The 230,686-nt window shown below is 62.2% G+C and carries 196 protein-coding genes and 1 tRNA gene (1 of these 197 cut by a window edge); 101 read left to right on the forward strand and 96 right to left on the reverse strand.

Annotation, left to right across the window (positions count from 1 at the left end; genetic code table 11):
- Positions 1-232: 232 nt before the first annotated feature.
- Entirely contained in the window at positions 233-1,861 is a 1,629-nt protein-coding gene (locus JAO73_RS13455; protein WP_198977533.1) for an acyl-CoA carboxylase subunit beta, read from the forward strand.
- Positions 1,861-2,361 (forward strand): hypothetical protein, encoded by a 501-nt coding sequence (locus tag JAO73_RS13460; protein ID WP_198977534.1) that lies wholly within the window; start codon positions 1,861-1,863, stop codon positions 2,359-2,361. Before JAO73_RS13455 ends, JAO73_RS13460 begins: the two co-directional genes overlap by 1 nt.
- A gap of 119 nt (positions 2,362-2,480) precedes the next feature.
- Here JAO73_RS13460 and JAO73_RS13465 read toward each other — a convergent pair whose 3' ends face one another.
- Positions 2,481-3,734, reverse strand: a complete 1,254-nt coding sequence (locus JAO73_RS13465) for a hypothetical protein (protein WP_198977535.1) — start codon at positions 3,732-3,734, stop codon at positions 2,481-2,483.
- A gap of 104 nt (positions 3,735-3,838) precedes the next feature.
- On the opposite strand from JAO73_RS13465, the gene JAO73_RS13470 reads away from it, so the two are divergent.
- From JAO73_RS13470 to JAO73_RS13505, 8 genes are all read left to right on the forward strand, one after another.
- On the forward strand, positions 3,839-4,069 hold the full coding sequence (locus JAO73_RS13470) for an SHOCT domain-containing protein (RefSeq protein WP_198977536.1): 231 nt from the start codon (positions 3,839-3,841) through the stop codon (positions 4,067-4,069).
- A gap of 137 nt (positions 4,070-4,206) precedes the next feature.
- A complete protein-coding gene (locus tag JAO73_RS13475) occupies positions 4,207-5,064 on the forward strand; it encodes an ABC transporter ATP-binding protein (RefSeq protein ID WP_198977537.1) in 858 nt (285 codons plus the stop codon).
- Complete coding sequence (locus JAO73_RS13480; RefSeq protein WP_198977538.1) at positions 5,048-5,836, forward strand: hypothetical protein; 789 nt, start codon at positions 5,048-5,050, stop codon at positions 5,834-5,836. Before JAO73_RS13475 ends, JAO73_RS13480 begins: the two co-directional genes overlap by 17 nt.
- 11 nt (positions 5,837-5,847) lie before the next feature.
- A complete protein-coding gene (locus tag JAO73_RS13485) occupies positions 5,848-6,264 on the forward strand; it encodes a GntR family transcriptional regulator (RefSeq protein ID WP_198977539.1) in 417 nt (138 codons plus the stop codon).
- Positions 6,251-6,988: a hypothetical protein gene (locus JAO73_RS13490; RefSeq protein ID WP_198977540.1), complete on the forward strand. Its 738-nt coding sequence runs from the start codon at positions 6,251-6,253 to the stop codon at positions 6,986-6,988. The genes JAO73_RS13485 and JAO73_RS13490 overlap by 14 nt, the downstream gene beginning before the upstream one ends.
- Before the next feature lie 141 nt (positions 6,989-7,129).
- Positions 7,130-7,921: a DUF2490 domain-containing protein gene (locus JAO73_RS13495; RefSeq protein ID WP_198977541.1), complete on the forward strand. Its 792-nt coding sequence runs from the start codon at positions 7,130-7,132 to the stop codon at positions 7,919-7,921.
- A gap of 95 nt (positions 7,922-8,016) precedes the next feature.
- Complete coding sequence (gene poxB / locus JAO73_RS13500) at positions 8,017-9,744, forward strand: ubiquinone-dependent pyruvate dehydrogenase (RefSeq protein WP_198977542.1); 1,728 nt, start codon at positions 8,017-8,019, stop codon at positions 9,742-9,744.
- Positions 9,745-9,827: 83 nt separating this feature from the next.
- Positions 9,828-10,661 (forward strand): transglutaminase-like domain-containing protein, encoded by an 834-nt coding sequence (locus tag JAO73_RS13505; protein ID WP_190927757.1) that lies wholly within the window; start codon positions 9,828-9,830, stop codon positions 10,659-10,661.
- 204 nt (positions 10,662-10,865) lie between these two features.
- Here the strand turns inward: JAO73_RS13505 and JAO73_RS13510 are convergent, their stop codons facing one another.
- The gene (locus tag JAO73_RS13510) at positions 10,866-11,447 is read right to left on the reverse strand and encodes a redoxin domain-containing protein (RefSeq protein ID WP_190927754.1); all 582 of its coding nucleotides are present in this window, start codon (positions 11,445-11,447) and stop codon (positions 10,866-10,868) included.
- Positions 11,448-11,486: 39 nt separating this feature from the next.
- A complete protein-coding gene (locus JAO73_RS13515; protein ID WP_198977543.1) occupies positions 11,487-12,173 on the reverse strand; it encodes a 4'-phosphopantetheinyl transferase family protein in 687 nt (228 codons plus the stop codon).
- A 69-nt stretch (positions 12,174-12,242) separates the two neighbouring features.
- On the opposite strand from JAO73_RS13515, the gene JAO73_RS13520 reads away from it, so the two are divergent.
- From JAO73_RS13520 to JAO73_RS13545, 6 genes are all read left to right on the forward strand, one after another.
- A complete protein-coding gene (locus tag JAO73_RS13520; protein ID WP_198977544.1) occupies positions 12,243-13,181 on the forward strand; it encodes a WD40 repeat domain-containing protein in 939 nt (312 codons plus the stop codon).
- Between the two features lie 80 nt (positions 13,182-13,261).
- The gene (locus tag JAO73_RS13525; RefSeq protein WP_198977545.1) at positions 13,262-14,332 is read left to right on the forward strand and encodes a DivIVA domain-containing protein; all 1,071 of its coding nucleotides are present in this window, start codon (positions 13,262-13,264) and stop codon (positions 14,330-14,332) included.
- 182 nt (positions 14,333-14,514) lie between these two features.
- Positions 14,515-14,892 (forward strand): dihydroneopterin aldolase, encoded by a 378-nt coding sequence (gene folB / locus JAO73_RS13530; RefSeq protein WP_190927745.1) that lies wholly within the window; start codon positions 14,515-14,517, stop codon positions 14,890-14,892.
- A gap of 194 nt (positions 14,893-15,086) precedes the next feature.
- Positions 15,087-15,512: a BlaI/MecI/CopY family transcriptional regulator gene (locus JAO73_RS13535; protein WP_198977546.1), complete on the forward strand. Its 426-nt coding sequence runs from the start codon at positions 15,087-15,089 to the stop codon at positions 15,510-15,512.
- On the forward strand, positions 15,499-18,315 hold the full coding sequence (locus JAO73_RS13540) for a M56 family metallopeptidase (RefSeq protein WP_198977547.1): 2,817 nt from the start codon (positions 15,499-15,501) through the stop codon (positions 18,313-18,315). Before JAO73_RS13535 ends, JAO73_RS13540 begins: the two co-directional genes overlap by 14 nt.
- A 179-nt stretch (positions 18,316-18,494) precedes the next feature.
- Positions 18,495-21,095, forward strand: a complete 2,601-nt coding sequence (locus JAO73_RS13545; protein ID WP_198977548.1) for a DUF5916 domain-containing protein — start codon at positions 18,495-18,497, stop codon at positions 21,093-21,095.
- A 42-nt stretch (positions 21,096-21,137) separates the two neighbouring features.
- On the opposite strand, the gene JAO73_RS13550 is transcribed toward JAO73_RS13545, so the two are convergent.
- Positions 21,138-22,694 carry a S8 family serine peptidase gene (locus JAO73_RS13550; RefSeq protein ID WP_198977549.1) on the reverse strand — a complete coding sequence of 519 codons (1,557 nt, stop codon included), beginning with the start codon at positions 22,692-22,694 and terminating at the stop codon, positions 21,138-21,140.
- A gap of 500 nt (positions 22,695-23,194) precedes the next feature.
- Between JAO73_RS13550 and JAO73_RS13555 the strand changes: the two genes are divergently transcribed.
- Positions 23,195-23,662, forward strand: coding sequence for a hypothetical protein (locus tag JAO73_RS13555; protein WP_190927736.1), 468 nt, complete (start codon positions 23,195-23,197; stop codon positions 23,660-23,662).
- On the opposite strand, the gene meaB is transcribed toward JAO73_RS13555, so the two are convergent.
- Complete coding sequence (meaB, locus tag JAO73_RS13560) at positions 23,646-24,656, reverse strand: methylmalonyl Co-A mutase-associated GTPase MeaB (protein ID WP_198977550.1); 1,011 nt, start codon at positions 24,654-24,656, stop codon at positions 23,646-23,648. The genes JAO73_RS13555 and meaB overlap by 17 nt on opposite strands.
- Positions 24,657-24,852: 196 nt before the next feature.
- Between meaB and JAO73_RS13565 the strand changes: the two genes are divergently transcribed.
- Positions 24,853-26,298, forward strand: a complete 1,446-nt coding sequence (locus tag JAO73_RS13565) for a DUF5723 family protein (RefSeq protein WP_198977551.1) — start codon at positions 24,853-24,855, stop codon at positions 26,296-26,298.
- A gap of 144 nt (positions 26,299-26,442) precedes the next feature.
- Here JAO73_RS13565 and JAO73_RS13570 read toward each other — a convergent pair whose 3' ends face one another.
- Together JAO73_RS13570 and JAO73_RS13575 are read right to left on the reverse strand one after the other, a co-directional pair.
- Complete coding sequence (locus tag JAO73_RS13570; protein ID WP_223827780.1) at positions 26,443-27,501, reverse strand: TolB family protein; 1,059 nt, start codon at positions 27,499-27,501, stop codon at positions 26,443-26,445.
- A gap of 94 nt (positions 27,502-27,595) precedes the next feature.
- A complete protein-coding gene (locus JAO73_RS13575; RefSeq protein ID WP_198977552.1) occupies positions 27,596-28,387 on the reverse strand; it encodes a L,D-transpeptidase family protein in 792 nt (263 codons plus the stop codon).
- A 157-nt stretch (positions 28,388-28,544) separates the two neighbouring features.
- On the opposite strand from JAO73_RS13575, the gene JAO73_RS13580 reads away from it, so the two are divergent.
- Positions 28,545-31,019: a bifunctional YncE family protein/alkaline phosphatase family protein gene (locus tag JAO73_RS13580; RefSeq protein ID WP_198977553.1), complete on the forward strand. Its 2,475-nt coding sequence runs from the start codon at positions 28,545-28,547 to the stop codon at positions 31,017-31,019.
- Between the two features lie 63 nt (positions 31,020-31,082).
- Complete coding sequence (locus tag JAO73_RS13585) at positions 31,083-31,748, forward strand: DUF2461 domain-containing protein (RefSeq protein WP_198977554.1); 666 nt, start codon at positions 31,083-31,085, stop codon at positions 31,746-31,748.
- Between the two features lie 41 nt (positions 31,749-31,789).
- On the opposite strand, the gene JAO73_RS13590 is transcribed toward JAO73_RS13585, so the two are convergent.
- The 5 genes from JAO73_RS13590 to JAO73_RS13610 all read right to left on the reverse strand — a co-directional run bounded on the left by JAO73_RS13590 (position 31,790) and on the right by JAO73_RS13610 (position 36,747).
- The gene (locus JAO73_RS13590) at positions 31,790-32,293 is read right to left on the reverse strand and encodes a DUF6702 family protein (RefSeq protein ID WP_198977555.1); all 504 of its coding nucleotides are present in this window, start codon (positions 32,291-32,293) and stop codon (positions 31,790-31,792) included.
- A gap of 151 nt (positions 32,294-32,444) precedes the next feature.
- Entirely contained in the window at positions 32,445-33,791 is a 1,347-nt protein-coding gene (gene rseP / locus JAO73_RS13595) for an RIP metalloprotease RseP (protein WP_198977556.1), read from the reverse strand.
- A 130-nt stretch (positions 33,792-33,921) separates the two neighbouring features.
- The gene (locus tag JAO73_RS13600; RefSeq protein ID WP_198977557.1) at positions 33,922-35,088 is read right to left on the reverse strand and encodes a 1-deoxy-D-xylulose-5-phosphate reductoisomerase; all 1,167 of its coding nucleotides are present in this window, start codon (positions 35,086-35,088) and stop codon (positions 33,922-33,924) included.
- Between the two features lie 54 nt (positions 35,089-35,142).
- The gene (locus tag JAO73_RS13605) at positions 35,143-35,853 is read right to left on the reverse strand and encodes a GAF domain-containing protein (RefSeq protein WP_198977558.1); all 711 of its coding nucleotides are present in this window, start codon (positions 35,851-35,853) and stop codon (positions 35,143-35,145) included.
- A 147-nt stretch (positions 35,854-36,000) separates the two neighbouring features.
- Positions 36,001-36,747, reverse strand: coding sequence for a GAF domain-containing protein (locus JAO73_RS13610; RefSeq protein WP_198977559.1), 747 nt, complete (start codon positions 36,745-36,747; stop codon positions 36,001-36,003).
- 77 nt (positions 36,748-36,824) lie between these two features.
- Here JAO73_RS13610 and JAO73_RS13615 point away from each other — a divergent pair, with 77 nt between their 5' ends.
- From JAO73_RS13615 to JAO73_RS13625, 3 genes are all read left to right on the forward strand, one after another.
- Positions 36,825-37,991, forward strand: a complete 1,167-nt coding sequence (locus JAO73_RS13615; RefSeq protein ID WP_198977560.1) for an NAD(P)/FAD-dependent oxidoreductase — start codon at positions 36,825-36,827, stop codon at positions 37,989-37,991.
- 143 nt (positions 37,992-38,134) lie between these two features.
- Complete coding sequence (locus JAO73_RS13620) at positions 38,135-39,139, forward strand: SMP-30/gluconolactonase/LRE family protein (protein ID WP_198977561.1); 1,005 nt, start codon at positions 38,135-38,137, stop codon at positions 39,137-39,139.
- 27 nt (positions 39,140-39,166) lie between these two features.
- Positions 39,167-39,313, forward strand: coding sequence for an STAS domain-containing protein (locus tag JAO73_RS13625; protein ID WP_198977562.1), 147 nt, complete (start codon positions 39,167-39,169; stop codon positions 39,311-39,313).
- Positions 39,314-39,437: 124 nt separating this feature from the next.
- Here JAO73_RS13625 and JAO73_RS13630 read toward each other — a convergent pair whose 3' ends face one another.
- The 3 genes from JAO73_RS13630 to gltB all read right to left on the reverse strand — a co-directional run bounded on the left by JAO73_RS13630 (position 39,438) and on the right by gltB (position 46,021).
- Positions 39,438-40,907 (reverse strand): glutamate synthase subunit beta, encoded by a 1,470-nt coding sequence (locus tag JAO73_RS13630; protein WP_198977563.1) that lies wholly within the window; start codon positions 40,905-40,907, stop codon positions 39,438-39,440.
- A gap of 138 nt (positions 40,908-41,045) precedes the next feature.
- The gene (locus JAO73_RS13635) at positions 41,046-41,351 is read right to left on the reverse strand and encodes a GIY-YIG nuclease family protein (protein WP_198977564.1); all 306 of its coding nucleotides are present in this window, start codon (positions 41,349-41,351) and stop codon (positions 41,046-41,048) included.
- 128 nt (positions 41,352-41,479) lie between these two features.
- Positions 41,480-46,021, reverse strand: a complete 4,542-nt coding sequence (gene gltB, locus JAO73_RS13640) for a glutamate synthase large subunit (RefSeq protein ID WP_198977565.1) — start codon at positions 46,019-46,021, stop codon at positions 41,480-41,482.
- Between the two features lie 440 nt (positions 46,022-46,461).
- Here gltB and JAO73_RS13645 point away from each other — a divergent pair, with 440 nt between their 5' ends.
- From JAO73_RS13645 to ureG, 6 genes are all read left to right on the forward strand, one after another.
- Positions 46,462-47,028: an urease accessory protein gene (locus tag JAO73_RS13645; protein ID WP_198977566.1), complete on the forward strand. Its 567-nt coding sequence runs from the start codon at positions 46,462-46,464 to the stop codon at positions 47,026-47,028.
- Between the two features lie 161 nt (positions 47,029-47,189).
- Positions 47,190-47,933: an urease subunit beta gene (locus JAO73_RS13650; protein WP_198977567.1), complete on the forward strand. Its 744-nt coding sequence runs from the start codon at positions 47,190-47,192 to the stop codon at positions 47,931-47,933.
- A gap of 25 nt (positions 47,934-47,958) precedes the next feature.
- Entirely contained in the window at positions 47,959-48,435 is a 477-nt protein-coding gene (locus JAO73_RS13655; RefSeq protein WP_198977568.1) for a hypothetical protein, read from the forward strand.
- Positions 48,436-48,465: 30 nt separating this feature from the next.
- Positions 48,466-50,181 (forward strand): urease subunit alpha, encoded by a 1,716-nt coding sequence (ureC, locus tag JAO73_RS13660; protein WP_198977569.1) that lies wholly within the window; start codon positions 48,466-48,468, stop codon positions 50,179-50,181.
- Positions 50,182-50,272: 91 nt separating this feature from the next.
- Entirely contained in the window at positions 50,273-50,965 is a 693-nt protein-coding gene (locus JAO73_RS13665) for an urease accessory protein UreF (RefSeq protein WP_198977570.1), read from the forward strand.
- Between the two features lie 15 nt (positions 50,966-50,980).
- Positions 50,981-51,733: an urease accessory protein UreG gene (gene ureG, locus JAO73_RS13670; protein WP_198977571.1), complete on the forward strand. Its 753-nt coding sequence runs from the start codon at positions 50,981-50,983 to the stop codon at positions 51,731-51,733.
- Here the strand turns inward: ureG and JAO73_RS13675 are convergent.
- Positions 51,730-52,644 carry an urease accessory protein UreD gene (locus JAO73_RS13675; RefSeq protein WP_198977572.1) on the reverse strand — a complete coding sequence of 305 codons (915 nt, stop codon included), beginning with the start codon at positions 52,642-52,644 and terminating at the stop codon, positions 51,730-51,732. The two genes, ureG and JAO73_RS13675, sit on opposite strands and share 4 nt — an antisense overlap.
- Before the next feature lie 179 nt (positions 52,645-52,823).
- On the opposite strand from JAO73_RS13675, the gene JAO73_RS13680 reads away from it, so the two are divergent.
- The gene (locus JAO73_RS13680) at positions 52,824-53,570 is read left to right on the forward strand and encodes a J domain-containing protein (RefSeq protein ID WP_198977573.1); all 747 of its coding nucleotides are present in this window, start codon (positions 52,824-52,826) and stop codon (positions 53,568-53,570) included.
- A 111-nt stretch (positions 53,571-53,681) separates the two neighbouring features.
- Complete coding sequence (locus tag JAO73_RS13685) at positions 53,682-54,182, forward strand: ankyrin repeat domain-containing protein (protein ID WP_190927684.1); 501 nt, start codon at positions 53,682-53,684, stop codon at positions 54,180-54,182.
- On the opposite strand, the gene JAO73_RS13690 is transcribed toward JAO73_RS13685, so the two are convergent.
- Positions 54,179-54,385 carry a hypothetical protein gene (locus JAO73_RS13690; RefSeq protein WP_198977574.1) on the reverse strand — a complete coding sequence of 69 codons (207 nt, stop codon included), beginning with the start codon at positions 54,383-54,385 and terminating at the stop codon, positions 54,179-54,181. The two genes, JAO73_RS13685 and JAO73_RS13690, sit on opposite strands and share 4 nt — an antisense overlap.
- Positions 54,386-54,402: 17 nt before the next feature.
- On the reverse strand, positions 54,403-54,717 hold the full coding sequence (locus tag JAO73_RS13695) for a hypothetical protein (RefSeq protein WP_198977575.1): 315 nt from the start codon (positions 54,715-54,717) through the stop codon (positions 54,403-54,405).
- 565 nt (positions 54,718-55,282) lie between these two features.
- On the opposite strand from JAO73_RS13695, the gene JAO73_RS13700 reads away from it, so the two are divergent.
- Positions 55,283-55,999 (forward strand): TonB family protein, encoded by a 717-nt coding sequence (locus tag JAO73_RS13700; RefSeq protein ID WP_198977576.1) that lies wholly within the window; start codon positions 55,283-55,285, stop codon positions 55,997-55,999.
- A gap of 97 nt (positions 56,000-56,096) precedes the next feature.
- On the opposite strand, the gene JAO73_RS13705 is transcribed toward JAO73_RS13700, so the two are convergent.
- The 5 genes from JAO73_RS13705 to JAO73_RS13725 all read right to left on the reverse strand — a co-directional run bounded on the left by JAO73_RS13705 (position 56,097) and on the right by JAO73_RS13725 (position 61,518).
- On the reverse strand, positions 56,097-56,459 hold the full coding sequence (locus tag JAO73_RS13705; protein WP_198977577.1) for a DUF1304 domain-containing protein: 363 nt from the start codon (positions 56,457-56,459) through the stop codon (positions 56,097-56,099).
- A 127-nt stretch (positions 56,460-56,586) separates the two neighbouring features.
- Complete coding sequence (locus JAO73_RS13710) at positions 56,587-57,036, reverse strand: hypothetical protein (RefSeq protein ID WP_198977583.1); 450 nt, start codon at positions 57,034-57,036, stop codon at positions 56,587-56,589.
- A 15-nt stretch (positions 57,037-57,051) separates the two neighbouring features.
- Positions 57,052-59,208: a methylmalonyl-CoA mutase gene (gene scpA / locus JAO73_RS13715; protein WP_198977585.1), complete on the reverse strand. Its 2,157-nt coding sequence runs from the start codon at positions 59,206-59,208 to the stop codon at positions 57,052-57,054.
- Positions 59,209-59,211: 3 nt separating this feature from the next.
- The gene (locus JAO73_RS13720) at positions 59,212-59,718 is read right to left on the reverse strand and encodes a hypothetical protein (protein ID WP_198977588.1); all 507 of its coding nucleotides are present in this window, start codon (positions 59,716-59,718) and stop codon (positions 59,212-59,214) included.
- A gap of 18 nt (positions 59,719-59,736) precedes the next feature.
- On the reverse strand, positions 59,737-61,518 hold the full coding sequence (locus JAO73_RS13725; RefSeq protein ID WP_198977590.1) for a methylmalonyl-CoA mutase family protein: 1,782 nt from the start codon (positions 61,516-61,518) through the stop codon (positions 59,737-59,739).
- A 199-nt stretch (positions 61,519-61,717) separates the two neighbouring features.
- Between JAO73_RS13725 and JAO73_RS13730 the strand changes: the two genes are divergently transcribed.
- From JAO73_RS13730 to dnaA, 6 genes are all read left to right on the forward strand, one after another.
- The gene (locus JAO73_RS13730; protein ID WP_198977592.1) at positions 61,718-62,947 is read left to right on the forward strand and encodes a porin family protein; all 1,230 of its coding nucleotides are present in this window, start codon (positions 61,718-61,720) and stop codon (positions 62,945-62,947) included.
- A gap of 211 nt (positions 62,948-63,158) precedes the next feature.
- On the forward strand, positions 63,159-64,346 hold the full coding sequence (locus JAO73_RS13735) for an outer membrane beta-barrel protein (protein WP_198977594.1): 1,188 nt from the start codon (positions 63,159-63,161) through the stop codon (positions 64,344-64,346).
- A 61-nt stretch (positions 64,347-64,407) separates the two neighbouring features.
- Entirely contained in the window at positions 64,408-65,181 is a 774-nt protein-coding gene (locus JAO73_RS13740; RefSeq protein ID WP_198977595.1) for a 5'-nucleotidase C-terminal domain-containing protein, read from the forward strand.
- A gap of 7 nt (positions 65,182-65,188) precedes the next feature.
- Positions 65,189-65,521 carry a barstar family protein gene (locus JAO73_RS13745; RefSeq protein ID WP_198977596.1) on the forward strand — a complete coding sequence of 111 codons (333 nt, stop codon included), beginning with the start codon at positions 65,189-65,191 and terminating at the stop codon, positions 65,519-65,521.
- Between the two features lie 14 nt (positions 65,522-65,535).
- Entirely contained in the window at positions 65,536-66,477 is a 942-nt protein-coding gene (locus JAO73_RS13750) for a bifunctional metallophosphatase/5'-nucleotidase (RefSeq protein ID WP_198977597.1), read from the forward strand.
- A gap of 152 nt (positions 66,478-66,629) precedes the next feature.
- On the forward strand, positions 66,630-68,192 hold the full coding sequence (gene dnaA, locus JAO73_RS13755; protein ID WP_198977598.1) for a chromosomal replication initiator protein DnaA: 1,563 nt from the start codon (positions 66,630-66,632) through the stop codon (positions 68,190-68,192).
- An 80-nt stretch (positions 68,193-68,272) separates the two neighbouring features.
- On the opposite strand, the gene JAO73_RS13760 is transcribed toward dnaA, so the two are convergent.
- Both JAO73_RS13760 and JAO73_RS13765 read right to left on the reverse strand, forming a co-directional pair.
- On the reverse strand, positions 68,273-68,767 hold the full coding sequence (locus JAO73_RS13760; protein WP_198977599.1) for a hypothetical protein: 495 nt from the start codon (positions 68,765-68,767) through the stop codon (positions 68,273-68,275).
- A 185-nt stretch (positions 68,768-68,952) separates the two neighbouring features.
- A complete protein-coding gene (locus JAO73_RS13765) occupies positions 68,953-69,387 on the reverse strand; it encodes an OsmC family peroxiredoxin (RefSeq protein ID WP_190927653.1) in 435 nt (144 codons plus the stop codon).
- 138 nt (positions 69,388-69,525) lie between these two features.
- Between JAO73_RS13765 and JAO73_RS13770 the strand changes: the two genes are divergently transcribed.
- The 3 genes from JAO73_RS13770 to JAO73_RS13780 are packed head-to-tail and all read left to right on the forward strand — an operon-like array spanning position 69,526 to position 71,951.
- Positions 69,526-71,022 (forward strand): GH3 family acyl-acid amido synthetase, encoded by a 1,497-nt coding sequence (locus JAO73_RS13770; RefSeq protein ID WP_198977600.1) that lies wholly within the window; start codon positions 69,526-69,528, stop codon positions 71,020-71,022.
- A gap of 60 nt (positions 71,023-71,082) precedes the next feature.
- Positions 71,083-71,511 carry a hypothetical protein gene (locus tag JAO73_RS13775; protein WP_198977603.1) on the forward strand — a complete coding sequence of 143 codons (429 nt, stop codon included), beginning with the start codon at positions 71,083-71,085 and terminating at the stop codon, positions 71,509-71,511.
- Positions 71,508-71,951, forward strand: coding sequence for a 3-oxoacyl-ACP synthase (locus JAO73_RS13780; protein ID WP_198977604.1), 444 nt, complete (start codon positions 71,508-71,510; stop codon positions 71,949-71,951). Before JAO73_RS13775 ends, JAO73_RS13780 begins: the two co-directional genes overlap by 4 nt.
- 8 nt (positions 71,952-71,959) lie before the next feature.
- Here the strand turns inward: JAO73_RS13780 and JAO73_RS13785 are convergent, their stop codons facing one another.
- The gene (locus tag JAO73_RS13785) at positions 71,960-74,044 is read right to left on the reverse strand and encodes an OmpA family protein (protein WP_198977606.1); all 2,085 of its coding nucleotides are present in this window, start codon (positions 74,042-74,044) and stop codon (positions 71,960-71,962) included.
- Positions 74,045-74,404: 360 nt separating this feature from the next.
- Here JAO73_RS13785 and lon point away from each other — a divergent pair, with 360 nt between their 5' ends.
- From lon to hslU, 3 genes are all read left to right on the forward strand, one after another.
- Positions 74,405-76,825 carry an endopeptidase La gene (gene lon / locus JAO73_RS13790; protein WP_233169216.1) on the forward strand — a complete coding sequence of 807 codons (2,421 nt, stop codon included), beginning with the start codon at positions 74,405-74,407 and terminating at the stop codon, positions 76,823-76,825.
- 157 nt (positions 76,826-76,982) lie between these two features.
- Positions 76,983-78,044, forward strand: a complete 1,062-nt coding sequence (gene porQ, locus JAO73_RS13795; protein ID WP_198977607.1) for a type IX secretion system protein PorQ — start codon at positions 76,983-76,985, stop codon at positions 78,042-78,044.
- Positions 78,045-78,200: 156 nt separating this feature from the next.
- Positions 78,201-79,604: an ATP-dependent protease ATPase subunit HslU gene (gene hslU / locus JAO73_RS13800; RefSeq protein ID WP_198977609.1), complete on the forward strand. Its 1,404-nt coding sequence runs from the start codon at positions 78,201-78,203 to the stop codon at positions 79,602-79,604.
- Between the two features lie 95 nt (positions 79,605-79,699).
- Here the strand turns inward: hslU and JAO73_RS13805 are convergent, their stop codons facing one another.
- The 6 genes from JAO73_RS13805 to JAO73_RS13830 all read right to left on the reverse strand — a co-directional run bounded on the left by JAO73_RS13805 (position 79,700) and on the right by JAO73_RS13830 (position 91,029).
- On the reverse strand, positions 79,700-80,278 hold the full coding sequence (locus tag JAO73_RS13805) for a hypothetical protein (protein WP_198977611.1): 579 nt from the start codon (positions 80,276-80,278) through the stop codon (positions 79,700-79,702).
- A gap of 33 nt (positions 80,279-80,311) precedes the next feature.
- Positions 80,312-81,910: a SusD/RagB family nutrient-binding outer membrane lipoprotein gene (locus JAO73_RS13810; RefSeq protein ID WP_198977612.1), complete on the reverse strand. Its 1,599-nt coding sequence runs from the start codon at positions 81,908-81,910 to the stop codon at positions 80,312-80,314.
- Between the two features lie 31 nt (positions 81,911-81,941).
- Positions 81,942-85,148, reverse strand: a complete 3,207-nt coding sequence (locus JAO73_RS13815; RefSeq protein ID WP_198977620.1) for a SusC/RagA family TonB-linked outer membrane protein — start codon at positions 85,146-85,148, stop codon at positions 81,942-81,944.
- A gap of 258 nt (positions 85,149-85,406) precedes the next feature.
- Positions 85,407-86,021, reverse strand: coding sequence for a hypothetical protein (locus JAO73_RS13820; RefSeq protein ID WP_198977621.1), 615 nt, complete (start codon positions 86,019-86,021; stop codon positions 85,407-85,409).
- A gap of 37 nt (positions 86,022-86,058) precedes the next feature.
- Positions 86,059-87,771, reverse strand: a complete 1,713-nt coding sequence (locus JAO73_RS13825) for a SusD/RagB family nutrient-binding outer membrane lipoprotein (RefSeq protein ID WP_198977622.1) — start codon at positions 87,769-87,771, stop codon at positions 86,059-86,061.
- A 33-nt stretch (positions 87,772-87,804) separates the two neighbouring features.
- Positions 87,805-91,029 carry a SusC/RagA family TonB-linked outer membrane protein gene (locus JAO73_RS13830; RefSeq protein WP_198977624.1) on the reverse strand — a complete coding sequence of 1,075 codons (3,225 nt, stop codon included), beginning with the start codon at positions 91,027-91,029 and terminating at the stop codon, positions 87,805-87,807.
- A 967-nt stretch (positions 91,030-91,996) separates the two neighbouring features.
- On the opposite strand from JAO73_RS13830, the gene JAO73_RS13835 reads away from it, so the two are divergent.
- Both JAO73_RS13835 and JAO73_RS13840 read left to right on the forward strand, forming a co-directional pair.
- Complete coding sequence (locus JAO73_RS13835; RefSeq protein ID WP_233169203.1) at positions 91,997-95,293, forward strand: SusC/RagA family TonB-linked outer membrane protein; 3,297 nt, start codon at positions 91,997-91,999, stop codon at positions 95,291-95,293.
- Positions 95,294-95,322: 29 nt separating this feature from the next.
- A complete protein-coding gene (locus JAO73_RS13840) occupies positions 95,323-96,756 on the forward strand; it encodes a SusD/RagB family nutrient-binding outer membrane lipoprotein (protein WP_198977625.1) in 1,434 nt (477 codons plus the stop codon).
- Positions 96,757-96,851: 95 nt separating this feature from the next.
- On the opposite strand, the gene prfB is transcribed toward JAO73_RS13840, so the two are convergent.
- Positions 96,852-97,929, reverse strand: a protein-coding gene (gene prfB / locus JAO73_RS13845; protein WP_190927626.1) for a peptide chain release factor 2 whose coding sequence is annotated in 2 segments (ribosomal slippage) — positions 96,852-97,868 and positions 97,870-97,929 — 1,077 coding nt in all. Because the reading frame shifts where the segments join, the coding sequence is not laid out codon by codon here.
- 399 nt (positions 97,930-98,328) lie between these two features.
- Between prfB and JAO73_RS13850 the strand changes: the two genes are divergently transcribed.
- The 3 genes from JAO73_RS13850 to JAO73_RS13860 are packed head-to-tail and all read left to right on the forward strand — an operon-like array spanning position 98,329 to position 100,625.
- Entirely contained in the window at positions 98,329-98,544 is a 216-nt protein-coding gene (locus tag JAO73_RS13850) for a hypothetical protein (protein WP_198977626.1), read from the forward strand.
- A 22-nt stretch (positions 98,545-98,566) separates the two neighbouring features.
- Positions 98,567-100,123 carry a sensor histidine kinase gene (locus JAO73_RS13855; protein WP_233169204.1) on the forward strand — a complete coding sequence of 519 codons (1,557 nt, stop codon included), beginning with the start codon at positions 98,567-98,569 and terminating at the stop codon, positions 100,121-100,123.
- 58 nt (positions 100,124-100,181) lie between these two features.
- On the forward strand, positions 100,182-100,625 hold the full coding sequence (locus JAO73_RS13860) for a response regulator (RefSeq protein WP_198977627.1): 444 nt from the start codon (positions 100,182-100,184) through the stop codon (positions 100,623-100,625).
- A 22-nt stretch (positions 100,626-100,647) separates the two neighbouring features.
- Here JAO73_RS13860 and rnhB read toward each other — a convergent pair whose 3' ends face one another.
- Both rnhB and JAO73_RS13870 read right to left on the reverse strand, forming a co-directional pair.
- Positions 100,648-101,223: a ribonuclease HII gene (rnhB, locus tag JAO73_RS13865; protein WP_198977628.1), complete on the reverse strand. Its 576-nt coding sequence runs from the start codon at positions 101,221-101,223 to the stop codon at positions 100,648-100,650.
- 90 nt (positions 101,224-101,313) lie between these two features.
- Positions 101,314-101,562, reverse strand: a complete 249-nt coding sequence (locus JAO73_RS13870) for a hypothetical protein (protein WP_198977630.1) — start codon at positions 101,560-101,562, stop codon at positions 101,314-101,316.
- A 429-nt stretch (positions 101,563-101,991) separates the two neighbouring features.
- Here JAO73_RS13870 and JAO73_RS13875 point away from each other — a divergent pair, with 429 nt between their 5' ends.
- The 9 genes from JAO73_RS13875 to JAO73_RS13915 all read left to right on the forward strand — a co-directional run bounded on the left by JAO73_RS13875 (position 101,992) and on the right by JAO73_RS13915 (position 111,084).
- Positions 101,992-102,570: an NUDIX domain-containing protein gene (locus JAO73_RS13875; RefSeq protein WP_198977632.1), complete on the forward strand. Its 579-nt coding sequence runs from the start codon at positions 101,992-101,994 to the stop codon at positions 102,568-102,570.
- Between the two features lie 61 nt (positions 102,571-102,631).
- Positions 102,632-103,456 carry a lysophospholipid acyltransferase family protein gene (locus JAO73_RS13880; RefSeq protein WP_198977633.1) on the forward strand — a complete coding sequence of 275 codons (825 nt, stop codon included), beginning with the start codon at positions 102,632-102,634 and terminating at the stop codon, positions 103,454-103,456.
- Between the two features lie 21 nt (positions 103,457-103,477).
- Positions 103,478-103,765 carry an Asp-tRNA(Asn)/Glu-tRNA(Gln) amidotransferase subunit GatC gene (gatC, locus tag JAO73_RS13885; RefSeq protein WP_198977634.1) on the forward strand — a complete coding sequence of 96 codons (288 nt, stop codon included), beginning with the start codon at positions 103,478-103,480 and terminating at the stop codon, positions 103,763-103,765.
- A complete protein-coding gene (locus tag JAO73_RS13890; RefSeq protein WP_198977637.1) occupies positions 103,766-106,528 on the forward strand; it encodes a hypothetical protein in 2,763 nt (920 codons plus the stop codon).
- Positions 106,529-106,540: 12 nt separating this feature from the next.
- Positions 106,541-107,260, forward strand: a complete 720-nt coding sequence (locus tag JAO73_RS13895) for an ABC transporter ATP-binding protein (RefSeq protein ID WP_198977647.1) — start codon at positions 106,541-106,543, stop codon at positions 107,258-107,260.
- A 31-nt stretch (positions 107,261-107,291) separates the two neighbouring features.
- Complete coding sequence (locus tag JAO73_RS13900) at positions 107,292-107,840, forward strand: cob(I)yrinic acid a,c-diamide adenosyltransferase (RefSeq protein WP_198977651.1); 549 nt, start codon at positions 107,292-107,294, stop codon at positions 107,838-107,840.
- A 122-nt stretch (positions 107,841-107,962) separates the two neighbouring features.
- Complete coding sequence (locus JAO73_RS13905) at positions 107,963-109,027, forward strand: branched-chain amino acid aminotransferase (protein WP_198977653.1); 1,065 nt, start codon at positions 107,963-107,965, stop codon at positions 109,025-109,027.
- Positions 109,028-109,156: 129 nt separating this feature from the next.
- Positions 109,157-110,260 (forward strand): glycine cleavage system aminomethyltransferase GcvT, encoded by a 1,104-nt coding sequence (gene gcvT / locus JAO73_RS13910; protein WP_198977654.1) that lies wholly within the window; start codon positions 109,157-109,159, stop codon positions 110,258-110,260.
- A 101-nt stretch (positions 110,261-110,361) separates the two neighbouring features.
- Positions 110,362-111,084 carry a 2-phosphosulfolactate phosphatase gene (locus JAO73_RS13915; RefSeq protein ID WP_198977656.1) on the forward strand — a complete coding sequence of 241 codons (723 nt, stop codon included), beginning with the start codon at positions 110,362-110,364 and terminating at the stop codon, positions 111,082-111,084.
- A 67-nt stretch (positions 111,085-111,151) separates the two neighbouring features.
- Here JAO73_RS13915 and JAO73_RS13920 read toward each other — a convergent pair whose 3' ends face one another.
- The 6 genes from JAO73_RS13920 to JAO73_RS13945 form a co-directional block, all read right to left on the reverse strand.
- Positions 111,152-111,478 carry a nucleotide pyrophosphohydrolase gene (locus JAO73_RS13920; RefSeq protein WP_198977658.1) on the reverse strand — a complete coding sequence of 109 codons (327 nt, stop codon included), beginning with the start codon at positions 111,476-111,478 and terminating at the stop codon, positions 111,152-111,154.
- Positions 111,479-111,511: 33 nt separating this feature from the next.
- Positions 111,512-111,958 (reverse strand): D-aminoacyl-tRNA deacylase, encoded by a 447-nt coding sequence (gene dtd / locus JAO73_RS13925; protein WP_198977659.1) that lies wholly within the window; start codon positions 111,956-111,958, stop codon positions 111,512-111,514.
- A gap of 64 nt (positions 111,959-112,022) precedes the next feature.
- The gene (locus JAO73_RS13930; RefSeq protein ID WP_198977660.1) at positions 112,023-112,700 is read right to left on the reverse strand and encodes a response regulator transcription factor; all 678 of its coding nucleotides are present in this window, start codon (positions 112,698-112,700) and stop codon (positions 112,023-112,025) included.
- A 2-nt stretch (positions 112,701-112,702) separates the two neighbouring features.
- The gene (locus JAO73_RS13935; protein WP_198977668.1) at positions 112,703-113,692 is read right to left on the reverse strand and encodes an efflux RND transporter periplasmic adaptor subunit; all 990 of its coding nucleotides are present in this window, start codon (positions 113,690-113,692) and stop codon (positions 112,703-112,705) included.
- A gap of 96 nt (positions 113,693-113,788) precedes the next feature.
- A complete protein-coding gene (locus JAO73_RS13940) occupies positions 113,789-115,156 on the reverse strand; it encodes a HAMP domain-containing sensor histidine kinase (RefSeq protein WP_198977669.1) in 1,368 nt (455 codons plus the stop codon).
- Between the two features lie 46 nt (positions 115,157-115,202).
- The gene (locus tag JAO73_RS13945; RefSeq protein ID WP_190927585.1) at positions 115,203-115,877 is read right to left on the reverse strand and encodes a response regulator transcription factor; all 675 of its coding nucleotides are present in this window, start codon (positions 115,875-115,877) and stop codon (positions 115,203-115,205) included.
- 75 nt (positions 115,878-115,952) lie between these two features.
- On the opposite strand from JAO73_RS13945, the gene JAO73_RS13950 reads away from it, so the two are divergent.
- Positions 115,953-117,473, forward strand: a complete 1,521-nt coding sequence (locus JAO73_RS13950) for a hypothetical protein (RefSeq protein ID WP_198977670.1) — start codon at positions 115,953-115,955, stop codon at positions 117,471-117,473.
- Between the two features lie 96 nt (positions 117,474-117,569).
- Here JAO73_RS13950 and JAO73_RS13955 read toward each other — a convergent pair whose 3' ends face one another.
- From JAO73_RS13955 to JAO73_RS13970, 4 genes are all read right to left on the reverse strand, one after another.
- Positions 117,570-119,003: a hypothetical protein gene (locus JAO73_RS13955; protein WP_198977671.1), complete on the reverse strand. Its 1,434-nt coding sequence runs from the start codon at positions 119,001-119,003 to the stop codon at positions 117,570-117,572.
- Positions 119,004-119,040: 37 nt separating this feature from the next.
- Entirely contained in the window at positions 119,041-120,264 is a 1,224-nt protein-coding gene (locus JAO73_RS13960) for an OmpP1/FadL family transporter (RefSeq protein ID WP_198977674.1), read from the reverse strand.
- A gap of 177 nt (positions 120,265-120,441) precedes the next feature.
- Entirely contained in the window at positions 120,442-121,452 is a 1,011-nt protein-coding gene (gene mltG / locus JAO73_RS13965; protein WP_198977681.1) for an endolytic transglycosylase MltG, read from the reverse strand.
- A 26-nt stretch (positions 121,453-121,478) separates the two neighbouring features.
- Positions 121,479-122,984: a helix-turn-helix domain-containing protein gene (locus JAO73_RS13970; RefSeq protein ID WP_198977683.1), complete on the reverse strand. Its 1,506-nt coding sequence runs from the start codon at positions 122,982-122,984 to the stop codon at positions 121,479-121,481.
- A 268-nt stretch (positions 122,985-123,252) separates the two neighbouring features.
- Here JAO73_RS13970 and aceB point away from each other — a divergent pair, with 268 nt between their 5' ends.
- Both aceB and aceA read left to right on the forward strand, forming a co-directional pair.
- The gene (aceB, locus tag JAO73_RS13975; RefSeq protein ID WP_198977685.1) at positions 123,253-124,878 is read left to right on the forward strand and encodes a malate synthase A; all 1,626 of its coding nucleotides are present in this window, start codon (positions 123,253-123,255) and stop codon (positions 124,876-124,878) included.
- Between the two features lie 208 nt (positions 124,879-125,086).
- The gene (gene aceA, locus JAO73_RS13980; RefSeq protein WP_198977687.1) at positions 125,087-126,370 is read left to right on the forward strand and encodes an isocitrate lyase; all 1,284 of its coding nucleotides are present in this window, start codon (positions 125,087-125,089) and stop codon (positions 126,368-126,370) included.
- A gap of 67 nt (positions 126,371-126,437) precedes the next feature.
- Here aceA and JAO73_RS13985 read toward each other — a convergent pair whose 3' ends face one another.
- From JAO73_RS13985 to JAO73_RS13995, 3 genes are all read right to left on the reverse strand, one after another.
- Positions 126,438-127,607 carry a ribonuclease D gene (locus JAO73_RS13985; protein ID WP_198977693.1) on the reverse strand — a complete coding sequence of 390 codons (1,170 nt, stop codon included), beginning with the start codon at positions 127,605-127,607 and terminating at the stop codon, positions 126,438-126,440.
- A 259-nt stretch (positions 127,608-127,866) separates the two neighbouring features.
- On the reverse strand, positions 127,867-128,778 hold the full coding sequence (locus JAO73_RS13990; protein WP_198977695.1) for a prohibitin family protein: 912 nt from the start codon (positions 128,776-128,778) through the stop codon (positions 127,867-127,869).
- Positions 128,779-128,853: 75 nt separating this feature from the next.
- Positions 128,854-129,333 carry a hypothetical protein gene (locus JAO73_RS13995; protein ID WP_198977697.1) on the reverse strand — a complete coding sequence of 160 codons (480 nt, stop codon included), beginning with the start codon at positions 129,331-129,333 and terminating at the stop codon, positions 128,854-128,856.
- Positions 129,334-129,474: 141 nt separating this feature from the next.
- Between JAO73_RS13995 and JAO73_RS14000 the strand changes: the two genes are divergently transcribed.
- On the forward strand, positions 129,475-129,708 hold the full coding sequence (locus JAO73_RS14000; RefSeq protein ID WP_198977699.1) for a hypothetical protein: 234 nt from the start codon (positions 129,475-129,477) through the stop codon (positions 129,706-129,708).
- An 88-nt stretch (positions 129,709-129,796) separates the two neighbouring features.
- Here JAO73_RS14000 and JAO73_RS14005 read toward each other — a convergent pair whose 3' ends face one another.
- The 3 genes from JAO73_RS14005 to JAO73_RS14015 all read right to left on the reverse strand — a co-directional run bounded on the left by JAO73_RS14005 (position 129,797) and on the right by JAO73_RS14015 (position 132,394).
- Positions 129,797-130,117: a hypothetical protein gene (locus JAO73_RS14005; protein WP_190927545.1), complete on the reverse strand. Its 321-nt coding sequence runs from the start codon at positions 130,115-130,117 to the stop codon at positions 129,797-129,799.
- 115 nt (positions 130,118-130,232) lie between these two features.
- Positions 130,233-131,474: an S-adenosylmethionine:tRNA ribosyltransferase-isomerase gene (locus tag JAO73_RS14010; RefSeq protein ID WP_198977703.1), complete on the reverse strand. Its 1,242-nt coding sequence runs from the start codon at positions 131,472-131,474 to the stop codon at positions 130,233-130,235.
- Between the two features lie 116 nt (positions 131,475-131,590).
- Positions 131,591-132,394, reverse strand: coding sequence for a class I SAM-dependent methyltransferase (locus tag JAO73_RS14015; RefSeq protein WP_198977704.1), 804 nt, complete (start codon positions 132,392-132,394; stop codon positions 131,591-131,593).
- Positions 132,395-132,611: 217 nt separating this feature from the next.
- Between JAO73_RS14015 and JAO73_RS14020 the strand changes: the two genes are divergently transcribed.
- On the forward strand, positions 132,612-133,241 hold the full coding sequence (locus tag JAO73_RS14020; RefSeq protein ID WP_198977705.1) for a hypothetical protein: 630 nt from the start codon (positions 132,612-132,614) through the stop codon (positions 133,239-133,241).
- 68 nt (positions 133,242-133,309) lie between these two features.
- Here the strand turns inward: JAO73_RS14020 and priA are convergent, their stop codons facing one another.
- The 6 genes from priA to rpsF form a co-directional block, all read right to left on the reverse strand.
- On the reverse strand, positions 133,310-135,853 hold the full coding sequence (gene priA, locus JAO73_RS14025; RefSeq protein WP_198977706.1) for a replication restart helicase PriA: 2,544 nt from the start codon (positions 135,851-135,853) through the stop codon (positions 133,310-133,312).
- A gap of 66 nt (positions 135,854-135,919) precedes the next feature.
- Positions 135,920-138,013, reverse strand: coding sequence for a thioredoxin domain-containing protein (locus JAO73_RS14030; RefSeq protein ID WP_198977707.1), 2,094 nt, complete (start codon positions 138,011-138,013; stop codon positions 135,920-135,922).
- A 72-nt stretch (positions 138,014-138,085) separates the two neighbouring features.
- Positions 138,086-140,647 (reverse strand): GSCFA domain-containing protein, encoded by a 2,562-nt coding sequence (locus JAO73_RS14035; RefSeq protein WP_198977708.1) that lies wholly within the window; start codon positions 140,645-140,647, stop codon positions 138,086-138,088.
- Positions 140,648-140,747: 100 nt separating this feature from the next.
- A complete protein-coding gene (gene rplI, locus JAO73_RS14040; protein ID WP_190927531.1) occupies positions 140,748-141,191 on the reverse strand; it encodes a 50S ribosomal protein L9 in 444 nt (147 codons plus the stop codon).
- Positions 141,192-141,292: 101 nt separating this feature from the next.
- Positions 141,293-141,568 carry a 30S ribosomal protein S18 gene (rpsR, locus tag JAO73_RS14045; protein WP_190927529.1) on the reverse strand — a complete coding sequence of 92 codons (276 nt, stop codon included), beginning with the start codon at positions 141,566-141,568 and terminating at the stop codon, positions 141,293-141,295.
- A 12-nt stretch (positions 141,569-141,580) separates the two neighbouring features.
- The gene (gene rpsF / locus JAO73_RS14050; RefSeq protein ID WP_196291496.1) at positions 141,581-141,958 is read right to left on the reverse strand and encodes a 30S ribosomal protein S6; all 378 of its coding nucleotides are present in this window, start codon (positions 141,956-141,958) and stop codon (positions 141,581-141,583) included.
- 493 nt (positions 141,959-142,451) lie between these two features.
- Between rpsF and JAO73_RS14055 the strand changes: the two genes are divergently transcribed.
- The 20 genes from JAO73_RS14055 to JAO73_RS14145 all read left to right on the forward strand — a co-directional run bounded on the left by JAO73_RS14055 (position 142,452) and on the right by JAO73_RS14145 (position 168,201).
- The gene (locus JAO73_RS14055) at positions 142,452-143,804 is read left to right on the forward strand and encodes a c-type cytochrome (protein ID WP_198977709.1); all 1,353 of its coding nucleotides are present in this window, start codon (positions 142,452-142,454) and stop codon (positions 143,802-143,804) included.
- A gap of 99 nt (positions 143,805-143,903) precedes the next feature.
- Positions 143,904-146,942: a TAT-variant-translocated molybdopterin oxidoreductase gene (locus tag JAO73_RS14060; RefSeq protein ID WP_198977710.1), complete on the forward strand. Its 3,039-nt coding sequence runs from the start codon at positions 143,904-143,906 to the stop codon at positions 146,940-146,942.
- Positions 146,943-146,954: 12 nt separating this feature from the next.
- Complete coding sequence (gene nrfD / locus JAO73_RS14065; protein WP_223827775.1) at positions 146,955-148,412, forward strand: NrfD/PsrC family molybdoenzyme membrane anchor subunit; 1,458 nt, start codon at positions 146,955-146,957, stop codon at positions 148,410-148,412.
- Positions 148,405-148,932, forward strand: a complete 528-nt coding sequence (locus JAO73_RS14070) for a DUF3341 domain-containing protein (RefSeq protein WP_198977711.1) — start codon at positions 148,405-148,407, stop codon at positions 148,930-148,932. The genes nrfD and JAO73_RS14070 overlap by 8 nt, the downstream gene beginning before the upstream one ends.
- Positions 148,932-149,696 (forward strand): c-type cytochrome, encoded by a 765-nt coding sequence (locus JAO73_RS14075; protein ID WP_198977712.1) that lies wholly within the window; start codon positions 148,932-148,934, stop codon positions 149,694-149,696. The genes JAO73_RS14070 and JAO73_RS14075 overlap by 1 nt, the downstream gene beginning before the upstream one ends.
- A gap of 2 nt (positions 149,697-149,698) precedes the next feature.
- Positions 149,699-151,033, forward strand: a complete 1,335-nt coding sequence (locus tag JAO73_RS14080) for a quinol:cytochrome C oxidoreductase (RefSeq protein WP_233169206.1) — start codon at positions 149,699-149,701, stop codon at positions 151,031-151,033.
- Positions 151,034-151,133: 100 nt separating this feature from the next.
- Positions 151,134-152,207, forward strand: a complete 1,074-nt coding sequence (locus tag JAO73_RS14085; protein WP_198977713.1) for a cytochrome c oxidase subunit II — start codon at positions 151,134-151,136, stop codon at positions 152,205-152,207.
- 31 nt (positions 152,208-152,238) lie between these two features.
- On the forward strand, positions 152,239-154,122 hold the full coding sequence (locus JAO73_RS14090; RefSeq protein WP_190927514.1) for a cytochrome c oxidase subunit I: 1,884 nt from the start codon (positions 152,239-152,241) through the stop codon (positions 154,120-154,122).
- Positions 154,123-154,205: 83 nt separating this feature from the next.
- A complete protein-coding gene (locus tag JAO73_RS14095) occupies positions 154,206-155,348 on the forward strand; it encodes a COX15/CtaA family protein (RefSeq protein WP_198977714.1) in 1,143 nt (380 codons plus the stop codon).
- A 70-nt stretch (positions 155,349-155,418) separates the two neighbouring features.
- Positions 155,419-156,270, forward strand: a complete 852-nt coding sequence (gene cyoE, locus JAO73_RS14100) for a heme o synthase (protein ID WP_198977715.1) — start codon at positions 155,419-155,421, stop codon at positions 156,268-156,270.
- A gap of 80 nt (positions 156,271-156,350) precedes the next feature.
- Positions 156,351-156,941, forward strand: coding sequence for a cytochrome c oxidase subunit 3 (locus JAO73_RS14105; RefSeq protein ID WP_198977716.1), 591 nt, complete (start codon positions 156,351-156,353; stop codon positions 156,939-156,941).
- Between the two features lie 22 nt (positions 156,942-156,963).
- Entirely contained in the window at positions 156,964-157,737 is a 774-nt protein-coding gene (locus JAO73_RS14110) for a cytochrome c oxidase subunit 3 (RefSeq protein ID WP_190927505.1), read from the forward strand.
- 101 nt (positions 157,738-157,838) lie between these two features.
- Positions 157,839-158,183, forward strand: a complete 345-nt coding sequence (locus tag JAO73_RS14115; protein WP_190927503.1) for a cytochrome C oxidase subunit IV family protein — start codon at positions 157,839-157,841, stop codon at positions 158,181-158,183.
- Positions 158,184-158,186: 3 nt separating this feature from the next.
- Entirely contained in the window at positions 158,187-158,861 is a 675-nt protein-coding gene (locus JAO73_RS14120) for a thioredoxin domain-containing protein (RefSeq protein WP_198977717.1), read from the forward strand.
- Complete coding sequence (locus JAO73_RS14125; protein ID WP_198977718.1) at positions 158,845-159,414, forward strand: DUF420 domain-containing protein; 570 nt, start codon at positions 158,845-158,847, stop codon at positions 159,412-159,414. Before JAO73_RS14120 ends, JAO73_RS14125 begins: the two co-directional genes overlap by 17 nt.
- A gap of 49 nt (positions 159,415-159,463) precedes the next feature.
- Entirely contained in the window at positions 159,464-159,724 is a 261-nt protein-coding gene (locus tag JAO73_RS14130; protein ID WP_198977719.1) for a hypothetical protein, read from the forward strand.
- On the forward strand, positions 159,724-159,852 hold the full coding sequence (locus tag JAO73_RS23240; RefSeq protein ID WP_262896065.1) for a hypothetical protein: 129 nt from the start codon (positions 159,724-159,726) through the stop codon (positions 159,850-159,852). The genes JAO73_RS14130 and JAO73_RS23240 overlap by 1 nt, the downstream gene beginning before the upstream one ends.
- Before the next feature lie 9 nt (positions 159,853-159,861).
- The gene (locus tag JAO73_RS14135; protein WP_198977720.1) at positions 159,862-160,122 is read left to right on the forward strand and encodes a DUF983 domain-containing protein; all 261 of its coding nucleotides are present in this window, start codon (positions 159,862-159,864) and stop codon (positions 160,120-160,122) included.
- Between the two features lie 217 nt (positions 160,123-160,339).
- The gene (locus tag JAO73_RS14140; protein ID WP_233169208.1) at positions 160,340-164,182 is read left to right on the forward strand and encodes a sensor histidine kinase; all 3,843 of its coding nucleotides are present in this window, start codon (positions 160,340-160,342) and stop codon (positions 164,180-164,182) included.
- Positions 164,183-164,319: 137 nt separating this feature from the next.
- A complete protein-coding gene (locus tag JAO73_RS14145; RefSeq protein WP_198977721.1) occupies positions 164,320-168,201 on the forward strand; it encodes a DUF8818 domain-containing protein in 3,882 nt (1,293 codons plus the stop codon).
- A gap of 7 nt (positions 168,202-168,208) precedes the next feature.
- Here JAO73_RS14145 and JAO73_RS14150 read toward each other — a convergent pair whose 3' ends face one another.
- The 10 genes from JAO73_RS14150 to JAO73_RS14195 all read right to left on the reverse strand — a co-directional run bounded on the left by JAO73_RS14150 (position 168,209) and on the right by JAO73_RS14195 (position 180,626).
- Positions 168,209-169,027, reverse strand: coding sequence for a DUF4253 domain-containing protein (locus tag JAO73_RS14150; RefSeq protein ID WP_198977722.1), 819 nt, complete (start codon positions 169,025-169,027; stop codon positions 168,209-168,211).
- Positions 169,028-169,654, reverse strand: a complete 627-nt coding sequence (locus tag JAO73_RS14155; RefSeq protein WP_198977723.1) for a 3'-5' exonuclease — start codon at positions 169,652-169,654, stop codon at positions 169,028-169,030.
- 45 nt (positions 169,655-169,699) lie between these two features.
- Entirely contained in the window at positions 169,700-171,187 is a 1,488-nt protein-coding gene (locus tag JAO73_RS14160; protein WP_198977724.1) for a hypothetical protein, read from the reverse strand.
- A 50-nt stretch (positions 171,188-171,237) separates the two neighbouring features.
- The gene (locus JAO73_RS14165) at positions 171,238-173,220 is read right to left on the reverse strand and encodes a beta-N-acetylhexosaminidase (RefSeq protein ID WP_198977725.1); all 1,983 of its coding nucleotides are present in this window, start codon (positions 173,218-173,220) and stop codon (positions 171,238-171,240) included.
- A 176-nt stretch (positions 173,221-173,396) separates the two neighbouring features.
- Positions 173,397-174,746 carry a DUF58 domain-containing protein gene (locus tag JAO73_RS14170; RefSeq protein WP_198977726.1) on the reverse strand — a complete coding sequence of 450 codons (1,350 nt, stop codon included), beginning with the start codon at positions 174,744-174,746 and terminating at the stop codon, positions 173,397-173,399.
- Positions 174,747-174,884: 138 nt separating this feature from the next.
- Positions 174,885-176,018, reverse strand: a complete 1,134-nt coding sequence (locus JAO73_RS14175; protein WP_233169209.1) for an AAA family ATPase — start codon at positions 176,016-176,018, stop codon at positions 174,885-174,887.
- A gap of 158 nt (positions 176,019-176,176) precedes the next feature.
- Positions 176,177-177,664 carry a DUF4350 domain-containing protein gene (locus tag JAO73_RS14180; RefSeq protein ID WP_198977727.1) on the reverse strand — a complete coding sequence of 496 codons (1,488 nt, stop codon included), beginning with the start codon at positions 177,662-177,664 and terminating at the stop codon, positions 176,177-176,179.
- On the reverse strand, positions 177,664-178,494 hold the full coding sequence (locus tag JAO73_RS14185; RefSeq protein ID WP_198977728.1) for a DUF4129 domain-containing protein: 831 nt from the start codon (positions 178,492-178,494) through the stop codon (positions 177,664-177,666). Before JAO73_RS14185 ends, JAO73_RS14180 begins: the two co-directional genes overlap by 1 nt.
- 91 nt (positions 178,495-178,585) lie before the next feature.
- On the reverse strand, positions 178,586-179,596 hold the full coding sequence (locus JAO73_RS14190) for a DUF7847 domain-containing protein (RefSeq protein WP_198977729.1): 1,011 nt from the start codon (positions 179,594-179,596) through the stop codon (positions 178,586-178,588).
- A 64-nt stretch (positions 179,597-179,660) separates the two neighbouring features.
- A complete protein-coding gene (locus JAO73_RS14195; RefSeq protein WP_198977730.1) occupies positions 179,661-180,626 on the reverse strand; it encodes a stage II sporulation protein M in 966 nt (321 codons plus the stop codon).
- A gap of 128 nt (positions 180,627-180,754) precedes the next feature.
- Between JAO73_RS14195 and JAO73_RS14200 the strand changes: the two genes are divergently transcribed.
- Positions 180,755-181,471 (forward strand): RDD family protein, encoded by a 717-nt coding sequence (locus JAO73_RS14200; RefSeq protein ID WP_198977731.1) that lies wholly within the window; start codon positions 180,755-180,757, stop codon positions 181,469-181,471.
- Between the two features lie 77 nt (positions 181,472-181,548).
- Here JAO73_RS14200 and JAO73_RS14205 read toward each other — a convergent pair whose 3' ends face one another.
- The 19 genes from JAO73_RS14205 to JAO73_RS23385 form a co-directional block, all read right to left on the reverse strand.
- Complete coding sequence (locus tag JAO73_RS14205; RefSeq protein ID WP_198977732.1) at positions 181,549-182,262, reverse strand: SDR family oxidoreductase; 714 nt, start codon at positions 182,260-182,262, stop codon at positions 181,549-181,551.
- A gap of 112 nt (positions 182,263-182,374) precedes the next feature.
- Positions 182,375-182,827 carry an RDD family protein gene (locus JAO73_RS14210; protein ID WP_198977733.1) on the reverse strand — a complete coding sequence of 151 codons (453 nt, stop codon included), beginning with the start codon at positions 182,825-182,827 and terminating at the stop codon, positions 182,375-182,377.
- A gap of 88 nt (positions 182,828-182,915) precedes the next feature.
- Positions 182,916-183,635 carry an energy transducer TonB gene (locus JAO73_RS14215; protein WP_198977734.1) on the reverse strand — a complete coding sequence of 240 codons (720 nt, stop codon included), beginning with the start codon at positions 183,633-183,635 and terminating at the stop codon, positions 182,916-182,918.
- Between the two features lie 86 nt (positions 183,636-183,721).
- Positions 183,722-184,885: a DUF4394 domain-containing protein gene (locus tag JAO73_RS14220; RefSeq protein ID WP_198977735.1), complete on the reverse strand. Its 1,164-nt coding sequence runs from the start codon at positions 184,883-184,885 to the stop codon at positions 183,722-183,724.
- Positions 184,886-185,054: 169 nt separating this feature from the next.
- Positions 185,055-186,593: a carbon-nitrogen hydrolase family protein gene (locus JAO73_RS14225; protein ID WP_223827796.1), complete on the reverse strand. Its 1,539-nt coding sequence runs from the start codon at positions 186,591-186,593 to the stop codon at positions 185,055-185,057.
- Positions 186,594-186,948: 355 nt separating this feature from the next.
- Entirely contained in the window at positions 186,949-189,816 is a 2,868-nt protein-coding gene (locus JAO73_RS14230) for a T9SS type A sorting domain-containing protein (protein ID WP_198977736.1), read from the reverse strand.
- Positions 189,817-189,967: 151 nt separating this feature from the next.
- Positions 189,968-191,125, reverse strand: coding sequence for a hypothetical protein (locus JAO73_RS14235; RefSeq protein WP_198977737.1), 1,158 nt, complete (start codon positions 191,123-191,125; stop codon positions 189,968-189,970).
- Positions 191,126-191,197: 72 nt separating this feature from the next.
- Positions 191,198-191,854: a CoA transferase subunit B gene (locus JAO73_RS14240; RefSeq protein WP_198977738.1), complete on the reverse strand. Its 657-nt coding sequence runs from the start codon at positions 191,852-191,854 to the stop codon at positions 191,198-191,200.
- Positions 191,855-191,928: 74 nt separating this feature from the next.
- Positions 191,929-193,521 carry a serine hydrolase domain-containing protein gene (locus JAO73_RS14245; RefSeq protein WP_317191227.1) on the reverse strand — a complete coding sequence of 531 codons (1,593 nt, stop codon included), beginning with the start codon at positions 193,519-193,521 and terminating at the stop codon, positions 191,929-191,931.
- A complete protein-coding gene (locus tag JAO73_RS14250; RefSeq protein WP_198977739.1) occupies positions 193,514-193,894 on the reverse strand; it encodes a hypothetical protein in 381 nt (126 codons plus the stop codon). Before JAO73_RS14250 ends, JAO73_RS14245 begins: the two co-directional genes overlap by 8 nt.
- Before the next feature lie 23 nt (positions 193,895-193,917).
- Entirely contained in the window at positions 193,918-194,619 is a 702-nt protein-coding gene (locus JAO73_RS14255; RefSeq protein ID WP_198977740.1) for a CoA transferase subunit A, read from the reverse strand.
- Positions 194,616-195,854, reverse strand: coding sequence for a carboxypeptidase-like regulatory domain-containing protein (locus JAO73_RS14260; protein WP_198977741.1), 1,239 nt, complete (start codon positions 195,852-195,854; stop codon positions 194,616-194,618). The genes JAO73_RS14255 and JAO73_RS14260 overlap by 4 nt, the downstream gene beginning before the upstream one ends.
- Positions 195,854-197,104 (reverse strand): carboxypeptidase-like regulatory domain-containing protein, encoded by a 1,251-nt coding sequence (locus JAO73_RS14265; RefSeq protein ID WP_198977742.1) that lies wholly within the window; start codon positions 197,102-197,104, stop codon positions 195,854-195,856. Before JAO73_RS14265 ends, JAO73_RS14260 begins: the two co-directional genes overlap by 1 nt.
- Positions 197,105-197,136: 32 nt before the next feature.
- The gene (locus JAO73_RS14270) at positions 197,137-198,084 is read right to left on the reverse strand and encodes a bifunctional riboflavin kinase/FAD synthetase (protein ID WP_198977743.1); all 948 of its coding nucleotides are present in this window, start codon (positions 198,082-198,084) and stop codon (positions 197,137-197,139) included.
- Between the two features lie 184 nt (positions 198,085-198,268).
- Positions 198,269-199,114, reverse strand: coding sequence for a tRNA pseudouridine(55) synthase TruB (gene truB / locus JAO73_RS14275; RefSeq protein ID WP_198977744.1), 846 nt, complete (start codon positions 199,112-199,114; stop codon positions 198,269-198,271).
- Positions 199,111-199,941, reverse strand: a complete 831-nt coding sequence (locus tag JAO73_RS14280; RefSeq protein ID WP_190927417.1) for an undecaprenyl-diphosphate phosphatase — start codon at positions 199,939-199,941, stop codon at positions 199,111-199,113. Before JAO73_RS14280 ends, truB begins: the two co-directional genes overlap by 4 nt.
- Positions 199,942-200,020: 79 nt before the next feature.
- Positions 200,021-200,347 (reverse strand): DUF3098 domain-containing protein, encoded by a 327-nt coding sequence (locus JAO73_RS14285; protein WP_198977745.1) that lies wholly within the window; start codon positions 200,345-200,347, stop codon positions 200,021-200,023.
- A 97-nt stretch (positions 200,348-200,444) separates the two neighbouring features.
- Positions 200,445-201,329, reverse strand: coding sequence for a cell division protein FtsX (locus JAO73_RS14290; protein WP_190927413.1), 885 nt, complete (start codon positions 201,327-201,329; stop codon positions 200,445-200,447).
- Between the two features lie 86 nt (positions 201,330-201,415).
- Entirely contained in the window at positions 201,416-206,017 is a 4,602-nt protein-coding gene (locus tag JAO73_RS23385; RefSeq protein WP_198977746.1) for a translocation/assembly module TamB domain-containing protein, read from the reverse strand.
- 342 nt (positions 206,018-206,359) lie between these two features.
- Here JAO73_RS23385 and tsaD point away from each other — a divergent pair, with 342 nt between their 5' ends.
- The 6 genes from tsaD (at position 206,360) to JAO73_RS14325 (ending at position 210,942) form a co-directional block, all read left to right on the forward strand.
- The gene (gene tsaD, locus JAO73_RS14300) at positions 206,360-207,373 is read left to right on the forward strand and encodes a tRNA (adenosine(37)-N6)-threonylcarbamoyltransferase complex transferase subunit TsaD (protein ID WP_233169210.1); all 1,014 of its coding nucleotides are present in this window, start codon (positions 206,360-206,362) and stop codon (positions 207,371-207,373) included.
- 10 nt (positions 207,374-207,383) lie between these two features.
- On the forward strand, positions 207,384-207,824 hold the full coding sequence (locus JAO73_RS14305) for a thioesterase family protein (RefSeq protein ID WP_198977747.1): 441 nt from the start codon (positions 207,384-207,386) through the stop codon (positions 207,822-207,824).
- A gap of 1 nt (position 207,825) precedes the next feature.
- A complete protein-coding gene (gene smpB, locus JAO73_RS14310) occupies positions 207,826-208,284 on the forward strand; it encodes an SsrA-binding protein SmpB (RefSeq protein WP_190927405.1) in 459 nt (152 codons plus the stop codon).
- A gap of 90 nt (positions 208,285-208,374) precedes the next feature.
- Positions 208,375-209,166, forward strand: a complete 792-nt coding sequence (locus JAO73_RS14315; RefSeq protein WP_233169211.1) for a C40 family peptidase — start codon at positions 208,375-208,377, stop codon at positions 209,164-209,166.
- Between the two features lie 153 nt (positions 209,167-209,319).
- Positions 209,320-209,814 (forward strand): HNH endonuclease, encoded by a 495-nt coding sequence (locus tag JAO73_RS14320; RefSeq protein WP_190927401.1) that lies wholly within the window; start codon positions 209,320-209,322, stop codon positions 209,812-209,814.
- 60 nt (positions 209,815-209,874) lie between these two features.
- Complete coding sequence (locus JAO73_RS14325) at positions 209,875-210,942, forward strand: fatty acid desaturase family protein (RefSeq protein WP_198977749.1); 1,068 nt, start codon at positions 209,875-209,877, stop codon at positions 210,940-210,942.
- A gap of 72 nt (positions 210,943-211,014) precedes the next feature.
- On the opposite strand, the gene JAO73_RS14330 is transcribed toward JAO73_RS14325, so the two are convergent.
- Entirely contained in the window at positions 211,015-211,851 is an 837-nt protein-coding gene (locus JAO73_RS14330; RefSeq protein ID WP_198977750.1) for an alpha/beta fold hydrolase, read from the reverse strand.
- A 153-nt stretch (positions 211,852-212,004) separates the two neighbouring features.
- Here JAO73_RS14330 and JAO73_RS14335 point away from each other — a divergent pair, with 153 nt between their 5' ends.
- From JAO73_RS14335 to JAO73_RS14365, 7 genes are all read left to right on the forward strand, one after another.
- A complete protein-coding gene (locus JAO73_RS14335) occupies positions 212,005-212,583 on the forward strand; it encodes a hypothetical protein (protein WP_198977751.1) in 579 nt (192 codons plus the stop codon).
- Positions 212,584-212,737: 154 nt separating this feature from the next.
- Positions 212,738-214,846 (forward strand): 30S ribosomal protein S1, encoded by a 2,109-nt coding sequence (rpsA, locus tag JAO73_RS14340; protein WP_233169212.1) that lies wholly within the window; start codon positions 212,738-212,740, stop codon positions 214,844-214,846.
- A 116-nt stretch (positions 214,847-214,962) separates the two neighbouring features.
- A tRNA-Cys gene (locus tag JAO73_RS14345) sits at positions 214,963-215,033 on the forward strand.
- Positions 215,034-215,245: 212 nt separating this feature from the next.
- Positions 215,246-215,707 carry a hypothetical protein gene (locus tag JAO73_RS14350; protein WP_198977752.1) on the forward strand — a complete coding sequence of 154 codons (462 nt, stop codon included), beginning with the start codon at positions 215,246-215,248 and terminating at the stop codon, positions 215,705-215,707.
- A 128-nt stretch (positions 215,708-215,835) separates the two neighbouring features.
- Positions 215,836-218,472, forward strand: coding sequence for a cyanophycin synthetase (cphA, locus tag JAO73_RS14355; RefSeq protein WP_198977753.1), 2,637 nt, complete (start codon positions 215,836-215,838; stop codon positions 218,470-218,472).
- A gap of 91 nt (positions 218,473-218,563) precedes the next feature.
- A complete protein-coding gene (locus tag JAO73_RS14360) occupies positions 218,564-219,331 on the forward strand; it encodes a hypothetical protein (protein WP_198977754.1) in 768 nt (255 codons plus the stop codon).
- Positions 219,235-220,287, forward strand: a complete 1,053-nt coding sequence (locus JAO73_RS14365; RefSeq protein ID WP_198977755.1) for a T9SS type A sorting domain-containing protein — start codon at positions 219,235-219,237, stop codon at positions 220,285-220,287. Before JAO73_RS14360 ends, JAO73_RS14365 begins: the two co-directional genes overlap by 97 nt.
- A 73-nt stretch (positions 220,288-220,360) precedes the next feature.
- Here the strand turns inward: JAO73_RS14365 and JAO73_RS14370 are convergent, their stop codons facing one another.
- On the reverse strand, positions 220,361-221,311 hold the full coding sequence (locus JAO73_RS14370; protein ID WP_190927386.1) for a DUF8428 domain-containing protein: 951 nt from the start codon (positions 221,309-221,311) through the stop codon (positions 220,361-220,363).
- A gap of 125 nt (positions 221,312-221,436) precedes the next feature.
- On the opposite strand from JAO73_RS14370, the gene JAO73_RS14375 reads away from it, so the two are divergent.
- The 3 genes from JAO73_RS14375 to JAO73_RS14385 all read left to right on the forward strand — a co-directional run bounded on the left by JAO73_RS14375 (position 221,437) and on the right by JAO73_RS14385 (position 223,590).
- On the forward strand, positions 221,437-222,051 hold the full coding sequence (locus JAO73_RS14375; RefSeq protein WP_198977756.1) for a methyltransferase domain-containing protein: 615 nt from the start codon (positions 221,437-221,439) through the stop codon (positions 222,049-222,051).
- Positions 222,052-222,174: 123 nt separating this feature from the next.
- Positions 222,175-223,035 carry a 3-deoxy-8-phosphooctulonate synthase gene (kdsA, locus tag JAO73_RS14380; RefSeq protein WP_198977757.1) on the forward strand — a complete coding sequence of 287 codons (861 nt, stop codon included), beginning with the start codon at positions 222,175-222,177 and terminating at the stop codon, positions 223,033-223,035.
- A 27-nt stretch (positions 223,036-223,062) separates the two neighbouring features.
- Complete coding sequence (locus tag JAO73_RS14385; RefSeq protein WP_198977758.1) at positions 223,063-223,590, forward strand: STM3941 family protein; 528 nt, start codon at positions 223,063-223,065, stop codon at positions 223,588-223,590.
- Between the two features lie 33 nt (positions 223,591-223,623).
- Here the strand turns inward: JAO73_RS14385 and JAO73_RS14390 are convergent, their stop codons facing one another.
- Together JAO73_RS14390 and apaG are read right to left on the reverse strand one after the other, a co-directional pair.
- The gene (locus tag JAO73_RS14390) at positions 223,624-224,403 is read right to left on the reverse strand and encodes an O-methyltransferase (RefSeq protein WP_198977759.1); all 780 of its coding nucleotides are present in this window, start codon (positions 224,401-224,403) and stop codon (positions 223,624-223,626) included.
- A gap of 66 nt (positions 224,404-224,469) precedes the next feature.
- Positions 224,470-224,856, reverse strand: a complete 387-nt coding sequence (apaG, locus tag JAO73_RS14395; protein ID WP_190927375.1) for a Co2+/Mg2+ efflux facilitator ApaG/CorD — start codon at positions 224,854-224,856, stop codon at positions 224,470-224,472.
- 113 nt (positions 224,857-224,969) lie between these two features.
- Here apaG and JAO73_RS14400 point away from each other — a divergent pair, with 113 nt between their 5' ends.
- Entirely contained in the window at positions 224,970-225,632 is a 663-nt protein-coding gene (locus JAO73_RS14400) for a uracil-DNA glycosylase (protein ID WP_198977760.1), read from the forward strand.
- A gap of 222 nt (positions 225,633-225,854) precedes the next feature.
- Here JAO73_RS14400 and lepB read toward each other — a convergent pair whose 3' ends face one another.
- The 6 genes from lepB to JAO73_RS14430 all read right to left on the reverse strand — a co-directional run.
- Positions 225,855-227,015: a signal peptidase I gene (gene lepB / locus JAO73_RS14405; RefSeq protein ID WP_190927372.1), complete on the reverse strand. Its 1,161-nt coding sequence runs from the start codon at positions 227,013-227,015 to the stop codon at positions 225,855-225,857.
- Positions 227,016-227,105: 90 nt separating this feature from the next.
- On the reverse strand, positions 227,106-227,825 hold the full coding sequence (gene dapB / locus JAO73_RS14410) for a 4-hydroxy-tetrahydrodipicolinate reductase (RefSeq protein WP_198977761.1): 720 nt from the start codon (positions 227,823-227,825) through the stop codon (positions 227,106-227,108).
- Positions 227,826-227,918: 93 nt separating this feature from the next.
- The gene (locus tag JAO73_RS14415; RefSeq protein WP_198977762.1) at positions 227,919-228,668 is read right to left on the reverse strand and encodes a DUF5683 domain-containing protein; all 750 of its coding nucleotides are present in this window, start codon (positions 228,666-228,668) and stop codon (positions 227,919-227,921) included.
- A gap of 87 nt (positions 228,669-228,755) precedes the next feature.
- Entirely contained in the window at positions 228,756-229,700 is a 945-nt protein-coding gene (locus JAO73_RS14420) for a ParB/RepB/Spo0J family partition protein (RefSeq protein ID WP_410504992.1), read from the reverse strand.
- A gap of 317 nt (positions 229,701-230,017) precedes the next feature.
- Positions 230,018-230,401: a hypothetical protein gene (locus JAO73_RS14425; RefSeq protein WP_198977764.1), complete on the reverse strand. Its 384-nt coding sequence runs from the start codon at positions 230,399-230,401 to the stop codon at positions 230,018-230,020.
- Positions 230,402-230,511: 110 nt separating this feature from the next.
- Positions 230,512-230,686 carry the final stretch of a ParA family protein gene (locus tag JAO73_RS14430; RefSeq protein WP_190927367.1) on the reverse strand. 632 nt of this gene lie beyond the right edge of the window, so the window shows 175 of its 807 coding nt (coding positions 633-807); its start codon lies beyond the right edge, outside the window; its stop codon occupies positions 230,512-230,514.

A 230,686-nucleotide genomic window follows, 5' to 3' on the forward strand; every position in this document is an offset into this window, starting at 1 on the left:
AACCCGGAGAGGAACCCCCCCCCGCCCCCCCCCACGGAAACCAAGAAGAAACCGGAGGGGAAACCGCGGCGGAGGAAACCCAGCCCCCCCCCCCGGGGCGCGCCGGAAACCCCCGGCCCCCCCCCGCCACGACGGTCAACTGCCCCACACTCAAACGCGCCGTACCTTTGAAATCCGCCCCCGGGCGGATTTTTTTGCGCCCATTCCCACCCAAAATCCCACCGCTCTTTTTATGAACGTCGAGTTCAACCGCAACGAAGACCAACTCAAGCAGCTCAGCTTCAACCTCACCCAAAAGCTCCAGAAAGTGGCCCTCGGCGGCGGGGCAAAGCGCATTGAGGCCCACAAAGCCAAAGGCAAGCTCACCGCCCGCGAGCGGATTGAGTACCTGCTCGATAAGGGCGCGGCGCAGGTCGAAATCGGCGCGTTTGCGGGCGAAGGGATGTACAAGGAGGAGGGCGGCTGCCCCGGCGGCGGCGTGGTAGTCGTCATCGGCTACGTGGCCGGGCGGCAGTGCGTGGTGGTGGCCAACGACGCCACCGTGAAGGCCGGCGCCTGGTTTCCCATCACGGCCAAGAAGAACCTGCGGGCCCAGGAAATCAGCATTGAAAACAAGCTGCCCATCATTTACCTCGTCGATTCGGCCGGCGTGTACCTGCCCATGCAGGACGAGATTTTTCCGGACAAAGAGCACTTCGGCCGCATCTTCCGCAACAACGCGGTGATGAGCAGCATGGGCATTGTGCAGATTTCGGCCATCATGGGCCCTTGCGTGGCCGGTGGGGCGTATTTGCCCATTATGAGCGACGAGGCTATGATAGTGAACGGCACGGGTTCGGTGTTCCTCGCGGGCTCATACCTGGTGAAATCGGCCATCGGCGAGAGCATTGATAACGAGGCGCTGGGCGGCGCGAGCATGCACTCCGAAATTTCGGGCGTGACGGACTATAAGTTCGACACCGACGAGGAGTGCCTGACGCACATTCGCAACATCTTCGACAAGATGGGCGGGCAGGCCTCGGCCGGCTTCAGCCGCGTGGCCCCGGCCAAGCCGGCGCAGGACGAGCAGGAAATCTACGGCCTGCTGCCCGCCGACCGGGTGAAGCCCTACGACATGATGGACATCATCAACCGCTTGGTTGATAACTCCGAGTTCGAGCCCTACAAGGACCTGTACGGCCAGACGCTCATCTGCGGGCTGGCGCGCATTGATGGCTGGGCGGTGGGCATCGTGGCCAACCAGCGCAAGATTGTGAAGAGCAAGAAAACCGGCATGCAGATGGGCGGCGTCATCTACTCCGACTCGGCCGACAAGGCGGCGCGCTTCATCATGAACTGCAACCAGAAGCGCATCCCGCTGGTGTTTCTGCACGACGTGTCGGGCTTCATGGTGGGCAGCCAGAGCGAGCAGGGCGGCATCATCAAGGACGGCGCCAAGATGGTGAATGCCATGAGCAACTCGGTGGTGCCCAAGTTCACGGTCATCGTGGGCAACAGCTACGGCGCCGGCAACTACGCCATGTGCGGCAAGGCCTACGACCCGCGCCTCATCGTGGCCTGGCCGACGGCCCAGCTAGCCGTCATGAGCGGCGCCGCGGCCGCCAACACGCTGCTGCAAATCCAAGTAGCCTCGCTCAAAGCCAAGGGCGAAGTCATCACCCCCGAAGCCGAAAAGGAACTGCTCGACCGCATCAAGGCCCGCTACGAAGAGCAGCTCTCACCCTACTACGCCGCGGCCCGCCTCTGGGTCGATGCCGTGATTGACCCGCTGGAAACCCGCAAAGTCATTTCCGAAGGCATTGCGGCGGCCAATCACGCGCCGATTGAGAAAGCGTATAATGTGGGGGTTATTCAGGTGTGATGACCATAATTTTAGAAGAGGGCTATCAAACAAACTTGGGCGCGCTGCTGATTCCGCTCCGAAAGCAAATAGAAAGCCTGAACTGGCTAGTTACCAACCTGCAGTGTTGGACTCTGGGAGATTGGTCACCGCTGATTGATGCTTGGCAAACGCAGTCAGATAGTTCGGAATCAGGCTATACCGTGGTGTCTGGAAAAGAATTGTATGACACGTTTGCTGGTCAAGCCATCCAAGTGGTGTGGGGCGTTTTCTGCGGAGTAGCTGGCGTTGTTCCAACTCTGACGCATGAAAAAGTGCCTTATGCTGACGGCAACCGGCGAATCTGGTCGGAGCCAGAGATGTTTCAGCTAGCAGGTTCCGAAATCGAAATAATAGCCTTCGACAGCTCCTTCACGCTATTAAATTTTCGGGATGAAGCGCTGGGGCGTCAGTTTTTGGCAGCATTCCCAGATGGCAGAATTATACAGAGCCCTGACGATATGCTGAAATCCTATCAGTAGCATGATGCAGGCCCTTTACCTTTTGGCCGGCTACAACGGCACAAATAAAACCGCCGCCATCGTCTATCGCTTAGCTTACCGCGGGCTTGTGAATGCCACTGAGAAAAGGCAACAACAGCTCAATTCGCACCAATCCGCTCAGCTACCGTTTCAAAAAACGGCATGCGGTACTGCGCCGCAAACTCCTGGATGTGGCTGCGCAGCCGGGTTTCTTCGGCGGCATCGTTGCCTATGGCGAAGTGCAGCTCCACCAGCCAGATGTGTACCTGGAAGTAGTCGAGCAGCCAACTGTTGGTTTCCAGGTTGAAGAGCGAGTGCAGGTGTGGGGCGCTGGCACTGATGAGGCCGGTGCGCAATTCGGCCACGGCCCGGAAAGCGCGCAGCAGCTGGTCGAATACGTTGGTTTCGAGCCAGGCCAGCTCGGGAAATTCCTGGTTGGTGAAGGCCAGCCAGTCGAGCAGCGCCGGAAACTGGCCGGTGAGAAACAGTGCCTCGGCCACGAAAAAGTGGTAGCCGGCCGGAAACAGGTTGTAGAACGCCGGCAGCGGCCCCTGGGGTACCACCGTGCGCGGCACGGCGGCGGCCTCTGCCCGGACGCTCTCCAACAGTTGGGGCGGCACCACGTGGTCGGGCGCATCGTGCCAGGCGGTTACGATTTCGGCAAATGCCCGCCGGCCCCGGGGAAAAGCATGCACCTCGGGCGGCACGGGCAGGGCCCGCACCACCGCCAGCCGCCGACGCCAGGCAGGCTCTTCCCCGGCCAGGAATTCGGCCAGAAACAGGGCGGCGTTCCCGAAAAGCTGGGCTTCGGGCGTGTGCTTGTGTTGCAGGTAGGTGGTCAGCACTTCGCCAAAGGCCCCGGTGAGGTGGGCCAGGTCCACGAACGATTCCACGTAGAACTCCTGGCCGGCCGGGTGGGCGGCCAGCCGCAGGGCCAGCGCCGAGGCGGCCCCGCCGGGCCGGGCCGGCCGCGTGATGCGGCCCAGGAAATAGCCTAGCAGCAGGCGCTCGGGGTACGCCAGCTGCTCCATGGCCAGCAGCTCGGGAATGTCGGTGGTGATGGCAGGGCCGGGGGCGGCGTTTTCCCGCAGGGCCATGCCCGAAACGGACTGGCCAAAGGCGGCGAAGTCTGCGTGGCCGGCGTAGCGGGCCAGCGTGTCCAGGGTGTGCAGGTGGTAGCCGCCGTCTTTCTCCACCAGGCCGAAAAATCGGCGCAAGGTGCTGGGGCTCAGGCGCCGGCCGGCGGTAGCAGCGTTTTGCTGCAGCTCCAGCTCGAGGGCGTCGCAGTGGCTGGGGTAGCGCAGCGGCTGTCCGAAACGGGCCTCCACGGCCTCGCGCAGAGCGGCTTGCAGGGGTAGAGGAAGGCGAGGCACGAAAAAAGGGCTGGTTTCAACGGCCAAAGAAAAAGAAATTTTTGGCCTTTGCGCCATTTTCAAGCCCCATCGGACCTTTGGGTTTGGTTTGAACTCGATAATTCATGGAAAGCCAGTATTGCGAACGCGGGCACGTAGGGCGGGGCGATACCTGTAGCCACTGCGCCCGGCGCCAGCGGCTGGCCGCTTTTGGCCGGAAGCCCAAGCCCGGCCCGGTGCTCGGGCCCAACGCCACGCTGGTTGAACTGCGCGCCCTGAAAAGCCTGCTGGACCAGGGCCTCATCACGGAAGCGGCGCACGACGAACGGCGCAACGCAATTCTCGCCAGCTTTTGAGCAAGAGGTAAGCCAGAAGCTCTTGGAAACGGCGAGACATTTTTTCGCGGAATGAAAAATAAATCTTGCAGAGTCCGAAATAAGCGCTGTATGTTTGCGGTGTACTAGATGATTAGTGCACTAAAACAAACAAGCACATGGTGCGCATCCGAAACCTCGATTTTGGGTACTCCCGGCGGGTCCCGCTGTTTCAGAACCTCAACCTCTCGCTCGACCGCGGCCACATCTACGGGCTGCTGGGCAAGAACGGGGCCGGCAAAACCACCCTGCTCAAGAACATTGTGGGGCTGGCCTTCCCGTGGTCGGGCACGTGTTTGATTGACGAGCAGCCCGCCGCCGCCCGCAAGCCCGCGGTGCTGGAAGACCTGTTTTTTCTGCCCGAGGAGGTGTACACGCCGGCCCTCACGGCCGAGCAGTTTGTGGCGCACACGGCCGGGTTTTACCCGCGCTTCAGCACCGCGGAGCTGTATGCGTATTTGGAAGAGCTGGAAGTGCCGCGCGGCGCCAAGCTCAACAAGTTTTCGCACGGCCAGCAGAAGAAGTTCATGATTGCCTTCGCCCTGGCCGCCAACACCGGCTTGCTGGTGCTCGACGAGCCCACCAACGGCCTCGACATCCCCAGCAAGGTGCAGTTTCGCAAGCTGCTGGCCTCGGCCCTCACCGAGGAGCGCTGCATGGTGATTTCGACCCACCAGGTGCGCGACCTGGAAAGCCTGATTGACACCGTGGTGGTGGTGCACGACCGCGAAATCGTGCTCAATCGGGAAATCGACCAGTTGGCCGAGCGGCTCACCTTCGCCACGGGCGCAGCGGCCGAAGCGCCGGGCGCTTTCCACGTGGGCGCGTCGGTGCGCGGCCCGGTGGCCATCCGGCCCAACGAAACCGGCGCGTACAGCCGCGTCGATTTGGAATTGCTCTTCAATGCCCTCACCGGCGCCGACGCCGGCGCCCTGCACACTTACTTAAACCAGCCCCGCCATGCAGCCGTCCAGTAACCAACACTTCAGTTTGCCGCGGTTTGCGCGCTTGTTTCGCCGGCACACCACCGAACACCTGCCCGGCTACGGCATGGCCGCGGGCGTGCTGGCGGGCTTTATCCTGCTGCTGCTGGGCATCATGGCGTTTTTGAGCGACGGCGTGGTCAGCCCCAAAGGGCAGCAGGAGCTGTACATGGTGTTCCTGCTGATTGCCAACATCATGTTCACCAGCACGGTGTTTTCGCAGTTTGGCGAGAAGCGGCAGGCCACGGTGGCGCTGCTGCTGCCCGCCTCGCACTTGGAGAAATACCTGGTGGCCTGGCTGTGCTCGCTGCCCCTGTTTGTGCTGGCCTACACGGGCATTTTTTACCTGATTGATGCCCTGGTGCTGTACACCGCCGCCCGGCCGGGCCAAACCCCGGAATTGGTGAACGTGCTGGGCGATTGGCACGTGCTGAGCTGGGTGGTCACGGTGCTGGCCATGTTGCACGGGGTGTGGTTTTTGGGCGCGATGTACTTCGAGAAAACCCACTTCATCCGCACCGCCTTTGTGTTGTTTTTGCTGCTGGCCGGGCTGGTGCTGCTCAACTTTGAAGCGCTGCGCCTGTTCATCACGCCCGATATGAAATTCGCGACGCTGTTTGCCAACCCGGTGATTTCGGAAGGCAGCAACTTCTACACGCTGCGCTTGCCGGCCGCCCAGTCCCGCTGGCTCGGGTGGGTGCCGCTGGGCCTGGGCGCGCTGCTCTGGGGCGCCACGTATTTCCGGCTCACCGAAAAGCAGCTTTAACCCCCTTCTTGATGGAATTCCGCGACAACGAAGCCATCTACCTGCAAATAGCCGGGTACGTGAGCGAAAACATCCTGCGCCGGAAGTGGCCGCCCGATGACAAAATCCCGTCCGTGCGCGACCTGGCCGGCGAGCTGCAAGTGAACCCCAACACCGTGATGCGCACCTACGAATTCCTGCAAAACCAGGGCGTGGTGTACAACAAGCGCGGCATCGGCTTCTTCGTGGCGCCCGCCGCCGACGCGAAGGTGAAGCAGTTCCGGCGGGCGCGCTTTCTGCAACAGGAGCTGCCGGAGCTGTTCAAAACCATTTTCCTGCTCGACATCAGCCTCGAAGAATTAGAGCAGCGCTACACCGAGTTCAAGGCCGAGCAAATGGCCGCCCTTTCCCCCGCCACCGCAACTTCCAACGGACATGAAAACCAGTAACAAATGGCTGGCGGCGGCGCTGCTGCTGCTCCTCGGCTCCCTCTCCGCCTTCAACATGGCCCTGCGCACCCAATACAAAACCGGCGCCTACAAGAACCCCACGAGCAATACCGTCGCGCTGAGTCTGAAAGATTTCACCGAAATCGACGTGCAGGCCGCCAGCCTGATGGGCGTGAAAATAACGTCCGGCCCCTACGCCGTGCGCGTCAGCAAGGAAGCCCAGCCGTACGTGAAAGTGACCCAGCGCGGCCCCCGCCTCAGCATTGCGCTGGCCTTCCCGGAGGGCGAGGCGTCATTGGGCCCGCGGCAGAGCGTGGTGGCCATCAGCTGCCCTCAGCTCAACCTGTTGACGGCCAGTGCCACGTACGTGGAAAAAGGCAAAGTGCACGTCGACAAGCAACCCGGCTACGACCGCACGGTGCTGGTGCAGGGCTTTGCCCAAGACAGCCTGGTGGTGCGCCAGGACCTGGGCGCGCACGTGACGCTGGCCGGCAACCGCCTGGGCTACCTGCGGGCCGAGGCCGGCCAGCGCCCCGGCAGCCGCTCGGCGCTGCGCATTGCCAACAGCAACCGCATTCAAGCCGCCGACCTCAGCGTGCAGCGCCAGGCCGAGCTGCAATTGGAAGCCGGTGTGGTGGGCACCTTGCGCACGCAGTTCGGCGACAGCGCCCGGGCCACCGTCACGGGCGGCGGGCTGCGCAATTTGGGCCAGCACCGGGAGTAAGCTTTTCTCATCTTTTTCTGCATAAAAAGGCCGGTTGTGGGCCAACCCTTGGGTTGGTGCGTAGCCGGCCTTTTGGATTATGAGGTAGCTTTGCGGGCCCGAACGATGGGCAATTCGCGCGCTTTTCGCGCCCCGTTGTTGATGAAGAATTCTTTTGTGGCGGCCGTGCTGCCGGCTTTGCTGCTGGGCGCCGCCGCCGCCCAGGCCCAAACCCCCGCCAACCCCACGCAGCCCTGGGGCAGCTGGTTTATTGCCACGGTGCAGCTGCCGGGCACCGCCGAGCACCGCTGGGGCGCCTACGCCGAAGCGCAGGCCCGCACCAACGGCGTGTTCCAAGAGTACTTCTACAACGAGCTGAAAGCGGGCGTGAGCTACGACATCGACCCCAATTTCACGGTGCTGCTGGGCGGCGGCCGCTACGCCACTTCCGACTACAAAGACCTCGGGGCCGGGCCCCTGAACACCGAGCGGCGCCTCTGGGAGCAGCTGGCGCTCACGCAATACTCGAAGCGCCTGAAGCTGGAGCACCGCTACCGCTTGGAGCAGCGCTGGTTTGATTTCCGGGACGACAGCAGCGCGTTTCGGCAGCGGTTTCGGTACCGGCTCAACGCGTTTTACCCGCTCAACAAGAAGACCATCACGGCCGGCACGGTCTTCCTCTCGGCTTACGACGAAATTTTCCTGAACCCGAAAGGGCCGGTTTTTGAGCGCAACCGCATGTACGGCGGCATCGGCTACCAGGTCAGCGCCCACGTCGTGGTGCAGCTGGGCTTCGTCAACCAGGCCAACTACAACCTGCCGGCCTTCAAAGCCGGCCAGTTCATTCCCCAAATCACCTCGGCCAAAAACAACGTGGTGCTGGCCTTCACCTACAAGCTGGCCCGCCGCAGCACGGCGCCGGCGACGGAGCAGCTGCCTTCGCAGCAGGATTAAAGGGTTGTACCTCGGCAGGCAGCGGAAAAAGGCCCGGCAACCACTGCCGGGCTTCTTGTTTTTACGTACTGCCCTTGTCCCAAACGCTGAAAACAATGCCCCAGAAATCCGTCGCCGAAATCATTGTCGATACCCTGCAGGCCGCCGGCGTCAAGCGCGTTTTTGGCGTAGTGGGCGACTCCCTGAATGGCATTACCGACACCATTCGCACCCGCGAGGGCATGGAATTCATTGCCGTGCGGCACGAGGAAGGCGGCGCCTTTGCCGCCGGCGCCGAGGCCCACCTCACCGGCGATTTGGCGGTGTGCGCGGGCTCCTGCGGGCCCGGCAACACCCACCTCATCAACGGCCTGTTCGACTGCCACCGCAGCCGCGTGCCGGTGCTGGCCTTGGCCGCCCAGATTCCGAGCGTGGAAATCGGCACCGGCTACTTTCAAGAAACGCACCCGGAGCGAATTTTTAAGGAATGCAGCCACTTCTGCGAGTTGATTTCGACGCCAGAGCAAGCCGTGCGCACCATCGAAAGTGCTGTGGCGGCCGCCCTGGGCCAGCGCGGCGTGGCCGTGGTGGTGCTGCCCGGCGACGTGGCCTACCTCGAAACCGACGCGCCCGAGGTGCGCCTGCCCACCCTGGGCCGCCACAGCACAGCTCGCCCCGCCGAGGCCGACATTCGACAAGCGGCGGCGTTGCTGAATGCCGGCGAAAAAGTGGCCATTCTGGCCGGCATTGGCTGTGCGGGGGCGCACGCCGAGCTGCTGCTGGCGGCCGAGGCACTGAAGGCTCCTGTGGTGCAGTCATTGCGTGGCAAGGAGTTCGTGGAGCCCAACAACCCCTACGCCGTGGGCCTGACGGGCTTGCTGGGCATGCCCGCCGGCTACCACGCCCTCATGGACGCCGACACCATCCTGATGCTGGGCACCGACTTTCCCTACCGCCAGTTTTTCCCCGAAGATGCCCGCGTGGTGCAGGTCGACACCCGCCCCGAGCACATTGGCCGCCGCACCCGCGTCGAAATTGGCTTGGTGGGCGACGTGGCCGAAACCCTGCGTGCCCTGCTGCCGCACCTCACGCCGCGCGCCGGCTCCGGGCATTTGGAAGAAGCCCAGCAGCGCCACCGCGACGACCGCGCCCACCTCGCCGAGCTGGCCACCGGCGAGGCCGGCGACACCAGCCTGCACCCGCAGCACGTGGCCCGCTTGCTGGATGAGCTGGCCGCCGAAAACGCCATTTTCACCTGCGACGTGGGCACGCCCACCATCTGGGCGGCCCGCTACCTGACCATGAACGGCCAGCGCCGGCTCATCGGCTCCTTCGTGCACGGCAGCATGGCCAATGCGGTGTCGCAGGCCTACGGCGCGGCGTTGGTGGAGCCCGGCCGGCAGGTGATTGCCATGTGCGGCGACGGCGGCGTGGCCATGCTGCTGAGCGAGCTGCTGACCATTCGCCAGCACAAAATCCCTGTCAAAATCATTGTGTTCAACAATTCGGCCCTCAGCTTCGTGGAGCTGGAAATGAAAGCCGCCGGCCTGCTCGACTACGGCACCGCGCTCGACAACCCCGATTTTGGGGCCGTGGCCGAAGCCGCGGGGCTGAAAGGCTACCGCGTGCAGGACCCCGGCCAGCTCGAAGGCGTGCTGCGCGAGGCCCTGTCCCACGACGGGCCGGCGCTAGTCGACGCCGTGGTGAAGCGCCAGGAACTGAGCATGCCGCCGAGCATCGACCGGAAGCAAGCGCAGGGCTTCGGGCTGTACGCGGTGCGGGCCCTGATGAACGGCCGCGGCAGCGAGCTGCTGGAGCTGGCCAAAACGAACTTGTTCCGCTAGCGGTTGTGTTGCAGAAATTCGCCCGGTTTGGCCCACCAACCCGCTTTTGAGCGTTAATTTGCCTTGCCGTGCCTTCTTCTGCAATGACCAACAAAGAAATTAAAGCCCTCATTTCGCTGCTCGACGACCCGGAAATCGCGCCCCAGATTCAGGACAAAATCCAGAACCTCGGCGAGAGCATCATTCCGTTTCTGGAAGAGTCGTGGGAAGAAACCCTCGACGGGCAGCAGCAGCAGCGGCTGGAGGATTTGATTCACCACCTGCAGTTTGAAGGGCTGCAGCAGCGCCTGAAAGTGTGGCGCGAAGCCGGCGCTACCGACCTGCTGGAAGGCATGTGGCTGCTGAACACGTATCAATATCCCGATGCCGACCTGCAGGCCCTGAACCGCGCCATCGAGCAGCTCCGCTTCGAGGCCTGGACGGCCCTGCGCCCCGACATGCACCCCGCCGACCAGGTGCAGACCCTGAACTACATCATGTTCCGGGTGCACAAGTTCGCAGCCAACACCCAGCACTTTCACTCGCCGGCCAATTCCATGCTGCAGCGCGTGATTGAAACCAAGCGCGGCAACCCGCTCACGCTGTGCGTGATTTACCTGCTGGTGGCCCAGCGGCTCAACCTGCCGGTGTTCGGCGTGAACCTGCCCAACCTGTTCGTGCTCACCTTCCGCCCCGAGCTCAAGGGCGCCGAGCCGTTCTACATCAACTGCTACAACCGCGGCCTCGTGCTCTCGCGCACCGACATCGAGCACTACGTGAGCCAGCTCAACATCTCCTCCAACCCGATGTTCTACGAGCCCTGCTCCAACATCGACATCGTGCGCCGCGCCCTGCGCAACCTGCAAATGAGCTTCGAGAAGCTGCAGGAGCCCGTGAAAGCCGCCGAAGTGGCCGTGCTGCTGAGCATCCTGGAGTAGCAGCCAGACGTCTTGTCATTGCGAGCGCAGCGACGCAATCCGTCCTGTTCTCAGCGATAAGCCTAGCTATGTGACAAACTCAAATAAAAGCCCCGGCACTGCGCAGTGCCGGGGCTTTTCACGTCTTAAAAGTGTCTGGTTTTGACAGGACGGATTGCTTCGTCGTGCCTTATCGCAATGACAGGCGGCGCGGATGGCCCTCCCTTACCGCTTAATCAGGCAGCCGGCGGCGCGCTTGTCTTCCACGCCGGCGGGGCGGCCGGCCAGCACGTTGTCGAGCACTTGTTTGAGGTAATACTGTTGCACGCTGCTGGCCACCTGGGGGTTGTCGTCGATGGCGCCGCGGTAGCGGATGGCGAAGCCGCCGGCCACCGGTTGCAGCACCACGGCCTCGGCGGTTTTGCTCACGCCGAGCAGGCTGGCCACTTGCTGGCTGGCGTCGGTGAGGGTGGGCAACTCCACTTCGCCGGGCGCGGCGGTGCCGGGCGCGTCGAGGTTGATGGGCACGTTAATGAACAGAAACTGCACGCCCCGGCTGCGGTAGCTGCTGCTGAGCGAGGCCAGCCGCTCCTGGTAGAGGCGCGAAAAGGCACAGGCCGGGTTTAGAAACACCACCACCACGGCCTTGTCGTTGGCGTAGCTCTTGAGGGATACGTCGGCGTTGGCGGCGGTTTTGAGGGTGAAATCGGCCACGGTGGGGCCGGTTTGGGCACGGGCCACGCCCACGGCCAGCGTCACGGCCAGCAGGGCCACGGCAGCGAGTATAGAAATTCGGCGGAAAGACATGGCAAACGGGTTAACGAAATCAAATGTAAGGGCCGGGGCCTACGCCGGCGACTCGTGGCAATACGTGAGCACGTAGCCCGGCGACGGTTGGGAATAGCAAATGCAGTGCCGCGTCTCAAAGTCGCTCAGTACCAGCGTGGCGGGGATGTGGCCGGCTGCGCGCGGCTCGAATTCGCCCAGCAAAAGCTGCGTTTTAAAAATGATGCCCCGCTGCGCGGCCAGCTTGTAGAGCGTCTCTTTGGCGCTCCAGAGCAAGGTGTAGTGGGTGCTGGCCTCGGCCGCAGTGGTGCAGGCGGCCTGGGCGGCGGCCCATTCGGCCGGGGCGAGGAATTTGCTGGCCAGCCGCTGGGCTTTGTCGCGAATTTCCTCGATGTCGATTCCCGCCCGGCCGCCCTGGGCCAGAATGGCCGCCACCCAGGCGCCCGAATGCGAGAGCGAGACGGTCAACTCGGCGCCGGGGCCGTCCAGCCAGGGCCGGCCGGTTGGGTCGTTGTGCACTTGCACTGCGGCGGCCACCGCCGGGGCGGCTTCGGCCAGCAGCCGGTGTATCAGCACCCGCCCGCCGAGCCATTGGGCCTGGCGCTTGCCGTCGGCGGTGGCGGGCAGCAGGGCGCGGTACGCCTCGGCCCGGGGCAGCAGCGGCCACAGGTCGGCGGGCGTTTCGCTAAGGTGCCACAGGCCCAGCAGGGCGGTAGGGGAGAGGCGCTGGAGGGAGTGCAGGGGCATGGCGGGGAGAGATGGCAGGGACGACGGAGCGGCCCTACTTCCAAACAAAGCTACCTTTGCAGGGCCCGTATGTCAGAAATTTTCCGTCCCCCCGTTGCCAAAATAGCCACCCTGGCCGGCCACCGCGACGCGGTGTACGCCCTCACGTTGGGGAGCGGCAGCACCATCTACTCGGGCAGCGCCGATGGCATGGTGGTGGCCTGGGACGCCGCCGAGCCCACGCGCGACGGCGAGCTGCTGGCCCGCGTCGAAAACTCGGTGTACGCCCTGCGCCACCTGCCGCACCTCAACATGCTGGTGCTGGGGCACAATTTCCAAGGCATTCAGGCCATCGACCTGGCCGGGCGCAAGCTGGCGCACGCCACGGCCCTGCCCCCGGTGGCCATCTTCGAAATCGTGGTTTCGGAAAGCCGGCAGCGCCTGTACGTGGCCCTCGGCGACGGCACGCTGGCCGTGCTGGTCCTGCCCGACTTTCGGCTGGAGAAACTCCTGCGCCTCGCCGACAAAAGCCTGCGCTGCCTGGCCCTGCACGAAGGCCGCGGCGAGCTGGCCGTGGGCAGTTCCGATGCGCTGACCCGCATTCTGGACCTGGACTCGCTGGAAACCAAATTCACCCTGGGCGAAAGCACCAATTCGGTGTTTTCGGTGGCGTACTCGCCCGATGGCGCGCGGCTGCTCACGGCCGGGCGCGACGCCCAGATTCGCACCTGGGACGTGGCCGCCGGCTACGCGCTGGCCGGCACCGTGCCCGCCCACATGTACACCATCAACCACCTGGCCTTTAGCCCGGATGGCCAATTTCTGGCTTCCTGTAGCCTCGACAAGAGCATCAAGCTCTGGGACGCGGCCACCCTGACGCTACTGCGCGTGCTCGACCGGGTGCGGTCGGCCGGGCACGGCACGTCGGTGAACCGGTTGGTTTGGCCGGGCAACCAAAACCGGCTAGTTTCGTGTAGCGACGACCGCAGCTTGGCGGTTTGGCAATTGACAGTTGGCAGTTATCAGTGAACAGTTAGCAGAAAACCTGCTTCGCATTCACGTTATTCTTCTGAATTGTTAACTGCTCACTGATAACTGTTAACTGAAAAATGAAAATCACCGCCCTCGATATCCGCCAGAAAACGTTTGAAAAATCCTTTCGCGGGGTTGACAAGGACGAGGTGCAAGCCTTTTTGAACACCATTTCGCAGCAGTGGGAGCGAATGGGCGACGAAAACCGCGAGCTGCGCCTCAAGCTGGAGCACGCCCAGCAGGACGTGCAGAAGATGCGCGAAGTGGAAAGCAGCCTCTACCGCACCCTGAAAACGGCCGAGGACACCAGCAACAACATCACCGAACAAGCCCAACGCGACGCCGACCTGCGCATCCGCGAAGCCCAGTTTCAGGCCGAAACCATCCTCAACGACGCCCGCCAGCGGGCCCGCACGATAGTGGACGAGGCCTACCAGCAGGCCGAAAAAACGGTGGCCGACATGCAGCGCGAAGTGGCCGGCCTCGGCCAGGAGTGCCAGCGCCTGGAGCAGCAGCTCGACACCCTGGTGCGCGACCTGCACCACCTGGCGTCTGATGCCCTCGACAAGGTGGAAAAGGCCCGCAACCGGCCCAAGGGCGGCACGGCGGCCATCCTTTCCCGCGCCGCGCGCGTACACGTGGAGCGGCCCAAAGAACCGGCCGCCGACGCCACCCCTGAGCCCACGCCCGCCATGCAAGTCACTTCCGCCTCGTCCGTTTCTTCCGCTGCTGCCGTAGCTGCGGCCACGCCGGCCGCCTTCGCGCCCAGCGCCCGCAGCCGCTCCCAGGAGCAGCTGGAGCAGGCCGCCCAGCCCACCGGCTACAACCCCAAGCCCGGCCAGCAGCCCGACCCCGGCACGGCCCCAACCCCCGACATCGAACGCCCCAACGCGCCCGCCGAAAACCCCGGCATTTCGCCCGCGCCCAACATCGAGCAGCCCGCGCCCTCGCAGGTGCCCCAGCCCGGCGCCCCGCGCGTGGAACCCACCGCCCCGGACATTCGCCCCGTTGGCCCCGACCGGCCCGAAATCACCCAGCCCCAGCCCATGACGCACCCCGGCATGGCCGCGGCTGCCCCCACCACCGCCGAAGCCCCGGTAACGGCCGAAGCTGCGGTGGCAGAGAAGTCTTTCTTCGACGAAATCTAGCCTACTAACTGGCCGCACCGAAGTTCGTTTTGCGCGAGTTCCCGGATGCAGTATTGCCCAGGTTAGCTGAACAGCCCGTCCGAAAGGACGGGCTTTCTTTTTTGTGGCGGACCTTTGCCGTGCCGCATGGCTGATTTGCCTGCGGTGCGGCACCCTCACCCCACCACCTTACCCCTCACCACATGGGCCAGATTGCACTTGAAGGCATGGAGTTTTTTGCCTTCCACGGGTACTACGACGAGGAGCAGAAAATCGGTAATAAGTACGGCGTCGACCTCTACATCAGCACCAATTTGCTGGCGGCCGGCGCTTCCGACAAGCTGCAGCAAACCGTGAACTACGAAGTGCTCTACCGCCTGGTGGCCGAAGAAATGCGGGCCCCCGCCCGGCTGCTGGAACACGTGGCCCACCGCGTGCTCGACCGCATCATGGCCGAGCTGCCACACGTGCGCAAAGTGAAGGTGAGCGTGAGCAAGTTTAACCCGCCGCTGGGCGGCATTTGCCACCGCGCCCGCGTCACGCTGGCCAAGCGGCGCCCGGCAGCCGGTCCGGCCGAATAGCCACAAGGCGCATTGCTCGTACGCGTTTTATCCTCTAAGAATAAAAAATTAATATCTTGTTTGACAAGGTGTTAACAGTGTGCTGGTTCGTTATACGAATTATTTCGTAGGTGTTGCTTGCAACTACGAAACTATTCGTAACACCTTTGCTGTATCCTACGAAATAATTCGTAGTAACCTCACGTTTCCGCAGCATGAGCAAAGCCCCGCCCCCCAAACCTACGGATTCCGAACTGGAAATCCTGCACGTGCTCTGGCAGCACGGGCCCGCCACCGTGCGCGCCATCAACGACAGCCTCAGCCAGCGCCGCCAGGCGGAAGTAGGCTACACCACCACGCTCAAAATCCTGCAGCTGATGTTGGAAAAAGGCTTGGTGCGGCGCGACGCCGCCGACCGCAGCCACGTGTACCGGGCCGCGGTGCGCGAGCAGGAAACCCAGGGTTTGCTCCTCGATAAGTTCGTGGACGCGGCCTTTGGCGGCTCGGCCCTGAAGCTGGTGATGCAGGCCCTGGGCAGCCGCCAGACGTCGGCCGACGAACTGGCCCAGATTCGCCGCCTGCTCAACGACATTGAAATCCAAAATTCCACCCCTAACCCCGACGACGATGACCGCGCTTGAGAATTTCGTTTCGCCCGCGCTGACGCGGGCCTTGGGCTGGACGCTGCTGCACTCGCTGTGGCAGGGGGCGCTGGTGGCGGCCGTGCTGGCCGGCGCGCTCCTGCTGTTGCGCCGCCAGCGGGCCGAAGTGCGCTACGCGGCCTCGGCCGGAGCGTTGGGCATGATGGTGGCGCTGGCCGGCATCACGTTTGGGTTGTATTTCCGGGCCGATTCGGTGAAGGGCGAAAAGGGCTGGCCCGCCGCCGTGCAGGTTTCGCAGTTGCCCTTGCGGCAGGCAGAAGCCCCGACCCGGGTAAGCGCAGCCACGGCTGCCCCGCTGCCGATTGTGGAAGCCGGCGCCCGCAGCACGGCGCCCGCGGCCGGCCCACAGGCGGTCGCAGATGTGGCCCGGGCGGTTTCGCCGAATTGGCTGGTGGCTGGGCTGGGCTATTTTGACAAGCATCTGCCGCTGCTGGTGGTGGGCTGGCTGCTGGGCCTGCTGGCCATGAGTCTGCGCATGCTGGGCGGCCTGCTGTATGTGCAGCGCCTGAAGCGCTACCGGGTGCGGGCCGTGAGCGCGGCCTGGCAGGAGCGGCTGGCCGCCATTTCGGCCCGTAGCGGCCTGCGGCGGCCGGTGGCGCTGCTGGAGTCGGCGCTGGTGCAGGTGCCGCTGGTGGTGGGCCACGTGCGCCCCGTGATACTGCTGCCGCTGGGCGCGGTGGCGGGCCTGTCGGTGGCGCATCTGGAAGCCATTCTGGCCCATGAGCTGGCGCACGTGCTGCGCCGCGACTACCTCGTGAACCTGCTGCAAACGGTGGCCGAAGCGCTGTTTTTCTACCACCCGGCGGTGTGGTTTATGGGCAGGTGCGTGCGCACTGAGCGCGAAAACTGCTGCGACGACACGGCCACGGCCCTGTGCGGCGGCGATTCGCTGCGGCTGGCCCGCGCCCTCACGGCCCTGGCCGAATGGAGCCAGAGCGCCGTGGTGCCCACTGCGCCGCGCCTGGCGCTGGCGGCCATGAGCGGCCGGGGCGCCCTGCTCAACCGGGTGCGCCGCTTGGTGCAGCGCCGCCCGGCCGCGCCCACGTTGGCCGAGGGCTTCATGGCCGGGGCGCTGGTGCTGGGTGGCCTGGGGCTGCTGGGCAGCAGCGTGGCCCTGGCCGGTCCGTTGGCCCGGCCCGCCGCTTCGGTGGCCGATTGGCAGACCGGCCCCGCCGCGCCCCAAGCCGCCGCCGACACCACCAAGCGCGTGAAAAACACCGCTACCACGACAACGACCACCACGGCCACCGTGAACCAGCCGACGGAGGAGCGCCGCGAAATCACCGTGAACCGGAACGTCGACGCTTCCGACCAGGACCGGCCGCGGCCCCGCCGCCGGGACCGCCGCGCCAGCCGCAGCCTGCCGCCCTTGGCCCCGCTGCCGTACGTTGGCAATCCCGGCACGGTGGTCATCACCAAAGACAAAAAGGGCCGGGTGACCGACCTTGTGGTGAACGGCCAGCGCATCGAAACCGAAACCGGCAAGAGCAAGCTCAAAATCAAGGCCAAGCAGGACCGCGACGGCCAGGACCAGCTGGTGCAGATTGTGCCAATGCCGACGGCGCCCGACGCGCGGGTCTTCGTGTACCGCAGCGACGCCGATGCCCAGCGGCGGCTGTTCGAGCGCAGCGCCGGGGCCGGCGAAACCTTTCGGTACCAGATGCAGGAACTGGAGCCCCTGCGCAACCAGTCGTTTCAGCCGCTGACGCTGAACGGCAGCCGGAGTTTCCAGCGGTTGAAGCTAGCCCCCGGCAGCTCGCTGAGCCGCGTCTACCGCCTGCAGCCGGGCACGGCGCAGGGCTCGCTGCAAGACGATGAGGGCCAGCGCGAAGCCCTGCGCAGCGCCGAGCGCGCCCTGCGCGACGCCAGCACCGCCAAGGGCTTGAGCGCCGAGCAGCGCAAGCGCATCAGACAGGGCCTGAGCAAGGTGCAGGCCCAGCTCCGGCAGCTCGACGAAGCTTCTTCGACCCGACGCCTGCGCCTGAGCGGGGCCGACGACCAGGAGATGGCCCAGCAGCTGCGTGACCGCGAGCAGGAGCTGCAGGACCAGCAAATGGCCCTGGTGGACCGGCAGCGAGAAAAGCGTGACCGGCAGCAGGAGATACTCGACCGCCAGGAAGATGAGCGGGTGCGCCGCGAGGAAGTGCGCGAGCGCATTTGGGAAGAAAAAAGGGAGCGCGCTGACCGGGAACGGGAGCGGGCCGACCGCCGCCGCGAGCAGGACGACGCCTTGGTGGACCAGCTACTGAAAGATGGCCTGATTAAGGACCGGGAAAATTTCCAGCTTCGGCTCACGGCCAGCAGCCTCACCGTGAACGGCAAAGAGCAGCCGCAAAAGGTGTTTCAGAAATACCTGAAGCTGTACGAAGCCACCCACCCCGGCCGCAAAATGGGCCCCACCGGGTCGATGACCATCAACCGCAACGGCAGCCAGTCGACGTTCCGCGACAGCGACGGCTCGCGGCCACCCCGGCCGCCGCGCCCGCCCCGCGCGCCGCAGGCCCCCGGCGCGATGCTGGCGCCGCCGGCTCCGATGGCGCCACCGGCACCCATGTCGCCGCCGCCGCCCGCGCCGCCCCGCGTCGATTCGGAAGCGTTGCGGAGCGAATTGCGCAAAGATGGCCTGATTGGCGCCGACGACAAGAGTTTCCAGCTGCAGCTCAACGCGTCGGGACTCACGGTGAACGGCAAAAAGCAGCCGGACGACGTGGCCGCCAAGTACCGCAAGCTGATGGGCGCCCGCGAAGGCAGCAACTACAACATGAGCATTTCGCTTGACTAAGTAGCTCAGGGCTACTTAGACGCAACAAGGGCCGGCTTCCCCGCGGGAAGCCGGCCCTTGTTGCGTCCGAGCCGGGCCGAAGCTCAAGGAGCAACATTTTCTGCGCTACAAGCAACTATTTGGCCCTGGCGGCATCTGTTGGCCTCTTCGCAAGTATTTTTTTTTAGAGAAACGGGTTTATGTACCGCTTTTTATTGGTGTTTTGGGGAATGATGTTGGGAATGGGCGTAGCCCGGGGACAGGCCCCCGCCGCGCCGGCTGCCAGTGGGGCGACAGCCCCTGCCCCCAAACGCCAGCTGCAGGCCGTGCGCATCAGCGCGGCGCCCAAGCTCGACGGCGTGCTCGACGAGGCCGTGTGGCAGTCGGCGCCCGTGGCCACGCAGTTTACCGAGCTGGAGCCCACGCCGGGCCGCCCCGAAAAATACCCCACCGAAGTGCGCGTACTCTACGACGACAACGCCATTTACGTGGGTGCCACGATGCACGACATGGCGCAGGACTCGATTTTGCGCGAGCTCAGCAACCGCGACAATATTGGCAATTCGGACTGGTTCGGGGTGTTTGTGGATACTTATAACGACCACCTCAACGGCTACGAGTTCATCGTGACGTCGGGCGGGGTGCAGGTTGACATGCGCCAGTCGCCGGCCAACGGCGAAGACGGCAGCTGGAACGCCGTGTGGGACTCGCGCACGGCCCTGCACGGCACCGACTGGGTGGCCGAGCTGCGCATTCCCTATTCCGCCATTCGCTTCAGCAAAGCCCCGGAGCAGGTGTGGGGGCTCAATTTTGGGCGGCAGCGGCGGGCCAGCCGGCAGAAGTTTTTCTGGAACGAAGTGAAGCCCCAGGTGAGCGGCTTCGTGAACCAGTGGGGCGAGCTGACCGGGCTGAAGGACCTGAAGCCGCCGCTGCGCCTCTCGCTCACGCCCTACGTGAGCACCTACGTCAACCATTACCCCTTCAACGAGCAGGGCAAGCAGAACACCACCACCAGCTTCAACGGCGGCGCCGACGTGAAGTGGGGCATCAACGAGAGCTTCACGCTCGACGCCACCCTGGTGCCCGACTTCGGGCAGGTGCAGAGCGACAACCAAGTGCTCAACCTCTCGCCCTTCGAGGTGCAGTACAACGAAAACCGGGCGTTTTTCACGGAGGGCACTGAGCTGTTCAACAAAGGCAACCTGTTTTACTCCCGAAGGGTGGGGGCCACGCCCATTGGCTTTGGCGGCGTGAGCGGGCAATTGCGCACCGGTACCCGGCAGTTCGACGGCAGCCGCACGGGCGGCGAGTTCATTGTGCAGAACCCGGGCGTGACGCGCCTGCTCAATGCCACCAAAGTATCGGGCCGTACCAGCAAGGGGCTGGGCATTGGGGTGTTCAACGCCATCAGCAACGACGTGTACGCCACGGTGCAGGACAGCACCAGCGGCGCCCGCCGCGACGTGCTGACTCAGCCGTTTTCGAACTACAACATTGTGGTGCTCGACCAGAGCCTGAAGAACAACTCCTACGTCTCGCTCATCAACACCAACGTGACGCGCGCCGGCCAGACCTACGACGCCAACGTGACCAGTGCCCTGTTTCGTCTTGCCAACCAGAAGAATACCTACGCCGTGAACGGAGGCGTGGTGTATTCGAATCGCCGCGGCCAGGTATTCGGCCGCAACGAGGAAGTAGCTGACCGCGACGGCTACAAGTACTACGTGGGCTTCAACAAAATCTCGGGCAACTTCACCTGGGGCGCCGACCACGGCATCGAGTCGCACAGCTACAACCCCAACGACCTGGGCCTGCTCTTCGGCAACAACAACATCTCGCAGAGCCTCTACGCCAACTACCGCATCTACAAGCCGTTTTGGAAGGTGAACCGGCTGAACACCTACGCCAACCTGAGCTACTCGCTGCTGGAGCGCCCCGCGCTGTACCAGGACCTGGGATTTTACGCGGGCGGCAACACCACGTTTACCAAGAATTTTCTCAGCGTGGGGGTCGATTTTTCGGCCATCCCCACCACCCGCGACTACTACGACCCGCGCCGCGCGCCGCTGGGCCGCTACTACGTGCGCAAGCCGGCCAACACCGGCCTGAGTGGCTTCATTTCGTCCGACTACCGCAAGAAGTTCGCCTACGACATCAGCGGCGGCGTGCGGCTGTTTGCGCCCGATGGCGACCGCACCGGCCGCTACTCCATGGCCCTCACCTTGAGCCCGCGCTACCGCGTGAGCAACCAGCTCAGCTTCATTTATGCGCTGAGCATGGAGCGCAACCAGAACCAGATTGGCTACGCCGGCGGCCTCGACGGTAGCCTGCCCTACGACAACGGCTTCCTCACCAGCTTCGGCGGCGATGCGGGCGACGTGCTGCTGGGCCGCCGCCACGTCACCACCTTCACCAACACGGCCTCCGGCACATACACATTCACCAACCGCATGTCGTTCAACATCCGGCTGCGGCACTACGTGAGCAACGTGCACTACCGCGACTTCGCGCGCCTGCGCCCCGACGGCGTGGAAACGCCCGAGCCCGCCTACCAGCGCAACCGCGACAACACCTTCAACGCCTTCAACATCGACGCCGTGTACTCGTGGTGGTTTGCGCCGGGCTCGCAGGTGAGCATCGTCTGGAAAAACGCCAGCGCGTCTTTCTTCGAAGCCAACGCCGCCACGCCGCTCTACTTCGACAACCTGAGCAACACCATCAACACGCCGCACAACAACAACGTGTCGGTGAAGGTGCTGTATTACCTCGACTACCTGGCCCTGCGGCCGCGGCGCGGGTAAGCCGCGGGCGGAGGCGCGGGGCAGCTCCGGCAATGCAGGACGTTATTTCAGCGTCGTCATTTTATCCGCCAGCTTCACGGCTTCGTAGAGGTTCACGATGCCGCCGGTGCGCGAGAGCGTGGCAAAATCGACCAGCTGCTTGGTGCCGGGTTTGTATACCTGCGTGTGGTACGGCACCGCCGATTGCAGAATAATCTGCTTGAGCTGCAGGGCCGTGAGCTGCGGAAAGTAGGCCTTGAGCACCGCCGCCACGCCGGCCACCACCGGCGCCGCCATGCTCGTGCCGCTGAAGGTGGAGTAGGTGTTGGCCGGGGTGGCGGAGTAGATGTCCACGCCCGGCGCAAACAAATCCACCGTCTGCTGGCCGTAGTTGGAAAACGTGGCCGTCAGGGCCGGGGTGTTGAGGCGGCTGCTGGCGCCCACGGTCAGCTGGTTCGGAATGTCCTGGCCGTTGAGGTAGCGGTAGGAGGGGAAGTTCTGCTCCTTGTCGGTGTTGAGGCTGCTGTTGCCGGCGGCGTGCACCAGCAGCACGCCCTTCTGGTCGGCGTACTGCATAGCCGCGTCCACCAGCTCCTTGTTCGGCGAAAAGTCTTTGCCGAAGCTCATGCTGATAATCTGGGCGCCGTTGTCGACGGCGTAGCGAATGGCGTTGGCCACGTCCTTGTCGCGCTCGTCGCCGCTGGGCGTGGAGCGCACGCTCATGATGCGCACCGTGGCCGGGGCCACGCCGTCGGCCCCGAGCTGGTTGCCGCGCACCCCCGCAATGATGCCCGCACAGTGCGTGCCGTGGCTGGCGTCGGGGCCCTGCGAGTCGGGGTTGCCGTAGCCGGTTTCGGTGAGGTTGTTCACGTCGTCGCCCACCAGCGGGCGCGGGTTGTAGGCGGGGTTGAGGCTTTTTTCGACGCGGTTGCGCGAGCGGTTTAGGGCCTCTTCCAGCGCCTTCAGCTCCTCGTCGGTGCTGCCGAAATGGGTGCGGCGCAGGTACGCGTACAACGACTTGGCGCTCGGCACATCGGGCCGCGAAACCATGGCCTGCCGCAGCACCGCCGTGTCGAGCACCGCCACGTTCAGGGCCTGCTTGACCTTGCCAAACGAAAACGTGTTGCTGGCAAAGGCCTCCTTCAGGTAGGCCAGCTCCTTGTTCTCGGCGTCCACCGCTTTCTCAAAGGCCTTTTTGGCTCGTTGGTACTGGTCGAATTTTGCCTGGTCTTCGGGCGAGAGCTTTTTGCGTTTGGCGCCTTCAAACTGCGCCCGGTACTGCGCCACGATGCGCGTTTGTTCCAGCGTTTCCACGGCAATGTTCTGCCCGTCTTTGCCGCCCAGGAAGTTCCAGCCGCGCACGTCGTCCACGTAGCCGTTTTTGTCGTCGTCGAGGCCGTTGCCGGCCACTTCGGAAGGCTTGCGCCACAAGGTGGGCTTCAGGTCCTGGTGGGTCGAGTCGATGCCCGAGTCGATGACGGCCACGAGCACCGGCGCAGGGGTGCGGGTGGCCAGCAGCTCCCGGTAGGCGCGGTCGGCGCTGATGCCCGGCACGCCGTCGGCCTGCAGGTCGAGGTGCTGCCAGCGGCGCCCCTGCGCCGGTTTGGGCGCGGCTGCCAAAGGCCGTGAACGTGAGCAGGCCCAGCAGGGCCAAACGAGAATAAGGCGAACGAGCAGCAAACGCCATAAAAACCAAATTGAGGAACGTGAAAAAGGAAAACCGGGCCGATACTACGACGCGGCGAAGCTATTTGAAAACCACCACTTCGGCGGCCCCAAAAAATAGCGGGCAAGGCAACCGCCCCACCACCGCCCGCATCTTCCCTGCAAGGCCGCCGAGCTAATTCTGCATGAAAATGGTGGGCCTTGCCACAAAATCTCTCCCCCTGCGGCCGGAAGCGGACAAGTGCCCGGAAGCGGACAGATTTTTAGCGGCTGAACATGCGAAGTGTTTGTTTATTTTAGTGATTATCAAATAATTATGCGTTTGGCACGCAAATAGAATCACTCTCAATACCCTTGGGCAGCAGTTGCTCAAAACCGGACAAGAGCCACTGCTGGCGCCGGCTTCCCAGGGGCGGTCCTTCGCTTCCTTCTCAACCCTTTTTTCTGCAAAAACCATGAAATTCCTCTCCAACCTCCGCCCCGCACAATTTGCCACCCAGGTTTCGGCCGCTGCCCAAGGCGCTCGTCCCGTACTCCTTGGCGCGATGGTCCTGTTCGGCCTGGCCCGTCCCGCCCACGCCCAAACGCTGGCCCAGGAACCGGTACAGGTAAGCCAGCCCGACAGCGAAAGCCTGCGCGTTCGCATCAACAACCCCGCACTAAAGACCATCGTGCTGCGCGTGGTGCACCTCGACAACGGCCGCTGGGTGCTGAACGAGTCCCACCGGGTGCCTGCCTACGGCACGCGCTTGCGCTTCAATGATTTGCCCACGGGCCGCTACGCCGTGATGATGCAGGTGGGCCCCGAGCGCTACCGCTACACCGTGGACGTGGACGGCAAAACGCCCGGCGCCTCCACCATCGCCGTGCGCGAGCTCACCACGCGCCGCGTCGAAAACGTGGTGGCTAGCGCGGGGATGTAGCCCCGGCCGTGCCCGTCAGGTCCAGCAGTTGAGTGGCCGCCGCGAAGGGCGTAATCCTTCCGGCGGCCACGTCCTGTTGCAGGGCCGGTAGGCGGGCATGCACGGCGGCGTCGGCATAAAAGCGCGCTTCCAGCTCCTGCACGATGCTTTGGTGCAGCCACTGCAGCTGCTGTTGCTGGCGGCGCTGCTCAAAGTAGCCCGACTGCTGCGTGGCCGCGGCGTAGCCTTCGATGGCCTGCCACACTTCGGCCAGCCCCGTGCCGCTCACCGCCGACGTGAGCAGCACCGGCGGCACCTGCCCCGAGGGGGCCGCCGGAAACAGGTGCAGTGCGCTCTGGTAATCGACTTTGGCGCGGCGAGCGGCTTGCTCGTTGCCCTGGTCGGCTTTGGTGATGCACAGGGCGTCGGCCATCTCCATGATGCCGCGCTTCATGCCCTGCAGCTCGTCGCCGGCGCCGGCCAGCAGCAGCAGCAGGAAGAAGTCGACCATGCCGTGCACGGCCGTTTCGGACTGGCCTACGCCCACGGTCTCGACAAAAATGACGTCGTGGCCGGCGGCTTCGCACAGCAGCATGGCCTCGCGGGTGGCACGGGCCACGCCGCCCAGGCTGCGCCCGGCCGGGGAGGGCCGAATGAAGGCCGCTCCCTGCGCCGCCAGCCAGGGCATGCGGGTTTTATCGCCCAGGATGCTGCCGCCGCCGCGTTGGCTGCTGGGGTCCACGGCCAGCACGGCCAGCTTCTTGCCCCGGGTTTCGACCAGATAGCGGCCCAGGGCCTCAATGAAGGTGCTTTTGCCCACGCCGGGCACGCCCGTGATGCCCACGCGCAGGCTGCGGCCGGTGTGCGGCAGCAGGGCCTGCAGCACCTCTTGGCCCAGGCGCTGGTCGGCGGGCAAGGTGCTTTCGACCAGCGTGATGGCGCGGCCCAGCACGGTGCGGGAGCCGGCCCGGATGCCGGCGGCGTATTCGGCGGCGGAAAGACGTTTGGGAGGCAAAATATTGACGGGTAGGCGCTAGCTTGCGCAGGCAAAGAACGGACGTTTCGGCAGTCTGCGCTAGCAAACGGCAATGGCCGACCCGGTGGGCGGGTTGGGCGACTGCGGTTGGCGGCTCGGGGCGGGGGCCGGTTTTTGCTGCTGCTCTTCCCCTCCCACCTCTTCCCAACCCTCCACCTTTTTTCTTGCCTTCTGAATGAAAGCATCTTTCCCCCACTTTTTGCTGGCCCTGGGGCTGGCTTTGCCGGGCACCGCAGTGGCCCAAACCGAATTGGGCAACTTCTCGGCCGTGGGCCGGGGCGGGGTCATCAACACCTTCGCGCAGGGCTACCAGGCCATCGGCATCAACCCCGCCAACCTGGGCCGGTCTGGGGCGCCGCTGGTGTCGTTCACCATCGGCGAGTTTGGGGCGGGCGCGGCGTCGCGCACCCTGACCAAAGACATCTTCAAAAACATCATCACCAGCGACAGCCAGCCGCTGACGCCCGGGCAGCGCACCGAACTGGTGACTGCCCTCTCGGGCCCCGACGTGCTCAACGTGAACCTCGACGGCACCACGCTGGGCCTGGCAGTGACCCTGCCCAATGGCCTGGGTGGCATTGCCATCAGCAACCGCCTGCGCAATAGCCTGCATTTGGGGCTGAACCCCAACGCGGCCGACATCCTCGTGAACGGCCAGAACGCGGCCATCGTGAAGCAGTATTACCCCACGCCCAACACCGGCAGCACGCCCGCGCCCACCAACCCCAACGCCCCGCTGGTGTCGACGGTGCTCGACGGCACGTCCATTCAACTGGCTTCTACCAGCGAATACAGCCTGTCGTACGGCGTCGAAGTGCTCAGCAAAGACGCCCTGCACATCTCGGTGGGCGCGGGCTACCGCTACATTCAGGGCCTGGGCATTGTGGACGTGCGCGCTGAGAGCGGCAGCCTCTACGCCTTCACGGCCCTCTCGCCGGTGTTCGACATCGACTACGGGGCGCTGTCGGCCAACCCCAACTTCAACAGCGTGCGGGAATCGGGCCTGTTCAAATCGGTGGGCAGCGGCAACGGGTTCGATTTGGGCGTGGCCGTGGAAGCGGGCAAGGGCCTGCGCTTCGGCGCTTCGGTCACCGACCTCGGCAGCCTGACCTGGACGGGCAACGTGGTGACGGCCAACGACCAGCGGCTGCAGCAGCTGCAGTCGCAAGGCGCCACCACCTACGACATTTTCAGCAGCCTCGCCGACCAGTTCGACACCGACAAGCAAACCCTGTTCACCTACGAAGCCGCCAAGGAGCGCAAGGCCGCCCTGCCGGGCAAGTTTCGCTTTGGGGCGGGCATGCGCGTGAGCAACCTGCTGGAAGTGGGCCTCGACGTGACCACGCCCCTCAACAAAGTGGCCGGCAACCTCACCTCGCCCTTTGTGGGCGTGGGCGTCGATTTCAAGCCCGTGAGCGGCGTGCGCCTGAGCAGCGGCGTGAGCGGCGGCGCCGGCTACGGCACCAACCTGCCCCTGGGCATCACCTTCGTGACTTCGGTGTGGGAGGCCGGTTTCAGCACGCGCGACGTGCTGGGACTTTACAGCGACAAGTCGCCGTACTACTCGGTGGCGACGGGGATACTGCGTTTCCGCTTTGGCGGGAATAAGGAAGAGCAGTAGCAACACCACTAAATAGCACGTCATGCTGAGCGCAGTCGAAGCATCTCGCGTGTGGCAGTAAATCCTAACGATTGGAGTACTACTGCCCGCGAGATGCTTCGACTGCGCTCAGCATGACGGTTTTTTACAAAACAAACTCAGCTTCTACGGCACCACCACAAACGCCGGCAGGCCCAGCTTGCTGCGCCGGCCGCCCAGCTTCAGGCCTTCGTCCACGTATTTGCAGTCGGTGCCCAGGGCGTTGGGCTGCTCGATGACGCCGAGGTTGGGGTTGTCTTCGCGGGCCACGTAGATGCGCCCGTCGGGGCCCAGCTGCAGGGCGCCGATTTTGCGGTTGGCCGACTTGCCCACCAGCGTCTTGGCTTTGGTTTTGAGGTCGAACTGCCAGATTTCGGTTTGGCCGCCGCCCACGCCGTTGCAGGTGCCGTACACCTTTGAGCCGTCGGGCGAGAATTCCACGCCGTAGGCTTCGGCATAAGGCCCGAAGCTGCGCGGGTTGCTCACTTTGCCGGTGGCGCGGTCAAAATCGTAGATTTCAAACTTGTTGGTTTCGCGCCACAGGGCCGCGGCGAGGTGCTTGCCGTCGGGCGAGAACTTGAGGGCGCCAATGGCGTTGCGGCCGGGGCCGGCGTTCATGCTGCCCACGTTGCTCATGAGGGGCTTGGCGGCCACGCCGTCGGCCGTCACGAGGTAGCTCACGAAGGCATTGGAGTTCCAGCGGTGGGCCACCACCCAGGTGTCGCGGCCGTTCTGGTGACGCACGGCGGCCAGCTTTTCGGCCACGGGCTGCACCAGCAGCAGGTTCACGCGGGGCAGGTCGCCGAAGCCGTTGTCGCGCGTCATGTCCACAATGGAGTAGCGCAGGCCGTTGGGCGTGCCTTGCGGGGCCACCGTGAAAATGTAGAACACGTTGCCCGAGCCGGGGTCGGGCACGATGAGGGCCGACTGGGTGCTGCTGCCGCTGCCCATCAGCTTGTGGCCGTTGGGCATGGGCTGGTGCTTGCGGTTCCACACGGTTTCGCCGTTGGTGTAAAAGAGCAGCTCGCCCCGGGCGGTGGTGGCCACGGCGCAGCCCTCGTAGGTACTCATCTTGCCGTCGTTCAGGGGCTTGGGGGTGCCGTCGGCAAAGGTGAGGCCGGCCTGCTGGCCGAAATACCAGATGTCGGTGGGCCGCTGGGCGCGGGCCGCGAGCGTGAAAAGCAAGGGAAGAAAGGCAAGAAACAGGCGCTTCATGAAATAGGAAAAACGGTTGTGGAGCGCAACTAAACGAAAAAACCGTGCCTATTGGTGCACCTTGCTATCGGCGCGGGCTGCTTAGGGCGGCCAGTGGCCCGGCCCCGGCCGTGTCGTGGTGCTGCTCGAAATACGCGTAGCCGGGCATCAGGCTCCGCCAAAAAGCCTGGTGCGGGCTGCTGCGGCGCTTGGCCAGCTCGGCCTCGGTGAGGGGAAAGGGGAAAATGTGGACGGGAATGACGGGCTGCCCGGCAGCCCGCGCCGCCACGGCCAGCAGGTACACTTCCTCAATGCCGGCATCGGTGATGGGCATGCAGCCAATCGTGGCCTCGCCGCCGTGAATAAAAATGTCGCCGCCGGGGTTGGGCGCGCCCAGCGCGCGGTCGGCCGCGTTGGGGTAGTTGAGGCCCAGGGAAAGGTAGTAGTTGCTTTTCGGGTTGAACCGGTCGATTTCGTAAAAACCCTCGGGCACCTGCAGGTCGCCGGCCCGGCGCTTGGGGCCCAGCGTGCCCGAGGTGGCGGCCAGTGAGTAGGTTTCGAACAGTTCGTAAGGACCGCTGCCCTGGTTGCGGGCCCACACTTCCACTTGGGCGCGGCTTTTCAGCATGCGGATGAATACTTCGAGCCGCTTCGGGTCGAGCGCGTGTTCGCGCAGGCGGGCCGCCAGCTGGGGCCCAATGGCCGCCTGCGCGGCGCGCACCCGCGGAAACCGCAGCTGCTCTTTCCAGAAAGCGGCCGGGCGCTTGCCCACCAGGCTGTCGGGCGGCAGCGCGGTACTGGGTGCCGAGCAACTCTGGGCAAACAACTGGAAAACGGACAGCACGAGCAGCCCGCAGCACGACAAGCGACGCAGCATAAAACACAACCGGAATGGTGAAGAATGCCGCTACAACGGCATTCAAGTGTTTCTATTTTATGCCTTCGTGAAATTGCGCGTTTTCGCAAGGGCCAACCCGCCGGTGGGCTACCTTCGCGCCCGGTGGCGCGGCGGTGGCCCGCACCAAGCTTAGCTTATGCGCATTCGTTTCACCTTCCGCCTTGGTGCAGTGCTGCTGCCGTTTCTGGCGCTGCTGGGGTGCTCCGGCAACACCAACCAGAAGCCCGCTGCCGAAGCCCCCGGCGCTTTGCCCGGCCCCATTGCCGGCACCGCCCAAACCCGGCTGCCCAACGGCTGGAAGCTCAGCCCCGCCGGCACCGCCACGCCCCTCGGCGACCTGCCCCTCAACCTGCAGCTCAGCCCCGACGGCCGCCTGGCCGCCGTGGTGAATGCCGGCTGGGGCCAGAACTCGGTGCAGCTGCTGGATGCTGCTTCGGGCCAACTGCTAGATACCCGCGTGGTGCCGGCTGCCTGGGCCGGGCTGGCCTTCGCGCCCGATGGCCGCACGCTCTACGCCTCGGGCGGGCAGCACAACCGCGTCCACTGCTTTCGGGTGGAGGGCCAAAAACTGCAGCCCGACAGCGCCCTGGTGCTGGGGGAGAAGTGGCCCAAGCAGAAGATTGGCGTAGCGGGCCTGGCCGTGGATGGGCGCCGCCAGCAGCTCTACGCCGTGACGCGCGAAGACAATTCGCTCTACACCATTGACCTGAAAACGCGCAAAACCCTGCGCACCCTCAAGCTGCCGGCTGAAGCCTATGGCGCCCTGCTGAGCCCCGATGGCACTCGGCTCTACATCAGCCTGTGGGGCGGCCACGCCGTGGCCGTGTACGACGTGGAGAAGCAGCTGCTGCTTGCGCCCATCCCCGTCGAAAGCCACCCCAACGACCTGGCCCTGACCCGCGACGGCCGCCGGCTCTTCGTGGCCAATGCCAACAGCAACTCCGTGTCGGTCATCGACACCCGCGCCGGCCGCGTGACCGAAACCCTGAACACGGCCCTCTTTCCCAACTCGCCCGCCGGCAGCACCCCCGACGGCGTGGCCCTGAGCGCCGACGACACGCAGCTCTTCATCGCCAACGCCGACAACAACTGCCTGGCCGTGTTCGACGTGCGCGACCCGGCGGCCAGCCGGCCCCTGGGCTTCGTGCCCACCGGCTGGTACCCCACGGCGGTGCGCGTGGCGGGCGCGCAGCTGCTGGTGGTGAACGGCAAAGGCAGCGCCTCGCTGGCCAATCCCAACGGCCCGAACCCCATCCGCGACGTGGGCGAGAAGGGCGCCGGCTACATCGGCGGGCTGCTGAAAAGCTCGCTCTCGCGCCTGCCCGTGCCCGACGCGGCCGCGCTGGCCACGTTTTCGGCCCAGGTGTATGCCAACACGCCGTTTACGAAGGCCCGCGAGGCCGCGCCCGAAGTGCCGGCCGGCAACCCCGTGCCCCAGCGCGTGGGCGAGGCCTCGCCCATCAAACACGTCTTCTACATCATCAAGGAAAACCGCACCTACGACCAAGTACTTGGCGACCTGCCGGCCGGCAACGGCGACGCCAGCCTGTGCCTTTTCCCGGAGAAGGTGACGCCCAACCACCACGCCCTCACGCGGGAGTTTGTGCTGCTTGACAACTTTTATGTGGATGCCGAGGTGAGCGCCGACGGCCACAACTGGAGCACGGCGGCCTACGCCACCGATTTTGTGGAAAAAACCTGGCCCAGCAACTACAGCGGCCGCGGCGGCGAATACGATTTCGAAGGCAACAAAGGCGAAGTGGCCGAACCCCAAAACGGCTTTGTGTGGGACTACTGCCTGCGCGCCGGCCGCACGTTTCGGTCCTACGGCGAGTTCGTGTTTCAGGGCAAGCCCACCACGCCATCCATCGCGGCCAACTACTGCAAGGAGTACCCGGGCTTCAACATGAAGGTGAAGGACGTGGACCGCGAAAAGGTGTGGGAGGCCGATTTTGACCGCTTGGTGGCCGCCGGCAAGCTGCCCAACCTCAGCGTCATCCGCCTGCCCAACGACCACACTTACGGCGCGCGCAAGGGCGAATTGCACCCCTGGTCCTACGCCGCCGACAACGACCTCGCCCTGGGCCGCCTGATAGAGCACCTCTCCAAAAGCTCTGTGTGGAAGGAATCGGTGGTGATGATAGTGGAGGATGACGCCCAGAACGGCCCCGACCACGTGGACGCGCACCGCTCCACGGCCTACCTCGTGGGCCCCTACATCCGCCGCCACGCCGTGGTGCACACCGCCTACACCACGTCCGGCATGCTGCGCACGCTGGAGCTCATTCTCGGCCTGCCGCCCATGAGCCAGTACGACGCCGCCGCGCTGCCGCTCTGGGCCTGCTTCACGGCCAAGCCCAACCTGAAGCCCTACACCCTGCGCCCCGCCACCACGCCCCAAGACGTGCGCAACACCGCTTTCAACGCCCCCGCCCGCCGCGCCCTGAAATTTGACATGACCCGCGAAGACGCCGCCCCGGACCTGGCTTTTAACGAGAACATCTGGCAGGCCATTCGGGGCGAGCACAGCCACATGCCGGCCCCGCGCCGGGCCGCTTTCCTGCGCGAGGCCAAGGCCGAGCACGAAGAGGACGAAGGGGACGATGATTAGCTTATGTTGACATATAAGAGTGTCAAGCAGAGCGCAGAATTATAGCTCAAACCATTCCATTTCATGCAGCTTAAACCCCTTTTTGCCTTCCTCAGCGGCTTAGCCAAGCACAACGAGCGGCCCTGGTTTCAGGAGCGCAAAGCCACTTATGACCAGCTACGCGCCCAGTTTGTGGAAGACGCCGAGTATTGGTTTCAGGAATTGGCCAAGCTGGACCCGGAACTGGCCGGGCCGGGCGGCCGCAAAAGCATCTTCCGCATCTACCGCGACGTGCGCTTCAGCAACAACAAGGACCCCTACAAGACGCATTTTTCGGTGTACTTCACGGCCAGCGGCAAAGACATCGAAACGCCGGGCTACTACCTGCAGCTGGGGCCCAACGGCAACACGCTCATCGCCGGCGGCATGTACCAGCCCGAGAAGGAACAATTGGCCGCCATCCGGCAGGAAATCGACTACAACGCCGACGAGCTGAAAACGCTGCTGGCCGCGCCGGATTTTCGGCGCTACTTCGGCGGCCTGGGCGGCGACCGGCTCAAGAAAGCCCCCGCCGCCTATGCCGCCGACCACCCCGAAATTGAGTTGTTAAAACACAAAAGCTTCGTGGCCACGCATCAGATGGCCGATGCCGACGTGCTCAACCACGAGGATTTCCGGGCCTATGTGCTGGAGGTGTTCCGCGCCATGGTGCCGTTTTGCCAGTTTCTGCGCCACGCCATCAGCCAGTAGCCGGCCCGGGCATCGTCAAAGATGGGGAGGGCGGCAAGAGGCTACCAGGTCAGGGTTTCCTGCTCGTGGCCGGCGCGAAACAGGGCGCTTTGCTTTTTGCCGTTGGCCTCCACGTTCACGATGTTCATCTCGTCGCCAAATACTTCCAGCATCATGGCCTGGCGCAGCTGCACGCCGGGCTGGGGGCCGGGCAGCGGCACTTTGCAGAACAGCCAGTAGCCGTCGTTCTCGGCCTGCATGCCCAGCACCTGCAGCTGCAGCGCTGCTCCCGCCGTGGTGCGCACCTGCAGCGTGCGCTGCAGGTAGGCCGTGGCCAGCGCGAGGGGGCGCGGGCCGGCATCGGTGAGGTTCACGGGCGTGGGCTGGCCTTTGGAAATGGCCTTTTCAAAGTCGTCGGTAAACACCTTCACCGACAACTCCAGCTGCTGTTTGGCCGCGTTGTAGCGCAGCTCCGTGATGGTGCTGTGGTAGGCGTGCAGCGCCGGGGCCGCGCCCGCCAGCGGCAGGAGCAGTACTAAAGCGGCGAGGGTGGCAAGCAGGCGCATGGGCGAGTAGGGAGAAGAGGAGTTAGTGTGTTCTATTGTCATCCTGAGCGCAGCGAAGGACCTTATCACGCCCGCAACAGTTGAATTACTGCGCTTCGTTCGGCGGTGATAAGGTCCTTCGCTTTGCTCAGGATGACAGACGCAAGTCTGCTTAATTGAACAGTTTCATCACCTGCTTGAACACGATGACGTAGGCCATCAGGGCCAGAATCAGGACCGTGCCCACGCGCTGGGCGCCTTCCAGGAAGGCATCGGAGGGCTTGCGGCGCAGAATCATCTCGTAGAGCAGGAATACCACGTGGCCGCCGTCGAGGGCCGGAATGGGCAGCAGGTTCATGAAGGCCAGCACCATGCTCAGGCCGCCGGCCAAGCCCCAGAAGTGTTGCCAATCCCAGGTACCGCCGAATTGCTGAGCAATTTCCACCGGCCCGCCCAGGCTTTCGGAAGCCGAAATCTCGCCGCGGCCAATCTTGGCGAAAGCGCGGGCCTGCAGGCCAATTACGCCAAAGGCTTTCTTCACGCCCGCCGGAATGGCCTCGGCCACGGTGTATTTGCGGGTGCCCACTTTCAGGGTCGACTTGCGCTCGAAGCCGATGCGGCCCGATTCCGTGACCGGGATGTTCAGCGTGAGGGTTTGGCTGCCGCGCTGCACCACGGTGGCCACGGTCTTGCCTTTGTTGGCGAGCAATACGGCCTGCAACTCGTCGAAAAACTGAACAGGCTTTCCGGCCACGCTCGTGATGACGTCGCCGGCCAGCAGGCCCGCTTTGGAGGCGTTGCCGCCGGGCGTCACGCGGTCCACGGCGAAGGTTTCGCGGGGGCGCACCAGCAGGCTGTCTTCGCTTTGCTTGCTGAACTTGTCGAGGAAGTTTTTCGGGATTTTGAGGTCTTCCAACTGCCCGTTGCGCTCCACGGTGTAGTAGGAGTTATCGCCCATGATGACGTCGGGCTTGAACACGTCGTCGAACTCGGTGAACGGCCGGCCGTTGATTTTCACAATCTTGTCGCCGGTGCGGAAGCCGATTTCGCGGCCCAGGCCGTTGGGAATGATGCCATAGCGCGCCTCCGAGGCCGGCAGGAACGTCTCGCCGTAGTGGGCCGTCATGGCCGCGAAAATGGCAATGCCCAAAATCACGTTCATGATGATGCCGCCCAGCATCACCAGCAGGCGCTGCCAAGCCGGCTTGCCGCGGAATTCGTCGGGCTGCGGCGGGCCGGCCAGGGCCGAGGCGTCCTGCGTCTCGTCAATCATGCCGTGAATCTGCACGTAGCCGCCCAGCGGAAACCAGCCGATGCCGTATTCCGTCTCGCCGATTTTCTTTTTCACCAACGCGAAGTTGGCCACGTTGGGCATTGGAAACAGGAAGTCGAAGAAGATGTAGAACTTATCGACCCGGATTTTAAACAGCTTGGCGAAGGCGAAATGGCCGAATTCGTGCAAGCCGACAAGGATGGAAAGCGCCAGCACAAGCTGGCCAATCATGGTGAGGATAGCCAAGGGGGATTTTTTATTTATCTGTCATCTTGAGCGAAGCGAAGGACCTTATCACGCTCGCGCTGCAAGGGGGAGTAAATCTGGCGAAGGCAGCCGTGATAAGATGCTTCCTTCGTCAGCATGACAACGATTTTTAAACCAAGGTTTCGGCGAGGCGGCGCGTTTCCGCGTCGGTAGCCACCAGGTCGGCCAGGATTGGCTCGGCAAGGTACGATACCCGCGCCAGGCACTCCGCCACCAGGTCCGACATCTGCCGGAAGCCCACCTGCTCCCGCAAAAATGCGGCCACGGCCACTTCGTTGGCCGCGTTGAGCACGCAGGGCGCGTTGCCGCCCCGCCGCATGGCCCCGAAGGCCAGTTCCAGGTTAGGGAAAGCCACCCGGTCGGGCGCCTCGAAGGTGAGGGTGGGGTAGTCGAGAAACGAAAAGCGGGGGAAGGTGTTGGCCAGCCGCTGCGGGTAGCCCAGCGCGTACTGAATGGGCAGCTTCATGTCGGGCAAGCCCAATTGGGCTTTCAGCGAGCCGTCCTCGAACTGCACCAGCGAGTGCACAATGCTTTGCGGGTGCACCACCACGTCAATCTGCTCGTTGGTCAGGCCGAACAGCCATTTGGCCTCAATCACCTCCAGGCCCTTGTTCATGAGCGAGGCCGAATCGATGGTGATTTTGGCGCCCATGTCCCAGTTGGGGTGCTTCAGGGCCTGGGCTTTGGTCACGGCTTCCATCTCGCGGGCAGTACGCCCGCGGAAAGGGCCCCCGGAGGCCGTGAGGATGATTTTCTCGATGGGGTTCTGCGCTTCGCCCACCAAGCACTGGAATATGGCCGAGTGCTCGGAGTCGACGGGCAGCAGGCGCACGTTGTGCTGGCGCACGAGGCCCGTGATGAGCTCGCCGGCCACCACCAGCGTTTCCTTGTTGGCCAGGGCAATGTCCTTGCCCGCCCGAATGGCGGCCACCGTGGGCAACAGGCCCGCGTAGCCCACCAGGGCGGTGAGCACAATGTCGATTTCGGGGCGTGTCACCACCTCGGCCAGCGCCGTGGTGCCGGCCAATACTTCGGTTTCGGGCTGCTGGGCCAGCGCCTCTTTCAGGGCTTGGTAGCAGCTTTCGTCGCCAATGACTACCACGGCGGGCCGGAATTCCCGCGCCTGCTGCGCCAGCAGCTCCCACTGCCGCTGCGCGCTGAGCACCGCCACCCGGAACCGGCCCGGCTGCTGCCGCACCACCTCCAGCGCCTGCGTGCCAATGGAGCCCGTGGCGCCCAGCAACGCCAGCGTTTTCACCTCATTTTTTTCAACCATATTGCTATAAACACGGAAACGACGCAAAAGTACGCCCCTCCCACGCTCGCGCCCTTACGCCCGTTTGAGGGTGGCCGCCACAAACTGGTCGACGACGTCGGCAATGGCTTTCACTTCGGCCACCACGCCGTCGGTGATGGGCGCGGGGCCGCCGGTGGGGGCGGGGCGCTCGGCCAGGGCGCTCAGGCGCGCCAGCTGGCCGCCAATGGCCCGGTACACGGGCTCCCACAGCACGGCGGTGCGGTCGGCGTGGGCGCCCAGGGTGCGGCGCAGCTCCAGCAGGCGCATCACCAACCCGGCCAAGATGGCCAGCAAGGTGCGCTCGTTGGGCAAAAACTGACGGGGCGGGCCGTCGTACACGCACAGCGAGCCCAGGTTGAAGCCGTCGGGGGTGCGCAGGTTGTGGCCGGCGTAGAAATGCAGGCCCAGCTGCTGCACCAGCGAGGTGTCGACGCCGGGAATGGTGGCCTGGGCCAGGTCTTCGAACACGGCCGTGTCGTTTTGCAAAATGGTGGCCGAGCAAATGCTTTGCTCGCGCGGAATTCGCTCGATGGGCACGGGCAGGTTGTAAGGCGCCTTCACCAGCACCTGGTTTTGCTCTACGATGGAGAGCATGGCGTTGGAAGCGCTGAACAGCCGGGCGGTGGCGGCCACCACGTCGTCGAGCACCTTTTCGCTGCGCGCGTCCAGCAGCTGGTAGCGGTCGAGGGCGTCGAGCCGGGCCGCGTCGTTGGCCGGTATTAGGAAGGGGGAGTTATCAGCCAAAACAAAAGGGAAAGAAAAGCCGGCCAGAATGGCCAACCACTACGGGCCGTGCAAGCCCCGTGCGCATACGGCTGAGCTGTCGGCCCCGACTTGTACCGCTGCCAGGGGGGCAGGGTTGCGTGGTTCGGCCGGCGGGTGCCGGCGCGGTTAGCGCCGTTGGAGCGTTGAAAGCAGAAACTGGTCGATGATGCCCACGATGGCCCCGGCTTCCTGCGCCACGGCTGGGGCCAGCTCGCGGGTGGGGCCGCTTCCCAGTCGTTGCCGTTCGGCCAGCGCGCCCAGGCGGCCCAGCTGCTCGCCGATGGCGCGGTACACCAGCTCCCAGAGGGCCATTGTGGCGCCGGCATGAGCGCCCAGCAGGCGGCGCAGCTCCAGCAGGCGCATCACCAGCCCGGCCAGGCGGCCCAGCAGCGTGCGCTCGGCCGGGGTGAAGCGGCGGGGCGGGCCGTCGAGCAGGCACAGCGCGCCGAGGTTGTGGCCATCGGGCGTGCGCAGGTTGTGGCCGGCGTAAAAGCGCAGCCCCATCTGCCGCACCAGCGAGGTGTCGACGCCGGGCGCGCTGGAGTGGTCGAGGTTCTCGAACACGGCCGTGTCGTTTTGCAGGATGGTGGCCGAGCACAGGCTTTGCTCGCGCGGCACCCGCTCGATGGGGGCCGGCAGGTTGTAGGGCGCTTTCACCAGCACGGTGTCTTTTTCCACGATGGAAATCATGGCGTTGGAAACCCGAAAGAGCCGGGCGGTGGCGGCCACCACGTCGTCGAGCACTTGTTCGCTGCGGGCGTCGAGCAGCTGGTAGCGGTCGAGGGCGCGCAGGCGGGCGTCGTCGTTGGCCGGAATCAGGGAGGCGAGGAAGGGGTTCACGTCCGGCAGGGTAGAAAAGGTGGTAGCGGGCAAGCTAGTGAAAAACGGGCAGAGGCCGGCAGGGGTTCGGCCCGCGGGCCAGCCGGAAGTCGTCCGTTACCTTTGAAGGCGTGTCGGTACCTGCTTCTTCTGCTTCTGATTACGACGTGGCCATCATCGGGGCCGGGCCGGCGGGCGCGGCCTGTGCGCTGGCCCTGCGGGCTAGCGGCCTGCGGGTGGCGCTGCTGGACAAGGCCCAGTTTCCGCGCGACAAGGTGTGCGGCGACGCCATTCCCGGCCATGCCCTGAAGGCCCTGCGCCAGCTCGACCCCGCCTTTGCCGAGGCCCTGTGGCAGCTGCAGCCGCTCGACGCCGTGCGCCAGTCACGCTTGGTGGCGCCCAACGGCGACAGCCTCTGGATGCGCTGGAAACTGCCCAGCTTCAACAGCCCGCGCGAAACCTTCGACGCTGCGCTGCTGGAGCTGGTGCGCCTGCACACGCCCACCACCATTCTCGAAAACACCATCCTCAAAGGCCTGCACGTGGACGCGGAGTGCGTGCGCCTGCACTTGGCCGAAGGCGCCGAGCTTACCTGCCAGGTGGTCATCGGCTGCGACGGGGCCAACTCGGTGGTGCGCCGCCAGCTGCTGCCCATGCCCCTCGACCGCGCCCACCACTGCGCCGGCGTGCGGGCCTATTTCGAAAACATCAAAGACGCCGAGGCCGGCCTCACGGAATATTTCTTCACGAAGGATTACCTGCAGGGCTACCTCTGGATTTTCCCCGTGGGCCAGGGCCGCTACAACGTGGGCCTGGGCATGCTTTCCGAAACCGTAGCCCGGCACAAAGTCGACCTGAAGCAGGTGCTGCCCGAGATGCTGGCCACGCACCCCGCCCTGGCCGGCCGCTTCGACGACGCCCGCCAGCTGGGGGCCATTCAGGGCTTTGGGCTGCCGCTGGGGGGCGGACGCACGGTGCCCGTGAGCGGCGCGCGCTTTCTGCTGTGCGGCGACGCGGCTTCGCTCATCGACCCCATTCAGGGCCACGGCATCGACACGGCGATGCAAAGCGGCATACTGGCCGCCAAGCAGGTGCTGGCCTGCTTCAAAAAGCAGGAGTTTAGCGCCGACTTCATGCGGAGCTACGACGCCCAGGTAGCGCACCGCATCAGCCGCAAGCTGGCCAAAAGCTACCGGATGATGCGCTTCCTCAGCAACAAGCCGTGGCTGGTGAACGCGGGCGTGCGCCTGGCCCGGGTGCCCGGCCTGAAGCCGTGGGTGCAGAAGGCCATCGGGTAGGAGTGCCGGCGGTGCCGACTGCATGGGCCCAACGCACAATGCCAAAAAGTTTTAACGCGGTTTTAACGTCAATTTCAACCGGCGTTTGCCCGGCCGTACGTACAAGCAGGTAGTTCATTCTTCGGATTTTATCCCTACCGCTTATGCTCCATTCATTCTTTTCCAACCGGGCCCGGCCAGCACGGCTGCCGCGTGTTGTTCTCCTCACGGCCCTGGCGGGTGGCCTTTTGGCCCTGTTGCCCAGTTGTTCCAAAGACTCGGAACCCGTGGCCGAAACGCCGGTGCCCGCCCGCATCTCGGTGCCGCAAGCCGGCGTCTACCCCGAAGGCATACAGTGGGACGATGCCAACAAGCGCTTCTACGTCAGCTCCCGCGCCAAAGGCACCGTGGGCACCGTGCGCGACGACAGTACGTACACGGAATTCGGCAAGGACTCTAGGCTGATTTCCACCATCGGCCTCAACCTCGACGCCTCGCGTTCGCGCCTGCTGGCCGCCGTGTCCGACAACAACTTCAATCCCAGCGTGCAGAACCAGCCCACGCTGCGCAAGTTGGCCGCGCTGGCCATTTTCAACACCAGCACCGGTGCGCTGAGCAGCTACGTGGATTTGGGCGGCCTGCGCCCCGCGCTGATGCATTTTGCCAACGACATGGCCGTGGACAAGGACGGCAACGTCTACATCACCGACAGCATGGCGCCCATCATCTACAAAGTGGATTTGCAGGGCAACGCCAGCGTTTTCCTGGAGAATGCGCAGCTCAGCGGCGGCACCGGCTTCGGGCTGAACGGCATCGTCTACCACCCCGACGGCTACCTGCTCACGGCCAAAACCAGCGACGGTACCTTGTTCAAAGTGCCCATCAGCAACCCCACTGGCTTCACCACCGTCACCAAAACGCAAAGTCTGGTGGGCGCCGATGGCCTGCTGCTGTTCGATAACACCACGCTGCTAGTCGTGGCCGGCAACCAAAGCACCGTGTACCGCATGACCACCGCCGATGCCTGGGCTTCCGCCACCTCTACGGGCAGCTTTGCCACCGGCGCCGTGAGCCCCACCACCATCACCCGGCGCGGTGCCGATGCCTACGTGCTGTACCCGTACGCGGCCACGGCGCCGCGATTTAAGATTGTGAAGGTGAGTTTTTAAGCTGCCTGTTTTTGATGAAGGGGCGAGTTGTCGGCGCAGCCTTGGGTTGCCGACAACCCGCCTTTTTTCTTCCACAAGCTAACCGAGCGCTACCACCGCGCCGGCAAAACCCTGCACCTGCGCCACCTCAGCCCCGACTGCCGCCAGCTGCTGAGCAAAGCCGGGGGCTTTTGAGGTGAATGTTAATGCAGACCCGCAGGATGTAGTGGTAGAGGATGTGTGGGCGGGTTGAGGAAGAAACCCGAGAAGAAAAGTCTACGGCTCATCTTCATAACCAACTACTCGTAATGACGGCTGATTATGCAAACATCCCCACCGCATTCTTACTAAGCAGCGCCGTCTTGCCCGTCAGCAGCAAATCCACTTGCCGGGCGGCTTCGCGGCCTTCCGAGATGGCCCAGACGACTAGCGACTGGCCGCGGCGCATGTCGCCGGCCACGAAGACGTTGGGCTGGTTCGTGACGAAGGTTTTGTCATCGGCCAGCACGTTGCCGCGCGGGTCGAGGTCAATTTCCAGCTCGTTCAGGAGGCCCTCCATGCGGGGGCCGGTGAAGCCCAGGGCCAGCAGCACGCGCTGGCAGGGGATTTCGCGGTCGGAATCGGGCACCTCCTCAAAGCGGATGCGGCGGCCCATGACGTCGGTTTCCCAGGTCACGTCGCTCACGCGCAGGGCCCGGAGCCGGCCGGCCTCGTCGGCCAGAAATTCCTTGGTATTGATGCCCCAGTAGCGCTGGCAGCCTTCTTCATGCGAGGTGCTGCTGCGGAAAATGTGCGGCTCCTGTGGCCAGGGCGTGTGGGCGGGGCGCTCGGTGCCGGGCTGGTGCATGAGGGCAAACTGCGTGACGGAGCGGGCCCGCTGGCGGTTGGCTGTGCCTACGCAGTCGGAGCCCGTGTCGCCGCTGCCGATGACCACCACGTCCTCGCCCTCCACCCAGATGGGCGCGTCGGGCAGGGCTAGCTCGCTCACCCGGCGGTTGTGCTGGGTGAGAAAGTCCATGGCGAAGTGGATGCCCGACAGGTCGCGGCCGGCAATGTTCAGGTCGCGTGGCACGCTGGCGCCGCCGGCCAGCACCACGGCGTGAAAGTCACGGGTGAGCTGGGCGAATGACACGTCGCGGCCGATTTCGGTGTTGCAGCGAAAGCTGATGCCGTCCTCCTTCAGCAAGTCGATGCGGCGGTCAATCACCCACTTGTCCAGCTTGAAATCGGGGATGCCGTAGCGGAGCAGGCCGCCGGGCCGGTCGTCGCGCTCAAACACCGTGACGGTGTGGCCGGCCTTGGCCAGCTGCGCCGCCGCCGCCAGCCCCGCCGGGCCGGAGCCCACCACGGCCACCGTTTTGCCCGATTTCAGGACCGGGGCCGTGGGCTGCACGTAGCCTTTCGCGAAGGCAATTTCGATGATGTGCTTCTCGATTTCCTCAATGGCCACCGGGCTGCTGTGGATGCTGAGCACGCACGCCGCCTCGCACGGCGCGGGGCAGATGCGCCCGGTGAACTCGGGGAAGTTGTTGGTGGCGCTGAGAATCTGGTAGGCATCTTCCCATTTCTCCGCACGCACGGCGTCGTTGAATTCGGGAATGATGTTGCCCAGCGGGCAGCCCGAGTGGCAGAATGGGATGCCGCAATCCATGCAGCGGGCCGCCTGCTGCGTGAGCTGTCCTTCGGAATAAGTGCCGACGAATTCGTGGCTGTGGTTCACACGCTCCTGCGGGGCCGCTTTAGGCGGCAACTCGCGGGCGAATTCTTTGAAGCCGGTGGGGTTGGGCATAGGGTGTCAGGTGTTTTTAGAACGTCATGCAGAGCGCAGCGAAGCATCTCGCGTGTGGTAGTAATTCTTTTCTTGCGATTGAGTCAGTATTACACGCGAGATGCTTCGCTGCGCTCTGCATGACGGTTTTATGTCTGTTTATGAATCGTTGGCTGGGCCGGTCCAGGTTTCCAAATCAATGGCTTCCCAATTGGGATTAAATCCAATAATGAGCTTCTCTTTCTTGGCGCGGCTCCAGCCTTTTAGTTCTTTCTCGCGGGCAATGGCCTGTATGGGGTCGGGTAGAAGTTCAAAGTAGACGAGTAGATTGGCTTGGTAGCGGCCAGTGAATTTTCCGTGGTTGCCGAGGTTGTTACTGTGTTCTTCAAGGCGGCGTGGTAGGTTGTTGGTGACACCGATGTAAAGCACTGTTCGGTTCGGATTGGTGAGTAGATAGACGTACATGAGTCGGCATTTTGGAGCAGCACAAGAACGTCATGCAGAGCGTAGCGAAGCATCTCGCTCGGCTTCGTCTTCACGATTGATTTACTACCCCACGCGAGATGCTTCGCTTCGCTCTGCATGACATTCTTTTACCCCACCTCCACATACCGCGCCTTTTGCAGCACCTTCTTATACTCACTCGGAAACACCTTCACGAACTTCGCGGCTTCCTCCTGCCAGTTTCCCAGCAGAAACGCTGCCACCTGGCTGCCCGTCAGTTCCACATGCTGCCGCAGCAGCTCCTGAATCTGGTCCTCGTCGTCGGCATCGAGCGGGTCTAGCTCTACCATTTCGGGGTTGCAGTTTTGGGGGAAGGTGCCGTTGGGGTCGTACACCCAGGCGATGCCGCCGCTCATGCCGGCGGCGAAGTTGCGGCCGGTTTGGCCCAGGATGAGGGCTCGGCCGCCCGTCATGTACTCGCAGCCGTGGTCGCCGACGCCTTCTACCACCGCGGTAGCGCCGGAGTTACGCACCGCAAACCGTTCGCCGGCTTGGCCGCGCACGAACAGCGCGCCGGAAGTGGCCCCGTACAGCGCCACGTTGCCGATGATGATGTTTTGCTCGGGCACGAAATGGGCGGCGGGGGAGGGGAAGATGGCCAGCTGCGCCCCGCTCAAGCCTTTGCCCACGTAGTCGTTGGCCTCGCCTTCCAGCGCAAACGACAGGCCGCGCACGCTGAACGCGCCGAAGCTCTGGCCCGCCGAGCCGCGGAACCGGAAGTTGATGGTGTTGTCAGGCAAGCCGGCGGCGTGGTAGCGCTTGGCAATCTCGTTCGAGAGCAGCGTGCCGATGGTGCGGTCAATGTTCTGCACCTCGAACTCGGCGAAAACCGGCGTTTGCTCATTCAGGGCCGGTTGGGCGTGTTCGAGTAGTTGCCAGTCGAGGATGCCGCGGATGCCGTGGTCCTGCGCCTCGCTGTTATAAAGGGTGCCGCCGGAGATGTTCACGGCGGGGTGCAGCAGGCCGGCGAGGTCGAGATGGCGGGCTTTCCAGTGGGTGAGGCCCTCGCGCACTTTCAGGAATTCGGGGCGGCCCACCATCTCATTTATCGTGCGGAAACCCAGCTCGGCCATGATTTCGCGCAGCTCCTCGGCCAAGAAGCGGAAGAGGTTCACGACGTGTTCGGGCTGACCGGTGAAGAGCTTGCGCAACTCCGGGTCCTGGGTGGCCACGCCCACGGGGCAGGTGTTGAGGTGGCATTTGCGCATCATCACGCAGCCGCCGGCTACCAGCGCGGCGGTGGCCACGCCCCATTCTTCGGCTCCCAAAAGCGCCGCTACGGCCAGGTCGCGGCCGGTTTTCAGCTGGCCGTCGGCTTGCAGTACCACGCGGCTGCGGAGCTGGTTGCGCACCAGCGTTTGGTGGGCTTCGGCCAGGCCCAGCTCCCAGGGCAGACCAGCGTGCTTGATGGAACTGATGGGCGAGGCGCCCGTGCCGCCGTCGTAGCCGGCAATCAAAATCACGTCGGCGTGGGCCTTGGCGACGCCAGCCGCGATGGTGCCCACTCCTGCCTTACTCACCAGCTTCACGTTGATGCGGGCGGCGCGGTTGGCGTTTTTCAGGTCGAAGATGAGCTGGGCCAGGTCCTCGATGGAGTAGATATCGTGGTGCGGTGGGGGCGATATCAGGCCGACGCCGGGCGTGGCGTGGCGCACTTTGGCAATCCATTCGTCCACCTTGTGGCCGGGGAGCTGGCCGCCCTCGCCGGGTTTGGCGCCCTGGGCCATCTTGATTTGCAGCTCGTCGGCGTTGGTGAGGTAGTGGGCCGTGACACCAAAGCGCGCCGACGCCACCTGCTTGATGGCCGAGCGCATGGAGTCGCCGTTGGGCATCACTTCGTAGCGCAGCGGGTCTTCACCGCCCTCGCCGGTGTTACTTTTGCCGCCGATGCGGTTCATGGCAATGGCCAGCGTGCTGTGGGCCTCGTGCGAAATCGAGCCAAACGACATGGCCCCGGTCGCAAACCGCTTCATGATGCCCTCGGCCGGCTCCACTTCGTCCAGCGAAATCGGGTCGCGGTGGTGGGCGAAATCCAGCAGGCCGCGCAGGGTGAACATGCGCTCGGGCTGCTCGTTCACCAGCTTGGCGTAGCGCTGGTAGGTGGCGTAATTGTTCGTCCGCGTGGCCAGCTGCAGCAGGTGCACGGTTTCGGGGTTGAACATGTGCGCCTCGCCGCGCCGCCGCCAGTGGTAGAGGCCGCCGTCGGGCAGCAAGGTTTGCTCCTCGGGCGTGGTCGATTTGAAGCCCTGAAAGTGCTTGTAGAGCGTTTCGCGGGCAATTTCATCCAGCCCCAACCCGCCAATGCGCGTGACCGCGCCGCAGAAATAGGCGTCCACCACAGCCTGGTTCAGCCCCAGAATCTCGAACACCTGCGCGCCGTGGTAGCTCTGCAGGGTCGAAATCCCCATCTTCGAGAAAATCTTCAGCAGGCCGTCGCACACGGCTTTGATGTAATTGTAGTTCAGCTGCGTATGGTCGAGCGCAGTGTTGAACTGCCCGGCCTCGTGCATGGTCCGGATGGTCGCCAGCGCCAGGTAGGGGTTGATGGCCGTGGCCCCGAACGAGAGCAGGCAGGCGAAATGGTGCACTTCCCACACGTCGCCGGCCTCCACCACCAGGCCCACCGAACCCCGGAAACCGAGCTTGATTAGGTGGTGATGCACGGCCGAAACGGCCAGCAGTGACGGTATAGGTGCGTGTTCGGAATCTACGGCGCGGTCCGATAAAATCAGTACTTCGAAGCCGTCATTCACCGCATCTTCGGCGTAGCGGCAGAGGCGGGCGAGGCCGTTTTCGAGCGCGCCCGGCTTGCCATCGGCCCGGAAATAGGTTTGTAAGGTCTTGGCATTGAACATGCCGGTGTCGATGCTGCGCAGCTTCTCCAGCTCCAGGTTGCTCAGGATGGGCTGACGCAGCGCCACGCAGTGGCAGTGGTGCTTGTCCTCGTCCAGGATGTTGCCGTTGTTACCCAGGAAGGTGGCCAGGCTCATCACCAGCCGCTCCCGGATGGGGTCGATAGGCGGGTTGGTGACCTGCGCGAAAAACTGCTTGAAGTAGCTGCTCAGGTGCTGCGGCTGGTCGGATAGCACGGCCAGCGGCACGTCCACGCCCATCGAGCCGATGGGCTCCTTGCCCTCCAACGCCATCGGCGTGATAAGCACATCAATGTCCTCGCGGGTGTAGCCGAACACCTGATGGTACTTGAACACCGAATCGGCGGCCAGCTCCGTGAACATCTGGCGCGGCTCAGGCAACTCGTCGAGCTGAATCTGGTACTCATCCAGCCACGCGCCGTAGGGCTGGCGGCCGGCGGCTTGGGCCTTCAGCTCCTCGTCGGTGATGATGCGGCCGGCCACGGTGTCCACCAGCAGCATTTTGCCGGGCTGGAGGCGGCCTTTCTGCACCACCGTGGCGGGGTCGATGTGGAGCACACCGGCTTCGGAAGCCACCAGCACGCGGCCGTCGGTGGTTTCGAGGTAGCGCAGGGGGCGCAGACCGTTGCGGTCCAGCATGGCCCCAATCAACTTGCCGTCGGTGAAAAGCAGGGCCGCCGGGCCGTCCCAGGGCTCCATAAACGTGGCGTGGAACTCGTAGAAGGCCTTTTTGAGCGGGTCCATCTGGGTGTTACCGTCCCAGGCCTCGGGCACGAGCATCATCATCACGTGCGGCAGCGGGCGGCCCGAGTGCAGCAGAATTTCCACCACGTTATCCAGGCAGGCCGAGTCCGACTGCCTGGCATCGACCACTGGCAGCAGCATGTCCATTTCCTCGGCCGAGAAGTACGGCGACACGTAGCTGCGCAAGCCCGCATAAAACCAGTTCAGGTTGCCGCGCAGCGTATTGATTTCCCCGTTATGCGCCAAAAACCGGAACGGCTGGGCCAGCTTCCAGCTCGGAAACGTGTTGGTCGAAAACCGCGAGTGCACCAGCCCGAATGCCGAGGTCACCCGCTCGTCGCTGAGGTCGGGAAAGTAGCCGCGCACCTGGTAGGTGGTCAGCTGGCCTTTATACACAATGGTTTTGCACGAGAGCGAGGCGAAGTAGAACACGTCCATCGCGGCCGTCACCGTCTCGCGCACCGTCTTGAAAATCAGGCGGCGCAGCACGTACAGCTTGCGCTCGAAATCATCCGGATTGGTAATGCCTTCCGGGCGGCCGAAAAACACCTGCTCCATCACCGGCTCGGCGGCCAGCGCCGTGGGGCCGATGCCGGTCGGGTTCACTGGCACCGGCCGGTAGCCCAGCAGCGGAAACCCCAGCCGCGCCGCCGCCCCATTGATGACCTCCCGGCAGGCTTCGCGCAGCTTTTCATCCTTCGGCAAATAGGCAAAGCCCACGCCGTAGCTGCCCGGCTCGGGCAAGCGAATATCCAATGCCACGCACTCTTGCAGCAGGAACCAGTGCGGAATCTGGATGAGTAGGCCGGCCCCGTCGCCGGAATCGGCATCGCAGCCGCAGGCGCCGCGGTGCTCCATGTTTTCCAGCATGGTCAGCGCGTCAGTGATGGTCTGGTGCGTTTTGCGGCCGTTGAGGTAGGTGATGAAACCGGTCCCGCAGGCATCGTGCTCAAATTCGGGGCGGTACAGGCCCTGAAGAGCGTCGGTGGATGGTATCGGGGCTTTGAAAGTCATAGGGGAGGGGCCGCCGTTCAGCTGGAATATTAGCAGTGGCTGGGGCAAAGTCAGCCATCGGCACGCAGCCGTTTACAAGAAACGCCCCGCCGCTGGCCGGCAAAATGGTCGTATCAGTTGCTTTACTATTTCCACTTTGTGGTATTGGCTGGTAAATTATTGGATGCTAGTGTGTTATGTATATTGTTTGTACAATGTCAAAACCGGCCATTCACACGACCCATAGCTTTTGAATGCCTTTTGCCACGCAACGCAGGATTCCAAGTTACGGGCGCTTTTTCTGGATTCAGCAGCTAATTCAAGAAGTTTAGGTTACTTTTTCAAAAAATTCCAATTTGCCCTAAAAATCGGGAGCCTCAAACGTTTCCAATATGTATTTCCCTAAAACCCCCTGCTAAATGCAAGCACTGTTGCCCATTTTATTTGCTTCTGTAGCCGGAATGGGTCATGCATTTGAACCCGACCACTTGCTGGCCGTGGGCAACCTCATTTCCCGCCGCGACACCCTGGCCGAAGCCCTGCGCGACGGCATCTATTGGGGCCTGGGCCACACCACCACGCTGGTAATCGTGGGCGCCATCATCCTGCTGGGCCGCGCCACGTTCCTTGCCTCTGGCTACTTCGAAGCTGCCGTGGGCCTAATGCTCGTCGTGATGGGCATTAGCCGCCTGCTCGACCAGCGCCGCGAAGCCGCCAAGGTGCGCCCCGGCGTGGCTCCCTCCCGCGCCGCCTACGCCGTGGGCCTGCTCCACGGCCTGGCCGGCAGCGGCGCGCTGGTGCTACTGGTGATGAGCGAAATCCGCGACCCGTGGCTGAGCGTGCTCTACTTCGCGGTATTCGGCATTGGCTCCATTCTGGGCATGTTCATCGTGGCCGGTCTGTGCAGCGTGCCGTTCACCAAGCGGATGAAGATTAATCGGGTGCTGAAAACGGCCACGATTACGCTTTCTTCGCTTTGCTGCATTCTGTATGGCGGCTGGATGATTTACGGGAACGTGCAATGGTAGAACGTCCACCAAAAAGAACGTCATGCAGAGCGCAGCGAAGCATCTCGCGTGCCACCGCTAATCAATGAGGTTTTCAACGATTGAGTTACTACTACACGCGAGATACTTCGCTGCGCTCTGCATGACGTTCTTTCGCTGACGTCCTTTACCGCTCCCTACTTATGCACCTCTCCCCCAAAGACCTCGACAAGCTCGTTCTCCACCAGGCCGGTTTCGTGGCGCAGAAACGCTACGCCCGCGGCCTGCTCCTGAACTACCCCGAAGCCCTGGCCCTCATCGCCACGCAGCTGCTGGAGTTCATCCGCGACGGCGAGCGGGTGGCCGTGCTCATGGACAAGGGCAAGCAGCTGCTGGGCCTGGCCGACGTGCTGCCCGGCGTGGCCGACATGCTCCACGAAGTCCAAATCGAAGGCACCTTCCCCGACGGCACCAAGCTCGTGACCGTGCACCACCCCATCTGCCGCGAAACCGGCGATGCCGCCCTGGCCCTCTACGGCTCCGGCCTGCGCCGCGCCCCGGCCCCCGGCGCCGCGCCCGCCAACGCCAGCCACCCCCAGCCCGGCGAATACCAGCTGCACCCCGAAGACATCATCCTCAACGAAAGCCGCGCCACGGTGGACGTGGACGTGGTGAACATGGGCGACCGGCCCGTGCAGGTCGGCTCGCACTATCCCTTCTTCGAAACCAACGCGGCGCTGCACTTCGACCGCGCCGCCGCCTATGGTTTCCGCCTCAACATCCCGGCCGGCACGGCGGTGCGCTTCGAGCCCGGCGAGCGCAAGCGCGTGCACCTGGTGGCCCTGGCCGGCGAGCGCATCGTGTACGGCGGCAATGGGCTCATTGATGGGAAGCTGGATGATGCTGGAAAGAAGCAGCAGGCGCTGGAGAAACTTATTGCGCCGTAGTATTAGGTAATCATCCTACTTCATTGTGGCACGTCGCTTACCTCCCTTGAAACCGAATAAGTCAGGAACTTACGAATCACCAGTAATATGGTGGTTTATGCTATTACTCTCCACATTTATGGCCGTAGTTTTTTCAACTATGGTTTTCCCAGAAAATTTGCGAGCTCGCGAGGTTGTGAAAGAGGGTAAATACGTCACTGTAGATGTGTTGCAAACTAAAATCTCAAATTTTGGTCGCAGTCCTAAACATTACCTCGTTTTTTATTACAAAGGATACACCGGTAATATCAATTTAGGATATAAATTCTTTAATCTAATACAAGGCAAAAAAGAGGTCCGGCTACTTCACTTGGAGAAATTTCCAAAGCTATTTGTCCCGCCTATCATGCCTCCCGATTACAACGATGAAGGCCAATTCTATTCGCTCATAATACTGACTTGTTTTTTTGTTTTCATGGTGCCTTACAGTGCTCATAAGGTTTATCAACTTTCTGGGAAATAATCTTGGATTGGACCTTTAAACTAAACTAATATGTCCCTCCCTATCTCCCGTCGCGCGTATGCCGACATGTACGGCCCCACCACCGGCGACCGGGTGCGCCTCGGCGATACCGGCCTGCTGATTGAAGTTGAACGCGACTACTGCGTGTACGGCGAGGAATGCAAGTTCGGCGGCGGCAAGGTGCTGCGCGACGGCATGGGCCAGGCCGCCGGCATCGGCCCGGCCGATGCGCTGGATTTGGTCATCACCAACGCGCTGGTGGTCGATTACACCGGCATTTTCAAGGCCGACATCGGCATCAAGGGCGGGCGCATCGTGGGCATCGGCAAGGCCGGCAACCCGCACATCATGCCCGGCGTCACGCCCGGCATGGTGGTGGGCGTCACCACCGAAGTTATTGCCGGCGAAGGCCAGCTGCTGACCGCCGGCGGCATCGACTGCCACATCCATTTCATCAGCCCCCAGCAGATTCCCGAGGCGCTGGCGTCCGGGGTGACCACCATGATTGGGGGCGGCACCGGGCCGGCGGCTGGCACCAACGCCACCACCTGCACGCCCGGCGCGTTCTACCTCGAAACCATGCTGAAAGCCACCGAGGCCTACCCGCTCAACTTCGGATTTCTGGGCAAGGGCAACGCCTCCAAGCCCGAGGGCCTGCGCGAGCAGGCCGAGGCCGGGGCGCTGGGCTTCAAGCTGCACGAGGACTGGGGCACCACCCCGGCGGCCATCGACATGTGCCTGAGCATTGCCGAGGAATACGACGTGCAGGTCTGCATCCATACCGATACGCTGAACGAGAGCGGCTTCGTGGAAACCAGCACGGCGGCGTTTAAGGGCCGCACCATCCATTCCTACCACACCGAAGGGGCAGGGGGCGGCCACGCGCCCGACATCATCAAAATCTGCGGCGAGCCGAACGTCATCCCCTCCAGCACCAACCCCACGCGCCCCTTTACGGTGAACACCATCGACGAGCACCTTGACATGCTCATGGTCTGCCACCACCTCGACCGCAACATTCCCGAAGACGTGGCCTTCGCCGAAAGCCGCATCCGGGGCGAAACCATCGCCGCCGAAGACATCCTGCACGATATGGGCGCGCTCAGCATCATCAGCTCCGATTCGCAGGCCATGGGCCGGGTGGGCGAGGTCATCACCCGCACCTGGCAAACGGCTCACAAAATGAAGCAGCAGCGCGGCCCCCTGCCCGAAGACGCCCACGGCGGCGCCGACAACTTCCGCGTGCGCCGCTACGTGGCCAAGTACACCATCAACCCGGCCCGCGCCCACGGCATCGCGCACGAAGTCGGCTCCGTCGAAATCGGCAAGCTGGCCGACCTCGTGCTCTGGAAACCCGCCTTTTTCGGCGCCCGCCCCGAGCTGATTCTCAAAGGCGGCATCATCGCGCAATCGCAGATGGGCGACGCCAACGCTTCCATTCCCACGCCGCAACCGTCGTTCTCGCGCCCCATGTTCGGCGCGCTGGGCGGGGCTATTGGGAAGTCGTCGATGGTGTTTGTGTCGGGCGCTTCTGTTGAAAAGGTGCGGGCTGATTATGGCTTAACGAAGCAGGTGGTGGCGGTGAAGAACTGCCGGAATATTGGGAAGAAGGACATGGCGTTGAACGACTACCTACCCAATATTTCCGTCGACCCCGAGACGTATCGGGTGATGGTAGATGGCGTGCATTTGACGTGTGAGCCGGCGGAGGTGCTGCCGCTGGCGCAGCTGTATAACCTTTTCTAGAACGATGTAGAGACGCATACTTGCGTCTCGTCGTCTGCGCCGTTTGTTACGGCATCGTTCGCATAATCTCGTTCAACGACGAGACGCAAATATGCGTCTCTACATCGCCCGCATGCACTTCGCCCGCCTCCTGCACCTCGTCGATTCGGCCATTCCCACCGGCTCGTTCGCCTATTCCTACGGCTTAGAAAGCAGCCTCACGTTCGGGTTAATCACCACGCCGTCCGACCTGCGCAACCATCTCTATTCTTACTTGCAGCAGGCCGGCAGCGCCGAATTGCCATTCATCAATTCTACCTTCCACCTCACCGAGAAAAGCCCCGAATTTCAAACCATCGCCGAAGAATACGACGCCCAACTCTTAGTCCCCAGCCTATACAAAGGCAGCGGCGTGCAGGGCCGCAACTGGCTGAAACTACTGACGACATTCTATCCGGAAGCTGCTTTGGAAACCATTACCAAATGGTTCGAAACTCAGGAAATTCCGCCGCACTTCACGCTGGTGTTCACGCTGGCGTTGCAGCGGGTGGGCTTCGCTTTAGAAGAACTAAAGGCCATGTACCTGCACATGCTCCTACGCGACCAGCTCAGCGCCGCCATTCGCCTCGGGTTTCTGGGGCCGCTGGAGGGGCACCAGCTGCAGCACGATTTCTACGCGGTGTTCGAGCACATTCTGGCGGCGCAGGTGGGGAAGGGGTATAGCCAGGCGACTCGCTCAGCGTTTTTACTGGATGCGGCGCAGGTGCTGCACGAAGACATTTACTCTAAATTATTCCAGAATTAGACTTTCACTTTTATTATGGCTTTTGTCGAAAAACTCGCCCTGCTCCTCCACGGCCACCAACACGAAGCCTACGAATCCCCCGGCAACTTCAACGAGCGCGAAACCCGACGGCTGCCCAGCTACCGCAACTTCCGCAAACGGGCCTTCACGGTAGGCATCGGCGGGCCAGTGGGCACGGGCAAAACAGCACTGCTCAAAGCCCTGTGCGAGCGCATGCGCCACGAGTTCGAACTAGGCGTGGTCACGAATGATATTTTCACCCGCGAAGACGCCGAGTTCCTCATCCGCAACAGCGCGCTGGACGAAAACCGCATTGTGGGCGTGGAGACTGGCGGCTGCCCGCATGCCGCCATTCGGGAGGATATTTCGCTGAACATGGACGCCCTCGAAGGCCTCATGCAGCGCTTCGACAACAAGCTCGATTACCTCTTCGTGGAAAGCGGTGGCGACAACTTGGCCGCCCACTTCAGCCGCGAACTGGTCGACTATTCCATCTACGTCATCGACGTGTCGGGCGGCGACAAAATTCCGCGCAAGGGCGGCCCCGGCATCACGCAGTCGGATTTACTTATTATCAATAAAATCGACCTCAAAGACTTAATCAAAGCCGATTTGGGCGTGATGGAGCGGGACTCGAAGAAGATGCGCGGCGAAGGACCGTTCCTGTTTGCCCGCGCCATTGATGGGCACGGCCTCGATGAGATTATCGGCCACATCAAAGCCGCGAAAGCCCGCGCCCTGGCCGCCGTGCGCGAGGACCGGCGCTAGTATTTCCGCGCCAGTGGGTTGTATCCCAGCAACTCCTCATCGACCAGCGCCGCTAGAATCTGCTCGCACAGCGGCTGCAGGGCCATGCGGCTGTGCGCGGCGGCCCGCAGCACCCACACATTTTCCCGCGCCCGTGCCACCGAAATCATGCAATCTTGGCTGCTGATGTTGAAATGCGGCCTCGTGCTGCCCGGCATTTTTTGCCGCGCCAGAATTTCGCCCAGTTTCTGAAATCGGGCATCATCAGCGCTGCCCACCAGAAATACCGAAAAAAAGGCCTGATACCCGGCGAAATTGGCCGGCGAGGTGGCAATGTTTTCCCCGGGGTTGAACGCAAACCGGTCCAGCACCACCAGCCGACCCGCCACCCGTATGCGCAGCTCCGAATGCATAGACGTGAACGCAAACCGTTCGCCCTGGTCCATGCGGCCCGAGTGGAACCAGTCGACGAGCAGCAGGAGGGAGGTGGGCTGCAGGTGCCACTCCTGCCGCTGGCGGTAGCGGCTCGCGGCTTGCAGCACCACCGGGTCGGGGAAAATGACGGCCAGCGCGTTTTCGCCCAACTCGCCCACGGTGTGCTGCTCGGCCACCGCGCCGTCGATAGAGCGGAAAACCCGGGTACTGGCCTGCGTGCTCAGCAGAAGCCGCGCCCTGGCTCGGACCGAAATGCGCAGCTGGATAACATCGCCCGCCACCAAGCCGCCGCCGTAGCTGCTCAGCACCACGTGGCCGGCACCGCTCGGCGCGGTGGGCTGCAGCAGTTTCAGGGGTTGGATGTTTTTGCAAGTCACCAGCCGCGACTTGCCACGGACTTCGGCCACTTCCAGCGTGCTCCATTCGGGGGCCGACGCCAGAGCCAGAGCCACAGCCGGAGCAGCGGGTTGAGGAAGCAGGGGAGCGGAGCGGGGCATTGGCACGGGCCGCTAAGTACGGTCTGGATGCCGGCTTGCCAAGCCGGCGCCAGTCGAAAATGTTGGCATGTTGGGGCCGGCGGCGGCAAGCCCCGGGGGCAGCCCACAATACCCGCCCCGGGGCTCGCGTTTCAAAACGCCGCGGCACCTGTATTTTAGGGACTTTCCGTGCGAAGCTCATGCAGAACTATTACCGCGTATTGGGCGTGGGCCTCACGGCTACGGCCCAGGAAATTGAGAAAGCCTACTTGCGCCAGCGCACCCGCCTCAAGCGCCTGGCTGCCGCCGACCGCGCCATGAAGGCCCGTCTGGCCGAAGTCGAAACCGGCTACGACATCCTCGGCAATTCCCGCCGCCGCGTGGCCTACGACCTGCTGCTGGCCCAGGAGCCGCCCGTACCGGCCTCTGCCGCCCAGCGCGCCGACGAGCGCATGGCCGGCTGGGCCGTGTGGGCCCGCCGCTTCAATGCCGCCGTGCTGGGCTGCTGCCTGCTGCTGGGCCTCGACTGGGCCCTGCCCTTGCGCCACTACCGGCACGAAACCGTGCGGAGCCGCTTCCCCGTGTCGGTGTCGGCCTCGCTCTCCAGCCCTCAGCTGGCCTACCGGGTGCACACCGAGCACACCACGTTTCGGCTCCCCAGCGCCATTGGCTACCGGGTGCGCGAAGACCAGCGCATCGACGTGTGGCAAACGCCGCTCCTAGGCGTGGTGAGCAAGGTGAGCGCCCCCGACTCGCCCGACGGGCCGGCCCCCTTCCAGCCCTACGGCGGTACCATCTACGGCACGTTCTTCCTGCTGCCGCTGCTGCTGGCCGCCGTGGCGGGCGTGGGCGTGTGGCCCGGCCACCGCGCCGAAACCTACGTGAACACCGCCGCCGTGAGCGGGTTGTTAGCCATCCTCACCCTGGTAGTCCTGTTGTGGTTTTAAGACCAAATGCGGGAAATTCCCTGTGCATGGCAACCCGGCGAAACTCCTCAGGCGGCCAGCCGTTACCGCATACCACGTTCTTTTGCGCCCTCATTGTTTCCTGCCCTCCCCATGGATTTTACTTCCTCCCGCCCCGAAGATTTGCTGTTTGATGCCGCGCGCCGCGGCGACGTGGCGACCCTGCACGAACTGCTGGCCACGGGCCTCGACGTGAACCTGGCCAACAGCAAAGGCTTCACGGCCCTCATCCTGGCGGCGTATGACGACCACTACGATGCCACCAAATTCCTGCTCAACGCCGGCGCCGACCCCAACCGGCAAGACGTGACCGGCAATACGGCCCTGATGGGCGTCAGCTTCAAGGGCTACGCCGACGTGGCCCGCCTGCTCATCGAGCGCGGTGCCAACCTCGACCTGCAAAACGGCAACGGCGGCACGGCCCTCATGTTTGCCACCCTGTTTGGCCGCAACGAGCTGGTGCGCCTTCTGGTGGCCGCTGGCGCCAACAAAGACATCAAAGACGTGCGCGGCCTCACCGCCCTGGCCCTGGCCGGGCAGCAGGGCAACGAAGAAGCCTGGGCTGCGCTGGGCGGCGCCCCGGCCGAGGCCTAGCCTTTGCGGCCCACGCACTGCCCCCGCACCGCCTCCAGCCGCTTCACTAGGGCGGCCACTTCTTGCTCGCTGCCGGTGTGGAGCGCAAGCGTGATGGTGGCGGCAATGCCCGACGGCGCCTTGCCGTCGGCGGCGTCGCGGCGCTTCACCACAAGGTCGTAGTAGCGGCGGCCGCCTTTGTCCTGCTTCGCCGCATAAGTCACGTGCCTACTTCGGCCCATTACTGGGCCAGGGTGAGCTCCATGTCCACGTTTTCGTTGCTTTTGAAGCCCCGGCTGCTGCCCTTTTTGCTGTTGCTCACGGCAATGTTGGTAGCGCTGGCGTGGTCGGGCGTGCGATGCTTCCGAATGGTTTGGCGAAAGCCACAGTCGGCCAGCGACACCCGCACTTCGGTGCGGTCGTCCGGGCTGTTGGGGGCAGCCAGCAGTTGGTTGAGCTGGGCGGTGAGAGCCTTCACCTCGGCCGCTGGGGCTTGAGCAGGGGCTGGGCTGCCCACGAGGAGCGCGCCAGCCAGAAAGAGTACCGATTTACACATGTGCAGAACGGTGAAGCGTGCAAGAAAGGGCGGTAGCTCCAGCCCCGCACGAGTAGGCCCGGTACCCCAGCGTGAGATGTGCGCCAGGGGAAGCCGGTTGCCAAGTGCTACCAAAAATGGTGAACCATCCGTTGCGTATTCCACCGCTTGAAGCCACCAATGTAAGGCGAAGGCCACCGTATTACAGTGAGCAATGCTTGGTATAGTTATATTGCAACTGTGATTGATATTACTGGCCCAAATATTTTTATTCTTAGAATATAGGCCTGCGAATTGCTAAACTATAATTGCGTTATTTGTGGTCTAATGCATTGTAAATAAAACTAGTAAATCGACTGCTGTTGGATTACTCAGCTTAAAAAGCTAAGTTGTTTTTTTAGAGCGTATTAAAGTAACTTGCAGAAAGTGGCTGAGCTTTTTAGATAACTGATGCTTGGTATACGGCTATTTGGTCTATAAATTCGGAAGGGTCACGAAGTAGTGGCTCGGTCGAAGCGCCAACAACAAACGATTGTTGCCAGAAGCCATATTTTCTCTTTCCCTAAAACCCAAATCCCGCCCCGCTATGATGTTCATTACTACGATATTGATGTTTGGCCAAGTGCTGACGGCCCGCCCGCAGCTTGCCTTGGCCCACTCTGCCGAAGCTTCGGCTCACGTCACGGCGCCTGCTGCCACTATCAGTGGCCACGTTGTGACGGATGCAGAAACGCCCCTGCCGGGCGTAGTGGTAACGGTGCAAGGCACTCCCCACGTCACCAGTACCAATGCCACCGGCGATTTTCTGCTGCCGCTGACCGATACCAAATCCGTGCTGGTGTTCAAGTGCCAGGGCTACCGCGACCAGACCGTGGCGGTGTCGGCCTCCCAGCCCCTCACGGTAAAAATGTACGCCCTCAGCCGTGCGGCTTCGCCCGGTAGCGTAGTTGCCTCGGGAACCGATACGGGCGGCAAATCCGAAGTGCTCACGTATTCGGAGGTGCCCCCCACGTTTCCGGGGGGCGACGCGGCCTATCGCAAGTTTGTGAGCCAAAACGCGCATTACCCCGAAGCCGCTTTGGCCAAAGGCCTGTCGGGCACGGTGTTCGTCAGCTTTGTGGTGGACGAGGAAGGGCGCATCACCGACGCGCAGGTGGTTCGTGGCTGCGGCAACGGCTTCGACGAAGAAGCCCTGCGCGTCATCCGCCTCATGCCTTGGTGGAACCCCGGCCGCGTGGCCGGCGACGCCGTGCGGGTATCCAAAACCATGGCTGTGCCATTTGTCTTCCGGGAGCGGCCTTAGTGTAGCACGTCTATCGGTGTAAAAAAAGACCAACGGGGCCGGCGCAAGCTGGCCCCGTTGCTTTGGTGGGTGTAAAGCTGCGTTTGTGGAAAATTCCTCAGGCCAGCCACACCGCGCCCAGTGCCAGCAGCGCCGGCACCGTTTGCACCCACAGAATGCGGCGGCCCGCCGTGGCCGCGCCATAAAGCCCCGCCACTGCCACACAACCCAGAAAGAAGCTCGCCACGTTGCGGTGCCATGCCGGGTCCGATATCAGCAGGGCCCACACCAGCCCGGCGGCCAGAAAGCCATTGTACAGGCCTTGGTTGGCCGCCAGCACTTTGGTGGGCGCGAATAGCTCGGGCCGTAACGAGCGAAAGGTTTTAGGCCCGCGGGTGGTCCAGGCGAACATTTCCAACCACAGGATATACAGATGAATGGCGGCCACGAAGCCGATGAGAACTTGGCTGAGGAGGTGCATGGCGGGAATATAGCAGTTTGGCCAGGCCAACTTACACCGATTCCAGCCGAAACTTTTGCAGCACCCGTTGCTCCTGTTTCGGGGCCAGGGGACGCAGGGCGTTGAGGGCGGCGAAGAGGGGCATGGGCTAAATGATGATAGAAGTACGTATTGTCGTTATTCCAGCAACAGAAAAAGGCCAGCGGGTTTGGCTAATGATAGCAGCTACCTCTGTTGGCAAATCTGCCAGCATCAGTTCGTGCTGAGGACGCGCTATTAAATGATAGCAAGCGTCGAGACGAGCCCCAAGACGAGTTTTGTCAAATGAAAAAAGCCCACGCCGTGCATAATTAACAAAGGAGTCATATTGAACGCCTTTTTCTTTGCTAACATTAGCAACTACCTGCACTTTATTGGCTTCAGGTGTTTCTGGTAATCGGTTAAAATATTCTTGTAACATGGTCAGTGCTTCGTTTGAAGCCGCAACAGAAGCAGGTAGCACACCGCCGGCTGAAGCAAAATGAAGAACATGACCATCAGTGTCAACCGCGAACCAGTCGTAGTCAAAAACCTCTTGGTCAATATCAGAAATTACCATAGATGTTAGAAAAATCTACTCCCCCAGCTTCCCCAGAATCTCCAGCGCCGCCGTGGCGATGACCGTGCCGGGGCCGTACACGCCGGCCACGCCCGCGTCGTAGAGGAACTGGTAGTCTTGGGCCGGAATCACGCCGCCGGCGATGACCAGAATGTCCTCGCGGCCGAGCTCCTTCAACTCCGTGAGCAGCTGGGGCAGCAGGGTTTTGTGGCCGGCGGCGAGGCTGCTCACGCCCACCACGTGCACGTCGTTGTCGGCGGCTTGGCGGGCTACTTCGGCAGGTGTTTGAAAGAGGGGGGCGAGGTCGACGTCGAAGCCCACGTCGGCGAAGCTGGTGGCAATGATTTTGGCGCCGCGGTCGTGGCCGTCCTGGCCCATTTTGGCTACCAGCATGCGGGGGCGGCGGCCTTCGCGGGCCGCAAATTCCTCGGCAGCGGCGCGGGCTTGTTCAAACGCATCGTTGTGGGTCATTTCCTGGGAGTAGACGCCGGCCACGGTGCGTGTGGTGGCCTGGTGGCGGCCGTACTGGGCTTCCAGGGCGTCGGAGATTTCGCCCAGCGTGGCCCGGGCGCGGGCCGCCGTCACGGCCAGGGCGAGGAGGTTGTGGGCATCTTTGCCGGCGTCGGCGGCGAGGTCGTTGAGGCGCACGCCGGCGGCTTCGGTGAGGGCGGCCAGGGCCACTTTCACGGCCACGGGGTCGCGGTCGGCGCGCACTTGCTTGAGGCGGGCAATCTGGCTGGTGCGCACGGCGTCGTTGTCGATGTCGAGTACTTCGACCTCGGTTTTCTCGGTGGTCTGGTACTTGTTCACGCCCACGATGATTTCCTTGCCCGAGTCGATGCGGGCCTGCTTGCGGGCGGCGGCTTCCTCGATGCGCAGCTTGGGCAGGCCGGTTTCGATGGCCTTGGCCATGCCGCCGAGGGCTTCGACCTCCTGAATGAGGGCCCAGGCCTTGTCGGCCAGCTCGTGGGTGAGGGTTTCGACGTAGTAGCTGCCGCCCCAAGGGTCCACGACTTTGGTGATGTCGGTTTCGTGCTGCAGGTAGAGTTGGGTGTTGCGCGCAATGCGGGCCGAGAAGTCGGTGGGCAGGGCAATGGCTTCGTCCAGCGCGTTGGTGTGCAGGCTTTGGGTGCCGCCCAGGGCGGCGGCCAGCGCCTCGATGGTGGTGCGGGCTACGTTGTTGTACGGGTCCTGCTCGGTGAGAGAGTAGCCCGAAGTCTGGCAGTGGGTGCGCAGGGCCAAGCTTTTGGGGTTGGTGGGGTTGAACTGCTGGATGAGCTTGGCCCACAGCAGGCGGCCGGCCCGCAGCTTGGCAATCTCCATGAAGTGGTTCATGCCAATGGCCCAGAAGAAGCTCAGGCGCGGGGCAAACTCGTCAATCTTCATGCCTGCCGCCAAGCCGGCGCGCACGTATTCCAGGCCATCGGCCAGGGTATAGGCCAGCTCCAGGTCGGCGGTGGCGCCGGCTTCCTGCATGTGGTAGCCCGAGATGCTGATGGAGTTAAACTTGGGCATCTTGGCCGCCGTGTAGCTGAAGATGTCGGCGATGATGCGCATGCTCGGGGCGGGCGGGTAGATGTAGGTGTTGCGCACCATGAACTCCTTCAGAATGTCATTCTGAATGGTGCCCGACAGCTTTTCCGGGCTCACGCCCTGCTCCTCGGCCGCCACGATGTAGAAGGCCAGAACCGGTAGCACGGCCCCGTTCATGGTCATGCTCACCGACATCTGGTCGAGTGGAATCTGGTCGAAGAGGATTTTCATGTCCTCCACCGAGTCGATGGCCACGCCGGCCTTGCCCACGTCGCCTTGCACGCGGGGGTGGTCGGAGTCGTAGCCGCGGTGGGTGGCCAGGTCGAAGGCCACGCTCAGCCCTTTCTGCCCGCCCGCCAGGTTGCGGCGGTAAAACGCGTTCGATTCCTCGGCTGTGGAAAAGCCGGCGTACTGCCGAATGGTCCACGGATTCTGCACGTACATGCTGGCGTAGGGCCCGCGCAGGTAGGGCGCCTGCCCCGCCCCAAAGCCCAGGTGGTCGAGGCGGGCCACATCGGCCGCCGTGTAGAAAGGCTTGATGGCGATGCCCTCGGGTGTGAGGGCGGCGGGCTCGGCGACAGCCGGCGCCATCGGTGCCAGAGCCGCGTTGTAAGGAATCGTGGAAAAGTCAGGTTTCATAGATTATTGGGGCGCATTCTCCGCGCAGTTTCGAGCAAAAATTTCCATCGCCCAGGGAAGCTGCCTGGTTTGCTCCCAGCAGGTGTACACAGCTTCGGCCGGATATAGCTTTCCGCTTACGCCAAGGGAGTCGGCAACTTTTAAAAAGTTCGAAAAAACCTTCACTCGATTAGCCGTTTTCCGGCTTATATCAACCACGCCGTAGTCGCCATCGGCGTCATGAAGGAGGATTAATCCTTTTTCGTAATTAATGGAGTCGGGATGGAAAGACAGTTGTTCCTTATTGGAAATAAGACCCCACCTGCTGTAGCCAGGGCTGTTCATACTGGCGCTTTCCGTTGCAATCAGACGGTAGGGGTCCACAATTGGAAGCTGCCACACATCAGCTTCGGTATCGTCGTCAATGTAGAACCGCGGTTTGTCTGGCGTGCGTTGGGAATACCAGTAGCCTGTCGCAAGTGCCATCGGCAGCAGCAGCAGCCCAACCAGTATTTTGCCAGCAGCTCGCATGTCTTGCAATGGTTAATGCTACCGCCCCTGCAGGCGGGCCAGCACTTCCTCGGTGGTGTAGCCCTGCACCTTCATTTCCTTGAAGCCGAACACGCGCACGGCCTCGTGCAGGGTGGCCATGTCGGAACTGAGCAGGGCGGGCGGAATGAAGTGCTGCTTTTCGGTCGGAATCTGATAGATGAAGCGGGCAAATTTCTGGAACTGCTCCGGCGTGGCGTACATCAGCGTGGCCTCTTCGGGCGAGGAGTAGAGCACCGACAGCGTGCCCGGCGGGTGCGAAGCCGCAATTTCGGGCCGCTCGTGGGGCTGCAGCATGTTCAGGAACTGCTCCAGAATAATTTGGTTGGTATTCGTGCCCAGTAGCACCACGGCGGCGCGCTTGCTTTTTTTCTCGCGGCGCTCAAAGTGCAGGGCCGTGGCCAGGCGCAGCACCTCGGTGGGGTAAGCGGCACGCGTCACGTCAAACTCGGCCGAGCGCAGCAGCTTCTTGGGGTGGAAGCTGAACTGCTCCTGCGGATTCTGGAAGCGGTTGGTGCCCACTATCACCTGCTGGCCGCTGGCGATGCGCCGGAACGTCTCGGTGGCCACGGCTTTTATTTCGTCCAGCATCTGGGCCCGCGCCGCCGGCAGCCCGCCCGCGGCTTCCATGCGCTGAAACAGCGTCCAGGCTTCCTGGGCCAGTTGGTCGGTCAAGGTTTCGAGGAAGTAGGAGCCCGCCGCGGGGTCCTGCACCAGGCCCAGGCCGGCTTCTTCGCGCAGCAGCACCGAGAGGTTGCGGGCCAGGCGGGCCGAAAACTCGTTGGCTTCGGCAAACACGCAGTCGAACGCCGCCACGCTCAGCGAGTCGGCGCCGCCCAGCACGGCGCTCATGGCCTCGGTGGTGTGGCGCAGCAGGTTGGTGTGCGGGTCCAGGGTGGTTTGGGCCCACGACGAGGTGAGGGCGTGCACGCGCAAGTTCGCGTGCAGGCTGGCCGGCAGCCCGAAGCCGTGCAGCAGCGTGGCCCACAGCCGGCGCAGGGCCCGCAGCTTGGCCATTTCGGGAAAATAGCTGGGCGCCACGGCCATGTGCACGTGCAGCGTCGCCGCCACCTGCGCCGCGCTGATGTCGTCGGTGGGCAGCTCGGCCAGCAGGGCCGCGGCCGTGTTCAGGCTGAAGGCAATCTGCTGGGTGGCGGTGGCGCCGCGGTTGCCAAAAAAGGCCCCGTTCACAGCCAAAGCCCGGAAGTCGGGCATGGCCGTGGTCAGGCTCACGCAGCGGCGCAGGGCGGCGCGGTAGTCGGCCAGCTCGGCCCCCTCGGGCACAGGGCCGGGGGCAAAGCGCAGAAACCCGCGCAGGGCCGTGCCGGGCGCGGCTTCCACCAACTGGCTGAGCAGGGCGTCGGGGGCGGCCGTCACGGTATAGCCCACAAACGTGGTGGCCAGCGGCAGCATCTCGGCCAGGTAGTGCACGGCAAACTCGCCGGTGCGCGACAGAATGAAGTGCACGCCGTCGGCGCCGCGGGCCAAGGCCGCGGCGGCTTGGTCAATCTGGGGGCGGCCGTCGCCGGCGGTCACCGTGAGCGTGGGCACGTTCAGCCAGGGCGTCACCGGGTGGGGCAGGGGCACCGGTGCCCCGCCCAGGGCCGCCAGCGCTTCGCGGTGGTAAAAGGGCTCCACGCTGAACCCGTCGGGCAGGGGCCAGCGCAGCGTGGCGGGGTCCTGGCCTTTGAGGTCGCGGGCCAGGCGGGCCTGCCATTCGGCGGTGGTAACGGCCGGAAACTCGGCAAAAGAAACGGGCACAGCGGCCGGGGTATCGGACATAAGAGGTAAACCGTGTGGGAATTGGCCGAAGGAATATTGCTGCAACTACGCGCCGGCCCCAAAACAGGCCGAAAGATACCGCCTCGGCCGCGTTGGCGCGTTGGGCGGGGCCCGCCCCAACAAGGCGTGTTGCGCCGTAGCTTTGACGCCAATTGCCTGATTCAATTTTACCTTTTTCCTTATTGTCTACTTCTTCTCGATGCTCTTTAACTACACGAAATCGCTCCTTCTCGCCCTGTTGCTACTAGCTACGGCGGGCGCAGCGCAGGCTCAGAAAAACTTCCGACCGGGCTACGTAGTCCCCCTCAGCGGCGACACGCTCCGCGGCGAAGTAGATGCGCGCGGCGGCCAGCGCATGTCCACTCTGTGTCTATTTCGGCCGGCCGCCGGCGCGGCGCAGGTGCGCTACGCCCCAGCCGAGCTTAAAGCCTATGGCTTGACACGCGGTGACCGGTTCGAAAGCCGCCAGATGCCTGCTCCCGCCACCAACGCGCTGTTTCTGCAGGTGCTGGCCCAGGGCAAGGCCACGCTCTATACGTACGTGGACGAGGATTCGCGGTCACGCTACTTCTTCCGCAAAGCCGACGACAGCGGACCCGTGACCGAGCTCGTGCAAGTCATCCAAAACGTGCGGGGCGACAACGGCCTGGTGCAGGAGCGCAGCTATCCGTTTCGCCAAGTGCTGAGCAAGGCGTTTGCCGATTGCTTTGCCGTGCAGCCGATGTTGAGTCAAGCCGAGCTAACCGACTCTAAGCTGGTGGCCATTTTTGAGCGATACAATAGCTGCGGCCAAGCCGCAGCGCCCGCTCGCTCAATGGCGCGGGTGACAAAGGTGCATTTTGGGCTGCGCGCCGGCGTGCAACAGGCGAACACAACCTACACCGATGGCGTCGAATGGAACCTGAATTCGGGTTTTAGTCCAATGCTAGGCGTCGGGCTGTTGGTAATGCCGGGCACCCTCAACCACAAGTTGGCCTTTAGCTTGGAGGCTTTGCACCAGAAGCAGTCCTATACTACCAGCTACCAGCGAAACAGCGGCTTTATAAACAACAATGACGCGTATGTTGTCGACATTACGATGCAAACGCTACGGGTGCCGCTCATGGTGCGCTACTCGCCCTTGCAGGGACGCGTTCAACCCTACCTACAGGCCGGCGTCGAAACATCGGTGTTGCTCAACACGCACCAAAGCTTGGTGAGTGTCACCAGCCAGCCTCCAGGCGCGACCCGCCCGACCACCAGTGTAAGTGAGGTTGAGATGCGCCGGCTGGGGTTTGGTCCCGCGGTGGGCTTGGGTTTACTGGTGCCGCTGGGCTCTGGTTCGGTGCAGGTAGAGGCGCGCTATAGCAAGCTCGACAATGCTTCTGCGGTTCCAAACATGATTTTCGGCCCCCGCACCACGTCCTTCCTGCTCGGCTATAACTTTTAAGGATTAACGCCCTGCGCAAAATTCCTGCTGAATGTTCCTTGCGCAATGCCTAGGCAAGCTAGGACTCCATCACGCTCTTTCGATTTGCAACACCAATAACAGGATGCACTACTACCGGTTCTCATTTTTTTTCACGTTAGGACTGCTGGCCTTACTCGGCAATGGACGGGCGCAGGCCCAGGTTACTGACCTGTATTTTCGGCCTGGCTACGTGCTGCCCCTCACCGGCGACACCCTGCGCGGGGAGGTAGACGTGTCGAACAGCTCACGGGCGGCTCGTACCTGTCGTTTCCGCGCCACTCCAACCGGTGCCGTTACCAATTATACCCCAGAGCAAGTGCGCGCCTACGGGATTTTTAACGGCAGGCTTTATCAGGCACACTCCGTTGCTACGGACCACACCACGGCCCTCGTAGTTGCGCCGCGTTTTCTGGAAGTATTGGTGCAAGGGCGCGTGACGCTTTATTACTTAGATGATGCCGTGGCCGGCGACCTATTTTATGCCCGCGCGGCCCAGGGCGCGGTGCAGCCGCTGTGGTCGTGGAAGGAAACGGTGTACGACGAGCGGGGCGGCAAATTCGTGCGGCAAAACACCGAGTTCCGCACTACGCTAGGCGCCATGATGGTTGATTGCCCCACCCTACGCTCCCGCGCGGCCACGGTGGAGTACCAACTCCGCAGCCTGGTGGGCCTAGTGCGCGCTTACAACCAATGCGTGGGCGGGCCCCAAGCGGAAGCCCCGGCGCTGGCCAACCGCAAAAGCCACCTCAACCTGACGGCCGTGGTAGGTGGCCAGGCCAGCACGCTGGTGGTGAGCGACAATTCCATCCTCGGCACTATCGAGTCCACCAGCTTTGGAGCCAAACCCGCCCCAGCGGTGGGCTTAGCCCTCGAAGCACATACCTCGCTGCTAAGCAGTCGGCTCACGGTGGTGTTGGAAGCGTTGTATTCTTCGCAGCTCAATGAAGGCGATTATGTCAGCAAGGCCTTTGGCACCAGCTACGGGCAACTGCGTGTGAAAATGGACCAGGTGCGCGTGCCATTGATGGCGCGCTATTCGTTTGCCAACGGCAAAGTGCGCCCCTTCATTCAGGCCGGCCTCGGAACCGCTTTTACGCTTACATCAGAGCAGCAGTACCGGTTTAGCTTCACGGGGCCGCCCAACCTGCAATACTCGTTTTACCGGCCTTTCTTGACGGACTCCAACGGCAACGACAACAGTCGTGGCCTTGAAAACAGCTTGTTGTTTGGAGTGGGGGCCACTACGGCCCGTGCCAACGCCCGCAACCTGGCCCTCGAACTGCGGGGCGAGCGTAGCAACGGTTTCAGCAACGCCGCCGGCATTGCCACCACCTACACGCGCTTCTTCCTGCTGCTGCGCTACGACCTGACAAAATAACGCCCGACGCCGGGCCGTCGGCAAAGAGCCGAACGCCGACTGGGACGTAATTTTACCGATTATGACGATTTCTCCTGCTTTTCGGGGAGCGGCTCTGGCGTTGCTGTGGGCTCCTCTGGTTCTGGTTTCGGGTTGCCAGCGCGCTGCCTATGCTCCCACGGCTCGTTTTGCACCCGTCACGAGCCAGCCGGTGGGCAAAACCCAGGCCGAAGACCCCGCCGCCGCGGCCCTCATCGCGCCCTACCACGACAAGGTGACGGCCCAAATGACCGAAGTGCTGGGCACGGCCCCGCAGCCGCTCACCAAAGGCCCCGGCGAAAACCCGCTGTCGAATTTTGTGGCCGACCTGCAGCGCGAGCGTGCCAGCCGGGAGCTCAAGCAGCCCATTCCGCTGGGCGTGATGACCAACGGCGGCCTGCGCGCCGGCTTTGCCGCCGGCCCCGTCACGCTGGGCTCGGTGTTCGAATTGATGCCGTTTGAGAACGAGCTGGTGGTGCTCGACGCGCCCGGCCCGGTGGTGCAGCAGCTGTTCGACTACGCCGCGCACATCAAGATGGCCGTTTCCGGCGCCACCTACACCGTCACCTTCGATGGCTTGCCCAAGGACATCCGCATCGGCGGCCAGCCCTTCGACGTGAACGACAGCCGCACCTGGCCCATTGCCATTTCCGACTACCTGGCCACCGGCGGCGACAACATGGTGTTTTTCAAAACGCTCGTGCCGCGCCACACCAACGTGCTGCTCCGCACCGCCATCGCCGACCACGTCCGCGACCTGACCAAGGCCGGCCAGCCCGTGGCGGCCAAGGTGGAAGGCCGGGTGAAAGCCAATTAGAAAGACAATGGTCGTGCATATTGACACAGAGCGCATAGCCGACTGGGAGTCATTTCACACCGTTTTCATCGAGGCGTTTGGCTTTTTAGATGGCTATGGCAGAAACATGGATGCATGGATTGACTGCATGTCGACTTTGGATGATGAACCGGGAACAAGTCTGTCAACTTTCCACTGTCCGGTAGGCGAAGTTGTGGTTTTGCATCTCGAACAAGCTGACGCATTGGCTTTAAGAGTGCCACTGATTTTTCAACAAATTTTGGATTGTGCTGCTGTTGTTAACTGGCGCAGAATTGAAGGCGGCCAAAAAGCTATTCTGGCTTTGTCCTACTATAAATAATCGAGTATAATTTAATGACAACTCGCCGCGAATTTCTCCGCAATTCCCTCCTTGGCACCGCCGGCCTGTCCGTGCTGAGCAGCGTGGCCAATGCCGCCCAGGCCGCCACCGCCGCCAAAGCTCCGGTGAAACTCACCATTCTGCACACCAACGACATGCACTCGCGCATCGAGCCCTTCCCCGACAACGGTGGGCAGTGGGCCGGGCTGGGGGGCATGGCGCGGCGCGCGGCGCTCATCAAAGACATTCGGGCCAAAGAAGCCAACGTGCTGCTCTTGGACTCAGGCGACATATTCCAGGGCACGCCGTACTTCAACTTCTTCGGCGGCGAGCTGGAATACAAGCTCATGAGCCAGATGCAGTACGACGCCAGCACCCTCGGCAACCACGACTTCGACAACGGCCTCGACGGCCTGCAGCGCCAACTGCCCAACGCCACTTTCCCCTTCCTCATCGCCAACTACGACTTCTCCAAAACGTCGCTGGCCGGCCGCTTCGCGCCCTACAAGGTGTTCGAGAAGCAGGGCGTCCGCATTGGCGTATTTGGCTTGGGCATTGAACTGGCCGGCTTGGTGGCCGACAAAAACTTCGGGCAGACCGTGTACCTCGACCCCGTGGCCAAGGCCCGGGAAATGGTGACGCAATTGCGCGGCCCCGAAAAGTGCGACCTTGTCATTTGCCTCTCGCACCTCGGCTACAAGTACGAAAGCGCCAAGCTCGACGACCGCAAGCTGGCGGCCCAGGTGTCGGGCATCGACCTCATACTGGGCGGCCACACCCATACGTTCATGGACGCGCCGGAGCCCATTGCCAATCCCGACGGCAAGGCCACGCTCATCAATCAGGTGGGCTGGTCGGGTATCAATCTGGGAAGATTGGACTATGAATTTTCGGCGAAAAATAAGCGACCTGGTTTGGCAAGCGCCAGCGTGGTGCCGGTTCGCGCCGCCTGTTAAAAGCACGACATAAACAAGTGCTTTCAAGCTTTTTTAAGTGCAGAGTTTTCCACAATTTTGTCCCCCTCTAAAAAATTAAGGTGCCGTTGCGGTGCTGTTTTTTCCATTGTTTTTGATGCCGGCTATTGTCCGGAAATTGTCTAACTGCTCTCATGCTCAAAGATTTTCGCACGGTTTGGGCTGGCTGCCTGCGCAGCATCTCGGCGGAAATCGGGGAGCAGAGTTTTAAGACCTGGTTCCAGCCCATTCGGCCCATTGAGCTCAAGGGCAACGTGCTGACCATTGAGGTGCCCAGCGCCTATTTCTACGATTGGCTCGAAGAGCATTACGTGGACGAGCTGCGCCGCGCGCTCTACCAGCAGCTGGGCCCCGAAGGCCGCCTCGAATACAGCGTGGTGGTGGACCAGGGCAACGAGCAGGCGCCGCCGCGTTCCCTGCACCTGCCGCCCACCCGCAAGCAGGCCGCCCCCGACCCGCGCGACACGCCCCAAGGCCCGCCCCCGGCTCCGGTGAACAACCCGCTGGCCGGTAGTGCCCGCGCCGCCAGTGCCCGCTACGTCAATTCCGGCACCGTGCGCGCCGCCCAGCGCAGCAACTTCGGCACCAACGCCTTGGCCGGCGCCGAAACCCTGGCGCCCCCGCGCAACCCCTTCGACACGGTGCGGCCGATGGACGGCAACATCGTGCCTTCCCAACTCAACGGCTCCTACACCTTCGACAATTACATTGAGGGCGACTGCAACCGCCTGGCGCGCTCGGCCGGCCTTGCGGTGGCCAACAAGCCCGGCACCACCAGCTTCAACCCGCTGATGGTGTACGGCGGCGTGGGCCTGGGCAAAACCCACCTAGTGCAGGCCATCGGCAACCACATCAAGGCCACGGCGCCGGAGCGGTTCGTGCTGTATGTATCGGCCGAGAAGTTTACCAACCAGTTCATCGACAGCGTGCAGCGCGCGCAGGTGCAGGACTTCGCCAACTTCTATCTGCAGGTCGATGCCCTGATTCTGGACGACGTGCAGTTTCTGGCCAACAAGGGCAAGACGCAGGAGATGTTCTTCCACATCTTCAACCATTTGCACCAGTCGGGCAAGCAGATTGTGATGACCTCCGACCGGCCGCCCAAGGACCTGCTGGGCCTGGAAGACCGCCTGCTGAACCGCTTCAAGTGGGGCCTGACGGCCGATGTGCAAAGCCCTGACTTCGAGACGCGGGTGGCCATCATCCGCAACAAGATGGAGCAGGACGGCATCGACATTCCACCGGACCACGTGGTAGACTACCTTGCCAACTCGGTGCACACCAACGTGCGCGAGCTGGAAGGCGTCATTGCCTCGCTGGTAGCCCAAAGCAGCCTGAGCCGACGCGATATTGACCTCGAAATGGTGAAGCAGGCCCTGCGCCACATCATTGAGGAGGTGGAGGCCGAAGTGAACCTCGACTTCATTCAGAAGACGGTGGCTGCGTATTTCAACATCTCAGTGGAGCTGCTGAAGGACAAAACTCGCAAGAAAGAAGTGGTGACGGCCCGGCAGGTGGCCATGTACTTTGCCAAGCACCACACCTCGCACACGCTGAAAACCATAGGCTTCCACTTTGGCGGGCGCGACCACACCACGGTCATGCACTCCGTGCAAACGGTGTCGGACCTGGTGGATTCGGATAAGAAATTCCGCGACCAAGTGGAGGAGTTGCGGAAAAAGTTTGCGAAAAAGTAGCCTGTTGGCTGCGACAAAAGGAAAGGGGCTCCTGACACGCGAAGTGTCAGGAGCCCCTTCTCGTTGCTGAAGCCTGCGGGTTAGGCCGCGTTGGTGGGCGTGGTTTCCTGCAGGGGCAGGTTGTGCTTGGCGGCAAACTCACGCACCTGCTCGCGGAAGCTCATTTTGCGGCGCTTGCCTTTCACCTCGCGCAGGTTGAGGGCGTAGATTTCGCCGTCTTTCTGCCGCACGCGCAGGGCCATGGGCTTGAGCTCCAGGGCGGCAATGTTTTCGGCGGCAAACACTTGCTTGGGCCGGAAGAGGCCGTTTTTGTGCACGATGTAACCGGGCGTGAATTCGAGGTAGCTCTGGGTGCCGAAGATGGGCGCGTTGTTTACCAGCACGTAGCCGATGTACACGAGGCTGAATATCAGGAACACCCAGTGCAGGAAGTGGTAGTCGTGCGCGTTGGGGTCGCCCACCATCATAAACAGCACATACACCACCCAGAAAAAGCCAATGGCGAGCTGGCCCCAGAACGGGACGCGGGAGGTGTTGGCGGGGCGGAGGCGGATGCGAGTGGTACCAGTGGGCATGGGGGCAAATTTAGTAGCTAGTTGGTAGTTGTCGGTTATCAGGACGGAAAAGGGCTTTGGGTGCCCAGTAATAAAACGTCATGCTGAGCGCAGCCGAAGCACCTCTCCCGCAATAGTACATGAAGTACTACCACACGCGAGATGCTTCGACTGCGCTCAGCATGACATCTTATTATTGGGCCAGACTACCCCACAAACTTGGCGTCCAGCGTCATTTCGGGCACGGCGCTCAGGGCTTTCGAGACGGGGCAGTTGGCTTTGGCGTCTTCAGCGTGCTTCTGGAAGTCGTCGGCGGTGATGTTGCCGCCGGTCACGTTGCCTTCCACGCTGATGTGGATGCGCTCGATGACGGGGTGGCCGTTGTTGGGGTTCATCGTGACGGTGCTGCTCGTGTTGATGGTGTTCACCGTGTGGCCGTGCTTGGTGAGCACGCTGGTGAGGTACATGGTGTAGCAGCCGGCGTGAGCCGCCCCGATGAGCTCTTCCGGGTTGGTGCCGGGCTTGCCTTCGAAACGGCTGCCAACGGAGTAGGGAGCGTTGAGGAGGCCGCTTTCGGTGGTGAGGGTGCCGTGGCCCTTGATGTCGCCGGTCCAGGCGGCGCTGCCTTTGTGGTCTGCCATGATGATGGTGAGGGGTGAAATGGTGAAAAAGTGAAGTAAGGTAACGGCGGCAAGGTAGGGAGGTTGCCTCGACCGTAGCCAACCGAAAACGCCCAACGTACCTTAGCGGCTCGTCAAACGACGTTAATTACTGAGAGTATGGGATTGAAAGCTACGCTGAGCCGACCGCTGGCCCGCTACATTGCCCGGCGCCACCAGCGCTGGCAGCAGCGCCCCGAAGCCACGCAGCGCGAGTTGCTGACGCGCCTCGTCGCCACAGCGGCCGGCACCACCTTCGGCCGGGCCCACGACCTGGGCGGCGTCCGCACACCCGCCGACCTGGCCCGCCAGGTGCCCGTGCGCGACTACGAGGCCCTGAAGCCCTACTTCGACCGCACCCAGGCCGGCGAGGCCGACGTGCTCTGGCCCGGCCGGCCGCTGTACCTGGCCAAAACCAGCGGCACCACCTCCGGCACCAAGTACATTCCCATCACCCGGGACAGCATCCCCAACCACATCGAGGGCGCCCGCGATGCCCTGCTTTACTACATCTACCGCACCGGCCGCAGCCAGTTCCTGGATGGCAAGCTGATATTCCTGTCGGGCTCGCCGGAGCTGGAGCTGCACCACGGCATTCGCACAGGCCGGCTTTCGGGCATTGCCAACCACCACGTGCCGGCCTACCTGCGCCGCAACCAGCTGCCCAGCTACGCCACCAACGTCATCGAAGACTGGGAAACCAAGCTCGAACGCATCGTGGACGAGACACTGGGGGAGAAAATGACCCTGATTTCGGGTATTCCGCCCTGGGTGCAAATGTATTTCGACCGCCTCACGGCCCGCACCGGCCGGCCAATCAAGGACCTGTTTCCCGATTTCAACCTGTTCGTGTACGGCGGCGTCAACTTTGAGCCCTACCGCGCCAAGCTTTTCGAAAGCATCGGCCGGCCCGTGGACAGCATCGAGCTATTTCCGGCCTCTGAAGGCTTCCTGGCCTTTCAGGACGAGCCCGGCAACCCGGGCCTTCTGCTGCTGCTCAATAGCGGCATCTTCTTCGAATTCGTGCCGGCCGAGCGGTTTTTCGAGCCCGACGCGCCCCGCCTCACCATCGCCGAGGTGGAGCTGAACAAGCAGTACGCCGTCATTCTCACATCCAATGCCGGCCTGTGGGGCTACAGCATCGGCGACACGGTGCGCTTCGTGAGCTTGCGGCCACACCGCGTGGTGGTCACGGGCCGCATCAAGCACTTCCTCTCGGCCTTCGGCGAGCACGTGATAGGAGAGGAGGTGGAGCAGGCCCTACGCGAAACGATGGCGCAATTTCCCGAGGTGGAAGTCATCGAATTCACCGTGGCGCCGCTGGTGAGCGACGACCCCGCCACGCCCTCGCGCCACGAGTGGCTGGTGGAGTTTGCCCGGCCGCCGCTAGATGCGGGGGCTTTTGCCGCCGCCCTCGACACCGCCCTGCGCCGCCGCAACAGCTATTACGACGACTTGCGCAAGGGCAACATCCTCGTGCCGCTACTCCTCACGCCGCTACCAGCCGGCGCCTTTCAGCGCTACATGAAAAGCATGGGCCGCCTGGGCGGGCAGAACAAGGTGCCAAGGTTGGGGAACGATAGGTTAGTGGCGGAGGGGCTGACCAGCGTGGGCTAATATCCGTGCGGAATATTAGTAAGCCGCAAGCCATTAGAAACGTAATCGAACCCTATATGCATGAAAAGAAGTAAAATCATCTTCACCGTCAACGTCGACTTTGATGGAGACTGCACGTTTGATATCGAAGTAATCAGGCCCGATGTAAGGACTCATACCTATCTCTACGGTGATGCCGCTTCGCTTGCTGAGTTTGGAAAGAAGCTCATGGCCTTCCCAAAAGATGCGGCGGAAACGGTTTGCTTCGAATGGGGGCAAGCCGAACATCCGTCCGCGTTTGGCTACCTGCGGATGGAGGCTTATTGCGCTTCTCCTATGGGGCACACGGCCTTGCGCATAATTGCCGAAGATGGCGAACGGGCGGCCCACCATCGTTTCGAATTTTCGATTGCCTCAGAAGCGGCTTCCATAAACCGACTGGGTGCGCTACTGGCCAATTGGCAGGTTGAAACCACGCCGCAACTTATTTGGAAAGCTGAAACAAGATGACATCCAAACCCGCTCTCCACGCCCTCTGCCACGCCTTCATCGAGCAGCGCATCGACGCCGCCCGCACCGCCATGCAGGCCGCGCAGGAATCTTCCAGTTCCGAAACCAAGAGCAGCGCCGGCGACAAGTATGAAACCGGTCGCGAAATGGCCAACGCCGAGCGCGACCGCAACGCCGCCCAGATGCAGCAGGCCCAGCAGCTGCAAGCCGAGCTGGCCCGCATCAACCCCGAACTGCCCTGCGACACGGTGCGGCCCGGCGCCCTGGTCACTACCAGCCTGGGGCAGTTCTACATCAGCATCAGCGCGGGCAGGTTGGAGGGCACCGAAGTGTTTGCGGTGTCGCCGGCGGCGCCCGTGGCTGTGGCCTTGAAGGGGCTGCGGGTTGGCGAGCAGGCCATGTTCAACGGCAAAGCGGTGCGCGTGCTGGCGGTGGCGTAGGGGAGTGCCTACTTCCAATCCCCGCCGCCGTCGGCGGGCTTGTCGCCGTCGGGCTTGATGAGCTTGAATTCGACGCGGCGGTTCACTTTGGCGTCGGCCTCAGTCAGCTCGTCTTTCAAGGGCTTGCTGGAGCCGTAGCCGAAGCTTTCGATGCGGTTGGGCTTGAGTTTGCCCTTGCGCTCGATGTACTTGCGAATTTCCTCGGCGCGGTCCTGCGAAAGCTTTTCGTTCACTTCGGGGTCGCCGCTGCTGTCGGTGTGCCCGGCAATGCTGAGGCGGAACGTAGGGTGGTCGACGAGGAACAGCGCAATGCGGTCGAGGGTGGGCTGCATGGCCGGCAGAATGGACGCCTTGCCCTGCTCAAACTCGATGTTCTTGAAAATGAGCGGCAGCCGGTAGTCGATACTGTTGGTGAGCAGCGTCATCACCGTGTCGCCCTTCAGCGCAAACTGCTTCTCGACCGAGAAAAAGTCCGGGCTCTGAATGAGCATGGCGTAGTGCGAGCCTTCAATCAGCTCAAAGTCAAACGTGCCGTCGGGCCGGATGAACTTGCTGGCCACCTCGATGCCGTTGTCGGTGTCGATGATGCTCACGATGCCCTTCAGCGGCTTGCTGCTCACCGAGTCGATGAGCGTGCCCTCCACCCGCGTGGTGGCCAACGGCTGGGCCTCCATGGGCAGTGGGAAGGAGTAGAGGTCCAGGTTGTTGATTTCCGTGACCTCGGAGCGGGCGTAGTAGAGGTTTTTGCTTTCGCGGTCGATGGTGAAGTAGTACTCCGACCCCTTGCCGTTCACGAGCGGGCCAATGTTGCGCGGCTCCTGCCAGCGGCCCTGCACGCGGTAGGTTTTGTAGATGTCGAAATCGCCGAAGTTCAGCAGCTGGCCGCGCGAGCTGAAGTACAGCACGTGGTAGAGCGGGTGGTAGAATGGGCTCACCTCGCTCTCGCGGGTGTTCACCACCGGGCCCATGTTTTCGGCCGGGCTCCACTGCCCGTTTTTCAGCTTGCGGGTGAAATAGATGTCCGACAGCCCGAAGCCGCCCAGCCGGTCGGAAGCGAAATACAGCGTGTCTTCGCCCTGCGAGAGCGTGGGCTGCGAGTCCCAGGCGGGCGAGTTCACCAGCGGGCCGAGGCTTTTGGGCGTGCCCCATTTGCCGTCTTTGCCCATGGTGGCGGTGTAGAGGTCGCAGTTGCCGCGGCAGGTGGCGCACTCGCAGCGGGCGAAGTAGATGGTCTTGCCGTCTTTGCTCAGGCAGGCCGAGCCTTCGTTGTTGGGCGAGTTGATGGGCTTGGGCAGGGGCTCGGCGTCGGTCCAGCTCACGCCTTCGCGCCGCGAGGTGTAGAGGTCCTCATCCACCACGCCCGTGATGCCGCGGCGCTTGCGCTTGCTGCTGAACAGAAACAGGGAGTCGTTGCCGCCCAGCGCCGGCCCGTAGTCGGGCGCCTTGCTGTTGATGGCGTCGCCCATGCTCGTGTACACGCCCTTGGGCGGGTGGAAAGTGTTGAGGTTTTTGCGGTACTCCACCAGGTCGTAGTACGTTTTGAGGGGCACGTACAGGTCCTGGTTTTTCTGTTCCAGCGAGTCGTAGTAGAGCTGTACCTTCGAGATGTCGGTGCGGTGGTGCTTGAGGGCGAGACGGTAGTAGGCCTTGGCCTTCACCGTCTGGCTGTCGCGCTCCAGCAGCTGGCCCAGGCGCCAGAGCATGTCGGTGTTCTTGGCAAAATTGGTGGGGCCGAAGCGGGCCACGTAGTCTTCGAGCAGCAGGCGGGCCTGGTGGTACTGGCGGCGCTTTTCGGCCTTGGCAATGGCGCGCAGGGCTTTTTTATCCTCGTAAAACGGGTAGCGGTTCACGTACACGAAGTCGGGCGTGCCGTCGGGGCGCAGGTGCAGCTTGCGGCTCACGCGGCTGCTGAGGCCGCGCACGCGGTAGGTGCCGGGCGCAATGGCCGGCGCGGCTTTGGCCGGGGCTTTTTTGGGGGCGGCCGAGGCACCGCCGCTGGTGGTATCGGCCGAGGGCGAAGCCGCTGCCGGAATGCGCTTGGCCGGCCGGCGCTGGGCGTGGGCCTGAAACGCGCCCAGCAGGCCCAGCAACATCAGGAGTCGAAATGCCCCTCGACGCAATAAAAACGGCATTGGCAGAGTAATGAAGATAATTATTGGCGCAAGTTGCCACCAATTTAGCGATTTATGTGCCGCAGGTGAGCGGTTACTCCCCGCCGCGTGCGCCGCTTTGGCGCACTGCGGCCCCTGGCACGGCCCTTGACGTCCTAAAGCGCCGGGAAGCCGTACCTTGTACTTCCCGCTTCACCCCGCCACGGGCTGCCAATGTGGCACCCGTCGCCGTTGTTTCTGGCTTACTACTCGTCCATGCGCCTGGCATCTGTTCAACCCTCTGCTGCGGTCCCCCTGCGGGCCCTCGGCGACCCCAATTCCCAACCCGAAGCCATCGCCATCATGGCCGCCGACCCCGACCACCTCCTGCGCGGCGACGACGCGCCCCCCACGCTTTCCCTGCTGCCCGTGCGCAACACCGTGCTGTTTCCGGGCGTGGTGCTGCCCGTGACCGTGACGCGCAAAAAGAGCGTGAAGCTGGTGCGCAAAGCCTACGCCGCCGACAAGCTCGTGGGCGTGGTGGCCCAGCTCAACCCCGACGCCGACGAGCCCACCACCGAGGAACTCCACCCCGTGGGCACCTTGGCCCGCATCCTGAAACTGCTGGAGCAGCCCGACGGCCAGATTACCATCATTCTGCAGGGGCAGGTGCGCTTCACCATTGAGGAGCAGCTCAGCTTTACGCCGCTGGTGGCGCGCGTGAGTTATTTCGCCGAGGTGGCCCTCAACCCCGACATCCCGGCCGAGTTTGGCCTGATGCAGGCCCTGCGCGAGGCCGCCACCAAGGTGCTGGAGCTCACGCCCGAGATTCCGATGGAAGCCCGCGCCATGCTCGATGGCATTCAGTCGCCGGCGTTCCTGACGCACTTCTTGTCGTCCAATGTGCAGCTCGACCTGCCCGCCAAGCAAAAACTCCTGGAGCTGGCCGACCCCGAAGCCCAGGCCCGTCAGTTGCTCGAAGCCCTGCTCAGCCAGGCCGAACTGCTCGAAATCAAGCAGGACATCCGCTCCAAAACGCACACCGGCATCGACGCCCAGCAGCGCGAATACTTCCTGCGCCAGCAGCTCAAAACCCTGCAGGACGAGTTGGGCCAGGACGGCCCCGACGAGGACGTGCAGCGCCTGCGCGCCCGCGCCGAAACCAAGAAATGGCCCGAGAACGTGGCGCTCCATTTCAGGAAGGAAATGGAAAAGCTGGCCCGCACCAACCCCATGGCGCCCGACTACTCGGTGAGCGTGAACTACGTGGAGTTTCTGCTCGATTTGCCCTGGGGCGAGTACACCAAGGACAAGTTCAACCTCAAGCAAACCAAGAAAATCCTCGACGCCGACCACTTCGGCCTCGAAAAAGTGAAGGAGCGCATTCTGGAGTACCTGGCCGTGCTCAAGCTGAAGCAGGATTTGAAGGCGCCGATTTTGTGCCTCTACGGGCCTCCCGGCGTGGGCAAAACCTCCCTGGGCCGCAGCATTGCCACGGCTTTGGGCCGCAAGTACGTGCGCATGAGCCTGGGCGGCGTGCGCGACGAAGCCGAAATTCGGGGACACCGCAAAACCTACGTGGGCGCCATGCCCGGCCGCATCATCTCGCAGATTAAGAAGGCCGGGGCCTCGAACCCGGTCATCATTCTCGATGAGATTGACAAGGTGAGCAGCGACTTCCGCGGCGACCCCAGCTCGGCCCTTCTCGAAGTGCTGGACCCGGAGCAAAACGCCACCTTCACCGACAACTACCTAGAGGTGGAATACGACCTGAGCAAGGTCCTGTTCATTGCCACGGCCAACTCGCTCGATACCATTCAGCCGGCCCTGCGCGACCGCATGGAAATCATCGACCTCACGGGCTACACCCAGGAGGAAAAGGTGCAGATTGCCCGCAAGCACCTCTGGCCTAAGCAGCTGAAAGAGCACGGCCTGGGTGAGAACGAAGTGAAAATCACCGACGCTTCGCTGCACCGCGTGGCCGACGACTACACCCGCGAAAGCGGTGTGCGCGGCTTGGAGCGCAAGCTGGCCGCCGTGACGCGCAACCTGGCCCGCCGCAAGGCCGGCAAGGAACCGCTGCCCGCCGTGATGGAGCCGGCCGAAATCCGCAAAATCCTCGGCGCCGCCATCTTCGACCGTGACCAGTACCAGGACAACGACACCGCCGGCGTGGTGACGGGCCTGGCTTGGACCAGCGTGGGCGGCGACATTCTCTTTGTGGAAAGCCTGCTGAGCCGGGGCCGCGGCAAGCTCACGCTCTCGGGCCAGCTAGGGGACGTGATGAAGGAATCGGCCATTACGGCGCTCAGCTACCTGCGCTCGCGGGCTGACGAAATCGGCATCGACTACCGCTTGTTTGAGCAGTACGACCTCCACATTCACTTCCCCGAAGGCGCCGTGCCCAAGGACGGGCCCAGCGCGGGCATTGCCATTTTCACCAGCATTGCCTCGGCCTACACCCAGCGCCGGGTGCGCGCCAAGCTGGCCATGACCGGCGAAATCACCCTGCGCGGCAAGGTGCTGCCCGTGGGCGGCATCAAGGAAAAGCTGCTGGCGGCCCGTCGGGCGGGCATGAAGGACATCATTCTGTGCCCCAAAAACCGCAAGGACATTGAGGAAATCCAGGAAGACTACCTCAAAGGCCTCACCATTCACTACGCCGACCGCGTGGACGACGTGTTGCGCGTGGCCCTGCTCGACGAGTTGGTGCCGCACCCGCAGCAGTTGCCCGTGCGCGACGAGCCCGTGCCCGTCGTGGGCCCGAGCGTGGAAGTGCAGTAGTCCGGCAGCCCCCTTCACTGGCGCCGAACAGGGCATTGGCTTCCAACACGAAGCCGGATATGTTCGGCGCCAGTAAAAATGGCTGGCGAGGTACTTTCTGCCCAGCCAGCAGCGTTATGGCCGCAGCAGGTCCCTGTTCCTGCTTTATCTTAGACTAATGAAGCACTTTTTCGCGCGCGGGGTTATCGGGTTTGGGTTCGCTTTGGGGCTGGTTGGGCTGCGGCCGGCGGCTGCTCAACAGTTGGGTGGACGCACCGTTTTTCCGTTTCTGGACTTGCCCGTGGGCGCGCAACAGGCGGCTCTGGGTGGCATGAGTCCCTCGGCCCGCAACGACGACCCAACCATGCTTTTCGCCAACCCGGCCCTGTTGAACCCTGATATGGACGGCCGGCTGGCGCTGAGCTACGTGGCCTACGTGGCCGACATCAAGCAGAGCACGGCCGCCTACGTGTTCAATACCGAGAAATATGGCCGCTTCGGCGTCGGCGTCACCTACCTCAACTACGGCAACTTCGAAAGCTATGACCTGGCTGGCAACAGCCTCGGCACGGTGGGCGTGAATGAATACACGGTGGGCGTGTCGGATTCCTACACCAAGGGCAAATTCACGTTCGGGGCCACCACCAAATTGGCCGTGTCGAGTATCGCGGGCACTCGGTCGCTGGCCGGTGTAGCCGATGCCGGCGTGGTCTACAAGCATCCCACTTCTGATTTTACGGCTGGCCTAGTCGTCAAAAATGCAGGCTACCAGTTCTCCCCTTACCCCGGCACCGAGCGTGGCCCCTTGCCGCTCGACGTCCAGATTGGCGCTTCCGTGAAGCCCGAGCACATGCCCGTGCGCATCTCGCTCACGGCCCACCACCTGCAGCAGTGGGACATTCAGTACCTCGACCCCAACGCCCGCGGCACCCTCGACGCCAGCGGCCAAGAAAAGAAGCCCACCAAAAGCTTCGGCGACAACCTGGCCCGGCACTTCACGGTGGCCGCGGCGCTGGTGCTCAGCAAAAACCTGCAGTTCCGGGTGGGCTACAACCACCTCCAGCGCCGCGAGCTGCGCCTCGACAATACCAGCGGCAGCGCCGGTCTCAGCTTTGGCGCCATGCTCAAGATTAGCAGCTTCCAGATTGACTACACCCACGCTACGCTGCAGGCGGCGGGCTCCAGCGAATATTTTACCCTGTCTCGTAACCTCGATTCTTTGTTTAAGAAGAAAGAGTAAACCGCCCTTGCCAATCCCACAACGCCTGTTATCCTGCGCACAGCGAAGGACCTTTTCACTGCTGAACAATTGTAGTTGCTACGAGTAGTTCAACCGTAAGAAGGTCCTTCGCGACGCTCAGGATGACAGGCGTTGTGGTCTTTTCCTCTTCCCAATATGCTCAACGACACCTTTCTGACCCCGGCCCAAATCGTGGCCGAGCTCGACAAATACATCATCGGCCAGCACGACGCCAAGCGCCACGTGGCCATTGCCCTGCGCAACCGCTGGCGCCGCCTGCACGCCCCGGCCGCCATGCAGGCCGAAATCGTACCCAACAACATCCTCATGATTGGGGCCACCGGCGTGGGCAAAACCGAAATTGCCCGCCGCTTGGCCCACCTCGCCGATGCGCCTTTTGTGAAAGTCGAAGCCAGCAAGTTCACCGAAGTGGGCTACGTGGGCCGCGACGTGGAAAGCATGGTGCGCGACCTGGCCGAGCAAAGCGTGAACCGCGTGAAGGCCCGCCGCCAGGAAGCCGTGAAAGCCCAGGCCGCCGATGCCGTGGAAGAAATCATCCTCGACGCCCTCATCCCGGCCATCAACCAGCCCGCGGGCGTCAAATCCGGCCTGGGCTTCGGCAGCGGGGGAGCAGAGGGCGTGCCCACCTCCGACGCCGAGCTGAACGAGCGCACCCGCGAGCGGTTCCGTCAGAAAATCAAGAACGGCGAACTGGAAGACCGCAAGATTGAGATTCAGGTGGCGCAGTCGGGCCCGAGTGTGGGCATCATGGGCGCGCCTCCTGGCATGGACGAAGGCACGCTTTCCGGCTTGCAGGACATGCTCGGCAACATGCTGCCCAAGAAAACCCGCAAGCGCAAAGTGACCGTGGCCGAAGCCCGCAAGCTGCTCCTCGACGAAGAGGCCGCTAAGCTCATCGACATGGACGAAGTGAAGGACGAAGCCATTCGGCAGGCCGAAAACGCCGGCATCATCTTCATCGACGAAATTGATAAGGTGGCCACCAGCGGCGGCAGCGGCAAAGGCGGCCCCGACGTAAGCCGCCAAGGCGTGCAGCGCGACTTGCTGCCCATCGTGGAAGGCTCGGCCGTGAGCACCAAGTACGGCATCGTCAACACCGACCACATCCTGTTCATTGCGGCCGGGGCCTTCCACGTCTCCAAACCCAGCGACCTCATTCCGGAATTACAAGGCCGCTTCCCCATCCGCGTCGAGTTGCAAAGCCTCACCAAGGACGACTTCTTCCGCATCCTGAAAGACCCCAAAAACGCCCTCACCAAGCAGTACGAAGCCCTGCTTCAGGCTGAGGATGTGGAGCTGACTTTCGACGATGCCGCCCTCGAACGCTTGGCCGAAATTGCTTCGGAAGTAAACGCCGAGGTTGAAAATATTGGTGCCCGGCGCCTGCACACGGTGATGAGCCGCTTGCTCAATGACATTCTCTACGACGTGCCCGACAAGATTGGTGCCCACGCCCACGTGCAAATCACGGCCGCACTCGTCGATGAGCGGCTGAGCGATATGGTAAAGAACCGGGACCTAAGCCAATACATTCTCTAAGCCGCGCCGCTAGAACTGCACAGTCGACTAGTAACATAAAAAAAGCCCCCTGTCATGCGACAGGGGGCTTTTCAATTAAGGCAATCGCCGAGCGACTAGGGCTGTACGCGCACTCGCACGGGCAGCGGAACGATAGTGCTACCATCTTCCAACATGATGTTGAAATAGAAGGCGATGTCCGTAGGGGTCGCCGTCGTGCTGGGCACGGGAATGGTGGGAGCCGGCGGCGTACCGGCGTTCGGACCAATGGGGCCGGCCGTAGTGCCTACGCGAATGCGGTAAGCTAAGTACTCGTTGAGGTTCGAGGTGAACGATATAGTGTTAGTGCCATTGCCCGGAATCGGGGCCGTGCGGTAAGAGGTCGAAGCCGCCGTCGAGTTAAGGTTGGTGTAGCTCAACGACTGCACCGTGCTGCTGGTGGCCACCTTCGTAATCTGCTTGATTTTACCCTTGTCCGCAGGTATTGCGAAATTGATGGTAAACGTGCCACCCGCGGCTACCGATGTGTAGACGACCGGGAAGCGCTCGAAGGCGTTGGCATTGGTAACCGTAACTGGGTTGTCCGTCACGCTGTCCTGCAAGGGCCCGAGGTTGTTGCCGTAGTCTTTTTTGCAGGAGAAGGTGCTAGCCGAAAGTAGCGCCAACGTGCAAATCTTGATGATGTGGGTCTTCATGTAAAATGCTGAGTTAAAAGTAAGGCCTGACTACTAGAGCGGGCGAACGTCCCACCACACGTTGGCGGTGGTGCCGGGTACCGGGTTAGGCGTGTTGTTGGCGTTGCCAGCGCTTTCCGAGGTCGGGTACACAAAGCGACGGGGCAGCACGTTGGGGTTGTCGCCCGATGCGTTCTGTGCCAGAGCCAAACGGGGGTAACCGGTCCGACGGTAGTCATTATAGGCTTCGTAACTGTTGCCCACCCAAGCAATCCACTTCTGGGTAATAATCTGGTTCAATTGCTGCTGCTGGCTGCCGCGTAGGTTGGCCACGTTAGGGTTGGCCGTGAAGTACGCATCTACCTGGGCACTGGTCAGGCCCGCCTTGGTCATCGAGGCGCGGATAGCATCGCGATACAGCGACTGTACTGTGTTGCCAGCACCACCAGTCGATGTGCCCAGAATCAGAGCCGATTCGGCCATGATAAACAAGCGCTGGAAATTCGTAATCAGGCGGATGGGCGCTTCGCCCGCCGAGCCGGTGAAGTAGGTGTTGTACTTCGAGCGGTTGAGCTGGCCTACGTTGATGTTGCTGCCGTTTTGAATGCCGGTAAAGTACAGGAACGTGCCCGCCGTTGCGCCGGGCAGCGTGGTTACCGTAGCACTCGCGTTGTTGGCCGTGGGGTTAAAGTAGATGGGCAGACGCGGGTCGTTGTTCACGCGCATGGTGTCCAGCAAACGCTGGCTGAGCAGGAGGTCGGTCGGGCGCTGGCCGGCGAGCGTCAAGGAAGCCGTTACCGTAGCCGTATTCGGGTTGTACACGTTCAGGCCGTTATAGTCCGCAAGTGGGTTGCGGTTGCCCACAGCACCACCAAACGGAACTTGGAAATCGTCGGCGTTGCTGGCGATGTAGTTGTTCCCGGTAATGACTTCGTCGATGATGGCCTTGGCCAGAGCCGGCTCTTTGCGGCTGATGGTGTTGGCCAGTTTCAGGCGCAGGGTGTTGCCCATGCGACGCCACTTGGCGAGGTCGCCAGCATACACCGGGTCGTCAGCGTTGGTGGGGTTCAGCGCGCTGGGTTTGCTAAGGTCATCAAGACCTTCTTTCACCAAGGCATCGAGGCTCTGAATGCCCAGCGCAGAGTTGCCCTTGTAGATATCCTCCTGCTTGTCGAAGCGGGGCTGTAGCTTGTTCAGGCCCTGCAACGCTTCCGAATACGGAATGTCACCCCACAGGTCGGTGGTCATGGCGAAGTTGTACGCCTTCAGCAGCTTGGCAATGCCAGCGTAGCTCGGGCTATTCGTGCGGGCGGCGGCGTCAATGAGCTGCTTGGAGTTTTCCAGCGAACCGGCGTAAATCTCAAACTGCCACTGGTTGTCTAGACCACCCCGGATTTCGTAACGGTCCTGCGGAATCGACTGGGTACCGGTGCCGGCCATGTGCTGCACCAGCAGCGAAGTAATGCGGTTGATTTCGTTGCCGTTCGAGAAGCCCGTCGTAATCAGTACGTTGGTTAGGAGCACTGTTGGCGGCACAATCTCCGGGTTGTTGGGGTTGGCGTTGACGTCGAGAAAGCTATCTACGCTGCAGCCTACGCTGCCGAGCGCAATAACCCCTGCCAGCGCAAAACCAAGGAATTTTTGATGTCTCATTTTTGATGTCGAATTAGCTTTAAAAGCCTGATTACAAAGTAAAGCGTACGTTAACGCCATAGTTCCGCGCGTTGGGCGAACCTTGCAGTTCCAGGCCGCGGATGTTACCAGCACCTTGGGTGTTCACCTCCGGGTCGAAGGGAGCGTTGGGAGCGTAGTAGAACAGGTTGCGACCCGAGAACGAAATAGTTGCCTGGCCAAAAGGCGTGCGGTCGAGCAGGGTCTTGGGCAAGCTGTAACCCAGTGTGATTTCGCGCAGACGGTAAACGGTAGCATCGAACACGTTCAGGTCGCTTTGTAGGCCAAAGGCACTCCAATAAGTCTGGGCATCAATCTGAATGTCGTTGGGACGGTAGGTGGGCGTGCCGTCAGCCGTGGTGCCGGTTTGGATAACACCCGGAATCACACGGGGAGCCTCACGGTTCTCACCCTGAATTTTCAGCGCGCCCAGGCCTTTGTACTGGCCAGCGGTGAACGATAGTACATCGGCGCCGTACACGGCGTCAACCAAGAAGGAGGCCGTAATGCCTTTATAGCTCAGCGTGTTGCTGATGCCACCCTGCCACTCCGGGTTCGGGTCAGCGATGATGGAGTTTTGAATTTCAGGCGCGAATGTTCCGTTGGCGGGGTTAATGATGTATTGGTTGTAGAAGGGGCTGTTTTTGTCCGTTACGCGCGGCTTTTTGGGACCGTAGATGACGCCGTAGGGCTGGTCAATTGCGTAAGAAGGGATGGTGCCCGTGAAGGCGTTGCCGCCAATAGCAGCTTGCGTTACGCCTTCCGAAATTTCTCTCACCTTGTTGCGAATGCGGGTGAAGTTGGCCGAAATATCCCAGCGGAAGTTGCTGGTTTTGATAGCCGTCAGGTTCATCAAGCCCTCAAAGCCTTCGTTGTCTACGCGGCCCACGTTGGTGGTGCGCGACAGGAAGCCCGTCGAAGGTGCCGTGGTCACGTTCAGAATCTGGTCTTTGCTGATGGTTTTGAAATAGGTCAGGTCAAACGTCAGACGGTTGCGGAAGAAGCCCAGGTTGGCACCTGCTTCGTACGACTGCGTGAACTCCGGCGTCAGTACTTCGCCGCCGCCCAGGCGGGTGTTGATGCCAAAACCAGGGTAAGTGATGGAACCAGTGCCGCCATTGGGAATGGCGCTGAAGGGGAAAGTGAACGAAGCCACGTTGTTGCCTTGGCCACCTACCAAGTAAGTAGTATTCAGCAGGTAGGGGTTGGCGTCGCGGCCCACGCGAGCCACGTTACCCCGGATTTTGCCGTACGAGAAAATGTCGTTGGAAATCTTGAAGGCGTCCGTGAACACAAAACCCAGGGTAGCCGAGGGGTAGAAGAAGGTATTGTTCTTCTTCGGCAGCGTCGACGACTGGTCAGCGCGGCCAGTCAGCGTCACAAACAGGTAGTTGTTATACGAAAGGTCCAACTGACCGTAGTAGCCCAACAGACGACGCACCGAAGTTGCTTCGCCAGTACCGTTGGAGAAGGTGGTAGCGTTCGAGAGATTGTAAAGGTTGGGCAGCGTCAGGTTATCGCCTTGTGCAAACACTTCCTGCGTGCGGCGTTGGTTGATGTTCTGACCTAGCAGCAAGCTGGCATTCAGGCCTTCGGTCAGAATGTTGTCTTTCTTCAGCGTAATGAGTAGGTCGCCGTTCAGCTCGCTGCGGTACAGAGTCTGGTCGATAACTTGGCCGTTGGCGGCACGAATCGAGCCGATGTCGTAAATCTGCTTGCGACGGTCGGTGTAAGTGTCGAAGCCGGCGCGGTAAGCAACGGTCAACCAAGGCGTAAATTCGTAGCTCAGGTTTGCCACGTTGATGAAACGCGTCAGGTTAGACGTGGTGCCATTGCGCTCCAAGCTCCAGTAGGGGTTTTCGCTGCCCCCGATGAATAAGGGGCGGCCGGCGGCGTTGATATACGGCAGGCCTTGCAGGTCATAGCTGCGGGGAACCACGTTCAAGCGGCCAAACGGCGAACCGCTGTTGCCTTGCTGCGGACCACGCTGGGTGGTTTGAATGAAGTTCACCGAGCCACCAGCGCGGAGCTTGTTCACCAGCTTGGTGTTGCCGCCCAGCTGCACGCTCGTGCGGTTCAGGGTGGAGTAGTCGGTGATGCCTCGCTGGTTGGTGTTGTTGACGTTCAACGACACGTTCTGGTCAGCATTGCCACCGGTGATGTTTACACCGTTCTGCAGGATGCGGCCGGTTTTGTAAAAATCTTTGGTGTTGTTGGGATAAGCGCGGTAGTCCTGCGTCAGCAGGTTGTTGGCATTGGCCGGGTCGCGGTACAGCAGGCCGTTGTAAAGCGTGGGCGTGGTGCCAAAGCGGGGACCCCACGAAGCGGTGGTGCCCGTGTTCGGGTCGCCGTTTACGTTGGTGTTGATGCCGGCGGTGCCCTGGCCGTAGTCGTTCTGTAGGTCCATCAGACCGTATACCTTTTGGAACGAAAGGCCCGAGGTCACGGTCACTTCCAGCTTCTTGTTGACGTTGCGGCCGGCTTTGGTGGTGATGATGATAGCACCCGAGGAAGCGCGCGAGCCGTACAGTGCCGCGGCTGCCGGGCCTTTCAGGATGTTAATGCTTTCCACATTCTCGGGGTCGATGTCCAAAGCACGGTTCGACTGCTGGGCGCCGAACAGGGTGTTCGAGGTGCGGTCGAGGTCGTTGCTAATCGGAATACCGTCTACCACGAACAGTGGCTGGTTGCTACCGCCCAGCGACGTGATGCCGCGAATGTTGATGTTCGACGAAGCACCGGGCAAGCCGCTCGACGTCACAATGTTCACGCCAGCTACTTTGCCCTGCAAGGCACTCAGCACGTTCGGCTCCGATTTCTGCGAAATCTGTTCGGCTTTGATTTGTTGCGTAGCGTAGCCCAGCGAACGGGTGTCGCGCTCGATACCGAGGGCCGTTACCACTACTTCGCTCAGCTCGCGCGTGTCCTGCGCCATTACTACGTTGAACTGTGATTCGGAACCGATGACACGCTCTTGTGTCGCCATGCCCACCGAAGAAAACACCAGTGTGCCGCCTGCCTGGGGCACAGTCAGGGTGAAATCGCCGTTGGCGTTGGTGGAAATACCGGTGGTGGTGCCCTTCAGTAGCACCGTCACACCCGGCAATCCTTCGCCGGATTTCTGGTCAGTTACTCGCCCAGAGATGGAGCGCGTTTGCGCTAACACCCCCTGTAAGAGAGTAAACATGAGCACGAGGCTCATGAGTAAGGTTTTTTTCATGGACAAAAGGTTAAAAAATGTAAATGGTAATGGTGAGTTTACACTGTCAAAAATAAGACAATTCAGGCATGCAAGAGCAAAAAAAACATCAATCCTTCATGAAAACTTGTGATTTCCGTAAATTTTTTAGGAATAGCTGCCATTCTGAGTAGCGCCTGCCCTATCGTTCAGCTTTGTATTAAATTGACATTAAAAAAAGCCCGGTACTGAGCAGATGCAGTACCGGGCTTTTTTACACACACGGAGTAGCCAGTTTCTTTAGATGCGGAACTCCGCCACGGCCGCGTAAGGAGCGTTGATGAACGTGCCTATGGGTGCACCCACCGTGCCCGCAGTAGTGGAAAGCGGGGTGAGCGTGATTCGCCGGCCATCTTTCATGATATACTCGAAGGTGAAGACCACGGCCTCGCCGTTCAACATGTTGTTACGGGCACCCGGCGACGTTGCCAAAACGGGGGTGGGAGCGGGGTTGGCCGTAGTAGGCGAGTTTGGATACAGGTCCTTAATAGCATCTTGGCTATTGATGGTGACCGTGGCCGGGAAAGAGGTGAGGTCGGTCACTTTGACCCGGGGACCTAGGATGTTGTTGCGGCGAAAGCTTTTGTACACTTCCACTGTTTGCAACTCTGAGTAGCCTTGAGAAGGATTCACCACAAACTCGAATACCGGGCGTGGGGTACCAGTCGTAGTCTGAGTGGTGATTGAATTGCGAGCCGATGGGTAGTCGAAATACGACTTCTGCGGGTTGATTTCTGGAATAATCAGCGGAATGCTTTCGGTGGCAGGCTCGGGTATTCGGCTGGCCTCGCGGCAGGCCGGAAAGGTGGCCACCGCCATAACCAGCAGCAGCACCTGAGTGAAGTATTTTTTCATATAACTAAGCAGATGAAATCGATGAGGGTGCCGGGGCCTAGCGCTCCCAGAAGATGGTGGAATTAACGTCCTTCTGCGTTTTGGGCGAATTCGGATTCAAAATCAGGTCCGAGGTCGGGTAGTACAGGCGGTGCGGGAACACGCCGTTGGCCTGCGTGCCGCCGTCGTCGGGTAACAGGCCGCGGCTGGCGTCGGCCACTTGCTGCGATACCCGGATGCGGGGGTGCTTGGTGCGGCGGAAGTCCGTGTACACATCGACGCCGTAACCGAAGCTGGCCACATACTTCTCGTACATGATGACTTCCAGCTTCTCCTCCAAAGTCGTGGGACGGTAAGGCGGGTTGGGGACGGCCGTCGTCGGGTCGTCGTGGGTTCTATCGAAGCGGTCGAGCGGACCAGAATTGGTAATCGGCTGGTTGTTCGGAGCCACTCGGTTAATATAGCCCGCGATTTGAGCGGCAGTGAGTTGAGGGCTGCCGTCGTTAGAGGCAATGGTATTCACTTTGCGGAACGAGGCATTGAGGGCTTCAACTAGCGTGGCGCGTGCGGCGGCCACGTCATTAAACACCGTCAGTTGCAACTCCGCTTCCGTGAATTTGCGGGCGTAATAGGTGAGCATGCGCTGGGGCGCTTCGGCTTTGCCCTGGGCTGCCGTCGTGCCGGTTTTGCCGCCTTTGCCATCGTCGTACTTTCCACCAATGGGGTAGAGGCCCTGCACCGTCTGGAACGAAGCCGTGCTGGCCGAACTGGTGTACTGACCGGTAGAGCCAGGTCGTACCGTCACGAAGGGCCCGTTGATGTAGTCCTGCTGCGTTACGGGCGGGCCGGTTAATGCTACTTGATTGAAGAAGTAATAGGGCATGCGGGGGTCATTCTTGGCCAGCATGTCTTCGTAGAAGTAGCGCCCGATGCGGTTCTCAGGGTTGGTGCTGAAGTCCGTGACGTACCCGGGGTTGCGGTTGTCTGGGTTGGTAGTGTTGCGATACGCCAGTTCGAAGTCGTCGCCCTCGCCCATCAAGTCGGCGCTCAACAGCGGCGTTACTTGGCTGATGACCGTCGCATTGGAGTTGGTTTTACGAATCTGGTTGTAAAGCTTCAGCTTCAGCGTGCGCCCAAAACGGGCCCATTTGGTGGCCGAGCCGTTGTAAATCAGGTCAGACTTGGTCAGCCCCGGGTTGCTTGCCGATTTGTTGAGGTTGGCAAGGCCTTCGTCAATCAACGCAAACAAGCTCTGTACCGAGCCGTCGGCCGAACCGTTGTAGATTTCTACGTCCTTATCGAACCGGGGCGCGATGTTGTCCACGCCTTTCAAAGCTTGCGAATACGGCACGTCGCCCCACAGGTCCACCATCTGGCTGAACACGTACGCCTTTTGCAGCTGGGCAATGCCCACGTAGCCCCACTGCTGCTCTTTTGTGCCTTGCGTGATGATGAGTTCGTTGTTCACCAGCATGCTGCTGTACAAGTCCGACCAAGGAAAACCGAACGAGCCGCCGGTTTGCTGAAAGTTGCCGATGCCGCGCGTGTTGTATAACTGCTGCATCAGAGCCATGGTGTACTGGCTCAGGCCCCCCACGTTATCGCCAAGGTCACTGGCCATGCTCACTTGCGCCACGGGCAGCAAGGTGTTGAGCGTGGTCGTGGTGGGCGAAAGCGGGTTTTTGTTAACGTCGTAAAAGTCTTTGCAGCCCGAAGCCGCGGCCAGCACACCGGCCAGCGCCAGGGTGGCGCCAATTTTCTGAATTTTCATATAGCGAAGTAGCCTACCGGCTGAATTCAAACATTAAAAAGTAACCCGCAGGTTCACGCCGTAGCGCTTGGTGGTGGGGGCGTTCGTTAGCTCCACGCCCTGGAAGTTGCTGGACCCATAGGAACTGGTTTCGGGGTCGAAGTTGGTGTGTTTCGGCAGGTTGGGCGAATACCAGTACAGGTTGCGGCCCGACACCGAGATGTTGACCACGCCCAGCGGCGTCTTGCTCAGCAAAGACTTGGGCAGGTCGTAGCCCAGCGACACCTCGCGCAGGCGCACCGTGGTGGCGTCGTAAATAGACTGCTCGTTGTAGCCGTTGGTGGCTGCGCCGCCACCTACCCCCGCAGCGGAGAAGTACAGGTCGTTAACGGAAATGGCGGTGGTGTTGCGCAGCGGGGTGCCATTGGCATCGCGCGCCGCGCCACCAGTGGCACGGTCGTAGCGAATGCCATTGATAATGACAAGGCGGTTGCGGTCCTCAGTGTCTTTGGTCACGCCGCGCCCCAGTTCTTCCTGAATGGTAGTGGCGTATAGCTGGCCACCTTTCCGGTAGTCAATTAACGTATTAAGGGTAAAGCCCTTGTACGTGAATTGGTTGATAAAACCCATCAGGAATTCTGGGTTCGGGTTAGCAATTACCTTGTTGCCGCCCGGAATCAGACGGCCGTTGATGGGGTCCACGTAAAGTTCACCGTTGCCGTCGCGCTTGGCCGACGAGCCGTACAGCACGCCATAAGGCTGGCCCGGAATGAGCAGACCCAACAGGTTGAAGGCCGAGCCTAGCACCAGCGTGTCGCCGTTGGCCGTGGTGCTCTCTACAATGTTGCGGTTGCGGGTGAAGTTGAAGGTGCTGCTCCAGCGGAATCCGGCCACGTCGACAGGAATAGCCGTGAACGCCACTTCGTAACCCTTGTTAGACACTTCGCCGAAGTTCGTGTAGAAAGCGCCGTAGCCCGTAGCCGAAGGCAGGTCGCGGGCCGCAATCTGGTTGGTCGAACGCTTGTCGTAATAGGTGCCGTTAAACGAAATCCGACCTTTTAGGAAGGACAACTCCGTGCCCACCTCCAACTCGGTCGAAAATTCCGGGGTGAGAGCGGGGTTGTTGATGACGTTTCCAATGGCTAGGCCGGCCACTCCCTTGAAAGGGAATACGCCGCCCGGGTTGATGCTGTAGGTGGTAGCACCCGAACGGTAGGCGGGGGCGTCGCGGCCCACGCGCCCATAAGCCACACGCACTTTGGCTAGGTCCAGCCAGCGGTAGTCAAGCTTGAAAGCTTCATTCAGCACCAGCGAACCCGCGGCGCTTGAGTAAAAGAACGAACGGCCGGTTTCGTTGATGTTGCCGTTCTTGTTCAGCGTCGAGGAGAAGTCATTACGGCCCGTGAGGGTCACAAACGCAAAGTTTTTATAGCCGACAGTGGCGTTGCCAAGCAGACCCATCAGGCGGCGCTTGGAGTAGGCGTAACCATAGGTGCTCTTCTCGCGGGTGTTCTCGATGTTATCGATGCCGAAAATGATAATGTCCTTGCCCAGGTAGGATTTGCCGTCGAACGTACGGGCGTTGAGGTTTTGCCCTACGCTGGCGGTCAGGCTGATGTCCTCTGTAATGTTCTTGTTAAAGTTGAGCAGGGCGGTTTGCTCAAATTCGGTGTTCTGGATGTAGTCTTCGATAACTTGGCTTACGCCATTGTTGGCTAGGGAACCGGGCCGAATCACGCTGGTGCGGGTATCGGTGTAGGTATTGACACCGCCCGTGTACGTGACTGACAACCAGTCTTTAATAGCGTACGAAAGCCCCAAGCTGCCTACTACGCGGTCGACGCGCGAACGGTAGATGCTGTTCTCAACCGACCAGCGCGGGTTATCGGCCTGCGTGGTAAGCCAGGCAAACACCGGCCCGTTGGTCACCGGGTCTTTATAAGGAAGGCCCTGCAGGTCGAGGCTACGGGTCAGAAACAGCGTCCGGGCAAATGCCGAGGCGCTGCCGCCCAGCAAATTGTTGGCACCCAAAATCGGGCCTTGCTGCTCCGTATTGGTGTAAGCCACGTTGCCTGTAACCGTGAGCTTATTGAATTTGCCCGAGCCGCCAGCGCTAATGTTGTTGCGCACAAACGATGAATTGGGGATGGTCCCTTTCTGGTCGGCGCGCGACACGATGGTTGTGAAACTGGAGTTGTCGTTGGTGCTGTTGAGCGAAATGGAGTTCTCGTACAGGTGGCCCGTGTTGAAGAAATCCTTCACGTTGTTCGGATAGGCTTGGTACGGAATCGTGGCGTCGGCCGGAATGTCGGGGAAGTTTGGGTTGCCCGCCTGGGGGTGGGGGATGGTTTCGGGGGCGCCCTGTGCTTTGTTGCCAAACTCCGGGCCCCACGAACCGTTGGCGCTGGAGTTAACGAAGTTGGCGCCGGCGCCATACTTGTTTTGATAATCCGGCAGCGCGGCTACTTTCTCAATAGAATACCCCGTGGTGTAGCCCACTTGAATGCCCTTGGGTCCGCGCTGGCCGCCGCCGCCGGTCTTGGTAGTGATAACGATAACGCCGCCCGCTGCACGCGAGCCATAAAGTGCGGCCGCGGCCGCGCCCTTCAGCACGTTAATGGAGGCGATGTTATTGGGGTCAACGTCTGCAGTCCGGCTTGAATAGGAGGCGCCATGCGTGAGGGGGTTATCCGATTCCGTCTGGGAGTTATCATAGGGCACGCCGTCCACCACAAACAGGGGCTGGTTTTCGCCAAAAAATGACGTATTACCCCGGATGGTGATGCGCGAGGAAGAGCCCGGCACCCCGTTAGAACTGACGATGTTCACGCCAGGTACCTTGCCCGATATGGTGCGCAGCAGGTCCGGCTCGGACTTCTGCACTACCTGTTCCGACTTGATTTCTGATACCGCGTAACCAAGGGCGCGCTTTTCGCGCGAAATGCCCAGGGCCGTCACCGTCACTTCGTCCAATTGCTTGTTGTCAACGGCCAAAGCCACGTCCACCGTGCCGGAGCCGCCGACCGGTTGCTCAGCTGTGAGGTAGCCCAGATACTTGAATTGGAGCACGGCACCGGCCGTAGCCACGTTAAGGGTGAAGCGCCCGTCGGCATCCGTGGCCGTGCCGGACGTGGTGCCCTTCACGATTACGCTAACCCCTGGCAGGCCTTCGTTGGTGCTTTTGTCGGTTACACGGCCCGAAACCGGCCGTGTTTGGGCCCAGCTCCGCCCGGCAAGGGTCAGCAGCAAAAGCAGGCTCAATAGTAAGGTTCTCTTCATTGAGTTGAAAAATGGGTGATTTAAGAAAAGGGGAAAAAGAAAGAGGGTGGAGGCATTTTAAAAGTTGAAAGTACTGCCTCGGCGGAAAATTCTCACTATTACAGTGTATTTTAGGTATGATTAACAGGAGCAAATCTTTCGCTGGGCCACAAGCATTCTGGCCCAGCAGCCATCGATAGATGCTGCTATATCCTAAAATGCACATCCTTATCAACCATCATTTTAGTTAAATCTCAAGGATTTCCAACCAGCTTGTGGCGGAGTAGCTTTTGTTCCTAATTGCTTCAGGCCAGGATATTCACTCCTAGCAGCCGTCCGCTCTTGGGGTAGTTGCGCCTTCCTGATGCAGCAGTTTCATGCGGCCGGACGGCGGGAGATGAAAAGAGAATTAAAATGGGATAATTAAGCTAACTTATTGAGCTGCGTAGAGGGAGCAGCAGGCAAAAAGCCTCAAAATCTACTTGCTAGGTTGAAATAGCTGTAACTCTAAATACAAGTGAGTATCGGTGCTTTTTGAAAAAAACGAAGAGCCTTGATGAAAAAAAAACATTCTACTAACCCTCCGGTCATCAAAACTTGTGATATCTTGCCAAAAATTCATTCTACCAAACAAGTGTTAGCTTTGGGCGCGGCGGTCGTTCCCTTTCCCTTTCCATTCCATAATATGAGCAGTCGGGCCTTCAGAAGGGCTTGAGCAACTTCAGGTCCGGCCAGAGGCAACCCAGAGGCTTATCGGTCTTCCGTCTGACAGGAAATCTTGCCTTGTGCGTTGCTCGCCAGAGGTATCCGGCTCTATAGCAGGCTCCCCTTTTTTATTTGCCGTACTGCTTTTCGAGAATGGCCAAAGGCCAACAAAGGCCATTTCTGCCAGCGCAAGCTAATTTTCTTGTATAATTGCTGCCCCACACTTTTGCTTTTTTACCTTTTCACTCACCAACCAACCAGCCAAATGAAAAAACTCTTATGTATGGTCATGCTTATAATGACCGGCCTGTTGCAGCAGGTCTATGCTCAGGACCGCTCCCTATCAGGGCGAGTAACTGACCGTGCCAACGGCCAGGGCCTCCCCGGGGCTACCGTCCTGGTTAAGGGTACAACCGTCGGCGCTTCCACGAATGCTGACGGTGGCTTCACGCTAAGCGTACCGAGCTCGGCCACCACGCTGGTGGTTAGCTCCATCGGCTATGCTACCGTTGAGCAGCCCATTGGTTCCAGCAACACTTACGACATCGGCCTGGCCGCTGACGTGAAGCAGCTGGGCGAAGTAGTGGTAACGGCTCTCGGCGTAGAGCGTACCCGCAACTCGCTGCCGTTCTCGGCCACGCAGATTGAGGGCAATAACATTACGGTAGCTCGTAACCCCAACGCGGTGAACGGTCTGGCTGGTAAAGTGGCCGGTCTGAACATCACGCAGAGCAACGGCCTTGGCAGTTCTTCGAACGTGGTTATCCGCGGCACGAAGTCGCTGTTCGGCAACAACCAAGCACTCTTCGTGGTGGATGGGGTGCCGATTAGCAACGCCAACACCAATACGACCGCTCAGGCTACCGGTGGCGGTGGCTACGACTACGGCAACGCTGCCGCCGACATCAACCCCGATGACATCGCGTCGACCACGGTGCTGAAAGGCGCTGCTGCTACCGCCCTGTATGGCGCGCGTGCTGCCAACGGTGTGATTCTGATTACCACCAAGAAGGGCCGCCGTGGCCTGGGCGTGACGGTAAACGCCGGCGCTACGCTGGGCCGTATTGATAAAAGCACTTTCATCAAATACCAGGACCGTTACGGCGCCGGTTACGGCCGTTACTACGAAGACGCCACGGGCTATTTCCTGCTCCGTGACATTCAGGGCAACGGCACCGAAGAACTGGTGGCTCCCTTGTCGGAAGATGCTTCCTACGGTGGTAAGTTCGACCCGAACCTGCTCGTTTATCAGTGGGACTCTTTCGACCCTACCTCCCCCAACTACCGCAAAGCCACGCCGTGGGTAAACGCTAAAAACGGCGCCGAAACCTTCTTTGAAACCGCCAGCACGCTGAACAACAGCGTGACCATTGACGGTGGCAACGACGCCGGCTATTTCAAATTGGGCTACAACCGGGTGGATGACCGCGGCGTGCTGCCGAACAGCAAAATCGCCAAGAACATCATCAACTTCGCGGGCTCGCTGAACCTGACCCCCAAGCTGACGACCAGCGCCTCCATCAACTACACCAACATCAAGGGCCAGGGCCGCTACGGCACGGGCTATGGCGATGGCAACATCATCACCAACATGCGCCAGTGGTGGCAGACCAACGTGGACATCAAGGACCAGAAGGATGCGTATGAGCGCAACATCGGCCGCGGCTACCACGCTACCTGGAACTACGCCGACCCGGACAACCTGAAACCCATCTACTGGAACAACCCCTACTGGGTGCGCAACCAGAACTACGAAACGGATGGCCGTGACCGTTACTTCGGCAACGTGGCCGCTACCTACAAGTTTGCCGATTGGTTCAACGTGTTGGGCCGCGTGACGCTGGACACCTATAGCGAAATTCAGGAAGAGCGCATTGCCGTGGGCAGCGTGGGTGTTTCGGAATACAGCCGTTACAACCGCACCTCGCGCGAAGCCAACTTCGACCTGATTGGTAACTTCTCGGCTAACATTGCCAGCAACCTGAGCTTTAAAGGCTTGATTGGTGCCAACCTGCGTCGTAATGCCGTGAGCAGCATCCGTGCGTTCACGAACAACGGCCTGTCGGTGCCCGGCCTGTACTCGCTTTCCAACTCGGTTGACCCCCTGACTCCTCCGCTTGAGAGCGAAACGAAAGTTGGGGTTGATGGCATCTTCGGTAGCGCTACGTTCGGCTTCCGCGACCTGGTGTTCCTCGACCTGACCTTGCGTCGGGATAAATCGACGACCCTGCCCAAAGCAAACAACGTATTCTACTATCCTTCGGCGGCCCTCAGCTTTGCTTTCTCTGAACTGACCAAAGAGTCGGCCCCGTGGCTGTCGTACGGCAAAGCCCTGTTGAACTATGCCGAAGTAGGCAACGATGCCCCGTCGCAGGTGGTGTACGACTACTACTCCAAGCCCACCGCTTTTGGCTCGACGGCCCTCTTCAGCCTGCCCAGCATCAAGAACAGCGACAAGCTGAAGCCCGAGCGTACCAAGAGCATTGAAGCCGGTGTGGAACTCGCTTTCCTCAACAGCCGTCTCGGCGTGAACGCTACGGTGTACCAACAAAACACCATCGACCAGATTATTCCTCTGAACCTGTCGACCGCCACTGGCTACAGCCAGCGTTACGTCAACTCGGGTGAAATTCGCAACCGCGGTGTTGAAATTGGTGGTTACATCACCCCAGTGAAAAACGACAACGTGACTTGGACCGTGAACCTGAACTGGTACAAGAACGAAAACCGGGTGCTGTCGCTGGCCGAAGGCCTCGACAACATCGTGCTGGCTTCGTACCAGGGCGGCCTGACTTCCAACGCCACGGTAGGCCAGGCGTTCGGCTCGTTGCGCGGCTCCGACTATCGCTACGACAACAACGGCAATCGCATCCTGAACGTGACCAAGAGCGCTACCACGGGCTTGCCCACGGCGGCTTACTACGCCCAGACGGGTGCTAACAACGTAATCGGCGACCCAAACCCCGACTGGAAAGGCGGTGTCTCGAACACGGTGAGCTACAAAGGTCTGTCGCTGTATTTCCTGGTTGACATCCGCAAAGGCGGTGATGTGTTCTCGCTCGACCGTTACTACGGCCTGGCCACCGGCATGCAGCCCGAGACGGCCGCCGACAACGAATTGGGCAACCCCAGCCGTACCCCCATCACCCGCAATGCCGACGGTACCTACGCCTCGACCAGCGGTGGTGTAATTCTGCCCGGTGTATACGCTGCCGGAACTACCATTGGTGGTGTCGACGTTTCGGGCCAACAGAACACGGTTCGCAGCCCGAACACGGAATACGGTCTGTATGGCTACCTGCGCAACCCCAACTCGACTTTCGTGTACGACGCCAGCTTTGTGAAACTGCGTGAAGTTTCGCTGACCTACTCGCTCCCGAATACGCTCCTGTCGAAAATGGGTGGCGTAAAAGGCATTGACATTTCGTTGATTGGTCGCAACCTGTGGATTATCCACAAGAACCTGCCCGATGCTGACCCGGAAGATGCTTTGAGCTCCGGCAACCTGGGCCAGGGCTATTCGTCGGGTTCTTTCCCGGCTGTGCGTAGCCTCGGTGCTAACCTGCGCTTCCGGTTCTAATATCAACGGCTTTTAATCAACTACCCGAAATGAAAAAGACACTTCTATTTCTCTCAACGGCGTTGTTTCTGGCAACGTCCTGCGTGGATAGCCTTGACGATTACAACGTCGACCCCAAAAGCGCTACCAAAGTTCTCAGCGTGACGCTGGTGTCGAATGCGGAGCGCAGCCTGGCCCGCACCGTGACCAGTTCGAGCGTCAACCTGAACCCATTCCGACTGTTTGTGCAGTACTGGGCCCAGACGACCTATTTCGACGAGAGCATCTACAACATCACCACTCGTCCGATTCCGGCTTCGTTCTGGACGGCGCTGTACCGTGACGTATTGGCCGACCTGCGCGAATCGAAAAAGATTATCGCCGCCGACCAACTCATTTCCACCGGTGTTCGCAACAACCAGAACGCCATCGTGGAGGTGCTCGAGGTATATACTTGGTCGACGCTGGTGGATACGTTCGGCAACGTGCCCTACTCTAAGGCCTTGGACATCAACAACCCTCAGCCGTCTTACGACGATGCGGCTACGGTCTATAACGACCTGATTGCTCGTCTCGATGCCGCCATTGGCCAGATGAACACAACCGCTGGTAGCGGTGCGTTTGAAGGAGGCGACCTGTTGTACGGCGGCGATATGGCCAGCTGGAAGAAGTTTGCCAATTCGTTGAAACTGCGTTTGGCCCTGACCATCTCCGACGTCGACAATACTAAAGCCAGCCAAATGGCTCAGCAAGCAGCTTCTAACGTGCTGACCAGCAACGAGGAAAATGCTCAGTTGAATTTCCTGTCGACGGCTCCCAACACCAACCCGGTGTGGGAAGACCTGATTCAGAGCGGCCGCTTTGACTTCGTGGGTGCCGGCACGTTCATCACGCGCCTGAATACCCTGAACGACCCGCGTCGCAACGACTACTTTAAGCTGGCCGCCAACGGCACGTACCGCGGTGGCGTGTATGGCACCAACAACAACTACGCTACCTACTCGGCTCCCGGTGACAAACTGGAAGACCCGACCATGCCCGGCGTATTGCTGTCGTACAGCCAGGTAGAGTTCCTGCTGGCCGAGGCGGTTGAGCGCGGCTACGCCGTAGGCGGCACCGCCGCTGGCCACTACAACGCAGGCGTAACCGCTTCCATCTTGGAGTGGGGGGGGACGCAAGCCGAAGCCACCACCTATTTGGCCCAGCCCACGGTGGCGTATGCTACCGCCACCGGTACCTACAAGCAGAAGATTGGCGTGCAGAAGTGGATTGCCCTCTACGGCCAGCCGGTAGACTCGTGGAGAGAGTACCGTCGCCTCGATTCGCCCACGCTGACGGCTCCCACCGGTGCTCTGAGCGCATTGCCCCTCCGCCTCACTTATCCCGTGGTGGAACAGAACCTGAACGGTGCCAACTACAAGGCTGCTTCGTCGGCCATTGGCGGCGACCTGGTGACGACTAAGATTTTCTGGGACAAGTTCTAGTGCCTGCCCCAAGTCTTAACAACCAATGAAAAAGGGCTACCCAAATTGGGTAGCCCTTTTTTTGTTCCATGAGTGAGGAATAATACAGAATTAAGCTAGCTCTGCATTAGAAAGCCCTTAATGAATTCATCCAAGTCGCCGTCCAGCACGTTTTGCACGTCGGTGCGTTCGATGCCGGTACGGAGGTCCTTGATGAGCTTATAGGGGTGCAGCACGTAGTTGCGAATCTGGGAGCCAAAATCGATGCGCTTTTTGGTTGATTCTACTTTGTCGCGTTCGGCGTTGCGCTTGTCCATCTCAATCTGGTAGAGGCGCGACTTGAGCATGCGCAGGGCGTGCTCTTTGTTCATGAGCTGGCTGCGCTCAATCTGGACGGCGATGATGATGCCGGAAGGAGCGTGAGTGAGGCGTACGGCGGTTTCTACCTTGTTTACGTTTTGCCCGCCGGCGCCGCCGGCCCGGAACGTGTCCCAGGAGATGTCGGCCGGGTTGATTTCGATGTTGATGGTGTCATCAATCACGGGATAGGCAAACACCGAGGCGAACGAGGTGTGGCGCCGGCCGCTGCTGTCGAAAGGCGACATGCGCACGAGGCGGTGCACGCCGATTTCGCTTTTGAGGTAGCCGTAAGCAAAGTCACCGTCGATTTCGAGCGACGCCGACTTAATGCCCGCGCCTTCGCCCGGCTGGTAGCTGATTTGCTTCACCCCGAAGCCGTGGCTTTCGGCCCACATGATGTACATGCGCATGAGCATTTCGGCCCAGTCCTGGCTTTCGGTGCCGCCGGCGCCGGGGTTGATGTCGATGATGGCCGAAAGCTGGTCTTCCTCGTCGGAAAGCATGCGCTTGAATTCCAGCGCTTCTACTTTTTTAAGCGTGGCCTCGTAGTCGGCCTCCATCTCCGCCTCGGTCACTTCGCCTTCTTTGTAGAAATCGTACAGCACATCGGTGTCGGCCAGGGCTTGTTGCACGGCTTCAAAGTCGTCGGTCCAGGTCTTGATGGGCTTTATTTCGCGCAGTGTGGCTTCGGCGGCTTTGGAGTCGTCCCAGAAGCCGGGGGCGGTGGTTTTAGCCTCGTAAGCGGCTAATTGTTCTTTGCGGGCATCGTAGTCAAAGATACCTCCTCAGGGCCTCGGCGCGGCCCTTCAAGTCCTTTATCTGGTCTTGGGTCATGGTGGGGGATGGGTGAGAGGGGCGGCCGTGATGCCGCGGGGGCCGCTGGCCGCGCCCGGTATGGTGTGAAGCGCAAAAGTACCGAATTCTGCACCGGGACGACGACTGCCTTGCCATGATGCGCGAAGCGGCGGCTATAAGTTTGCGGCAAAAGCGGTGTTTCCTCAGCGACGTACGTATAGCGTGTCGGCAACCGTGGCCAAAATGCCGCGTAAGTGCCGCATCCAGTAGGTTTTATTTATGACTCCAGAAGAGCTTAAGCGGGATTTTGAATCGGCTCACATCAAGCATGTACATTTTAAAAGCAAGCTGCGGTCGTTTCTTTTTGGCCGTGGCACCGCCGAAGGCCCGTTGCGCGACCCGGAGTTGTGCAGCCTCGGACTTTGGATTGCCGACCGCATGCGCAATAGGGGGCCCTACAGCCACCTGCCCGAAGCCCGACAGTTCGACCGCCAGCACGTGCTCATCCACCACGAAGCCAACCGCCTGATGGACATGCACCAGGCCGGGCAGGTAGAGCAGGCCGTGGCCGGATTTGGCTCCGTGCAGCTGATTGCCGACGAAATGGTGGTGCTGCTCCAAACCATGGAGGAGAAGCTGCGTAGGGAGGCCTAAAACGAGCCCGCGGGCCACTTGCATGAAAATAACGCTTACCACCAAGCTGTTTGCTGGGTTTGTGCTGCTACTGGCGCTGTTTGCGGTGGTGGTGGTCATCTACTACCAACTGGCTGGGCAAGTGTTGCACAATTCGCGCCGGGTAGAGGCATCGCAGCGGGTAACGAACCGCGCCGCCAACCTGCTGCGCAACGTCATCGACATGGAAACCGGGTTTCGGGGCTACCTGCTCATCGGCAACGAGCAAACCCTGGCGCCTTATTACGATGGCGAGCGGCAACTGGTGGGCCGGTTTGCCGAGCTGCGCGATTTGGTGTCGGGCTCGCCCGAGCAAGTGGCGCTCGTAGACCAATCGCAACGTCTGTTTCAGCAATGGGCGAGCTACAGCCACTTGTTGGTGGCTGAGAAGCGGGAAACCCGGCGGCGCAATCCCCGCCAGAGCGGCCTAGAGGGCATGCCGCACCGCCGCCTCACCGAAGGGCTCACCGGCAAGCAAATAATGGACAACATCCGGCAGCGGCTGGCCGCCTTCGAAGCCAGCGAGGCGCGCACCCGCTCCCGCCTGCGGCACGAGTTGGACCGGAGCATCGTGCGCGCTGAATGGCTATCGGCGGGCTTGGCCATTGCGGCGCTGGTGCTGGGGCTGCTGTGGGCCAGCTACATCGTGCGCATCTTCGGCAAGCGGCTGCGCAGCATGGTGAACCTGGCCCGCAAAATGGCTGACGGCGACTACAGCAGCCAGATAGTGGACAACGAGCAGGACGAAGTGAGCGAGCTTACCTCGGCCCTGAACGTGATGGCCCGCACGGTGGGCGCCAACATCGCCCAGCTCGAAAACCGCAACCAGGAACTCGACCAGTTTGCCTATGTGGTGTCGCACGACCTGAAGGCGCCCTTGCGGGGCATCGAGAGTGCCTCGCGTTGGATAGAAGAAGACATGGGCCCCGAACAGTTGCCGCCCCACATCCGCGAGTTTTTGGGGCTAATGCGCCAACGGGTGCACCGCATGGAAAAGCTCATCACCGGCATTCTGGACCTGGCGCGCATCGGGCGCGTGGCTCAGGCCAACGAAACGGTGTTTGTGCGCACGCTGCTGCGCGAGGTGGTCGACACGCTCAACCCGCCGCCGGGCTTTACGGTGGAGCTGCCGTTTTTTCTGCCCACGCTCACTACCAACGCCGTGCAGTTGCAGCAGGTGTTCACCAACCTCATCAGCAACGCCCTGAAGTACCACGACCACCCCGAAACGGGTACCGTGCACATCAGCTGCGACGACGCGGGGGACTTTTATCTTTTCTCCGTGGCCGACGACGGTCCCGGCATCGCGCCGGAATACCACGACCGTATTTTCGTTATTTTCCAAACCCTTACCGAGCGCGACACGCTGGAAAGCACCGGCGTGGGGCTGGCCATTGTGAAAAAAATTGTGGAGCGCCAGGGGGGGCGCATTGGCGTGAAATCGGCGGAGGGACAGGGCGCTAAGTTCATCTTCACCTGGCCCAAGCAGCCGCCCAAAGCCAAAAATGTGAGCGCCACTGTAGCCGCCGGAGGCGTTTCGCCCGTATCAGTCGCTACCTGACGGCCGCACGCGGCTGTTTCTGCGGGCATATTCCCGCCATTGAACAATAGTTACGCTTATGTCCGCCGATTATCCCACGCCCAGCATTTTGCTCGTGGAAGACGACCAGATGGACGTCATGAACGTGCAGCGCGAGCTGCGCCGCCAAAACATCAATGTGCCGCTGGTGCACGCCCGCAACGGCCGCGAAGCGCTTAAAATGCTACGCGGCGAGGGCGACGAGCCCAAAATAGCCCGGCCCAGCGTGGTGATGCTCGACATCAACATGCCGCGCATGAACGGGCTGGAACTGCTCGAAACCCTGCGGTCCGACCCCGAGTTTGTGGGGCTCAACGTGTTTGTCATGACCACCTCCGACTTGGAATCGGACCGGCTCAAGGCGCAGGAGCTGGCCGTGAGCGGCTACATCATCAAGCCCCTGAGCTTCGACAAGTTCGGCGAGGGTGGCACGAGCGTCGACGGCTTCAGCTTGTTCTTGGACTTGCTGAAGCTGAAAAGCTAACTCTTTTGCTGAATCAGCGGTGTTATAACAGCCGAAACCCCATGCGGTGGTGCGGACTGGGTCCGTGTGCCCGAATAGCGCCGCGGTGCTGGGCCGTGGGGTAGCCCGCGTTCTGCTCCCAGCCATATTCGGGAAACTCGGCGGCCAACGTGGCCATGTGCTCGTCGCGAAAGGTTTTGGCCAGCACCGACGCGGCGGCAATGTGCCGGTAAAGGCCGTCGCCGCCCACCACGCACGTATGCGCAATGCCGGCCACTGCCCGAAACCGGTTGCCATCCACCAACAGGTGCTCGGGCGTGAGCGGTAATGCCGCCACGGCGCGGTGCATGGCCAGGTAGCTGGCCTGGGCGATATTAATGCTACCAATTTCCTCAACCGTGGCCTGGCCCACCGCCCAGGCCACGGCCTGAGCGCATATTTCGGGGCGCAGGGCATCGCGCCGCTTGGCGCTGAGCTGCTTGGAGTCGTTGAGAAAGCGCGGGTTGAAATCGGCGGGCAGGATGACGGCGGCCGCAAAGACGGGCCCAGCCAGACAGCCGCGGCCGGCTTCGTCGAGGCCAGCTTCGAGGGAATGGCCGGAAAAATTGGCGAGGAGCACGGGCGTTAAAAAAGTCAATGCGCAAATCAAGCCCAAAATACGGGCTCAATTCGCGCATTGCAGTAAAGGGGCTCGGTAGAGCCGCAAAAGCTAGTGGCGGCCGGCGGTGCTGCCTTCGGCCGAGTTGTCGGGCTCGCCGCGGCGCTGGCCCTGGCTGTCGCGCGGGCCTTCGTCGATTTCCTCATCCTCGTCGGTGGTCACGTACTCGTTGGTAACGGGGCCCAGGCCGTTGGTTTTTTGGGCCAGGTCGGCTTCGGCTTCCGCGTGCTTGAGGTTGAAAAGCGGGTCGTGCTCGTTATCGGTAGACTTCTGGTTGGATTTCGAATTGGACTGGGCCATGGGAGAAGGGGACGGCCGGGATGTGGGCGGCCGGTTTCTGATGGTACGGCGAGGCTCCGGTTTGGGTTGAAAGCGCTACGGCCGCGTGCGGGGAGCGGGCGGCTAAACCAACAAAAAAGGCCGCCGCACGAATGCGACGGCCTTAAAGTGGCGGGTCCGGCTTAGAGGTGTCTACCCCACCTTTTCAGCCAGAGCGCCGCCGCACGAGAGGTCCTTCCTTTCCACATTTCCAGCCCGTGCGGGGGTACTTATGGGTCAAAGATACTAGGCTGCGAGGGCGGAGCGCAAAGAAATTTGGTTTAATGGAACATATTAGTCGCCCAATGAAACGTCTGACACGGCGGATGACGGCATCCAGCCGACGATTGAACCGACTGGCTGACGAGCCCGAACGTAATTTTACGGCTCTTGCTTTATCGATTTTCCGCTATGTCCCTATCTGCAGCGCCCGTCGTCGACGAAACCCACAACCCTTGGCATACCCTCAGCACGGAGGTGAAATACCATAACCCCTGGATTTCGGTGCGTGAAGACCAGGTGCTCAACCCCAGCGGCGGGCGCGGCATTTACGGCGTAGTCAGCATGAAAAACAAGGCCTTGGGCATTATTCCCGTCGATGCCGAGGGCAACACCTGGCTGGTAGGCCAGTACCGCTACGCCCTGAACGAGTACAGCTGGGAAATTCCGATGGGCGGCGGCCCCGTGGAACTGGACACGCTGGAATCGGCTCAGCGCGAGTTGAAAGAAGAAACCGGCCTCAGCGCCGCCCGCTGGACACGCATTGCCCGCATCCACACCTCCAACTCGGTGACCGATGAAGAAGGCTTCGTGTTTCTGGCCGAAGAGTTGACCGCGGGCGAAGTAGAGCCCGAAGAAACCGAGGACCTGCGCCTCTGGAAGCTGCCGCTGGCCGAAGCCGTGCGTCTGTGCATGGAAGACCGCATTACGGACAGCATGAGCGTGGCCGGGTTGCTGAAAGCAGAAAAGCTGCTGGCCGAACGGAAGTAGAAGCGCCGGGTTTGCCGGGGTGGGCAAACGCCAGCCAAGGGAATGCCCTAACTTTGCCGCCATGCGCCATTTGCTTCGCTACCTCGGCCAGCGCCTCTACACCACGTGGGCCACGTTCTGGTTTGTGCTGCCGTTTGTGCTCACCTTTCCGGTGCAGTGGTTTTACAGCCGCCGGCCGGGCGGCGAATACGTGGTGCACGCCATCAACCGGTGGTGGTCGTGGTTGTCCATCACCATGTGGGGCGTGCCCGTGGAGGTGGTGCGCGAAACCCGCGAGCCCGCCCCGCAGCCCTGCGTGTACGTGTCGAACCACGGCTCGTACATCGACATCATGATGATGTTCAAGTACATCCCGGGGTTTCTGAACATGATGGGCAAGGCCTCGCTGGCCAAAACGCCGGTGTGGGGGCCCATCTTTGGCCGCGTCTACATCACCGTGGACCGGGCCAGCGCCGTGAGCCGGGGCAAAGCCATGGTGATGGCCAAGCGCAGCTTGGCGGCGGGCAAGAGCATTGCCATTTTTGCCGAAGGTCGCATTTCGCCCACGCCGGGCAAAGAGCTCTTGCCGTTGCACGACGGAGCATTTCAGATGGCCATTGAAGCAGGAGTGCCCATTGTGCCGGTGGGCCAGCCGCTCAACCACATGTTTATGCCCGACGTGAAGGGCAGCCTGCGGGTGCGCTACCACCGCCTCAAAATTGTTTTTCACAAGCCCATTCCCACCACCGGGCTTACCCTGGCCGATATTCCCGCCTTGAAAGCGCAGGTGGCGGCCCTGCTCACCGGCGATTTTCTGCCGGAGGGTGCCGTGAAGCCCGGTCCCAGTACCTGGCGCGACCCGGCCACCGTTGTGGCCGAAGAAGCTCCCCAGCCGGCCAATTCTTAAATTAGTAATTTCTAACTCACTATGAGCACCGACCTTGGCACCCTGCGCGGCCTGGCCCATTTGGCCCGCCTCGAATTTGACGCCACCCGCGAGCAGCAGATGCTCGGCGACCTGAACAACATCCTCGATTTCGTGGCCCAGCTCGAAAGCCTCGACACGACGGGCGTGGAGCCGCTGGTGCACCTGTCGCAGGAGGTGAACGTGCTGCGCGACGACGACGCTCGCAACACCGTGAGCCACCAGGATGGCTTGCGCAACGCCCCGCGCAAGGATTCGGACTACTTCCGGGTGCCCAAAGTGCTGGAATAGTTGAGCCCGAATCTTGCTTCGACGCGCGCCTGGCGGCCCACTTGGCTAGGCGTGCTGGCCGCGCTGGCCGTGGGGCTGGCCATTTTTTATTACTTCACAGGCCCCGCTAGCACCCTGCCCATGCGCCTGTTGCCGCAGCTGCAGGCCGTGCCGCTCACGCTGGAGCAGGTGGCGGCCGGTCCGGTGCGCGTGCCGGTGCAAGCCAGCGGCTTCATTGTGAGTTTGACGCACGACGTGGCCGGGCCGTTTACGCAGCCGGTGGCGGCGGGGCTGTTTTTGCTCTTGCTGGCGGCGGCGCTGGTGGGGTGGGTGGCCGTGGCCAGCACGTTGGCTCGGCTGGCGTTTGTGGCGGGCATGATTCCGGTCATCTTCCTGCTGCTGTCGCTCAACACCGAGTCGCTGGGCATTTTCAATACCAGCGAGCGGTACTTCCTGTACCTCATGTTGGGGCTGGTGGGCGGTGGCGCTTATGCCCTGCACGCTTTTGCCGAGGAATGGCGCCTGGGACGGCGCGTGCTGGTGCTGGGCGCGATTGTGGTCGGCTTGGGCCTCTTGATTTTCAGCCAAAGCCAACTGCCGGCCGCTGAGACCGCGCTTCAGCTGGCCGCCTACGCCACGCCGGGCGGCGCTGTGCTGGTGGCGCTGCTGGTGCTGTGGGTGGGGGTAGAAAATATCCGGGCCCTGCTGTGGTTCAATGCCCAGGCCGAGCAGCCGGGGAGCCGGTTTGGGCTAGGGCCGTTTGTGGCCGCGAGTCTGCTGTACCTGGGCGCATTGCTGCTATACGTGTGGAACGACGGCCTGCAACTGCTACCGGGCGTGAGCCTGGACCCCCTGGTGCTGCTGCTGCCGGCGGTGCTGGCGGGCGGGCTGGGCCTGCGCCTGCGGGCGCCCAGCTACGCCGGTACGGTGCCGTATGCCGAGGCCCGGGTGCTGTACCCGCTGGTGGTGGCCGGCGCCGCGGGCGCCCTGGGCTATGCCTTTGCCACCGACAATACCCCGCTGCTGGCGGCGGCCCGCAGCTTCACGGGCCTGGCGCTGCTACTGCTGGGGGGCAGCTTCTGGCTGTATGTGCTCATCAACTTCATGCCGCTCATTCAGCAGCGGCTGCGGGTGTACCGGGTGGCGTTTGAGCCGCGCCGGCTGCCGTTCTACACGGTGTACGTGCTGGCGGTGGGCGGCATCGTCATCGTTCAGTCGCGCCGCAGCTTCCCGCTGCCCGACCAGGTGCAGGCCGGCCAGTACAACCACCTCGGCGACCTGGCCCGACAGCAAAGCGAAGCCACGCCCGACGACCTCAGCCTGGCCGTGCTGGCCGAACGCTACTACGCCGAAAGCGGCGACGTGCTGTACCGGGGTAATTTCCACGCTCAGTTTGGGCGGGCAGCTCTGTACCGCTTCCGGCAGCAGCGCGGCAACGAAATCGTGGCCCTAAACCGGGCCCTGTTGCGCGGGCCCAGCGAGAAGGTGTCGGTGCGCCTAGCCGGCTTGTTCAATCAGCCCGAAGATTTGTTCGAGGGCCTCGACATCCTACGGCGCGGCCTCAAAGCGCAGCCCCGCAGTGCCGCCCTGGCCGGCGACCTGGCCCAACTTTTTACCAAAACGGCCCTGAATGATTCCGTGGCCTTTTACCTGGACCAAGCCGAGCGGCTGAACCCCGGCAGCTACGCCAGCCGCACCAACCAACTGGGCTTCCTGCTGAGCCAGAACCTCTATGCCGAAGCCCAAAAGCAGCCCGGCGGCAGCAACCCCGCCACCGAACCAGCTCTCGCGGCCAACCAATTGCTGCTGGGCCTGCTCACGAAGCCGGTGAAAGCTGACGCGCCGGCCCCGCCCGCCGTGTTGGACGACGCCACCTTTGCCCACCTTTACCATTCGGTGCTGGCCAACATCAAAACGCAGAACGCCGCTGGCATTCGGCAAGGTTTGCCGCATTTGGCAAACCTTGCCAGAGCAGAGGCCAACGCGCCGTATTACGAGCAGCTGGTGTTTTTGCAGGCGTATGCCCGGCATGCATTGGGACAGGAGCGAGCTGCCCGCCAGCTATTGCTACCCGTGGCGGCGGGCACTACCGGCACGGCTGCCTACTACCAGATGCTGCTGGGGCTGTGGCAACTGCAGCAAGGCCAGTATGCTACTGCGGCCGACCAGCTGGCGTTTGCGGCTTCGCACGGCGCGGTGCAGGCCGGCGAAACGCGCGCTTACGCCCTGGCTCTGAACGGACAACCGGATTCGGCGCGGGCTCAGGCAGGACGCCTGGCGGCCTCGCCGGATTCGGCCTTGCAGCTGTTGGGGCGGCGGACGCTGGCGCAACTGGCTGCGGCTTCGTTTGCGCCGGGAGTAGCTGTGACGCGTATTGGCGACGACTGGTTGGCGCAGGCCCGGCAGGCCGAGCAGGCGAACAACGCGGCCGCCGCCGCCAAAAGCTACCAACGCATTGTGCAGGAGGCCCCTTTCAACGAACCGGCCATTCTGGCGGCGGGCCGCTTTTACACCCGGCGCCGCAGCTACACGGCCGCCTACGAAGCCCTGCGGGCCGGGCTCGACGAAAACCCCCAGTCGCCAACGCTGTTGAGGGCCTACGCGCTGGCCGCCGCCGACGCTGGCCTGACCGAATATGCCACCGACGCGCTGGCCCAGCTGCGCCAGCAATTGGCACCCGCCGCGTATGCTACTTTAGCGGCCGAGTACGAGCAGCACCGGGCAACCCGCGCGGCTGCTTCCGACTCCTTCTCCGTTGCTCCCGCCATTCCTCCTCTGCAATAAGTATTTCGAGCCATGAACCCCAACGTCATCGAAACCAGTGACATCGCCAAAAATTATGTGATGGGCGCCGAGGTCATTCACGCCCTGCGCTCGGTGAGCATCCAGATACCGCGCGGCGAGTACGTGGCGTTCATGGGGCCGTCGGGCTCGGGCAAGTCCACGCTGATGAACATCGTGGGCTGCCTCGACACGCCCAGCAAAGGCCAGTACATCCTCAACGGCCAGGACGTGAGCCGCATGAGCGACAACCAGCTGGCCGAGGTGCGCAACAAGGAAATCGGGTTTGTATTCCAAAGCTTCAACTTGCTGCCCCGCGCCACGGCCCTCGATAACGTGGCCCTGCCGCTCATCTACGCCGGCCTGAGCAAGCGCGAGCGCACCGAGCGCGCCATGGAGTCGTTGCGCTCGGTGGGGTTGGCCGAACGGGCCTCGCACCGGCCCAACGAGCTGTCGGGGGGGCAGCGCCAGCGCGTGGCCATTGCCCGCGCCCTCGTCAACAACCCCAGCGTGCTGCTGGCCGATGAACCCACCGGCGCCCTCGATTCGAAAACCAGCCACGAAATCATGGATTTGTTTGAGGCGCTGTATTCCAAGGGCAACACCATCATCATGGTGACGCACGAGGAAGACATTGCCCGCTACGCCCACCGCATTGTGCGCCTGCGCGATGGCCTGGTGGAATCGGACGAGGTGAACAAGGACATCACCACCCACGCCACCGCCGCCCACTAAACGGCGCGGGTCGCCAAGCAATTTCCACGCAATGAAAATCTACACCAAAACCGGCGATAAAGGCCTCACGTCCCTCATTGGCGGCACGCGGGTGCCCAAAAGCAGCCTGCGCATTGAGTGCTACGGCACCGTGGACGAGCTGAACGCCCACATTGGCTTGGTGCGCGACCAGGACGTGAACGCGGGCCGCCGGCCGTTGCTGAAGGAAATTCAGGACCGCCTGTTCACCATTGGGTCGGCCCTGGCCGCCGACCCGGAAAAGTCGAAAATGAAGCTGCCCGACCTGCACGCCGCCGACGTGACGCTGCTGGAAGACGAAATGGACCGCATGAACCTGGCGTTGCCGGAGCTGCGCGCCTTCATTTTGCCCGGCGGGCACCCGGCCGTGAGCCACGCGCACGTGGCCCGCTGCGTGTGCCGACGGGCTGAGCGGCTGGCCATTCACCTCGGCGAGGAGTCGTTTGTGGCCGAATTGGTGGTGGTGTATTTGAACCGCTTGTCCGACTACTTGTTTGTGCTGAGCCGGGCCATGGCCCACGACCTGGGCGTGGAAGAAGTGACCTGGCAGGCACGACTTTGACGAAAATGGTGTCTTAGCCCTAACCTTTTGTTTTTGATGGCCCGCGGCGGTAGTCGCAGCCTCTGCATCCTACGTACTTCCCAAAATCCCACCCACTCTTTGTTTCCTGAACTCGCTCGCTCATGATTGACATTCTTCCCATTCGCACCCAGCCCACCACGGCGTCTCGCCTGGCCTCGGTCGATTTTGACCATTTAGAATTCGGCAAGGCATTTTCTGACCACATGTTTGCCGTGGATTTCGTCAACGGCGAATGGCAGGAAGCCCAGATAGTGCCCTACGGCGACATGGCCGTGAGCCCCGCCAACTCGGCCCTGCACTACGGCCAAGCCATTTTTGAGGGCATGAAAGCGTATCATCAGCACGACGGCGGCGTGGCCTTGTTCCGGCCGCTCGACAACTGGGCCCGTCTCAACTCGTCGGCCGAACGGATGTGCATGCCCACCATCCCGGAAGAGCTGTTCATGAACGGCCTGCGCGAGCTGCTGAAGCTGGACGCCGCCTGGGTGCCCAGCGCGCCGGGCTCGTCGCTTTACATCCGCCCCTTCATGTTTGCCACCGATGGCTTCATTGGTGTGCGGCCGTCGGAGACGTACCGTTTCATGATTTTCACCTGCCCGGTGGGCCTGTATTTCAACAAGCCCCTGCGCGTGCGATTCGAGCAGAAGTTCGTGCGCTCGGCTGAGGGCGGCGCGGGCTACGCCAAAAACGCCGGCAACTACGGCGCCGCCATGTACCCCACCAAACTGGCCCAGAACGAAGGCTACAACCAGCTCATCTGGACCGATGCCTCGCAGCACCAGTACGTGGAAGAATCGGGCACGATGAACGCCATTTTCGTGATGGACGGCAAGGTGGTGACGCCCGCCCTCAGCACGTCCATCCTCGACGGCGTGACGCGCCGCAGCGTGCTGCAACTGGCCCGCGACATGGGCCTGACCGTGGAAGAGCGCAAGCTTGGCAGCCGCGAGGTGATGGACGCCCTGGCCGCTGGCAAGCTCGAAGAAGCCTTCGGGGTGGGTACCGCTGCGACCATTGCGCCCATTGCCACCATCGGCTACGAGGGCCACGACTACGACCTGCCCGTGACCGGCGCCCAGGCCTTCTCCAAGCGCGTAAGCGCGGCGCTGGATGCCATTCGCACCGGCGAGGGCGCCGACGTGCACAACTGGATGGTGCGCATCTAGCACGATTTAGCCGGCTGCGCTCGGGATGACAGAAGTTTCGGAAAAGCCGCTTCCATCCGAAGCGGCTTTTCTTTTTTGCCCCACCTTTGTAGCCCAATCCCACCAACCCGCCAATCCATCACTCCGCCCATGACCGTTTCCCTGAAAACCGTTACCCTCAACGACACGCACCGCGCGCTGGGTGCCAAAATGGTGCCTTTTGCCGGCTATGACATGCCGGTGCGCTATTCCTCCGACCTCGACGAGCACCACACGGTGCGCCGCGCGGTGGGCATTTTCGACGTGTCGCACATGGGCGAGTTCCGACTGCGCGGCCCCGAGGCCCTCGACCTCATTCAGCGCGTGACCAGCAACGACGCCAGCAAGCTCACCGACGGCAAAGCCCAGTATTCGTGCCTGCCCAACCACGACGGCGGCATCGTGGACGACCTGCTGGTGTACAAGCTGGCCGACAACGACTACCTGCTGGTGGTGAATGCCTCCAACATCGAAAAAGACTGGAACTGGATTCGGCACCACAACACCAAAGGCGTGGAAATGGAAGACATTTCGGACCGCACCAGCCTGTTTGCCGTGCAGGGCCCCAAGGCCAGTGCCGCGCTGCAATCCCTGACCGACGTGGACCTGAGCAGCATTCCGTACTATTCCTTCGTGCAGGGCACCTTCGCCGGCGCCCCCGACGTCATCATTTCGGCCACCGGCTACACCGGCGCGGGCGGCTTCGAGCTCTACATTCCGAACGAAAGCGCCGCCATGGTCTGGGACAAAATCATGACCGCCGGCCAGCCTTACGGCATCAAGCCCATTGGCCTGGGCGCCCGCGATACGCTCCGCCTCGAAATGGGCTACTGCCTCTACGGCAACGACATCGACGACACCACTTCGCCCCTGGAAGCCGGCCTGGGCTGGATTACCAAATTCACCAAGGACTTCACCAATTCCGAAAACCTGAAGAAGCAGAAGGAAGCCGGCGTGCATAAAAAGCTCGTGGGCTTCGTGATGGACGGCCCCGGCATTCCGCGCGGCCACTACGAACTGGTGGACGCCGACGGCCAGAAAATCGGCGACGTGACGAGCGGCACGCAGTCGCCCTCGCTCAGCAAAGGCATCGGGCTGGGTTACGTGAAAACGGAATTTGCCGCGCCCGGCACCCAAATCTTCGTGCAGATTCGTGGCAAAAACCTGCCCGCCACGGTGAGCAAGCTGCCGCTCACCAAAGGCACGGAAGAATAGCGCTGCAGCGCAGACGTTGCAGTCCGCGTCTTCGCGTCCATTATATACCCCACTGCGCGCATTGCGCGGAGACGCGGACTGCAACGTCCGCGCAACATTTTATGCTCAACGTAGACATCTGCTTCTCGCCTGAGTTGCTGCCTTTGTATGATTTGCGCGGCCGGGTGGCCGTTATAGTGGACATTCTGCGGGCGTCGAGCTCCATTGTGACGGCGTTGGGGGAGGGCGTCACGCACGTTTTCCCGGTGGCGTCGCTGGACGAGTGCACGGCCTACGGCCAGCAGCACGGCTGCCTCACCGCCGCCGAGCGCGACGGCCTGCCGGCGCCCGGTTTCGACCTGGGCAATTCACCCTTCGGCTTTCTGGACGAGGCGCGGCCGGTGCGCGGCCGCGCCCTCACCATCAGCACCACCAACGGCACGGCGGCGCTGCGCCGCTCCTTGACGGCCGAAGCGGTGGTGGTGGGCGCGTTCCTCAACCTGGAAGCAGTCGCTGCCTTCGCCCGTGCCCAGGGCCGCGACGTGCTGGTGGTTTGCGCCGGCTGGAAAGGCCAGTTCTGCCTCGAAGACACCGTTTTTGGCGGTGCCCTGGCCGAGCGGCTGGCGCCGGATTTCGACGTGCGCAGCTCCGATGCGACGCTGGCCGCGCTGCACCTGTGGCAGCAGGGCAAAGGGGATTTGTCGAGCTACTTGCTGCAGTCGGCCCACGTGCGCCGGCTCAATTCGCTGGAAGCCAGCAAGGATTTTGAATTCTGTTTGCGGGTGGATGCGTATGCCGACGTGCTGCCCATCTGGCGCGAAGACCGGCTGGTTAACAATGGGTAGTGGTTGAAAGGCCGTTATGCTGAGCGCAACCGAAGCATGACGGCCGCTTGGCTTTTGCCCCAACCAGCTACTGCAGCTTCTCGTTGTTCTTGTGGCGCTGGCTGTCGCGCTGGGTTTTCTTTTCCAAGTTGCGGGCCATGGCCTCGGTGAGGTTGATGCCGGTTTGATTGGCCAGGCAGATGACGACGAACAGCACATCGGCCAGCTCGTCGCCGAGGTCCTTGCCTTTGTCGGACTCTTTGAAAGACTGCTCGCCGTATTGGCGGGAGATGAGCCGGGCCACTTCGCCCACTTCTTCGGTGAGGATGGCCATGTTGGTGAGCTCACTGAAATAGCGGACGCCCGTGTTTTTAATCCAGCTGTCGACGGTTTGCTGGGCTTCTTCGATGGTCATGAAAGGGGAAGTTAGGCGCGTTGAAAATGGAGGCTAGGCGGGCGAGTCGAGCACGATGGTCACGGGGCCGTCGTTGAGCAGGCTCACCTTCATGTCGGCCCCGAAAACGCCGGTGGGCACGGGCTGGCCCAGCTCGGCCACCACCATGGCCACAAACTGCCGGTATAGCGGCTCGGCAATGGGCGGCGGCGCGGCCCCGATGTAGCTGGGGCGGTTGCCCTTGCGCGCATCGGCCAGCAGCGTAAACTGGCTCACCACCAACACCTGGCCGCCCACGTCCTGCACGCTGCGGTTCATCTGCCCGTTTTCGTCGTTGAAAATGCGCAGCTGCACCAGCTTGCGGCACATCCAAGTGAGGGAGGCGGTGTTGTCGGTGGGGGCGAAGCCGGCCAGCACCAGCAGGCCGGGCCCAATCTGGCCCGTAATCTGACCGTCGACGGTGACGTTGGCTTCGGAAACGCGCTGAATGACGAGACGCATAAGGGAAAACGCGCGGGGCGCAAACGGAGTGGGCCGCGAAGCTACGGCCCCGCGCCAACACGCCCTACGCGGCCCGGTACCCGATGCCGTTCACGGTTTCGAGAAAGTCGGCCGGCGCGTAGGGGGCCAGGGCCCGGCGCACGTTCATGATGTGCACGTCGATGTAGTTGGAGTTTTCCTGGTGGTTGTGCGGATGGCGGCCAATGTGCGCGCCCAGCTCCTGCCGCGTCACGGCCTGCCCGCGCCGCTGCAGCAGCAGGTGTAGCACGTCAAACTGCTTGCGGCTCAGGTGCACCGGCTGCGAGTTGTGGCACAGCCGCCGGGCGGCCAAATCGAGCACAAACCCCTCCCCGAAGTGAATGGCCGGCCGCTGCAGCCCCACGCGCTGCCGCACAATGACGCGCATGCGCCGCTCCAGCTCGGCCACCGAAACCGGCTTGGGCAGGCATTCGTCGGCGCCGAGGGCGAAGCCGCGCAGACGCTCCTCCACCGCGTCGGTGGCCGTGAACAGAATGCAGGACGTGAAATGGTCTTCGTGGCGCAGGGCCACCTGCAGCAGGTGCAGGCCGTCGCCGTCGGGCAGGGCCTGGGCCAGCAGCACGAAATCGTAGGGCTGGCCGGCGAGCCGGGCGGCCCCTTCCGCGAAGGTCGTGGCTACGTCGAAGTGGTACTGGGCCTGGTGCAGGAAGGCACGCAATGCCTGGCGCGGCCCTTCATCAGGTTCTATCAGGAGGGCGGTCATGGCTAGGGCTTGGCGTGGGTAGAAGTGGTGGTTTCGGATTTGGCCGTGGCCAGGCTGGCCGCGGAAGTCGGCGCATCGGCAAGCACGCGCACCCGGGCGTGCATACCGGGCTTCAGCCGGTGGCCCGGGTTGGGCAGCACGCAGCGCACCTTCATCACCTTGCTTTCGGGGTCGAGCAGGGCCGAAACCTGGTCGATGCGGCCGCGCAGCGGCGCGTCGGGGTAGCTCAGGGTGATGATTTCCACGGCCTGGCCCGGCCGCACCCGGCTCAAGTCGGACTCAAACACGTTGGCCATCACCCAGACCTGGTCGAGATTGGCCACCACAAAAGCCGCTTGCAGGTCGGTGGCGTTAAAGCGCATGCCCGGGCTCAGCTTTTTTTCCAGCACGTAGCCGGCCAGCGGGGCGCGCAGGGTGTAGGTTTCGCCGGGAGTCACGCCATACACGCCCATCTGCCGCTGGCTGGCGGCGGCGTGGCCGGCAGCGCGCCGCGCTTCCTGGCGGGCCGTGTATACCTCGTGCCCGGAGGCCAGGCCGGCCTGCTCCAAATGCGCTAGCTCGGCGGCTTTTTTGGCGGCTACCTCATAGTCGGCCGCCGTGGTGGTGCGCTGGTGCTGCAGGGCCGCTATCTCGGGGCTTTTCAGCACGGCCAGCACCTGGCCCTGGCGTACTTCGTCGCCCAGGTCGGTGCCCACGCGCAGCACTTCCCCGCCCACGCGCGGAAACACGCGGGCCAGGCGGTTGGGGTCGGCGGCAATTTCGCCGCTCAGCACCAGTTCGGAATCGGGCAGCACCTCGGGGACTGCGGGCTGGGAAATAGTGCGGGAGGCGAGTTGAGCCGAGGCAGTCGGTTCGGGCGGGGGCACGTCGGCCGAGCAGGCCCCCAAGGCCAGCGCCAGGGCTCCCAACACCGCCCCCCGCCGGGCGGCGTGCGGGGCGGGGGGCAGCTTGCGCGCCCCGGAAATGGGCGGCAGCAGATTGAGCTTCTCCATAGAAATGCAGCGTTGATGACAGCCGCAAGACTACAGGGAGGTTATTAAAACGGGATTAGAAAGCGAAAAAAAGCCGATTGGGCGGCATAAGTGCGGTTAGGCCGTGGGCAGCCGCATCTGCACGGTGGTGCCCTGCCCCAGGCGTGAGCTTAGGTCGAGCCGGCCGCCGTGCCGCTCAATGATGCGGCGCGCCAGGGCCAGCCCCACGCCGTGCCCCGCCACCGGTCGCGCGTTGGCCGCCCGGAAAAAGGGCTGGAACACCTGTGGCAAATCGGCCTCGGCAATGCCAATGCCGTGGTCCTGAATGCGCAGCAGCACCTGGCCGGGCTCGTATTCGAGCGAGACCAGCACGGGCTGCGGGGCCGAATACTTGAGGGCATTTTCGAGCAGGTTGCTGAGGGCGCGGCCGAGCAGGGCGCGGTTGCCGGTGAGCTCCAGCTGCTCGGGCTCGGTGGGCAGGCGGCCGGTGTGCACCTGCAGGCGCGGGCGCTGGGCGGGCTCCACGGCCGCGCAGGCTTCGGCCAGCAGCTCATCGACCCGAATGCAGGCGTCGTGCTCGGGCAGGGGCGCTTCGGCTTGGGCCAGCTCCAGCAGGTGGTTTAGCAGAGCGTTAAGCTGGGTGAGGTCGGCTAGCAGGTCGCGCAGGGCGGTGCGGTAGGCGGCGGGCTCCCGGTCGCGGGCCAGGGCCAGCTGCGCCTCGCCAATGCTGGCGGCCAGCGGCGTGCGCAGCTCGTGCGAGGCGTAGCGCACAAACGCCCGCTGGGCTTCAAAACCGGCTTCCAGACGGTCGAGCAGGCGGTTGAAGGTGTGGGCCAGGCGCGACAGCTCGTCTTTCTTGTGGCCGGAAAGGCCCTCGGCCACCCGCAGGTGCAAGTCGTGGGCGCTGATGCGCTCCATCTGGTCGTTGATGGCCGCAATGGGGGCCAGGGCGCGGTCGGCAAACACGCGGCCGGCCCCGTAAATCAGCAGCAGGCTCAGCACAAACACCGACGCCATGATGGTGGCCAGCGACTGCAGCCGAGCGTGGCCGTACACGTTTTCGGCCCCGGCCACCACCACGAAGGAGCCTTGGTTGTCGTGGTAAAAGAAGCCCACCGCCTCGCGTGGGCCGTCGGTAAAATACTCTTCGCTGCCGGCCACGATGCGGGCCAGCACGTCGGGTGGCACTTCGAGGCGGGCATCTTCGCGCACGAAACGCACCTCGCCCTGCGCATCGTAAATCTGGATGATTTCTTCAGTCAGCGTTTGCTGGAAGCGCTTTTGGAACACCTGAAAGGCGGCGCTGCGCAGCTCGTCTTTTTCCAGAAAGATGTAGGCCGCCACCTCGGCCCGGTCGCGCAGGCGCTGCCGAAACTCGCGCTGGCCGTAGTCGCGCTGCAGCAGGAAGGCCGAGCCAAGCACCGCTAGCAGAATAAACGCCACCAGCCCCACAAACAGCCAAATGAGGCGATTGCGAATAGTCATGCGAAAAGAACGGGAATAGCAGCGTGAGTCATGTTTCGGGCAGACATTATTCCTGTCGCAGCACGTACCCGGCGCCCGTCACGGTGTGAATGAGCTTCTGGTCGAAGCCGTGGTCCACCTTTTTGCGCAAGTAGCTCACGTACACGTCGATGACGTTGCTGCCCGCGTCGAAGGCTTCGTCCCAGCCGTGCTCGGCTATTTCGCTGCGGCTGAGCACGCGGCCGGGGTGGCGCAGCAGCAGCTCCAGCAGGTTGAACTCGCGGGCCGTGAGGCGCAGCGCCTGGCCCGCCCGGGTCACGGTGCGGCTGGGCACGTCGAGCACCAGGTCGGCAAAGGTGAGGCGCGAACCTTTGGGCGTGGGGCTGGCCCGGCGCGTGAGGGCGCGCACCCGGGCCACCAGCTCGGCAAAGTCGAAGGGCTTGACGAGGTAGTCGTCGGCCCCACCGCCGAAGCCCTGCAGTTTGTCGGTGGTGGTGCCCAGGGCCGTGAGCATGAGCACGGGCACGTCGGGGTCGTGGTGGCGAATGGCGGCCAGCACCTCCAGGCCGCTGCGCTCGGGCAGCAGCACGTCCAGAATTATCAGGTCGAAGGGGTGGGAGAGGGCCAGCTGCTCGCCTTCGCGGCCGTCGGGGGCCACGCGCACGGTCAGCTGCTCTTCTTCCAGCCCCCGCCGGATGAGGGCCGAAAGGCGCGGGTCGTCTTCAACCAGTAGAATATTCATGGGCGGCGCGTGGGATAGCAAAGATGTTCCGGCGGCGCTGCCGACCTTCGCGCCGGCCCGCGCCACCTGCAGTGTATGGCATCAGTAACCGGTACAAATAACGAACATCCTGCTTCTGGCCGCCGCTGGTGGCTGCTGGGGGCCCTGCTGCTGGTGGCCGTGGTGCGCCTGTGGCGCCTGCCCGAGGCCGGCCCGTCCGACTACGACTCGGTGCGCAACTGGCAGGTGGTGCAGGACATGGCGCACGGCAATTTTGCGCGGCTGTTTATTCCCGGCAGTCCGGCTTTTCTGGTGTCGTACATCCCCGTGGCGCTGGCTACGCGCAGCTATCTGGTGTTTCAGGCCATCAACGCGCTGCTGGGCGTGGCGGGCGTGGGCTTGTTTGCGGCCTGGGTGGCGCGGCAGGCCCGCCTCAGCGGCCCCGAAACGGCGGCCCTCACGCTGCTGGGCGGCACTTCGCTGCTGCTCACCTTCTCGGGGCGCGACTTCACGCCCATTTCCATCAGCATGGTTTTGTTTGCGGGGTTGCTGCGTAGTCATTTTGCGCGGCTACAGCGGCCTGGTCCGGGCGCGGCCCTGCGGGTGGCCGCGTGGCTGGCGCTGGGGCTGAGTTTTAATTACAAATTCCTGTTTGCGCTGCCCGTGCTGTTGGTGCTGGAGGCTTTGCGGGCCGATGGCCTGTGGCGGCAACGGTCCACCTGGCTGCGCGTGCTGCCGGTACTGGTGGCGCCCTACGTGCTGTTTGGGGCGCTGGGCGTGGCCCACGGGCTGCCGTGGTACCGGTGGTTTGGCTTCTATGCCCGCACGGCCGTGCCAGTGGCGGCCAACCCCGCCGGGCGGCAGGCCGGCGTGCAGCCCGATGGCCTGTACTACCTGCGCTACCTGGCCGAGTACGAGTCGCCGCTGCTTTTGGTAGGGCTGGTGCTGGCCGGCTGGCTGGCCTGGCGCGAATGGCGCGGCGGCTGGCGCCCCTGGCGCCGGCCGTGGCCGCTGCTGCCCTACCTGCTGTTTTGGGCCGGATGCATGCTGGCCGGCATGTCGGTGCTGGTGAAGGCGCCGCGCGGGCTGTTGTTTGTCTACCTGCCCCTGGCTGCGCTGGCCGTGCTGGGGGGGCGGCAGGTGTTGCCCCGGTGGGCGTTGGCGGGGCTGGTGCTGGCTGCCGTGGGGCTAAACCTGACGCGCATTCACCGCGAGCTGTATGCCCCGTTGCCCACCACCTATCCGCAGGTGGCGGCCTGGCTGCGGCAGCACGGCGCCACCCGGGTGGCCAGCACCGTCGGCATAAACCTGGCGCCCTACCTGCGCGAGAATCAGCAACTAACCACCATCACCAACGAGCGGCAGCTAGCTGCCTTGCGCCGCCAGGGCTACCAGTACGTGCTGCTCGACGGCTACTGGCGCGTGACCGGCGTGGCGCATTTTGATTCCCTGCGCCGGCAGCGGCCGGTGGCGGCCTGGCCCGCGCCCCAGCTGCAGAGTTCGCTGCTGTTTCTGGAGCATTCCGAGTTTACGGGGCAGAACTACTCTGAAACCCTGGCCTCGTGGCGCGCGGCCCGGGCCGACTCGCTGCCGCTACGACTCTACCCACTGCGCTAAAAAGCCATAGGCCCCGGCAACGGCACCCAGAAGGTATCGTTGCCGGGGCCTATGTTCAGTGACGGGCGGTGGCGCAATGCTCGCGTGAGGGCGGCGCTATTCGGTAGTGCTGGGTAGGTTGTTCACGTCGAGGGCCGGGATGTTGGAACGGTAGGCCCGGTTGATGGCGGCAATGAAGGAATTGGCCAATAAGCCGTTGCCGCGCGGGGTGAGCGAGTAAAAATCGAGCGAGAAGAAGTTGCCCCGCACCGGCTCGGCCGTGTACACCACGCCGTTGACGGAAATGGCGTTGGTCACGTTGTTGAAGAGAAAGCCGGCGTCGAAAAGGCGCGAATTCTGCGAGGGGTCGATGAGGGGCAGGCCGTAGATACGGGCCAGGCCCGCCAGACCGAAGACCGTGGTGGCGTTGGAAGGCACCGGGTCGAAGTTGTTGTAGTCGTTGATGGCGGCCGTGATGTACACCATTTCGGTGGTGTTTTCCAGCACGTCGGCGTCGCGCACGGGGTTGCGGCTGTCGCGCCCGTAAGGCAGCATCATGGTGGTGCTGCCCACCTGCACCGGGGTGGGCTGCCCGAGGCGCGGCAGAGCCGTGGCCAGAATGTAGTCGCGGTCGGTGATGCGCTGCGAAGCACCGGGTACGAAAGGCGTTTCGATGTACAGCGGCAGCTGGTCTTTGTAGTAGGCTTGCAGGCGCGCTTCTACCTCGTTGCCGCGGCCCTGGCTCAGCAGCGGGAGGGAGGTGATGGCCGGCAGCTTCACAATGACGCCGGGCCGCTTGTTGGCGGTCAGCACGTCGAGGATGCGCTTGGCGGCTCGCTTCATGGGAAGGCTGGAGGGAATGGCGCCGCAAGTGCCCCCGCTGCGCACGAAAGGCATGATTTCATCCAGGCCCATGAAATAGCTGAAGAACGTGGCCGAGGAGGCCGCTGTGCTCAGCACCTGGAAATACGTCCGGTCGTCGCCGGCCGGCAGCAGGCGCTCGAAGTAGGGGTTGACCGGCCGTGAGCCCACGGAGGCCTCGTTGCCCAGCCCCACCGCATCAATCTGGCTCAGCATCAGGCCCGGCACGCCCAGGTTCTGGGGCAGCGTGGCGGCCGTGCTGCTGCGCTTGAGCAGGCGCAGGGTGTCGGGCGCGGTGCCGCAGGCGCTGGTCAGGAGCACGGTGCGGCGCACGGCCGTGCCGGGCACGCGTTTGGCTTGCAGAAAGCCCGTGGGCGAGTAGCCATTAAAGGCCAGGCGGAACGAGCCTTCGTTGCCATCGAAGAGCGGCTGCACAAAGCCCGCGCCCGGCGAGGCATTCTGAAACTGCCGGGCCAGCAAATTCACGAAGGAATACTCCTGGCTGGTGCGCGTGAGGCCGCCGTTGCTGAGGCCGGCGGTGTAGCCGTCGCCCACGGCGAGGTAACGGCTCACATCCAAGCCCACCACGGGGGTGGGAGTGTCCTGATTGGGGGCGCAGGCGTGGAGGAACAGGGCAGCGCTGGCGGCGAGGCCGGCCCGGCGCAAGCCATTGGGTATAAAGAGTGTCATCGACAAGATGGAATCAGAAACAGCAGGGGAGGGAAGATTAGAACGCCGCCGCCACGCCCAGCGACGCCGTGTGGGTGAGCGTGCGGTAGGTGCCGCTCACGTTGCTCACCAGAAACCTGGTCTGGTCGGCGCGGGCGGTGCGGAGCTGGCCGTAGTCGAAGGCATAGGCCGCTTCCACGGCAAAGCGGCTGTTGAGCTGGTAGCTCAGGCCAGCCGAGACGCCCAGGCGGTTGGCGTCGATAAACTCGGGGTTGATGTATTCGTCGCGGATGGGCGTTTCGTCGTAGCGGAAGCCGCCCAGCACCAGCAGCTTGGGCGTCACCTGGTACTCGGCGCCCACCCGGAAGGCCAGGGCGTCTTCGTAGCGACGGGCCGTGCGCTGCACGCGGGCCGGCACCGGGCCGCTGGCCGCCACGTTGAGCTTGAGCGAGTCGAGCGTGCTCCAGCCGGTGAGGGCAAAGTCGAAGGTGAGCAGCAGCTTCTTGGTGATGCGGTCGGCAATGCCCACCGACAGCGTGCTGGGCAGGTTGATTTGGGTGGTGAAGTCGGCCGCGCCGGGCAGGATGCTGGCGTCGCGGGCCGGAATGCCGGTGGCGTGGAAGGCGCCGTTGTCCATTTTCAGCTTGATGCCGCTGCGGTAGCTGATGCCGAAGGCCAGGTTGTCGCCGGTGCGGCCATACAGGCCCACGTTCACGCCGTAGCCCGAGCCGCTGCTCGTGAGCGTGGCCTGGGCGGTGGGGTCGTCGTATTGGCCCAGGGCGCGGCGCTGGGTGTATTTGCCGAAGGCGTACACCAGGCCCACCCCGGCGCTGAAGTTGTCGTTCAGCTTAAAGCCCACCGTGGGCTGCGCGAAAAAGGTGTTGAGCTTGCTTTCCTGAATCACGGAGCGGCCCTCCCAGGTGTCGGGCCATTTGGTGTGGTAGCCGTAGGGCGTGTTGAGGGCCAGGCCCACGCTCACGCGCTTGCTCACGGCGCGGGTGGCGTAGAAATAGCCGCCGGGCAGCACGGTCAGGTCCTGGTCGGTGCGCTGGTACGTATCCTGGCCCACGAAGGACGAGCGTCGAATCTGACCGAAGCCGCCGAAGCTGATGCGCGTGAGCGAGTCACCCCACTGCCCCAGCAGGCCGGGGTTGGTGCTCAGGCCGGCAATGCTGCCGATGTAGGCCGTGCTGGCGCCGCCCAGGCCCAGCACCCGCGCGCCCTGCGGGCCGGTGTCGAAGCCGCTGGCCGCGGCCGTCAATCCAGAGAAGAGAGGAAGCAAAAAAAGAAGACGTGCACGCATACGGACGGTTTTGCGGAAAATTGGGAAACAAAAGTACGCAGCCCAACGCTAGCGGCCCATTGCCCGGCCCCACCGAATAAGACGAAGGCCCGCTACGTCCCCGTCCGGGCGCTTAGCGGCCGGTTATGAAATAATTACGCCGTGGCCGGGCGCGGCTCAGCGTTTCACCCCCAGGCTGTCTAGCCGGTGCTGATAGCGGCGAGCGTTCAGCTTGTGCTGGGCGTAGGTTTCGGCAAAGTCGGAGAAGCCGCTGCCGTCGGGGCGGGCGCAGAAAAACAGGTTGTTGTTGTGCGCCGGCTTCAGCACGGCATCCAGGGAACTGGGGCGTGGCGTGGTGATGGGACCGGGCGGCAGGCCCTTGTGGCGGTAGGTGTTGTAAGGCGAGTCCACTTTCTTGTCCACGTTCAGCACGCGCTTCCGGGTGCCCAGGCCGTGCAGGGGCCACAGCAGGGTGGGGTCGGCCTGCAGGGGCTGGCCGTTGCGCAGCCGGTTGAGGTACACGGCGGCGATAAGCGGCTTGTCGGTGGGCTGAGCGGTTTCGCGCTGCACAATGCTGGCCAGCACGCTTACCTGCGTGCGGGTCATCTTCAGGGAATCGGCCCGGGCCTGGCGCTGGCTGGTCCAGAAACGGCGGTAGCGGGCGGCCGTCGAATCCAGAAAGTCCTGCGCGCTGGTGTTCCACAGGTGCCGGTAGGTGCCCGGAATGAACATCGTGCGAATGGTGCAGGTGTCGAGGCCGTAGCGCCGCTGCAGGCCGGCGTTGTCGCCCAGCAGCAGCTCCAGCTTGAAGGAGTCGGCTTCGAGCTGGCGCGTCACCTGGCGGGGCAGCTTGTCGAGGTAGTGAAAGGAATTGAGCTCGAAACGCACCGTGTCCTGCTGGCCGGCCAGCAGCAGGCGCACCAAGTCGCCATTGCCCAGGCCGGGGGCGAGGCGGTAGCGTCCGGCTTTCACGTGCGGCGGGTAGTCGTGGGTTTCGGCCACCCAACGGAACGTGGCCGGCTCCAGCAGCAACTCGTGTTGCTGCAGTGAGTCCATCACCGCCCCAAACCCCGTGCCCGTGCGGATAAACAAATACGCCGGCCCTTCGGCAAACGCCCGCACGTTGGGCCGGTAAAACACCCGCCACGCCGCGTAGGCGCCGGCACTTAGCACCAGCAGCAACGCCATTCCCGCAATCAACCATCCTCTCTGCATCAGCTATTTCCTTGAACCAGGGCCGTCACGGCAGCTTCAAACGCGGCGCGCTCGGCCTGGCGTTCAATTTCAACGGGTGCGGCGGCGCGGCTTTCGCAGTCCGGGATGGGGCAACGCTCGCAGGTTTCGTTCACGATGCGGAAGTGCAGGGCCGGGTCGGCCAGGAAGCGGACTTGGGCGCGCAGGTTGTCGTCGCAGCGCAGGCCCACGGTCACGCTCAGGGCGGGCTGGGTGGGCGTGCCGGCGCGGGCCAGCGTGAAGCACAGGTACTCGTCGTCGGTGCCGAAATAGCGCGAGCGTTGGGCGCCGGCCACGGTCACGGGCGCCTCGGCGGTGTCGGGCACGGGCAGGGCGCGGGCTTCTTCCATCAGCCGCAAACTCACCCAGCGGCGGCAGTAATGTTCGTTCAACTCGTTGCCGTGCGGATTGTGCAGGCGCGCCAAGTGCAGCTCCTTGGTCAGCTCGAAGGGCGAAGCCGCGTCGCGCTGGTCAAACCGCAGGAAGAACAGGCTCTGCAAACCCAGGTGCCGCGGCAGCAGCGTGGTGAGGCGCTGCATGAACATCTCGGGGCTCACGTCGTACTGCGTCAGTAGGTTCAGCAGCAGCCCGGGGTTCCATTTTTTGGCCCCGAAAACCTTCTTCACGTCGCGCAGCAGGCTTTCTTCTTCCATCAGCAGCGCCCCGGCAAAGTAAGAAGCCTTGAAGTTGTTCAGCACTTCCTCGAAGGTGCGCACCTGCGTGCTGCTGCTCACGTAGGGCCGCTCGGTCAGCTTGAGGTAGTTGAAGGCCACCTCGCGGCCCAGCACAAAGGCCTGCTGGCCCCGGCTCAGGCCCGGCCGCATGAGCAGGCGCTTGGTTTTGGGCTGAAACACGCTACGCAGCCGCGCCTGCGTGGCCACGGGGTGCTGGCCCAGCGTTTCGCGGTCGAGGGTGTAGCCGTATTCCTGGGTGAGCACGCGTTCCAGCTGGCTGAGGTCGAAGGGCGCAGCGGTGGCCAGCTGGTGGCTGCCCACGAAGGCCCGCACGTCCTGCTCCAGGTCCTCGAAGTAGTTGTCGTGCATCTCCTGGAATGAGCGCAGCGCCGCCAGAAACAGGTGCTCCTGCCGCATTTCGTAGTTGCGCGCAATCTCGAAGATGGTGCTGATGAAGGCGTTCATCTTGGCCGGCGCGTTCGCAATCAGGTCGATGATGCGGGCCGGCTCCAGGCCGTACATCTCCAGCGGAAATTCTTTGAGAATCTTGGAGTTGAGCAGCTCGGCAATGGGCTCCAGCCGGCGCGGCAGGGCCAGCGAGGTGAGCTGGTCGTAGCGCACGCCCAGCGCCTGGCTCAAACTCAGAATCTTGTCGGCCTTGGGGTACTTTTTGCCTTTTTCAATCTCGTTGAGGTAGCTCACCGACACGTCGCAGATGCGCGCCAGCTCGCCCGGGCTCAGGCCCCGCTCCTGACGCAGCTCGCGCAGCTTCAAGCCAAAAATGAGGCGGACGACCTGGCCGTGGTTAAGCATTGGATGAGTTGCTGGTTACTAAATGTGCGGTTGTGCCAAGATGCCGGCGCCATCCGAATAGCGCCGCAAACGGGCAGCAAGCGCATTTCTGAGGTACCGGGCAGTGCATCCAAAGGTACGAGGCTCGGCAAATTTTATTCTTTCAGCGAAAATTCGCTAACAAATACAAATTCGCTTGCGTATGTTTGTGCAAGTCGCCGGCCAGCGCTTGCCGCAGCCGTTGGAAATCAGTACCTGAGCCCATCCAGCCACCAACCCACCATTCGCTATGACATTCGCCGACACCGCCCCCGCCCCGACGCCCACCTTCCTCACGCCCGAACGGGTGAAGGTCCTCGGCACCTACTCTCCGGAATTTGCCGAAATTCTCACGCCCTCGGCCCTGGCCTTCGTGGCCGAGCTGCACCGCCGCTTCGATGCCACGCGCCGGGCGCTGCTGGCCCGCCGCGTGGAGCGCCAGGCCGATTTCGCCGCGGGCATCCTGCCCGATTTTCTGCCCGAAACCCAGCGCTTGCGCGAGCAGGAGTGGACCGTGGCGCCCCTGCCCGAAGACCTGCTCGACCGCCGCGTGGAAATCACCGGCCCGGTGGAGCGCAAGATGATAATCAACGCCCTGAACTCCGGCGCCAGCGTGTTCATGGCCGATTTAGAAGACTCGAATTCGCCCACCTGGGAGAACGTGGTGCAGGGCCAAATCAACCTGCGCGACGCCGTGCGCCGCACCATCTCGCTGAGCACGCCCACCAAGGAATACCGCCTGAACGAGAAAACCGCCGTGCTCATGGTGCGCCCCCGCGGCTGGCATCTGGTAGAGAAGCATGTGTTGGTCGACGGCGAGCCCATCAGCGCCTCGCTGCTTGATTTTGGCCTCTATTATTTCCACAATGCCCACGAGCTCTGCGCCCGCGGCTCGGCGCCGTACTTCTACCTGCCCAAGCTGGAAAGCCACCTTGAGGCGCGGCTGTGGAACGACGTGTTTGGCTTTGCGCAATGGTCCTTGAAGCTGCCCAAGTGCCTCATCAAAGCCACCGTGCTGATTGAGACGCTGTCGGCGGCGTTTGAGCTGAACGAGATTTTGTGGGAGCTGCGCGAGCACAGCGCCGGGCTGAATTGCGGGCGCTGGGACTACATTTTTAGCTACATCAAGCGCTTGGGTTTGAACCCGAAGTTCCGGCTGCCCAACCGTGCGGAGGTCACCATGACCGTGCCCTTCATGGCTGCTTATTCTCAACTCGTAGTGCAAACCTGCCACCGGCGCGGGGTGCACGCCATCGGCGGCATGGCCGCCCAGATTCCCATCAAAAACGACCCGGCCGCTAACGAAGCCGCTTTGGAAAAGGTGCGGCAGGACAAAATCCGCGAAGCCACCAACGGCCACGACGGCACCTGGGTGGCCCATCCCGGCCTGGTGCCCGTGGCGCTGGAGGTCTTCAACCGCCTCATGCCCGGCCCCAACCAAATCGGGAACAAGCGCCCCGACGTGCACGTCTCGGCCGCCGACCTGGTGCGTGCCCCCCAAGGCGCCATCACCGAAGACGGCCTGAAGCTGAACATCGACGTGGCCATTCAGTACCTGGCCTCCTGGCTGGGCGGCAACGGCTGCGTGCCCATCTACAACCTGATGGAAGACGCCGCCACGGCCGAAATCAGCCGCGCGCAGGTGTGGCAGTGGCTGCACACGCCCGGCACCACCCTGGCCGACGGCCGCCCCGTGACGCCCGAGCTGTACCGCGCGCTGGTGCCCGGCCAGCTGGAGAAAATCAAAGGCCAGGTAGGGGAGGATGCTTTCGAAAATGGCCACTATCTGGAAGCCGCCCGCCTTTTTGATAAGCTGGTGATGAGCGAGGAGTTCATCGAATTCCTGACCGTGCCGGCCTACGAGCAGCTGGCTTAGCAAGATGTAGAGACGCAATATGTTGCGTCTCGTCGTCCGCGTCGCTCACAACTCGCTCGGGTGGCATCGTGCCACGCAAGTCGTTCAACGAGAAGACGCAAAATGTTGCGTCTCTACCCCAATCGAATATGCTAAAAAAGCCGCTTCTCAAGCAGCCTGGCCACGCTTTGCCCATCCCAACCCCAACCTTTCACTAACTCAACTCCTAATGAAATCGCACCAGCAACGCACCGCCGACCTGGCCCTCGACTGGGCCCACAACCCTCGCTGGATTGGCATTCAGCGCCCCTACTCGCCGCAGGATGTGGTGAAGCTGCAGGGTTCCGTGCACATTGAGCATTCGCTGGCCCGCCAAGGGGCCGAACGGCTGTGGGAGCTGCTGCACTCGCAGGCCTACGTGGCCGGCCTGGGCGCCCTCACCGGCAACCAAGCCGTGCAGGAGGTGCAAGCCGGCTTGCAGGCCATTTACCTCAGCGGCTGGCAGGTAGCGGCCGATGCCAACGGCGCCGGCCACATGTACCCCGACCAAAGCCTCTACCCCGTGGACAGCGTGCCCGCCGTGGTGCGCCGCATCAACAACACCTTGCTGCGCGCCGACCAGATTCAGCACCTCGACGGCCGCGCCGACGTGCACTACCTCGCGCCCATCGTGGCCGATGCCGAAGCCGGCTTTGGGGGCAACCTGAATGCCTTTGAGCTGATGAAGATGATGATAGAGGCCGGGGCGGCCGGGGTGCATTTCGAAGACCAGCTGTCGTCGGCCAAGAAGTGCGGACACCTGGGCGGAAAGGTGCTGGTGCCCACCCAGGAAGCCATCAACAAGCTGGTGGCGGCCCGGCTGGCGGCCGACGTGCTGGGCGTGCCCACGCTCATCGTGGCCCGCACCGACGCCGACGCGGCCGACCTGCTCACGGCCGACGTGGACCCGCGCGACCAGCCCTTCATCCTGCAGGAAGCCGAGCGCACCAGCGAAGGCTTCTACCGCATTCGCTGCGGCGTGGAAGCCGGCATTGCCCGCGGCCTGGCCTACGCGCCCTACGCCGACCTCCTCTGGATGGAAACGTCCCACCCCGACCTGGACGATGCCCGCAAATTTGCCGAAGCCATTCACGCCCAATACCCCGGCAAGCTGCTGGCCTACAATTGCTCCCCTTCCTTCAACTGGGCCGCCAAATTGAGCAAGGCGCAGATGGAAACCTTCCGCGAAGAGCTGGCGGCGCTGGGCTATAAGTTTCAGTTCATTACCCTGGCCGGCTTCCATGCGCTCAACACCAGCATGTTTGAGCTGGCGCAGGCCTACCGGCAGCGCGGCATGGCCGGCTATTCGGAATTGCAGGAACGGGAGTTTGCCTTGCAAAAGGACGGCTACCAAGCCGTGAAGCACCAATCCTTCGTGGGCACGGGCTACTTCGACGCCGTGCAGAACGTGGTGACCAGCAACCAAACCAGCACGGCGGCACTTGTGGGCAGCACCGAGGAAGCGCAGTTCTGACGTTAGCGCACAAAAAAGCCCGCCGCATTGCGCAATGCGGCGGGCTTTTTTTGTGCGTTACGCTGGCCTACGCAAACGGCGCGGCCAGTTGCTCGTAGCTCTCGCCGTGGCGCTCGGCCGACTCGCGGAGCAACTGCTGCTGCCAGGGCCGCAAGGCAGCGTCAGCGCCCAGCTCGATGATGTCGGCAATGAGGCGGTTGCTGAGCACCATGTTGGCCATGGTGCTGCCGTGGTCGGTGGCGAGGTGCGTTTTGAGCGTGTTGAGCAAGGTTTCGCGGGCTTCGGCGCGGGTGGCGGCGGGGCCGTTGAGGCGGCGGCGGAACGGAAACTTGCGCTGGTCGGCGGGGAGGGGCGTGTCGGGGGCCAGGTCGGTGGTGCCGATGGCCAGCAATTGCTCTGCGTAGGGCGAGCGTTTCAGTTCGGGGTGCAGGCCGTTGGCGGTGCGCAGCTGCAGGGGCGTCTCGATGGGCTTGCGCGTGAGCTCGGCCAGCTTGTCGTTGCTGAGCACGTGGTAGGGCGGGCGGTCGAGCTGCCGCGCCACGGCATCGCGCAGCAGGTACAGCTCCCGAAAAATGGGCATTTCCTGGGGCGTAATCTTGTATTTGGCGGCGTTGCGCGACCACGGGCGCGGGTCGTCGCGGCCGTAGCGCACGGCTTCGAGGGCCAGGTTTTCCTGGGCGGCCCAGTCGGTGCGGCCCAGCTCTTCGAGGCGGGCGCTGAGGCGGTCGGTGAGCTCAAACAGGTAGAGCACGTCGTTGGCGGCGTACTCCTTTTGGGCTTCGCTGAGTGGGCGCTTCAGCCAGTTGGATTTTTGCTCGCCCTTGTCCACCTCAAAGCCCAGTTCGGCCTGAATGAGGCGGCCCAGCGAAATGTTGTTGTCCTCAGCCGCCAGCAGCGTGAATTGCACGCTCGTGTCCACGATGTTGCGGCAGTTGACGCTGAACAACTCGTCGAGCAGCAGTATGTCGGACTTGCAGGAATGGAATACCTTGGCCACGGCCGGGTTGCGCAGCACCGCAAACAAGGGTTCGAGGCCGGCGGCCATGTCGCTCAGCAGCAGGGGGTCGATGAGGTAAACCTGCTGGCCATCAAACACCTGAATCAGCGCCAGGTGCCGGCCGTAGCGGTGGCGCATGTCGTCAAATTCTAGGTCGATGCCAATGCGGGGCAGTGTGGCGAAGTGGGCAGCCGCCTCGGCAATGGCTTCGGCAGTGGTGATATAATGAATGGTGGGCATTGAAACGAAGGACAAGTCAGGAGGGCCGAGCCGCCGCGCCGCGAAGGTCTGGCGCGGTAAAGGTAGGCACGCGCGGCAGGCCACGGTAAACCACCGCCACAACCGGCCGCTTCTGCCATGGCTAGCACACCAGCGCCAGCCAGTGGTGGGCCGGCCAAAATCATGGTGGACAAGGTGGCCGAGTTGCTTCGGCAGTCGTTATATACGTCCTAAAACAGTGATAAGGGCCTAGCCTGGGAGCCGGCACATCGCGCCTGTCTTACTTGTCGCCCAGCAGCAGTTGGGGCCCGTTACCGCGGCCCCCGCCCATGATGATGACCTTGGCGTTGGGCGAGGTGGCAATGGCTTGGTTGGCTTTGATGGTTTCGTACTGCAGCAGCTTGTCGCTCAGCTCGGTGTTCACGATGCGCTGGTAGTCGGCAATGCCCTGGGCCTCCACGCGCTTGCGCTCGGCCTCCTGCTTTTCCTTTTGCAGCACAAACTGCATTTTCTGGGCGTCCTGCTCGGCCGAAATCTTGCTTTCGATGCTGGCCTTCACCGAGGGCGGCAGCTGAATGTTGCGGATGAGCAACTGGTCGAGCTTGAGGCCGCTGCTGCGAAAATCTTTCTCGATGGCCGCCAGAATGCGGGTTTGAAACTCCTCGCGGCGCGTGGAGTACAGCGACACGGCGTCGTAGTACACGGCATTGTCGCGAATGCGAGTGCGCGAGATGGCCCGCACAATCTTCTCTTGATAGTCCTCGCCAATGGTCGAGAGGATGCGCGGCGCTTCGGACGGCACCACGTGGTAGAGCACAGTGAGGTCGATGACAACTTCGAGCCCGTCGGCCGACAGCACCCGGATGGCGTCGTCGCCGGCTTGCTGGCCCTCGCTGTGCTGCGCCGACATGGTGTAATTCTGGGTGCGGGTATCGAAGCGGGTCACGTCCACCAGCGGGTTCACCACATTCAGACCGGGCTGGAGTACGCGCTTCTGCACCTGCCCAAACAGCGTTTGCACGCCCACCTGGCCCACGCCCACCTGCACCACCGTGCTCAGCGAGATGCCCAGCAGCAAAAAGGCAATGCCCAACAACACGAGGCCTCCCCGAAGCCGCTCCATGCGTTCGGAAAAACGCGCGGCATTCAGCCCCAGCACAAGGAGAACGAAGCCAACAATGGTGAGTGCCATGGAGCGGTTGGAATTGGGGGAGAAGGTGAGAGTAAACGCAGAGCGAATAGGAAGAGGAGTATTTGGCGGCGGGGACTATTCTTCGTCGGTGTCGTCGTCCTCGTCGGTAGTGAAATCGAGGGTGCGGGCTAATTCTACGCCCTCGCGGGCCACTTCTTCCAGCAACTCGGGCGCATCGGCGTCGAGGGTGCGGCCGAAGAGATTGAGCAGCTCTTCGCCTTCATCGTTCACGTACAGGTTGTCGTAAAGGCGGTCGAAGAGCTTGGCTTCGCGGCCCACAATGCGGTCGATGTCCTCGGGCGAGCGGGCTTCGGAGAGGGCGCGGTGCAATACGTCGAGCACTTGGCGGCTGGCGTCGTGGTCGCCCAGCTCGCTCACCAGCTTCAGCAGGGCCATGGCCAGCCCCAGGCGCACCTGCTCGAAGCGGAAAGGGCGCTGGGCGCTGGGCGCGGCGCGCAGTTGGTCGTAGGCCTGCAGCGCGGTGGGGGCGAGGTAGTACTTCACGTCGTTGGGCGCGGTGAAGGCCAGGTGGAGGAGCTGTTCGTAGGGTGACATAAGCAAATGGCGGAATGGCCGCAACGCGGCCGGTTTTGGTGCGTAGGCTAAAAGCCGAAAGGTACGCGGCAGCGCCAAGCCAACGGCTGAATCGGCGCGTCGCGGCGTTCATTACATCCCTGCCACGATTCTGCTTTTGCAATGACACACAAAACCAAATGGTTGCTGTTTTCGCCCCTGGGCCTCGTTACCATCGGCGCCGGCGCCTGCCTAGTGCAGTGGGCCGGCCAACTCAAAGAAAAGCGCGTGCCCACCGGGCAGTGGGTGGCCGCGGGCACGGCCGCCCTGGTCGTCTTCAACGCCGGCGTCAGCCTGTTTGGCCAGGGCGTGGTGGAGCGAGTGTTGCACGAAATACGCGAAAAGCCTGCCGCGTAAGCAGCGGCGAATGCACAAAAAAAACCCTGGCCAGCAAAGGCCAGGGTTTTCACGGAAATACGGAAAGGGAACAGGGGAGGCTTCGATGCTACTCGGTTTTGTCTTCCAATTTAGCCGAGCCTTCTTTGGCTTTGCCACTCACTTTGTTGGCGCCGCGCTTCACGGCGTGGCCGGTTTTCTTGGCGCCCGATTTGATGGCGTGGCCGGTTTTGTGCGCTACGTTGCCAGCGGCGTCTTTGGTGTTGTCGAGGGCGGCGCCCACGTTGGTTTTGCCGGTTTTGGTCACCACTTTCTGTGTGCCGTTATCGCGCGTCTTCACCTCCGTTTTGGGGGCGGCGGGCGTTACATCTTGCGCGTAGCTGGCGGTAGCAAAAGCGCAAAGGGCGAGCAACAAGGTTACTTTTTTCATGGTTGGTCAGAAGGGAAAATAAGGGTAAGTCCGGCCTTTTACGGTCGGTGTTTTCAAAGGTTCTGGCAAGGACCGGGCCGCAAATAAAAATCTGGTTTCGGCCGCTCCTAAGCGCCTACGGCAACAGCAGGGAGCTGTCGCCATAGCTCAGAAAACGGTACCCGTTGGCCAGCGCGTGCTCGTACACCGCGCGCCAGCCCGGCCCCAGCAGCGCCGCCACCAGCAGCAGCAGCGTGCTCTCGGGTTGGTGAAAATTCGTAATCAACCCGTCAATCACCCGAAACCGGTAGCCCGGTGCAATGAGCAGCTGGGTGCGGGCCTCCAGAGTCTCGGTGCCCGCCGCTTCCAGGTGGTGCAGCAGGGCCGTCAGGGCTTGCTCGGGGCTGAGGTTGGCGGCGGCCTCGGCCAGCTCGTAGGGCTGCCACTGTGTAACCAGCAGCTCGCTGCCAGCTACTGCGGGCGCGGCCAGGAGCCCCACGCCCAGCCAGTACAACGTCTCCAGCGTGCGCAAGCTGGTGGTGCCCACTGCCACCACGGGCCGCGGCCGGTGCGCAAGCAGCTGCCGCAGCAGCGCCGCCGTCACCAATATGGGCTCGGTGTGCATGGGGTGGCCGGCCATGCGGTCGGCCTTCACAGGCTGAAAGGTGCCAGCGCCCACGTGCAGCGTCACGTGGCCGGTTTCAAAACCCCGCTCGGCCAGCTCAGCCAGCAGCTCGGGGGTGAAGTGCAGGCCGGCCGTGGGCGCGGCCACGGCGCCCTCGGCGGCGGCATACACGGTTTGGTAGCGCACGGCGTCGGTGGCCGTGTCGGGCCGGTCGATGTAGGGCGGCAGCGGCAGGTGGCCGGCCGCGCGCAGCACTTCGGCAAAAGGCAGCTCAGCCGGCGTCCAGCTGAAATCGATGAGGGCGGTGCCGGCTTCCTGCTCGCGGCGCACGGCCGTGAGGCGGGCTTCTTGTCCATCTGAGGCCAGGAAAGTCAGCTCCACCGGGCCTTCTTTCCAGCGGCGGCCGTTGCCCACCAAGCAGCGCCAGGTGCACGCGCCGGGTTGCTGCAGGGCCAGCTCTAGGCTGCGGTGGGGCGCCACCGGCTCCAGGCAAAACAATTCTACCTGCCCGCCCGTGGGCCGCCGGGCCAGCAGCCGCGCCCGCACCACGCGGGTATCGTTAAAAATGAGCAGAGCGCCGGGCGGCAGCTCGTTGGGCAGGTCGCGAAAATTCTTGTCGGTGAGCTGCCCGTGGCGGCTCACCAGCAGGCGGCTGGCGGCGCGGTCGGGGAGGGGCTCGGGCGCAATGCGCTCGGCCGGCAGGGCATAGGTGAAGTCGTGAATGGCAAGCTGGCGCGGGTCGGGAGCAGTCATAGGCCCGCAAAGGTCGGAAACCCGGAGGCAGTTAAAAGGGGAGCGTTAAAAGTTAAAAATCCCGGCGGGTATGAAGGGCCGGGATTTCAACTTTTAACGCTTTCCTTTTAACTCCTCTACAGCTTGCGCCGAAACAACAGCAAATGTTGCTGCGGCAGCGTCTCGTTGCTCTCGATGAACTCCAGGCCCACGGCGGCCATTTCCTTGCGGGCCTGCTCCACGCTCATCTTGTGAATGCGCTTGATGGGCACGTTGGGGTCTTCGGCGCGATATTCCACCAGCGCCAGCCGGCCGGTGCCGGGTTTCAGCGCCCGGCGAATGGCCCGGCCCATTTCGCGCGGGTGGTCAAATTCGTGGTACGCGTCCACGATGAGCACCAGGTCCACGCTGTCGGCGGGCAGGGCAGGGCTGGTGGTGGTGCCGAGCACAGGCCGCACGTTGGGCGCTTTGAGCTTGCGCTTGTTGGCTTGCAGGGCCGCTATCATCTCGGGCTGAATGTCGACGGCCAGCACGCGGCCCTGGGGTACTTTCTTGGCCAACTGGAAGGAGAAGAAACCCGTGCCCGCGCCAATGTCGGCCACCACGTCGGTGGGCTTGAGCTGCAGCGCTTTGAGGAGCAAGTCGGTGCCTTCTTCCTGTCGGCGGCCGGTGCGCTCCAGCCAGCTGGCGCCCTCGTGGCCCATCACGTGGGCAATCTGGCGGCCCAGGTAATAGGTGCCAATGCCGTTGGGGTCGCGCGGCGGGGCGGTTTCGTAGCCGCTGGTGTCGGTGCGCACCACGGCTTGCAGGCGCTGCTCGGCCGTGGCCGACGGCCGGGTTTCGGCCGGCAGCTGGGTGCAGCCCCAGAGCAGCAAACCAGCGCTGCCACCGATACTCACGGCGCTCAGGGCGCCCTGCCAGGTTGAAAAATGGTGCCTCATACGATTCGCAAGTAAACACATCCCAGGCAGTCAACAGCAATTCCGGGCAGTGCGTTCAGCGCGGGCCGGAGGGCCGCTTGGGCAGCCAGCGCGCCCTCATTTCGGGCTTAAAGAAAGAAGAGTATTGATTAAAAAAGGAAATCGTGGTCAGGGAATCGCCGCTTTCTACTTTTGGCCGTAGAACGAGCATTTCGCTTACCCTATTACCCTTTTTGCCATGAAAAACATTTTTCCCTCCTTCGCCAAACTGGCGGTTGTTGCCTTCGGCGCACTCACCTTGGGCAGCTGCAACCGGGCCGAGTACGCCATGCTGCCCAAAGGCGCCTCCTACCACGGCGTGACGCGCGTGGCCACCCCGGTGCCCACGAAGCCGGAAGCTGCTGCCCCTGCCGCTTCAGAAGCTGTGGTTGCCCCGCAGGAGCCCGTAGTCGCTTCGGAAGCAGTTGCCGCTACTGCCACGCCCCAGGCAGCCAAAGCCGCTTCGGCTCCGGCTGCCAAATCGGTGGCTATCACTGAGCCCGCCGTGAGCCCCGCCGAAATCAGCGCCGCTGCCCCGGCCGTAGCCGATGCCGCGCCCGCCCGCAAGCTGAACGGCATTCAGCGCTTGGCTCTTAACAAAGTGACCAAGAAGGTAGACAAGCTGGTGCAGAAAGCAACGGCCCGCCAGCAAGGCAACACGGCTTCGGTTACCAAAGGCGGCGTGAGCGGCAACCTGCGCCTGGGCATCATCCTCATGGTTATCGGCGCGCTCATCGCGCTGTTGCCCGGGTTGTTCCGGGTGCTGGGCCTCATCGTTTTCATCGTGGGCGTGCTCTTCCTGCTCCTCTGGGTGCTCGACCAGGCATAAACCGGCCACACTTAATCAAACAAAAAAGCCCCGCTCAGCAACTGAGCGGGGCTTTTTTGTGGAAGGAACTACATCGGGTCTACGTCGGCCACCAGGCGGGCCTGTTTGAACTCCTTGTGGTCGCGCACCACGTCCATCGCCGCGCAAATCTGCTCTTTGGCCCACTTCAGCACGGTATGAGCACGGTCGAGCTTAATGGTGATTTCCTGCAGGTAGAAGTTGCGAATGCGGAAGATGTAGGGCGCCTCCGGTCCCAGCACCGCCGCCCGGCCCAGGCGGTCCACCAGCTCCTGGGTGAGCAGGATGGCGGCCGCCTCGCCCACGCCCTGGTCCATGTGCTTCACCGTCATTTTAATGACGCGCATGAAGGGCGGGTAACCGTGCTCGTGCCGCTGCACGATTTCGTAGTTGTAAAACTCGATGTAGTCGTTGCGGATGACTTTGTCGAAAATCACCTGCGTGGGGTCGGCCGTCTGGATGATGACCTTGCCCTTCTTGCCCTTGCGCCCGGCGCGGCCGCTCACTTGCACAAACATCTGGTAGGCCCGCTCGTGCGCCCGGAAATCGGGGTAGTGGATGATGCTGTCGGCGTTGATGATGCCCACGAGACTCACGTTGGCAAAGTCGAGGCCCTTGGTCACCATCTGAGTGCCCACCAGCACATTGGTGTTTTGTTTTTCAAAGTCGGCAATAATTTGCTGGTAGCTGTTTTTGGCGCGGGTCGTGTCCAGGTCCATGCGCTGGATGTTGGCCTGCGGCAGCATGATTTTGAGGTCGTCCTCAATCTTCTCGGTGCCGAAGCCCTGGGTTTTCACGGCGCGCGAGCCGCAGGCGGGGCACTTGCTCACCATGGAGTCGTGGTAGCCGCAGTAGTGGCAGCGCAGCTCGTGGCTGTGCTTGTGGTAGCTCAGGCTCACGGCGCAGTTGGTGCACTTGGGTATCCAGCCGCAGTCCTGGCAGGCCACCACGGGCGCGTAGCCGCGGCGGTTCTGGAACAGAATCACCTGTTCCTTGGCGCCCAGCTTGCGCTCGATTTCGCCCAGCAAATCGGCCGTGAAGTGGTTGTGCATGGTTTTGTGCTCGCGGGCCTTGCGGGTGTCCACCAGTTCGATGTCCGGCATGCCAGCCTCGCCGAAGCGCTTGGTGAGGCTCACCAGCCCGTAGCGGCCCTGCTTGGCCTGGTAGTAGGTTTCCACGGCCGGCGTGGCCGAACCCAGCAGCGTTTTGGCGCCCTGGAAGTTGGCCATCATCAGGGCCACTTCGCGGGCGTTGTAGCGCGGGGCGGGCTCGTACTGCTTGTAGGAGGACTCATGCTCCTCGTCCACAATAATGAGTGAGAGGTTATCAAACGGCAAAAACACCGCCGAGCGCACGCCCACCACCACCTGAAAACGACCCGATAGCACGCCGTTCCATACTTCCACCCGCTCGTTGTCGGAAAACTTGGAGTGGTACACGCCCAGCCGCGAGCCAAACACGCGCAGCAGGCGCCCCACAATCTGGGCCGTGAGGGCAATTTCGGGCAGCAGGTACAGCACCTGCCCGCCGCTTTCCAGCGCCTTGCGAATGAGGTCGATGTAGATTTCGGTCTTGCCGGCGCCCGTCACGCCGTGCAGCAGCACGATTTCCTTCTCGGCGAAATGCGCCATGATTTCATCGCGCGCCGTAGTTTGAGCCTCAGTGAGGTCGAAATGCAGCTTGGCCGTGGGCTCATCCTCCAGCGGAAAGCGGCTCACAATGACGTCGAACTGCTCCAGCACGCCGTTTTTGATGAGCGTGTTCACGGCCGAGGCCGAGAGGTGCGGGCTGCTGGTGAGGGCGGCTTTCTCGATGCCTTTGTGGTTGGCGTGCTCGTTTTGGTACACGGGCACGCGCTGCAGGTACTTCATCAGCACATCGAGCTGCTTGGGCTTGCTGCTGAGGCTGTTGAAGAGCATTTCAATCGAGGCCTCCGACACAAAATGGTGCGCCAGCCGCACCTTCTTCACCACCTTGGGCGCGTACTTATCGGCCGTGTGCTCAAAAAGGAAAATGACGTCCTTGTGCATCAGGGACTTTATCACCTTGTGGAAGGAGGTGATGCCGAGCAAGTCGCCCACTTCGGTGAAGGTCAGCGCCTTGCCGTCTTCCACATTGCCCAGCGCGTCCACAATCAGCTCTTCCTGTGGGGTGAGCGGGTACTCGTTTTCTTCCCGCGAAAAGCCGGGGTGCAGTTGAATGCGCGACTCCGAACTCAGCTTGAGCGCGGAGGGCAGGGCCGCATTTATCACCTCGCCGATGGTGCACATGTAGTAGTCGGCCATCCAGCGGAACAGCTTGAGCTGCGGCTGCGTGACCACCGGCGCGTCGTCGATGAATTCGAGGATGTATTTGGCCTGGTACTCTTTGGGCGCGTTCTCGTGCACGGCCGCCACGATGCAGCTGAGCGTCTTTTTGGCCCCAAACTGCACGATGACGCGCCCGCCAATCACCACGTTATCGTTCAGCTCATACGGCACCCGGTAGGTGTAGAGCCGGGGCAGGGGCAAGGGCAAAATAACGTCGGCAAACAGCGTCACCCGGTCGGCCGAGGGCGCGGCAGCAGGCGAAATAAAATCAAGCGCGAGATTCAAAACAACGGATAACTAGGGGCGGATAGTAAAGATAACAGGGCCGTAGCGCCGCGCCATGCCCCGCCACTACAGGGCCGCAAGGGCTTCAGCAACGCTATATACCGGGGCTAAACAGGCCCGATTGCGGCACACGTGCACGGCCGTCTGGCCTTCGGCGCCGGGTTTCAGCAGCTTGAGCAGCGGCAGCTCCGAACGGGTTTCGGTGCCGGCTAGCACGGTATCAAACAAAAAGCGGCGGCTAAGTTCTTCGCGAAAAACCTCCGCCTCCGGGCCGATGATGGCCACTTCGGCACCCGGCCGCAGCAGAGCCGCGTACAGCGCCGCCCAGTTGCTGAGGTGCTGGGCTTCTTTCACCACTAGGTGGCGCACCTGGGCCAGCATGGCTACGGCCAGGTCGGCGTAGCGCACGTGTTCGAGGTGGCGGCCCAGGCGGTGCAGGTTGTGCGCCATCACGGAGTTAGAACTGGGGATGACGTTGTCCATCAGTTCCTTTTTGCGGGCAATGAGGGCTTCAGCCGTGGCGTCGGTGTAAAAAAACTGGGTTTCGGCGGGGTCGAAGAAATTGGCCAGCACGTACTCCGTTAGGGCTTCGGCCTCGCGCAGCCAGCTTTCCACGAAGCTGACTTCGTATAGACTGATGTAGGCCTGAATGACCAGCGCGTAGTCTTCCAGAAAGCCGCTGATGCTGGCCCGGCCGTTTTTGCAGGTCCGAAACAGGCCTGCCCCGTTGCGCAGGTTTCGCTGAATAAACTGCGCGTTGCGCTCAGCCACCACCAGAAATTCCGGCTCGCCAAAAGCCCGGTATGCGTCGGTGAGGCCTTGCAGCATCAGGACGTTCCAGCCGGTGAGAATCTTGTCGTCGAGACCGGGGCGCACGCGCGTTGCGCGCACGGCCATGATTTTTTGCTTCCAGCCCGCCACCAACTCCGGCACTACGTCGGGCGCCAGCTGGTGCTCGGCGGCAAAATCCTCATCACTCTGCCGACGGTGCAGAATGTTGCGGCCGTGCTCCCAGTTGCCCAGGGCCGTGCAGTTGTAGTAGGCCGAAAAAAGTGGCTCCTCGTCGCCAAGTATGTCCTGCAGCTCTTCCTTGGTGAAGACGTAAAATTTGCCCTCTTCCCCTTCGCTGTCGGCATCCAGCGAGGAATAGAAGCCGCCCTCGGCATTGGTCAGTTCCAGTCGAATGAATTCCACGGTATCGTACACCACTTCCCGAAATAGCTCGTTTTGCGTCAGCTGGTAGGCCTCGCTGTACAAGCTCACCAGTTGCCCGTTGTCGTACAGCATCTTCTCGAAGTGCGGCGCCAGCCACTCCGCGTCCACCGAGTACCGGGCAAAACCGCCGTGTGCTTGGTCATAGATGCCGCCCCAGGCCATTTCGCGCAGCGTGAGCATCGTCTGGTCTAGCACTGCCTGGCTGCCGCTGATGGCATAGGCCCGCAGCAAAAACCGCCAGATGCTGGGCATCGGGAATTTAGGGACGCGGTTGAGCCCGCCGCGCTCGGGGTCAAACTTGGCGGCAAGGTTGTACATCAGCAGCTTGAACTCGTCGTCTGACACGCCGGCCGGGCCGGTTTCCGGCGCCACGCCGATGGCTTGCAGGGCCGAGTAGTCGGCCTCCTGCGCGGCGTTGGCGTTGAGCGCGCCGTATTTGGCCAGCTCGCTTTTCGCAATCACCTCCACAAACCGCTCAGCCGACTGCTCCAGCTCGGTGCGGTGCTCACCGGCGTAGGCCTGGCCGATGTTTTCGAGCAGCTGCACCCAGTTGCCCTTCGGGAAATAGGTTCCGCCGTAAAACGGCTTGGCCTCCGAAGTCAGAAACACGTTCAGCGGCCAGCCACCCTGCAGGCCCATGGCGTGCAAGGCCTCCATATACACCTGGTCGACATCGGGCCGCTCCTCACGGTCTACTTTGATGCAAACGAAGTGCTGGTTCATCACCGCGGCCACTGCGGCGTCTTCAAACGACTCGCGCTCCATCACGTGGCACCAGTGGCAAGCCGCGTAGCCGATGCTCACCAGAATGGGTTTCTGCTCCGCTGTGGCCCGTCCCAGCGCATCCGGTCCCCACGGGTACCAGTCCACGGGGTTGTGGGCGTGCTGCTGCAGATACGGACTGGTTTCCTGAGCGAGGCGATTGGACGAAAGAGCGTGTGCCATGGCGGAAGGGGAGGAGTAAAGCAACGGTAATAAAACGCCAAACCCGGCGCAAAGGCCGGGTTTGGGGATGAATTAAGCCGGTTTGGTGGGCTTTCTCGGAGCCTTGGGCTTTGCGGCCTTCGGTTTGGGTACCGGAAGAATGGCATCCGTTTCCGGTGCAGTGGCCGAAGCAGGCTTGGGGGCGGCTTTCGAGCGGGTGGCTTTTGCCTTAGGCGCCACTGGCGGAGTTTCTGGCAATGCTGCAGTCAGTGTCGGCGAGGTAGCAGGGCCTTCCGTGGCTGCTTTTGGTGCTTTGCTTCTGCTGGCGGGCGTCTTCTTTACCGGTTTCGGCGCCTCAGATTGAGTTTCGGCAAGAGCAGCTTTGGGCGTGGTACGAGCGTTGGAAGCGGCCTTTTTGGGCGTAACCGTCGGCTCCACCAGCGAGGCCGAAGAGCCTGTCATGCGCCCGGCGGCCACCTGCGTGCGCAGCTGGGTAGCATCGGGCACGGGCACCACCGGTGTGTCTACGGCCGGCTTCTCGGTACGTGCTCCGCTGATAGCCCGCGATTTGGAGCGACTCGGTCGGCGAGACGCAGGGGCATTCTCCTGCGCCGGGGCTACGGCTTGCGCCGCAACCGCGGGGGCTTCAATCGGCAGCGCAGCCACGGCTAGCGGCGGCTGTTCTGCCGATTCGGCTGCCGCTAGTGGGCTTTCACTCGCTGCTGGAGCTTCGGCAGCGAGTGCCGGCACCGCATTCAGCGCGTCGAGCGCGGTGCGCGGCTGCGTTGCCTCCGCGGCTGCCTGAGCCGGCTTTTTCTTTTTGCGATTCCGACTGTTGCGCGGAGCACGCTCCGGCGCGCTATCCGGCTGTGCATCAGTCACTCCATCTGGTGCCACGGAAAGGCTTGCCTGAGTTGCCATTGGCAGCGTCGGCAGCTCGGCATCCACCCGCACCGGTTCCTCCGCCGGCAGCGGTACTTCTGCGGGCTGAGGAGCCGCGAAGAGCGGCACGCGAGGCACGCGCCCGCCTTCGTCGCGTCGGCCGCCCCGTTTCACGGGCACCGATTTGGTAATGACGCTCACTTTAGGAGCCTCCAACGGCACTTCCGACTCTGCCATGTCTCCGGTCGCAGGCGCAACTGCCGCGTCGGGTACATTATCCTGGCCCAGTTCAGCGGCCAGCCGAAGCGCATGCTTGCGAGCCGTGCGCTTGGCTCCGCCCCGTGAGCGCCGTTTTTTCTTCTTCACCGGCTCCTGGCCGATTGCCTCGGCCAATGCTTCTGTAGTAGCTGCGGCTGGCTCCAGCGCAGGCGTTGCTGGCAGCAGAGTGGTTTCTGTACTCGGCGCGTCTTCTGCCTGTGGCTCTGTAACCCATGCTGGTGCCTGATACTGCTCCGCCTCACTAGGAACAGCCGATTGGCCCTTACCACGGCCGTCGCGACGGCCCCGCTCGTTCCGGCCCGAACGGTTGCGCTGCGAGCGAAACTCCTCCGGCGACATGCGCGGCGGCCGGCCTTCCCCGCGCGAAGCCGCCAGCGTTTCGGCCGCGGCCTCAGCCACCACCGGGGTCGTGTCAACGGGCCGCTCCACGACCGAAACGGCGGAGTCTGCCCCGATATCAATCCGTTCTTCGTCGTCTTCCAGTTCGGCCACCGGCTCCGGTTGGCGCGGCTCGGGCAAGGCCGCCAGCTGCGTGCGCACGGTGCGCAGTTCCTCGCTCACTTCCACCCGGCGCAAGCTCAGCTGCTCCAGCTTCTGCAGCGTGCTTTCCAAAAACTGACGGTGCTCCGGCGCCCCGATGTGCAGCGGCCGGTGGCCCAGCGACTGCCGCACCGAAGCCCATTCCTTGCGGAAACGGCCAAATTCAGCGTCGAAATACGTTCGTGCAAACTTCTCCCAAATGTAATCCTCGGCCACTTCCGACGGATGCAGCATGTCGGCTGCGTAAAAGCGGTAGTCGCGCAGGTCATCGACCAGCAGCTCGTAAGCGGGGAAATACGCCACGCCCGGCAGTAAGTCGCTCACAATGTGCGTCGCCACCCGCAGCACCGATTTGCTCACGGCATTCAGCGGCAGCGTGTCTTTCAAATGCCGCACCGGGCTCACCGTTAGCACGAAGCGCAGCTTTGGGTTGATGCGCCGCAGGTAAGCGTGCGTCTCGGCCAGTCCGTTGATGATGTCGTCGGGCGTCAGAAGCTCGCGCACAAACAAGTCGGCGGGCTGCTTGTGGCAGTTGTTCACCAGCTCGCCCGTTTCGCGCAGGCGGTAGGCCCAGGCAGTGCCCAGCGTGAGCAGCACCAGGTCGGCCGAGCGCAGAAACTCGCCCGTGCGGCGCACCAGCTCCTGAATGTGCTGCAGAAGTTCCACGGGCGAGTCGGCTCCCACGCTGCTGTGCAGGTCGTAGCTCTGCCATCGCCCGCGGGCCTCCACCACGTGCTGCTGCCAGTCTACGTCTTCGCCCGCGGCGGCACGCAGCAGTTTGGCCAGCGCCAGGGGCTGAAACACGGTGCCAAAGGGGTTTGCCAGTGCCTCCACCTTGTTGGCCAGCAGGCGCGAGCCGATGCTGTCGGCAAAGCAGGAGCCCATGGTCAGGACCCGCGCCGTGCGCGAAAGCTGGTCCGTGGCCGGGGCGATGGGTAGTTCAGTTCTAAACATTACAGCAAAAATAGGCCGTTAGCCGGTTCGCCCCCGGTTGCCGGAATAAAAAAAGCCCCGCCAGCAGGCAGGGCTTTTCTAACAGGTTACGCAGCCGAAACTACTCAGCTACCACGCGGAATTTCACCGTGTGCTTCACTTCCTTGTGCAGGTTAGCGGTAGCGGTGTAGTCGCCAGCAGCCGAAGGCTCCTGGTCGAACGACAAACGCTTACGGTCCACGTCCACACCCTTCGCTTTCAGCGCATCGGCCAATTGCAGGGTGGTTACGCGGCCGAAGATTTTGCCGCTTTCGCCCACCTTGGCGGGGATTTCCAGCACGGTTTCGCCGATTTGGTCGGCAATGGCTTGGGCATCGCCTTTGATTTTATCGGCTTTGTGAGCGGCTTGACGCACGTTCTCCGCCGTGATTTTCTTGTTGGTCTTGTCGGCCAGGATGGCCAGGCCCTGCGGCAGCAGGAAGTTGCGACCGTAGCCCGATTTCACGGTCACGATGTCGTTCTTGTACCCGAGGCCCTTAACGTCGTCTTTGAGGATGATTTCCATTGTCTTTTTGAGAAGTGAGACGGTGAGCTTTGAGAAGCGAGATGAACAAGCGTTGCGCTTATCGTCTCAGGTCTCAGTTCTCATCGTCTCAGGTCTAAAGTCTATTTCAGGGCGTCGGCTACGTAGGGCATCAAAGCGAGGTGACGGGCCTTGGCAATGGCTTGGGTCACTTTGCGCTGAAACTTCAGGCTGGTGCCGGTGAGGCGACGGGGCAGCACGCGGCCCTGCTCGTTCACAAACTTCAGCAGGAAGTTCGGGTCTTTGTAATCCACGTACTTAATGCCGTTCTTCTTGAAGCGGCAGTATTTCTTGCGGTTGTCCTGCGGTTTGTTGTTGGCCGCGCGGTCGTTGTTGCGGTTGAATGCGGGAGATGCCATGTCGTTGCTAGATTATTGGGCTACGGCTTCGGTTTCTTTCGCAGCCTTCTGCTGGTTCATTTCGCCGTTGCGGCGGCGGTTGTTGTACTCCACGGCGTGCTTGTCGAGCACCGTGGTCAGGAACCGGATAATGCGCTCGTCGCGACGGAACGCCAGTTCCAGCACGTCAACGATGTTGCCTTCGCCCGTGTACGACAGGCAGAAATAGTAGCCGGTCGACTTCTTTTGAATCGGGTACGCCAGCTTGCGCAGGCCCCAGGCTTCGGTGGATAAAAGGGCGGCGCTATTTTCCTTAAGCACCTGGGTGAACTTCTCGACCGTCTCTTGCACCTGGCTCTCGTTCAACACGGGAGTTACGATGAAGACCGTCTCGTAATTTCTTACTTCCATTACGACGGGGTGAAAATTGGGGGTGAAAAAATTTGATTGGGGCGCAAAGGTACTGACTTCCCGGCACATTGCCAAGCATCGCGCTGTCTTCCTACATATAAGGTACAAGACGCCGACGAGTCCGATGCTTAAGCCGGCCCTATGGTACTGGCAAGGGCGAGCCGCAACGACAGCGGAAACCAGTCCGGGAGCCCCACAAAATCCGCGGCAAAAGCCTGGGATGTAGCCCAACAAATTGGCGGCGGTGGGAGTTGCTACTGCAGCGAATACCCAGCCGATGGGTACCTATTAATGAGGTAGTAAGAATAGCACCGCCGCCGCCGGACACCCCAGCATACATCGCTCAAGACAAGGAGCACAGCATATAAATGGGCCAATACGAACGGCCGCAGCCCGTCAGAAATTGTATTCCGCTTTTTGCCGCCTACGATTCCTGACCTACATTTGTGGCCTTGAAATGCCCCTAGCGTTTCGTTTTACCGTCTATTTCCTTATGAATAGCAATCGACTTCGTTCTTTACCTCAACTGTTGCTGGCACTACTGCTCACGTTTGCCGGTGCCCAACAGGCGGTGGCCCAAGCAAGCGCAGCGGCCGAAGTGAAAACCAATGGCGTGGACCCCGGCGCAACTGCTGGCGCAACCGCGGCCAATGCCACGGCCCCGGCCGCGGCTCCTGCCGGTGGCGATGCCGCCGCCATTGCGGCCGGTGACGCGCTGTTCAAAGGCAACTGCGCCCAGTGCCACGCCGTGAACGAGCAAGTGGTAGGCCCGGCTCTGGGTGGCATTACCAAGCGTCGTCCCATCTCCTGGCTGATTCCGTGGATTAAGAACTCCAGCAAAGTAGTGGCCAGCGGCGATGAATACGCAGTAGCCCTTTACAACAAGTTCAACAAGCAGCAGATGCCCTCGTTCGCTCTGTCGGACAAGGAAATCACTTCCATCGTTGCTTACATCACTTCGGAAGAAGGCAAAGCAACCGCAGTTGCAGGCGCTGGCCCCTCGACAGGCAATGCCGCTGCAGCTGATGGCAAAACCGACGCCGCAGCCGGTGCTGCCGAAGGCGCTGGCAAATACGTAGATATCCTGCTCATCGTCCTCGTAGTAGTGCTGATTGTGCTGGTGGTGACGCTGGTTATCATTGGCAACCTGATGAAGGACGTGCTGCGTGGCCGCAAGGACCTCGACGGCCGTGACATAGAGATTCTGGAGCAGCGCTTCGACTGGGGCAAGTTTTACCGCTCGCCCGTGATGCGCGGTATTGTGGGGACGGTTTTCGCTCTGGTTTTACTTTATGAAGGTGTGCAAAGCGTGATGGCCGTAGGCCTAACCCAGGGCTACCAGCCCACGCAGCCCATTGCTTTCTCGCACAAGCTGCACGCCGGCGAGCACCAGATTAATTGCGCCTACTGCCACACCTCGGTGTACAAGGCCAAATCGGCCAACATTCCTTCGGCCAACATCTGTATGAACTGCCACTCGCAGATTAAGACGGAGTCGCCCGAAATCAAGAAAATCTACCGAGCCATCGAGCGCAAGCAGCCCATTCAGTGGGTGCGCGTGCACAACCTGCCCGACTTGGCCTATTTCAACCACTCGCAGCACACGCAGGTGGCTGGCCTGCAGTGCCAGACCTGCCACGGCCCCATCCAGAACATGGAAGTGGTGTACCAATATTCGGCCCTCACCATGGGCTGGTGCATCAACTGCCACCGCGAGATGCCCATCAACTCGAAGGACAACAAGTACTACGACAACCTCGTGAAGCTGCACGACACCAAAAACGCCGGTGCTCCCTTCACCGTGTCGTCGAACGGCGGCACCGAGTGCTCGAAGTGCCACTACTAATAAGCTGATTTTCGGTAGTCGATACTGGGTAGTCAGTATTGAGACTACTCGTGTTTGACTACTGACTACCCAATACTGAATTACTGATTACCCTCCCAAATGAAGTACTGGAAAGGAATTGAGGAACTAGAAAGCACTCCGGAGTTCATGCAATCGGCCTTTGCCGAGTTCATGCCCGTGAAGGAGAGCCACGAGAGCAAAGACGCTACGTCGGCCCCCCGCCGCGATTTCCTCAAACTAATGGGTTTTGGGGTGGCCGCCGCCACCTTGGCATCGTGCGAGACGCCCGTCCGCAAAGCCATTCCCTACCTGAACAAGCCCGAGGAGATTGACCCGACCATCTCCAACTTCTACGCTTCGACCTACTTCACCGGTGCCGACTACAACGCGGTGCTCGTGAAGTCGCGCGAAGGCCGTCCGATTAAGCTGGAAGGTAACCCCGAGTCGCCCATCACCCGTGGTGGTTTGTCGGCCCGCGCCCAGGCTGCGGTGCTGAGCCTCTACGACGGTGGCCGTCTGCAGCACTTCGCCATCAAGAAGGGCAATGCGCACGAGCAGGTGGAGATGGCCGCGCTGGACCGCGAAGTGCGCGGCAAGCTGGCCGGCACCACCGGCCGCATCGCCATCGTGTCGCCCACCATCATCAGCCCCAGCACCAAGCGGGCCATTGCTGAGTTTGCCTCGCGCTACCCCAACACCACGCACGTCATGTACGACGCGCAATCGGTGACGGGCCTGCTGCAGGCCAACAACGGCGTGGTGCCCGGCTACGACTTCGGCCGCGCTAATGTAATCGTAAGCCTCGGCGCCGATTTCCTCGGCACCTGGATTTCGCCGGTTGAATACGCTCGCCAGTACGTGCGCAACCGCAAAGTGAGCAGCGACAAGCGCAGCATGTCGCGTCACTACCAGTTCGAAACCGCCATGTCGCTGACCGGCTCCAACGCCGACGTTCGTGTGCCGGTGAAGCCTTCGGAAATGGGTGCAGTTGCGCTGGCTCTGTATAACGAGATTGTGGGTGGCGGCGACGCTTCTTATAAGAACGCCAAGCTGACGCAGGCTGCCAACGACCTGAAAGCTGCCCGCGGTGCCAGCCTCGTGGTTTCGGGCTCGAATGACCCGGCCGTGCAGACGTTGGTGGCCGCCATCAACCAGGCGCTGGGCAACGTGGGTACCACTGTTGACCTGACGGCTCCGAGCAACCTACGCCAAGGCGACGACGCTCGCATGGCCGCTCTGGTGAATGATATGAACAATGGCAGCGTTGGCGCGGTCATTTTCTACAACGCCAACCCGGTGTTCAACCACCCGCTGGGCGCGAAAGTGAAATCCGGCATCGCCAAGGTGCCGCTGACGATTTCGCTGAACGACCGTCTGGACGAAACCGGCATTCTCTGCCAATATGCTGCTCCCGACCACCACTGGCTGGAATCGTGGAACGACTTTGAGCCCAAGCGCGGCTCGCTGAGCTTGTCGCAGCCGGTCATCACGCCGCTGTTTGCTACCCGTCAGGCGCAGGAAAGCCTGCTGCACTGGGCCGGCAACACCACCACTTACTACAAATACCTGCGTGCCACCTGGCGCGCCCTGACGCCGAACGACGCTGCCTGGGACAAGGTAGTGCACGATGGGGTGGCCACGGGCACGGCTTTGCCGGCTGCCCCAGCCATGATGACCGCTGCGCTTAGCCCCGCCGCCGCCATCAGCCAGATTAACAGTGCCCCCAAGCCCAGCGGCAACGCCGTCGAGCTGGCACTGTATGAGAAGGTAGGCATTGGTGCCGGTGGCTGTGAAGCCAACAATCCCTTCCTGCAAGAACTGCCCGACCCGGTTTCGAAAGCGACCTGGGGCAACTACGTGGCCGTGCCGCGTAAGATGGCCGTGGACAACAAGTGGGAGCAGGGCGACGTGGTGAAAGTAACCGCCAACGGCTACAGCGTGGAACTGCCCGTGCTGGTGCAGCCTGGCCAAACCAACGGCACGGTGAGCATTGCTCTGGGTTACGGCCGTACGCTGGCTGGCAAAGCTGGTGACCAGGTGGGTGCCAATGCTGCCCCGCTGGCCATGGCTACCGCCAACGGCATCGCCTATAACAACGTGGTGACGCTGACGAAGACGGATGCCACTTCGCCCATTGCGCAGACCCAAACGCACCACACCCTGATGGACCGCAAGCCGGTGGTGCAGGAGAATTCGCTAGCGAACTACATCAAAAATCCCAAAGAGGTAACCGAGTACGAAAAGATTGCCACGCCCGACGGCCTGGAGAAGCCCAACAAGGTTTCGCTGTGGCAGGACTACCAGTACAACAACCACCACTGGGGCATGGCCGTGGACCTCAACTCGTGCATTGGCTGCGGCTCGTGCGTGATTGGCTGCCAGACCGAGAACAACATTGCCGTGGTGGGCAAGCAGCAGGTAATCAACCGCCGCGAAATGCACTGGATGCGCATCGACCGCTATTACAGCTCGGCCGCGCACAAAACGGACTTCGACGAAAAAGGCAAGGTATCCACCTATGCCGCTATGGAAGACCCCTCGGAGAACCCGCAGGTAATCTTCCAGCCGATGATGTGCCAGCAGTGCAACCACGCGCCCTGCGAAACGGTATGCCCCGTGTTGGCCACTACGCACAGCTCGGAAGGTCTCAACCAGATGACCTACAACCGTTGCATCGGCACGCGCTACTGCGCCAACAACTGCCCCTACAAAGTGCGTCGCTTCAACTGGTTCTCGTACTACTCCAACGAGAAGTTCGAAACCGTAAACGGTCACATGTTCACCGACCTCGGCCGCATGGTGCTGAACCCGGACGTGACCGTGCGTGCCCGGGGTGTGATGGAGAAGTGCACGTTCTGCGTGCAGCGCATCCAGCTCGGCAAGCTCGAAGCCAAGAAGCAAAAGCGTCGTCCGGTAGACGGCGAAATTGTATCGGCCTGCGCCCAGTCGTGCCCCACCGAAGCCATCGTATTTGGCGACATGCGCGACCCCAACAGCCGCATTAGCCAGTTGCTCCGCCGCGAAGACGGCGAGCGCGCCTTCCACTCGCTCGACTCCATCAACGTGCAGCCGAACGTGACTTATCTGACGAAGATTCGCAACGCCGAATCGGAGTTCTTCGGCAAAGAAAACGCTTAATATCATACCACTATGCAGCACGTATCAGCCTTACGCGAGCCGCTCGTAACCGGCGGTAAGACGTTACACGACGTCACGCAAGACATCTGCTATCAGGTAGAAGCCAAACCCAACCTGCGTTGGATGGCTGCCCTGAGCGTGGCGCTATTCTTCCTGGGGGTGTTCTTCTACTCCGTATACCGCACCGTATGGTACGGCATCGGGGAGTGGGGCCTGAACAAAACCATCAACTGGGCCTGGGACATCACCAACTTCGTGTGGTGGGTGGGCATCGGCCACGCCGGCACCCTGATTTCGGCCGTGTTGCTGCTGTTCCGTCAGAAGTGGCGGAGCTCCATCAACCGCGCCGCCGAAGCCATGACCATCTTCGCCGTAATCTGTGCCGCCATGTTCCCGGTGCTGCACATGGGCCGTCCGTGGCTGGCTTTCTATGTGTTTCCGCTGCAAAACACGCTGGGCTCGCTGTGGGCAAACTTCAACTCGCCGCTGCTCTGGGACGTGTTCGCCATCTCGACCTATTTCACTGTGTCGCTGGTATTCTGGTACATTGGTCTGATTCCCGACTTCGCTTCAATTCGAGACCGTGCCAAGGGCCCCATTGCCCGCTTCAGCTATTCGATGCTGAGCTTCGGTTGGAAAGGTTCGGCCAAGGCCTGGTCGCGTTACGAAACGGTTTCGCTGATTCTGGCCGGCGTTTCGACCCCGCTGGTACTCTCGGTACACACCATCGTATCGATGGACTTTGCTACCTCGGTTGTACCGGGCTGGCACACCACCATCTTCCCGCCCTACTTCGTGGCCGGCGCTATCTTCTCGGGCTTCGCCATGGTGCTCACACTGATGCTGATTACCCGCGTGGTGTTCCGTCTCGAAGACTACATTACGCTGGAGCACATCGCGCTGATGAACAAAATCATGATGGTAACCGGCTCCATCGTGGGTGTGGCGTACATCACGGAGTTCTTCATTGCCTGGTATTCGCAAGTAGAATTTGAACAGTATGCCTTCATCAACCGTGCTACCGGTCCTTACTGGTGGGCCTACGCTTCGATGATGACTTGCAACGTGATTACGCCCCAGCTGGTGTGGCTGCGTCGCGTGCGCTACAGCATTCCGCTGACCTTCGTGCTCTCCATCATCGTGAATATCGGTATGTGGTTCGAGCGCTTCGTAATCATCGTGACCTCGCTGCACCGCGACTACCTGCCGTCGAGCTGGGCCATGTTCTCGCCCTCGATTATCGACATCGGTCTGTACCTGGGTACGCTGGGCTTGTTCTTCACCCTGTTCTTGCTCTTCGCCAAGTTCTTCCCGGTGATTAACATGGCCGAAGTGAAAACCATCCTGAAGTACACCGTGGACAACGGCCCGACTTACAACCCGTCGAAAGCCGTGCACCATGCCCCTGTTCACCCTGCTACTCACGGAGTACCGGCGTCGGCTCCCGTAACCTATACCAAGCATGACTAAGCAATTCGCCCTCGGTATCTTCGAAGACGAAGATGTGCTGTTGCACGCCATTGAAAATCTGCGTGCAGCGGGAGTAAAAATCTACGACGTATTCTCGCCCTATCCCGTGCACGGCATCGACGATGCCCTCGGCATTGAACGGTCGCGTTTGCCCATCGCCGCGTTCTTCTTCGGCCTCACGGGTTTGTCGTTTGCGCTGTGGATGCAGATTTACATGCTGGGTTTCGACTGGCCGATGATTATCGGCGGCAAGCCTCACATCTCGCTGCCCGCTTTCATCCCGGTGGCTTTCGAATTGACGGTATTCTTCACCTGCCACGGCATGGCGTTGACCTTCTTCACCATCACCGGCTTGTACCCGCGCTTCAAAACCCACGTGATGGACGTGCGGGCCACCGACGACAAATTCGTAATGGCCATCGAGCTGGATGAAACCGGTTCGCAGTTTTCTCGGCTGACCCAGCTGCTGCGCGACAACGGCGCATCGGAAGTCAACCAAAAAGAAATGAGCAAAAACTAATGACGCATCCGCTGAACCTGAGCCTGCGCGTTTCGGCGCTGCTGCTGTCCCTGGGGCTGGCCTCGGCCTGTTCTAACCGGGCCGACGACCCCGGTGTGGAATACGCACCGGAGATGTACGAGTCTATTCCGTACGAACCCCTGAAGCAAACCAACTTCAACACGGTCAACTCATTTGGCATCAACGAGCGGACGCCGGCCAACGGCACCATTCCGCGCGGCAAACTGAGCTACTACGACCACATTCCGAAGGACAGCGTGGGCGTTGCCGAGCGTCGGCTTCGCAACCCGTATCCTTATACCAAAGCCAATCTGGAAGAGGGTAAGGTGCTGTACACCCGCATTTGCTCGCACTGCCACGGTGAGGCTGGCGATGGCCAGGGGCCGGTAGGTTTGAAGTTTAAGGGCGTGCCGAATTACTCGGCCGGTGCTTATAAGACGATGAACGATGGGCACATCTACCACGTCATCCAATGGGGCCGCAACCGCATGATGCCGCACGGCTCCATTGTGAATCCTGAGGAGCGTTGGAAAATTGCCATGTACGTGCGCGTGCTACAACGCGGCGAAGGCCCGGATGCTCTGAGCAAACTGGTAGCCAAAGGCCCGGCTTCCACTGCAAACGACTCAACCGAAATGACTGACCGTGCCAACCAAGGCCCGGTAGGAGAGGCCCAGGCAGGTAAAGGTTCTGAAACTCCCGGCCAAGGCGGCACCGTTTCGCCCAACGGTTCCGGCGTCACCCACACCCCCGGCAACAAATAACTATGGCAACTCTGACGCATCAAGAAAGCGCCACGGCTGAACAGCTCGTTGTAACGGATGGCGCCCGTAAGACTTTTATTACCATCATTGTCGCCGGTGTAGTGGTATTGATTCTCGGTATTCTGGCCCAAGTAATGGGCTGGGGCGCCGAAGAACACGCTGCTGCCGGCGAAGCGGCAGGCCACCTGGGCGCTTCGGCTGGCCATGGTGCCGGCGCCTCGCTGGAACACGAAGGCAGCTCCACGCTGGTAAAACGCATCATTGTTAGCCTGTGGCACAGCAATGTGTTTTTCCTCGGTGTTTCCACCATCGGCACGGTATTCATGGCCATCAACTACGTAGCCTACGCGGGTTGGTCGGTAATGGTGAAGCGCATTTCGGAAGCTCTCAGCGCCTGGATTATCCCGGGTGCTGTGATTATGCTTGTGGTGTTCCTCGTTGGTCGCCACGATATCTTCCACTGGACGCACGAAGGCATCATGGAGAAGGGCAACCCCAACTACGACGCCATCATCGCCGGCAAGAGCGGTTTCCTCAACTTGCCTTTCTACCTCATCCGCACCATTGTTTACCTCGCCATCTGGGCTTTCTTCAGCTATAAGCTGCGTCAGCTGTCGCTGGCCGAAGACCAGTTGGGTGGCACAGTATGGTTCCACAAGAGCATCAATGCTTCGGCTTTGTTCTTGGTGCTTTACGCTGTGACTTCGTCGATGTCGGCTTGGGACTGGGTGATGTCGGTTGACACGCACTGGTTCAGCACCATGTTTGGCTGGTACGTCTTCGCTTCGTGGTGGGTGTCGGGCATTGCTGCCATTGCCCTCACGGCCATCTTCCTGAAGCAAGCGGGCTACCTGCGCGCTCTGACTTCCAACCACTTGCACGACTTGGGCAAGCTGATGTTTGGCTTCAGCATTTTCTGGACCTACGTGTGGTTCGCACAATTCATGCTGATTTGGTACGCCAACCTGCCTGAAGAAGCGGTGTATTACAACCAGCGCCTCGGCGGCTTCGAAGGTCACTACACCGGCATCTTCTACTTCAATCTGCTCATCAACTTTGTGTTCCCTTTCCTGGGCTTGATGACGCGCGACGCAAAGCGTCAGATGATTATCATGAAGATTGTCTGCATCGCCATTCTGGCGGGTCACTGGTCGGACTTTTATTTGATGTTCATGCCGGCAACTTTGAAGGCTGAAAGCGGGTTCTTGATTGAGATTGGTATCGCTGCCATTTTCCTGGGTGCTTTCCTGATTCTGTTCACGCGGCGCTTGGCTTCGGCTTCGCTCGTACCGGTCAACCACCCCTTCCTGGACGAAAGCATTCACCACACTACTTAATTCTTTTAGAACTGAGAATTTAGAACTCAGAACTCAGACGTTTCCTGTTTGAGCTGCGGCGGGTTCTAAGCTCTAAGCTCTCGACTCTAATATCTAAAAAATGACTGCTCTTACCATTTTGCTGGTGTTGGTGTTGCTGTTGGTCGTCTTCGGCCTGCTGTTTCGCTTGCAGATTCTGACTTCTATCTTCTCGGGTACCTTTACCCGTGACATTGGCATGAGCAATAGCGTTAATGCTATTCTTATGCTGGTTTTTCTGGTGGTAGGCGGTGCATGGTTTGCCTACTCGTTTGTTGAAAACTTCAACAAGATGAACCCACCCATTGCTTCGGTGCACGGCCATCAGATGGAGCGCATGTTCTGGACGACGATGACGGTAATCGGCATTGCTTTCCTGATAACTCAAACCTTGCTGTTTGTCTACTCCTATAAGTATCAGCACAAGGAAGGCCGCCGGGCATACTTCTTCGCTCACAACAACAAGATTGAAGTAATCTGGACGGTGATTCCGGCCATCGTAATGGCCGCGCTCATCTTTGCCGGCTGGAAAGCATGGACCCGTATCACCGGCCCCGCTCCCAAAAACTCGGTGGTGGTTGAAGTAATGGGCAAGCAGTTTAACTGGCTGGTGCGCTACCCTGGCCGCGACATGAAGCTGGGCGTGGTAAACTACCGTCTGATTGATGCCGTGAACGAATGGGGGTTCGACCTGAGCGATAAGTCGGCACTCGACGACTTCACCACCAATGAGATTCACGTGCCCAAAGGGGTACCGGTGCTGATTAAGATTCGCTCGCGCGATGTGCTGCACGCCGTATACATGCCGCACTTCCGGGTGCAGATGTATGCCGTGCCGGGCATGCCGACTCGCTTCTGGTTTACGCCGACGATGTCGACCGACGAAATGCGCGCTAAACTGGGCAACCCCAAGTTTAACTACGAACTGGCTTGCAACCAGGTGTGCGGCGGCAGCCACTTCGCCATGAAAGCTACGCTGATTGTGGACGAGCCGGACGATTACCAGAACTGGTATGCTGCCCAACAGTCTTTCTCCGAGAAAAATCCGGAAGTAATGGCTGCTTTCAAACAGAAAGCCAAAACGCTGGTTGCTCCTGTAGCTGCCCAGCCCGAAGCTGCCGAAACGGCTCCCGCTCCACTGGCTGCTTCTTACTAATACAATTTAACGGTATCCCGCTATGTCAGACATGACACCTAAGCCTAATCTTTCACCCAGCGTTGAAGCGCAAGGTGGCATTGGTTCCGCTCCGGTTCCTGCTACCGAGCACGACGACCATTTGCTGCACGATGACCATCACCATGAGCATCATGACCAGCACTGGCTGTGGAAGTACGTTTTCAGCCAAGACCACAAAGTAATTGCTAAGCAATTCCTGATTACGGGCATGATTTGGGCCATTTTGGGGGGCACCCTCTCCAGCTTGTTCCGTCTGCAGCTAGGCTGGCCCGAAGGCTCGATGGAGTGGCTCACGCCTTTCCTCGGCAAGTGGATTCAGGCCGGCAAGCTGAACCCGGAGTTCTACCTTGCGTTGGTGACCATGCACGGTACCATCATGGTATTCTTCGTGCTGACGGCTGGTTTGTCGGGTACGTTCTCAAACTTCCTGATTCCGCTGCAAGTGGGCGCCCGCGACATGGCTTCGGGCTTCATGAACATGCTTTCGTACTGGTTCTTCTTCCTGTCGAGCATCGTGATGTTCTCGTCGCTGTTCATTGAGACGGGCCCGGCTGCCGCTGGTTGGACAATCTACCCGCCGTTGTCGGCGCTGCCGCAAGCCATTCCGGGCTCGGGTGCAGGCATGACGATGTGGCTCGTATCGATGGCGCTGTTCATCGTGTCGCAGTTGCTGGGTGGCGTAAACTACGTGACGACGGTTATCAACCTGCGTACCCGTGGCATGAGCATGAGCAAGCTGCCGCTCACCATCTGGGCTTTCTTCCTGACTGCTATCCTGGGTATCCTGTCGTTCCCGGTTCTTTTCTCGGCCGCGTTGCTGCTGATTTTTGACCGCTCGTTTGGCACCTCTTTCTTCCTGTCGGATATCTACATCGCCGGACAGGCACTCAGCAACCAAGGCGGTTCGCCGGTGTTGTTCCAGCACTTGTTCTGGTTCCTGGGCCACCCCGAAGTATACATCGTTATTATGCCCGCCATGGGCATGGTGTCGGAAGTTCTGGCAACCAACGCTCGCAAGCCCATCTTCGGCTACCGCGCCATGATTGGTTCGCTGATTGGCATCTCGCTGCTGTCGTTCGTCGTGTGGGCTCACCACATGTTTGTGACCGGCATGAACCCCTTCCTCGGTTCAGTGTTCATGTTCCTAACGCTGATTATTGCCGTGCCTTCGGGCGTGAAGGTATTCAACTGGCTGGCCACGCTGTGGCGTGGTAACATCCGCTTCACGGCTGCGATGCTGTTTGCCATCGGTTTCGTGTCGCTGTTCATCTCGGGTGGTCTGACGGGTATCATCCTCGGCAACGCTACGCTGGACATTCAGATGCACAACACTTACTTCGTGGTGGCTCACTTCCACTTGGTAATGGGTAGCTCGGCATTCTTCGGCCTGTTCGCCGGGGTGTACCACTGGTTCCCCAAGATGTTCGGCCGTATGATGGACGAGAAGCTGGGCTATATCCACTTCTGGTTGACTTTCGTTGGTGTATACTTGGTGTTCATGCCGATGCACTACGTTGGTATCGCCGGTTTCCCCCGCCGCTACTACGCCTGGACTGGTTTTGATGCTTTCTCGCAATTCGCTGACCTGAACAAGTTCATCTCGATTGCGGCCATCATCGCCTTCCTGGGTCAGTTCATCTTCATCTTCAACTTTTTCTACAGCATCTTCCGCGGCCGTCGGGCCACCCAGAACCCCTGGAACTCGACCACGCTGGAATGGACCACGCCCATCGAGCCCGGCCACGGCAACTGGCCCGGCGAAATTCCCGCCGTGTATCGCTGGCCCTACGACTACAGCAAGCCTGGTTCGGAAGTGGATTTCATCCCCCAGAACGTGCCGTACTCGCAAACGCACTCGTCGAACCTGCCCTACGAGCAGGACATGGCCGAGTAGTTTGGTTAAGTTATAAAGTCCCGAAGCGGGCCGCCTCACCGGCGGCCCGTTTTGTTGTCACCCTTTTTGACAATCCTCTCGTAATGAATAATTGGTCGATAAGCCCAGCCGTGCGTCGCTTTCGGTTCGTTGGGTTGCTGACGGTGGTGGCCGTGTATTTGCTGATATTGGTTGGCGGCGTGGTGCGCAGCACCGGCAGCGGCATGGGCTGCCCGGACTGGCCTAAATGCTTCGGCAGTTGGATACCACCTACCCAAGCCAACCAGTTACCGCCCAATTACAAGGAAATCTACACCGCGCAGCGTGTGGCCAAGAACCAGAAATTGGCCCGTACGCTGCAGCGATTGGGGTTTTCTCAGGTAGCAGGAAGCATTTTTGCACACCCTACTCAGTACATTGAAACTGATTTCAACGCTGTTAAGACTTGGATTGAGTATGTAAACCGGCTGCTCGGTGCGCTGATTGGTGTCTTTGTTTTCCTAACGGTCCTGTTTGCGCTGCCCTATTGGAAGCGCGACCGAACCATTTTCTGGCTGGCGCTGGCTTCATTCCTGCTCACAGGGGTGCAGGGCTACCTCGGGTCGCTGGTGGTATCAACCAACCTGCTTCCGGTAATGGTGACCATTCACATGGCCCTGGCATTGGTGATTGTGGCGTTGCTTCTCTACGCTGTGGACCGCGCCCGCTCAGGCCGGGAAGGGGAGGGTGCTGGCTACGAATGGCGGCAGGCCGCGTCGGCCCCAGGAGCGTCGGCCGTGCCGGGCGTGGGGCTGCAGGTATGGCTATGGGCCGCGTTGTTGCTCACTTTCTGGCAAATCATACTGGGCACTCAGGTTCGGGAACAGGTGGATGTGGTGTCGGCAGCAGCGGGCTACGCAGGACGCGAGAACTGGATAGCTAAGCTGGGCAGCGTCTTCACGCTACACCGCACGGTATCGGCGGCGGTGCTGCTGCTGAATGTGTACGTGGGATTCGAACTGTGGCAGTTCGGGCAGGTGCGCCTGCGGCGGCTGGTGCTGGCCACGCTGGGCATGATAGGCCTGGAAATAGTGGCGGGCTTTGTGCTGGCGTCGTTTGCGCTGCCGGCGGCAGTGCAGCCGGTGCACCTCACCTTGGCGACGGTGCTATTCGGCGTGCAGTTTCTGACGTTGCTGGCGGTGGCCCATGCGCGCAAAGCCCCAGAAACTATTGCGCCATCGGATGCCGCCCGGCCGGTTGTTGCGTAACTTTGCGGCCCGTTTGGCAGGCAGCTGTTGTTGGTATACCTGCCGAGGGCACTAATTAGAAAAGGTATTGATGCTTAAGGCCCGCGCCTATTTTCAGCTGCTCAAGTTCCGGCTTTCGCTCACAGTGGCGTTTTCTAGTGCGATTGGGTACATGCTGGGCGCGCACGATTTTAACTGGGGCCAGGCCCTGCTGGTGATGCTGGGCGGTTTGCTCGTCACGGGCTCGGCCAACATCATCAACCAGATTCACGAGCGGGAACTCGACAAGCTGATGACCCGCACGGCCAAGCGCCCGCTGCCGCTGGGCATCATCACGCCAGCCGAGGCTTGGGTGTTTTGCGTGCTGCTGGGCGTGGCCGGGCTAGGCCTGCTGGCGTATTGCTTCAATCCGCTGACGGCCGCGCTGTCGCTGCTTTCACTCATTCTCTACGGCTTCATCTACACGCCGCTCAAGACGATTTCGCCCATTTGCGTAGCCGTGGGGGCCATTCCGGGTGGGCTGCCGCCGCTCATTGGCTGGGTGGCGGCTACGGGCTACATCGGTGTAGAGGCGTGGGTATTGTTCGGCATTCAGTTTATGTGGCAGTTTCCGCATTTCTGGGCCATTGCCTGGGTGGCCGATGACGACTACAAACGGGCCGGCTTCAAGATGCTGCCCTCTCCAGGCAACCGCGACTTGCGCACGGCCTTCCAAATCATGACCTACACGCTGCTGCTTATCCCGCTGAGCTTGCTGCCGCTGGAATTCAACATTTCGGGGCGCATCTCGGCGCTGGTGGCAGTGGTGTGCGGGGTGCTGTTTTTGCTGCTTACGGTGCAGCTCATGCGCACCCAATCGCGGAAGGCCGCCTTGCGCATCATGTTTGCCTCATTTTTGTACCTGCCCATCGTACAAATTGCCTTAGTGCTGGACAAAATCTAGCGTTTTGCTGTTACTAAGGTGGCACCGAGAGCAAGCAGTTATTGCTTTGGAAAGCTGATAACGAATTAATTACTTATCCCATGAATCCTCAACCGGAACTGTTGTCTGAAAAGGAAGTTGGCCTAGGATGGCACCCCAAGCGTGTGGTACTCATCTTGCTCATTTTCAGCATTGTGATGATGTTTGCGGCTTTCACCAGCGGTTACATTGTGCGCCGCGACGAAGGCAACTGGCGCGAGTTCGACCTGCCCGTGTCGCTGCTCATCAACTCCATCCTCATTGCGCTGAGCAGTGCCAGCATGCAGTGGGCCTATGCATCAGCGCGTAAAGACGAAATCGGGCGCCTCAAAACCGGCCTGGGCATCACCCTGGCGTTGGGCCTGGCGTTCTTGGTGGGCCAGTACATGAGCTTCGGCGACCTAGTGGCCGGCAACACCTATTTCGGCGGCGCCGACGCCAATCCGTCGGGTTCGTTCGTATACGTGCTCATGGGCGTGCACGCTTTTCACCTGATTACGGGGCTTGTTTTTGTGGCCGTCGTGCTTCGCCGAGCCCTTAACTATCAAGTGCATTCGCGCGCCATGCTCTCCATTGGCAACGCTACCTTGTACTGGCACTTCCTGGGCGGACTTTGGCTGTACCTGTATTTGTTCTTACTTTTGAACCACTAAAACGACGTTTACGCTGTCCGCTATGGCCCAATCGACCACTTTGCAGTCGCCCACTGCACCCGCTACCCAAGACGCCCCGCGCACCGGCAACTGGGATGGCGGCAACGAACCTTTCAAGGCGAGCTACGGCAAGCTGATGATGTGGTTCTTCCTGCTTTCTGACGCATTCACCTTTGCCGCTTTCCTCACCACTTATGGCATGATTCGCCATAAGCACGAAGTTTTCACCGGCGAAGCCAAAGAGTTTGTGTTCAGCACGCGGTGGTGGCCGATTCCGGACCATGTGTTCAACGCTTTCCCGGGCTTAGGCCACGCCAACGTGCCGCTGGGCTTCGTGGCGTTGATGACGATGATTCTCATTTTCAGCTCGGTAACCATGGTGCTGGCTGTTGAAGCCGGTCATCGCATGGACAAAGCTGATGTGCAGAAATGGTTGTTGTGGACCATCCTGTTCGGTAGCACCTTTCTGCTGAGCCAGGCCTGGGAGTGGAGCCACTTTATCCACGGCACCCCCGAGGGCACCATGATGGCCGACGGTACGGTGTTCCACGGCGCCAACCTCGCCATGAACCAATACGGCCCGGTGCTCTTTGCCGACCTGTTCTTCTTCATCACGGGCTTCCACGGCACCCACGTGTTTTCGGGCGTCTGCCTGCTCATTTGGTGCTTCATTGCCACCACCAACGGCACGTTTGAAAAGCGCGGCCACTACGAAATGGTGGAGAAAATCGGCCTCTACTGGCACTTTGTGGACCTGGTGTGGGTGTTTGTGTTCACCTTCTTCTACCTCGTTTAATCTAATTGATAATTAATAATTAGGAATCAATAAATGACGGCCCTAGTGCTATGCATGCAGAATTCTTAATTACAAATTCTTAATTATTAATTCCCTAAAAAATGGCTTCCCACGCAACTACTGAGCACACGCTCGCTCCCGGCGAAATCGCCAAACCGAACACCGGCTGGATTTGGAAGACTTTCTTCGTGCTGGTGGGCATCACCGCCATCGAGTTCGTCTTCGTGTTCCTGATGCACCCGAGCACCCTCCGCAACAGCATTTTTATTGTGCTCACCATCATGAAGGCCTTCTTCATCGTGGCCGAGTTCATGCACTTGAAGCACGAAACCAAAGGCCTGATTTGGACGATTCTGATTCCGGTAGCCCTACTGGTATGGCTGCTGGTGGCTCTGATAACCGAGGGCTCGTTCATCGGCGAAGTGCTGCAAAACATGTTTAAATAGCGGATGCGGCCCCGCCAAACCCTTTTGCTGGGGCTGCTGCTATTGGTGCCGGTACTGGCTTTTCTGTTCCTGTTCAGCTTCGGCACCAACCGTTACGCGCTGCCCACTTACCTGCCTGACCGCGTGGATTCCACGCAGGTTGGCGGGAAGTGGCGGCGCGATACTGTTTTCCACCAGGTAGCACCCTTTCAACTTCCCGCGTCAACGGGGCGCGTGGTGAGCAGCCAGGAACTCAGCCAGGGCATTTACATCGCCCAGTTTTATGATTCGGATGCTGCCAGCGCCCGCGTGGCCCGGCAGCTACTCCGCGTGCAGGAGAAATTCCGGCATGAGCCGCGTGTGCGCTTAGTAACCTTTGTTCTCAGCGCCGAAGCCGGCAACGCAGCCGCCCTGACGCGGCTGGCCGAACAATACGGCACTATTGCGGGCAAGTGGTTTTTTCTGACCGGCCCGGCTGATACGCTCAGCCGCCTGACTTTCCGGGAATACCGGCTGACTTCTGACCCGCACCGCCTGCCCGGCGCGGTGTACACCGCCAACATCCCGGCCGGCCGGCTGTTACTGGTTGACAGTCAGCGGCGCGTGCGCGGTATCTACGATGGTACCGACGGCCGCGAAATTGACCGATTACTCACGGAAATCACCGTGCAGCTTTACGATTATGAACACCCCCACTGAGCAATTGCACCCCCCGGTGCTGGAACCCGGCGACTACACACGCTACAAAATCATTTTGGGCACATTGGGAGCGGTGGTGCCGCTGCTGGTAGCCATTCTGTATTATTTCCCCGACACGTTCCGCATTCCCGGAGCGCAGGTGAAGTTTCTGCCGGCCCTCAACGCGGTGCTTAATTCGCTCACGGCCGTGTGCCTGCTGGCGGGGTATTACTTCATCCGGCAAAACGATGTGCTGAAACACCGCGCCATGATGGGTACCGCCTTCGCGCTGGGAGCAGTGTTTCTGCTATCGTACGTGGCCTACCACTCGCAAGTAGCCAGCACGCACTTTGGTGGCGTGGGTGCCATTCGGCTGGTGTATTTCTTTCTGCTGCTCACCCACATCAGCCTGGCCGTGGTGACGGTGGGGCTGGTGCTCTTCACCCTCTACTTTGCCCTCACAGGGCAATACACCAAGCACAAGCGCATTGCGCGCTGGACGTTTCCGGTGTGGCTGTACGTGTCGGTGACGGGCGTGGTCGTTTACTTCATGATTTCGCCGTATTATACTTAAGTCAAGGGGCTGCGGGAAACTTTGCTTCACCCCCTGTGTTCATCTGATTATGAAAAAGACTTTCTTCCTCGCCGCTTTTGCCCTGTTGCTGGGTGTGTTGTTGAGCCTGGCACCGTTGGGCGCACAGGCGCAGTGCGTGATGTGCAAGTCGCAGGTAGAGGCGGCCAAGCAGGAGCGCGACGACTACGACGTGGCCGGCCTCAACAAAGGCATTGTGTACATGATGACCGTGCCCTACATCCTGATGGGCGCCGTGGGCTACTTCTGGTACCGGCGCACGCACCCCAAAACGAAGGCAGCCAAGGCCTAATGCCCCAAGCGCAGCGCGCCATTGCCTCGACGCCGCTGGCGCTGCTGAAGTTGCGGTGCCCGCGCTGCCACACTGGCGACTTGTTTGCCGGCCCGGCCCTGAGCACGCACTTCATGGACATGCCGTAAGCCTGCCCGGTGTGCCGCCAGACGTACGAGCCTGAGCCGGGCTTTTACTATGGCGCGATGTACATCAGCTCGGGCTTTTCGACGGCCATCTTACTGGCCATTGGGTTTTTGCTGTATTACTTGGCTGGCGACCCGCCGCTGTGGGTGTACATCACCGCGGTAGGAGCAGTGGTGCTGGCCGTGACGCCGCTGCTGTTTCGCTACTCACGGGCCCTGATGCTCTATGCATTCGGCGGGACCGGTTTCGACCCGCGTTTTGTGGGGCGTTGAAGCAACCATAAAAAATCATTGGTAAAATGCCGCCCTTGGGTGGCATTTTTTTATTAGGCGCAGATTTTGCGGGGTGCCACGGCCAAGGTTACGGCCCGGCGTGTGCTGTGCCCTTTCTTTGCCTGAAAACCTAGCCTCGGCTTTCTTTAGCCCATTTTTGTTGCAGACTTCTACCCAAACCGGTCCTTCCGTGGTTGCTGTTCAGGCAAAGCGCCGCTTGCCCTGGTTGCTGCTGCTGGCCGCGGCCTGCTGTTTTGTGGGAGGGTACCTGGCTAGCCGCTACGCGCAGGCGCCCAGCGTGGTGCAGCGCACCGACGTGGCCCGGCTGCAGCAGCTGGTGCGCGAAGCCGAAACCACCGCACGCCGCGAGGCCGACAGCGTGGCTGCCCAGCTGCCCAGGGGCAGCTACAGCTTCCAGCAATTGCTGGCCCAAACCACGTACCCGACCTGTGTGCTCGAAAACGGGAACCTGCGCTACTGGTCCGACGCCACCCTGCGGCCTGAGGCCGAAGCCGCCAGCCCCGGCGCTGAGCGGCTGATAGAGTTGCCGGTGGGGAAATTTCTGCTGCTGCGGCGCATGGCGGGGCGGTTTACCATCCTCACGTATGTGCCGCTGGAGCGGAAATACCGCATCACCAACCGCTATTTGCGGGAAGGCGGCGAACAAGCCCTGTTTCGGGGCATGGAACTGAAGGTGGTGGCCGATAGTGTCGGCTCCAGCCGGGCACGCTTCGAAGCCGCCGACGGACACTACTTGTTTTCTATTGAGCGACTGCAGCCCAATCCGCTCACCGGGCAGTACGTGCCCCTGGCATTGCTGGCCGTTGGAAGCCTGCTGTACGCTGGCGGGTGGCTGCTGCTGGCCTTGCGATGGTGGCGGGCGCGTCGGCCGGGGGCGGCCGTGGCGGCGTTGGTGCTGCCGCTGGCGGCGCTGCGGGGCGCGCTGCTGTATTTGGGGCTGCCGTATTCTTTCATAGAATTGCCGCTGTTCGACCCGCGCGTGTACGCGGCGGCGGCCTGGGCTCCTTCCCTTGGCGATTTGCTGCTGAATGCGCTGCTGGCTTTGCTGGTGGCCGCTGGGGGAGTGGCGCTGTGGCGCCATGGGAACGTGCTGGACCGGGTGCGTGCGCCGCGCACCCGGCCGGGCCAACTGATGGCAGCGGCAGGCCTGGGATTGGCGTTTTGCGGCTGGCTGGCGTTGTTGTTTGAATACTACACCACGGCCTTTGGCAGCTCACAGCTGAGCCTCGACGTGTCGCGCCACTTGAAGGTGACGGGCTTCTGGCTGCTGCTGGCGCTGGCCGTGCTGCTGCACACGGCCGCCTGGCTGGTGGGCTTTTTTGGGCTGACGCAGCTCACGGGCGCCTTGCTGCGGCACGTGCCGCGGCGGGCGCTGCTGCTGGGGCCGGCGCTGCTGGCGGTGCCGGTGCTGGGAGTGGGGTTGGCCCTGGGCCAGCCGTGGGTGCTATTGGGGGCGGTGCTGCTGCTGTTTGCCTCGCTGGTGCGGGCGGTGGGCATGCAGGCCGCGCCCACTACGGGCAGCTACCAGTCGTCGGTGCTCGTGGTGCTGTTGCTGGCGTTGGCGTCGGCCACGGGGGCGCTGGCGCTGTATGCGCAATTTGAAAAACAGGTGCTGGCGGACAAGCAGCGGCTGGCCGGCAATATGCTCATCGATAACGACCTGCAGGGCGAGTTTTTGCTGGGGGAGCGCATGCGCGAAATCGCGGCCGACCCCTTCGTGCGCCGCTCGTTGTCGGCGGCTTTTGGCCGGCCGGAGGCGGTGCGCCAGCGCGTGGCCCGGCAGTACCTGAATGAATATTTCGACAAATACGAGAGCAACATCACGCTATACGACGAGGCCGGCGACCCCTTGGGGGCCGCGCCGGGCACGCCGGGGCTGGTAACGTCGCGCGCGGAGCTGGAACGCAACGCCACGCCCACCGACCAGCGCGGCGTGTACCTGGTGAACTCAACCAACCCGTTCAGCTCGCGGCGCTACGTGGCCTACATCACCGTGCCCGGCACGCGGGTCAATGGCATTGGCCTGCCGCTGGGGGCCGTGCGGGTGGAGCTGACGCTTAAAAAGCTGACCTCTTATAGTGTGCTGCCGGAGTTGTTGGTGGACCAGAATTTTTTTCAGCCGGGCTTGGCCACCGAGCTCAGCTACGCCGGCTACAACCAGGGGCGCCTGGTGTACAGCGAGGGCGACTTTGACTACGCCAACCGCCTGCCCACCAGCTTGCTGAAAGAGCCGCGCCTGTACGCGCAGGGCGTGAGCCGGCGCGGCTACCACCACCTGGCCGTGAAGGGCTCGCAGGGCCGCACCGTAGTGGTGACGACGGCCACCTATTCGCTGGCCGACTGGCTGGCCAACTTCTCGTTTCAGTTCCTGCTCTCCTCGTTTTTCTGGCTGCTGGTGGGCGGGGTGGGCGTGCTGCTACGCGGGCGAGCGGCGCCGAGGCTGCGCCTCAATTTCAGCACGCGCATCCAGTTGCTGCTCAATGTGGGCATTGTGGTGCCGCTGGTGGTGGTGAGCGTGGCCACGGCCAGCCAGCTCATCGATTCGTACAAGCGCGACCTGTCGCGCACCTACGAGCGGCGCGGGCAGCTGGCGCTGGAGAGCCTGCGTCGGCAGCGCCATTTGCTGACGGATAGCACCGCGCGGCCGACCCTCACTGCGTTGGCAAAAAACGTGGCGGCGCTCACCGAAACCGACCTCAACCTGTACGATGCCCATGGCGAGCTGCTGGCCAGCAGCCAACCCATCATTTTCGATGCCGGCTTGCTCGGCCCCTTGCTCAATCCGCAGGCCGTGGTGGCGCTGCGCGAGCGCAACCGGCCGCGGGCCCTGCTCACCGAGCGCGCGGGCTCCTTGTCGTTCAACGCCCTGTACTTGCCGGTGCGGGCCGGGGAGGGAGAAGCGGTAGAAACCGATTTGGCGGGCCATGCGCTGCCAAGCAGTGCCCTCCGGAAGGGCCTCGATGCTTCCGGAAACCCCTTGTACGACGATGACGACGGGTCGTCGGCCGACGAGATGGCCATGCCGACCGGTCCGATTTTGGGCTACGTGGGCATCCCGTTTTTTGACTCGGAGAAGGAGCTGAATACCAAGCTGACGGAGCTGTTCACCACTATACTGAACATCTTCACCCTCATGTTCCTGCTGTTTTTGGGGCTGGCGTTTGTGGCGGCGCGGCAGCTCACGGCGCCGCTCAAGCTCATCACCGAAAAGCTCACCCAAACCACGCTCACCGGCGAAAACGAACTGCTGGACTACCGCAGCTCCGACGACGAAATTGGCCTGCTGGTGCGCGAATACAACGCCATGCTCACCAAGCTGGAGGCCAGCAAGCGCGAGCTGGCGGCCCAGGAAAAGGAAGCGGCCTGGCGCGAGATGGCCCGGCAGGTGGCGCACGAAATCAAGAACCCGCTCACGCCCATGAAGCTGAGCCTGCAGTTCTTGCAGAAAGCCATTGCCGAGCGCCGGGCCAATGCCGAGGAACTCATCGGCCGCATTGCGCAAACGCTCATCACCCAGATTGATGTGCTGAGCGACATCGCCACCTCCTTCAGCACCTTCACCAACCTGCCCACCATGCGGCCCGAGCGGCTGGACGTGGCCGCCATTTTGCGCCGCTGCGCCGCGCTGCACCAGCCCGATTCCAGCGACGGCGCCCTCGACCTGCACCTGCCGCCCGACGCCGAAACCGGCTGCTACGTGGTGTTTGCCGACGAAAGCCTGCTGGTGCGCACCTTCAACAACCTGCTCATCAACGCCCGCCAGGCCGTGCCCGAAGGCCGCGAGCCCCACATCGACGTGTCGCTGACGCCGGTGAACGGCAGCAAGGTGCGCGTGGCCATCCGCGACAACGGGGCCGGCATTCCGGAAGAAGTCCGGGAGAAGGTGTTCGTGCCCAATTTCACCACCAAGGAAACCGGCTCGGGCATCGGCCTGGCCGTGGCCAAGCGCGGCATCGAGAGCGCCGGCGGCAAAATCTGGTTTGAAACCGAAGTGGGGGAGGGGACGGACTTCTTTATCGAGCTGCCGCTGGCGGGGTAGCGCTGCCATGCCTTGAAGGCGCTACGGCCCGGCGAAATGACGAGGGGTTTGAAGGGCCAAAACACCGCTTTGCAACTCTCTTTCGGGCACGAAACGCTTGCCCGCCCGCGTTACCCGCCAAACCCGACCTTTACCGAATGATTCGCCGCTTACGCTTGTGCTTCCCCTTCATGGGCCTGCTCGCTGCGGCGTTATTGTTACTGATACAAGTTGCTCAGGGCCAAGAAAGAACGCCGAAGTCCGCCGACGCCCCGCCACCCAGCACCCGCCGCTGCCGCTACGTGCGCCTGGCGCCGGGCCGCGACACCACGTTTTTTGCGCTAACCGATACGCTGACGGTGGTGCCCTCATCGGTGCGGGCCAATGGGCGCGGGCTGGACTACGACGGCCGCACCGACCGGTTCCGCTGGGTGCGGCCCGCGCCGCGCGATACCGCGGGTGCGCCCTTGCCCGACTCGCTGGAGGTGTGCTACCGGGTGCTGCCGCTGCGCCTCTCGGCGGCGCGCTACCGGCGGCCCATCGGGCTGATGGACAGCCTGGGCTTCCGCCAGCCGATGCTGGGCATGGAAGACTTCTCGGTGAAGGAGCAAATTCTGAGCACGCCGGGCATCAGCAAAACCGGCAACCTGGCCCGCGGCATCAGCTTCGGCAATACGCAGAACGTGTTCGTGAACTCGGCGCTGAACCTGCAGCTCGAAGGCAAGCTGGCCGAGAACATCAACCTCACGGCGGCCATTTCCGACCAGAACGTGCCCTTCCAGCCCGAGGGCAACACCCAGCAGCTGCAGCAGTTCGATAAAATCTACATCACCCTCACCAACCCCAACTGGAGCCTGACGGCCGGCGACGTGGTGCTGCGCAACAAGCCCGACTACTTCCTGCGCTACTACAAAAACATTCAGGGGGCCGCCGCTGAGGCCAATTTCGGGCCGCCCATTCTGGGTTTGTCCGGCTACGGTGCCTTGCAGGGCGTGTCGAACGCCACGTTTCTGAACGGGCAGCCGGGCCAACTAGTGAACGGCAGCTTGCCGGCCGGGCTGGGCAACACCACGGCCCCGGCCACCCTCAACCCGCCGGCCATCAGCCAGCCGCAGCTGACGGACCCCAACCGGCGGGTGAGCAACGGCGGCGCCGCACCGCTGCCCCAGGGCGATGCCGCGCCCGTGGCCGGTGCCACCGTGAGCGCCAGCGGCGTGCGCAAGGGCCTGCCGTGGCGCTCTTCCACCGCCATTGCCGGCGGGGTGGCCAAGGGCAAGTTTGCCAGCATCGACCTGCCGCCCATCGACAACGTGCAGGGGCCGTACCGCTTGAGCGGGCCCAACGGCGAGCCCTACATCATTGTGCTGGCCAATTCGGAGAAGGTGTACCTCGACGGCCGCCTGCAAACCCGCGGGTTCGACGCCGACTACACGATTGACTACAACCTGGCCGAAGTCACGTTTACGCCGCGCCACCTCATCACGCGCAACTCGCGCATCAAGATTGACTTCGAGTATTCGGACCTGAACTACTCCCGCTCGCTGGTGACGGCCAGCCACTACCAGCAACTGGGCCGCCTGAACGTGCACGGCAACTTCTACCAGGAGGCCGACAATCCCAACAACGCCCTGAACATCAACCTGCAGGACACCACGCTGGTGCGCCGGCTGCAGCAGGCCGGCAACGTGGGCGTGGCCCAGGTGGCCGGCGGCGACTCGGTGGCCTACAACCGCCGCATTGTGCAGTACCACCGCGAAATACGCGTGGTGGGCGGCCGGCGCGTGCCCGTGTTCACGTACGTCGGGGCCGACTCGCCGGTGGATTCAGTGCGCGGCTCCTACAACGTGGCGTTTTCGGACGTGGGCCAGGGCAACGGCGACTACGAGCGCAGCGACGAGCCGCGCTTCCGCAGCGCCAACGGCACCGTGTATACCTACGTGAGCCCCGGCGGCGGCCGCTACCTGCCGGTGCGCCGCGTGGCCACGCCGCTGCGCAAGCAGATGGTGACCGGCGGCGCCAGCTTCCAGCTGGACAGCAGCACGACCGTATTCGTAGACGCGGCGCACTCGCGGCTGGAACGCAACCGCTTTTCATCGGCCAGCGACCAGGATGGCGCCTTTCGCGTGGGCTACGTGATGCAGGACCGCCGCCTGCCCGCCGCGCTGGCCGGGAGCGCGCTGCGCGGCTACCGCCTGCGTTCCACCCTGGACTACGAGTACACGGGCAAGTACTTTGCGCCGATTGACCGCTACCGCGACATTGAGTTTGAGCGCAACTGGAGCAACGGCAGCACGCAGCAGAGTACCGGCGTGACGTCGGTGGCCCGCGAGGACAACATTTTCAACTTCAGCGTGGGCGCGGGGAAGGATTTCAACAACAACGTCAATTACCGCCTCAGCCGGCGCTTTCGGCCGGGCGAGGTGAGCGGCCTGCAGCACTGGCTCGATGCGGCCCAGAAAGTGGGCAACCTGGAAATGCGCGGCTCCCTGTTTTTGCTGAACTCCGACGCCGGGCGCTTCCATTCCGACTGGGCGCGGGGCGAGGCCACGGGCCGTTTCGTGGGCGGCCGGGTGGTGCCGGGCTACGCGTATCGGTTCGATAAAAACCGCGTCAGCTCCGCTACCACCGACACCATTCGCTCGGCCAACTACTTCGACGAGCACAATGTGTTTGTGCAAAGCCGCGACTCGGCCCGCACCCAGTTTCGGCTCGATTACAGCTACCGGCGCGACCAAACCCCCAACCGCGAGCAGAACGCCCTGCAGCGCCGCGGCACGGCCCAAACCTGGCAGGGCACCCTGGCCGCGCGCCTGAGCAAAAACCAGGATGTGCGCCTGCTGGCCACCTACCGCGACCTTGACTCATTGGGCCTGGCGCGCAACCGCACGGTGCTGGGCCAGGTGTTCTACAACGCCAGCCTGCTGCAAAACCAGATACGCTCAGAGCTGAACTACAGCGTGGCCACCGGCCGGGAGCTCAAGCGCGACTACTCCTTTCTGGCCGTGCCGGCCGGGCAGGGCACGCACTACTACGCCGGCGACCTCAACGGCAACCTGCGCGAAGACAAGGAGGAGTTTTTTGAAGCGCAAACGCCCGATGCGCAGTACCGCACCTACATCAAGGTCTACATCCCCACGGTCGACTACATCACGGCGTTCACCAACCGCCTCAGCTACCGCATCACCACGGCGGCCCCCCGGGGCTGGCGCGAAGCTGGCGGCTGGAAGGCCGTGGCGTCGCGCTTCGCCACGCTCACCAGCGTCACGGTGGACCGCCGCACCACCGACCCGCGGCTGCTCTCGCGCCTCAGTCCCTTCAGCTACGACAAGGAGGACGACCAGCTGCTGGCTTTCAACCAGCTGTTTCGAAATACGCTGTACTTCAATCGGTCGAGCCCGGTGTTTGGGGCCGAGCTCACCTTTCAGCAAACCCAGCAGAAAACCCTGCTGGCCCAGGGCCGCGACCTGCGCAACCTCAGCACCCAAAGCCTGCTGCTGCGCCGCACGCTGGCCACCTCGTTCACGGGCCGCCTCATCGGCTCGCGCGACATCCGCGAGGCCAGCAGCAACTACCTGCTCACCCGCAACTACCGCCTGCTGATTTACAGCGTGCAGCCCGAAATCAGCTACCAGCCCTCGCCCAGCCTGCGTTTCACGGGCACTTACCTGCGCACCCACAAGCAAAACACCCTCACCGACGACCTGCCCACGCTGCCCGTGCCCACCCCCGCCGAAACCCACCCCGGCATCTTCGACGAGTTGGGCCTCGAAACCCGCATCAGCCAGGTCAACAAGCGCACCATCACGGCCTCGACGCGCTACACCAGCGTCAGATTTGACGTGCCCCCGGAGCTGCAGAACTCGGTGGTGGCCATCGAAATCCTCAACGCCCTGCGCCCCGGCAGCAACTTCACCTGGAGCCTGAACGTGGAGCAGCGCCTCAGCAACGGCCTCAACATCACGCTGGCCTACGACGGCCGCAAAGCCAGCACCCTCAACACCGTGCACACCGGCCGGATGCAAGTGTCCGTGCTGTTTTGATTATAGCTTAATCCCACCAGAAAGAGTAATTTTTGCCTACCTGAATTTCGGCGGCCAGCGCCTTCAGGTTCACGGGTTCTTCTTGCTCAGATGGACAAATGCGTTCCAGTCGAGCGGCCAGCGGCAGCTTGTTGTCCGGCAAGGATTTGAACCGAATGGTGCATTGGTCGAAACCAGCGCCTACTATTTCGACACCATATAGCGCATCGAGGCGACGAAACTCCGTAACCAGCGAATCGGTGGTGATGCCGAAATTGACGCCGTTGGTTTGCTGGAAAAGTAGCGGTGCAAATCGGTTGTCGGAGTGAATGAGTGCCACTCGTAATGGGTTTTTTCCGTCCTCGACCGTGTAGGCAACATAATCCTGGCGTGTTAACAGCGAGTCACGATTCAAGGCTTCAACCACTTGCCAGCAGGAGCTCTTGTGGGCCGGCGCGCACACGCCGGGCAGCTCCACCGAATCGTGCCCGTTAAGGCCCGAGAGAAACAGTTCGTCCTGGCCGTTGGTAGCTACCTCACCTGAAAAAACGGTGTAGGTATAGAACGTGGTGAGCCGCTGAGCCGGGCTGCCGCAGGCCTGTTCAAGCTGTCGAATGGCCGAGGGAAGGATGTTGGTTTTCAGGGCCAGCTCGTACACCGAAGCTTCGGTTTTGTGTCGCTTGAGGTAATCGTCAAAATCAATCTGCTCGATTTTGAAGCCATTCGGCCCGCTCATGTCTGCAAGCATAAACGGAGCCGCCATAAACGAGCAACTCCGCACGACCAGCAGGCCTAGCGCCGCCAGTACGCCAAAAACCGCCAGCAGGGTTAGCAGCCGCCCCATCATTTACCAGCGCCGGCTTACTGCCAGTTTCGGCGCCTGCTTCGCCGCCCGCGCCGCCAGCCCGGCCGTGAGCTCGCGCTGCTTGTAGCACAGCGGCAGCGCCACACCCGACTGAAACGCCCGCACCGTGATTTCGGCGCAGGCCCGCGCGTCGCTCAGCGCGTCGTGGTGGTTGAGCGGGATGCCGAAATGCCCCGCCACGTGGTCGAGCTTGTGGCGCTCCAGAAAGGGCCAGCACACCTTGGCCAGCTTCACCGAGCACAGGCTGTGGAAGGAGGGAATGCCCAGGTCGAAGTCGCGCAGCGTGTATTCCAGCACGCTCACGTCGAAGGCCGAGTTGTGGGCCACCACGGGCTGCTCGTGCAGGTAGGGCAGGAGGTCGGCCCACACATCGGCCATGGTGGGGGCGTCGTGCAGGCGTTCTTCGGCAATGCCGTGCACCTGGTAGTTGCGCCAGTCCACGCGCAGCACGCGCGGCCGCAGCAGCGTTTGGTAGGTCTCCGTGATGTGGCCGCCGCGCACCCGCACCGCGCCCACGGCGCAGGCGCTGGCCCGGTGCTCGTTGGCGGTTTCGAAGTCGATGGCCGTGAAATTGAGGTTGGCCAGGGCGTGGGTAATGGCAGCTTTCATGCTGAAAGATACTGGGGCGACGAGGAACGAGAAGCCGCCGCTCGGCTAATGCCGGACCACAATATCTGGCGCCTGCGGGTCGCAGCACACGTTCGGGACGTGGAAGTAGCGCTCCGTCACGTCGTTGATGTTGCCGTCGCAGCCGGGAGTCAGGTCGATGTCGAATTCAAGATTGCGCGGTGGGGTGAACTGCCGCAGCGGCATCAGGAGGCGGGCCGTGGGCAGGCGGAGCGGCGGCAACGTCACGGTGTGCTGCCCGCGGCCGGCGCCTGCGCGCAGCAAGGAATAACGGGCCTGCATCTGGGCATCGAAAGGCGCGGCGGCGGTGACCAGCTCGCGCCAGGCCACGGGCACGTTGCCCACCACGAACAGCCCTGCCAACGCCACCAGCGCGGGCGCAAAACGGCGAAAGCGCGGCGCAAGCTGCGCCACGGCCGGGAGCTGCGCGACCAGCCACGCCAGCGCCAGCACCGTCACCAGCATCAGCAGCAGGATTTCGTTGCGCGCGCGGTGCAGCGGCGGCCCCACCAGCACGTACCGAAACAGCAGAAAGCCAACCGTGTGAAGCGCGCCAAAGGCCAGCAGCAGTGCCCCCCAGTGGCGTCGGGGCCAGCCGGCCACCAGCCGGGCCGTGGCGCTAGTGGCTGAGCCAAATCCCAGCCACAGCCCCGCCGCCGCTGCCGCCACCAGGCTCAGCGCATTGAGCGGCTGCATCAGGAACAAGGCCATGGAATAGGCCGTGCGCGGCCCCAGCACCAGCCAGCGGTAGGCGTGCAGCGGGTCGGTGGGCGGAGCGGTGGCGGCCACGCGCAGCCAGTTGCCCGGCGCCAGCACCGCCGCCGCCGCCGTAGCGCCGGCCACGGCCAGCCACAGCCACCACTTGGGGCGCGCGGCCCGGGGCAAGGCGTAGCCCAGCAGCGCCAGCACGGGCACCGCCTGCAGCATGGTCAACTCGTTGCCCGCCACGGCCAACACCAGTGGTGCGCAGGCCCAGCCGGCGCATCGCCACTGCGAAGCCGCCGGCCCCCAGCCCGCCCGCAAAGCCAGCGCCGCAAAGGTGAGCAGGCTCAGCAGTGTAAGTTGATACACGACCACCCCGCAAAACCAGTACAGAAACGAAAACGGCGCAGCCGTCGCGTTGCAAAACAACGCCAGCAGCAAAGCCGTGGCCCAATGCCCCGCACTCCAGGCAAAATTCGCCCGCAACACGGTCTGGAAAATCGTTCGCAGCAGAAACGCGATGCTGGCCCATTGCAGCCCAAACACGAGGAACACCGCCGGCCGCACGCCTTCCAGCCACCCGTAGGTGACGGGGTTGAGCACGGTCATGAAAAACGTGGACGTAAACCGGCCCGACCACGTCAGGTAAAACCATTGCTGCATGCCCCACAGGCCGTGCTCGTGCGTCCAGTAAGCCGTGCGGTAATCATCGAAAAAAGGATGATTGAAGGCCATAAGCGCCGCAAATGGCGCCAGCGCCAGCACCAGGCCTAGTCGCAGCAGGAGGCGAAGAATACGCGAAGAAGTCAACATTAAGAACCCAAATGGAATGCGCAGCGCGGTCAGCCACGTGCTACGTCAACTTAAATGCCCGCCAGCTTGCGGGCGGCGCGCACGATGGCCAGCTCGGCCTGGCCGGCGGGCGCTTGGGCCGCGTCGAGCACCTTTTTGGCCGAAGCCTGCCACGCGGGCGAAGCCGCCTGCCCGGTCTGTAGCTGCGTGAGGCGCTCCAGCAGCAGCTTGGCCACGGCGGCCAGGTTGGTGGAAAGCGGCCCATACTCCCGCAGCGAGGGGTTCAGGAGCAACTGCGGTTGGAGCAGCACGTCGTTGGCCTGCCAGCGAAGGAGCTGCGTGCGCAGAGTGGCCACTTGCCGCGCCGTGGCCGACGAACGGCCCGCAGCCGAGCCGGTGGCGGCCACCACGCTGTCGACCAGCACGCCAAAGCGCCGGGCCGTTTCCGACTCGGCCGGGGCGGCATCTACCAGCCGGTTCAGGGGGGTGGCGGTGGTGTAGGTGTAGCCCTGGAAATGGCGCTTGTATTCTTTCACGGGCTCCAGCACTTCGGCCAGCGTGCGCAGCGGGGCCACGTTGGCGCTGCCGGCCAGCTGCTTCAGCAGCCGCTCGGGCACGATGCGGTGGCGCAGGCCCAGCGTTTCCAGCTCGGCCGAGACGGCGGGCAGGCGGCGGTACATCTCGGCCACGCTCTGGGTGGCGGCTTGCGGCGACCACAGCCGCTCGGCCACCGCCGCGGCCCGCGGCCAGATGCGGGAGTCCAGCACCGTGGAATCGGCAAACTCGGCCCACATGGCGGCCTCGCCGCCCAGCACCCGCTTCTGCTCGGCGGGCGTGAGGGGCGTGTCGGGCGGCAATGGGTCGGTGGTGTAGGAGCTGGCGGCGCTGAGATTCAAGTCCAGATAATAGCCGCTGGAGAGCAGCACGGGGTGGCCCAGCTTGGCGGCGTCGTTTAGCCCTTTCTTGCCGCGCCAGCTTTGGATAACGGTTTCCTTGGGCAGGTCCGGTCCCAGAATCTCGTCCCAGCCTATCATCGTTTTGCCGCGCTTTTGCAGCAGGGCCAGCACCCGGCGGTTGAAATAGGTTTGGAGCTGGTGCTTGTCCACGGTTTTGCCGTCGGCTTTCACCATGTTGTTGGCCTGCATGTAGGCCACAATGCGGGGCGTGCGGCGCCAGTTGCGCCCGTCGTTCTCGTCGCCGCCGGCGTGGAAGTACGGGGCCGGAAACAGCGCCGTCATCTCCGTAAACAGCGAGTCCAGGAACGTGTAGGTGCTTTCGCGCGTGGGGTCGATGGCCACGTTGGTGGTGCGCCACGAGGTGTAGGGCGCGTAGGTCGAGTCGTTGGATTTCAGGCGTGGGTAGGCCACAATCCAGCTGGTGGTGTGGCTGGGCATGTCGAACTCCGGCACCACCCAAATGCCGCGCGCCGCCGCATAGGCCAGCACCTCCTGCACCTCGGCCTGGGTGTAGTAGAGGCCGTCGGGGCTGCCCACCGTGTGCAGGCGCGGAAATACTTTGCTCTCGATGCGAAAGCCCTGGTCGTCGGTCAGGTGCCAGTGCAGCACGTTCAGCTTCACGGCCGCCATGCCGTCGAGGTTGCGCTTGATGACGGCCACGGGCATGAAGTGCCGGGCCGCGTCAATCAGCAGCCCGCGCCAGGCAAAGCGCGGCTGGTCCTGAATGTCGACTTCGGGCAGGTAGCGCTGCTTTTTCTCCAGCACGGGCAGCTGCTCCAGCGTGGCCAGGGCCCGCAGCACGCCCAGGCTGGTAGGGGCGTCGATGCTCACGCCCATGGGCGTCACGCGCAGGCTGTAGCGTTCCTCGTCGAACTTCTCGGGCTGGCCCACGCGGCCGTAGCGGATTTGCAGCACCGGGCCCGTGGCGGGCTCGGCCGGCCCCTGCAGGCGGGTGAGCAGGCGGCGCACGGCCGGTCGCACGGCCGGGTCAGGCGAGGCCTCCAGCTGCAGCTTCAGCGGCTTGCTGAGGCTGAGGCGGCCTTTGCCCCAGTGCATTTCGGCGGGCAGGGGCATCAGCGCCGCCGGAGCTTGCGCCATTCCCAACTGCGCCGCCAGCATAAACGCCGCCAGCAGCCAAGCTCCCTTTTTTGTCAATCTATCGGCCTTCCGCATCATGTTTCGTTAGCAAGTGTCTTCGGCGCAGCCTACAAATACGCGTCCACAACTGAAGGACCGCGAAGCCAAACCCGCTTTAACTTGAGCCAACCCAGGGGCTATATCAGTCCCCTGGCCTTGAGCTCCAGGTACTTGTTGATGGTGTTTACCGTCAAATCCTTCGGCGCGGTCAGCAAGGAATAAATGCCGTAGCGCTGCAATTCGAGCACAATTTGCCGCTTTTCCTGGGCAAATTTCTCGGCGATGGTTTGGTTGTAGACGTCCTCCGTCGTCGTGGCCGGCGCGTCGAGGTAGGCGCGCAGCTCCGTGTTCTCGAAGAACACCACCAGCAGCAGGTGGTCTTTCGAGAGGCGCCGCAGGTAGGGCAGTTGGCGATGCATGCCGTGCAGCGTTTCGAAATTGGTGAACAGAATGAGCAGGCTGCGCTGCTTCACGTGGGCGCGCACCGTGGCGTAGAGCAACTCGAAATCGGTTTCCAGGTACTTGGTTTTCTGGCGGTACAGAATTTCGAGCAGCTTCAGCAGGTGGCCGGGGCGGCGGTCGGCGGCCAGCGTGGCGCCGGGCCGGTTCGAGAACGTGACAAGGCCGGCTTTGTCGTGCTTGAGCAGGGCAATGTTGCTCACCACCAGCGTGGCGTTGATGGCGTAGTCGAGCAGGCTCAGGCCGTCAAACGGCATGCGCATCACGCGGCCTTTGTCGATGAGGCAATACACCTGCTGGGCGCGCTCGTCCTGAAAGTGGTTCACCACCAGCGCGTCGTCGGCGCCGGTGCCGGCGCGGCGGGCCGTGGCCTGCCAGTTGATGCTGCGCGGGTCGTCGCCGGGCACGTAGGGCCGGATTTGCTCAAACTCCATGCTGTGGCCCACCCGCCGCACGCGCTTCACGCCCACTTCGGTGAGGCGGTTGTGGATGGCCAGCAGCTCGTACTGCCGCATCTGCAGAAACGACGGATACACCGGCACCGTGCGGCCCTGCTCGTAGCGGAAGCGCCGCCGCACCAGCCCCAGCGGCGAGGCCGCGTAAATGTTCAGCGCCCCGAACTCGTACTCGCCGCGCTTCACGGGCCGCAGCTGGTAGTTGATAATTTGGGTTTCGCCCGGCTGCACCGCCACCCGAAACAGCACGTCGCGCCGCTGAAACTGGTGCGGAATCTCGTCAATCGTTTCGGTCTGAATGGGGAAGCGGTAGCGGTTTTCGAGGTAAATCTGCACGTCGTTTTCCGAGCCGTTGGCCAGCTTGTCGCCCATCACGCGCCGCCCAAACACGGGCACGACTTTGTTCTTCGCCGGCGCAAACAGCAGCAGCGCATCGAGCAGCACCAGCACCCCGAACACGCCCAGCGCAATCTGCATCGGCCCCAGCAGCCAGGGCAGGAAGAAGGCCACCACAAAGCCCACCGCCAGCGCGGCGACTACCAGAAAAAAGCGCGGAGTGAGAAAGAGTGACATGAAGCCAGTGGTTCCGCCTGAATTATGGCCTTGCCGCCAAAAGTGAGTGAGAGCAATGAGCGAAAGAAAGAGCGCAAAAACGACTAATTGGAACTGCATAAGGCGCTCCTGCACAAAAGTGATTTCGAAGTTGATGGATTACCGCGGCACTTCAATCTGCTGCATAATCTGCTTCACCACGTCATCCGGCGTGCCGCCTTCCATCTCGCGCTCGGGCGTGAGCATGATGCGGTGGCGCAGCACGCTGGGCGCCAGAAACTGTACGTCTTCGGGCGTCACGAAGTCGCGGCCGCGTAGGGCGGCCAGGGCTTTGGCGCCATTCAGCAGGGCCAGCGAGGCGCGGGGCGAAGCACCCAGATAGAGGGATTTGTGGGCGCGCGTCTGGCCCACCAGCTTGGCGATGTATTCCAGAATGTTGGCTTCTACGCGCTGCTGGCTCACTTGCCGGCGTAGGGCAGCTAGGTCCGTAGCGCTGAGGATGGGCCGCACGGCTTCCAGGTTGGTGCTGCCCAGGCCGGCATGGTGGCCCGTGAGAATCTGCACCTCCTCGGCCAGGGTGGGGTAGCCCACGTGCAGCTTGAACAGAAAACGGTCGAGCTGGGCTTCGGGCAGGCGGTAAGTGCCTTCCTGCTCGATGGGGTTTTGGGTGGCCAGCACCAGAAAGGGCTCGGTCATGGGGTAGGTGGTGCCGTCCTGGGTCACGGTGCGCTCCTCCATCACCTCAAACAGCGCCGACTGGGTCTTGGCCGGCGCGCGGTTGATTTCGTCAATCAAAACCACGCTGGCGAAAATGGGGCCGCGCCGAAACTCAAAATCGGCCTTGTTCTGCCGGAACACCGAAGTGCCCAGCACGTCCGACGGCATTAAATCGGGCGTGAACTGAATGCGGCTGAACGGCACCTCCAAGGTGCGGGCCAGCAACTTGGCCATGAGGGTTTTGGCTACGCCGGGCACGCCTTCCAGCAGCACGTGACCATCGGCCAGCACGGCGGTGAGCAGCAGCTCCAGCAGCTCCGCCTGCCCCACAATGATTTTGCCGATTTCCGTCCGGATGGCGTCGGTTTGGGCCGCGAGGCGGGCAAAGTCGGTGCGCGGGGCAAAAGCGGCTTCGGCAGCCACCGGCGCTTCAGCCTCCACCGGCGCTGCTACCGCACCGTCGGGGCTGCCGGTTGGAGGGGCACTTGGAGTGGCATCGGTAGCGGGCACGTGCGCCGCGAAGTCGGGGCCGGTGGTAGCGGGGGAGGCGTCAGGGTTTTCGTTTTCGATATCCATATATTAGGCCCCGGTTCAGGGTGCGGTCGGGTAAGCGAGAGTGAAAATAAGCGGCTTACAGCAGGTAAATGGTTGGCTTAAAGCTGATTCGGAAGCAGGAGTTGGGATAGTGCAATTTCATCAAAATGCCCTTTCCCGGCACAGTGCAAAAACGTGTTTTATCGACCTGCTTCTCGTCGGAAGTCATTAAGCGCCTTGCTTAGCTGCAGCAGTTGTTGGTCGGTCATTTGGGGGGCGGTACGGGCAAAGTTCACGAGGCGCAGCAGCTCATCGACGCGGCTTTGGCTCAGGCCTGACTTCTGGCTGAGGCGTTGGCGGAAGTCGGCATCGGCAAAGTCGGGCGCGCTTTCCTGGAAGTGGGTGCGCAGGTAGTCCAGAAACAGCGCCACCTTTTTCTCCGCAATCAGGGCGTGGTTGCTGCCCTGGCGGTAGAGGCTGGCCACCGTGCGCGTGAAGAGCAGCGTGGTGTTGGGCAAGGGCTTGAGGGTGGGAATGATGCGCTGCCGGCGCCGGGCGGCCACCAGCACAAACAGCAGCCCGCCGAACAGGCAGAGGTAGTAGGCCCATTGCAGCGCCGCGTGCGCAAACACCACGCGCAGCAGCGACTGTTCGCCCTCGGGGCCCTGCTTCTGGTACTCGTCCCACCAGGTGCGGCGGGCGGGCAGGTAGGCCAGCGCCGCCGCGGCAAACGCGGCAGTGCGGGGCCGCAGCACGTAGTAGTTGGCAAAAGCCGCGGGCGCCGTGCACAGGTACACGTGGCCCCGGCCGTAGTCGAGCCGGATGAACACGGCCCGGCCTTTGGCGTCGGTGGCCAGGGTGCGCCCCGCGCGGCCCGAGTCTACTGCAAAATGCTGTTCCACGCTGGTGCCCGGCAACCGGATGCCGGCCCGGGCCAACGCCGGATTGGTGAAGCGCAGGTCGGCCGAATCGATGGAGAAAATGCCTTTGTAGTCCTTGCTCGACGTGAGGGCCAGCTCCCGGGTGCGAAAGCCCAGGCTGTCGCGCAACACGCCGCGCCCGCTGCCGAAGTCTTTGGCCGCGATGAAAACGTCGTTGCCGCGCGCCACAAACTGCAGCAGGGCCCGGGCATCGAGCCGGCTCAGGTCAAATTCCTGGTTGACGAAGAGGTAGTTGGCCTGCCCCGCTTTGAGCGGAATAGGTTCGTTTGCCTCCTTTTCTTCGTCATCCTCCGCGTATTCTGTCTCGTCATCCTCGTCGGAACTGGCCGTAGAGTCGGCTTCGGCTGTAGCTGTTGTGTCGGTTTCGGCGGCGGCCGTGGCGGTGCTGTCGGGGGCGTCGGCGACAGCTGTTGAGTCGACGGCCTGGGCTTCTTCTGCTGTACTATCTGTTTCGACGACAGTCTCTTCTGCTAACTGGCGCGGCCCATATTGAGGGGCCGTATCGTCAAGCTTAATGCCGGTGAGCTGGCTATACACCGGCAGGCGCACGGTTTCGACGGAGTCGGTGCCGAGCAGGCGCGGCAGCTGGTCGTACAACACGTAGGTGCCGTAGGGAATTTTGTCCTTATTGGCGTAGGTGGGGCTCCAGTCCAACGGCTTGGGGCGGTTGTATTCCAGCGTCACGTAGCCCGCAAACAGCAGCGCCACCCCCAGCAAATACAAGCGAAACGTGGTGAGCTGCGGCATCAGGCGGGCTGGGAAATAGCTGCCGGCGCAGCGGTGGGGCGGCCCGCGAGCAAGCTGCTCACGGCCCGCTGGCTGGCACGGGCCTGCTGGTAGAGGGCGGCGTTGAGGCGCAGGTCGCCGTACCACACGTACTCGAACTCGCGGGTGGCGGCCCGGAAAGCGTCGCGCAGCGGCCCGGCGGGCAGCTCCAGCAGGTAGGCGTGGTTGGTTTTGTCGGGCTGCCACTGAATGAAGCCGCCATCGGTGAGGTGTTTCAGCGCTTCGAGGTAGCCCAGGCGAATGGCCAGGCGGAAGTTGCCGGCCGCCTCGGCCTCGGCAATGCGGGTGCGGAAATCGACTTCGTGAATGTTCTCGGCGCCGGTGTCGTAGGCCAGCTGCCCGCGCCGGCCCGAACGCCCGAAGGCGGCCGTCACGTCCACTTCCAGCAGCTTGAGCACGGCATACACCAGCGCCACCAGAATGGCCGCGTACACGCCGTACTTCCACGTAACGCGGCCGGTGGGGGAGCGCAGCATACTGCCCAGCCAGCGCCAGATGCGGGCCCAGAAGGCGTCCCAGACGCTGGTGCTTTGGTCGGGCTCCACGTAGCGGAAGTCGCGCTGGCTGGCCAGCTCGCGCAGGCGGGCTGCGTCGTAGCGGCGCGCAGGCAGGCGGGTGGTGCGGTCGGCGGGCAGGGGCTTTGCCGCGGGTTTCGGCCGCTCGCCAGCGGGCTTTTCGGCCGCCGGGGCGGGTTTGGCCCAGCCCGGACTGGCCGCGCCGCCGGCCAGGCACAGGGCCAGCAGCGTGCGCCGGCTCCAGCGGCCGCCGCGGTGGAGCCGAAGTTTACCCAAGTATCTGAGCACGCGCAAAGTCAACAACCAGTCTGATTTAGTCTTGAGATTCCCATCAAAGCTACGCCGCGGGCCGAAGCCGGCGGGTAGGCTAGTATTCGCCTTCCTCGTCGGGGCGGTAAGCGGCGTTGCTCACGCGCGGCGCCGAGGCCTGGCCCAGCGTATTCAGCAGCTGGCGCAGGCCCACGCCTTCGCGGCGCTCCACCAGGTTGAAGTACTGAAACAGCATGGCCACCAGCGGCAGCACCGCCGTGAAAATCCAGCCCAGGGCGTAAATCGCCATCGCGGCAATGCTCAGCACGTTGGAGTCGTCGACCTTCCAGTGCAGGAGGACCTTGGCCGCCATCAGCGCGTAGAAAGGAATGATAAACAAGTAGTTCATGACGCCCGTGATGAACGTGATTATCAGGTACAGGCCCAGCGTCGACCACCATTTGCCCTGAATGAGGTAGAACGAGCGGCGAAACGCGGCCACCACGCCGCCGTCTTCCATCCACAGCGCCGGGAAATACAGCGACAGGCACACCATCACCCACAGCAGCGCCGGAAACACCAGCACCACAAAGCCGGGCCCTGCCAGCGCCAGCGCCCCGCTCAGAATGCCAAACCCCAGGCCCAGTATGATAAAGAGCAACAGCCAAGCCCCCACCACGCTGCCCAGGCGGCTCCGCACAAAGCGCCATACTGCGCGGGGCGCCACCGGCTCATCGGGCGGCGTGTTCATGCGCACGCGCACAAAGCCGTACACCGTGCTCGACAGCAGGAGGAACGCCGCCAGAAAGCCGGCCGCCGCCAAGCAGCCGCCCAGAATGGAAGAGGTGGTCATCATGGCATTGGCCGTGCCGAAGCTTTCGGCCATGCGGCTCGTGCGGCCGCCCGGAAAGCGCCCGCCCATGCCAGGAATTGAGCTCAGGAAATTGCCCATCAGCAGGCCCATGCCGATGCCGCCGAGCAGGGCCGCCGGCAGCACGAAGTAAGCCAGGCACTTGAGCAAGGGCCGAAACTGCGACGTCACAAACTCGAAGGTGGCGCCGACTTTGGCCCCAAAATCCCGCTCCCGCCGGTAGTCGGCTTCACGGGTAAAACGTTGTGCAACTGGCATGGTGGCAGGGGAGGGCTAGGCCGGATTCGGAGGAAGGAAAGTCGAAAGATGGAAAAGAAACGGGCTATCGGGCCTCTGCTGCGGCGGCTTCGAGCCGGCGGCGCAGCCGGCGCGGGTACCACACGAAGTACCACGCAATGAAGGCCGCCGAGCTGCCAATGATGGCGAGGCTGGCCGCCACCGGCATCTCGGTGTGCCGGGTCACGAAGCCTTCCAGAAAACCGGCCACCACGAAGATGGGCACCAGCCCGATGGCCATCTTGAGGCCGTCGCGCGCGGCCAGCCGGAAGGCCTCGCTGCGGCTGAACGTGCCCGGAAACAACAGGCCCCGGGCCATCACGAAGCCGGCGGCCCCGGCCACCACCACCGCCGAAATCTCCAGCGTGCCGTGTATCCAGATGGTGAGCACCGACGCCTTGAGCACGTGGTAGTGGTAGAAGAAGTATTGGAACGAGCCCAGCATGATGCCCGTGCGAAACATCTGCACCAGCGTGCCGATGCCCAGCGTGGCGCCCAGCACGTAAATGCTCAGGGCCACGTACACGTTGTTGGCGGTGATGCCGAGGAACATCAGGGTTTCGCCTTCCTGCTTGTACACGGCCATGGGGTCGCCCCGGCGGATGTACTCAATGGTCTGGTTCACGTAGGCGTCGCCCATCACCACGCGCACAAACGAGTCGTCGTGGGCTGCCGAGAGGGCCCCCAGCGCCGTGAACACCACGAACAGCAGCGCCGTGAAAGCCAGCGTGCGGTGGTGCCGCGCCACCACCAGGGGCAGCTCCACGGCCCAGAATTGGGCGAAGCGGCCGTGGCTCTGGCGCTTGTTGGCGTAGAGGCGCTGGTGCAGCTTGCCGGCCAGGCCGTTGAGGTAGGCCGTGGTGGGCGAGGCGGGGTAGAAGGTCTGGGCGTAGGCCAGGTCGTCGGTGAGGGCCACGAAGCGGGCGGCCAGCTCGTCGGGGCCGGCGGGCGGCTGCTTTTCGTACTGCTGCCAGCGCTCCTGGTTCTGGCGCAAAAAAACGGCTTCTCGCATGGCTCGGAATTGAAGGGCTTAAAGATAGGAAGCCAGGGGCAGCCAACCGCGCCCTTGCGGCGGCCCGCGGCCAGGTTTTGCCCGGCGCGGGTTTTGCCGTTTCTTCGTCGCAAATAACCCTTTCCGCCATGGCCAGCATCCGCGTCCAGACCGCCCAAAACGTTTCGCTCGAATACGAAGTCGCCAGCCTCGGCGACCGCATCGTGGCCGCCATTCTCGACAACCTCGTCCTCGGCGCCTGGGTGGCGGCGCTGGCGGTTTTGTTTGCAATGGGCAAGCTCAATTCCACGGCTTCCATGGTGACGCTGGGCGTGCTGGCCGGCGTGCCCTACGTGTTTTACCACCTGGCTTGCGAGGTGTTTTTCAACGGCCAGAGCATTGGCAAGAAAGCCCGAGACATTCGCGTGATGCGCCTCGACGGCACGGCGCCCAGCCTCGGCGACTACCTGCTGCGCTGGCTGCTGCGCATCGTCGATACCGGCTTAATGGGCGGGCTGGTGGCCATCATCACCATCGCGGCCAACGGGCGCGGGCAGCGCCTCGGCGACCTGGCCGCCGGCACCACCGTGGTGAAAGTGCGCCCGCAGGCCAGCTCTACGCTGGCCCCCACCCTGAGCAGCTTGGCTGGCTACCAGCCGGTGTTTCCGCAAGCCGCCCTGCTCGCCGACCACGACGTGGCCCTGATTCGGCAATTGGCCAACCAAGCCAGCGCCCGCAACAACTACGAGCTGCTGAATGAGCTGGCCAACAAGGTGAAGGAGATTACCGGCATCCAAACCGATTTGCAGGACGTTCCTTTTCTGCAAACCGTGCTGCGCGACCACGCCCACCTGGCCCATCAGTAGCACGCGCAGCCGCATAAATAAAGCCTCTCGAATCGTCAGGAGGCTTTATTTACGCGGCTGCTCAGGCTTTGGGGCGCCTACCAGGGCACGGGCTGGCCCTGCCAGGTCACGAAGCTGCCGTTTTCGTCGGCGTGCAGCTGCTCGGCTAGGCGGATGATGCCGCGGGCCGAGTCGGCCGGCTCCTGGGTGGCGTGGTCGCCGCCCATGTCGGTGCGCATCCAGCCCGGGTCCACCAGCACCGAAATCAGGCCCAGGTGGCCGATTTCGGCGGCTAGGCTGCGCATGTACATGTTAAGAGCGGCCTTGCTCGCGCTGTAGTGGTAGGGGTCGCCGGTGGCCTTCCAGGTGAGGGAGCCCTGGCCCGAGGAGATGCTCAGGATGCGGCCTTTCTGGCCGGCCCGCAGCAGCGGCAGCAGCGCCTGCGCCACCAGCAGCGGCCCAATGGCGTTTACCTGCATGGTTTCGATGGCGTCGTCGTGGGTGAGCTGGCCCAAGCGCTGGTGGGCGTCGCCCGAGCCCGCGTGCGGGTACACGCCGGCGTTGTTGATGAGCACGTCGAGGCCGGAGGCGCTGGCCTGCAGCGTTTGCACGGCCGCGGCAATGGAGTCGGCACTGGCCACGTCGAGGGGCAGCAGCACGAGGCGGTCGGCGTATTGCTGTTGCAACTGCTTGAGTTCGGCGGCCTGGTCGGGGCGGCGGCTGGCGGCAAAAACCTGGTCGCCGCGCTCCAGGTACTGGCGGGTAAGTTCGAGGCCCAGGCCCCGGTTGGCTCCGGTGATGAAAACGCGCATGATAAGGGGAGGATGAAGAAAAGCGGATGAAGTTGGGGCTGCAGTTTACGCACAAAAGCCCGCACCCGGCACAGGGCCAGGCGCGGGCTTTGCGCAAATAGCGGCCAGTATTTTATCGCGGAATCTGCACCACGCGGGTTTTCGAGAAGGTGTCGTGCCAGCCGGCGTTGCCCGACAGGAAGGAAAACGCGTCGAACGGAATCATGCGGCACAGCGAGCGCAGGAAAATGGCCTTGGTGGTCAATTCGAAGCCGTCTTCCATCACCACGCGGGTGCGGGTGAGGAGCTTGCCGATGGTGCGCCCAGTCGATACTTCCAGCACGAAGTAGTACACAAACATCAGCCCGATGCCAACGAGGTTGCTGACCGGCCCCTTGATGTTATCGAGCCATTCGATGTGCCCCGTGAGGCCAAGGACCACGCCCAGCGCCACGCCCAGCAGCAAGCAGCCGAAGTAAAACGTGGCTATGTCAATCAGGTAGTTGCCGAAGCGCTGGCCGGTGCTGGCTTCCACCAGTGCCACGGGCTCGGCAGTGAATTCGGAGAAAGAGTAGTCTTGTTGCATGCAGGAATAAAGGGAAAAGGTTGGGCTCGCAAGATGCAAAAAGTTTCTGTTCCACAGAAGCTTGCGCGGAGCGGGTGCGACTTAGCGCTCAACGGCCCCTCTGTTCGATGCGAATGCCGCGCTCCATGCCAACGGCCGTCACAATCACCTCGTGGGTGTAATGCGGCGTGCGCAGCGCCGGGCCTGCGGCTGAAGTCGTCGACTCCCCGCTTTGCAAGCGGTTGAACGCCGCTTCGTCGAGGATGCGGAATTGCACCGCCAAGTAAAAGCGGGCCGGCACGGCGCGGTTCAGGTAGAAGGCCGGAATCCAGGCATCGGGTAGGTCTTTCACGGCGTTCCACACCTCCTGGTCGCAGGCCGGGCCGAGGCTGTTTTCCACGTTGTAGTCCCGGGAGTGGCCGTTCACGTCCACGGTGTAGCTCAGGAGCACGGTGCCCTGAATCTGCCGGCTCAGGGCGCCCACGGGGTAGCGCAGCTTTCGTTGAATGTCGTTGACGCGTTGGTCCATGCTGCCCAGGAAGCGCGGCGCGCGGGTCGGCACTTTCAGCGCCCAGTCCTCGCCCAGGCGTAGCAGGTACCGGGTGGTGTCGGGCCGTTGGTAGCGGATGCGGCTCGAATCGTAATCAAACGTGAGGTCCAGCTCCCCGCTGCGCGTGTAAAAATTCCACTTGCCGGTGCGCTTGCCCTCGGGCGAAGCGACGCCCTGCTCCAGTTTGGGCCGGTCGGCAGTGAGTGGTTTGGGGTTCTTTTGCGCCCATGCTACAGCGGGCAGCAGGAAGCAAAGCAGCGGGAGGAGAGATGGTCTCATGCGGTGGAATTGAGCGGCGCGCCGCTGAAAAACTGTGGTTGCCAAAGGTAATTCCCCAAGCAATGGTCCACAGCCGCCGGCCAGGCTTACCGCACTTGCAGGCGTTCGGTGGCGGCGGGCACGCCGTCCACCATCAGGCGCAGCAAGTAGAGGCCGGAGGCCGCGTGCCGGGCATCCCAGCGCAACGTGTGGGGGCCGGCGGCCAGGGTTGTGGCCGGCGGCGTGGCCACGCAGCGGCCCAGCGCATCGGTTACGCGCAGCTCCACCGTGCTGGCGCGTTGTAAACGAAAACTGAAGTTGGTTGCACCCGCAGTAGGATTGGGGAACACGCTGACATTGTCCGCCAAATCGGCCCGGTTGTGGGTGGCCGTGATGAGCGAGTTGGGCACGGCAACGTCGATGATGTTGTAGAACCAGTTCGGCGAACCCACGGTGCCCACCAGCGTGGCCACCCCCGTGGTGGCACTCACGCGGTACCAGTGGGTGGTGAAGCTAAACTGCCCGGTGGAAACAGACGTCATCAAGTACAGGCTATTGGTTTGGGTTTGGGCATTGCCCGCAATGCCAAAGTCGAAAGTATCCAGGCTGAGTCCCAGCGGGCCCACCGTGGCCAGCGCACCGTTGGCCCCCGATGCTTGTTGCATGAGGCGGTTGCCGGTTTTGTCGATGCCAAACAGCTGGGTGGCTGTGCTGCCGTTGTAGTTATTGGTATAGCCGATGGCTTGCACGTTGGGCGCCTGGCCCGCGTTGGGGTCGGAGGCGGCATAGGCCAGGTTGCTGTCGGTGGCCACCAGGGCGCCCGTGGTGGGGCTGAGGCGGTAGCTGTTGCCGCTGGCCGTCACCACCCGAATCTGGTCGGTGGTTGGGTCAATGCTAAAGCCGATTCGGCTGCTCAGGTTGCCCAGATTCAGCGCGATGGCCGGGCCAATGGGCGTGGCGGCAGCAGTGGTCATACTCAACTCGTACAGATGCAGCTGCTGCCCGGCGGGATTGTTGGTGTAGCCCAGCGCCAGCAATTGCCCGGTAGCGGGCCGCCGCTCGATGCCAACCAAGAACTCTCCACTCGCCAGCCCAATCACGCGGCCCCGAAGGGCGATGTTACCCGGTGTCGCGGCATCAAACGAAATCAGGGAGAAGCTCAGCACGTCGTCGGGCCCCACAAGGCCATACACCGTTTGGGACTGGGCCGGGGACGCAAGGACAAATAACGCGGCGGCAATCAGCAGCAGCTTGGTAAAAGGTAGACGCATAAACGTAACGGAAAGGTGAAGGCAGCCAGCGGCTTACGGCCAATCCGCAAGAATAGCTATTGCTGAGTGCCTAAGGTAAAACAAAAGCCCTGCGCACCATAACGATGCGCAGGGCTTTTCACAATTTGGCGCGGTGCATGAGGCACGATGCGCTTCCAGGCTGCCGGCTTTAGCCCGCCGCCACGGCCTTGCGGCGGCTGGCGCGCTGCAGGCGCTCGGTGCCCTGCTCCAGTAGCTCGTCGTCGCGCTCGGTCTTCTTCACGCTCCAGCTCAGCGAGTACAGGTCCTTGCGGCGGTCGCGCAGGTTGCGCACGGCGCCGCTGGTGTTCAGGTCTTTGAGCAGGTCGAGGTCGAGGTCGGCGATAAGGGTCATCTCCGTGTTGGGCGTGGCTTCGGCCACGATGGCGTCGTGCGGGAAGGCAAAGTCCGACGGGCTGAACACGGCGCTCTGCGAATACTGAATGTCCATGTTTTCCACGCGCGGCAGGTTGCCCACCGAGCCGGTGATGGCCACGTAGCACTCGTTCTCAATGGCGCGGGCCTGGGCGCAGATGCGCACGCGCTGGTAGGCGTTCTTGGTGTCGGTCCAGAAGGGCACAAACAGGATTTTCACGCCCTCGTCGCTCAGCATGCGGGCCAGCTCCGGGAATTCCACGTCGTAGCACACCAGAATGCCGATTTTGCCAAAGTCCGTGTCGAAGCACTTCAGCTTGTCGCCGCCGCGCATGCCCCAGTAGCTGGCCTCGTCGGGCGTCACGTGCAGCTTGTACTGCTCGTCCACGGTGCCGTCGCGGCGGCAGAGGTAGGCCACGTTGTGCAGCTTGCCGTCCTCGTACACCGGCATCGAGCCGGCCACGATGTTGATGTTGTAGCTCACCGCCAGCTCCATCATTTTCAGCTTGATGGGCTCGGTGAACGCCGCCATGGCCCGGATGGCCACCGAGGGCGAATCCTCGTTGGTTAGGGCCATGAGCGGGGCGTTGAAAAACTCCGGAAACATCACGCAGTCCGATTTGTAGCCCGATACCGTGTCCACGAAGAACTCCATTTGCTGGAGCAGGTCTTCCAGGCTGCGGGTGGCGCGCATCTGCCACTGCACAATGCCGATGCGGACGTTGCTCTTGGTATTGCCGATGAGCTTTTCCTTCTCTTCGTAATACACGTTAATCCACTCCAGTAGCGTGGCAAACGCCTTGCTTTCAGAATCATAAGGCAGGTAGCCGCGAATGATTTTGCGGACGTAGAACTCGTTGGAGAGCTGGAAGGTGAGGATGGGGTCGACCAGCTCCTTGTTGCGCACCATCTCCACGTACTTGGCCGGCGTCATCTCGTTGGCGTAGGCGGCGTAGCCGGGAATGCGGCCGCCGGCCACCATGGCGCGCAGGTTCAGGTTTTCGCACAGCTCTTTGCGGGCGTCGTAGAGGCGGCGGCCCAGGCGCAGCGAGCGGTACTCGGGGTCCACGAACACGTCGACGCCGTAGAGGGTGTCGCCGTCGTCATCGTGGGTGTCGAACTTGCCGTTGCCCGTGATTTTGGCATACGTGTGCTTGTCGCCGAACTTGCTGTAATCCACGATGATGGCCAGCGCGGCGGCCACCAGCCGGCCGTTGTCCTCGATGCCAATCTGGCCTTCGGGAAACTTCCGGATGAGGGCCGCAAACTCGTCGGCGGCCCAGGCGCCCTCCATGTTGGAGTACACCTTGTCCATGATTTCCTTGATGGCCTTGAAATCGGAGCGGCGCAGGGTGCGCAGCACCAGCTTGTGGGCCGGCACCGCGGTGGGCGTGAGGCGCTCGGCCACCGTGGCGGCGCTGGGAGTAGCTATTTTTTTGGCGTGGGCACCGCCAGGGACGGTTTTGCCGTTGGCGACGGGGGCCGAAGCGACCGATTTGCCGTTAGAAGAAGTAGCCATAAGAATGCGTTAGGAGCGGTGGGAAGGTGCCGCGCCGTAAAATTATCCAAGAAAAAACCCGTTGACGGACGCCGCCAACGGGTTATTCAACGGAAAAAAGACTTAAACGGTGCAATTGGATGGTGAAAACCGGTCCTGAGCGTTGATGGCGCTATTCGACCAGCAATTTGCTGGCAGCTTGGCCGGTCCTCACAAAATAGCACCCGGCGGGCAGGCCTCGGAGGTTCAGCGTGCCTTGGGCCGCGCCGGGCGCTACGGAGTAGCGCCGCACTTCGCGGCCCAAGGCATCGGTCAGCGTCAGGTGCTGGGCGTTGGCAGCGGCGGGCACCGCCACCGTGGCGCGTTCGTGGGCCGGGTTGGGGTGCAGCTGCAGCCGGGGCGTGGCGGCCGCCGTCGTGGCCGAAAGGGGGCCGAGCGTGAACATCACCCCGTTGCTGACGCCGCCGGGTGTCGTCACGCTGACGTTGCCGGTCTGGGCGCCAGCCGGTACCACCACACCGGAAATCTGGGTGCCCGCCGCGTTGACGCTGAAGCCGGTGGCGACGATGTTGCTGGTGCTCCCGGCAAAACTCACGCGGGAGGTGCCAGCCAGGTTGGTGCCGGTTAGGGCCACGGTGCTGCCAATGGGGCCCCGGTTCGGGCTCAGGCTGGTGAGCGTGGGCGGCGGGGGCGTATAGCGCCCGATTCTGGACATCACCTTGCTGCTGTCGCCCACGGCGCTGAAGGTGCCGGCCGCATAAAGGCTGGTGCCCGTCCAGGCCAGAGCCCGCACGAATCGGTTGGGCTCAACGCCCGTGCCCAGGGCCGTCCAGGACGTGCCGTTCCATCGGGCCACGTAGGCCATGGGCTGTGATAAGGTGTTGTAGCGGTTGCTTGCATAGGTTCCAATGTAAATGCCGCCGGCGCCGTCGGGCGCTATTGCATCCACTTCTGTCACATTGGCATCGCCTACAAACGCACTGTTGCCCAGTGCGTTCCAGGTAGTGCCGTTCCATTTGGCAATGTAATTGGCATTTACGCCACCGAGTGAAGTGAAAGTGCCCCCGGCATAGACATTGTTATTGGCGTCCACGAGCAGCGCCTTCACGTGCCCGAACACGCCCGTGCCAAGCCCGGTCCACGTGGTGCCGTTCCAGCGGTATACCGGCGGGCTGGTGACGGTCAAGAATGCGCTGCCCGCGTACAAGTTGTTATTGGCGTCCACTGCCAGGCAGAAGACAGCAGCAGGCAGGCCCGCGCCAAGGGCGCTCCAGGCCGTGCCGTTCCACTTGGCCACGTTCAGTGCCGCTACGCTGCCCGCCGCCGAGAAGGTACCCCCTGCATAAAGGTTATTGGCGGCATCTACGGCCAGGGCGTTGATGTAGCTGCCAGCGCTGCCGCCGAATCCGAGATTCTGCCAGGTAGTGCCGTTCCAACGGGCTACCCCTTGATAAGCGCCGGTAACGGAGTCAAAGATTTGCCCGGCGGCGTAGAGCCCTCCCTGGCGGTCCAGCGCTAGGGCTTGCACACGACCATTGATGCCGGTGCCCAGCGGCGTCCAGCTGGTGCCGTTCCATTTGGCCACGCCCCGGGCCGCCTTGTGGCCCACGGTTCCAAAGTCACCGCCCACGTACACGTTGCCGTTGCCATCGGCCACCATGCAGTACAGAAAAGGGCGGTTGGCAAAGCCCTGGCCCCCGCCGGCAGGGGCGCCCAGCGCAGTCCATTGCGTGGTGGCCAGCGTCAGCTGGGCAATGTCGCAGGCAATGGCGTTGCCTGCCCGAATGAAACATCCCCCGGCGAGCAAGTGGCCGCGGCCGTCCAGGGCCAAGGCATTCACCACGTCGGGGATTTGAATGCTGCCGGTGCTGTCGCCGCTCATCGCAAGGCCCTGGGCTTGCCAGGCGCTGCCGTCCCAGCGGGCCAGCCGCGTGGCCAGACTGCCGCCGGCCGTTAGGAAATGACCGCCGACGTAGAGGCCGCCGGTGCCGTCAAGCTTCAAGGCCGTGACGCGGCCGGCGAAATAGCTGCCGCCCGTACCCGTGCCCAACGCGGTCCAGGCCGTGCCGTTCCAGCGGGCGATGTTATTGGCCGGCGCGCCGCCGGCGCGGTCAAACTGGCCGCCCGCGTACACATTGCCGCTGCCGTCGATGGCTAAGGTATACACGGAAGAGTAGCTGGGGTGGCTCGTGCCGGCGCCAAGTGCCGTCCAGGTCGTGCCATTCCACTTGGCCACGTTGCGGGCTGCCACGCCGCTCATCGTGGTAAAATCGCCGCCTGCATACAGGTTGCCGGCGCCATCGAATGCCAGCGCAGCCACAGACGTCAGGTTTCCGCCGATAATATTAGTGGTGCCCAAGGCCGTCCAGGTACTGCCATTCCACTTCGATACGCCGATGGTGCCGGTGGCAACGGGAAGGCCTACTAACCCCAAGCTGCCCCCGGCGTATAGGTTATCAGCGGCATCTACGGCGAGTGCCCGCACGCTCCCAAGCAAGCCGTTGGCCAGGTTCAGCCACTGGCTGCCGTTCCACTTGGCCACGTAATTCACCGTTCGGGCACCGCTGTACTGGAAGAGGCCCCCGGCGTAGAGGGTGCCCCGGCTGTCGAGGGCCAGGGCGCGCACTTCTTTCACGCCGTTATAGACGGAACTCAGGGCACTCCAAGCGGTGCCGTTCCATTTGGCTACGCCGTAGGCCACCACGCTGCCCACGGCGGTAAAGTCGCCGCCAATGTAGACGTTGCCCTGCCCATCGGTCACCACCGCATACACCACATCGTTGGCGCCGTTCATGGCAAATTCATTGGACCAGCCCGAATCCCCCGCGCCCAGCCCGCCCCGGGCCGCCGCCGCGGCCGGCTGAAAGGAAGGCTGGCCATCCGGACTTGTGGAGAGGACGTAGCCCTGGGCGTTGAACGACCCCTTAGCGCCCGCGCGAACGGTGCCGTCGGGGTTTAAAATGGATTTTAGCGCCGCTGAGGGAGCGGGAGCAGTGCTGGTTTGAGCGCAAACCGGCGCTGCGAACAATAGAAACAGCAAGTATTGGAATAGCTGCCAACGAGTTGAGAAAGATGAAGCAACCGTCATGTCATTGCCGAGGAAGAGTGATTACCTCGCACAATTTAAATAAGAAAAGAAAAATAATTAAATATTCGTGTGAAAACGCGCTGTTCGCGTCGGACCCGCGGAATTACTCCCGCACCACGCGCCGCGTGGCCGTGCCGCGGGCCGTGGTCACGGTGAGCAGGGCCATGCCGCGAAAGCTGCCAAACGTGTCGGGCCCCAGCGTGAGTACCTTGCCGGGAACTGCAACGTGGCAGCGGAATAATTGCCGCCCCACCAAATCGGTGGCCGACACGGTGAGCGGCCCGCTGCCGGCCGGCAACGTGAGCGTGAGCGGCGTGCCGGCAGCCGAAGGGTTGGGGTAGGCACTGAGTGCTGCATCGGTGGCCGCATCGCGGGTGGCCAGGCGAACGATGCGGCGGTAGATGTCGCGGTATTCCACGCCCGTGATGGTTTCCTGACCGGCCAGCACGCGCGTGGTGATGGTGAGCAGCGGCACATGCTGCGTCTTGGCCAGCCACTTGTACTCGCGGGTCACGGGCACGTCGAAACCCTGGCTCACGCCGCCCACCGACACGCTGTCGTGGTCTTCGAGGCGCGTCACCACCCGCACCGTCTGGAAGGTGCCGAAGGGCGTGGTGAGCGTGCCCCAGGCATCGGGCTTGTTCACGCGCTTGCGCTTCTGGCTGAGGTAGCCCACCGTGGCCGTGGCCGCCGGCGTGGTGAAGTACGAATTGCTGGAATCGGCCGGGCTGGCGTAGCTCAGCGGGAAGCGGTAAATAACGTCCTGCTGCGCCTGGCTGACGTAGGTGACGGGCACCGCCGTGCCGGCCAGCGACGCACCAAAGCCCACTGAGCGGAAATCCTGCTGCACCGCCGCGGCCGCCGTCAGGTTGTAAAACTGGTACGTATCGGTGATGGGCAGCAGGCCGCCGGCCGCCAGCGGCAGCTCCTGCGGCGACGCCACCGTGGCCCGGTTCACGCCCCCAAAGAGCGTCCCAAACGTGAGCTGGTAAAACGCCGAGGTGGCCGTGACCGTGCTGGCCGGCAAGAACGTCTCGACGCGCTGTGAAGTGGGCGTCAGGGCAGCGTAGTTCCAGGTTTGGTTGGCGCCGCGGCGCGAAAGGGGCGGCGCCGTAGCGGGCAGCACCGGGCCGGCCACGCTCAGCCGCAACGAGTCGACTCCGGTGGTCAGATTGGGCATGTCGGTCCGGTCGATGATGGGCGAAGTCTGGGCCAGGGCCGGGCCGGCCAGCAGCAGCAAAAAGGGTAGGAGTCGGCGCATAGAATCAGGAAGATGAGAGGCTACGAAGATACGCCCTCCACAACCCCAAACCGCTATATACCGCCTCCGTATTTAGAGCGTCATTTCGGGCACTTCGCCTTCGGGCACCACCAGCTTGCCGGCCGTGGCGGCTTGTATCTGCTCTACGCTCACGCCGGGGGCGCGCTCGCGCAGCACAAAGCCGTCGGGCGTCACGTCGAGCACGGCCAGCTCGGTCACGATTTTCTTCACGCAGCGCAGGCCCGTGATGGGCAGCGTGCAGTCGGTCAGGAGCTTGCTGCTGCCGTCCTTGGCCACGTGCTGCATGGCCACGATGATGTTTTTGGCCGAAGCCACCAGGTCCATGGCGCCGCCCATGCCTTTCACCATCTTGCCCGGAATCTTCCAGTTGGCGATGTCGCCGCGCTCCGAGACTTCCATGGCCCCGAGAATGGTCAAGTCCACGTGCTCGCCGCGAATCATGCCGAACGAATCGGCCGAAGAGAAAATGCTGGAGCCGGGCAGCGTGGTCACCGTCTGCTTGCCGGCGTTGATGAGGTCGGGGTCGACCTGGTCTTCCGTCGGGAAGGGGCCCATGCCGAGCAGGCCGTTTTCCGACTGCAGCTCCACGTTGATGCCGGCCGGAATGTAGTTGGCCACCAGCGTGGGAATGCCGATGCCGAGGTTAACGTACGAACCGTCTTTTACTTCCTGGGCAATTCGTTTGGCGATGCCGTGTTTGTCGAGCATGATGGGGATGAATGGGGTGGGAATGAGCTAAAAAAGGCCGTCGTGCAGCGCGCCGTGAAGCACGACGGACTGCATTATTTAGAGCCGGCAACAAACGACTGATAAACCGCCGTCTTGAACTTGTCGGCCAGGTCGCGAGCCGTGCCGCTGGGGTATTTCTGGGTGTAGATGAGGGCTACCAGCTTGGCTTTGGGGTCGACCCAATACGTGGTGCCGAAAATGCCGCCCCACTCATACGAGCCCTCCGACAGCCCAACTGGCTGCTTGGCGGCGCTCTCGGCCGTGACAATGCTAAAGCCCAGGCCGAACTTGTTGCCGCCCTGGCTCAAGTTGCCTATCTGGTTCTGCCTTATCAGGGCCACGGTGGCGGGCTTGAGCAACTGCCGGCCGTTGTAGCGGCCGTTGTCCAGCAGCATTTGCAAGAAGCGAGCGTAGTCGTCGATGGTCGACGACAAACCCGCGCCGCCCGAGAAGTAGGTGCCGGCCGCCTTGGGGTAGTCCGGAATCATGCCGTCGCGCGGGCCCATGAACGCGGTTTGCTGGTTGGCATCCTCGGTGTAAAGCCGGGCCAGCCGGGCCTGCCGGTCGGCGGGCAGGTAAAACCAGGTGTCCTTCATCCCCAGCGGCTCAAAAAGGCGGGCGCGCAGGTACTTGTCCAGCGGCTGGCCCGAAAGCACCTCAATCAGCCGGCCCAGCACGTCCACGCTCAGCCCGTAGGTGAACCGCTCGCCCGGCTGGTGCATGAGCGGCAAGGCCCCCAGCGCGTCCATCGACTTGGCCAAGGACCCCGCCGGTGTGCCAATGCCGCTCGGAATGTGCGCTTTGGCATAAATGCCCCGCGCCTCCTTGCTCCCAATAATGGGGTACCCAATGCCCGAAGTGTGCGTGAACAGCTGACGGATGGTGATTTCGCTCTTGGCCGGCACGGTGGTGTAGGTGCTGTCTTTTTCGTTGAAAGACACCAGGACTTTGGGGTTTTTGAACGCCGGCAGGTACTTCGAGATAGGGTCGTCGAGCTGGAATTTGCCTTCGTCGTAGAGCAGCATCAGCCCAATGCTGGTGATGGCCTTGGTTTGGGAAGCAATGCGCACAATGGCGTCGGTGCGCAGCGGGGTTTGGGCCGCCACGTCATCGAGGCCCACGGCTTTGCGGTACAGCACCTTGCCGTCGCGCATCACCAAGGCAATGGCGCCGGGCACGCGGTTGGCGGCCGTGTATTCCCGCAGCAGCTGGTCGATGCGCTGCGCTGCGGCCGGGTCGACGGTGGCCGTTGCGGGCATGGCCTTGGCGGCAACGACCTTGCGGGCCGGGGCTTTCCGGGCGGGCGCCGCCACCTGGGCCACGGCGCCGTAGCCGCTCAGCAACAAGAGCAGCGCGAGGGAATGTTTGCGGAAAGTCATAAAAAAGGAAGAACCCAACGGGCAGTTTAAGGTGTAGGAAAGGAGCGGGGGGGGCCGGCGGGCGGCCAGGCGCCGCAATTGAAACCACTGGGCAATGCGCACCCCCGTCAACAACGCGAGCAAGCCCGGAATCAGCAGCAATAGTACCCACGTATTGGTTTCGTTGTAGGACGTGTGGGTGCGGTTGGCCAGGTTCGCCATGAAATCGGTGCAGTACCAAAACGCAAACTGCACAAAGCGGGCAACCCAGGTCAGCAGCTTATCCACGGGGCAGGGTTTTGAGTTGCCGAATCAGCACCGCGTTGCGCAGGGCCCCGTAGGTGAGGCCCACCAGCAACAGCGGCACCAACACCAGGTAAAAACCAATATTAGCCGCCGCGTACCACGCCCGGCCGCCGCTCATCAGCCCCCGAATGGTGGCCACAAACAGCGGCCGCAGCCGGAAATAGGCCGGGCTGTTGGCGGGCGTGGCGTGCGGGCAGCCGTGCGTTTCGCAGTAGCGCGAGCAGCGGCCGGGCAGCCGGGCAGTGGTGGGCGGCGGGCTGGTTTCGTTGATGTACACCCCAAAAGCTACCGGCACTAGTGCCAGCAACGACACCAGCAGCAGCAGAAGCAAACGGGTGCGCAGCGCAACGTGCATACAATCAGTCGTTGGGATTTGCCTTACACCGCAGCCCGCACCGTGCGCTGCTCAATGCGCTTCTCGTAATGCTCGCCCTGGTAGATGCGCTGCACGAAAATGCCCGGCGTGTGAATCTGGTTGGGGTCGAGCTCGCCGGCGGGCACCAGTTCCTCTACTTCGGCCACCGTGATTTTGCCGGCCGTGGCCATCATGGGGTTGAAGTTGCGGGCCGTGCCCTTGTAAATGAGGTTGCCCGCGGTGTCGCCCTTCCAGGCTTTCACGAAGGCAAAATCGGCGTGCAGCGCGGTTTCCAACAGGTACATTTTGCCGTTGAACTCGCGGCTTTCCTTGCCTTCGCCCACCTCCGTGCCGTAGCCGGCGGGGGTGTAGAAGGCCGGAATGCCCGCGCCGCCGGCCCGGCAGCGCTCGGCCAGCGTGCCTTGCGGAATGAGTTCCACCTCCAGCTCGCCGCTCAGCAGCTGGCGCTCAAACTCGGCGTTCTCGCCCACGTAGCTCGAAATCATCTTGCGCACCTGCTTGGTTTGCAGCAGCAGGCCAATGCCAAAGTCGTCGACGCCGGCGTTGTTCGAGATGCAGGTCAGGTTTGTCACGCCGAGGCGCAGAATCTCCTGAATCGAGTTTTCGGGGATGCCGCAGAGGCCGAAGCCGCCAAGCATCAGCGTCATGCCATCGGCCAGGCCCTGGAGGGCTTCCCGGGCGTTCGGAACGGTTTTGTTTATCATCGGGTGGGTGAGGAAGGCGAGGCCGCCGGAGCCGGCGGCAGGTAATTGACGGGTAAAAATTCACCCATTTTTTCGAACCCCCAGTATTCGTCGGTGAATACGGCCAGCGGGTTCGCCAATTGGCCGTTGGGCTGAATCTCGATTTCGGGCTCGCGCAACAGCAACTGCGACACCTGGCGGTCGGCAGGCAGCTGGCGGCGAGGGCCTAGCTGGCGCTGCAGCTCCAAGTAACGCGGGTCGGGGCCGGCGCGCAGGTAGCTCACCTGCGAATAATCGGCAAAACGCAAAAAGACCCGGCTTCCGTCGGCGGACAGCCGGCGCAGGCTGTCGATGGGCCGCGCCGCGGTGTAGAGCATCGAGAAATGCGTGGGCACTTCCCGCCAGGTGTTTAAGGAGTCGAGCTGGGGCGGGCTTAGTTCTTTCAGGTAGCGTTGGCGCACCAGCTGCCGGCGTAGGCTGTCTATGAGGGCTTTTTTGGGATTAGGCACCACCCGCAGGCGCTGCACGAGGAAGCCGTTGGCGGCCACCCGGTTGTCGTACACGCTTTTCAGGAAGTGAGTCAGCGAGCCCAGGTAGGCCTTGCTGCGGTTTTCCTCCCACGTGCGCATCCGGCTTTTGCTGCTGGAAGTCAGCTCTTCAAACACCGGCTCGCCGTAAAACGTGAGCAGGTGCTGCTTAAAATTGCACGAAAAGCGCAGTCCGTAGTATTTGATTCGATAGCCCAGGGTCTGATTTTCGACTTCAACAAAGTTGGGTGTTGTGGCCGTCAGCACGCTTTCGTCCGGGTCGAAATCGACCAACACGGCGTCGGGGTTGCGAATGCGACACTGCCGCGAAAACGTGCTCTGGCCCAAAAACAGCTCCACAAACTTTCGGTAGTCGCTGGGCCGGTTGGGGTTGGGGCGCACCACCACTTCGCCCAGGCGGTTGGCGGTGGGGCTTAGCCCCAGCACGAGGCGCAGCGGCCCCTTGCCCACCACCACGGCCTGCTTGGCCAGCCGGTAGCCCACGTACGACGCTACGACCTCGTAACTACCCGGCGGTAAATTGGGAAACGCAAACGTGCCCTGCTCCGTGGTGGTCACGCCAATGGTGGTGTTGGCCAAAAACACGCTGGCAAACGCCAACGGCGCGTGCGTAAGCGAGTCTTCCACCACGCCGGTCAGGCTGCTTTGGGCCCGTACTGCCCCGGGCCACGCCAGCATTCCCACCAACAGCAGCAGGCCCCACCGCATTATTGACGGGCCGCAGAAACGGACGGCGGCAGGCTGCCGGGCACGTAGTCGACCGGCAAAAACTCGCCGATTTTCTCAAACCCCCAGTACTCGCCGTTGAACACGTCCAAGGGGTTCAGCAGCGTGCCGTTGGCCTGAAACTGAGCCTCGCGGCCCTGCAGCTTCAGCCGCGACACCTGCCGCGGGCCGGCCGGAAAAGGCGGCTTGGGGTAGCCCAGCGGCGACATGGGCCGCTTGTAGAGCGGGTCGGGGGTTTCGCCAAAGTACGCCACCTGTAGCTCGCCGTTGAAGCGCAGAAACGTGCGCTTGCCGCCCGGCGACACCCGCCGGATGCTGTCGATGGGCAGCGGCTGCTGGTTGAGGGTGGCCAGCACCGGCGCGAGCGTATCCCACTGGTCCAGCGAGTCCTGCTCGGCGGCGGTGTAGGGGCCGTTGGGCTTGCTGGCCAGCAGGGCTTTGCGCTGCTCCTCGGCCCGCACGTACCGGGGGTTGTCAAACACCCTGATTTGCTGCGTGTAGAAGCCTTCGGCCTTCAGCCGGTCGTTGTACACGCTGCGCAGAAAATGCATGAACGAGCCTTTGTAAGCCGTCAGCCGGTTGGCGGCCCAGAGCTTGCGCTGGCGCTCGTCTTTGGGCTTCAATTCCTCAAACACGGGCTGGCCGTAGTAAAACACCGACCGGTCGTCGTCGTTGGAAGAAAACTGCAGGCCGTAGTATTTCAGGCGGTAGCCCAGGGCCTCGTTGTCAATCTGCACAAACTCCTTGGCGTGGGCCGTCAGCTCCTTGGTCGAGTCGTCGTAGAGCACCAGCACGTCGTCGGGGTTGCTGATGCGGCACTGGGCCGAAAACGTGCTGCCGCCCAAAAACAGCTTCGAGAATTTCTGGTATTCCTCGGGCTTGTTGGCAGCCGGCTTCACCACCACCTCGCCCAACTGGTTGCCGGTGGCCCCCAGCTTCAGGGTTACTTCTTGCGGCTCGCGGCCGATGGTGACGCTCTGCTTGGCCAGGCGGTAGCCCACGTAGGAGCCCACCACGTCGTAGGTGCCGGCCGGCACTTTCGGGAACACGAACGTGCCCTGCTCCGTGGTGGTCACCCCCAGCGTCGTATTGGCCAGAAACACGCTCGCAAACGACAGAGGCTCGTTGGTGGCCGAGTCGCGCACCACGCCCGTGAGCTTGCCCTGGGCTTGCGCGGCGAGAGAGGTAAGCAGGAAAACGCAGCCTATTGCAAATAAGCGGAAGTATTTCATAATGAATAAGGTGGAATACAATAAGTAGAAGCTTACGCCAGCGCCGCGCGCGTGGCCTGCGCATCCAACGCCAACTGGGCCATTAGCGCGTCCAGACCGTCGTATTTTTCTTCGGCGCGCAGCCAGGCCACAAACTCCAGCGTCAGCAGCTGGTCATACAAATCGCCGCTGAAGTCGAGCAAGTTCACCTCAATGGTCTGTTCCAAATCCTTGCCAATCGTGGGCCGCACCCCAATGGCCAGCATGGCCGGGTGCCGCGTGCCCGCCGCCGTGCCGGCCCACACGGCGTAAATGCCGCGGGCCGGCACCAGCTTCAGCGGCTCCGTAATGGCCAGGTTAGCAGTGGGGTATCCTATGGTGCGGCCCAATTTCTGCCCGTGCACCACCAAGCCGGTGATGGGGTAGTGGTAGCCCAGGTAGCGGTTGGCCGTGGCCACGTCGCCCTGCCGCAGCGCCTGCCGGATGCGGGTGCTGCTCACGCCCACCGCGTCCACGTCTTCGCGCGGAATCTCTTCCACGGTCAGGCCGTAGCGGTCGGCGTTCTGGCTGAGGTAGTCGAAGCCCCCTTCCCGATTTTTGCCGAAGCGGTGGTCGTAGCCGATGACCAATTGCTTGGCGCCCACGGTTTTCAGCAGCAGGTTCTGGATGTATTCTTCCGAGGTCCACTGTGCAAATTCCCGGGTGAAGGGCACGATGAGGAGGTAGTCGACGCCGAATTCGGCCAGCTTGGCAATGCGCTCCTCCAGGGTGTTGAGCAACTGCAGCTCCAGCAGCTCGGGGTGGGAGGGCGGCGGGCCCAGCACCAGCCGCGGGTGCGGCCAGTAAGTAATGACCACTGACGGCCCACCGCTGGCCTGCGCCACCTCGCGCAGCCGCCCCAAAATGCGCTGGTGCCCCACGTGGACGCCATCGAAGGTGCCGCTCGTGACGACGGCATTGCCAAGAAACGGAAACTGGGCCGGGTCGCGGATGACGTGCATTGAGGGCGCCGGAGTTGCGAATGAGTGAAGGTAAACAGCGCCGCGAAGGTAACGGCCGCGGCATTGAACTGCCCGCTTCGACGTATTGGCTGACCGCCAGAACGCTGTAGAGACGCGTATTCGCGTCTCGTGACTACCCAACGTCGCCCCAACTGCGCGGACGGCGAGACGCGAAAACGCGTCTCTACTCCGTTGGCTCGTCGGGGGCTGCTGCGGCAGCCGTGGGTTGGTGCTCCTTGGCCGCCAGTGCATCGGCCTGTAGGGCGGCAAAATACTGCAGGCCAGCGCGGTTGGGCGCGGTGCCGGGGCGCTCGGGGCGGCGGGCGCGTCCTTCCTCTTCGGGCCGGGGCGGGCGCAGGGCCTGAATGGCTTCCAGCGTAAAGGCGTCCTCTACCCGATACTCCCCGATGCGCGTGCGCACCAGGCGCGTGAGGTGGGCGCCGCAGCCCAGCGCTAAGCCAAAGTCGCGCGCCAGGCTGCGCACATACGTGCCCTTGGAGCACACAATGCGGAAATCAACCTCGGGCAAGGCAATGCGCGTCAGTTCGAAGGTTTTGATTTCGACGGTTTTCGACTTGATTTCGGCTTCTAAGCCCTGGCGGGCAATTTCGTAGGCCCGCTTGCCGTCAATCTTTACGGCCGAAAACAGCGGCGGCGTTTGCTGAATGACGCCGAGAAAAGGCGTCACGGCTTCCCGAATCTGCTCTTCGGTGAGGTGGGCGTAGGGGCGGGCCATGTCGACGGCCGTTTCCAGGTCGAAGCTGGGCGTGGTTTCGCCCAGCCGGAACGTGCCGGTGTATTCCTTTTCCTGGGCCTGAATGAGGTCGATTTCCTTGGTCTTTTTGCCGGTGCAGAGGATGAGCAGGCCGGTGGCCAGGGGGTCGAGGGTGCCGGCGTGGCCAATTTTCTTGATGCGCAGGGCATTCTTCACCTTGCGCACCACGTCGAACGAGGTCCACGTGAGGGGCTTGTCCAGCAGCAGGACTTCGCCCGTCTCAAAATCGAAATCGGCCAGGCTTTTGGTACTCATAGCACGTTCAGGGGAAGGTTCAGGGCCAGCATAATCAACAAGATGCCGCCCGCAATGATGCGGTAGATGCCAAAGGCCCGGAAGCCGTAGCGCGCCACAAAGCCCACAAACAGCCGGATGGCCAACAAGGCCACCACAAAGGCCACCACGTTGCCCAGCGCCAGCATTTTCAGCTCGGTGCCCGAGAACAGGTGCGCCACGTCGATGCCCTGCGCTTTGGCTTCTTTGTAGTAGTCGTACACGTCCTTCACGGCCGCAGCGGCCATGGTGGGCATGGCCAGAAAAAACGCGAACTCAGCCGCCGCGCGGCGCGTGAGCTTCTGGGTAAGGCCGCCGATGATGGTGGCCGCCGAGCGGCTGGTGCCCGGCACCACGGCCAGACATTGGAACAAGCCAATCATCAGGGCTTCCTTAAAGCTCGGGTTCGTGACCGGGTGGCCGCCCTGGTTGGGGTCTTCCTGCGGAAACCAGCGGTCGATGAACAGCAGCACTACGCCGCCAACGACGAGCATCACGGCCACCGTCGTCACCGATTCGAGCAGCGCGTCGATGTGTTTTTTGAACAGCAGGCCCACCAGCACAATGGGCAGAAACGCCACCAACAGCTTCAGGTAGAAGTCGATGCTTTGGAAAAAGCGCTTCCAATACACCACAAATACCGACAGAATCGCCCCTAACTGAATGACCACCAGATACAGCTTGAAAAACGGCGTGGCCGGAATGCCGAGCAGCGCCGAAGCAATAATCATGTGCCCGGTGCTGGAAACGGGCAAAAACTCAGTCAGCCCCTCCACAATGGCGAGGAGCAGCGCGTGCCAATAGGTCATCTTTTAGTGCTTAGTGGGTAATGATTAGTGGTTAATGGCCGGACATTCAATCACTAACCACCGAACACCAATCACTAGATTACAGGCGCTTGTAAGCCGGGGCGGCCGGCGCGGCGGGGGTAGCGCCAATTTCCTGGGTGAGGCCGGGCACCGAGGTAGGGGCGGGCGGCGCGGGCGGCGCGGCCAGCGTTTTATCGCGCACCAGAATGGCGGCGAACTCGATGCCGAAGCCGGCCACGAGCAGCAACGGCCCCAGCGTGATGCCCACAAAGTCTTCGCCGTAATTATCCTTGTCGCCAAACATCATGGTGATGAAACCGGCGGCCAGCACGGCCAGGCCAATCCACATCAGGCGGAAGTTGCGGGGCCCGAAGGCAAAGTGCGGAGCGGGTTTGGTGGGTTGCATAAGTAGGTATTAGTTGTTGGTTGTCAGTTGTTAGGTTTTCAGGTTTCGCGTCTTTTTTTGGACTGACAACTGACATCCAGCAACGGACAACTAAAAATTAGTACAAGTCGTCGAGCGACATGCTGAGGTATTTGTGCACGGCGCGCGCCGAGCTGAAAAAGCCGATGACCACGCCCAGCACGATGACGCCCAGCAGCAGCAAGCCGAGGTTTACATCGTCGCGCAGCAGTCGTAGCTCGGTCACCGACAGGTAGGCGTATTGCAGCAACGCAATGAGGATAAGCGCCGCCAGCACGCCGCTGGCCAGGCCCTGCCAGGTAGCGCGCCGCAAAAACGGCTGCTGGATAAAGAGTCGGGTGGCGCCCACCAGTTGCATGGACCGGATGAGAAACCGCTGCGAAAACAGCGCCAGCTTGATGGTATTGTTAATCAGGATGACCACCACCAGCACCAGCACCGCCGCAAAGCCCAGCAGCACCAGGCTGATGCGGGTCAGGTTGTTGTTGATGCTCGCAAACAGGTCCTGCGGGTATTGCACCTCAAACACGCCGCGCTGGGTGGCCACGCTGCGCTCCAGCTGGCGCAGGTGCATGGTGTCGGTGTATTCGGGCTTGATTTTAAGGGCGTAAGCGTCGCGCAGCGGGTTGTCGCCGAGGAATTGGCGGAAGTCCTCGCCGGTGCTTTGCAGCAGCTGGCGGGCGCCTTCTTCCTTGCTCACGAAGCGAATTTGGGGCTTGCCGTCGCGCTCGGCCACGAAGGGCAGCTGGCCCAGGTCCTGCTGCAGGCGCAGCAGCTCGGTTTCGGGCAGGTCGCGGTCGAGGTACACCTGCACTTCTAAGTTTTCGCGCACCACTTCCGAGAGCTTGTGCGCGTGCACCAGCAGCAGGCCAAACAAGCCGATGACCACCAAGGCCAGCGTGATGCTGAACACCACGAGCAAGGTGGGGTAGGAGCCTAATTTTTTCTTGTGAACTTGAGGCATGGAAAAACAAAGGTAGAAAGCTGCCAGCCGCCATGCGCACGCAGCGCCCGCAATGGCAAAGAAAATTGCCGTTTTACCGGCGTTGGCTACAGGTTGGTGCGCGGGTCTTCGTCCACGTTCAGCACTTCCCGGCCTTCGCGGGCTTTTTGGGTCTGGCGCTCCTTTTTCCTGGGGTTTTTCCGCGTAAATAGCTCGCTGAACGTGTTGAACTGCTCCGTGTGCAGCAGCGACAGGCCCGCGCGCGGCTGGTTGATGGTTTCGAGGTCGCGCGGGGTGGTTTCGTAGCGCAGCTTGGTGCGGAACTTACCGTCGGGCCGGAGGTAGTATTCCAGGCTCAGGTCGCCGAGCAGCGAGGCTTGGCCGGCGGTGTTGCTGCCGGTATTGGGCAGGCCCACAATGTTGGCGTTGCTGGTGAAACCGCCTTCGCGGGTCACGCGCAGGCGGCCGTTGAGGAAGGAATAGCTCAGGCGCACCTGCAGCGCCTGCAGCTGCTCGGCCGTGATGCCGTTGATGTTGAAGTCGATTTCCAGGTTCTGGTCAATCTGCGAAGTGAGCAGGCCCAGCTGCGTGCTCAGCACTTGGCCCAGGCTGTTGAACACGGTGTTGTCCTGCCCGCGAAACGAGATGGTGCTGCCCAGCGACGAGCCCAGCGGCGACAGCTGCTTGAACACCAGCAAGCTGAAGACCTGGCGGTTGAGCTCCTGCTCGTCGTTGCGCAGCAGGGTCACGAAGTTGGTGAGCAGGGCCTGGAGCGCGCCCGGCGCGTCGTTGAACTCCATGTTGAGCTTAATGGCCGGCAGCAGCAGCGGGCCGTTCAGGTTCATCACCGCCGTCACCGGCACCACGGCCGAGCCGCCTTGCTGAGCGTTGCCAATCACGGGGGCCAGCGACGTGCGCTGCGTGTAGGTGGCCGTGATATTCATCTCGCCGGCCAGCGGGTCGCCGTTCCAGGAAATGATGCCACCGGGCCGCACCACAAACTCCTTGTTTACCAGGCCCTGCAGCGTGAAATTGTAGGCTCCGCGCACGATTTCAACCTGCCCGAACATGTTGAACTCGCCGCGCGTGTCGATGGCCATGCGCAGCTGCCCCGCCGCCGAGCCCCGAATGACGTCGCCGGTGCTTTCGTCGAGCAGGATTTCGAGGTAGGCGTCGGGCGTCACGGTCAGGTTCATGTTCAGCGTGATGCCCGACAGGTCGACTTTGGCCTGCTGGGCGGCCACCAGGTTGGCCTTGCGCAGCAGCACGGTGTCGCCGGCGGGGTTGTTGTTCACAAACTTGATGTAGCTGGCCTTCTCCGCGCTGGCGGCCTTGTCGAAGGGCAGCGAGAGGCGGGTGCCGGCCTCGCTGGTGGCGCGCACCACCACGTTCAGGTCGTTGGTGGGCCCCGTCACGCGGGCCGTGCCGGTGGCGTAGGCCGTGCCGAAGTACAGGTCGTTGTCTTTGCGCGTGGTGTTGAGCACCTGCATCTTGCGGAAGCTGGCCGCAATGTCGAGGCTCATGTCCTTGAAGCCGTGGTGGCTCACAATGCCGTCCACGGTGCCGGTGTTGCCCAGGGCGTCGCGCAGCTTGATGTTGCGGAAGCTGATGCTGGTGGTGGTGAAGGAAATGCGGTCGGCAAAGGTGTAGGTGGTACCCAGGTAGCCGAACGTGAAGCGGCCGTTGCTCACGTCCACCGCGCCCAGCAGGTTGGGCGAGCCAAACAGGCCAGTGAGGCGCAGTTCGCCGCGGCCCGTGCCGCCCAGGTTTTTCATGATGGAGCCCAGAAAGGGCTGAGCCAGCACGATGGGCGCGTCGTTGAGGGTGCCAGTGAGGTTGAACTGGTTCTTGTCGTCGCGCGGGGCGATGTCGCCCAGCACGGTGAGCACCGACTGGCCGGCGCGGGCCACGTCGAGGTTCACGCGCAGCTTGCTGGCCGTGTTGTCCCAGTCGCTGCGGCCGGCCACCTGCCCAATGAGCGTGCCGTCGTAGGTCAGCGAGTCCACGCCCAGCGTGCTGCTGATGGTGAGCGGGCCGTACACGCCGCTCACGGTGCCCTGCGCGTTCACGCGGCCGCCCAGCCGCTGGCCGGTGAGGGTGTTCAGCGTGGCCAGCTCAAAATCCTTCACCTGCAGCTGCAAGGGCGGCTTGTCGGCTTGGGGCGAAATGAAGCCCTGCGCGCCCACAAACTGCTCGCCGTTGCTGAAGGTCAGGTTCTTCACGTCGTACTCGCGGCCGTAGTCTGAGATGGTCACCGAGTTATCGGCCGCAATGGTCCAGTCCTTGTCGAGCAGGTGAATGGCCGACTGCCGGAAAATCACCTCCACCGCCCGCGGCAGGAAACCCATCGAGCCGTTGATGGTGGCTTTGTTGGTGGTGCCCGTCTGGGCCAGCGAGGTCGAGAAATTAATGCGCTGCTGGTCCCACACGCCTTCCACGATGAACTTCTCGGTCTTGCCCAGGCCCGGCAACACCTGCCGGTCGCTGGTCACGCTGGCCTGGGCCAGAATGTCGGCCTTGTACGGCAGCTTCGAGGTGAGGAAGTCGAAGTCGTTGTTCACCGTCTGCACCGGCCCGTAGCTCAGGCTGTCCAGGTGGCCGCCCAGCTGGAAAATCGACGTTTCGCCGTTGCGGAACGAGCCGTCAATGCGGCTGCCGTTGGCTACCCGCAGCTCGGGCACAAACAGCGCCAGCACCGGGTTGGGCTTCTTCAGGTTCAGGCGCAGGTCAATCTTGTACACCGGCAATTCGCGCTGGCGCTTGCGGCGGTAGTAGTCGGCCGTGGCCGCGGCGTTGCTCTCAAAGTTGAGGCGGTACTCGGTGAGCAGCGTTTGCACGTCGCGCACCACGTCGGAGGTGTTGAAGGCGCCGGCCACGCTGGCGTCCACGGCCTCGGAGCGCAGCGTCACGCGGCGCTGGTTCAGGCGGTTGCGGGTGCTCACCACATCGAGGGTGTCGAGGCTCAGGCGCTGTTTGCCCAGCGAGAAGCGCGACTTGCGCAGGTAGGCGTGCCCGATGAGGGAGTCGAGCTGCACGCCCCGGAATTTCACGTCGGCCGTCGTGGAGATGACCAGCGGCTGGCTCATCAGCCCCAGCGCCCGCAGGTCGACCCGCTCGATTTTGGCCTTGATGTCCACGTCCTGGTGCTCGCGGTCGAGGTCGATGTGGCCGTCGCCCACCAGCTTCACGTTGGGGTCGTTGGCCGTGATGTGGCCGCTGAAGGACTGCTGGTGGAAGTCGCCGTTGAGCGACAGGTTGCGGTAGCGGTAGCCGTTCAACCAGATGGCCGGGATGGACAGCGAGGCCTGCCCCCGCGCAAGCGGCGGCACGAAGCCCACGCCGGCCACGCGCCCGTTCAGCGTCACGTCCCGAATGACCGATTCGTCGCCCAAAAACTTGCCCAGCTGGAAGGCATTGCTGCGCACCGTGCCGGAATACGCCGCGTGCGTGAGGTCGGTTTTGGTTTTCAGGTTGACGTCGGTGGCCACAAAGCCCAGCGCCGTGTCGAAGGAGGCATTGGCCACAAAGTCGTCGTAGAACCCCAGCACCTGGCCTTGCAGCTTCACCCGGCCCAGGGGCTGCACAAACTTGTTGGCCGCGGCAGGCAGCCAGTGCTTCAGGTCGCTGGCCAGCACCACCGAGGGCAGCAGGCGCAGGTCGACGAAGCTTTCCTTGTAATTGGGCAGGCCGTCGGCGTGGGCGCGCTTGGCCACAATGTGCGTGCCCTTGCCATAGCGCACGTCGAGGTTGTTTACCTTGAAATCGCGCACGTAGCCCGAGGCATCGCCCGACAGCGCCACCGACTCGTGCAGCTCCGACAGCTGCGGGGCAAACTTGGCGATGTCGTCCGAGTACACCACCGAATTGCGCAGGCGCGCAATGGTCTTCATCGAGTCGTTGTAGTCGGTGAAGTTGGTGAACACCCGGAACTCAAACCGCACGTAATCTTTAATCTGGCTGCGGCCCACGCGCAAACTCAGGTTCTTGAACTCCCAAAAGTGCGGCCCGTAGGTCATGTCGGCCGTGATTTCGCGCAGCTGCGACTGCGAGGGCGTTTCCACCGCGTGCAGGTGGCTGATGCGCAGGCCCAGCGTGTCGCCCAGCCGGATGTTGGACACGTCGGCGTAGATGCTGTCGACCAGCAGGTGGTCGTAGTCGATGCTTTGGCCGTAGGTCTTGGCCCGCGGCACGTCGCCTTTCTCAATGGCAAAGTGCCCGTTGCGCAGCGCCACGCTGCCCACTTGAAAATCGAACGGCTTCGATTTTGTGGTGTCCGTGGAAGGCCCAATCAAGCGCTTCACCGACGTGATGAATTGGTCCAGGGTCGTCGAGTCGGGCTGGCCGGGCAGGTTGCGCAGCACGAAGCGCGGCTCGTTCAGCGTGAGGGTGGCAATGTGCAGGTGCCGCGGGTCGAACACCGAAAACAGGGAGATGTCGGCGTCGGCCCGCCCGATGCCGAACAGCTCGCCGCCGCGCCGGTCCTGCACGCGCACGCCATCGAGCAGCACGCGGGAGAACGGCCGCACGTCCACCTTGCCAATGGTCACGGTTTGGCCCAGCTTCTGGGTGAGCACCTCGGCGGCCTCGTGGGCCAGCCGGGTTTGCACGCTGGGCACCCGCAGCGCCAGCAGCACCCCCACCACGGCCAACACCACCAACAGCCCCAGGCCCAGCAGTATTTTCAGCAGAAAGGTGAAGAAACGACGCACCGGAGCAGAACAGTTGAACGCGAAAAACGCGGGTGAATCCGCAAAGTTGCGTTTTTTTGGCCGGTTGCGCCAACCGGCAAGGCACTCAGCCAATTATCAGGCCAATGGAACGACCCCGGCCGGGCCGCGGTTCGCCGCTTTCGGGCCAATTCCAGTCCGTAACGCGAACTTTGCCTTTTCAATCCCGCCGCCCGGACGTACGCCGCCCAAAAATCGACCTGCGCGGCAAATCCATCGACGGCGGCTGCCTGTTGTGATAACCGCGGGCGCTGCCTCGCGGCTTGCCTCCAACGCCTCGGCCTTCGCCCGCCGGAACCCTTCATTACCAAATAATTCATCGCCTTGCCTGAGCATCCCATCATCCTCGCCATTGAGTCTTCCTGCGACGACACCGGCGCGGCCGTTTTGGCCGGCGGCCAGCTGCTGAGCAACGTCGTGGCCACCCAGAAAGTCCACGAGCAATACGGCGGCGTGGTGCCCGAGCTGGCCTCGCGCGCCCACCAGCAGCACATGCTGCCCGTCGTCACGGCGGCCCTCAAGCAAGCCGGCCTCACCAAAGCCGACCTCGACGCCGTGGCCGTCACGCAGGGCCCCGGCCTGCTGGGCTCCTTGTTGGTAGGGGGGATGTTTGCCAAAACCCTGGCGCTGGCGCTGGATAAGCCGCTGCTGGCCGTGAACCACATGCGGGCTCACATTCTGGCCCACTTCATCCGCGACCCCAAGCCGGCGTTTCCCTTCCTCTGTCTCACCGTGAGCGGCGGCCACACGCAGCTGGTGGTGGTAAAATCGGCGATGGAGATGGACGTCATCGGCCAAACCATCGACGACGCCGCCGGCGAAGCCTTCGACAAAACCGCCAAGTTGCTCGGCCTGCCCTATCCCGGCGGTCCGCACCTCGACAAGCTGGCCCGCCAGGGCAACCCCGAGCGGTTTGCCTTTCCGGTGGGCGCCATGCCGGGCTACGACTTTTCCTTCAGCGGCCTGAAAACGGCGGTGCTGTATTTCCTGAAAAAAGAAACCGCCGCCAACCCCGACTTCGTGCCGGAAAACCTGGCCGACCTCTGCGCCAGCATTCAGCACACCATTGTGGCCACGCTGCTGCGCCAGCTCCGCCGCGCCGCCGCCGATACCGGCCTCACCCAAGTGGCCCTGGCCGGCGGCGTGGCCGCCAACTCCGGCCTGCGCACCGCCCTGGAAGCCGAAGCCGCCGCCCAAGGCTGGCAGGTGTTCATCCCCGAGTTTCAGTTTTGCACCGACAACGCCGCCATGGTGGCCATGACGGCGCATTTCCAGTACGAGGCCGGCGACTTTGCCACTCAGCTCACCAGCCCCGACCCGCGCCTGAAACTGAAATAGCGCCCCCGCCATGCACAATCCTTTTGGCCCGGGCGCTGTGAAAACCCACCGCTACACCGTGCGGCCCCAAGACTTTGCCGATTTTGGCGAGGCCACGGGCGGCCTGGTGCATGCGGTGCTCGGCACGTTTGCGCTGGGCCGCGAGATGGAATGGGCCGCCCGTTTGTTTGTGTTGGACATGAAGGACGCCGACGAAGAAGGCATTGGCACGGCCCTCGCCATTCGGCACCACGCCCCGGCCTTCGCCGGCGAAACCCTCGTCCTGACGGCTACCTTTGATGCCCTCGACGGCGCAACTTTGCGCTGTGCCGTAGAAGCCCGGGTGGGGGCCCGCCTTGTGGCCACCGGCCACACCGAGCAGCGCATTGTGGCGCGCGCCCGGCTCGCGGCTCGTTTTGCCGCGCTGCAAGCCGATGCAGCCGCCACCGCCCAATCAGAACCGAACCAGTAACATGGCCAAAGACGACAAACCAGTCATTATCAATATCAAAAACCGCCGCGCCAGCCACGAATACACGTTCCTGGCCAAGTACGACGCGGGCGTGATGCTGCAAGGCACCGAGATAAAAAGCATCCGCGAAGGCAACGTGAACCTGACCGATGGCTACTGCACCTTCGACCACAAAGGCGATCTCTGGATTCATTCCATCCGCATTGCGCCGTATTCCTTGGGCACCTACAACAACCACGACGCCATGCGCGCCCGCAAGCTCCTGCTCAACAAGCGCGAGCTGAAGCAGCTGGCCGGCAAAAGCGTGGACCAGGGCCTGACCATCATCCCCCTGCGCCTGTTCGTGACGGACCGCGGCTTTGCCAAAATCGAAATCGCCCTGGCCCAGGGCAAAAAGCTCTTCGACAAGCGCAACGACCTCAAGGAGAAAGCCCAAAAGCGCGACATGGAGCGCCTGTAATCAATGGATGAATGAGCAAATAGGCGAATGAGTGAATGCTCTGCTGCCGTTCTTTGCATTCATCCCTTCACTTCTCTAGTCATTCCCCCATTGAATCCCGGCATCTGCGCCCTGAGCGCCGTCCCCGTTCGCGCCGAGCCCAACGACCGGGCCGAACTCGTTACCCAGCTGCTGTTTGGCGAGTGTTACCAGATTCTGGTCACGCAGGAAAGCTGGCTGCAAATCCAGTTGGCGGCCGACGACTACGTGGGCTGGATTGATTTCAAGCAGCACACGGCCGTGTCGCCCGAGTACTACGCCGCCTGGTGCTCCCAAGACCACCCCCGGGCCCTCGACGTGGTGCAGGCCGTGAGCGACGCCACTACCAAAATTCCGCTCACGCTGGGCTGCCGGCTGCCGTTTTTCGACGGCATGAACGTGCGCATCGGCGAGCGCAACTATTTCTTCAACGGCACGGCCACCAACCCCGCCGCCGCGCCCGACCACGCCCGCCAAGCCGCCCTGCTGCGCAAAACGGCCCTCATGTACCTGAAGGCGCCCTACGTGTGGGGCGGCAAAAGCGTCTTCGGCCTCGACTGCTCGGGCCTGTGCCAGCAGCTCTACGGCCTCGTGGGCATCCAGCTCCCGCGCGACGCCCGCCAGCAGATTGACCACGGCCGGCAAGTGCACTTCGTGACGCAGGCCCGCCCCGGCGACCTTGCCTTTTTCGACAACGCCGAGGGCCGCATCGTGCACGTGGGCATGGTGCTCGACGAGGGCCAGATTCTGCACGCCCACGGCGAAGTCCGCATCGACCCGCTCGACCACAACGGCATCTTCAACCGCGACCGGCAGCGCTACTCGCACAAGCTGCGGCTGATTAAGCGCCTGCTGCCGGAGTAGGAGGGGAGCCATACGACAGAAAAGAACGTCATGCAGGGCGCAGCACGACGTTCTTTTTATGCTTTCGTGTAGCACTGAACTTAACCCATTCCCGCTTGTTTATCTGCTTGGAAACCGCTAGCTTTCGGCGGGTTATCCGAGCCCCAAGCGTGTATGGACCAAAAAGTGTTAGTGCTGAATGGCGACTATACCGCCATTACCCTGTGCAGCGTGCAGAAGGCGTTTGTGCTCTTGTTTCTCGATAAGGCGGAGATGGTGGCCAAGTCGGACCACGGCACCCTGCGCACCATTTCCCAGTCGTTTCCGAAGCCCAGCATCATTCGCTTGCAGCGCTACGTGCGCGTGCCCTACAAAGGCATTGCCCTGAGCCGCCACAATATTTTCAAGCGCGACCATTTCGAGTGCCAATACTGCGGCTCGACCAAAAACCTGACGCTCGACCACGTGGTGCCGCGCTCCCGCGGCGGAGAATCTTCGTGGACCAACCTGCTCACGGCCTGCGCCCGCTGCAACCACGCCAAAGGCCACCACACGCCCAACGAGGCCGGTTTGACCATTCGGCAGCAGCCCAAAAAGCCCACCTTGGCCGGTTTCCTCAAGCTCTCGGCGGGCACCATCGACCAGACCTGGCACGCGTACCTGAATTAACTTCGGCCGTATAGGGTTAGGAAGGGGTACCTTTGACCACAACCCCACCTAAACCTGCCTATGGCCCTGCCCAAGTTCGCTGCAACCCGCTCGTTTCACACCGAGCTCAAAACCCGTATCAATCACTATTTCGAGGAATCGGGGCAGCGGATGACTGGTGACTTTAGCCTCATCTTCAAGGGCGTGCTGCTCGTGAGCGTGATGGCCGCCCTCTACGTGCATTTGGTGTTCTTCACGCCCGCCTGGGGCTGGGCCTTGCTGGAATGCGCCCTGCTCGGCTGTGTTATCGCCGCCATCGGCTTCAATGTGATGCACGACGGCGCGCACGGCAGCTTCTCGCGCTTTGCCTGGGTGAACAAGCTGGCCGCCTACACGCTGGGTGTGCTCGGCGGCAGCCCCTACATGTGGAATTCCAAGCACAACCTCATCCACCACACCTACACCAACATCGAGGGCCACGACGACGACATCAACATCCAGCCTTGGATGCGCATGACGCCCGACCAGCCCAAGCACGCGCTGCACCGCTACCAGCACTTCTATTTCTGGGCGCTCTACTGCATGCTCTATACGTCCTGGATTTTCGCCATGGACTACCAGAAGTACTTCTCCCGCCAAATCGGCGCCATCGGCCTCAAGCCCATGAACACCGGCGAGCACGTCAGCTTCTGGGGCTTTAAAGCACTGAACCTCTTGCTGTACGTGGCCCTGCCCATATACATGGTAGGCTTCCTGCCGTGGCTGGCCGGCTTCATGCTGAGCACCGCCGTAGCTGGCCTCGTGCTGAGCATGGTGTTCCAATTGGCCCACACCGTGGAGGATGCCGCTTTCCCCGTGCCCTGCTCCGTCACTCACAAGCTGGAAGACGAGTGGGCCATTCACCAGGTGCGCACCACCGCCAATTTTGCCACCGACAACAAGGTGGTCAGCTGGCTGGTAGGTGGCCTCAATTTCCAGATTGAGCACCACTTGTTCCCGAAAATTTCGCACGTGCACTATCCCGCCATCAGCAAGATTGTGCAGCAAGTATGTTCCGAGTTTGACATAACCTATAACAACTACGCCCGCACCCGCACCGCTGTGATGTCGCACGTGATGTTCCTGCGCCAGATGGGCCGCGCTGCATAGCTTATCAACCCAACAACAAAAAGGCCCGACGCAACTGCGTCGGGCCTTTTTGTTGTTCAGCATTTTTGAAAATTAGCGTCCTACAAACGACAGCAAGTCCGTCGTCAGCTGGTCTTTGTCGGTGAAGAACAAGCCGTGCGGCGCGCCTTTGTACACCTTCAACTCTGCCTGCGGAATCAGCTTGGCCGTGCGCTCGCCGCTGGCCTCAAAGGGCACTGTCGCGTCTTTGTCACCGTGAATCACCAGCGTGGGCACTTTAATTTCGGCCAAATCGGCCCGGAAGTCGGTGGCGCTGAAGGCCGTCACACAGTCGCGCGTAGCATTTGGGGCGGCCAGCGACGTCACGGTGAAGTTCCAATCCAGCGCAGCCTGGCTCACCGGGTGGCTAATCATGCCCACCCCGTAGAAGCTCTTGGCGAAGGTTTGCAGGAAGTCGAACCGGTCCTTCTTAATGCCGTCCTGCATCTGGTCGAACACCGATTGGGGCACGCCTTCAGGGTTGTTGTCGGTCTTGAGCAGGAACGGCGTCACAGCCCCCACAAACGCCACCCGGGCAATGCGCTTGTCGCCGTAGGTGCCGAGGTAACGGGCAATTTCTCCCCCACCCATCGAGAAGCCCACCAGCGTTACCTGGTTCAAATCAAGCTCTTCGAGCAGGGCGTTGAGGTCGGCCGCGAGGGTATCGTAGTCGTAGCCCGTCCAGGGGCGCGAGGAGCGGCCGAACCCGCGCCGGTCGTAGGCAATGACGCGCAGACCCGCCTTGGCCAGCCCAATGGCTTGGTGCTCCCACATGGTGTGGTCGAGCGGCCAGCCGTGGATGAGTACCACCGGGGCGCCTTGGCCCCAGTCCTCGTAGAAAATATTGATGGGGTTGCCCGCCGTGTCGTTGCCTGCTTTGATATAAGCCATGCGTGAAAGGAGTTTTGAGTGAATGGTTACCGTTCTCCTTACGGGCGTGGCGTTGTGCGGGGTTTGGTGGCGTAGTGTTAAGATTGTGGCTTGCGACAATAAGTGACTAGGTTGCGACGATACTTACAGGGTGCATCAAAATAGTTTTGTCAGATGAAGTATGGCTCGCTCCTTATCACGCTTGTATGCCTGTGTGCTTGCTCAAATTCGAGTAGGATAGGAGAGCCTGTATATGTTGCCAACAAGAATGTCCGTTTTGTTTGGGCCAACCAAACGTTAGAACATGAGAAAATAGAAACACCACGAGAAGTAATATCTGACAGTTCAAGCTATTCTGAACATGATGAGGTGTTTTTTACTGCCGATAGCGCAACTATAATAACTATTTCAATCGAAGCATTCCCAAAGAATAACAACGCTCGAACATGGCGGCTCAATAATGAAGTAGTGAAGGAAGATATCAGGCTTTTGAACCCAAAGAATGCAGTTGTTGAAAAGCTCCATATTGATAGTGTCGCTAAAACGGTTGTGATGGATTGTCATGCACAACAGCGCAGCAAGCCATACTATATGAAGACTTTCGCCATTTACGGAAAGTCTCGCCTCATCAAATTTTGGTTTTCAGTACCCAATAACTCTCAAATGCGACAGGCTGTTGCCGCTGCAATCAAGACTATTCGTATCGAGCCAGAATACCTGAATGGCACTGTCCTAATCAGTGCATCAAAGTAGTTCAACTACTAGCAAAACCGCCTGAAAACCCGTACCTTTGCGGCCCCGCCAAGGTGGCGGGCCTGGCGCCCTAACGGCAAGAGGTTCAAAAGCAACGGCGTAGCAGCCTGGGCTTCGGCCGCTGCGCTTTTACATGGAAGCCCACCGAGTATTTATGGCAACTGAATTAGTTGACGATTTTGATTGGGATAACGTTGGAGCGACTGGCTTCGGCGGCAACTATTCTTCGGACCAGCGTGCTGAGATGGAGAAAATGTACGGCGATACCCTGACGACCGTACAGGAAGAAGAAGTGGTGAAAGGCACCGTGGTCGGCATCACCGACCGCGACGTCATCCTGAACATCGGCTTCAAATCCGATGGCTTGGTGTCCATCACCGAATTCCGCGACCTGCCCGACCTGAAAATCGGTGACGAGGTAGAGGTGTTCATTGAAGACCAGGAAGACATCAACGGCCAGCTCATCCTGAGCCGCAAGAAAGCCAAAATCAAGCAGGCCTGGAAGGCTATTTACGATGCCCTCGAGTTGGATACCATCCTCGAAGGCGTGGTGAAGCGTCGCACCAAAGGCGGCCTCATCATGGAGCTCGACGGCGTGGAAGCCTTCCTGCCCGGCTCGCAAATCGACGTGAAGCCCATCCGCGACTTCGACATCTACGTGGGCCGTCGCATGGAAGTGAAAGTGGTGAAAATCAACTCCGCTTTCGACAACGTCGTGGTTTCGCACAAAGTACTCATCGAGAAAGACCTCGAGAAGCAGCGTGAGGCCATCCTGAACAACCTGGAGAAAGGTCAGATTCTGGAAGGCAACATCAAGAACATGACCAACTTCGGCGTGTTCATCGACCTCGGTGGTGTCGACGGTCTGCTGCACATCACGGACATCTCGTGGGGCCGCATCGCTCACCCGAGCGAAGTGCTGACCCTGGACCAGAAGCTGAACATCGTGGTTCTGGACTTCGACGAAGCCAAGAAGCGCATCAGCCTCGGTTTGAAGCAGCTGACTCCCCACCCGTGGGATTCGCTGCCGGCCGACCTGCAGCCGGGCTCGAAAGTATCGGGCCGCATCGTGAACGTGGCCGACTACGGCGCGTTCATGGAAGTGGTACCCGGGGTGGAAGGCCTCATCCACGTGTCGGAAATGAGCTGGAGCCAGCACCTGCGCAACCCGCAGGACTTCATCAAGCAGGGCGACACGGTAGAAGCGCAGATTCTGACGCTCGACCGCGAAGACCGCAAGATGAGCCTCGGCATCAAGCAATTGACCGAAGACCCGTGGACCCGTGGCGACTTCGCCTCGACCTACGCCGTGGGCACCAAGCACAGCGGCACCGTGCGTAACCTGACCAACTTCGGCCTGTTCGTAGAACTGGAAGAGGGTGTGGACGGCCTCGTGCACGTGTCGGACCTGAGCTGGACCAAGAAAATCAAACACCCCTCCGAAATGGTGAAGGTGGGCGACAAGCTGGACGTAGTGGTACTGGAACTGGACCTCGGCGCCCGTCGCCTGGCCCTGGGCCACAAGCAACTGGAAGAAAACCCCTGGGATACCTTCCAGACGGTGTTCACCCCCGGCTCGGTACACAAGGCTACCATCACCGAGAAGTCGGAGCGTGGCGCAGTACTCGAATTGCCTTACGGCATCGAGGGCTTCGCTTACCCCAAGTCTTTGGTGAAAGAGGATGGCTCGACCGCGGAGAACGGTGAGTCGCTCGACTTCCGCGTAACGGAGTTCTCGAAGGACGACCGCCGCATTGTGCTCTCGCACACGGCCGTGTTCAACAAGGAAGCCGCCGCTGAGGACGACAGCCGCAACGCCAAGTTCAAGAAGAAAACCAACACCAAGGCTGGCGACACCCAGGGTGAAGGCAAAATCAGCGACCTGAAGAAGACCGAAGAGAAGTCGACCCTCGGCGACCTCGACGCGCTGAGCGCCCTGCGCGACCAGATGATGGGCAACGAGCGCAAGGCCGGTGAGCAGAAGCTCGCCGCTGCTGCCAAGGCTCCCAAAGCCGCCAAGGCTGAGGAAGCTCCCGCTGCTGAGGCTCCTGCCGCCGAAGAAGGTGGCCTGCTGGCCGGCATCGCCGGTGCTGCTTCGGCTGCCCTCGACACGGTGAAGCACGCCGCTTCGGACGCTGTAGACGCCGTGACCCACTCCGACGCTTTCCACAAAGCGTCGGAAGTAGCGGGTGACTTGGTGGACAAAGCCAAAGACCTCATTGCCGGCGACGCCGACAAGAAGGAAGACGAAACCAACGCCTAGTGCTTGATTTCGAACGCTAAAAAAGCCCCGGCCGCAACGCCGGGGCTTTTTTTATGCGTTGGCCTTGCCCACACCAACCGGGCTGCCTACCTTTGCGCTCCCAAAAGCCCACAACCGGTGACGTGACCGAGTGGCTAGGTAGAGGTCTGCAAAACCTCCTACAGCGGTTCGAATCCGCTCGTCACCTCTTTAAGTTGCCGAAAGACCCTTGTCAGCGAAATGCTGGCAAGGGTCTTTTTCTTTGCCAGCCAAGCGCTCTGGCAATGGGCTGGGCTGGGCACGCGCGCCGTTTCAGGGTGCCGGAATATCGGGTGCAACGGTCCACAATGGGGTTCGTGCCGTTAATTAGCCAAACTTTCTCCTCTAAACAGCGCCGTTGAGCGGCGCCACCCGTTGCGTATGACGTTTGATATTCCAGGTCGGGGCCGTGTAACTGCCTCTTCCGACCAAGAACTGGTAAATGCCCTTCGCCACAACGAAGAAGGCGCAAACTCTGCGGCAGACCAAGCGGAGTTTATGAAGGAATTGGCTGAGCGCGTAGTCGGAAAGCAAGCGTTTACGGTGCGAACTGATTCAGTTCATGACTTTTTATTTGACTTGCAACTCCACGGTTTCCTGGTTCCGGCCGAAGACCCGTGGCAGGCACTGGGGCTTGAAGGTGTGAGGGAAGAATTGCACGGCGAAGAAGCACCGGGGGGCTGGCACCACCGGCTCGTGTGGTCGAGCGTGCTTCCCATGGTTGTCTCGACTCATCCCGACGGGTCGGTGCACTCTTCCCTTCAAACAAGCCGGCTGGCGGAGCCGGGCTACCAGCACGATTGGGCAAAAAATCACTTGCACGAATTACGCCTCCACGAATAGCACGCCAATGAGGCCCGACTCCGTCGACGGGAAGCCGGTGCGTGTTTTCGGGCGGCATTATGCCTACATTTCGTAGCCAAGCGCACAATCCTTTCGTAGGGTACACCAATTCCCTTTTTTCACGGTTTATGAAGATAATTGACATCCGCACCATGCGCGGGCCCAGCTACTGGTCCGTGAAGCACACCAAACTCATCGTGATGAAGGTGGATTTGGCAGAGTTTGCGGGCACGTGGTCAAACGCCATTCCGGAGCTGCCGGCCAAGTTCATGGAGTTGTTTCCCAACATCGGGCAGCCGCAGCCGGGCGGCATCAGCGGGCGGCAATCGCCCAAACACCCACCCTTGAACGAAGACCAACTCAACGACGGCGAACCGCTGGGCCACGTCATCCAGCACGTGGCGCTGGAACTGCAACGCCTGGCGGGCATGCCCGTGTATTGGGGCAAAAGCTACCCGGCGCGCGAGGAAGGGGTGGAGTACGTGGTGTTTGCCTACCAAGAGGAGCGTGCCGGCCGCCGCGCGGCGGAACACGCCGTAGAAATTGTGGAGGCCCTGTGCAAGCAGGAGCCCGTCAACCTGAAGCCCATCATTGACGAGTTGCACGAAATCCGGGAAGATGAGTTCATCGGGCCGAGTACCTACAGCATTGTGGCCGAGGCGGCTTCGCGCAATATTCCGTATATCCAGCTCAAAAACAGCAGCATCATTCAACTGGGCTACGGCGTGAACCAAAAGCGCATCTGGGCCACCACCACCAGCTTCACCTCGCACGCCGGGGTGGAAGTAGCCGGCAATAAGAACCGCACCAAGGCCATGCTCAACGACGCGGGCGTGCCGGTGCCGCGCGGCACCACCGTGTATTCAGAAGACGGCCTGCGCGATGCCATCGATGAGTTGGGCTTTCCCATCGTGACCAAGCCGCTCGACGGCAACCACGGCAAGGGCGCCACCATCCGCATCATGAACTGGGAAGATGCCGCCGCAGGCCTCAAAGCTGCGCAAGAATACTCGCGCGCCGTGATTGTGGAGCAGTTTGTGGAAGGCTTCGACTTCCGCCTGCTGGTGGTGAACGGCAAGCTGATTGCGGCGGCCAAGCGCACACCTGCAGCCGTCACCGGTGACGGCCGCAGTACCATCAAGCAACTCATTGACAAAGTGAACGAGGACCCGCGCCGTGGCGTGGGCCACGAAAAAGTGCTCACGAGCATCAAGGCCGATAAGCATACACTCGACATTCTGGAAGGCAAGAGCCTCACGTTGGAATCGGTGCTGCCGGCCGGCGAAACGCTGTATCTGAAAAGCACGGCCAACATCAGCACCGGCGGCACGGCCACCGACGTGACCGACAACATGCACCCTTACAACGTGCTGCTGGCCGAGCGCGTGGCCGGCATCGTGGGCCTCGACATCTGCGGCATCGACCTGATGGCTACTGATATTGCCGTGCCGCTCAACGAGAGCCGCGGTGCCGTGATTGAGGTGAACGCTGCCCCGGGCTTCCGCATGCACATTGCGCCGGCCGATGGCCTGCCCCGCAACGTGGCCGCGCCGGTCGTGGACATGCTCTTTCCGCCCGGCAGCACGGCGCGCATTCCCATCATCGCCATCACGGGCACCAACGGCAAAACGACCACCACGCGCCTCATCGCGCACATGGTGACCAGCAAGGGCTACAAAGTGGGTTTCACGACTACCGACGGCATCTACATCCAAGGCGTGCAGCTGCAGAAGGGCGACTGCACCGGCGGCCAGAGCGCCGAGTTTGTGCTGAAAGACCCCACCGTGAACTACGCCGTGCTGGAAACGGCCCGCGGCGGCATGCTGCGCTCGGGCCTCGGCTTCCATACCTGCGACATTGCCGTGGTGACCAACGTGGCCGCTGACCACCTGGGCCTGCGCGACATTTACACGGTGGAGGAAATGGCCGCCGTGAAGGGCGTGCTGCCCCGCACGGTGCGCAAAAACGGCTGGGCCGTGCTCAACGCCGACGATGACTTGGTATATGCCATGGCCCGCACCGTGGACTGCCGCGTGGCCTTGTTCAGCATGCGCGACGACAACCCGCGCATTCGCGAGCACGTGGAGGCCGGCGGCGTGGCCGCTGTGTACGAGGAAGGCTACGTCACGATTTACCGCAACAGCTACAAGCTGCGCATCGACCGGGCCGCCGAGTTTCCCATCACCTTGGGCGGGCGCGCGGGCTTCAACATCGAGAACAGCCTGGCGGCCGCCCTGGCAGGCTACCTGGCCGGGTTCGATAAGGACGAAATCAAGACGGCGCTGCGCACCTTCATCCCCTCGGCCACCAAAACGCCGGGCCGAATGAACATCTACAATTTTCCGGACTTCGAAGTCATCGTGGATTATGCCCACAACACGGCCGGCATCACCAAATTTGCCGAGTTCATGGCCGCCACGCCGGCTACCCACAAAATTGGCATCGTGTCGGGCCTGGGCGACCGGCGCGACGAGGACACGCTGGGCTTCGCCCGCATCGCCGGCCGCATCTTCGACGAGGTGATTCTGCGCCAGGACCGGGACCTGCGCGGCAAGTCGGCCGAGTTCCTGCGCGACATCATGGAGCGCGGCCTGCGCCTCGACAAGCCGGATTTGAAAATCACCTACATTGAAAAAGAGCCCGACGCCATCGACCACCTGCTACAGCACACCCCGCAGGGCGGGGTAGGCGTCATCTTCACCGAGAACATCAGCGCCACCCTGGCCAAGCTGGACGAGTTCGAGAAAACGAGTGCGGTGAGCTAAAATCCGCTGTTAATTAAAACGGAAGAGGGAGCGGGATTGGTCCTGCTCCCTCTTTTTATATTGCGTCCTGTCTGAAGCTTACCTTTTTCCTATGGTCAACCTTTCCTCTCTACTGCCCGCTGTGCTGGTTCGCACCTTGGTGGTTTTGCTTCTTTTGGCTTTTCACCTCCCGGCGGCGGGGCAGGCTCCGGCTTGGCAGTCGGCGCGGGCGGTGGCAGTGGCCACAGCGGCGGTAAGCGGTAATTATTCAATTGTGAAGGCCACAGCCGTCGATGCAGCGGGCAACGTGTACCTGACCGGAGATTTCCAGAATACTGTGGTACTGGGCGGCACCACGCTGACGAGCCTCGGAATCACGGACGTGTTCATCGCTAAATTCAACCCCTTCAGCAACCAGTTCATTTGGGCCCAGCGTGCCGGCGGCACGGGACGCGACATATGCTCCGCGCTGGTCGTGAGTGGCACCAGCATGTATGTAGCTGGCTCTTTCAGCAGCCCCACGGCGAGCTTTGGTACGACCATGCTGACCAATGCGGGTACGGGCTCTACGGCAGGCACTTTCGACGTGTTTGTGGCCAAGCTCACGGACGCGGGCCCTACAGGCAGTTTCGTGTGGGCACAGCAGGTCGGCGGCGCGGACCTCGACGTAGCCAACGGACTAGCCGTTAGCGGCGTCAGTATTTACGTGTCCGGGGATTTCGGCAGCCGTACAGCCGCCTTTGGCGCCTCCACCCTGACCAATGCGGGCTTTTCAACGCGTTCGTGGCCAAGCTCACGGACACTGGTAGCACCAGCAGTTTCGTGTGGGCGCAACGGGCCGGTGGCACAAGTGACGACCATGCCAACGCGCTGGCCGTGAGCGGCACCAGTGTTTACGTGGCGGGGTCTTTTGGCAGCCGTACGGCGGCATTTGGCGCCATTACCCTGACCGTAGCGGGCTCGAATGACGTATTTGTGGCCAAACTCACGGACGCCGGCCCCACGGGCAGCTTTGCTTGGGCGCAACGGGCCGGCGGCGCGGGCCTCGATGAGGCCTACGCGCTGGCCGTAAGTGGCACCAGCGTGTATGTGGCTGGAAGATTCACTAGTCCTACGGCAGGCTTCGGCGCCACCACTCTCCTCAATGCGGGGAGCGAGAACGGTTTCGTGGCCAAGCTCACGGACGCCGGCCCCACGGGCAGCTTTGCTTGGGCGCAGCGGGCCGGCGGTACGGGAACAGATTACGCCTACGCGCTGGCCGTGAGTGGCACCAGCGTGTACGTAGGCGGGAGGTTCACCAGCCCCGCAGCGGGCTTTGGTGCAACTACTCTTGCCACTGCGGGCGCTGCCGACGCGTTTGTGGCCAAGCTCGCGGACGCGGGCCCCACGGGCGTCTTCGCATGGGCGCAACGGGCCGGCGGCACGAGCGGCGATGAGGCCCGCGCGCTGACGTTGAGCGGCACCAGCGTGTACGTGGCCGGGTATATTCAGAGCACTGCGGCTGACTTCAGCACTATCGTCCTTTCCAGCCCCGCCACGAACGCAGCCCTTGGCTTCCTCGCCACCCTCACCGACCCCACCCTCACGGCTACCACGGCCGCCATCCCCCGCGAACCGGCCCAACTCTTCCCCAACCCCGCCCGGCACGCGGCCACCCTGCGCCTGCCCGCCGGCACCGCCCCCGCGTCCCTCACCCTCACCGACGCGCTGGGTCGCCCCGTGCGCCGCTACCCCGCACCGGCCGGCCCCGAAACCGCCCTCGACCTGCGCGGCCTGCCCGCCGGCCTTTACTTGCTGCGCGGCGCCGGCCCGGCCCAGCGCCTGGCGATAGAATAGCAATAGCCTAGAAATAAAAAAGCCGCTTCATCAACTGAAGCGGCTTTTTTAGCCTTGTAGTTCGGTAGGCGGGTTATTTCAGCGTGAATGTGGTTTTGCCCATCAGCTGGCCGCTTTCATAGAGCTCCACGGTGTGCTGTCCTTTCTTGTAGTCGGCACCTTTGGCGTACACAAACTCCAGCTTTTGCTTGGTGTTGTCGTACACCACGTCTTGTTTTTGGGTATAAAAAGCCTCCTGGCCATCCACGGTGAAGGTGCCGCCGCCGGTGCTCAGGTTGTAGAGTGCGGCGCCGTCGGGCTCCAGAATGCGCATGTAGATGGACTTGGTTTCCTTCGGCGACACGTCGTTGCGGGCCAGGTTGAAGGTCACTTTTACCTTCTCCACCTTCTTGGCCTTGAACTCCTCTTTGTCGTCTTCCTTCTCCTTGTTCTTGGAGGTGATGATGGCGACTTTGATGTTTTCGGACTGCAGGCGCGACGCAATGCCCACTTTCTCGCTCAGCTCGCGGTTGCTGCGCACCACCGTGCTGATGGTGTCCGTCAGCTTGTTTTGCTTCTCCTTGAGCGTGGTGGTTTCGGTGTAGAGGGTTTCGTTGTCCTTCTTCAGTTGGGCAATATCGTCGTCGCGTTTGCGCAGCTGGCTTTCCAGGTTGAGGGCGCGCTGCTTAAACAGGTTTTGCTGGGCAATGGAGAAGCTGCCGGCCCGGAACGAGCGCAGCTTCAGCAGGTCGGCGTTCACGCTGGCAATCTTGGCCACCAGCGAGTCGTTGCTCAGGCCCAGGGCCTGCAGCTCCTGGCTTTGGCGCTCAAAATCGGCCTTCAGCGCCTCGTATTGCTTGATTTGTTCCTGGAGCTTGCTGTCTTTGGCCTGCACTTCGGTGGTCAACTGCTCGTTTTTCTGGCCTTTCTGCTGGTTGAGGTAGAACAGGACGCCGTTGATGCCCAAGAGCACCAGCACGAGGGCTGCCCAGAGCAGGACGCGGCTGTTATTGGAGCGGGGTTCGGGGGTTTCGTTCGGGTCCATGCGGGAATTGTTAAGCGGAAAAAGCAAAAGAAAAGCAAAGCGCCCGCCGCTATGCGGCACGTACCTTTGGGCGTAAAAATAGGGGACTTCCGTGCCCTGGCAAGTTACAAGTATACTTCAACGGTATGGAAACGGTTTTTCCGGCGTTCGACGCCGCCTACTGGCAAGGCCGTTACGACGCAGGCCGCGACGGCTGGGATGCCCACGCCATCACGCCCCCGCTGCGCGCCTATTTCGACCAGCCCGACGTGGCCCAGCAGCCGCGCATCCTCATCCCCGGCGCCGGCCGCGCCTACGAGGCCGAGTACCTCCACCAGCGCGGTTTCGAGCAGGTGTTCGTGGCCGACATTGCCCCCGAAGCCCTGCGCGCCCTGGCCGCCCGCGTGCCCGATTTCCCAGCCGGCCACCTCTTGCTGGCCGATTTCTTCACGCTGCCCAACGACCCGCCCTACGATTTAATTGTGGAGCAAACGTTTTTCTGCGCCCTCCACCCAGCCTTGCGCCCGGCCTACGCCCGGCAAGTGGCCCGCCTGCTGCGGCCCGGCGGCACGCTCATGGGCCTGCTCTTCGACACCGATTTCGGACCGGTGCAGGAACCCCCGTTTGGCGGCAGCAAGGAAGAATACCGCCAGTATTTCGAGCCGTACTTTGAGTTTCGGCACTTTGAAACGGCCACCAATTCGCTCAAACCCCGGCAGGGGCGCGAGCTGTTTATTTGTTTGAAGAAACTGTCATCCTGAGCGCAGCGAAGGACCTTATCACGTTTGGATTAGTTGACTTATTGCAAACATTCCAGCCGTGATAAGGTCCTTCGCTACGCTCGGGATGACAAACATGTAGCGACCAAAAATAACCCTCACCACATGCTCCAGGCCCTCGCCAACACGCTCCCGCACTTCCGCCACACCAACTCCGGCCAGTTTTTCCTCATGGCCGGGCCCTGCGTCATCGAAGGCGAAGACATGGCCCTGCGCATCGCCGAGCGCATCAAGCACCTCACCGATAAGCTCCAGATTCCCTACATCTTCAAGGGCTCTTACCGCAAGGCCAACCGCTCGCGCCTCGATTCCTTCACCGGCATCGGCGACGAAACGGCCCTGCGCATCCTGCAAAAAGTGGGGCGCGAAATCGGCGTCCCCACCGTCACCGACATCCACGAATCGAGCGAAGCCGCCCTGGCGGCCGAGTACGTCGACGTGCTGCAAATCCCGGCTTTCCTGTGCCGGCAGACCGATTTGCTCATCGCCGCCGCCCAAACCGGCAAGGTGGTGAACGTGAAAAAAGGCCAGTTCCTGAGCGGCGAAGCCATGAAATGGGCCGTCGATAAAATCCGCCAGTCGGGCAACCCGCACGTCATCCTCACCGAGCGCGGCAATTCCTTTGGCTATTCCGACCTAGTGGTGGACTTCCGCAACCTGCCCGCCATGCGCGAGTTCGACGTGCCCGTGGTGATGGACGTGACGCACTCGCTGCAACGCCCCAACCAGAGCAGCGGCGTGACCGGCGGCCAGCCTGCCCTCATCGAAACCATTGCCAAAGCCGCCATCGCCGTGGGCGCCGACGGCCTGTTCATCGAAACCCATCCCACGCCCGCCACGGCCCTCTCCGATGGCGCTAATATGCTGCCCCTCGACCAATTGGAAACCCTCCTGGTGAAGCTGACGCGGGTGCGCGACGCCCTGCGGCCCACGCCCGGCATCGACACGCAGGGCTTGCAGGCCTAACATTCCGAACCGCATTGATAAGAGTTGATGACGGAGTTCCGGCTGTATAAATCTCGGCGGAAGGCACTGCGGCTGTTGCTGGGGTGCGGGGCCTTTGTGGCGCTGGGCATTTTTCTGGCGGTTCGGGGCGCCACTCCGCCCTGGGGGCCCTGGGTGTGCATCGGCTTTTTTGGCCTGGGCTTGCCCCTCAGCCTTTTCCAGTTGCTGGACCGCCGCCCGCAAATCATTGTGAACGAGTTCGGAGTATTTGACCGTACCGCGCACCACGAGTTCATCAACTGGGAAATCATTCAGAGTGCTTACCTGGTGCAGATGCACCGCCAGCAATTTATTTGCTTGGTGGTGGATGCCGCCTTCGAGCCCTCGCGCCGTAAAGGAAAATTCCAGCAGGGCATGGCCAAACTGGGCAAGGACCTGGGATTTCAGGAGCTGAACATTTCGCTGGGGTACATCGATGTTGACCCAAGACGCTTTGCTGCGTTCATCTTGGCCATGCGCGGTGCCGCGCCGCCCAAACGGGAAACGCTGGTAAAAAATGCCATTGCCAATCTATGATGGACGCGGACTCGCAAAGCCCGCAACACGGGCTCAGGGGCGCAGCCAAAAATGCTGCTTGGGTTGGTTCTTCCGAAAGAACACCAGCCCAATGTAGAACAAGTCAACCGTCAGCATCACTTCCGGGTGAGCTTTGATGGCTTCCCAGGCCCGTTCCATTTCAGCGGACCAGTGGATGTCGTCGAAGACGAATACCGAGTTCTCGGTACGGTGGGCCAAGCACTGCTCGAAGTAGCGCAGCGTGGGCTCGTAGCGGTGGTTGCCGTCGAAAAAGGCGAAGTCGACCGGACGATTCAGCGCCGCCAGGGCGGAAGCGAGGGTGTGGTCGATATTTCCTTCGATGACGTCGATGTTGCGCAGCTGCAGCTCGGCAAAGGTTTCGCGGGCCACGGCGGCCACGTTGGGGCAGCCCTCGAAGGTGACGACGCGGCTCCGCGAATCGGCCGAGGCTAGGTAGGCAGTGGTGAGGCCCAGCGACGTGCCCAGCTCCAGAATGGTGGCCGGCCGGAAGTAATTGACCAGCCGAAACAGCAGCTGCGCCAGGGGCCGGGGCTTGGCGGCCGTGCGGGCAATGTCGGCCACGCGGCGCTGCCGGCCCGCGCCGGTGTGCGAGCCCGCCCCAAAATCGGTGACGCTGATGCTGGCCGGGCTGCCAAGCAACTGCTGCCGGCGCGCTTCGACGGCCGCGTAGGCCTTGTACGAGCCCGTGTGGCGCACCACCGAGGTGTAGAGCCCAAACACGAAGGGCGAATGCAGCCCGTGGGCATTGCCCGAACGAAGCCAGAAGCGGAGGTAGGCGAGGAGCTGAAACAAGAAGCGGGCGAACAATGCGAGCCGCAAAGGTCGCACTGTCCGCCCGCTCTTTGGCGAAACGAGGACTTAGTTGAGGCGGTAGGGCACCATGAGGGTGAACTCGGGAATCTCCACGTTGAACTCCTGGCCGTTGGCCAAGCGCTCCATGAGGTAGGTGCCGCGCATCTTGCCCACCCCCGATTTCAGGTTGCAGCCGCTCACGTACTGGTGGGCCTCGCCGGGCTCCAGCACGGGCTGGCGGCCCACCACGCCTTCGCCCTCCACCTCGCGCACCACGCCGTTGGCGTCGTGAATGTGCCAGTGGCGGCGCAACAGTTTCACGGTGAACTCGCTGTTGTTGCGGATTTCAATTTTATAGGCGAACACGAAGTGTTCCTGGCCGGGGCTGGAATAGTCGGGCAAGTAGTTGGTCGTAACCGAAACGGTGACGCCTTGCGTAGTGGTGGTGGGCATAGGTGTCGGGCTATAAGGTAGCTGCGGGCGTAACAGCAGCCCGCGGAAATTGGTTTTACGCAAAAGCGGCCTTTCAACGCCGCAAACACCCGTTTATTTTCTCCAAATTTTCAATGGTAAAGATAGCCGAAAGCTGGCGGCCGGTGTTAGCCGACGAATTTGAAAAACCCTATTTTCAGCGGCTAATTGCCTTTGTGAAAGGGGAATACGCCACGGCTACCGTGTACCCGGCCGGCTCCCAGATTTTTCACGCCTTCGACGCCACCCCGTTCGAAAAAGTGAAGGTCGTTATCCTGGGCCAAGACCCTTACCACGGCCGCAACCAGGCGCACGGCCTGTCGTTTTCGGTGCAGGAAGGGCAGCGCACGCCGCCCTCGCTCCAGAATATTTTCAAAGAGTTGCAGGACGACATCCCCGGCACGCCGCTCGCGCCCAACGGCAACCTCGACCGCTGGGCCCAGCAAGGCGTGCTGCTGCTCAATGCCACCCTCACGGTACGGGCCGGCGAGCCCGCCTCGCACCAGAAAAAAGGGTGGGAAGAATTCACCGACGCCGTGATTCGCAAGGTTTCCGAAGGCAAGGAGCACGTGGTGTTCATCCTGTGGGGCGCCTACGCCGGTAAGAAGTCCGAGCTGATTGACGAGAAGAAGCATTTGGTAATTAAGTCGGTGCATCCGTCGCCCTTTGCGGCCGACAAAGGATTCTTCGGCAGCAAACCATTCAGCAAGACCAACGCCTGGCTTCAGCGCATGGGGCTGGAGCCGATAGTGTGGTAGGGTTCAAGCGTCATGGCGAGGCCGCAGGCCGTGGCAGCCGAAGGTCAGCGGAGCTAATCCGTCCGGTTCTCAGCGACCAACTCACTGATTTGACTTGTCAAATAAAAAGCCCCGACTCCATGCAGAGCCGGGGCTTTTCACATTATGAGGCTGGTTGCTGAGTGAGGAAGGATTAGCTCCGCTGACCTTCGGTTGCTTCGCTGCGCTCGCAAGGACAGGCGCTTAGTGGATGATGTTGAACAAGCGGCTCCAGCGGATTTTGTGCCAGAAGTCGGCGTTGGGGTCAATGGACAGCCAGATGAGGACGGCTTTGCCCACGATGTGGTCTTCGGGCACAAAACCCCAGAAGCGCGAGTCCTCGGAGTTATGGCGGTTGTCGCCCATCATCATGTAATAGTTCTGCTTCACGGTGTAGCTGGTGAGCTGCTTGCCGTTTTGGTAAATCATGCCGTCGGCGTTGTTCCAGGTAATGCCTTCGTTGCGCTCGTAGCGGGCCACGATTTTGTAGTAAATGGCGGCATTGCCGGGGCTCAGCGTGATGGTCTGGCCCTTTTTGGGCACGGGCAGCGGGCCGTAGTTGTCCAGGGTCCACTTGCGCGGGGTGGCGCTGGTGGCGTCCGAATTGGTAAAATCAGCCTTGTCGGGAAAGAGCGACGGCAGCGGCGGCTCGTACACATCGAGGCGCTTCACATAAGGCTGCTTGCGAAAGAAATCGGCAGCGGCTTGGGTGCAGCTGATTTTGTACACAAAGGTGCCGGGCACCTCGCCGCCCATGGCCTGGGGCATGCCGCCGGGCTGGGTGTAGTCCACCACGCCCTGGGAGCGCAAGGCGGCCAGCACCTCGTCGTTGGGGTTGTCCACCTGCATCACGTAGTCGGTTTGCAGGCCGGGCACGGTGCCCTCGGGCTGGCCGTTGAGGTACACCTGGCCGTTTTTGATTTGCAGGGTGTCGCCGGCAATGGCCACGCAGCGCTTGATGTAGTTGGTGCGCAGGTCGGCGGGGTACTGGGTTTCGTGGGGCACGTGAAACACCACCACGTCGTTGCGCTTCACTTCCGAAAATCCCGGCAGCCGGTAAGTGGGCAGTTGAATGAGTTCGGAATAGCTTTTCAGGCCCGTGCCCCACACGGTTTGGTGGGTGAGGGGCACCTGCAGCGGCGTTTGCGGCGTGATGGGCCCGTAGTGCAGCTTGCTCACGAACAGGTAGTCGCCCACCAGCAGGGAGTTTTCCATGCTGGGCGAGGGAATGGTGTATGCCTCAAACGTGGCCCAACGGATGAGCGTGGCCGCCACAATGGCAAAAATCAGCGAATCGGCCCATTCGCGGGTTTTCGTTTTGGGCGGCTTGGGGGCAGCGGTGGGGGTGGTTTTGAGCAACGACATGGGCAAGCTTGGGCTTGGCAGTGAATATCAGGCAAAGAAAGGCAGCAACGGGCCAGATTGCCCCGCCGCGGCCGGCAAATGGTGAGGCAACTACAAATCCAGCAGCTCTTTCATTCCGAACACGCCCTGGCGGCCGGGCAGCCACTCGGCGGCCAGCAGGGCGCCCAGGGCAAAGCCCTCGCGGCTGTGGGCCTCGTGCTTGAGCTCCAGCGTGTCGACGTCCGACGTGTAGGTGACGATGTGCGTGCCCACCGCCTCGCCGGCGCGCTCGCTGATGATGGCCAGCTCGGCCGGGGCTTCGGCCGGGGCGTTGCGCCAGGTGGTTTTGGCCGGGAAGTGGCGCAGGATGCCCTCTGCCGTGGTGAGGGCCGTGCCGCTGGGCTGGTCGATTTTGTGGGTGTGGTGAATTTCGCGCACCGCCACGTCGTAGCCGCCAAACTGGTTCATTTTGGCCGCGATGTACTCGTTGAAGTGGAAAAACAGGTTCACGCCCACGCTGTAGTTGGAGGCGTAGAACAGGCTGCCCTTCACTTCTTCGGTCAGGGCCGTGGCTTCTTCAAAATGATGCAGCCAGCCCGTGGAGCCGCACACCACCGGCAAGCCCTGGCGCAGGCAGGCCTGCACGTTGGCAAAGGCCGAATCGGGGTGGGTGAACTCGATGGCCACGTCGGCCGTGGCGGGGCTGAAGTCGGCGATGCTGGCCTGGCTGGCGTGGAGGTCCACAATGCCGGCAATTTCGTGGCCGCGTTGCTGGGCCAGCGCGCCAATGGTCTGGCCCATTTTGCCGTAGCCGATGAGAAGAATTTTCATGGTAGTTATCAGGGGGCGTTGGCGGTTTTCGGGTCGGCAGTTGCGGCCATCTCGGGCCTGACAGCTGACAACGAACTGCTGCCAACTAAAAAGTTATTTCACGCGCAGCGCCACTTGCAGGCCGGGCGTGAAGGGCAAAAGTGCACCCTGGCCGGGCACCTGCAGCAAGGTGGGCTGCCAGTGCACGGCCAGGTCGTCGCTCACGTCGAAGTCTTTGAGGTGGGCGTCGACCAGCGCATCCACGATTTGCAGGCCGTAAGCCAGCCCGATGTAGAGGTAAAAGATGTCGCGGTTGCCCCGGTAGAATATCACTCCACTGTTGAGCGCGTCGGCACTGTTGAACAAACGGGCCCGCGGGCCCAGCCGCGTGCTGTGGAGCAGCGTGGGGTCGGCCGTAACCAGATTGTAGGCATCAGCAAATTCGTTGTAGCGCTGCTGGTAAAACACTTCCAAGCCCACCACGGTGCCCAAAGCGCCGTACACCAGCGGCAGCTTCCACCAGCGCCGGTTGTATATCTGGCCCGCGCCGGGCAGAATGGTGGCCAGCAGGGCCGCCTTGCCGGGCCGCGTGAGGCGAATGCCCTCGTAGCCAAAGGCCCGGAACATGCGCTCGGTGCGCTTGGCCGAGTCGGCCGCGGCCTTGCTGCGCTTGGCTTCGGGCGTCACCACCGGGTCGCGGCGTTCGGTGGTGTCGGCGAGAATAGCGGCGGGCGTGCGCCCCGTGGGGTCGTTGGGATTGGTCGGGTTATTCGGGTTGAATACCTGCGCCCCGCCACTGTGGCCCGCCAGCAAGGAGCCAGCCAGAACCAGCACGGCCGCGATGTGGTGATACAACTTCTTCATAGCAACTCCGCTAACGGAAAACGCCCGGGTTTCGCATGTTGGCCAGCGCGTTGAATTACGAAAACCACCCGCCCACCGGGGGCAGCCTTACGAGGGATGCAGAATGTGCAGGATGCGCTGCATGTCCTCAATCGAGTCGAAGGCGATTTTGATTTCGCCGTTGCCCTTGGGGCCGGGGCGCACCTGCACGCGCGAGCCAAACCGGTCGGTGAGGTGGCGCTCGGTGCGGCGCAGTTCGGCGGCGGGCACCGCCGGCTGAGCAGGAGCCGAGTTGGCCGAGCCATTGCTGTTCGACTCAGGCGCGGGGCGGCCGAAGCCGTTGCGCACCAGCTCTTCCACGCGGCGCACGGAGAGTTCTTCGGCCACAATCTTGCGGTAGAGCTCCACCTGGGCCTTGGGGTCGTCGAGGCCGATGAGGGCGCGGGCGTGGCCCATGCTGATGGCGGCGTCGCGCAGGCCAATCTGCACGTCGGGCGGCAGCTTGAGCAGGCGCAGGTAGTTCGTCACGGTCGAGCGGTTTTTGCCCACCCGGTCGCCCAGCTCTTCCTGGCGCAGGTTGCACTCGCTCAGCAGGCGCTGGTAGCTGAGGGCGATTTCGATGGCATTCAGGTTTTCGCGCTGAATGTTCTCAATCAAAGCCATTTCCAGCATCTGCTGGTCGTCGGCCTTGCGGATGTAGGCGGGAATGGTCTCCAGGCCGGCCAGCTTAGAGGCCTGCAGGCGGCGCTCGCCCGAGATGAGCTGGTAGGAATTGGTGCCGAGCTGGCGCAGGGTCACGGGCTGGATGATGCCCTGGATTTTGATGCTGTCGGCCAGTTCCTGCAGGGCTTGCTGGTCGAAATGGGTGCGGGGCTGGTAGGGGTTGGCCTCGATGTGCTCGACGGAGATGAAGCCCACCGAGTTGACGGGGTGCGACACGAGGCGGTCGCCGGTACCGGGCCGGTCGCCTTTTTTCTCGTAGCTGCCCTCAATCAGGGCATTGAGGCCGCGGCCCAGGCCACCCTTGCGTTTCACCGCGGCGGCAGCAGCCAAAGCAGCTTGCAATTTCTCTTCGTTTCTCTCTTGAGCCATAGTACGTCGGCCGGGCCCATAAAAGGCATGCGGCAACCGAACGTCAAAAATACGGAGAGTTCAGCGAAGGGCAAGCCGGAAGTTTGGGGCGACGTTCTGACGGGCGCCTCACCCCCCGGCCCCCTCTCCCAAAGGAGAGGGGGGAGCCAGACGCAAGACCCGAATGCAAAGCCCTGTCGGGGCGGCCCTCGTTCAACGAATGCCGCCCCGACGGGGCTTTGAGAACCTGAAGAAACTTGGATTACTACCGATATGTCGCCCCGCTGGGGCTTATGACACTACAACTTTGGATTCTGATGCAGCGCCAGCACCTCAACTACTTCGCACGGCCCGATATTCAGCCCACCTTCTCGGAAATAACCCCGTGTACCAAGCTTTATGTGCTGGCTGTGAAATTCCCGAAAAGCAGAATTTAGAATATACATATCAGCCAAGCCAGAATTAGGCATGGGCTCACCTTCGGGCAGCATTTCGCCAGATGGTGTGATGAATATCGGCCAAATCACAAATGTCTGATTTGGTGGGCTTATGTCCTCGTCTTCGTAAGCAAAATCCCACCGGATGCCCTGGAAGTGCGGCTTCTTGCGCCCGCCTTCTTCGGCGCTGTAGATGCGGTAGCTTACCCGAAAATCTGGCGGCAGGTGTCCGGAGGAAGAAGCCATCGGGAACTGGCTGGGCTTTAATAATCAGAAGAGACTTCTGCTACTATAGCATCTGTTGATTACCTGCGCAGTGGAGATGCTGCGACTTCGCTCAACATGACGTTCTAAAACTAAATCCGCTCGTCCTCCGCGGTTTCCTCGGTGGCTTCCACGCTGTTTTTCTCCACGATTTCGCGGGCCAGGTTGAGGTAGCTGATGGAGCCTTTGCTTTCGGCGTCGTGCAGGATGACGGGGATGCCGAAGCTGGGCGACTCGCTCAGCTTCACGTTGCGCGGGATGATGGTG

The sequence above is a fragment of the Hymenobacter miniatus genome (genome assembly GCF_016427455.1).
Taxonomy (GTDB): domain Bacteria; phylum Bacteroidota; class Bacteroidia; order Cytophagales; family Hymenobacteraceae; genus Hymenobacter; species Hymenobacter armeniacus.

Excerpts from the sequence above, each read along its gene's own strand:
- JAO73_RS14280 (WP_190927417.1), bottom strand. The coding sequence starts at position 199,941 with ATGACCTATTGGCACGCGCTGCTCCTCGCCATTGTGGAGGGGCTGACT.
- JAO73_RS14200 (WP_198977731.1), top strand. The coding sequence starts at position 180,755 with ATGGCCAGCATCCGCGTCCAGACCGCCCAAAACGTTTCGCTCGAATAC.
- JAO73_RS14305 (WP_198977747.1), top strand. The coding sequence starts at position 207,384 with ATGCACAATCCTTTTGGCCCGGGCGCTGTGAAAACCCACCGCTACACC.
- JAO73_RS14150 (WP_198977722.1), bottom strand. The coding sequence starts at position 169,027 with ATGATGGGGCGGCTGCTAACCCTGCTGGCGGTTTTTGGCGTACTGGCG.
- cyoE (WP_198977715.1), top strand. The coding sequence starts at position 155,419 with ATGCTTAAGGCCCGCGCCTATTTTCAGCTGCTCAAGTTCCGGCTTTCG.
- apaG (WP_190927375.1), bottom strand. The coding sequence starts at position 224,856 with ATGCCCACCACCACTACGCAAGGCGTCACCGTTTCGGTTACGACCAAC.
- ureG (WP_198977571.1), top strand. The coding sequence starts at position 50,981 with ATGGCTTTTGTCGAAAAACTCGCCCTGCTCCTCCACGGCCACCAACAC.
- JAO73_RS13940 (WP_198977669.1), bottom strand. The coding sequence starts at position 115,156 with ATGACTATTCGCAATCGCCTCATTTGGCTGTTTGTGGGGCTGGTGGCG.
- JAO73_RS13900 (WP_198977651.1), top strand. The coding sequence starts at position 107,292 with ATGAAAATCTACACCAAAACCGGCGATAAAGGCCTCACGTCCCTCATT.
- JAO73_RS13815 (WP_198977620.1), bottom strand. The coding sequence starts at position 85,148 with ATGAAAAAAACCTTACTCATGAGCCTCGTGCTCATGTTTACTCTCTTA.
- JAO73_RS13820 (WP_198977621.1), bottom strand. The coding sequence starts at position 86,021 with ATGAAAAAATACTTCACTCAGGTGCTGCTGCTGGTTATGGCGGTGGCC.
- folB (WP_190927745.1), top strand. The coding sequence starts at position 14,515 with ATGGGCCAGATTGCACTTGAAGGCATGGAGTTTTTTGCCTTCCACGGG.
- JAO73_RS14130 (WP_198977719.1), top strand. The coding sequence starts at position 159,464 with ATGAAAAAGACTTTCTTCCTCGCCGCTTTTGCCCTGTTGCTGGGTGTG.
- gatC (WP_198977634.1), top strand. The coding sequence starts at position 103,478 with ATGAGCACCGACCTTGGCACCCTGCGCGGCCTGGCCCATTTGGCCCGC.
- JAO73_RS13985 (WP_198977693.1), bottom strand. The coding sequence starts at position 127,607 with ATGCCCACCATTCATTATATCACCACTGCCGAAGCCATTGCCGAGGCG.
- JAO73_RS14205 (WP_198977732.1), bottom strand. The coding sequence starts at position 182,262 with ATGCGCGTTTTCATCACCGGAGCCAACCGGGGCCTGGGCCTCGAACTT.
- JAO73_RS13650 (WP_198977567.1), top strand. The coding sequence starts at position 47,190 with ATGCACCTCTCCCCCAAAGACCTCGACAAGCTCGTTCTCCACCAGGCC.
- JAO73_RS14090 (WP_190927514.1), top strand. The coding sequence starts at position 152,239 with ATGACACCTAAGCCTAATCTTTCACCCAGCGTTGAAGCGCAAGGTGGC.
- JAO73_RS14105 (WP_198977716.1), top strand. The coding sequence starts at position 156,351 with ATGAATCCTCAACCGGAACTGTTGTCTGAAAAGGAAGTTGGCCTAGGA.
- scpA (WP_198977585.1), bottom strand. The coding sequence starts at position 59,208 with ATGAAACCTGACTTTTCCACGATTCCTTACAACGCGGCTCTGGCACCG.
- JAO73_RS14075 (WP_198977712.1), top strand. The coding sequence starts at position 148,932 with ATGACGCATCCGCTGAACCTGAGCCTGCGCGTTTCGGCGCTGCTGCTG.
- JAO73_RS13825 (WP_198977622.1), bottom strand. The coding sequence starts at position 87,771 with ATGAAAATTCAGAAAATTGGCGCCACCCTGGCGCTGGCCGGTGTGCTG.
- JAO73_RS13840 (WP_198977625.1), top strand. The coding sequence starts at position 95,323 with ATGAAAAAGACACTTCTATTTCTCTCAACGGCGTTGTTTCTGGCAACG.
- JAO73_RS13485 (WP_198977539.1), top strand. The coding sequence starts at position 5,848 with ATGGAATTCCGCGACAACGAAGCCATCTACCTGCAAATAGCCGGGTAC.
- rplI (WP_190927531.1), bottom strand. The coding sequence starts at position 141,191 with ATGGAAATCATCCTCAAAGACGACGTTAAGGGCCTCGGGTACAAGAAC.
- mltG (WP_198977681.1), bottom strand. The coding sequence starts at position 121,452 with ATGGCGTTGCTGCTGGTGCTAAGTGCCGGCGCCTACGCGGCGTGGCGG.
- JAO73_RS13600 (WP_198977557.1), bottom strand. The coding sequence starts at position 35,088 with ATGGTTGAAAAAAATGAGGTGAAAACGCTGGCGTTGCTGGGCGCCACG.
- JAO73_RS13635 (WP_198977564.1), bottom strand. The coding sequence starts at position 41,351 with ATGTACGTCTATCTACTCACCAATCCGAACCGAACAGTGCTTTACATC.
- JAO73_RS14180 (WP_198977727.1), bottom strand. The coding sequence starts at position 177,664 with ATGCCGCAGCTCACCACGTTTCGCTTGTATTTGCTGGGGGTGGCGCTG.
- dnaA (WP_198977598.1), top strand. The coding sequence starts at position 66,630 with ATGCTCAAAGATTTTCGCACGGTTTGGGCTGGCTGCCTGCGCAGCATC.
- JAO73_RS13850 (WP_198977626.1), top strand. The coding sequence starts at position 98,329 with ATGCGCAATAGGGGGCCCTACAGCCACCTGCCCGAAGCCCGACAGTTC.
- JAO73_RS14225 (WP_223827796.1), bottom strand. The coding sequence starts at position 186,593 with ATGGACAAGGTGTACTCCAACATGGAGGGCGCCTGGGCCGCCGACGAG.
- JAO73_RS13470 (WP_198977536.1), top strand. The coding sequence starts at position 3,839 with ATGGAAAGCCAGTATTGCGAACGCGGGCACGTAGGGCGGGGCGATACC.
- JAO73_RS14240 (WP_198977738.1), bottom strand. The coding sequence starts at position 191,854 with ATGCTCGACAAACACGGCATCGCCAAACGAATTGCCCAGGAAGTAAAA.
- JAO73_RS13520 (WP_198977544.1), top strand. The coding sequence starts at position 12,243 with ATGTCAGAAATTTTCCGTCCCCCCGTTGCCAAAATAGCCACCCTGGCC.
- JAO73_RS14110 (WP_190927505.1), top strand. The coding sequence starts at position 156,964 with ATGGCCCAATCGACCACTTTGCAGTCGCCCACTGCACCCGCTACCCAA.
- JAO73_RS14350 (WP_198977752.1), top strand. The coding sequence starts at position 215,246 with ATGACGTTTGATATTCCAGGTCGGGGCCGTGTAACTGCCTCTTCCGAC.
- JAO73_RS13805 (WP_198977611.1), bottom strand. The coding sequence starts at position 80,278 with ATGAAGACCCACATCATCAAGATTTGCACGTTGGCGCTACTTTCGGCT.
- JAO73_RS14155 (WP_198977723.1), bottom strand. The coding sequence starts at position 169,654 with ATGAAAGCTGCCATTACCCACGCCCTGGCCAACCTCAATTTCACGGCC.
- truB (WP_198977744.1), bottom strand. The coding sequence starts at position 199,114 with ATGAGTACCAAAAGCCTGGCCGATTTCGATTTTGAGACGGGCGAAGTC.
- JAO73_RS13915 (WP_198977656.1), top strand. The coding sequence starts at position 110,362 with ATGCTCAACGTAGACATCTGCTTCTCGCCTGAGTTGCTGCCTTTGTAT.
- JAO73_RS13575 (WP_198977552.1), bottom strand. The coding sequence starts at position 28,387 with ATGCTGCGTCGCTTGTCGTGCTGCGGGCTGCTCGTGCTGTCCGTTTTC.
- nrfD (WP_223827775.1), top strand. The coding sequence starts at position 146,955 with ATGCAGCACGTATCAGCCTTACGCGAGCCGCTCGTAACCGGCGGTAAG.
- JAO73_RS14160 (WP_198977724.1), bottom strand. The coding sequence starts at position 171,187 with ATGTTGACTTCTTCGCGTATTCTTCGCCTCCTGCTGCGACTAGGCCTG.
- JAO73_RS13920 (WP_198977658.1), bottom strand. The coding sequence starts at position 111,478 with ATGACCATCGAAGAAGCCCAGCAAACCGTCGACAGCTGGATTAAAAAC.
- aceB (WP_198977685.1), top strand. The coding sequence starts at position 123,253 with ATGACATTCGCCGACACCGCCCCCGCCCCGACGCCCACCTTCCTCACG.
- JAO73_RS13810 (WP_198977612.1), bottom strand. The coding sequence starts at position 81,910 with ATGAGACATCAAAAATTCCTTGGTTTTGCGCTGGCAGGGGTTATTGCG.
- dapB (WP_198977761.1), bottom strand. The coding sequence starts at position 227,825 with ATGAAAATTCTTCTCATCGGCTACGGCAAAATGGGCCAGACCATTGGC.
- JAO73_RS13835 (WP_233169203.1), top strand. The coding sequence starts at position 91,997 with ATGGTCATGCTTATAATGACCGGCCTGTTGCAGCAGGTCTATGCTCAG.
- JAO73_RS13765 (WP_190927653.1), bottom strand. The coding sequence starts at position 69,387 with ATGGCAGACCACAAAGGCAGCGCCGCCTGGACCGGCGACATCAAGGGC.
- JAO73_RS14325 (WP_198977749.1), top strand. The coding sequence starts at position 209,875 with ATGGCCCTGCCCAAGTTCGCTGCAACCCGCTCGTTTCACACCGAGCTC.
- JAO73_RS13870 (WP_198977630.1), bottom strand. The coding sequence starts at position 101,562 with ATGGCCCAGTCCAATTCGAAATCCAACCAGAAGTCTACCGATAACGAG.
- rpsR (WP_190927529.1), bottom strand. The coding sequence starts at position 141,568 with ATGGCATCTCCCGCATTCAACCGCAACAACGACCGCGCGGCCAACAAC.
- smpB (WP_190927405.1), top strand. The coding sequence starts at position 207,826 with ATGGCCAAAGACGACAAACCAGTCATTATCAATATCAAAAACCGCCGC.
- JAO73_RS13645 (WP_198977566.1), top strand. The coding sequence starts at position 46,462 with ATGGGTCATGCATTTGAACCCGACCACTTGCTGGCCGTGGGCAACCTC.
- JAO73_RS13685 (WP_190927684.1), top strand. The coding sequence starts at position 53,682 with ATGGATTTTACTTCCTCCCGCCCCGAAGATTTGCTGTTTGATGCCGCG.
- JAO73_RS13565 (WP_198977551.1), top strand. The coding sequence starts at position 24,853 with ATGAAAGCATCTTTCCCCCACTTTTTGCTGGCCCTGGGGCTGGCTTTG.
- JAO73_RS14170 (WP_198977726.1), bottom strand. The coding sequence starts at position 174,746 with ATGTCACTCTTTCTCACTCCGCGCTTTTTTCTGGTAGTCGCCGCGCTG.
- JAO73_RS14285 (WP_198977745.1), bottom strand. The coding sequence starts at position 200,347 with ATGCAACCCACCAAACCCGCTCCGCACTTTGCCTTCGGGCCCCGCAAC.
- JAO73_RS14370 (WP_190927386.1), bottom strand. The coding sequence starts at position 221,311 with ATGGACCCGAACGAAACCCCCGAACCCCGCTCCAATAACAGCCGCGTC.
- JAO73_RS13540 (WP_198977547.1), top strand. The coding sequence starts at position 15,499 with ATGACCGCGCTTGAGAATTTCGTTTCGCCCGCGCTGACGCGGGCCTTG.
- lepB (WP_190927372.1), bottom strand. The coding sequence starts at position 227,015 with ATGTCGTTGCTCAAAACCACCCCCACCGCTGCCCCCAAGCCGCCCAAA.
- dtd (WP_198977659.1), bottom strand. The coding sequence starts at position 111,958 with ATGCGTCTCGTCATTCAGCGCGTTTCCGAAGCCAACGTCACCGTCGAC.
- JAO73_RS14125 (WP_198977718.1), top strand. The coding sequence starts at position 158,845 with ATGAACACCCCCACTGAGCAATTGCACCCCCCGGTGCTGGAACCCGGC.
- JAO73_RS14330 (WP_198977750.1), bottom strand. The coding sequence starts at position 211,851 with ATGGCTTATATCAAAGCAGGCAACGACACGGCGGGCAACCCCATCAAT.
- JAO73_RS14005 (WP_190927545.1), bottom strand. The coding sequence starts at position 130,117 with ATGAAAAAAGTAACCTTGTTGCTCGCCCTTTGCGCTTTTGCTACCGCC.
- ureC (WP_198977569.1), top strand. The coding sequence starts at position 48,466 with ATGTCCCTCCCTATCTCCCGTCGCGCGTATGCCGACATGTACGGCCCC.
- JAO73_RS14070 (WP_198977711.1), top strand. The coding sequence starts at position 148,405 with ATGACTAAGCAATTCGCCCTCGGTATCTTCGAAGACGAAGATGTGCTG.
- hslU (WP_198977609.1), top strand. The coding sequence starts at position 78,201 with ATGCTCAACGACACCTTTCTGACCCCGGCCCAAATCGTGGCCGAGCTC.
- JAO73_RS13760 (WP_198977599.1), bottom strand. The coding sequence starts at position 68,767 with ATGCCCACTGGTACCACTCGCATCCGCCTCCGCCCCGCCAACACCTCC.
- JAO73_RS13770 (WP_198977600.1), top strand. The coding sequence starts at position 69,526 with ATGGGATTGAAAGCTACGCTGAGCCGACCGCTGGCCCGCTACATTGCC.
- JAO73_RS14255 (WP_198977740.1), bottom strand. The coding sequence starts at position 194,619 with ATGATAAACAAAACCGTTCCGAACGCCCGGGAAGCCCTCCAGGGCCTG.
- JAO73_RS13860 (WP_198977627.1), top strand. The coding sequence starts at position 100,182 with ATGTCCGCCGATTATCCCACGCCCAGCATTTTGCTCGTGGAAGACGAC.
- JAO73_RS13725 (WP_198977590.1), bottom strand. The coding sequence starts at position 61,518 with ATGTCCGATACCCCGGCCGCTGTGCCCGTTTCTTTTGCCGAGTTTCCG.
- JAO73_RS14260 (WP_198977741.1), bottom strand. The coding sequence starts at position 195,854 with ATGCGGTGGGGCCTGCTGCTGTTGGTGGGAATGCTGGCGTGGCCCGGG.
- JAO73_RS13895 (WP_198977647.1), top strand. The coding sequence starts at position 106,541 with ATGAACCCCAACGTCATCGAAACCAGTGACATCGCCAAAAATTATGTG.
- JAO73_RS13505 (WP_190927757.1), top strand. The coding sequence starts at position 9,828 with ATGACCAACAAAGAAATTAAAGCCCTCATTTCGCTGCTCGACGACCCG.
- JAO73_RS13680 (WP_198977573.1), top strand. The coding sequence starts at position 52,824 with ATGCAGAACTATTACCGCGTATTGGGCGTGGGCCTCACGGCTACGGCC.
- JAO73_RS13555 (WP_190927736.1), top strand. The coding sequence starts at position 23,195 with ATGAAATTCCTCTCCAACCTCCGCCCCGCACAATTTGCCACCCAGGTT.
- JAO73_RS13490 (WP_198977540.1), top strand. The coding sequence starts at position 6,251 with ATGAAAACCAGTAACAAATGGCTGGCGGCGGCGCTGCTGCTGCTCCTC.
- JAO73_RS14055 (WP_198977709.1), top strand. The coding sequence starts at position 142,452 with ATGAATAGCAATCGACTTCGTTCTTTACCTCAACTGTTGCTGGCACTA.
- JAO73_RS13705 (WP_198977577.1), bottom strand. The coding sequence starts at position 56,459 with ATGCACCTCCTCAGCCAAGTTCTCATCGGCTTCGTGGCCGCCATTCAT.
- JAO73_RS13740 (WP_198977595.1), top strand. The coding sequence starts at position 64,408 with ATGACGATTTCTCCTGCTTTTCGGGGAGCGGCTCTGGCGTTGCTGTGG.
- rpsA (WP_233169212.1), top strand. The coding sequence starts at position 212,738 with ATGGCAACTGAATTAGTTGACGATTTTGATTGGGATAACGTTGGAGCG.
- JAO73_RS14270 (WP_198977743.1), bottom strand. The coding sequence starts at position 198,084 with ATGCACGTCATCCGCGACCCGGCCCAGTTTCCGTTTCTTGGCAATGCC.
- JAO73_RS13945 (WP_190927585.1), bottom strand. The coding sequence starts at position 115,877 with ATGAATATTCTACTGGTTGAAGACGACCCGCGCCTTTCGGCCCTCATC.
- JAO73_RS13955 (WP_198977671.1), bottom strand. The coding sequence starts at position 119,003 with ATGACACTCTTTATACCCAATGGCTTGCGCCGGGCCGGCCTCGCCGCC.
- JAO73_RS13730 (WP_198977592.1), top strand. The coding sequence starts at position 61,718 with ATGCTCTTTAACTACACGAAATCGCTCCTTCTCGCCCTGTTGCTACTA.
- JAO73_RS14360 (WP_198977754.1), top strand. The coding sequence starts at position 218,564 with ATGGTCAACCTTTCCTCTCTACTGCCCGCTGTGCTGGTTCGCACCTTG.
- JAO73_RS13775 (WP_198977603.1), top strand. The coding sequence starts at position 71,083 with ATGAAAAGAAGTAAAATCATCTTCACCGTCAACGTCGACTTTGATGGA.
- JAO73_RS14000 (WP_198977699.1), top strand. The coding sequence starts at position 129,475 with ATGACACACAAAACCAAATGGTTGCTGTTTTCGCCCCTGGGCCTCGTT.
- JAO73_RS14085 (WP_198977713.1), top strand. The coding sequence starts at position 151,134 with ATGACTGCTCTTACCATTTTGCTGGTGTTGGTGTTGCTGTTGGTCGTC.
- JAO73_RS13480 (WP_198977538.1), top strand. The coding sequence starts at position 5,048 with ATGCAGCCGTCCAGTAACCAACACTTCAGTTTGCCGCGGTTTGCGCGC.
- JAO73_RS14080 (WP_233169206.1), top strand. The coding sequence starts at position 149,699 with ATGGCAACTCTGACGCATCAAGAAAGCGCCACGGCTGAACAGCTCGTT.
- JAO73_RS13455 (WP_198977533.1), top strand. The coding sequence starts at position 233 with ATGAACGTCGAGTTCAACCGCAACGAAGACCAACTCAAGCAGCTCAGC.
- JAO73_RS14035 (WP_198977708.1), bottom strand. The coding sequence starts at position 140,647 with ATGTTTAGAACTGAACTACCCATCGCCCCGGCCACGGACCAGCTTTCG.
- JAO73_RS13675 (WP_198977572.1), bottom strand. The coding sequence starts at position 52,644 with ATGCCCCGCTCCGCTCCCCTGCTTCCTCAACCCGCTGCTCCGGCTGTG.
- JAO73_RS13780 (WP_198977604.1), top strand. The coding sequence starts at position 71,508 with ATGACATCCAAACCCGCTCTCCACGCCCTCTGCCACGCCTTCATCGAG.
- JAO73_RS14145 (WP_198977721.1), top strand. The coding sequence starts at position 164,320 with ATGATTCGCCGCTTACGCTTGTGCTTCCCCTTCATGGGCCTGCTCGCT.
- JAO73_RS14425 (WP_198977764.1), bottom strand. The coding sequence starts at position 230,401 with ATGGCTTCTTCCTCCGGACACCTGCCGCCAGATTTTCGGGTAAGCTAC.
- JAO73_RS14335 (WP_198977751.1), top strand. The coding sequence starts at position 212,005 with ATGAAGTATGGCTCGCTCCTTATCACGCTTGTATGCCTGTGTGCTTGC.
- JAO73_RS14210 (WP_198977733.1), bottom strand. The coding sequence starts at position 182,827 with ATGCAACAAGACTACTCTTTCTCCGAATTCACTGCCGAGCCCGTGGCA.
- JAO73_RS13785 (WP_198977606.1), bottom strand. The coding sequence starts at position 74,044 with ATGTTGCTGGGCCTGCTGGGCGCGTTTCAGGCCCACGCCCAGCGCCGG.
- JAO73_RS13875 (WP_198977632.1), top strand. The coding sequence starts at position 101,992 with ATGTCCCTATCTGCAGCGCCCGTCGTCGACGAAACCCACAACCCTTGG.
- JAO73_RS14175 (WP_233169209.1), bottom strand. The coding sequence starts at position 176,018 with ATGGATATCGAAAACGAAAACCCTGACGCCTCCCCCGCTACCACCGGC.
- rpsF (WP_196291496.1), bottom strand. The coding sequence starts at position 141,958 with ATGGAAGTAAGAAATTACGAGACGGTCTTCATCGTAACTCCCGTGTTG.
- gltB (WP_198977565.1), bottom strand. The coding sequence starts at position 46,021 with ATGACTTTCAAAGCCCCGATACCATCCACCGACGCTCTTCAGGGCCTG.
- JAO73_RS23240 (WP_262896065.1), top strand. The coding sequence starts at position 159,724 with ATGCCCCAAGCGCAGCGCGCCATTGCCTCGACGCCGCTGGCGCTGCTG.
- JAO73_RS14190 (WP_198977729.1), bottom strand. The coding sequence starts at position 179,596 with ATGCCAGTTGCACAACGTTTTACCCGTGAAGCCGACTACCGGCGGGAG.
- lon (WP_233169216.1), top strand. The coding sequence starts at position 74,405 with ATGGCCGCCGACCCCGACCACCTCCTGCGCGGCGACGACGCGCCCCCC.
- JAO73_RS13580 (WP_198977553.1), top strand. The coding sequence starts at position 28,545 with ATGCGCATTCGTTTCACCTTCCGCCTTGGTGCAGTGCTGCTGCCGTTT.
- JAO73_RS14385 (WP_198977758.1), top strand. The coding sequence starts at position 223,063 with ATGACGGAGTTCCGGCTGTATAAATCTCGGCGGAAGGCACTGCGGCTG.
- aceA (WP_198977687.1), top strand. The coding sequence starts at position 125,087 with ATGAAATCGCACCAGCAACGCACCGCCGACCTGGCCCTCGACTGGGCC.
- JAO73_RS13620 (WP_198977561.1), top strand. The coding sequence starts at position 38,135 with ATGCTCCATTCATTCTTTTCCAACCGGGCCCGGCCAGCACGGCTGCCG.
- JAO73_RS13475 (WP_198977537.1), top strand. The coding sequence starts at position 4,207 with ATGGTGCGCATCCGAAACCTCGATTTTGGGTACTCCCGGCGGGTCCCG.
- JAO73_RS13750 (WP_198977597.1), top strand. The coding sequence starts at position 65,536 with ATGACAACTCGCCGCGAATTTCTCCGCAATTCCCTCCTTGGCACCGCC.
- kdsA (WP_198977757.1), top strand. The coding sequence starts at position 222,175 with ATGCTCCAGGCCCTCGCCAACACGCTCCCGCACTTCCGCCACACCAAC.
- JAO73_RS13695 (WP_198977575.1), bottom strand. The coding sequence starts at position 54,717 with ATGTGTAAATCGGTACTCTTTCTGGCTGGCGCGCTCCTCGTGGGCAGC.
- JAO73_RS13710 (WP_198977583.1), bottom strand. The coding sequence starts at position 57,036 with ATGGTAATTTCTGATATTGACCAAGAGGTTTTTGACTACGACTGGTTC.
- JAO73_RS14115 (WP_190927503.1), top strand. The coding sequence starts at position 157,839 with ATGGCTTCCCACGCAACTACTGAGCACACGCTCGCTCCCGGCGAAATC.
- JAO73_RS13720 (WP_198977588.1), bottom strand. The coding sequence starts at position 59,718 with ATGCGAGCTGCTGGCAAAATACTGGTTGGGCTGCTGCTGCTGCCGATG.
- JAO73_RS13905 (WP_198977653.1), top strand. The coding sequence starts at position 107,963 with ATGATTGACATTCTTCCCATTCGCACCCAGCCCACCACGGCGTCTCGC.
- JAO73_RS14415 (WP_198977762.1), bottom strand. The coding sequence starts at position 228,668 with ATGAAGAAGTTGTATCACCACATCGCGGCCGTGCTGGTTCTGGCTGGC.
- JAO73_RS14060 (WP_198977710.1), top strand. The coding sequence starts at position 143,904 with ATGAAGTACTGGAAAGGAATTGAGGAACTAGAAAGCACTCCGGAGTTC.
- JAO73_RS13510 (WP_190927754.1), bottom strand. The coding sequence starts at position 11,447 with ATGTCTTTCCGCCGAATTTCTATACTCGCTGCCGTGGCCCTGCTGGCC.
- JAO73_RS14195 (WP_198977730.1), bottom strand. The coding sequence starts at position 180,626 with ATGCGAGAAGCCGTTTTTTTGCGCCAGAACCAGGAGCGCTGGCAGCAG.
- JAO73_RS14290 (WP_190927413.1), bottom strand. The coding sequence starts at position 201,329 with ATGCCTCAAGTTCACAAGAAAAAATTAGGCTCCTACCCCACCTTGCTC.
- JAO73_RS13930 (WP_198977660.1), bottom strand. The coding sequence starts at position 112,700 with ATGACCGCCCTCCTGATAGAACCTGATGAAGGGCCGCGCCAGGCATTG.
- JAO73_RS14030 (WP_198977707.1), bottom strand. The coding sequence starts at position 138,013 with ATGGCACACGCTCTTTCGTCCAATCGCCTCGCTCAGGAAACCAGTCCG.
- JAO73_RS13830 (WP_198977624.1), bottom strand. The coding sequence starts at position 91,029 with ATGAAGAGAACCTTACTATTGAGCCTGCTTTTGCTGCTGACCCTTGCC.
- JAO73_RS13880 (WP_198977633.1), top strand. The coding sequence starts at position 102,632 with ATGCGCCATTTGCTTCGCTACCTCGGCCAGCGCCTCTACACCACGTGG.
- JAO73_RS14400 (WP_198977760.1), top strand. The coding sequence starts at position 224,970 with ATGGTAAAGATAGCCGAAAGCTGGCGGCCGGTGTTAGCCGACGAATTT.
- JAO73_RS14165 (WP_198977725.1), bottom strand. The coding sequence starts at position 173,220 with ATGGCGCAAGCTCCGGCGGCGCTGATGCCCCTGCCCGCCGAAATGCAC.
- JAO73_RS14015 (WP_198977704.1), bottom strand. The coding sequence starts at position 132,394 with ATGAGGCACCATTTTTCAACCTGGCAGGGCGCCCTGAGCGCCGTGAGT.
- JAO73_RS13535 (WP_198977546.1), top strand. The coding sequence starts at position 15,087 with ATGAGCAAAGCCCCGCCCCCCAAACCTACGGATTCCGAACTGGAAATC.
- JAO73_RS14235 (WP_198977737.1), bottom strand. The coding sequence starts at position 191,125 with ATGCGCCGACTCCTACCCTTTTTGCTGCTGCTGGCCGGCCCGGCCCTG.
- JAO73_RS14250 (WP_198977739.1), bottom strand. The coding sequence starts at position 193,894 with ATGCACGTTGCGCTGCGCACCCGTTTGCTTCTGCTGCTGCTGGTGTCG.
- JAO73_RS13700 (WP_198977576.1), top strand. The coding sequence starts at position 55,283 with ATGATGTTCATTACTACGATATTGATGTTTGGCCAAGTGCTGACGGCC.
- JAO73_RS14265 (WP_198977742.1), bottom strand. The coding sequence starts at position 197,104 with ATGAAATACTTCCGCTTATTTGCAATAGGCTGCGTTTTCCTGCTTACC.
- JAO73_RS13495 (WP_198977541.1), top strand. The coding sequence starts at position 7,130 with ATGAAGAATTCTTTTGTGGCGGCCGTGCTGCCGGCTTTGCTGCTGGGC.
- JAO73_RS13970 (WP_198977683.1), bottom strand. The coding sequence starts at position 122,984 with ATGCTTAACCACGGCCAGGTCGTCCGCCTCATTTTTGGCTTGAAGCTG.
- JAO73_RS14215 (WP_198977734.1), bottom strand. The coding sequence starts at position 183,635 with ATGAGACCATCTCTCCTCCCGCTGCTTTGCTTCCTGCTGCCCGCTGTA.
- JAO73_RS13585 (WP_198977554.1), top strand. The coding sequence starts at position 31,083 with ATGCAGCTTAAACCCCTTTTTGCCTTCCTCAGCGGCTTAGCCAAGCAC.
- JAO73_RS13935 (WP_198977668.1), bottom strand. The coding sequence starts at position 113,692 with ATGGAGAAGCTCAATCTGCTGCCGCCCATTTCCGGGGCGCGCAAGCTG.
- JAO73_RS13630 (WP_198977563.1), bottom strand. The coding sequence starts at position 40,907 with ATGCCCAACCCCACCGGCTTCAAAGAATTCGCCCGCGAGTTGCCGCCT.
- JAO73_RS14020 (WP_198977705.1), top strand. The coding sequence starts at position 132,612 with ATGAAAAACATTTTTCCCTCCTTCGCCAAACTGGCGGTTGTTGCCTTC.
- JAO73_RS14375 (WP_198977756.1), top strand. The coding sequence starts at position 221,437 with ATGGAAACGGTTTTTCCGGCGTTCGACGCCGCCTACTGGCAAGGCCGT.
- JAO73_RS13665 (WP_198977570.1), top strand. The coding sequence starts at position 50,273 with ATGCGTCTCTACATCGCCCGCATGCACTTCGCCCGCCTCCTGCACCTC.
- JAO73_RS13990 (WP_198977695.1), bottom strand. The coding sequence starts at position 128,778 with ATGGCACTCACCATTGTTGGCTTCGTTCTCCTTGTGCTGGGGCTGAAT.
- poxB (WP_198977542.1), top strand. The coding sequence starts at position 8,017 with ATGCCCCAGAAATCCGTCGCCGAAATCATTGTCGATACCCTGCAGGCC.
- JAO73_RS13950 (WP_198977670.1), top strand. The coding sequence starts at position 115,953 with ATGGCATCAGTAACCGGTACAAATAACGAACATCCTGCTTCTGGCCGC.
- gcvT (WP_198977654.1), top strand. The coding sequence starts at position 109,157 with ATGACCGTTTCCCTGAAAACCGTTACCCTCAACGACACGCACCGCGCG.
- porQ (WP_198977607.1), top strand. The coding sequence starts at position 76,983 with ATGAAGCACTTTTTCGCGCGCGGGGTTATCGGGTTTGGGTTCGCTTTG.
- JAO73_RS14220 (WP_198977735.1), bottom strand. The coding sequence starts at position 184,885 with ATGCGTCTACCTTTTACCAAGCTGCTGCTGATTGCCGCCGCGTTATTT.
- JAO73_RS13515 (WP_198977543.1), bottom strand. The coding sequence starts at position 12,173 with ATGCCCCTGCACTCCCTCCAGCGCCTCTCCCCTACCGCCCTGCTGGGC.
- JAO73_RS13995 (WP_198977697.1), bottom strand. The coding sequence starts at position 129,333 with ATGTCACCCTACGAACAGCTCCTCCACCTGGCCTTCACCGCGCCCAAC.
- JAO73_RS14120 (WP_198977717.1), top strand. The coding sequence starts at position 158,187 with ATGCGGCCCCGCCAAACCCTTTTGCTGGGGCTGCTGCTATTGGTGCCG.
- JAO73_RS14010 (WP_198977703.1), bottom strand. The coding sequence starts at position 131,474 with ATGACTGCTCCCGACCCGCGCCAGCTTGCCATTCACGACTTCACCTAT.
- JAO73_RS13545 (WP_198977548.1), top strand. The coding sequence starts at position 18,495 with ATGTACCGCTTTTTATTGGTGTTTTGGGGAATGATGTTGGGAATGGGC.
- cphA (WP_198977753.1), top strand. The coding sequence starts at position 215,836 with ATGAAGATAATTGACATCCGCACCATGCGCGGGCCCAGCTACTGGTCC.
- JAO73_RS13460 (WP_198977534.1), top strand. The coding sequence starts at position 1,861 with ATGACCATAATTTTAGAAGAGGGCTATCAAACAAACTTGGGCGCGCTG.
- JAO73_RS13745 (WP_198977596.1), top strand. The coding sequence starts at position 65,189 with ATGGTCGTGCATATTGACACAGAGCGCATAGCCGACTGGGAGTCATTT.
- JAO73_RS13525 (WP_198977545.1), top strand. The coding sequence starts at position 13,262 with ATGAAAATCACCGCCCTCGATATCCGCCAGAAAACGTTTGAAAAATCC.
- JAO73_RS14095 (WP_198977714.1), top strand. The coding sequence starts at position 154,206 with ATGAATAATTGGTCGATAAGCCCAGCCGTGCGTCGCTTTCGGTTCGTT.
- JAO73_RS13590 (WP_198977555.1), bottom strand. The coding sequence starts at position 32,293 with ATGCGCCTGCTTGCCACCCTCGCCGCTTTAGTACTGCTCCTGCCGCTG.
- JAO73_RS14320 (WP_190927401.1), top strand. The coding sequence starts at position 209,320 with ATGGACCAAAAAGTGTTAGTGCTGAATGGCGACTATACCGCCATTACC.
- JAO73_RS13855 (WP_233169204.1), top strand. The coding sequence starts at position 98,567 with ATGAAAATAACGCTTACCACCAAGCTGTTTGCTGGGTTTGTGCTGCTA.